Here is a 230,686-nt window from a genome sequence, read left to right on the forward strand (position 1 = left end):
TCCCTGACCGATGATGCTGAAATTATCAACATGTATCGTGCAGCGGATCATCGCCGCGCTGAATTAGCCGCCGGCGGACGTTTGTTTGATCTCGGACAGGTACCGAAAGTGGTTTGGCGGTATGTGGTGTGACGATGCCTGTCGCTGAACTCGCGCCGCGTCCTATTGGCGGCTGGCTATGGGCGGTCGTCGCCTGGCTTGGAATGACGCTATTGAGCGCCACCGCGATGCTGCTGGTGTATCTCTGGTTTTTGCTGCAGCACGCCGGCGTCTTGACGCCGGCCGCCCTCGCCAGTCTGCTCGCCTCGGGGCAATGTGGCTTTTCACCTTCTGGCTGCTACGGCTCCTGTTTCGCCGCTCGCGGCGCTTCCCCCGCCTGCTTATCCTGTGGCTGCTGGTAGGGATATTGCTCGGCATCAAAACCTTCGCCTTTGCCCCGGTCAGTGATAATCTGGCGCTGCGGGTGCTGTTTCCGCCCGTTCTGGCCGCGGCGGTGCTGGTGCCCTATATGAAGCGCTCGCAACGCGTGCGTCAGACGTTTATCCTGCCCTGAGCCGGGCCGTATTCGCGCCGATAGGGCTGAATGGTGCGCCGTCGCTGGTCGGACCGATCAAACCCGCCCCTGGCTCGCGGTGAAAGAGGCGCTGATAGCCGCTCAGCGGAACAGCCCTCTTCTTCTTCGCGCGCGTGAAGTGGGTTGTCGAACGCCCGTCAATCCCGGATAATGCCCGCTGTTTCTTATTTAGGTATGGCAATGAATGGTTACCTGATGCTGTTCGTCGGCACCGTGCTGGTGAACAACTTTGTGCTGGTCAAATTCCTCGGGCTGTGCCCCTTTATGGGGGTTTCCAAAAAAGTGGAGACCGCCCTGTGCATGGGTATGACGACGACGTTCGTCATGACGCTGGCGTCGATTTGTGCCTGGCTTATCAATGATTTTATCCTGCTGCCGCTAAATATTCCCTATCTGCGGACGCTGGCGTTCATTTTTATTATCGCGGTGGTGGTACAGTTTACCGAACTGGTGGTGCGTAAAACCAGTCCGGCCCTTTACCGGCTGCTCGGCATCTTTCTGCCGCTTATCACCACCAACTGCGCCGTCCTGGGCGTTGCGCTTCTCAACGTCAATGAAAACCACAATTTCCTGCAATCCGCCCTCTACGGTTTTAGCGCCGCCGCCGGTTTCTCGCTGGTGATGGTCCTGTTCGCCGCGATCCGCGAACGACTGGCGGTGGCGGATGTCCCGGCACCGCTCAAAGGCCCCTCTATCGCCCTGATTACCGCAGGGCTGATGTCGCTGGCCTTTATGGGCTTTACCGGACTGGTGAAGGTCTGATGTTGACGTTCTGGCTGGCCGTCGCCGCACTCAGCGTTCTGGCATTGGTGGCCGGCGCGCTGCTGGGCTTTGCCGCCCGTCGTTTTCATGTCGACGCCGATCCGGTGGCCGAGCGCATTGATGCCCTGTTGCCGCAAAGCCAGTGCGCCCAATGCGGCTATCCCGGTTGTCGTCCCTATGCCGAAGCGGTGGCCGGCGGCGCCCCGATTAATAAATGTGTGCCGGGCGGCGAGGCGGTGATGCTGAAAATCGCCGCGCAGCTTAGCGTCGATCCCCAGCCGATGGCAGAAGATGGCGCCGCGCGTCCTGAATCGCGGGTAGCCTGGATAGACGAAGGCAACTGTATCGGCTGCACCAAATGTATACAGGCCTGCCCGGTGGATGCGATTGTCGGCGCCACTCGCGCCGTGCATACCGTGGTGAGCGATTTATGCAGGGGCTGCGATCTTTGCGTCGCGCCCTGTCCCACCAACTGTATCGAAATGCGGCCGCTTGCCGTCACGCCCGAGAGTTGGAAATGGGATTTGCGCACCATCCCTATTACGGTCATTCAGCAGGAGCAACATGTTTAATTTATTGTCCGCCCTGCGCAAACAGCGGCTCTGGGATTTCCCGGGCGGCATCCATCCCCCCGAGATGAAAAGCCAGTCCAGCGGCGTGACGCTCAAATCGCTGCCGCTGCCCGACAAGCTGATTATCCCCCTGAAACAGCATTTGGGCCCGGAGGGAGAGTTGCGGGTGACGGTCGGCGATCACGTCCTACGGGGTCAACCTTTGACCGCCGGCAGCGGCCGAACCTTGCCGGTACACGCCCCTACCTCCGGCACCATCGCGGCGATTACGCCGCACCGCACCGCGCATCCGTCGGGGTTAGCGGAGTTGAGCGTTATTTTATTGCCCGACGGCGACGACCGCTGGGTAGCGCGTCAGCCCCTGGCGGATTTCCGCCAATGTCCGCCGGCGCAGCTGCTCGAACGTATCCACCAGAGCGGCATCGCGGGTCTGGGCGGCGCGGGCTTTCCCACCGCGGCCAAACTCAGCGGCGGCATGTCAGGGGTAGAGACCCTTATTATCAACGGCGCCGAATGCGAGCCCTATATCACCGCCGACGATCGGCTCATGCAGGAACATGCCGGTGACATTGTCACCGGCATGGCTGTCTTGCGCCATATGCTGCAACCACAGCGCCTGCTGCAGGGCGTGGAAGACAACAAACCCGACGCAATTACCGCCCTCAAAGCCGCGCTTCGCGGCTGCCCGGTCGGGGAGCTGCGGGTCATTCCCACCAAATATCCTTCCGGTGGCGCCAAGCAATTAACCAAAATTCTGACCGGCAAAGAGGTGCCCGTTGGGCAACATTCCGCCGCTATCGGCGTGGCGATGTTGAATGTGAGTACCGTCTATGCCATCAAGCGGGCGATTATAGATGGCGAATCGCTGACCGAGCGCGTGGTGACCCTGACCGGCGAAGCGCTGGCGCGGCCGGGCAATGTCTGGGCACGCCTTGGTACGCCGGTAAGCCACCTGCTCACCCACGCCGGCTTCTCGCCCGCCGCACAACCGATCGTTATTATGGGTGGGCCGTTAATGGGCTTCACCTTACCGGCGCTGGACGTGCCGGTGGTCAAAATCAGCAACTGCCTGCTGGCACCGTCCGATCGTGAACTGGCGCCGACCGAGCCGGAACAAAGCTGTATCCGTTGCAGCCGGTGCGCGGATGCCTGTCCGGCCAGCCTGCTACCGCAGCAACTCTATTGGTTCAGCCGCGGACAAGAGCACGATAAGGCCCGCCAGCACCACTTGTTTGATTGTATTGAATGCGGCGCCTGCGCCTATGTCTGCCCCAGCAATATTCCGCTGGTACAGTATTACCGTCAGCAGAAAGCGGAAATCCGCGCGCTGGACGATGACGCACGGCGCGCGGCGCAGGCCAAAGCGCGCTATGAAGCGAAGTTGGCACGGCGCGAGCGGGAAAAACAGCAACGGCTCGCCCGTTATCAGCAGGCGGCGGTGAAACTCGACTCAGCCACCGCTCCGGTCCCCGGCGCGCTGAACGGCCCGCAGCCAGTCAACGCCGTCACGGCGGACGGATCGCCGCAAGATTCCGTTGCCGCCGCCATGGCCCGGGTTAAAGCCCGGCGGCAAGAGGCGCAATCCGGCGCCGCACGGCGGCCGCAGGACAACGCCCCGCGCCGACCTGCCAGAGAGAGCATCTTAAGTGACAATGTCACCAACATCGACACGGCGACGACACCCGCCAATGGGTTAACCCGGTCGCCAACGCGCGATAACCGCGAGGCTACTGAAGCCGTTTCCCCGGCGGCGGGCGCTGCCTCCACTCATCACGCCACCTCGCCTGAGGTGATGAATGCCGATCCGCGCAAAAGGAGGCCGTTGCCGCCGCCATCGCCCGGGTCAAAGCCCGGCGACAAGCGGCCCAGGAAACCGCGGCGCGAAACCACCCGGCCGTCAGCAGACGACGACTGCGCCAAAAGTGACACTGTCATGAAACCGATGATTGCCGCTGCCACCTCCGCGGGCGAAAGCCACACGACCGGCGCGGCGATCCCCGCTCGGCAGAAAGCGGAGCATAATGTTGCCTCCGCGACCACAATTTCGTCTGAAGAGGACTAATGGCGTTTAGAATTGCAAGCTCCCCCTTCACCCATAACCGGCAAACCACCCGGCAAATCATGATTCAGGTCATGCTTGCCTGCCTGCCGGGGCTGGCGGCATTGGCGTATTTTTTCGGCAGCGGCGTGGTTATTCAACTGGCGTTAGCCTGCGCCACCGCGCTGATTGCTGAGGGCGTGGTGCTTAAACTGCGCCGTCAGCCCCTGGCGGACCGGCTGAACGATGGATCCGCCCTGCTTACCGCTCTTTTGCTGGCGTTGAGTTTGCCGCCGCTGGGCCCGTGGTGGATGATAGTTCTGGCGACGGCGTTCGCGATTATTATCGCCAAACAGCTCTACGGCGGGCTCGGCCATAACCCGTTCAATCCGGCCATGGTGGGCTATGTGGTACTATTGATCTCCTTCCCGGTGCAGATGACCAGTTGGTCGCCGCAGCAAAGCCTGCTACTGCATCCGGCCTCCCTAACTGACAGCATGGCGCTTATTTTTACCGGCGCCACGCCGAACGGTCTGACGCTCGCCCAACTGCGCGCCACCGTCGATGGCGTCACCCAGGCGACCCCGCTCGACGGGTTCAAAACCGGCCTGCGTACCGGTGCGCTCACCGCGCTAAACGCCCGCTGGGACTGGCAGGCGAGCGCGGGATGGACCTGGGCCAATATTGGCTTTTTACTGGGTGGGCTATATCTGATCTGGCGGCGGGTAATTAGCTGGCATATTCCGCTTAGCGTCCTTGCCGCCATGCTGATTTGCGCCGGCCTCGGCCATTGGCTGGCGCCAGCGGTCAGCGCGCCGCCTTTACTGCACCTGTTTTCCGGCGCTACGATGCTGGGTGCGTTTTTTATTGCCACCGACCCGGTCACCGCGGCGACCACCGTCAAAGGGCGGCTTTTCTTTGGCGCGTTAACGGGTCTGTTGGTATGGCTTATCCGTACCTGGGGAGGTTACCCTGATGGCGTGGCCTTCGCCGTACTGCTGGCCAATATCTGCGTGCCGCTGATAGATCACTACACTCAGCCGCGCGCATATGGCCATCGCTAATGAAGGTAGGATGTTAGAGACAATGAGGAAGCACGGCACGACCCTTGCCGTATTCGCCGCCCTTGCCACCGGGCTGACGGCGCTGGTCAACAGCCTGACCACCAGCACCATTGAACGGCAGGCGGCCAGACAGCAGATGCAATTGCTCGATCAGGTGTTGCCGCCGAATCTCTATAATAACCAGCTGCTGGACGAGTGTTATCTGGTGACCGACCCGGCGCTCGGTAGCAGCGCCCCACACCGGCTTTATTTGGCGCGCAAAGATGGCACGCCGGTAGCGGCGGCGGTGGAGTCCACCGCGCCGGACGGCTATTCCGGCGCCATCGAGTTGCTGATTGGCGTGGATTTCGCCGGCAATGTATTGGGCGCCCGGGTGACGCGCCATCATGAGACGCCGGGGCTGGGCGACAAAATCGAGCTGCGCATTTCGGATTGGATCACCTACTTTAACGGCAAAACCGTGCGCTCGGATAACGACAAAAGTTGGGCGGTAAAGAAAGACGGTGGTATGTTCGATCAGTTCACCGGCGCCACCATTACTCCGCGAGCAGTGATCAATGGCGTAAAACACACCACCGGCTTTTTGAAAAAGAACCTTAACGCGCTGGAGCAGATGCCGCATTGTGGAGAAACGCCGCATGAATGAAGCAAAACGGATCATCATCAAGGGCCTGTGGCGCAATAACTCGTCGCTGGTGCAGTTATTGGGGCTGTGTCCGCTGTTGGCGGTATCGAACACCGCCACCAACGCGCTCGGATTGGGGCTTGCCACCACGCTGGTGCTGGTTTGCACCAATACCGCGGTATCGGCCCTGCGCCGCTGGATCCCCGGCGAAATCCGCATTCCTATCTATGTGATGATTATCGCCTCGGTGGTCTCAACGGTACAGATGCTTATTAACGCCTACGCGTTTGGCCTTTATCAATCTCTCGGCATTTTCATTCCCCTCATCGTCACCAATTGCATCGTCATCGGCCGGGCGGAAGCCTATGCCTCGCAGCGGCCGCCGTCGCTGGCGGCGCTGGACGGTTTCGCCATCGGACTGGGCTCAACCTGCGCGTTGCTCCTGCTCGGCGCCCTGCGTGAGCTGCTCGGTAACGGCACGCTGTTCGATGGTGCCGATCAACTGCTGGGCGGCTGGGCGCGCGTGCTGCGCATCGAGGTGTTTCACACCGACACGCCGTTTTTGCTGGCGATGCTGCCGCCCGGCGCGTTTATCGGCCTGGGCTTTATGCTGGCGGGAAAATACCTTATCGATCAACGCATGAAAGCCAGGCAACCGAAGCCGACCCGACCGGTAGTGCTGCAACAGGGACAACCGTTATCCGATGAATAAAACCAAGCGTTATGACATGCTTTGCCGCCTGCAGGCCAATAATCCTCACCCCACCACCGAGTTGGAGTACCGTTCGCCTTTCGAGCTGTTAATCGCGGTACTGCTCTCGGCACAGGCCACCGATGTCAGCGTCAATAAGGCCACCCGCCTGTTATTTCCGGTGGCCAATACGCCGCAGGCCATGCTGGCGCTGGGGGTGGAGGGCGTCAAAAGCTATATCAAATCGATAGGACTCTTTAACAGCAAAGCGGAAAATATCATTAAAACTTGTCGGCTGCTGCTAGAGCGGCACCAGGGCGTGGTACCCGAGGACCGCGCCGCGCTGGAGGCGCTGCCGGGCGTCGGGCGCAAAACCGCCAATGTCGTGCTGAATACCGCTTTCGGCTGGCCGACGATCGCCGTGGATACCCATATTTTCCGCGTCACCAACCGTACCCGTTTTGCGGTTGGCAAAGACGTGGAAGCGGTGGAGCAAAAGCTGTTGGCCGTCGTGCCGAAAGCGTTTCAGGTCGATTGCCACCATTGGTTTATTCTCCACGGCCGCTATACTTGCATCGCTCGTAAACCGCGCTGCGGCTCCTGCCTGATTGAAGATCTGTGTGAGTACGATCAAAAACATTATCCGCAATAACCCGTCCTCGGCGGCCTGCCCCTTCAGGACGTCGCGCCGGCAGTAGCCCTGACGCGGCCGTTGCTGGGCGGGCCAGGCAGACGGCCATTGACGCCGATCGCCGCACCCATGCCCGTTGAAGGCGCCGTTGCGAAAAGCCGTTTAGGGCTGTGGGCAGAACGCGGCCCCATCGTTGTCTCTGCACCCTTGACGATAAGCGGCAAGTGCATAGTCACGCACGATGTGTCCCGTCTGTCTGGTTAAAGGCACAGCAATTCACCTTGTTCACCGCTTTTTTCTCTCATAGGTAAGTGACTAATTTTCATATTGAAAATTAGTTTTGTTTGATAATTATGAACTTGGCAGAATAAAAAATCGATTGTCTTGGGACTGCATTATATTTTATGCTTCGCCGGAACTGCATTATGCAACCGCGTTAAAATCTTCCGAACGACCGAGAACGGATGTTTAACCGTTCGCCCCTTTTGAAAACGATACGTGTGGAATGATGCCGCCATCATTACCCACGACAATTTCTGCACACCAAAAAGCAGAATGAAAAACGAGGTCCTTGTGTCAACTGCAAACCAACCAACCACGGAACCCCGCGTGACCATCAACGCGTTCAAGCAACCGAAATCGTTTTATCTCATTTTTTCCATCGAACTGTGGGAGCGATTCGGCTACTACGGCCTACAGGGTATCCTGGCCCTTTACCTGGTAAAAATGCTGGGCCTGTCGGAATCCGCCTCCATTACCTTGTTTTCGTCCTTCAGCGCGCTAGTGTATGGCTTTGTCGCCATCGGCGGCTGGCTGGGCGACAAAGTGCTCGGCACCAAACGCGTCATCATTCTCGGCACCCTGGTGCTCACCACCGGTTACAGCATGGTGGCCTGGTCCGGTCATGAGGTTTTCTGGGTTTATCTCGGTATGGCCACCATTGCCGTCGGCAGCGGTCTGTTCAAAGCCAACCCGTCCTCCCTGCTGTCCACCTGCTATGAAAAAGGCGATCCGCGCCTGGACGGCGCCTTTACCATGTATTACATGGCCATCAACATCGGCTCGTTCCTGTCGATGCTGGCAACGCCTTGGCTGGCGGCGCATTACGGCTGGAGCGTGGCGTTTTCGTTAAGCGTCGTCGGGATGCTTATCACGCTGGTGAACTTTGTGTTGTGCCGCGGCTACGTGAAAGATTACGGTTCAGCGCCAGATTTTGAGGCGCTTAACGGGGCGCGTCTGCTGGCGGTGATTGCCAGCATTCTGGTGCTTATCCCCGTCGCCACCTGGTTGCTGCATCATCAGGACATCGAGCGTATGGCCCTCGGCGTGGTGACGCTCGGCATTTTGCTGGTTTTCGCCTATGAAACCCTGCGTCTTGACGGCGCGGCGCGTCGCCGTATGTTGGTCGCGTTCATCATGATGCTGGAGGCGGTGGTCTTCTTCGTGCTCTATAGCCAGATGCCGACCTCCCTTAACTTTTTCGCTATCCATAATGTTGAAACCTCGCTGCTGGGACTGAATTTTGAACCTGAGCAGTTTCAAGCGCTGAATCCTTTCTGGATCATGCTTGCCAGCCCATTACTGGCGGCGGGATATAATCGCTTGGGGGATCTCCTGCCGATGCCGTTCAAGTTTGCCATCGGTATGGTGCTGTGTTCGCTGGCCTTCCTGGTGCTGCCGCTGGGTGCGCATTTCGCCAGCGCGGCCGGCATGGTGTCGATTTACTGGCTCATTCTGAGCTATGCGCTGCAAAGCATTGGCGAGTTGATGATCTCCGGACTCGGTCTGGCGATGGTGGCGCAGCTGGTTCCGCAGCGTTTGATGGGGTTCATCATGGGCGCCTGGTTCCTAACCACCGCCGCGGCGGCGATTATCGCCGGCTTCGTCGCCAACTTATCCGCGGTACCGTCCGACGGGAGCGATGCGCACCACTCTTTGCAGGTCTATAGCCATGTGTTTATGCAGATAGGCATCTGCACCGGCGTCATCGCCGTGCTGATGCTGGCGTTCGCGCCGAAGCTTAACCGCCTGGCTCGGGCGGACGGTGCGGTGCAACCGGCGCAAAAGGGCATGATGCCGGCGACGCAGGGCGAGTAATCGCCGCGCCGCGGGTCCCGACCTTCCCGCCGATGGGAAAGGCCAGAGTGAAAAAAACCGGCCCGTAACGGGCCGGCTGGGCAACAAAAGCGCTCAACGGCGCACCTGGCTATCAACGCCGCCACGAGTATTGTCCGGCGTTTACACCACCGGCGACGCCGGGAAATGATGCTGCGGCAGCGCGATTTGGTCTTGCGCCGCCACCACCTGCAATTCATATTCCGCGCTCTCTTTGGTCTGTTTCATCACCTCATACACCGCCGCGGTGACGTGCTCCAGCGCTTTCTGCGGGCTCAACCCCTTTAGTAGATTCACCAGCAGCAGGCCGCTGGTGAGATCCCCCACCCCCACCGGCTTACGGGCGCCAAAATCCACCAGCGGTCGACGGGTATGCCAGGCTTGGTCGGCGGTAACCAGCACCATTTCAAAACTTTGGGGATCATAACCGGCGTAGCTGAGATGTTTTACCAGCACCATGCGCGGTCCGCGCTGAATCAGTTCGCGGGCGGTAGCGACCGCCTCATCCACCGAACTTACGCGATGTCCGCTAAGCTGCTCCAGTTCAAGCAAATTCGGCGCGATAATATCGGCGGCCAGCAGCCCGGCTTTGCAGTGGAATTCCGCCACGCCCGACGCAACGATACATCCCTTGTCCGGGTCGCCCATCACCGGATCCAGCAGGTACAGGGCGGCGGGGTTCGCCTTTTTCACCTGCTGCACAATAGTCAAGATATGCTCTCCCTGCTCCGGCGCGCCAATATAGCCGCTCAGCACCGCATCACAGCGCTTGAGGCCATCTATTGCCGCTATCCCTTTCACAATCTCCGTCAGGTGCGTCGCGGGCATCACGCAGCCGGTCCACTGACCATACTGGGTGTGGTTAGAAAACTGCACGGTATTGAGCGGCCACACATTAACGCCCATCCGGCGCATGGGGAACACCGCGGAGCTATTGCCCGCATGACCGTAAACCACGTGAGACTGGATAGAGAGAGCATTCTTCATCAAAAAATCGCCTTACACACCTTCGGCCTGCGGCCGTCACACAGAAGAAAGGGGCCCGAAGCCCCCTACCGGAAATCCCGCTATTGCCAGTTGAGCAGACAGTAGTGTTTTTTACCCCGGCGCAGCAGGGTATAACGGCCATACAGCCTGTCGGCGTCGTTAAACACATACTCCGGCGATGCCTGTTTTTCGCCGTTTACCGCCACCGCGTTGGAACTTATCATGGTACGGGCCTGGCCGCGCGACGGCACCAGTTCAGCCGCCACCAGCGCCTGCTGTAAATCCGCGCCGCGCGCAAGGGCGACCGTCGGCATGCCGTCCTGAGCCAATTGGGCGAAATCATCCTCGGTCAGGTCCGCCAGCGCACCGGTGAACAGGCTAGCGGTAATACGCTTTGCCGCCGCCAACCCTTTCTCGCCGTGAACCATGAGGGTGACCTCTTCCGCCAGCACATATTGGGCACGAGGGGCTTTGTCGCTGGCGCGATCCTCTTGTTCCAGCGCCTCAATAGCGGAAAGCGACAGGAAGGTGAAGAATTTCAAGAAGCGATACACGTCGCTGTCGGTGGTATTAATCCAAAACTGATAAAACTTATAGGGACTGGTCTTGCTGGGATCCAGCCACACCGCGCCGCCCTCGGTCTTGCCGAATTTGGTGCCGTCCGCTTTGGTGATAAGCGGCACCGTCAGGCCATACACCGTGTTTTGGTGCAGCCTGCGCGTCAAATCGATGCCGGAGGTAATGTTCCCCCACTGATCCGAGCCGCCAATCTGCAGCGCCACGCCATACTGCTTGTTCAGGCAGGCGAAATCGTAGCCCTGCAACAAATTATAAGAGAACTCGGTAAAGGAAATGCCGCTATCATCGCGGTTCAACCGCTGCTTTACCGCTTCTTTATTGATCATCTGATTGACGGAAAAGTGCTTACCGATATCGCGCAGAAAGGTCAACACGTTCATCGAGCCAAACCAATCATAATTGTTGGCGGCGATGGCGCTATTTTCGCCACAATCAAAATCGAGGAACGACGATACCTGGCGTTTGATTTTTTCCACCCATTCCTGGACGGTTTCCGCGGTATTGAGCTTGCGCTCGGTCGCTTTGAAGCTGGGATCGCCGATAAGCCCGGTAGCCCCCCCCACCAGCGCCACCGGACGGTGGCCGGCCAGTTGAAAGCGTTTGAGGCATAGCAAGGGCACCAGATGTCCCAAATGCAAGCTGTCGGCGGTGGGATCGAAGCCGCAATATAGCGCGATCGGCCCAGCCACCAACCGCTCGGCCAGCGCCTTCTCGTCCGTGACCTGGGCAATCAGGCCCCGCTCTTGCAATTGTTGTATTAGGTTACTGCTTGCCATCAAAAACTCCATTATCAAGAAAGAGAAAAAAAGGACACCGCGGCCCGCGCCGGTTTTCGCCAGCGCGCCAGGCCCTGTCCTTAAAAAACGTTATCGAGGCACCGGCGCCGCGGGCAGGTGAAATGCCCGGCGCCTCGGTGACGGCGCCAACCGTTCCGGCTAGGGAGCCAGCCGATCAATGTGCCAACCGCCCTCTTCACACCGATAGAGAAATCTGTCGTGCAAGCGGTGTTCACCGCCCTGCCAGAATTCCATCGCATCGATAGTGACCCGATAACCGCCCCAGAAGCTGGGCAGCGGCACCTCGCCCTGGGCAAATTTCTGTTTCAGCTCCAGGAACTTACTTTCCAACACGCCGCGGGCGGAGATCCGGCTGGATTGCCGCGAGACCCAGGCGCCTATCTGACTGTCGCGCGGGCGGCTGTGAAAGTACTTCATCACCTCGATGACCGAGAGCCGCTCCGCGCGGCCCAGCACCAGAATCTGCCGCTCCAGCGCGTGCCAGGGAAAGTGCAGGCTGATGCGGGGATTATGCGCTAAATGCGTAGCTTTGCGGCTGCCGAGATTGGTGTAGAACACCATACCCTGGCTGTCGAAATGTTTAAGCAATACCAGCCGCTGGTACGGCTGACCGTCCGCGTCCACGGTACCCACGCTCATGGCGGTGGCATCGGGAAGCTGCGCAGCGCAGGCTTGCTTGAGCCACTGCTCGAACAAAGCCATAGGCTCCGCCGTTAAATCGGCGCGACGCAACCCGCCCCGGGTATATTCCCTGCGCAGGGCGGTAATATCGATTGAATGTTCAGTCATAATTTGCTGAAAAGGCGGCAATGAAAGCCGTTATTGTGCGCCGTGACGCTGAAAATCTCAATCATTTACCCGCCGCGCTCTGGATGACACAATCATCGACGATGATTTTGTCTTGTCGCTCGATAAACGCCCACTCGCCCTTCGACCAGAAGCTGTATTGGCCATCGCTATAGCGGGCGCCGGAGGCAACCTGCGGCAAACTCAGCTGCTGGCCGTCAAGGATAACGTTCACCCGCTCGTGAACGTTATCCAACGTCACGGTCAGCGGCAGCGTGCCGCACTGATAATGCAATGTTTCCGTTTGCGCGGATCGACCGCCGGGATAGCTACAGGCCGAGGCGGCCAGCGCCAGGGAGAGGATCACCATCGGGTTTCGCATCATCTTGATCTCCTTTTTATGATTTATACAGGACCGCCAGAGGCCGGTGAACGCCCGGCGCGCCCCGCGCCGGCCAAGGTTATTTCTCCCCCGCCGGGGCCGTGACCGGATAGATGGCCCCCAGCAGCGTTTCCTCCCGCGCGCCCGTGACGGCGGGAAGATTGCCCGGCAACCCGGACAAAGTCCGAAACACCAGCCAGGCGAAGGCCAGCGCTTCCATATCATCGCCGCTCACGCCGAATTTATCGGTAGAGCTGACCTCAATGCCCGGCAGCAGCGCCGACAGACGATGCATAACCAGCGGATTGCGCGCGCCGCCGCCGCAGACCAGCACATGTTCACAGCCGCCGCACAACAGTACCTGCTGCGCGATGGTCTGCGCGGTCAGCTCCGCCAGCGTCGCCTGCACATCCTGGGCGGGAATCGGGCCGAGACGCGCCAGATGGCGCTCCAACCAGCCGAGATTGAAATACTCCCTGCCGGTACTTTTCGGCGCCGGGCGCAGAAAGTACCCGTCGGCCAAAAGATGCTGCAACAGCCCCTGATGAACTTGCCCGCTGCTCCCCCATCGGCCGTCCTGGTCATAAGGCGCTTTACGGTGCCGCCAGGTCCAGGCGTCTAGCAGTATATTGCCAGGGCCGGTGTCATAGCCGCGGATCGGCTGGCCCGGCAGCAGCAACGACAGATTGGCGATACCGCCGATGTTCAACACCATGCGCCGTTCCTGGGGATGCGCCAGCAGCACCCCCTGGCCGCCCAGCGCCATATCGCACCGGCGAAAATCACCCACGGTAGTGATATCGGTCATGGCGGCAATGCGGTTATTATCCCCGATTTGCAGGGTACAGGGGGCGGCGCCGTCCGGCTCATGCCAAACGGTTTGGCCGTGACAAGCGATAGCCGTCACCTCGTGCGGCGCCACGCCGGTCTGCCGCAATAAACTTAGCGCCGCCTCGGCGAACAAAATGCCAAGCCGGGTGTCCAATTGTCCGAACTGCGAAAGGGTTACCGCCTGGCCCTGGCACATCACCAGGATCTGCTTGTTTGATGGGCAACGGGATCGGATGGCAATAGCGGGCCTGCTGCGCCACGGTATGCTCATCGATCGCTGCCAGCACCACATCAATACCGTCCAGGCTAGTGCCGGACATAATGCCTATATATCGGCCGGTTCTCATTTCACTCCCTCTCCCTTGTGCGGGAATTCGACAGATTAAGGGTAAGTTACCCAGCTTTACGGCAGGAGGCCATGAAAATTCACGCAAAACGCCAGGTTTATACTGATTAAGGAATTATATGACATGAGCTTAGTGTCATAACAATTTAATTAATCAACCATCTTTATTCGTTTATTCGCAGTTTATCTTTTTTTCGATATAATTGTCTGTAGTCTCTGCGCGTTACAGGGCAGTTCGATCCCCTACGCCGGCGCATGAAGTTTTAATCGATTATCCGCTTCTGTCCGGGGTTGCCTCGCAGAACGGCATGTTAACTGGAGTTTTTTATGATGAAACGTTTGATCGTGGTGGCACTGGCCGGTATGGCGCTGGCGGGTTGCGCCAATAACAGCACGCTGTCCGGCGATGTTTATTCCGCCTCTGAGGCCAAACAGGTTCAAAGCGTGACGTACGGTACCCTGGTCGGGGTACGGCCGGTGCAGATTCAGGGCGGTGAAGACTCCAATGTCATAGGCGCTATCGGCGGCGCGGTACTGGGCGGGTTCTTAGGGAATACCGTCGGGGGCGGCAGCGGCCGCAGCCTGGCCACCGCGGCGGGCGCCGTCGCCGGCGGCGTGGCCGGTTCAAACGTCGAAGGCGCGGTAAACCGGACCCAGGGCGTGGAGCTTGAAGTGCGTAAAGACGACGGCAACACCATTATGGTGGTGCAAAAACAGGGCAATACCCGCTTCAGCGTGGGACAACGCGTGGCGCTAGCCAGCAACGGCCGCACCATCACCGTTTCACCGCGTTAATCCCACGATTGCGCTCAACAAAAAACCGGCCCTGGGGCCGATTTTTTTGCTCACGTCAGTGCCGTGGACGTAACGCATCAAGACTTGTTATATAGCTCCAGAATATTTTTTTCCAGTTTGGCAATCATATTGCTCAGCAACTGAATCTCCTCCTGGCTAATGCCATTGAGAATTTCATCTCGAGTGCTGTCGATAACATTGTTCACTTCTTTGATAATAGGGTCAGCAGATTCGGTCAGTTTGATCCGCTTCGCCCGGCGGTCATTGGCGCAGGTGTGCCGAGTGATAAGCCCTTTTTCTTCGAGCTGATCCAGCGTCCGCACCAACGATGGCTGTTCGATGCCGATAGCCTTCGCCAGTTGAATCTGAGACTGCTCAGGGGGTAACTGGCAAATATTATGTAAAGTGATCCAATGCGTCTGTGTGAGTTCTAAAGGCTTTAAGCGGTGGTCAATTAAAGCGCGCCATACTCGAACAAGTCGCGCCAAATCTGATCCTAATGGCGATTCCAATTCTCTCTCCTTATAATTAAGCTGATTAAGCTTGCTCCCTGGATTCCCCATCCATCCTAATGGGTGGATGAGCAAATTACAAATATATATACCCATAACCTAAGCATTATGTAGAGATCGATGTAAGCGGCATATTCTTCCTTAATAAAAGTTGGACGTCACACACACGCGCCGTTTGCGACGTACTTTCCCGATCGGGTCGGGAAACGCGGCGTTCTGCCCCCACTGATTCCCTTGTGGTTTAAACGCGCTGGCAGACAGTCAGGGTCTCCCCGCAGAAGCCAGCGTAGCCGGCTTTCACGCTGACGGGCCGGACGGTTTATTCATAACTGTAACACTATTATTGCCACATATGTAGTTTATTGTTAATTTAAGTTAAATGAAGATATAACAAATATCAACATCCCATGTATTCAGTAGCATATTATAATTTAAATATATAAGTAGCTATTTAATATATTAGAAATTATTGTGGAGAAACCACAGTTTCATGGCTATTTTTTAACTAATCATCACCAAAATCTGATGTTATTTCCCCTGCGTTAAATTGTTTTCTCCTTTCAGGAAATACTCCTTCCGCTTGGCTATTGTCGCCCGACAACAAAGGATTATCCATACCGCGTCGGGCCGAAAACCATTTATTATCTCTTCGCGTTAGGTTTTATTTCGGATGGCGGTATTCGAGGGTTATCCCCTTTTGTCGTACGGACATCGCCGGCGGCCGTTTTGCCGCGACCAGACCATAGCCCCCGCGCCAGACAACCTACGCGACCTGGCGCTGCCGCCCGGCAACCTCCCCGCCGGGACAAACATAATGCGCTATGCTACACCCGATAGCGACGGCATACTTAATCGCGAGCTCAAGACCGCTAATCCAGACAAGCGCATCGACCCGGCGGGCTTAAGGCACCGGTGCGTCTAGCGCTCGGATCCGGCACCGCGGCGGTTAAAACAAGGAGGGTTGTTCCGGCGCGTCCGACGGCGGTTCGTGCCCGGCGGCCGCGGCAATAGCCGCGGGCATCCGACTGGCACACTCCGCGGCAGGGATTGGGCAGGCTGAAAAATTCAAGTTGTTCCGCCACACGTCTTCCTCTCGCCTATAATTATAATATTGAAGACGGCATTGTCTTCGCTGGCAAGTTATTTTTTACCGAGCGTACCGGCAATCTGTGCTAACGGGCGGCATTGAACCGATTTCACCCCGCAGGCTATACTGAAGCCTCTTCACTTAACACGGCCGCACCGATCGTGATGGCTCAAGAGGACATTATGCGTTTATTACATACCATGCTGCGGGTAGGCGATTTACAACGCTCCATCGATTTTTACACCAAAACCCTTGAAATGCTATTACTGCGCACCAGCGAAAATCCGGAATACAAATATACGTTGGAGTTCGTGGGGTATACCGACGAGAGCGACGGCGCGGTCATCGAGCTGACCTATAATTGGGGCGTGGAGAGTTACGATTTGGGCAGCGCCTATGGCCATATCGCCTTGGGCGTGGACAATGCGGCCGCCGCCTGCGAACGCATTCGCCAGGCCGGTGGCAAAGTAACCCGCGAAGCCGGGCCGGTGAAAGGCGGAACTACCATTATCGCCTTTATTGAAGATCCGGACGGTTATAAAATCGAACTGATTGAAAACAAACACGCCGGTCAAGGCGTCGGCAATTAAGCAGCGTACGCGCGGCCGGGACCTGCGGGTTCACAGCCGGTATTCCGCGCCGCGCGGGCATAACTCGCCATGCAAGCCGCGCCAAAATTTGCCATAATGGCAGCTGAATTCGCTGAACATAAGAACTGGCATGGTTGAAATAGACGATCTGAACACCCTCCGCGCCCGCTTTCGCGGCTTTTATCCCGTTGTCATTGATGTGGAAACCGCGGGATTCAACGCCGGGACCGATGCCCTGCTAGAAATCGCTGCCGTCACCCTGAAAATGGATAATGACGGCTGGCTGCACGCCGACAACACCCTGCACTTCCACGTCGACCCTTTCCCCGGCGCGCTGCTGCAGCCGGAAGCGCTGGCCTTTAACGGTATCGATCCGCACAACCCCCTGCGCGGCGCAGTGACCGAATATGAAGCCTTGCATGAAATCTTCAAACTGGTACGTAAAGGAATTAAAGATCAGGACTGCAACCGCGCCATTATAGTCGCCCACAATGCGGCTTTTGATTACAGCTTTTTCATGGCCGCCGCCGGTCGCGCCGGCCTGAAACGCAACCCTTTCCATCCCTTCGCCACCTTTGATACGGCGGCGCTCAGCGGGCTGGTGCTCGGCCAGACCGTGCTGGCGAAAGCCTGTAGCGCCGCCGGCATTGCCTTTGACAACGGTGAAGCGCATTCGGCGCTCTATGACACCGAACGTACCGCGACCCTGTTTTGTGAATTGGTCAATCGCTGGAAACGTCTGGGCGGCTGGCCGGTCGCGCTACCCGCCACGGGTGACGCCGAAGAAGAGGCTTGCGCCGCGCAGGATCGCGCCAACCCCACTATCGATCTGTAAACGCTGCCACGCCGCGGGCCGTCTGCGCGGCCAATGACAGGGCTTTAGCGCTTGCAGGGCACACCACCTGCCCGTCCCCGGGGCGCCCTGGCGCTTGAGATGTTGCCTAGCGAATGCCGCAGGGCATGCCGGGCGGCGATGACGCCCGTACTGCCCCGCGCCCGGCACGCTGAGACGCAAAAAAAACCACCCGCTGTGCCTTGGGTGGTTTTTGGTGCGATAGCGCCGAGGCGGTCTCTCGGCCGCGGCGCGTTAGCGCCGGACAGCATCGGGGCTGCGCGCTGTACTGCGCACATTCCTCCCGTTACTGCGCGTTATCCGCTTGCGAATTGTATTTTACCGCCGTTTCTTTAATCAGCGGCTGCAGCTCGCCGCGCTGGTACATTTCAATGACAATGTCGCAGCCGCCGATAAGCTCGCCGTCCACCCACAGCTGCGGGAAGGTCGGCCAGTTGGCGAATTTTGGCAGTTCAGCGCGGATATCCGGATTGGTTAGCACATCGACATAGGCAAAACGCTCACCGCTGGCGGACAGCGCCTGTACCGCCTGGGCGGAAAAACCGCAGCCCGGTAATTTAGGCGAGCCCTTCATGTACAGAAGAATCGGATTCTCGGCGATCTGTTGCTGAATTTTTTCGATAGTCGTGGTCATTGTCTCGCTTCCTTAAGCCAGTGGCTGGCTTTTATTTATCATACATCGGGTCTGACGTAATTCACTATTCTAACGATTCCGGGGGGAACATTTAAATGCTTTTTTCACGTTAGCCCCGCCGGCGGGCTTCAGCCGCCCCGGCCGTGATACAACGGGCGCGAACGCCGGGTCTGCCCTTGCGGCGGCGAAGATTTGCGACTAGGGCGTTTAACGGGCCGTAAAACCGTTGCTTTTTACGGCTGCACGCGCGCAAAAATGCCGCATCACGCATGTTATTCACGTTTATTCACAATCTGTAGGAAAATACGGATGCATTAGAACCGCAAATAGCTTAAATTCAGCTGAGCCGTCATTTTCTCCCGACCTTGGGCCACAGAGGATAGCGTTTATGCTTTACGCTTTTTGTGCTGCTGTTTACCCAGCTCTTTCTCAATCTCGCGCACGCCGCGCCGAATGCGGGAGTCAATGCCGATCAACGTAAATCGCAGGCCAGCGCGGCGAAAACCGATGACCGACGCAAGCGCAAGCCCGTTAAACTGCAAAAAAAGACCCGCAGCACCGAGAGCGAGCATCTGGGTAATCCCAAGTTAAAATCTGCCGTGGTGAAACCCCGCAAGGCCGTCGCCACCAAAACGCCCCCCCCCCGACGCAGCGCCAACCGTCGTCGTGAAGGTGGGCAAAAGCCCCATTACGTCTTCCCGCCGCCAACGTGAAAATACTCGTCTGGCGCATAACCAGGCCGCCGGCAAAGGGCTGAAGAAAGCCTATGGACGCCATCGCGGCGGCGCGCGAGCCCGGACCGCGGCCATTGCGGCAGACGCTCAACCATTGCGCATGAGCGAAAGCCACAAGGTTCGCTACCAGCACGCTAAATTAACGGCGATGGCCAAACAGATGTCGCAGGTGGGTAAGCCCTATCGTTGGGGCGGTAAATCGCCGACCACCGGTTTCGATTGCAGCGGGTTGATTTACTACGCCTATAAAGACTTAATCCGCGTGCCGCTGCCGCGTACCGCGAATGAAATGTACCACTTGCGGGATGCTGCGCCGGTAAAAAAGAGCGAGTTGGAAAGCGGCGATCTGGTCTTTTTCCGCATCCGCATCCGCAACACGGCGGATCATGTCGGGGTTTATCTGGGCAATGGCCGTTTCATTCAGTCACCCCGCACCGGGCGTGACATCCGTATCAGCTACCTGAGCGAAGATTATTGGCAGGATCATTATGTCGGCGCCCGCCGCGTGATGACGCCTACCACCATTCGCTGACGGCCACGCGCGACAGCCTCTCCCCCTTGCCGTCGCAGCGCGGGTCTTAAGGGGCCTTTTGACGCCCCCGCCAGCTCACCGTGCCGATCCGCGCGTCGTTACTAGGCCGCAAATCAATCCCCCGCCCTTAGAAGTGGTTTAGGGATGATAAAAAAAAGGGCCTGGAGCCCTTTTTACCGTCTGGGTGATGTTCGGCCCGGCGCCAAACGCGATCAATCCAATACGGTGGTAAAGCTGAAGATAATGATGACCAACAGCGAAAAGACGGTAGTCGTTAACGACCAAGCAAAATCGCGGCTCATGATATTTCCTTTTAACGCTTCTGCGTCAGGTGGCTAAGTTAGTCGGTATTCGTTCTCTATCTTGCCATAGCCGTGGCCAAAAAGCATGTCCCGTCGGCGGCTCAACGCATATAACGCTTTCACTTTCTCGACAAGATCGAGGAAAATTGCCTTTTGTTGGCAGGCAAACGATTCACATAGCATTATCCCCTACTGCCGAGGGATCCAGGAGTAGTTTAGAGATGGCAACCATAAAAGATGTAGCCAAACACGCGGGGGTATCAACGACCACGGTTTCCCATGTGATTAATAAAACCCGCTTCGTGGCGCCGGAGACCAAACGCGCCGTATGGGACGCCATCAAACAGCTCAGCTATTCCCCCAGCGCGGTGGCGCGCAGCCTGAAGGTCAACCGCACCAAATCCATCGGTCTGTTGGCCAGCACCAGCGAAGCCCCCTATTTCGCCGAGATAATTGAATCCATAGAGCTTCACTGTTTTGCCAAACGCTACACCCTTATCCTGTGCAATTCCCACAACGAAACATCGAAACAGCAGGCCTATTTGCAAATGCTGGCGCAAAAGCGGGTCGATGGGCTGCTGGTGATGTGCGTTGAATACCCCGAAGCCCTGCTGCGGCTATTGGAAGAATATCGCCATATTCCCATGGTGGTGATGGATTGGGGTGAGGTGCGCGGCGATTTTACCGATACCATCGTCGATAATGCCTTTGCCGGCGGTTATATGGCCACCCGCTATTTACTCGATCGCGGCCACCGGGATATTGGCGCCATTCCCGGCCAGCTGGCGCGCAACACCGGCGGCGGACGCCACCGCGGTTATCTTCATGCGTTAAAAGAGGCCGATATTCTGCCCAACCAGGCCTGGATCGTTCAAGGTGATTTCGAACCGGCTTCCGGTTATCGCGCCATGCAACATATTCTGGCCCAGTCTCACCGTCCCAGCGCGATATTTTGCGGCGGCGGCGAGATGGCGATGGGCGCATTGTGCGCCATCCACGAGCATGGGCTGCGCGTACCGCAAGACATTTCACTGATAGGCTACGATAATGTCAGCCACTCACGGTATTTCACCCCCGCGCTTACCACGGTGGATCAGCCCAAGGCCGTATTGGGGGAATCCGCGCTGACCATGCTGCTTGATAGGATCATCAGCAAGCGGGAAGCCGCGCAGACAATTGAGGTCCATCCCACCCTGGTGGAGCGCTGTTCGGTGGCCGATGACCCCTACCATAACCGCTAATCTTGTGCCGTCGTTGGCTGAGGCCCCGTGTTTGCGGCGGCGTTGGCCATTATGCACGGCGTTTTACGCGCTACGTGGCCGCGCAAATTTCCCCGCGACGCAGAAATGAATAATAACTCTTTAGGCGCACTAACTCTTTGAGGAGTGTGACTGTTTCCCAAAGTTATCATTAACTTAGGCTATTATTCCTATTGCTGTTTTTGGAGTTGTCTAAAGCCGGATGCAGGCTTATACTCAATTACGTTAACAATTATAACGAGTTGTTTATTCATTTTGCTTTAGGGACGTGATGTTTACTCATGCATGCTTTTTCGTGCAAAGCAGCCGGTTTAACAACCATTCTGAGTTTCTATTCCTCTGTTAATTTGTCGTATCAGACACCACGGCTTACCGTGGATTCTTATAAAAGCTCGCAGGCAGCGCCTGGCTCTTCCTGACGAGGTATTTTTAGAAGAAAGGTGATGGAGAAGCTATGAGTTCCTCGTGTGTTGAAGACCTGAGCTTTCAGGATAACGCTTGGTATCGCATCGTCCATGAATTACTCGCTGAAGCCGACATTGAAATCAATGGTCCATTCGATATTCACGTCAACAACCCGGATTTTTTTAAGCGCGTACTACAGGACGGTTCACTGGGTTTAGGTGAAAGTTACATGGATGGCTGGTGGGATTGCGAACGGCTGGATATGTTTTTTCAGCGTGCGTTGCGCAGCGGACTGGAAAATAAGCTTCCCCATCATTTAAAAGATACCCTACGCGTCGCCGCGGCGCGCCTGACTAATCTCCAATCGCGCAAAAGGGCCTGGATCGTCGGTAAAGAACATTACGATTTAGGCAATGATCTCTTCTCGCTCATGCTCGATCCGTATATGCAATATTCCTGTGGTTATTGGCCTCATGCCGCCAGCCTTGAGCAGGCCCAGCAAAATAAACTGGAAATGATTTGCCAAAAACTGCAATTGCAGCCGGGGATGTCGGTTGCGGCTGGGGCGGTCTGGCGAATTATGCGGAACAACATTATGGCGTTAAAGTCCACGGCGTCACCATCTCGACCGAGCAGCAAAAGCTGGCGCAAACGCGTTGCGCAGGACAAGATGTCACGATTTTGTTGCAGGATTATCGCGATTTAAATTTGCAGTTCGATCGCATTGTCTCGGTAGGGATGTTCGAGCACGTGGGGCCGAAAAACTACCCAACCTATTTCGATGTGGTGGCCCGTAATTTGAAACCCGACGGCCTGCTTTTGCTGCACACCATCGGCACGAACCGGACCGATATGAATGTGGATCCATGGATCAACAGATATATCTTCCCGAACGGCTGCCTGCCGTCCGTACGGCATATCGTCGATGCCAGCGAGCCTCATTTCGTCATGGAAGACTGGCATAATTTCGGCGCGGATTATGATCGCACGCTCATGGCCTGGCATGAACTCTTCATCGCCGCCTGGCCGACGTTGCAGGGCAATTATTCCGAACGTTTTTACCGCATGTTTGTATACTACTTACAGGCCTGCGCCGGCGCGTTCCGCGCCCGCAATATCCAGCTATGGCAGGTTCTGTTCAGCCCTCGGGGCGTCGAAGGCGGTCTGCGCGTCGCGCGGTAAGCGTTGCGCCGTCATGGCTGCCGGCGCACATGACGGCGCTTTCAGACCGCGCCGCCGCCCACCTGGGTCAGGCGCGCTCGCGCGCCGCCAAAACCCGCTCCACGGTGTCGACAATCGCCTGCGTCTGCGGGTCGATTTCGATATTGACGCTATCGCCGAGTCGTTTCTTACCGAGCGTGGTGCGCAGCAACGTTTCAGGAATTAAATGTACGCAAAAACGGTTGCCCGCGACTTCGCCTACCGTCAGGCTAATACCGTCAACACCGATATAACCCTTATGCAGGATGTATTTCATCAGCGCCCTGTCCGGCAAGGAAAACCAAATTTGCCGATTGTTCTCTGAGGTCACGATTTTGGTCAATTCGGCTGTGCAGATAATATGCCCTGACATCAGATGACCGCCAATCTCCGCCTGCAGGGTCGCCGCCCGTTCCAGGTTGATCTCATCGCCAACCTTAAGCGTGCCTAAGTTGGTCAGCCGGAGCGTTTCTTTCATCAGATCGAAGCTGACCACGTCGCCCGCGATGACGGTCACTGTCAGGCAACATCCGTTATGGGCCACCGACGCGCCGATGGTCAAACCCGGCAACAGCGCCGCCGGCAGGCGGACGTGATGGGTACGAAAATGGTCTTTTTCCTCAATCGCGGTAATGGGCGCGGTGGCCTGAACAATCCCCGTAAACATGCGTTTTCCTCATCTGGCTACACCGAATAACTCGGCGCTCAGTTTGCCCCATAATATGACAAATTCCAAATACTGACACGATACAATAGAGGCTATGCCCCTTATATCGCGTCATTTTCCTGCTATCTTCGCCAACAAAATGCATTACACTATGCCGCTAAAAGGATCCAGCCGTGTTAACGCGTGCGGGTTCCATTAATAAACTCGGTTCGTCACTCGCAACAAAGGTGTCCGCGTGCAAAATTATGTTAAGGAAGCGCGTATCTTAGTGGCTTTGGCCATCCTGGTAATTTTCGCCCAAGTATCGCAAACGGCGATGGGGGTCGTGGATACCATCATGTCCGGCTCGGTAAGCGCCACCGATATGGCCGCGGGTAACGGTGGGCACCTCCATCTGGCTGCCGGTCATTTTGTTCGGTCACGGCCTGCTGCTGGCGCTAACGCCGGTTATCGCGCAGCTCAACGGCTCCGGACGGCGAGACCGGATTGCCCATCAGATACGTCAGGGCTTCTGGCTGACGCTGGGCGTGGCGGCCACCATCCGCATCGGCTTTCGCCTGGGGGAAGGCGATGTCGAGCAGGCGCGAGTCAGCGCCAGGGCCAGGGCCAGGGCCAGGGCCAGGGCCAGGGCCAGGGCCAGCCTGATGATAGGCGTCACGCTGGCCTGCTGCGTGAGCGGATTGCGCTCTTGTATAACGATACGCCGGCGGTCGTGGCCATGGCCTCGCATTTAATGCTGCTAGCGGCCCTATATCAGATTTCTGATTCCATCCAGGTTATCGGCAACGGCGTGCTGCGCGGCCTGCCGTGCGGGTACGTGCTGGCGCTGACGGATTGGCTGCGCCCCGCCATGGGTCCCAGCGGTTTCTGGATTGGATTTATTGTCGGTCTGACCTCAGCCGCCGTTTTGATGATGTTCCGGATGCGCTGGCTACAGCGCCAAACCCCCGCGCGCATTTTGCGTCGGGCGGCGCGTTGAGGGGCATGACGCGTCTTGATCGGTGAAAAAGCCGGCTTAATGCACATTCCCTCGACAATCAATCGGCGTTCGGGGGGGGGGGGGAAAACGCGTTTTCCCCTTGCAAGGCGTGATAGAGCCCGTTAATATTCGTCCTGCAGGCAGCAGGCAACAAAATGCGTTCTTAGCTCAGTTGGTTAGAGCACCACCTTGACATGGTGGGGGTCGATGGTTCGAGTCCATTAGAACGCACCAAATCTTATCGTTCCCTTTTCCCTCGCACTCCTTTTTTAACCGCTACTGTTTCCGCAGCGATGATGTTGCGCTATGTTTCCCACGGCCTCTCTTCAGCCAGCGTCATCGGCGCCGGGTATTATCATGAGGGTAAACAACGTGCACGAGCGCGTGACAAAACGGTCTTTGCCGGTTGCGACGATCTGCGGCAAAAATGACACAATAACGCTTTTTTTTGTGCTAACGCATTAATTGTCCAGTTTTTACTTTGTTTCCCGCCTGCCAATAACTATAATGCAAAACGTTATTTCAATTGAAGGGTTAGCGCCGATTGATTTGCCCCCAACGTCTAAAAACAGCATTGACCTCCGGCGCATACCGGCCTTGCCGTGCTGAGCCGTTCAATTTTTTTTCCTTACGTTCCGAGCGTTGTCACCTATCCTTAAATATGGACCGCAGGTTTAGCAAGCGGCTTTTTTTTCATCGCGGGCCTGGTCCGGCGATGCACCAGATTCATCATCCATCACAACTTATAGAAATCAACGTTATGAAAAAGACTAAAATTGTTTGTACCATCGGCCCGAAAACTGAATCCGAAGAGGTACTGTCCAACCTGCTCGACGCGGGGATGAACGTGATGCGTCTCAACTTTTCCCACGGCGACTATGAAGAGCACGGGCAGCGCATCAAAAATCTGCGCGCGGTTCTGAAGAGAACGGGTCAACAGGCCGCCATCCTGCTTGATACCAAAGACCCCGAAATCCGCACCATGAAGCTTGTAAACGGCGCCGACGTTTCACTGCGCGCGGGCCAAACCTTTACTACCGATCAGAGCGTGGTTGGCAACAGCGAGCACGTGGCGGTCACCTACCCCGGGTTCACCCAGGATCTGGCCGTAGGCAATACCGTGCTGGTGGATGACGGACTGTTGGGCATGACCGTCACCAGCGTCACCCAGAATGAGGTGGTGTGCAATGTGCTGAACAATGGCGATCTCGGCGAAAATAAAGGGGTCAACCTGCCTGGCGTGTCCATTGCCCTACCGGCGCTGGCGGAAAAAGACAAACGCGATCTGATTTTCGGCTGCGAGCAAGGGGTGGATTTTATCGCCGCCTCGTTTATCCGCAAGCGTTCCGACGTACTGGAAATTCGTGAACATTTGCAGCAGCACGGTGGCGAACATATCCAGATCATCTCTAAAATCGAAAACCAGGAAGGCCTGAACAATTTCGACGAAATTCTGGAAGCGTCCGACGGCATCATGGTGGCCCGCGGCGATCTCGGCGTCGAAATTCCGGTGGAAGAAGTCATCTTCGCCCAGAAAATGATGATCGAGAAGTGTAACCGGGCGCGCAAGGTCGTCATTACCGCCACCCAGATGCTCGACTCGATGATCAAAAATCCTCGCCCAACCCGCGCGGAAGCCGGCGACGTGGCCAACGCCATTCTTGACGGCACGGATGCGGTGATGCTGTCCGGCGAGAGCGCCAAAGGAAAATATCCGCTGGAAGCCGTTACCATTATGGCCACCATTTGCCAGCGCACCGATCGTATGCTGCCGAGCCGTATTGACGGTCAGCACGACAGCCGCAAGTTGCGCATTACCGAAGCCGTTTGCCGCGGCGCGGTGGAAACCGCGGAAAAATTGGAATCGCCTTTGATCGTGGTCGCGACAGAAGGCGGGAAATCCGCCAAGTCGGTACGAAAATATTTCCCGAAAGCGGAAATCCTGGCGTTGACCACCAATCCGCTGACCGCCCGCCAGTTGCTGCTGAGCAAAGGGGTTGCCTGCCAGTTAGTGGAAGAGATCGCGTCGACCGATGATTTTTACCGCATCGGTAAAGCCATGGCGTTAGAAACCGGCTTGGCGGCCAAAGGCGATATTATCGTCATGGTGTCCAGCGCGCTGGTGCCGAGCGGCACCACCAACACCGCCTCGGTGCATATGCTGTAAGCATCGGCAGCGGGTGCGCCCGCTGAGACCTTCTTGGCTGTCGCGGCGGCGCGATGGCCTTTATAGTTCATACGCGGAGTTCCCGGCGGGCGTCGACAGCATCCCAGGCTCCTGTCCACACAGGGGCCTTTTTTGTTGTTCGTCGCAGGTATTATTTAAAAAGTGTAATACTTATTAATTAACGGGCAGCTATGCAATACCGCATTTGGTACCAGAATGGTATAAAGAAACTTTATCTTTGGCCCTATTTCACCTCCACCACCCCGTCGTTGTCACCGCTAATTGGGCGAGCCGACAAAAGAATCACGCCAAAGAAATAAAATAGGTAGCGCGGCCAATTTCGATAGCACGTTTTGCTGCCGCCTTAATCGGAGAAATCTTATGGCCGCAAGGCTTCTAGGGCGTTTTTTTTAACCACTCTGTAAAATAAGATGTTTCTTTGAGCGGTCGATCGAATTTAATCGTTTTATTGGCTTTGTTGAATAAATCGAACTTTTAGGTGACTGGCGGCTATGATCACTACATTCGTTTCAACATCAGGTCCCCATGGCAAAGCAAAAGTTTAAAATTACCAACTGGCCCGCATATAACAATGCGCTCAGGCAGCGGGGGGACCTGACAGTATGGCTTGATGAGTCAGCCATTGCTGCATGGACTGAGAGTACACCACCTGAACATCGTGGCCGGCCGCTTCACTACACCGATATGGCCATTACCACGGTTCTGATGATAAAGCGCGTGTTTAACCTTTCGCTCCGGGCGTTACAGGGTTTCGTTGACTCGATTTTTAAACTGATGGGGCTGTCGCTGCGCTGCCCAGATTACTCTCTGGTCAGCCGGCGAGCAAAAACCGTCGACATCAGCATAAAAACGCCAACCCGCGGCGAAATCTCACACCTGGTCATCGATGGCACCGGCCTGAAAATCTTCGGCGAAGGCGAATGGAAAGTCAGGCAGCATGGGGCTGAGAGGCGCAGAGTATGGCGCAAGCTTCATCTGGCAGTAGATAGCGCGACACATGAAATTATCTGTGCCGATTTATCGCTAAGCGGTACGACAGATGCGCAGGCGCTGCCCGGGCTGATTAACCAAACCCACCGGAAAATCAGGGAAGCGTCGGCTGACAGTGCTTACGATACGCGTTACTGTCATGATGCTCTGCTGAGGAAAAAAATAAAGCCGCTTATCCCACCGCGAAGTGGTGCGCAATATTGGCCAGCTCGATACCATGAGCGTAACCATGCGGTGGCAAATCAGCATCTGAGCGGCAATAACGATACCTGGAAAAAGAAAGTAGGTTATCACCGGCGTTCACTGGCTGAAACGGCCATGTTCCGGTTTAAAATACTTCTGGGTGGTCATCTGAGTCTGCATGACTATGACGCGCAGGTAGGTGAGGCTATGGCAATGGTCAAAGCGCTTAACCGGATCACGTTGTTAGGAATGCCAAACAGCGTCCGCATCATGTAACAATCGCCCTGATAGGGAGGAAGTCGTCAAAAATTTCGGATTTATTCAACAAAGCGCGTTTTATTCGCAAAATTTATTCTCAATCGAAAATAGTTTGTGTAATACTTGTAATGCTACATGGAGATTAACTCAATCTAGAGGGTATTAATAATGAATCGTACTAAACTGGTACTGGGCGCGGTAATTCTGGGTTCCATTCTGCTGACTGGTTGCTCGAGCAACGCTAAAATCGATCAGCTGTTCTCCGACGTTCAGACTCTGAACGCCAAGGTTGACCAGATCAGCAACGACGTGAACGCTCTGCGCTTCGACGTACAGGCTGCTAAAGACGACGCTGCCCGTGCTAACCAACGTCTGGACAACCAAGCCACCTCTTACCGTAAGTAAGAGTTCCGGTCTTGATTGGGAATGGGCGCACCTTGTGCGCCATTTTTTTTGCATGACCGACAGGCCGCGGCCCACACCTTTCCCAGGCGCGCGAGGTGCTATCTCCCCTTTCTTGGCACCGCAGGGCGCTGCACTGTAGCCCTGACGAAGCATAAGTCCGCAGGCGCGGCACTATAGTCCATGTGGATGAATGCCCGCAAGGGGCCCAGGCGGCGCGTTATGGCCTCTGATAGCCTTGAGCCCGAGTACGTCGCATCGGCGATAGCGCTATGCCCGCAGCGAGGCTGGGAGTGCGCGCCAGCAGACGCTATGGTCTGTCGCGATGCCCTTAGCTTCGATGGCGGCTTGCCCGCCGGCCTGCCCTTCGCTCGGCATGCCCCTTTATTTCTCTGCGTTACTCAAAACAACAACGGACGCGCCGTCGACTAAGGCGCTGCGTCCGTTGTTACGGGTAGCGATACACTCCGCGCTGCCCGAGGGGCCGGCCGTTCGCTACGCGGCGGGTTATGCTCCCGTGGCTGGGTCGGTGGCCGAGCCTTGCGCCGCTTGCGCCTTGGCTGCGGAAGACGCAGGCGTGACCGGTTCGCCGTTATTGATCAATACCGGTATTCCCGAGCGGCGCGCCACCGCCTGTTTCACCATGACGCGATCCGTTGCGGGCTGCGCGACAAATTTTGCCGTCCGGGCATTAAAGCGAATCGGTGAGGTCTGCGGATCGTCTTTCTCCGAGCGGGAGAGCGGCTGATGCACTTGCAGATTCCGACGTATGACCCTGTACACGATTCTGTGTAAATGCCTTTTCTCAGAAGTGACCGTCCAAGCGGTCACCGAACTCGATAATAAAGCGGCTCATTGCCATGCGCCAGTCCCTCAAAGGCATTGTCCATTTCTGTGAGGCCGCCTGTATCGCCAGCCACACCACCTTTTTCACTGCGTCGTCGGTCGGGAACACCTTGCGCTTTTTGATGGCATGCCGGATCACGCTGTTTAACGACTCGATGGCGTTGGTCGTGTAGATCACCTTGCGGATGTCCGTTGGGTAGGCAAAGAACGTGGCCAGATTGGCCCAGTTTGCCTGCCAGCTTCGACTTATTTGCGGGTAGCGGATGTCCCAGGCACTGGAGAACGCTTCCAGCGCCTGCAAGCCGGCTTCTTCCGTAGGGGCCTGATAGATAGCTTTCAGGTCGCGGGTGACGGCCTTGTAGTCCTTCCAGGAGACGAACCGCAGGCTGTTGCGCACCATATGTACGATACACAGCTGGAGCCGCGCCTCCGGATACACCGCGTTAATAGCGTCAGGGAAACCTTTCAGCCCGTCTACGCAGGCGATAAGGATATCGTTCAGGCCGCGGTTTTTCAGCTCTGTCAGCACGTTCAGCCAGAACTTTGCGCCTTCATTTTCGGCCAGCCACATACCTAGCAACTCTTTCTGGCCTTCGATGTTGATGCCCAGCGCCAGGAACACAGATTTGTTGATGATGCGGCTGTCCTGCCGGACTTTTAGAACGATACAATCAAGATAAACAATGGGATAGACTGCATCCAGAGGCCGGTTTTGCCATTCGACAACCTGCTCCATGACCGCATCGGTGACCTTTGAGACCAGAGCCGGCGAGACAGCGGCGTCATACAGCTCTTTGAACGCGGCGGCGATCTCGCGGGTGGTCATCCCTTTGGCGTACAACGATAAAATCTGGTTATCCATCCCGGTAATCCGGGTCTGGTTCTTCTTCACCAGTTGCGGTTCAAAGGAACCGTCACGATCGCGCGGAGTACGCAGCGCCAGCGGGCCATCGCCAGTGGTAACGGTTTTTGTGGAATAGCCGTTGCGGGCGTTGGTCCCCGGTTTAGGCTGATTTTTATCGTAGCCGAGGTGATGGGTCATTTCAGCATTGAGAGCTGCTTCGACGCTGATTTTTTTCAGCAGCCGATCGAAGTGACTGAGATCTTCAGGGGTTTTGAGATTTTTGGCCAGTTCGTTAGCCAGAGCCTGCAACTGTTTTTCGTCCATAAATTAACCTGTTTTTGATGTTGGCTTGAACATATCAAAATCAGGCAAATACACAAATTTCTAAACAGGCTCTGTTGGATTGAACATATGCAGATTCCGACGTATCCGATCAGCTGTTCCGGCGACATCCGATCAGTTATTCCGATATTTTCCGATCACCCATTCCAGTGATATTCGATCACGTGTTCGCACATCTTCTGACTCGGGTTTAGTCTATTTTTTCTGTGCTGGCTACTCCTTGCTCTTTGCGTAGTGATTCGCCTTTAAGTTCCAGTCTATAGCTGGGGTGTACTAACCGATCGAGTAACGCGTCAGCTGTCGTGGGGTTTTCTATCAGTCCATACCATTTTTTCACCGGCAGTTGACTGATCAGGATGCTGCTGCTTTTGTCGTAGCGATCTTCCATCATCTCCAACAGCATCGTTGCCTGCATCGGACTTATTGATTCTAGGCCCACGTCGTCCAAAATCAGTAACTCTATTTTTTTCTAACTGCTTAAGCTGTTTTAGATAGGTCCCGTCTACCTGACACTGGTGAAGATGGGCCAGCAACCGACCCACTCGCCAGTAACGCACGCTATATTGCTGCCGGCATGCCTGCTCACCAAGCGCACAACTGAGCCAGGTTTTGCCCGTACCTGTCGGCCCCGTGATGAGTATGCTTTTCTGATATTTCAGATATTGTCCCCCTAGCAGATCTCGCATCTGTTCCGGTGTCACTCCTCGGCTAGGGATATAACGGATATCTTCCGGTTTTGCCTGCAAGCGCATTTGCGATTGCCGTCGCAGACGGCATATGTGGTTGTTTTTTCTATGCAAATTTTCCGCTTCTACCATCAGTGACAACCGCTCCTCGAACCCCAGCTCCCCATAACTCCCCGGGAGTTCGCGTTGCGTCTCCAACGCCTGGACCATTGCCGACAACTTCAGCTCTCGCAGAGCCATTAACAGTGTATCCATATTTATTCTCCTTAGTGATAACTGTCCGGACCTCGGAGGTTTTCGTGAACCAGCATTGATACGCCGGCTCCGTCCTGGGTGACCTCACTTTCACGACCGTGTTTCAATACGTTGGCTATGAAAGAGCGGTTAATGCACCCTTTCTCCAACGCCAGCGCGCAGGCCTTCTCCAGTCGCGTCGTCTCATAGCGCCGTTGCAGATTGAGTAGCCCCAGCACGGAGCGGTAAGCCTGCTCCGGATGGGCTTTGCTCTTTTGGATGGACTCGACCACTTTCAGTGTGCACACACCCACCGACAGCGCCCAACTGCACAGCCTTTCCGGCGTCCACTGACTCTGCCCCTTATGGTTAGCCGGCATGTGCGCCGCCTGAGTCGTGTGCCTATAGGCGTTATCGCTGCGAGGGTGCGTAGCCACGCAGACGCCCTTATGGTGGATTTGCACCAGCCATTGGGTGGCGATGACGTCAACGCGCTCGCCAACCAGCGGATGCGGCACCGAGTACCAGTTTTTGCCGTAGTCTATGTGGTAATCAGGTCCCACTCGGGCAACGAGATACTCACTGTATTCCCATTGTGTGGGCGGTAGAGGCCCAAGAGCCGGTTTGTCCAGCTGCTCGAAGCGTTCAAGGCGACTTTGTCCGCCGTAATGACGCATCGGGCGCAGATTCAACTCATGATTGAGTTCTCGTATCACCTGGTTGAGTTCGGCCAGCGAGTAGAACCTACGTTTACGCAACCGGGCCAAAACCCAGCGTTCTACCAGCTGCACAGTTGATTCTGCCTTCGCCTTGTCTTTCGGTTTTCTCGGGCGCGCCGGTAGCACCACTGTCTCATAGTGATTTGCCAGCGCCTGGTAGCTCTGGTTTATGACCGGCTCATAGCGGTCAGGGGTGCTGACAGCGCTGCGCAGATTATCAGGTATCATCAGCTCCGGAACCCCACCCATGAAGTGCAGGCAGCGGCTATTGGCGTTGAGCCACGATGCCATGTCCTGGCCTTCGCAGGCTTCGATATACGCATAGCCTGACACGCCCATGGCAGCGACGAAGATAGCGACCTGGCGTACGCTACCGGTCGCAGGGTTGACGATAGGTACGGTGGGGCCACAGAAGTCGATGAAGAGCTTTTCTCCAGCCTTGTGCTTCATGCGCATGGAACGCCGCTGCTTCTTTTTCCAGTCACGGAACAGTGCACAAAACTGTGAGTAACCGAGGGCATCACCGCCCACGGCGGACTGATATTCCATCCAGAGCAGCTGCTTGGTCATGCCCTTGCGGCTTAACTCGGTATCGATATCAAGCCAGCTGGGTAAGGTATTGATAACTTTTCTGGATTTGCCGGGATAGAGCAGGCGGTCGAGGTCGACGGGGGACAGTTCCGCCGGCAATGGCCAGACCAGGTTAGCTACCGTGAATCGGCCGAGGATATCGTGCACGGTAGTACAGCCTATGCCGAGCGCTGCTGCGATAGTGCGATTCGAGCGACGCTGCTCGAATTTCATACGTAAGACATTAATATAGATGCACATTTCCGTTCTCGCTTTCTTCTTTTTACGTGCCATGCCATGCCCTCGGAAGCTAAAAGTCTCCAGAGTATGGCGGAACAGAAGATGAGCGATCGGACAGAATCGGAATCGCTGATCGGGCGACCGGAATCAGTGATCGGGTGAAATCGGAATCAGTGATCGGATGTGACCGGAACCAGCAACATATCAAAATCAGGCAAATACACAAATTTCTAAACAGGCTCCAGCACTTCCACATAACGCTTGCCGTCAGGCTCTACCGCCACTTTCACCGGTTCATTAATCACCTGTACGCGAGTGCCCACCGACACGCTATTGATCAACGCTTCGATATCGTCGGGGCGTAAGCGGATACAGCCAGAGCTGACCCGCATACCGATGCCGAAATTGGCGTTAGTGCCGTGAATAAGATAGGTGCCGGTACCGGCCGCCAACCGCAATGCATACAGCCCCATCGGGTTTTTCGGCCCCGCCGGCACCACCGCGGGCAGCGTAATACCCTGCTCTTTGAGATAAATTTTGCGGATGTTGGCGGTTGGCGTCCAGGTCGGGTTGGGAATTTTTTGGCTGATTGACGTCACCATAACCGGCGTGTTGCGCTCCAGTTGGCCGATACCGATGGGGTAAACAATCACCGTGTTTTCCCCTTTCGGGTAGTAATAGAGCCGTAATTCGGCGAGGTTGATAACGATGCCCTTGCGCGGCGTGTCGGGCAACAGCATTTGGCTGGGAATGGTCAACACCGTTCCCGGTCGCGGCAGCCAGGGGTCGGTGCCCGGATTGGCCTCCAGCATCGCCAGCAGGCCGATCTTATATTTGTCGGCAATCGCCTCCAGCGAACCGCCATCCTACATCACGATGTGGGTCGTATTTTCGCCGATGAGGCGGCTATTGTCCGGCGGCAGCGGATAGACGGTGGCGTCGGCCGCGTTAATCGCACTAGCCAGCACGGCGGCCAGCATCCACGCCAGCCTGTTGGTGATATTTAGCATAAGCGATCCTGGGTCAGTAACCTGCGAAGCGGCGCGACGGTGTGCCGTGATGAAACACGGCCGATGGGCGCCAGGCCTCAGTGTAACAAATGAACGACCTGCGCCGCGATGCAGCGAAGTCCGAAAGCGCGACGGCACAGGTCGCTGCAGCGCATGAAAACGGGCGCGAGCATCCCGCCGCGAGAACAACGACTTATGAGAACGGGCGAAGGACATGACCCGAACAGAGAGGAGCCCGGCGTGAGAAGGGGTGGAATAGAGGGCCGGTAAAGCGAGTCGCTCGCCAGAACGGGCGGAACAATTCAGGTTGCCCCAAGGGGATAGGAAAAAAGCACGTCGCCCGCCGCGCCCGCTACGCCGTAAAAGGCGCATCGGGCCGAGCGGGGACACCAAGCCACCTTGCGGCCACGCCGTCTCGGCAGGGACGGCGCAAGCGGTTAGGGCTGCGCGGTGGCTTGGGCGCGAATACCCCGCACCATGGCCTCCAGCCCCTGCGACCGGGACGGCGTCAGGTGCTGAGTGAGCGCCAGGCTGTCGAAAAAAGGCCGCACGTCGTAGGTAACGATTTCCGCCGGCGTCATGCCCTGATAGAGAATAAACACCATCGCGATGAGGCCCTTAACAATCGCGGCATCGCTGTCGCCGTACAGCTGGACGTGGCCATTGTCATCAGCCGCCATAACGATCCACACCTGACTTTGGCAGCCGGCGATAAGATGATCCGCGGTGCGCATGCCCGCCGGCAGGGGCGGTAAATGGCCGCCCAGCTCGATAATATACAGGTACTTCTCTTCCCAATTGCCGCAGCGGGAAAAATTGCGCAGCAATTTATCTTTATCAGGCAGATTCGCCATCGTTACTCGCTCCCTGTTTGGCAATCAGCCCAGCAAACGCTGCACCCGCACGAGACCGGCCACCAGCCGGTCAATATCGTCGCGGTCAGTGTACATCGCAAGGGACGCACGGCACATACTGGCCACCCGGAAATACGCCATCAGCGGCATGGCGCAATGGTGGCCGGTGCGGATGGCGATGCCGTACTGGTCAAGAAAACTGCCAACATCATAGGCATGATGCTGCCCCAAATTAAAAGCGATGACGCCGGTGCGATCGGCGGGCCCGTACAGCGTCAGGTTCGACACCTGCTGTAGCGCTTCGAGGGTATAGCGCATCAGCTCATGCGCGTAGGCCTGAATATTGTCAAGCCCCACTTGCTCAACGTAGTCGATGGCGGCGCCCAGCCCCATCATCCCGGCGGTATGGGGCGAACCTGCCTCGAAACGCCAGGGCGCATCATTAAAGGTGGTGCCCTCAGTCAAGCTGACGGTGCGGATCATGGAGCCACCGCCTTCCCATGGCGGCATGGCGTCCAGCAGCGCTTTTTTAGCGTAGAGGATACCAATGCCCGAGGGGCCGTAGAGCTTGTGCCCTGAGAACACATAAAAATCGCAGTCCAGCGCCTGCACGTCCACCTTCTGATGCATGATGCCCTGCGCGCCGTCGACCAACACCACCGCGTCGCTCGCCGCGCGCACCTGGGCGATAAGTTCCGGCAGCGGATTGCGGGTGCCGAGCACATTGGATACCTGGGTGACGGCGAACAGACGGGTACGCTCGTCAATCAATGCCGGCAGTCGGGCAATGTCGAGGGTACCGTCGGGCAGCAGCGGGAAGTAGCGCAGCAACAGCTGCTTTTCCTCGGCTAGCATTTGCCAGGGAACAATATTGGTGTGATGTTCCATCTCGGTGATGACAATATTGTCGCCGGGCCGCAGATTGTGCCGTCCCCAGCTGTTGGCCACCAGATTGATGCCCTCGGTGGTGCCTTTAACGAAAACAATTTCGTCCGCAAGCGCGGCGTTAATAAAGCGCGCCACCTGTTGCCGCACGTTCTCCATGCGGGTCGTGGCTTCACTGCTTAGTGTATGAATACCGCGGTGTACCGCGGCGTATCCCTGGCGATAGTAGTCGCTTTCACAATCGATGACGGTGTTAGGCTTTTGCGCACTCGCCGCGCTGTCGAGATAGGTCAGCGGCCGGTCGTTCACCTGCCGCGCCAGAATAGGAAAATCAGACCGGATTCGCGCAATGGGATAGGTCATGCCGCCACCCCCTGTAAAGCATCGGCGATACGCGCCAGCACCGTGTCGCGCACCCCATCGTGGCCAATCGCTTCCGTCACTTCCGCGACGAAAGCATAAATTATCATCTGCTGGGCGTCCTCATGAGTGATACCGCGCGAACGCAGATAGAACATCTGCTCCTGGTCGATCCGGCCGACGGTGGCGCCATGGCTGCATTTCACATCATCGGCGTAAATTTCCAGCTGAGGCTTGGTATCCACCTCGGCCAGACGGTCGAGCAACAGGTTGTTATTGGTCATCTGACCATCGGTCTTGAGAGCATGTTTCGCCACCTTAATCAGGCCGTTGAAGACGCCTTTACCGCTGTCGCGGGCGATCACCTTATGCAACTGGCGGCTCAGGCAATAGCCTTTATTGTGTTCAAGGTAGGTGCGGGTATCGCTGACATCCTGCCCCGACGGCAGCAGCAAACTGTTGATCACCAAATCGGACCCTTCGCCATTCAGCTGCGCGCTGGTCTGATGCCGGGTCAAGCCGGCGCCGAGAATAAACGTACTGCTGCGCACCACCGCATCGCGGCCCACGCTGATATCGTTATGGCCGAAGTGGTAGCTGGCGCGGCTTTCAAAGGCCAGTTTGATATGGCTCAGGTGCGCGTTGTCGCCGACCACCATTGAGGTGCGCGCGCCACTGAAATGCCTTTGGGCGTTCATGCTGACGAAATGTTCAATCACCTGACCCTGCGCGCCGGCCCCGATATCGAGATGGTGGCGGTAGTGCAGCGTATTCAGCGTTTCCTGATCCTCGTTGCCTTGGCTGATGTGCAGCAAATAAAACGGGCGCGCCGCCGCCTTGCCCGCCGGCAGGCGAATGCGGGTGGTTTCCTGGCTCAGACTTTCGGTCAGATGCAAGAACACCTCCGGCTGGATCGGCGCGGGCAGCGACCGCCTGGCGGCGCCCTGCTCCACCTCGACATGCCATAGGCCGGTGTCGCTGTCGCTCAGCGCCGGGGCGAAACGGCCATCGACAAACACCAGACGGCAGGCGTCCAGGCCCAGGCTCAGCGCATCACGGTCAGCGGCGGAAACCGCGCGGGCGGCGGCGGGAGCAAAACGATGCGCCAACAGCCCGTCGAGCGGGGTGTATTTCCAATGTTCGTGTTGGCGGGTGGGTAGCCCCAGGCGTTCAACGTCCTGCCAATGGGCATAGGCCTCGGCGGAGCGCGCCGCGCTCTGGCCGGCAAACAATTGGTGCCACTGTGTCAGCGCACGGGCATTACTGTTGTTCGGTAAGCCAGCCATAGCCTTGCTCCTCAAGCTGTTTCACCAGGGAAAAATCACCGGATTTTACAATGCGGCCCTGATACAGCACATGAACGTGGTCGGGTTGGATGTAGTCCAGAATACGCTGATAATGCGTGACGATAATAAAGGAACGTTTGCCGTCGCGCAGGGTATTGACGCCGTGGGCGACAATTTTCAGCGCATCAATATCCAGACCGGAGTCGGTTTCGTCCAGGATGCACAAATCCGGCTCCAGGGCCGCCATTTGCAAGATATCGTTACGTTTTTTCTCACCGCCGGAGAAGCCCACGTTAACCGACCGGGTCAGCAGGTCGGCCGGCATTTTCAGCAGTTCAATCTTGGCTTCGATGAAATCGGCGAAATCAAAGCGGTCCAGCGGCGGCTGCTCGCGGTATTTACGCACGGCATTCACCGCCGTTTGCAGGAAAAACTGGTTGCTGACCCCCGGGATTTCCACCGGGTATTGAAACGCCATGAACACGCCTTCCCCTGCGCGCTCTTCCAGCTCCAGCGCCAGCAAATCGCGGCCTTTGAACAAGACCTCCCCGGTGGTGACGTCATAGTCTTCGCGCCCGGCAAGCGTCGCTGACAGGGTACTTTTCCCAGAGCCGTTCGGGCCCATGATGGCATGAACCTCACCGGGTTTTACTTCCAGGCTCAGTCCCTTGAGAATGGCGTTGTCTTCCACGCTGACGTTCAAATCTTTAATCGATAACATGTTTCATTTTTCCTTTACCCGGCCTGTTGCGACGTTCGGGCAGCAAACGCGGTAGCGCAGCCTCAGCCCACGCTGTGTTCGAGGCTGATAGCCAGTAATTTTTGTGCTTCCACGGCAAACTCCAGCGGCAGTTCGGAGAACACGTCTTTGCAAAAGCCATTAACGATCATCGAAATCGCATCATCTTCGCTGATGCCGCGCTGGCGGCAGTAAAACAGCTGATCCTCGCCGATACGCGACGTGGTGGCCTCGTGCTCCAACTGGGCGGTGTTGTTGCGCGCCTCCACATAAGGGAACGTGTGGGCGCCACATTCGCTGCCGATGAGCATGGAGTCACACTGGGTGAAGTTACGCGCGTTGGTGGCGGTCGGCATGATCTTCACCAGCCCGCGATAGGTGTTTTCACTCTGACCGGCCGAAATCCCCTTTGAGATAATCGTGGAGCGGGTATTCTTGCCGATGTGGATCATCTTGGTGCCGGTATCCGCCTGCTGGCGCCCGTTGGTCAGCGCCACCGAAAAGAATTCCCCCACCGAATTGTCGCCGCGCAGAATCACGCTCGGGTACTTCCAGGTAATGGCCGAGCCGGTTTCGGATTGCGTCCAGGACATTTTGGCATTTTCGTCCGCGCACAGCGCGCGCTTGGTGACGAAGTTGAGAATCCCGCCCTCGGCCTCGCTGCCGGCAAACCAGTTTTGCACCGTGGAATACTTCACTTCCGCATCTTTTAGCACGATAACTTCCACCACGGCCGCATGCAGCTGGTAGCTGTCGCGCACCGGCGCCGAGCAGCCTTCGATGTAGCTGACATAGCTGCCTTCATCGGCGATAAGAATGGTACGTTCAAACTGACCGGTTTTGGCGGCGTTAATGCGGAAATAGGTCGACAGCTCCATCGGACAGCGCACGCCTTTCGGCACATAAACGAAGGTGCCGTCGGAGGCGACCGCCGAGTTGAGCGCGGCGAAGAAGTTGTCGTTGGCCGGCACCACGCTGCCCAGATATTGGCGCACCAGTTCCGGGTGTTCATGAATCGCTTCGCCAAAGGAGCAGAAAATAATGCCCTGCTCCGCCAGCTTATGGCGATAAGTGGTGGAAACCGACACCGAATCGAAAATAGCATCCACCGCGACCTCGCTGCCTTCGCGCACCGGCACGCCCAGCTGGTTGAACGCCTGTTCCACTTCATCGGTCAGATAGTTCTTCGCCCCTTCCGCCCCGGATTGCTGCGTGGCGCCGGGCTGCGACCCGCAGGTATCGTCGCAGGCGCCGCAGGACGGCGCGGAATAATAGCTGTAATCGTTATAGTCAAGCGGCTTGTAGTAGGCTTTCAGCCAGTGCGGCTCGTCCATTTCCAGCCAGGCGCGATAGGCATTAAGACGAAACTCCAGCATCCACTCCGGTTCATCGCGTTTCGCCGAGATGGCGCGCACCACGTCTTCGCTGATGCCGTGCGCCAGTTCTTCGGTTGCCAGTTGGGTAAAGAAGCCTTCTTTATATCGCTCGCTTTTCACCCAGGGTTGAGTCGCGTCAATCGCCTCAGGGGTGTCAGTATTGCTTCGTGCCATAATGATTCATCGCTCACAGGCCAAAACTTTCGCCGCACCCGCAGACGTGCTGAGCTTTGGGATTGTTAAATTTAAACACGTGGTTCAGGCCTTCCTGAACGTAGTCCAGTTCCGTGCCGTCGATGAAAGGCATCGCTTTCAGCGGCACATATAATCTGGCGCCGTCATGCTCGTAAACCCGGTCGCTGTCCTCAGACTGCGTGGCCTTTTCCACCACATAGCCGAAGCCCGCGCAGCCGGACTGTTTCACGCTTAGCCGCAACCCCAGCATGGCGGGGTCGTTTTCCACCAGGCGCCGGATCTGATGGGCGGCGGAATCGGTTATCGTCAGGCCGCGCCAGATATTCTCCTCAAGGGAGAACGTCTCAACCTTATTGTCTACTTGCATCAGGTTTACCTCATGACGTTACAAGGTGATACTCGGAAAACCCGCCTATGTTAAAGAGTTGTATTTTCTCTCCAACCTTGACCTTTATAGGGGAATAGGCCGTTTTTACAGGAAAGGGATGCAACTACCGCCGGCAAATGCCGTTTTCATCCGCTAATACCCTGATTTTCCGTATGTATGAAAAGAAAGGACCGTTTTTTTAATACTAAAACTTTCTGCCCCGTGACTAAAGCGAATATTCATAGAAATAAACTATTTTTATGACAGGCGAAAAAATAATTCGTCATTTTCGCTCAGCAAATAGCCAATGGGGAAATAACCCTAAAATGTGACGGAAATAAGCGCAGCGGCGTGTTGTCTTTATTTGATAATAATTATCATTAACGTAACTGGTCGTCGATGACGCCCTATTAATTACCGCACCCTGTGTCGCGTTTTCTCTGAGTCTCGCGTATTGATAACAATTATATCACAAAAGCGTCGCCGACTGCAGGCTCTTCTGTGCCTCGCCGGCGCGGAGACATTTTTGTTTCCCCTGACGCGGGCGATAGCGCTATGCTGTAGCCCTGGCTTTTTCCCGCTGGATCCTGCTATGCCCACGTCCGACCGCCCCGCCGCGTCCCTGACGGCACCGGAGTTGAATAAGCGCATTATCCCCATCGTTTTTTTCACTTTTATATGCTATTTGACCATTGGCATCCCGCTGGCCATTTTGCCGGGGTTCACCCACACAACCCTGGGGTTCAGTCCGCTGATAGCCGGTATCGCCATCAGCGTGCAGTATTTCAGCACGCTGGCCAGCCGCCCCTATGCCGGCCACTGCGCCGACCTGCTGGGGGCGAATTGTTCTTATTGGCCTGCTGTGCTGCGCCCTGAGCGGCGCCTGCTATCTGTTGGCCCGCGCCACCAGCGTCGATCCGGCGCTAAGCCTCGGCTGTCTTTTTGCCGGCCGGCTGCTGCTGGGCGTGGGCGAAAGCTTCGCCAGCACCGGGTCCATGCTGTGGGGGATTGGCGCGGTGGGCCAGCGACATACCGGCCGGGTTATCTCCTGGAACAGCGTGGCCACCTACAGCGCCATCGCCATTGGCGCACCGCTGGGCGTGTTTCTCAATAGCCTCGGCGGCCTGGCGCTGGCGGGCGGTTTTATCCTGCTGGCCGGCGTCTGCGCCTGGGGGGGGGGGGCGCGTTGCGCCGCCCCGCGGTGAGCGTGAGCACCGGCAAGCGCATTCCATTTACCGCCGTGGTGGGCAAAGTCTGGCTGTTTGGCCTGGTGCTGGGGCTTGGCACGCTCGGATTTGGCGTCATCGTCAGCTTCATCACCCTTTACTACGCGGACCGCGGCTGGCAGGGCGCCGCCTTCGCCCTGACGCTGATGAGCTGCGCCTTTGTCGGCGTACGGCTGGTGTTAGGCAATGTCATTAGCCGTTTCGGCGGTCGTCGGGTGGCGCTACTGTCCTTCGTGGTTGAAACCGCGGGGCTGGTGCTGCTGTGGGCGGCGCCGGCTTTTCGCTGGTGTTTCCAGCCCTGTGGGGTAGAAGCAATGAAACAGGTGCCGGCACAGAACCAGGGCACCGCCGTGGAGTATGCCGAACGGCTGGCGAGTGCGTTCATCCACCGGCATGACCGCCTCCAGCTCGTCCTCCTCCAGCCGGGTGTAGCGAATGCCCAGATAGCCTATCATGCACCCTGCGCCACCTGGTTGAGTCTTTCCAGCGACGGCGTACACGTCCAAATCATGCGATAATCTCCAAAAGCGCCTGCAGCGGATGGCGGATACCTTCACCCTGGATACGCTTAACCTGGCTGCGGCAGGAATAACCGGTCGCCAGACAGCGGCCACGCGGCAGCTGTGCAAGTTGCTGTTGCCATGACAGCGCATAAATACCCCGCGAATGGGCGTAATTCGCGCTCTCGTGTCCATAGGTGCCCGCCATGCCGCAGCAGCCAACGCTGACCGGCTCCAGTCGGGCGCCGTAACGGGCGAAAATATCGCGCCATTGCCGGGCGCTTGCCGGCAGCTACGTGGCCTCGGTGCAGTGGCCGAACAGATACCATGGCGCCTGCGCCGGATCGCCCCCCACCATCGGCAGCTCCAGCCGCGCGATGCGGTTGAGAAAATCGGCGGTGCGTTGGGCGGTCCGCGCGAAACGGCGCAAAAAACCTTTGATATGCTGCGCTTTCCCGTTGGGGGAAAACGGCAACAATACCGGTATGCGGCCCAGTTTAACCACCAGGCGGACAAAATCCGCCACCACGCGCGCGTCATAATAGCTGGTAAACGGATCCTGAACGATAAGCACGTGCGCCTGGCGCTGGTCAACGCTCATGCGCTCCAACTGCTCAAGCGTCGGGGCCGCGGCGAGCACGTCCGCCACCTGACGGCGCAACGAGGGCTGTGCGACAGCAGCGGCACATCCACCATCCCCACGGCCCGTTCGCCAAGGGTGCGCAGCAACGGCCAGCGCAGAAAGAAATTGAACGTCGCCGGCGCCCGGGCCATGACCGGGGCGTACCCCTCCACGCCGGCCACCAGGTAATCACGCACCGGGCGCAGATACCGGCTATGGTAAAGCTGCAGGAAGCGGGCGCGAAAGCCCGGCGCATCGATTTTAATGGGACCCTGGCTTGAGCACGCTTTATAGGCCAGGCAGCCGGACATTGCCGTTTTCACCTCGTGGGAAAAATCGTACTCGCCGCGCCCGCCAGCTGTTGCCCACCCGCGCAGCGTGGCGATACCGCGCGGCAATGCCTGCTCCAACTGGAGCGGATCAACGCCCTGCTGCGCCAGCCGCCGCAGCCATTCGCGCACCAGCGTCGCCCGCCCCTTCGGCGAATGGATGCGGTTGGCGGTGATTTTCATCGAAGGACACATGGGGCTCAGGGTGTCGAAGTTAAAGCATAACCCGTTGCCGTTGCACTCCATTGCACCGCGCCAGGCGCCGCGCACCGCCACCGGGATCTGCCGATCGAAGGTGCCGCGTTTGACGGCGTCCACCGTCAGCATCGGCGCATCGGTTGCCAGCGGCAGGCAGATTTTACCGGGATTCAGCCGGTTGTCGGGATCGAACGCCGTTTTAATGTGGCGCAGCTCACGGTAGAGCTCATCGCCAAAAAACGCCGGGCTGTACTCGGCGCGAAATCCCTTGCCGTGCTCCCCCCAAAGCAGGCCGCCATATTTGGCGGTCAGCGCCACAATGCGATCGGAAAGCTGTTTCATGAGCACTTCTTGTGTCGGATCGCACATATCCAGCGCCGGACGCACATGCAGCACGTCGGCGTCCACATGGCCGGACATGCCGTAACTGAGCTGATGGCTATCGAACAATGCCCGGAATTCAGCGATATAATCCGCCAGATGTCGGGGCGGTACGCAGGTATCTTCGGCAAACGGGATAGGTTTTGCGGCACCTTTGCTATTGCCGAGCAACCCCACCGCTTTCTTGCGCATGGCGTAGATACGCTCGATTTCCACGGGCTGGCCGCACAGCTGGTAACCTATCACGCCGGCCTCGCCGGCGGCCATGAGACTATCCAGCCCTGCGCACAGCGTCGTCAGTTGCCCGTCTATCAGAGCGCGATCGTCACCGGCGCACTCGACGATATTGAGCCCCTGCATCGTGTGGCCAGGCACATCCTCGATGAGCTCGCGCACCGAGTCCCAGACAATATCCTCCCGGGCCAGATTAAGCACCTTGGAATCGACGGTTTCCACCGACAGCGCGTGCGCTTCCAGCATAAACGGGGCGTTGCGCTGCGCGGAATCGAAAGAATCGTATTTGACGTTCACCAAGCGGCGCACCTACGGCAGGGGCGTGATATCAAGCGTCGCCTCGGTGATGAACGCCAACGTGCCCTCGGAGCCGGTAAGGATACGCGTGAGATCAAAAGTTTGTAAATCGTCGCTGAACACATGGCGTAAATCGTAGCCGGTCAAAAAGCGGTTAAGATCCGGAAACTTTTCGACGATCAGGCCACGCTTTTGCCGGCAGCGCTCGAACACCGTGCGATAAATGTCGCCGAGGCGGCCGGGCTCGGCCGCCAGCGCCTGCGCCGCCGCGGACGGCATCGCGCGGGTATCGAGTTGTTCACCGCCCAACAACACCGCCCGCAGCCCCAGCACATGATCAGAGGTTTTGCCGTACACCAGCGATCCCTGTCCCGAGGCGTCGGTGTTGATCATCCCGCCGAGGGTGGCGCGGTTGCTGGTGGACAGTTCGGGCGAGAAGAAATAATCCAGCGGCTTAAGATAGTGATTCAACTGATCCTTCACTACCCCTGCTTCTACCCGCACCCAGCCTTGCTCGACGTTGACCTCCAAAATGCGGTTCATGTAGCGCGACATATCCACGATAACGCCGAGGTTGAGGGATTACCCGTTAGTCCCGGTGCCGCCGCCGCGCGGGGTAAACGTGAGACCGCGGTAGGCCGGCCATTTCGCCAGTCGGCCAATCAGCGCCACATCCTCGGTCGAGCGGGGAAAAATCACCGCATCGGGCAACAGCTGATAGATGCTGTTATCGGTAGCCATGGCCAGGCGGTCGGCATAAGCGGTCGCGCTATCGCCGGTGAATCCTTGGCGCGTTAACTGGGCGAGAAATTCGGTCACCACCGGGTCGACGCCCGGGGCCTGGGAAATCTTTGGAAGCATGGACGATAAACCTATTGTGTTAAAGCCTCATCAGGGCGATGACGACCCCGCCGGCTGCTGCCGAACCTGACTGTTTTATCATATTTTTTTGTCCATGCCCTACCGACAATAAAAATTCCCTCGCCCAGGCATGACCCGCGGCGTTACGCGGTGAAAGTTTTCATCCGCCTCTGTCAAAAAATGCCGATATACCTCATCATTATGCTACTAGTCCAGATTCGGCCCGCTTCCGGCCGCTTGCAACCCGTCGCTCGTATGAGGAGAAAGGTGTTTCATGAATTTCCCGCGCCCGCTACACGATTTGCCCAGAATGCTATTCAGCGTCACCTTTATCGCGCTGATGACCCTCGGCTGCTTTTGGGTGGTTCAGCCCTTTATTCTCGGCTTTTCCTGGGCATCGATGGTGGTAATAGCGACCTGGCCGCTGCTCATAAAAGTACAGCATCTGCTCTGGGGGCGGCGCTCCCTGGCGGTGGTGGTCATGACGCTGCTGCTGTTGCTGCTGTTTGTACTGCCGGTCTCGATTCTGGTGAGCAGCATCGTTGATAACAGCGCCCCGCTAGTGGCCTGGGCGTCGCAGCCGGACCGGCTGAACTTGCCCACTCTCGCCTGGCTCCAGGATGTCCCGATGGTGGGACGCAAACTCTACAGCGCCTGGCAATCGCTGATTTCCGGCGGCAGCGCCCCGTTGATGACCAAGATCCAGCCCTACATCGGCAAGGCCGCCAGCTGGCTGCTGGGCCAGGTGGCTAATTTGGGTAGCCTGCTGCTGCACTGCGGCTTAATGATTTTGTTCAGCGTATTGCTGTATTTGCGCGGCGAACGCGTGGGGATGGCGGTACGGCATTTCGCCATTCGCCTGGGGGCGGAACGCGGCGATGCCTCGGTTTTGCTGGCCGCACAGGCCATTCGCGCGGTCGCGCTCGGCGTGGTGCTGACCGCCATCGTTCAGGCCGTGCTGGGGGGGATCGGCCTGGCTATCACCGGCATCCCGCTGGCGACCGTGCTCACCGTCACCATGTTCGTGTTGTGTATCGCCCAATTGGGCCCCCTACCGGTGCTGATCCCGGCCATGATTTGGCTTTATTGGAGCGGCGACACTACCTGGGGAACCATACTGCTGGTGTGGAGCTGCGTCGTGGCGACCCTGGACAATATTCTACGGCCTATTTTCATCCACATGGGCGCCGATTTGCCGATGCTGCTGGTGCTGTGCGGCGTATTGGGCGGTTTACTGGCCTTCGGCATGATAGGCCTGTTCATCGGCCCGGTGGTACTGTCGGTATCCTGGCGTTTGGTGTTCGCCTGGATGCAAGAAGCGCCGCCGCCGGAGAAAATTGACAATCCGGAGAAACAGCTCAGGGAATTACATTAATCCCGCGTCGTCCCGGCGTGCGCCGGGACAATAATGTCCAGCCCGTGCCAACAATTATTTTTATCACCGATATTTATCGCCGCCATTATTTACCGTCACCTTTATTTCCCGCGCCGGACCGCTGTCGTTGCACGCAACTTATATAGGATGAATCTGAGTGACGTGCCGCCGGTTTATCCCTACTATGCGTGTTATTAGCTCTATGATTTAGTGATGATTTTAATGCTCCCCGGCATGACAGAATTGCTGTGTGTAGTCTTTGCCCATCTCTCATGATGGGCTTTTTTTAATAAATTTTGTGTCCAATAAAATAATGGCGCCGGTAGTAATAGACCGGCGCCGGTTATTTCGCTGCGCGTTTTTCTACGGGGCGCTAAATTCTCGCCCCGGGGGCGCCATTATTTCTTAGCCAGACTCAGCCAGGTGCTAACCACGGTATCGGGGTTGAGCGACAGACTGTCTATACCTTCCTCCATCAGCCAGGCGGAGAAGTCTTCGTGATCGGACGGCCCCTGCCCGCAGATGCCGACATATTTGCCCTGTTTTTTTGCGGCGCGGATAGCCAGCGACAGCAGCGTCTTGACCGCGTCATCACGCTCATCGAACAGCGCCGACACCAAACCGGAATCCCGGTCAAGCCCCAGGGCCAGCTGTGTCATATCGTTCGAGCCGATGGAGAAGCCGTCGAAGTGGGCAAGAAATTGCTCCGCTAACAGCGCGTTGGAGGGGATTTCGCACATCATGATCACCTTCAGCCCGTTTTCGCCCCGCTTCAAGCCCTGCCGCGCCAGCTCTTCGACCACCGCCTGCGCCTGTGCCACGGTGCGCACAAAGGGGATCATGATTTCAACATTGGTCAACCCCATTTCGTTGCGCACCCGCTTGACGGCCTCGCACTCCAGCGCAAAACAGTCGCGGAAGCTGTCGGAAACGTAGCGGCCGGCGCCGCGAAAGCCCAGCATCGGGTTCTCCTCGTCCGGCTCATAGGCCTCGCCGCCCACCAGATTCGCGTATTCATTCGACTTGAAGTCAGACAGGCGCACGATAACGCGTTTCGGCGCGAACGTCGCGCCCAGCGTGGCGATCCCTTCCGTCAGGCGGGCAATGTAGTACTCCTTCTGACTGTCGTAGCCGTGGATCATGTCGGTGATTTCGCGCTGCAGGGCCGACGTCTGATGGTCGAATTCCAGCAGCGCGCGCGGATGCACGCCTATCATGCGATTGATAATGAACTCCAGCCGCGCCAGCCCCACGCCGTCATTGGGTAGGCAGGCGAAATCAAAGGCGCGATCGGGGTTTCCCACGTTCATCATGATTTTCAGCGGCAGCGCGGGCATTTCATCGATATCCGAGCGGGCGACCTCAAAAGGCAGTATCTCCTGATAGACGTAGCCGGTGTCCCCTTCGGCGCAGGACACCGTAACCGATTGCCCGTCGCCGATGCGCTCGGTGGCGTCGCCGCAACCGACCACCGCGGGAATACCCAGCTCGCGGGCGATGATGGCCGCATGACACGTCCGCCCGCAGCGGTTGGTAACGATGGCGGCGGCCTTTTTTATAATCGGCTCCCAATCCGGATCAGTCATATCGGTCACCAGCACATCGCCCGCCTCTATCCGGTGCATCGCGCTGATATCGTGGATAATCTTAACCGGACCCGCGCCAATGCGATGGCCAATGGCGCGGCCTTCGATGATCACCTCGCCGCGGCGCTCGAGCCGGTAACGCTCCATCACCTGCCCGCGCGAGCGCACGGTTTCCGGCCACGCCTGCACAATGTAAAGCTTGCCGGTATGCCCGTCCTTGGCCCATTCGATATCCATCGGCCGCTGGTAGTGCTTCTCAATCAGCACCGCCTGACGCGCCAGATCCTGCACTTCGTCATCCGTCAGGGCAAAACGCTGGCGTAGCGCATCAGGGACCGGTTCGGTACGCACCTGTTCGCCGTGGGCCGCGCTGTCGGCATAGACCATGCGGATCTTCTTGGAGCCGAGATTGCGGCGCACCACCGCTTTGTTGAATAAATCCGAAATTTGTGACGACTTCCTCCCTATCAGGGCGATTGTTACATGATGCGGACGCTGTTTGGCATTCCTAACAGCGTGATCCGGTTAAGCGCTTTGACCATTGCCATAGCCTCACCTACCTGCGCGTCATAGTCATGCAGACTCAGATGACCACCCAGAAGTGTTTTAAACCGGAACATGGCCGTTTCAGCCAGTGAACGCCGGTGAACGCCGGTGATAACCTACTTTCTTTTTCCAGGTATCATTATTGCCGCTCAGATGCTGATTTGCCACCGCATGGTTACGCTCATGGTATCGAGCTGGCCAATATTGCGCACCACTTCGCGGTGGGATAAGCGGCTTTATTTTTTTCCTCAGCAGAGCATCATGACAGTAACGCGTATCGTAAGCACTGTCAGCCGACTCTTCCCTGATTTTCCGGTGGGTTTGGTTAATCAGCCCGGGCAGCGCCTGCGCATCTGTCGTACCGCTTAGCGATAAATAGGCACAGATAATTTCATGTGTCGCGCATCTACTGCCAGATGAAGCTTGCGCCATACTCTGCGCCTCTCAGCCCCATGCTGCCTGACTTTCCATTCGCCTTCGCCGAAGATTTTCAGGCCGGTGCCATCGATGACCAGGTGTGAGATTTCGCCGCGGGTTGGCGTTTTTATGCTGATGTCGACGGTTTTTGCTCGCCGGCTGACCAGAGAGTAATCTGGGCAGCGCAGCGACAGCCCCATCAGTTTAAAAATCGCGTCAACGAAACCCTGTAACGCCCGGAGCGAAAGGTTAAACACGCGCTTTATCATCAGAACCGTGGTAATGGCCATATCGGTGTAGTGAAGCGGCCGGCCACGATGTTCAGGCGGTGTACTCTCAGTCCATGCAGCAATGGCTGACTCATCAAACCATACTGTCATGTTCCCCCGCTGCCTGAGCGCATTGTTGTATGCGGGCCAGTTGGTGATTTTAAACTTTTGCTTTGCCATGGGGACCTGATGTTGAAACGAATGTAGTGATTCAGAGCCGCCAGTCACCTAAAAGTTCGATTTATTCAACAAAGCCGCGCACCACCGCGGGGCGGCCGGTGGCCAGCGTGGTTTGTGCACGTAGAATTCATCGGGATTGACCGCGCCCTGCACCACCATCTCCCCGAGCCCATAGGCGGCGGTAATGAACACCACCTGGTCGAAGCCCGACTCGGTATCGATGGTGAACATAACGCCGGAGGCGGCCAGGTCGGCGCGCACCATGCGTTGTACGCCCGCCGACAACGCCACGCCGCGGTGGATCGTAACCCTGATGCACCCGGTAGGAGATGGCCCGGTCGTTGAACAGCGAGGCATACACGTGTTTAATGGCGGTCATCACCGCGTCAATGCCCTGCACGTTGAGAAAGGTTTCCTGCTGACCGGCAAAGGACGCATCGGGCATATCTTCCACGGTGGCCGAGGATCGCACGGCAAACGAGGCATCGACGTCATCGGCCGACAACTGCTAATAGCAGGCGGTAATATCGGCTTCCAGACCCGGCTGAAACGGGGTGTCGATAATCCATTGCCGGATTTGGCTGCCGGCCTTGCTCAGCGCGGCGACATCATCGATATCGGTCTGGTCCAGCAGTTGATAAATCCGTTGGTTGATACCGCTTTGAGTGAGGAAATTTGAGTGAGGAAATCGTTAAATGCCTGGGCGGTGGTAGCGAATCCATTGGGCACCGATACGCCCACGGCGGACAAATAGGTAATCATCTCCCCGAGCGAGGCGTTTTTCCCGCCCACCCGGTCGACATCGTGCATACCAAGCTGGTCATACCACAGCACATTTTTCGGAAACATTGTCATTTTGCGGCATCTGGGTCATCCTTTTTAAATATGGGCACGGACATCGTGTAGGTGCATGAGCATCGTGTCGCTATCGTGACGACAGGCGGAAAGCCTACTTTGAGGTTAGCATAATCCGTCGTGCGCTCGCCCAATATGAATCGTGCCAGTGCCCAAATTAAGACTAAGCTGCATTCCGGTAAGGGAGCCGTCCATGGAAAGAAGCGTATTTTTTATTTCTGATGGGACCGCCATCACCGCCGAAGTGGTGGGGCACTCGGTTTTGTCGCAATTCCCCCTGACGACCACTCACTACACCCTGCCGTTCGTCGAGAGCGAAACCCGCGCCCGCGCGGTGCGCGAGCAGATTAACGCGCTGCATCAGCAAAGCGGCGTCCGTCCGCTGGTATTCTATTCTATCGTTACCCCGGCGGTACGGCACATTATCGAGGAGAGCGCCGGCTTTTGTCAGGATGTGGTGCAGACGTTGGTCGGGCCGCTGCAGCAGGAATTGGGCATCGCGCCGGATCCGGTGGCGCACCGCACCCATGGCCTGACCGCCACCAATTTAAGCAAATACGATGCCCGTATCGCCGCCATCGATTATACCCTGGCCCATGATGACGGTATTTCGCTGCGCAATCTGGATCAGGCGCAAATTATTTTGCTCGGGGTATCGCGCTGCGGCAAAACGCCCACCAGTCTGTATTTGGCGATGCAATACGGCATTCGCGCCGCCAATTACCCGTTTATCGCCGACGATATGGATAATCTCTCGCTACCCGCGGCGTTAAAGGCGCATCACGCCAAACTGTTCGGCCTGACCATTGATCCCGAGCAGCTGGCGGCCATTCGCGATGAGCGCCTGAGCGACAGCCGCTACGTTACGCTGCAGCAGTGCCGTATGGAAATTAATGAAGTGGAGTCGTTGTTTCGCAATAATAATATCCGTTATCTCAACTCCACCAACCATTCCGTGGAGGAGATTGCGGCAAAGATAATGGATGTGCTGGGGATGAGTCGGCGAATGTATTAGCAAATTTTGCCGGGCAAGGTTGAATTCAGCGCCGGTTGGGGTATCGTGAGCATCATCGCTTCCCGGTAACGCCACCGCGGTAAGTCCCCATTTTAAAGATAAGCATGCAAAAGACAGATGAATTGCGCACGCGGCGCATCGATCGATTGGTTGCCCCCGCCGCGCTGGCCGCCGCCTTGTCGGTAAGTGCAGCGATGGCCGACAATGTGCTGCGGGTACGTCAGCGTATTGAACGTATTCTCCACGGCGAGGATCCCCGCCTGCTGGTAATTATCGGCCCCTGTTCCATTCACGATACCGATGCGGCGCTGGAGTATGCGCGCCGGCTGAATCCGCGGCGCGTCAAATATCAGGACCGCTTGGAAATCGTCATGCGCACCTATTTTGAAAAACCGCGCACCGTCGTCGGCTGGAAAGGGTTAATCGCCGATCCCGGGTTGGACGGCAGCTTTCGGGTAAATGACGGGTTGGAGGTCGCTCGGCGGCTTTTGCTGGCGGTTAACGAATTGGGCCTGCCGACGGCGACCGAGTTCCTGGATATGGTCACCGGCCAGTATATTGCCGATCTGATAGCGTCGGCGCTCTCGTGCCCGGTCGGGTTCAAAAACGGCACAGACGGCAATATTCAAATCGCCATCGACGCCATTCGCGCCGCCCGCGCGTCGCATTTATTTCTGTCGCCGGACAAGCAGGGCCAGATGACCATTTATCAAACCGGCGGTAACCCGTATGGGCACATTATTATGCGCGGCGGCAAAGTGCCGAACTATCAACCGCAGGCGATCGACGATGCTTGCGCGCAGCTGGCGTCGTTCGGGCTGCCGGCACATTTGCTGGTGGATTTCAGCCACGGTAATAGCCAAAAGCAGTATTTACGCCAGTTGGACGTCGCGCGCGCTGTCTGCCAACCGTTGCGCGACGGCAGCCGTCAGGTGGTGGGCATCATGGCCGAAAGCAATCTGGTGGGGGGCAATCAGAGCCTGGGGGGGCGGTACCCCTCTCGTCTATGGCCAGTCCATTACCGACGCCTGCCTGGGCTGGGAGGACAGCGAGCGCCTGCTGGCAATGTTAAGCGACGCGGTGGATTGCCGCTTCTAGCCGTCCAATCAGCCGCGCGGGCCGGTCATAAACACCCGCCGCACGACGCAGCGGTTTCAGCCGTCAGCCGCGTCGCTCGGCCAGCGGCGCTCTAATGACGCCGCCATTGCATGCCCGGCGCTCCGTTCGATTTAGTCTTCCCCTTACCGGCTGACGCGTCTCTTCCATGCCTCGCCACGCTCTCTCCTTTGCCGTCGGCATACGACTATCACGCCCTCATTTCAGCAATGAATAACCCATTTTTTTTGAGGGGAAACGCGCGTAAACTTAATGTCGTCACCATCCGCAGGCTTTCCCACCGGCGTTCCCCGGACAAGCGTTGTCGCTCTAATGCCACGAGGTTTTTCATGCCAACCAGCCTTTCCTATAGCGCCACGCTGAGCGCGCTGACCGTTCCCCATCGGGTGCCGCCTCCCCCGGTCACCACGGCGCTGGCGCCGCGGCTAGCAGGCGTGCAGGCGCTGCCGCCAAGACGGACGCCGGCGTCGGCCTCGACGCCGAGATTGACATCGCTCCAGGCGATAAAGCAACTGACGTCAGTGCAGGCGCAAACGGTAGAGGCAATGCCGCTGACGCTGCCTCCCGTGGCCTGCCGCGGTTTGATTCCCCCCGCCACGGGGAAACATATCAAGACCGTCACGCTCGGCATTACCGGTATCCCAAGCCGCGATTTGCGCCATTTCCGCGTGGACATTCAGCACCAAAGCTACCCGACCGGCGATTGTATGAGCCACTGCCTTTATCAACTTAAGCAGCGGCGATTGTTGTTTTATACGCACATGACCAATGACCGGGAGTCGGCCAACCTGCTGTGCCTTTTCGCCAACAACGACGGCGGATTTCACGCTATCTTATCTGCCAAGAAAAGCTATCCGCCGCAAATTCATTCGACTTATCGGCTGGATGGCGCGCTTTCCTTTTCGCGGTGACGTAACTTTTTTTGCCGTGATGCAAAAAATGGGCGACGGCCGCCGGTGTTTACCCTCACCCGCACCGCCAACAACGCTCTGGTGGCCCAAACGGCGGGACAACCCTCCTCGGCGTCGACCATCGCGCACCAGGTGAGCCTGTCGCAGCTGGGTTTCCAGAAACATCAATTTCTGCGCTTAAAGATCACGCTGGTGCGCGACACCCTGCACACGGCGATTTCCGTGCAGTGGGAGGAGGCGCCGCGCCGCCGGGATCTGTTCTGCCTGACGCTGATGCCGGCGCTGAACGGTTCCCTCTACGAATCCCGATTCGGTATCATGGCGATGAACGGCGCGGAGGGAGGGGATGCCTGGATGCTTATTCGTCATTATAGCGAAAAACACCGCCGGCTGACATGAGCGGCGCAAGCCCGCGGACCTTCGCCGCTCCCCTGAAAAACGCCCGCCGAGACGGGTCTTTGGCCTCGCGCCGTTAGCTTGCAGATTCCGACGTATCCGATCAGCTGTTCCGGCGACATCCGATCAGTTATTCCGATATTTTCCGATCACCCATTCCAGTGATATTCGATCACGTGTTCGCTCATCTTCTGACTCGGGTTTAGTCTATTTTTCCTGTGCTGGCTACTCCTTGCTCTTTGCGTAGTGATTCGCCTTTAAGTTCCAGTCTATAGCTGGGGAGTACTAACCGATCGAGTAACGCGTCAGCTGTCGTGGGGTTTTCTATCAGTCCATACCATTTTTTCACCGGCAGTTGACTGATCAGGATGCTGCTGCTTTTGTCGTAGCGATCTTCCATCACCTCCAACAGCATCGTTGCCTGCATCGGACTTATTGATTCTAGGCCCACGTCGTCCAAGATCAGTAACTCTATTTTTTCTAACTGCTTAAGCTGTTTTAGATAGGTCCCGTCTACCTGACACTGGTGAAGATGGGCCAGCAACCGACCCACTCGCCAGTAACGCACTCTATATTGCTGCCGGCATGCCTGCTCACCAAGCGCACAACTGAGCCAGGTTTTACCCGTACCTGTCGGCCCCGTGATGAGTATGCTTTTCTGATATTTCAGATATTGTCCCCCTAGCAGATCTCGCATCTGTTCCGGTGTCACTCCTCGGCTAGGGATATAGCGGATATCTTCCGATTTTGCCTGCAAGCGCATTTGCGATTGCCGTCGCATACTGCATATATTGTTGTTTTTTCTATGAAAATTTTCAGATTCTACCATCAGAGACAACCGCTCCTCGAACCCCAGCTCCCCATAACTCCCCGGGAGTTCGCGTTGCGTCTCCAATGCCTGGACCATTGCCGACAACTTCAGCTCTCGCAGAGCCATTAACAGTGTATCCATATTTATTCTCCTTAGTGATAACTGTCCGGACCTCGGAGGTTTTCGTGAACCAGCATTGATACGCCGGCTCCGTCCTGGGTGACCTCACTTTCACGACCGTGTTTCAATACGTTGGCTATGAAAGAGCGGTTAATGCATCCTTTCTCCAACGCCAGCGCGCAGGCCTTCTCCAGTCGCGTCGTCTCATAGCGCCGTTGCAGATTGAGTAGCCCCAGCACGGAGCGGTAAGTCTGCTCCGGATGGGCTTTGCTCTTTTGGATGGACTCGACCACTTTCAGTGTGCACACACCCACCGACAGCGCCCAACTGCACAGCCTTTCCGGCGTCCACTGACTCTGCCCCTTATGGTTAGCCGGCATGTGCGCCGCCTGAGTCGTGTGCCTATAGGCGTTATCGCTGCGAGGGTGCGTAGCCACGCAGACGCCCTTATGGTGGATTTGCACCAGCCGTTGGGTGGCGATGACGTCAACGCGCTCGCCAACCAGCGGATGCGGCACCGAGTACCAGTTTTTGCCGTAGTCTATGTGGTAATCAGGTCCCACTCGGGCAACGAGATACTCACTGTATTCCCATTGTGTGGGCGGTAGAGGCCCAAGAGCCGGTTTGTCCAGCTGCTCGAAGCGTTCAAGGCGACTTTGTCCGCCGTAATGACGCATCGGGCGCAGATTCAACTCATGATTGAGTTCTCGTATCACCTGGTTGAGTTCGGCCAGCGAGTAGAACCTACGTTTACGCAACCGGGCCAAAACCCAGCGTTCTACCAGCTGCACAGTTGATACTGCCTTCGCCTTGTCTTTCGGTTTTCTCGGGCGCGCCGGTAGCACCACTGTCTCATAGTGATTTGCCAGCGCCTGGTAGCCCTGGTTTATGACAGGCTCATAGCGGTCAGGGGTGCTGACAGCGCTGCGCAGATTATCAGGTATCATCAGCTCCGGAACCCCACCCATGAAGTGCAGGCAGCGGCTATTGGCGTTGAGCCACGATGCCATGTCCTGGCCTTCGCAGGCTTCGATATACGCATAGCCTGACACGCCCATGGCAGCGACGAAGATAGCGACCTGGCGTACGCTACCGGTCGCAGGGTTGACGATAGGTACGGTGGGGCCACAGAAGTCGATGAAGAGCTTTTCGCCAGCCTTGTGCTCCATGCGCATGGAACGCCGCTGCTTCTTTTTCCAGTCACGGAACAGTGCACAAAACTGTGAGTAACCGAGGGCATCACCGCCCACGGCGGACTGATATTCCATCCAGAGCAGCTGCTTGGTCATGCCCTTGCGGCTTAACTCGGTATCGATATCAAGCCAGCTGGGTAATGTATTGATAACTTTTCCGGATTTGCCGGGATAGAGCAGGCGGTCGAGGTCGACGGGGGACAGTTCCGCCGGCAATGGCCAGACCAGGTTAGCTACCGTGAATCGGCCGAGGATATCGTGCACGGTAGTACAGCCTATGCCGAGCGCTGCTGCGATAGTGCGATTCGAGCGACGCTGCTCGAATTTCATACGTAAAACATTAATATAGATGCACATTTCCGTTCTCGCTTTCTTCTTTTTACGTGCCATGCCCCCGGAAGCTAAAAGTCTCCAGAGTATGGAGGAACAGAAGATGAGCGATCGGACAGAATCGGAATTGCTGATCGGGCGACCGGAATCAGTGATCGGATGAAATCAGAATTAGTGATCGGGTGAAATCGGAATCAGTGATCGGATGTGACCGGAACCAGCATAGCTGGAGCAGGAGATGGCCAGATGACGCCCCCAGTCGGGGGGCGGCGCCGCCAAATCATCCTGGTCGGGATCGTCGCGGTAGGGATCGCGCAAAGCCTGATGCAGCTGCGCCAGTTCGCGAATGTCTCCCTTTTCCGCGCCCATAATCGCCTGCTGGGCCAGATAGTTGCGCAGCACAATGCGCGGGTTGACCGCCAGCATGGCTGCCGCCGGTAACGGGCAAACCAGTCGTCAAACGCCGCCCGGTCGATAAAATCATCGCGCAGCGGCGTGTGCGGATCCCGCCGTTCGGTCAGGCTGAGCGCACGGAAGGTTCGGCTATAATCGGCCCCCTCACGCGCCATCAGCCCCAATAAATCCGTCAGCAGTGCATTATCCTGTTCGCCCGCCCGCGTTAACCCCAATTTGGCGCGCATCCGCTCGCCATATGCCGCCATCAGCGCCGGCTCGTAACCTGAAAGCGCGGCCTGCAAATCCGCCACCGGCATCAGGCCGGCCAGGGACTGCGTCAGGCGGTTGAGGTTCCATAGCGCCACCGCCGGCTGGTTATCAAACGCATAGCGACCCTGATAGTCGGAATGGTTACAGATAAAATCCGGTTGCCAGGCATCGAGAAAACCGTAGGGGCCATAATCGATCGTCAGGCCAAGTATCGACATATTGTCGGTATTCATCACGCCGTGGGCAAAGCCGCTGGCCTGCCACTGGGCAATCATCCGCGCGGTGCGCGCTACCACATCGGACAACCACAGCCGATAGCGGCCCTCGACGCCCACCAGCGACGGCCAGTGTCGTTCAATGACGTAATCCGCCAACCGAGTCACTTTGTCCTGCTGGCGCAGATAATAGAAATGTTCAAAATGGCCAAAGCGCACATGGCTGTCGGCGATACGCATCATCATCGCCCCCGGCTCCGGCTGCTCGCGCCATACCGGCTCCTCGCTGGTAATGATCGTCAGCGCGTGGGTGGTGGCGATACCGAGATGATGCAGCGCTTCAGAGGAAAGAAATTCGCGCACGACCGAACGCAAGACCGCTCGCCCATCCCCCATGCGCGAATAAGGCGTCAGACCCGCGCCTTTTAGATGCCAGTCAACGCTTTTGCCCTCCGCTAACTGCTGCTCGCCGAGCAGTATGCCGCGGCCATCCCCAAGTCGGCCGGCCCAGACGCCGAACTGATGCCCGCTGTACACCTGCGCCAGCGGCTGCATCCCGGGCAGCAGACGCTCGCCGGACCACACGCCGATCTCCTCCCCGGTAAACAGCGCCGAATCGAGCGCCAGGTCACGCGCCAGCGCGTCATTATGGTAAAGCAGGCGCGCGCCCTTGAGCGGCGTAGGCGTCAGTTCGCTGTAATAGCCGGGCAGACAGCGATGGTAACTGTTGGTCAAAACCGGATAGTGTGGCATACGCCCTCCTGCCCTCAGTATAGCCGGCGCCATCCGCGCTTCCGACTTTTTGCCGCCGGCGCGGTGACGGCGCGCCGGCGGTGAAAGACGTGCACGTTAACGCAGGCTGGCCGCGAGCCAATCCGCCACCGCCGTCAGCGACGCGCGCTCCTCTGGCCACCACGCTTGCAACTGCCGACAACATGCCGCCACCGCCTCCGCACGGTATGGCTCGCCCGGCAGCCGCTCCGCCAGGGCTTCCAGCGGCGCGGGGTTCAGGCTATCGGTGAAGATACGGCAGCGGCTTATTGCGCCGTATTCAATGTCAAAGTGCAACTCCACGCACCCCCAGACAAAACGGGTGTCGAGCAGGTGGCTGAAGGCCGGCGCTGCGCCAAAATTCCACTCACAACTGCTTTGTCGACGAAACTGGTCGTCAAACCCCGGCAGGTCGGGGGTGTTTTGCGGCGAAATGCGCTCCGGCGCCACCGACTCGCCGTAGTAGTCAAAGAACGCCTGCTGCACGCTTTGACATAGCTTGGCATGATCGAGCCCGGGCACCCGTTCAGCCACGTTCGCCACGCGCGAGCGCACCGAGGTTATCCCCTTGGCTTGTAACTTTTTAACATCGGGATTCAGATAGTGTGTGAGACGGCTTAAATCGGCGTGCAGCAATACCGTGCCGTGATGAAACCCGCGATCGGCGGTCTGGCGGTAGGGGGAACCGCTGATTTTGCGCTCGCCGTCGGGCGTATCCATTACCAGATCGTTGCGTCCCGAGGCGCGGGCCTCGACCCCCAGCCGCCGCAGGCCGTCCAGCATGATGGCGGTGGAGAGACTTTTATCATATTCCGGCTTGCCGGCCATAAAGGTAAAGCAGGTGTTGCCCTGGTCATGAAACACCGCCCCGCCGCCGCTGCGGCGGGCCAGGCGTACACCGTCGCGTGCCATACAGCGGGTGTTGCACTCCTTCCAGGGATTTTGCGCGCGGCCGATAACCACGGTCTGCGCGTTGCGCCCTAAAAATAACACCCGTTGACTGGCCGGCATCTGGCGGAAAATGCACTCCTCCACCGCCAGATTAAACCAGGGGTCGTGCGAGTCAGATAAAAGTAAACGTAATGATGACATGGGTTCTCCCGGCGCCGCGCCCTAGATGCGCCGCGCCTGCCAGTAGGCTTTACGCCAATAGCTATTGTCCAACGACGAGCGGATGACACCGCTGCTGGTTGAGGCGTGAATAAAAGTGTTGTCGGTATCATAAATGCCAACGTGCAGGCCATAGCGACCGCTGCCGGTTTTGAAAAACACCAAATCCCCGGGCAGCAATTCATCGCGATCGACTTTACTGCCGATATCGGTCTGCGCTTCGGTGGTCCGCGGCAGCAGGATGTCGAAACGATCGCGGAAGGTCAGGTAAACGAAACCGGAACAGTCCAGCCCGCTCGGGCTCATATCGCCATAGCGGTAGGGGGTGCCGTACCATTGATTAAGCTGGTCATTGAGCTTGGCAATGACCATGATGGAATCGGACAGGCGCGGATCCGGCGGCGGCGCATGGTGGCTACAGCCGGTTAACAATAGTAACAGCCCCAACAGTAAGACGGGCATCCTTTTCATTATCCCTTCACTCCCCACAAGGCACTAACCAGCGACGACCGCCGGCCGATACCTGGCTGAACGAGACGGTGAACACTTTCGCCAATACGTCAGGGGTCATCACCTCGGCGGCGGTGCCTGCCGCCACCAGCTCGCCTTGCGCCATCAGCCAAACCTCATCGGCGTGCTGTAAGGTATGATTGATATCATGCGCGCACATCAGCACGCTTAAGCCCACGGCGGTTAACAGGGCAATCAATTGGTCGAGCGCCATCTGCTGGGCGATATCCAAACCGGCGGCGGGTTCGTCCAGCAACAGCAGGCGGGCATCGGCATTGAGCGTCGGCCAGACTTGCAGCATGACCGCCGCCAGCCGCGCCCGCTGCCATTCCCCGTCGGAAAGCGCGTTGAGCGGCCGCAAACGACCCGGCACCTGGATGTCATGGGCGCGCAGCAGCCAGGATGGCGAGGGTGCCGTTAATGCCATCGTTTATTGCGCCAGCGCTCGCTGTAGCGCGTCCAGGATAAGCGCGTCTTCCGGCGTCACGTCCGGCGCGAAACGCGCCAACACGCTGCCGACGAGAAATTTCTCGAAGTTCCACTGAATGTCCTCTTTGTGCGCCGGGGTTATTAGCCCTTTGGCGGCCAACCGCGCAGACAGCGTCCCCTGCGGCGCCGGGGTCGCCTCGGGGCAGGCGGCGATCAGCTCGCGGTACAACGGGTGGCGATGCTCGCCGTTCACTGTAATTTTACTGAACATGGGGAACTGCACGCCAAATGTCCCGCAGCAGAACGCCAGGATCTCCTCATCGCTGCCCGGCTCCTGGCCGGCGAATTCGTTGGACGGGAAACCCAGCACTTCAAATCCCTGGTGGCGCCAGGTTTGATAAAGACGCTCCAGCCCCGCGTACTGGTCGGTAAGGCCGCATTTGGAGGCGACATTGACGACCAGCAGCACCGAACCACGATAGGGTTCGAGGGTGGTGATGTCGCCCTGTAGAGACTTCAGCGGCAACGTGTAAAGTGTTTCATGCATCCTACCCTCCTTGCTGTTGCGTTCGCGACCCTATGCCGATCCAGGCTAGCCGCGCACGCGGATCAAAAGCCAGATAAACACCGGGGCGCCAAGCGCAGCGGTAACCACGCCCACCGGAATGTCCGCCGCCCGGAGACTCACGCGCGCCACGACATCCGCCAGCAGCAACATACCGCCGCCGGCCACCGCACTCAGCCCCAATACCCACACCGGCAGCCGGCCGCCGCCCAACAGGACCGCCAGGGTCAACGTCATGCCGGCGCCGAGCAGGCCCGGCTCCGCCAACGGATTGTCGAAGATGCCCTGCATCACCGCCCCCGCCATCCCCAGCGACGCGCCCACCAATACCACCGCCAGCGTGCGCGGCAAGCGCAATTGCCAGATAAACAGCCGTGCATCATCGCTCAGCCAGCGCGTCGGCCACAGCCAGATTTCACCGGCGCTGAGGCTGAAAATCAGCGCCGCCAGCAACAGTAACCCGAGCAGGACCAGCCGTCGTCGGTCGTATCGCTGTTGTCTTTTCAGCAAACAGGCGTAGCCCGGATCGCCCGAGGCGGTCATTTTGCCATCACTCCCTGCCTTCCCGCTCACGCCGGCGCGCTACGCCGCCGGCCCATAATGCTTCTATCCTAACGTTATCCTATTGAAAGTGATAGCGCCGTAAGCGCGCTGGCGGGTCGCGCCGCTGTCTGACGCACAGAAGGCGAAAAAAAACGGGCAACGCGGCGCTTTCGTGACGCCTACCGCCCTGCGGAAGACAAAAAAGCCCGGGCGATGCAGCCCGGGCCTCAATGATATTGGCAGGAATAACGCTAACGCCTGTTTAAGGCGCTGGCGGTTTCCGGTAGCGATCGCCACCGCCGTGGTCGTGGGGGCGGGTTTGGCGTGATGCCCCTGGCCGTGCGGCCCGCCGTGATAGGGCGCGCCCGCCGGCGGCCGAGGCGGGTGCGCAGGCACACGGGGATGGTGAACGGGCGGCGGGCGGCAATGTCGTTACCCAACGCCAACCATTCCAGTAGTAGCCATGTCGATTGCGCTCTCCCCAATAGCGGCCGCGATGATCATGCCACCAATGGGGCGGACGCCAGTCATACCCGTCCCAATAATAGCCGCGGCGATCCCGATCGCCTAGGTGCAACACCCCCCCAGGGGTGACGATTTCCACCGCCACCCCCGCCAGCACACTCCCCACCGGCAACAACAACGCCACCGACAATACCCATGCTTTTCCATTCATAAGAGGACCTTATCGCGGACGACATAAGCGGCGTTTATAGCAATGCCGCCCCGCGGCCACTATCAGGCAGCGTCTGATTTGCACAGCGCTTACCGTTTCGTTACCGAATCCTGACAATGATTGCCGCGCGTCAGTGACCGGGCGTATGGCCATCTCATGGGCAAATGCGCCGCTCGCACGGCCGCCGTCGCGCGCAAATCCATCGAGCGCGCGCGTTTTCATCGGCAAACGCGCTGCTGGTCATGGGCAGGCTACAATTGCGGGACGGGGGATGGAGAAAGAGTTTATTTGTGAGCCCCCTCTGTGCTGGCGGATGCGCAGACAATACCGCGATGGCGGCTAGCGCCGCTTTATCGCCGACCACGGCAGGCGGGAATCATGATGAGCGCCCTCGCCAAGGCGCTTACAGGTTGAATCGGCGCTACCCCGCGGTGAACAGATTTGTCAGCTGTCGGTCCGACAGAAGGGCTGCTAATTAGCGGGTCAGCCGCTGGGGTAAGGCGTGGGTTTGTCTGACGTACGGCGACAGGCCGGTCAGCAGCGGGCCGCCTGTCGACCTGATCGTCGGCCAGCCCACAAAAGAAGCAAAGTCCCGGCCCTAAGGCCAGGACTCTGTCAGCCGCTGCAAGCCAAAGCGGTGAAGCGAAAAGCTGACGCGTAAGCGCCCGAGTGGCGTGCGCCTCACTCTTTCGGTGAGGCATTCTCGACACGGCTTTTCAATTTCTGCCCCGGGCGGAAAGTCACTACCCGACGGGCGGTGATGGGAATATCTTCGCCCGTTTTTGGGTTGCGTCCTGGCCGCTGGTTTTTGTCGCGCAAATCAAAATTACCGAAGCCTGATAATTTTACCTGCTCGCCATTTTCCAACGCCCGGCGCACTTCCTCAAAAAACAGTTCCACTATTTCTTTGGCATCCCGTTTGCTCAGCCCGAGCTTTTCAAACAGGTATTCTGACATTTCAGCTTTAGTAAGCGCCATAAGTTCAATCCCTCAAGGATGCTTGGAATCGCTGCTTCAGTGCCGCCACGCATCTCGCAACGGTCGCGGCAATCTCCTCTTCTTCCAGTGTACGAGCGGTATCCTGTAAGATCAGGCTGATAGCCAGACTCTTAAAACCTTCCGCTACGCCCCTGCCCCGGTACACGTCAAACAAGTTTACGCCAACTAAATGATTTGCGCCAACTTTCTTACACTCCGCGATAATATCTGCTGCGGCGACGTCATCAGCCACCACCACGGCAATGTCACGGCGGTTAACGGGGAAGCGGGAAATTTCATTCGCTTCAGGCACTTTACGCTCGGCAACCTTCTCCCAGAGTAGTTCAAACACCAGCGTACGGCCATTTAAATTCAGTTTCGCCTCAAGCTCGGGATGAATAACGCCAATAAATCCAACGGCTTCATTGTTAAGATAAATTGCGGCGCTCTGCCCCGGATGAAGCGCGGGATGCCGTTGTGCTCTGAACTCAATATCGTCTAATTTGCCGGTAAGCTCAAGTATTGCCTCAAGATCGCCCTTGGCATCGTAAAAATCCACCGGCTGGCGCGCCTGATCCCAATGTTCATCAAAGCGCGGACCGGCAATAACCCCGGCCAGCATAAGATCCTGACGAATTCCCAGGTCGGCTGCGTTATCAGGAACAAAGCGCAATCCGCTTTCAAACAGGCGGATCCGCTGCTGCTGACGATTCTGATTATAGACCACCGCGCCAAGAAGGCCGGTCCATAACGACAAACGCATGGCGGACATATCCTGGGAAATCGGACTTGGCAGTACCAGCGGCGCCTGCTGCGGATGGAGCAGCGCCTGGTTTTTAGGGTCGACAAAGCTATAGGTGATGGCTTCTTGGTAACCGCGATCCACCAGCAGCATTTTCACGCGCGACAGCGGCAGCGCCGCCTCACGATGAAGCGGCATCACCAGTTCGGCGCGCACCGGCACATTCGGAATGGCGTCGTAACCGTATACGCGCGCGACTTCCTCAATCAAATCTTCTTCGATAGCCATATCGAAACGCCAGCTCGGCGCCAGGGCCTGCCAGCCGGCTTCGGTGCGGCTGATCTGACAGCCGAGACGGCTGAGGATATCGCTCACGTCCTCGTCCGGGATAACATGGCCAATCAGCCGGTCCAGCGTTTTCCGGCGCAGGGTGATGGTGGCCGGTGGCGCCAACGCAGCCGCGGAAGTCACATCGATAACCGGCCCCGGCTGACCGCCGCAGATTGCGAGCAACAGCGCCGTAGCCCGCTCCATGGCGCGCGGCTGCAGCGCCGGATCCACGCCGCGCTCATAGCGATGCGACGCATCGGTGTGCAGCCCGTAACGGCGGGCGCGGCCGGTAATGGCCAGCGATTGGAAAAAGGCGCATTCCAGCACCACGTCGCGGGTCGTCGGGCTGATACCGGAGGCGCCGCCGCCAAAGATTCCCGCCATCACCAGCGCTTTGCCGTGGTCGGCAATCACCAGCGTATCGGGCGAGAGCGTGACGTTGCTGCCGTCGAGCAAGGTCAGCGCCTCATCCTGCCCAGCATAACGTACCACAATACCGCCCTCAATGCGATCACGGTCAAAGGCATGCATCGGCTGTCCCAGTTCCAGCAACACGAAGTTGGTGATATCCACCACCGCGTCCACCGAGGGCAGGCCGCAGCGGCGCAATTTTTCTTTCATCCACAGCGACGTGGGGGCGCTAACGTCGATATTTTTCACCACCCGGCCCAAATAGCGTGGACAGGCATCGGCCGCGTCAACGCGAATCGGCAGCGTATCGCCGACAACCGGGGCCACCGTCTCGATAACCGGCTGCACGAGCGGCATGCGATTACGCACCGCGACATCGCGGGCAATGCCCAGCAACCCGAGGCAATCGGCCCGGTTCGGCGTAACGCTGATGTCGATGGTATTGTCTTCAAGCTGAAGATAGTCGCGGATATCCTGGCCGATAGGCGCATCGGCGGGCAGTTCGATAATGCCGTCATGGTCGCCGGCAATGCCTAATTCGGCAAAGGAGCACAGCATGCCCTCCGACGGCTCGCCGCGTAGTTTAGCGGCTTTGATTTTGAAATCCCCCGGCAGCAGGGCGCCGATGGTGGCCACCGCGACCCGCAGACCGGCGCGACAGTTAGGGGCGCCGCAGACGATATCCAGCCATCGCTCGCCGCCAATATCGACCTTGGTGACCCGCAATTTGTCGGCGTTAGGATGCGGCCGGCACTCCACGACCTGGCCCACCACCACGCCGGTAAAACGGCCGGCGACCGGCTCCACGCCGTCCACTTCCAGTCCGGCCATGGTAATTTGCTCCGCCAGCGCGGCGCTGTCGATGGCCGGATTCACCCATTCACGCAGCCAAAGTTCACTGAATTTCATGTGTTTATCCCGCCTTTATTTGAATTGTTTGAGGAAACGCAGATCGTTTTCGAAGAATGCGCGCAAATCCGTGACGCCGTAACGTAACATTGTCAACCGCTCCATGCCCATGCCGAAGGCGAAACCGGAATAAATTTCCGGGTCAATATCGACGTTGCGCAGCACATTCGGGTGGACCATGCCGCAGCCCAGCACTTCCAGCCAGCGGCCGTTTTTTCCCATGACATCCACTTCGGCGGAGGGTTCGGTAAACGGAAAATAAGACGGGCGGAAGCGCACCTGCAAATCTTCTTCAAAGAAATTACGCAGGAAATCATGCAATGTGCCCTTCAGGTTGGTGAAACTGATATCGGTGTCGATAATCAGCCCCTCCATCTGATGAAACATCGGCGTGTGGGTCTGGTCGTAATCGTTACGGTACACCCGCCCCGGCGCGATAATGCGGATCGGCGGCTGCTGCGCCTTCATGGTGCGGATCTGCACGCCGGAGGTCTGGGTACGCAATAACCGGGTGGCGTCGAACCAGAACGTATCATGATCGGCGCGCGCGGGATGGTGCGCGGGAATATTCAAGGTGTCGAAATTATGGTAGTCATCTTCGATTTCAGGGCCGGTGGCCACCGAAAAGCCCAGCTCACCGAAAAAATGCTCAATGCGCGCGATGGTGCGCGAGACCGGATGCAGCCCGCCGTTTTCCATGCGCCGCCCCGGCAGCGAAACATCTATTGTCTCGGCCGCCAGCCGCGTCTCCAGCGCCGACTGTTCCAGCGTGGTCTTGCGTTCGGCCAGCGCCTGCTGCACGTCCTGCTTGGCCTGGTTTATGACCGCACCCGCCACAGGCCGCGCGTCCGATGCCAGATCCCGCAGCGCCGTCATTTGTTGGGTAAAATGCCCTTTTTTGCCTAAATATTCGACGCGCACCAACTCTAATGCGTCCATATCCTGGGACTGTTCGATGGCGGCTTTGGCCTGCACAACCAACTCTGCAAGATGTGGCATTGCTTTCCTCTTCTTCCTGCCGTAGATGGCTTAACCGTAAAAATGAGCGAGGTCGCCGCCGTCTGGCCAGCAATAAAAAAAGCCTCCACTTCGGGAGGCTCTAGCGCTATTTTTCGTTTCTTGACTTACGCGCAAGCCCCCGGGAAACAGGTGCTAAAGTAAAAAAAGAAACGGAAAATAGCAGCATTCATGCTTGCATTACCTTGTTAACGTGAAGATGTCCATTCTGATACCGTTCGCCCTTAGGCGAAAAAAAGAGGGAGACCGGCTCTCTCTTCTTCAACCGGCTTACGCCAGGGCGCCTTTCGCTTTCTCGGCCAGAGCGGTGAAAGCCGCTTTGTCGAACACGGCGATATCCGCCAGGATTTTACGGTCGATCTCAATGGACGCTTTTTTCAGGCCATTGATAAACCGGCTGTAAGAAATACCGTTCTGACGGGCCGCGGCGTTGATACGCGCGATCCACAGCTGACGGAACTGACGTTTCTTCTGACGACGGTCACGGTAAGCGTACTGACCTGCTTTGATAACCGCCTGGAAGGCGACGCGGTAAACGCGCAAACGGGCACCGTAGTAACCTTTCGCTTGTTTCAAGATTTTTTTGTGACGTGCACGTGCTACCACACCACGTTTTACGCGAGCCATATGCTCTCTCCTAAAGTCTTATTCAAACCAGTTAAAATGACGCTTACGCGTACGGCAGGCAACGCACGACCAAACCCAGATCTCCTTTGGAAACCATGGATTTCGGCCGCAGGTGACGCTTACGCTTAGTGAATTTTTTGGTCAGAATATGACGCAGGTTAGCATGCTTGCGCTTGAAACCGCCCGAAGCCGTTTTCTTAAAGCGCTTTGCGGCACCGCGTACTGTCTTGATTTTTGGCATGAGTTTATCTCTACTCCGCATTGTTAATAATATGAATCAGCGAGGCGAAGGCGACGCCTTACTTGTCAGGCCTTACTGTTTCTTCTTGGGTGCGAGCACCATGATCATCTGGCGGCCTTCAATTTTGGAGGGGAAAGATTCCACTACCGCCAGTTCACTCAGATCGTCACGAACGCGGTTAAGCACTTCGATGCCGATCTGTTGGTGCGCCATTTCACGTCCGCGGAACCGCAGGGTGATTTTGGCTTTATCGCCGTCTTCCAGAAAGCGAACCAGGTTGCGTAGTTTTACCTGATAGTCGCCTTCATCGGTACCAGGCCGGAATTTGATTTCCTTAACCTGAATAACTTTCTGCTTCTTCTTCTGTTCTTTGGTGGATTTGCTCTTCTCATAGAGGAACTTGCCGTAATCCATGATGCGGCAAACCGGCGGCTCGGCATTGGGGCTGATTTCGACTAAATCAACGCCCGCTTCCTCAGCTTTTTCAAGCGCTTCATTCAGGCTGACAATACCAATCTGCTCGCCGTCGATACCCGTCAGACGAACCTCTGCGGCGCGGATTTCTCGGTTAATACGATTGGGACGCGCCGGTTGAACTCGTTTTCCGCCTTTAATACTTTATTCCTCCAGTTGATGAAGATTACGGCTGCGGATTTCGTGCTGCAGCTTTGCAATAATCTCGTTAACGTCGATGCTGCCCAGGTCTTTACCGCGGCGTGTACGCACAGCAACCTTGCCTGCTTCCATCTCTTTATCTCCGCAGACCAGCATGTAAGGGACTCGACGCAAAGTATGTTCGCGGATTTTAAAGCCTATTTTTTCATTTCTCAAGTCTGCTTTCACCCGAATACCTGCCGCCGACAGTTTTTCCGTCAGTTTTGCGACATATTCCGACTGATTATCGGTAATGTTCATCATGACGACCTGCGTTGGCGCCAGCCAGGTCGGGTAGAAACCCGCATACTCTTCCGTCAGGATGCCAATGAACCGTTCCATTGACCCCAGAATAGCGCGGTGAATCATGACCGGCACCACCCGTTCGTTATTTTCCCCCACATAGGAGGCGTTCAAACGACCGGGCAGCGAAAAGTCCAACTGCACCGTACCACATTGCCAGGCACGATCCAGGCAATCGAGAAGCGTAAATTCAATTTTAGGACCATAAAAAGCCCCCTCGCCCGGCTGGTATTCAAAGGCAATACCATTTTCCGTAAGCGCGACGGCCAAATCCTGCTCCGCTCGGTCCCAGACATCATCGCTGCCGATGCGCTTTTCCGGACGGGTGGACAGTTTGACCAGGATTTTCTCAAAGCCAAACGTCGCGTACACATTATACACCATTTTGATGCAATTGTTTACTTCATCACGTACCTGGTCTTCAGTACAGAAGATATGGGCATCGTCTTGGGTAAAGCCGCGCACTCGCATCAGACCGTGCAGCGAACCGGATGGCTCATTGCGGTGGCAGCTGCCGAACTCCGCCATGCGCAGCGGCAGATCGCGGTAAGACTTCAGCCCCTGATTGAAAATCTGCACGTGCCCCGGGCAGTTCATCGGTTTAATGCAGTATTCCCGGTTTTCCGACGAGGTGGTAAACATATGCTCGGCGTAATTGTCCCAGTGGCCGGTCTTTTCCCACAGCACGCGGTCCATCATGAACGGCCCTTTCACTTCCTGATACTGATAGGCTTTCAGCTTCATCCGAACGAAAGCTTCCAGCTCGCGGAAAAGGGTCCAGCCATCGTTGTGCCAGAACACCATACCCGGCGCTTCTTCCTGCATATGATAGAGGTCAAGCTGCTTGCCGATCTTACGGTGATCGCGCTTCGCCGCCTCTTCCAGATGCTGCAAATAGGTATTAAGCTGTTTTTTATCGCCCCAGGCGGTACCGTAAATGCGCTGCAGCATTTTGTTTTTGCTGTCGCCGCGCCAGTAAGCCCCGGAGATTTTTTGCAATGTGAAGTGGTGGCAAAAACGCATATTGGGCACGTGCGGACCGCGGCACATGTCCACATATTCTTCATGATGATACAGCCCTGGACGATCGTCGCGGCTGATATTTTCGTCGAGGATAGCCACTTTATAATCCTCGCCCCGAGCGACAAACGCATCGCGCGCCTGCTGCCAGCTGACTTTTTCCTTGATAACGTCGTAATCTTTTTCGGCCAGTTCGTGCATCCGCTTTTCCAACCGGTCGAGATCGTCCTGGGTCAGGGTATGATCGAGATCGACATCATAATAAAAGCCTTTATCGATGACCGGGCCGATGGCCATTTTAGTATTCGGCCACAGTTGCTTGATGGCGTGCCCCAGTAAATGCGCGCAGGAGTGGCGGATTATTTCCAGCCCCGCCTCATCTTTGGCGGTAATGATGGCAAGCTGGGCATCGTGCTCAATGACGTCGACCGCATACACCAGTTCCCCGTTAACGCGGCCGGCAATGCAGGCTTTGGCCAAGCCGGGACCGATATCGCGCGCAACATCAAGGGGAGAAACGGGATGTGCAAACTGACGCTGACTACCATCAGGAAGAGTTATAACGGGCATGCGGGTTTCCTTAATTAGCAGTGGTGATCCATACGCAAGATCACTTACAAACAGAACAAATATTAAATTTCAAAGGATTTAACATGCTATTTCGCTACACATTGCGAAATATGTACACGAGGAGGAACACAAACCTATTGGCACTCCTGCATTACATGTCAACCGGCAGGATTTTAACATCCCCACAGGAAAAAATCCTCTTTATTCAGCGCATCCGACGCGGGGAATCCCCTTTTTGTCATCCTGCGCATCATTGCACCGGCGGGATAATCAGCAGACGCGTGCGAAGATGCAGAGCATAAAAGGGTTGTCTCCTATGGGGAGTCGGTCTGGGTCTCCCAGCCCGGTAGGACATTACCCTCTGAAGGCAAACCGCCCGCGCGTCGTCTAACGTTATGTTACCGCGCTACCCAACCCCGCCGCCGCGCTATTACAATCGCGTCCCCCCGTCGATGCCATGAGCGCCTAGCTGGATGGTTTTCATTTTTACAATGGCGACAAGAATGGGCAAAGGGAAGCGCACCATTACGTCACCGTCTTGCATGAGGAAGCAATGCAGGCCGTAATTTATGATGGCAATACGCGCGATGCCAGATTGATGGGCGTAGAATACCTCATCAGCGAAAGACTTTTTCAGCCATTGCCCTTGGAAGAGAAAGAACTTTGGCTCAGCCCCCCGTACGAAGTTAAGTCCGGCACGCTTATTGCGCCAGGCTTACCGGCCCCGGCAGAGAAAGGGGTAATGGCGAAGATAGTCAACACCTATGGCATACCTGGCATACCGATCGGAATAACACGCTGCCGCTGAGTATTCCGGCCCTTATGATGGTCTTCACCGCCGACGGTCAATGGGATCCTCAGTTGCTTGCTGATCGCGATCGCCGTTTTGGCGTCGACACGAAAAAAATCCGCCAGCAACGCCGCGCTATCATCGCTCACCCCGTACAGGCGGGGGCGAACGCCTGGGAAAGCGGGCAGACCATCCAGTTGCAACGGGTCAACAGCGGGGGGAAAACGGTGCGAGGAACGAGCAATTTTTCGGCGTCGGAACAGACCCGTGACGGAAAATTTCGTTAAGACGTCGAGCGCCTGGTAAGCCCCCGGGGTGTGACGTGTCCTGCCCCAAGACAGAACGCCTATTCAGCCGGGGGGCGCCAACGGCATTCATCAGCCGCAGGCTGCTCTCTGAGGGGGCGGCAGGCCATCACCTTCCCGCTGATGCTGGCGGCGCCAGCATCGAAAATACGCGCCGCGCAATGCCGAATACCAGAGGGCGATCCCCTGGCGGTTGCGCCGCGATGTTAGCGAGCGAAATAGTCGCCTTGGCGCAAATCCGATAACAGATCCGGCCAGCAGGGCGTCCAACCTAGCCCCGCCCGCGTGTGCACACTGGACGCCGGCATATCCGCGCCGAGAAAATTGGCTAGCCAACCAAAATGCTCGCGCTCCCGTGACTCGACCGGCAGGCCCAACTGCTCGCCAATCACGCCGGCAATGTCCTTGCAACAAATGCTTTCATCGGCAACCGCGTGATAAATAGGCTCAGGGTGCGCTTGCTCCAACGCCAACCGATACAGGCGCGCGGCATCCGAACAGTGTACGCTGGCCCAGCGGTTTTGCCCGTCCCCCAGATAGGCGGACACGCCTTTTTCGCGCGCCAGAGCAATCATGGCGGCAATAAAACCGTGATCGCCGCTGCCATGAACCGAGGCGGCCAGCCGCACGATGCAGGCCCACACGCCCTGCGCCGTCAACGCATTCGCGGCGGCCTCGGATTGACGCGGATAGCCGAGCTCCGCAGGCGCAACGTCCTGTTCCGTAGCGACCCGTCCCGGCGCGATATGGGCTAATCCCGCGGTCACCAGCAGCGGGCGCGGGGTCCCTTTCAGCACGCTGCCGAGGGTCTCAATCGCGATGCGGTCCTGCTGTGCACTTTGGGCAAAACGGGAAAAATCGTGATTAAATGCGGTATGGACGACCGCATCGGCCTCTGACGCGGCGCGGCGCAGCAGGTCAAGATCGTCAAGCGCGCCGTGTAGCGCAGCGGCACCGCTGGCCGTCAGCGCCGCCGCTTTATCGCTGGATCGCACCAGCCCTGTCACCTGATGCCCAAAATGGATCAATTCTGCCACGACCGCCGAGCCGACCCAGCCGGTGGCGCCTGTCACAAATACTTTCATGGGTTATCTCCCGCTTTCACTGTCGAACAGGCATTGTAGCCAGCCGCGATATCCTGTTAAAGTAGTGTCTTTATACGGGTATAATCACTAACAGGGAGCTACCATGCCCCAGGGCAATGTGCTTGGCGCCTATCTACGCCAACGGCGCACCAAACTCGATCCCGGCGCTTTCGGTTATGACGGCCGGCGGCGGACCCAAGGATTGCGGCGCGAAGAAGTCGCCCAGCTCGCCCATATCAGCGCAACCTGGTACACCTGGCTGGAGTAGGGGCGCGGCGGAAAACCGTCCGCAGCGGTGTTGGATCGGTTAGCACAAGCGCTGATGTTGACGGAAGCCGAGCGTGAGCATCTGTTTTTACTCGGCCTCGGCCGCCTGCCCGAGGTGCGCTACCGCGCCTGCGATACCATTACGCCGCGTTTGCAGCGCGTACTGGATGTCTTTACCGATACCCCGGCCATCGTGCGCACCGCCACCTGGGACGTTATCGCCTGGAATCGCGCCGCCGCCGCGGTGTTCACCGATTACGGCCAGCTTGCGCCCACCGAGCGCAATGTTCTGCGTCTGATGTTTTGCGAGCCGCGTATGCGCGCGGTACAGGGGGATTGGCAATCCGTGGCCCGGCTGGTCGTGGCCTCTTTTCGTCGCGACGCGGCCCGAGCCGGCGCGGACGCCGAGGTAGAGCGGCTGGTGACGGAGCTGAGTCAGGCCAGTCCTGAGTTCACCGCGATGTGGCGCGATGAGGACGTGCAGACCGACGGTAACGGCGTTAAACACTTGCGCCATCCGCAATTGGGGGCCATTACCCTGGAATTTTCGTCCTTTGCCGTGGACGCCAGGCCGGACCTGAGCTTGATTGTCTTTAATCCCGTGTCGGAAACCGACCGGCAGCGCATCGCGGCCATTATCCCCCAACACCGCGCACCGATTTCGCTGCTTCGTTCGCCGTGGCGGCGTTTGCGACCTTTGCGGCGGATGATCCCCCTCCTCCTGCGGCGCATCGCCGTGATGACGATTGAGAGTATGCGGGCGATCGGCGTCAATGATGATGCCCAGGGACGTCCCGCCCAGCCTGCCGCCAAAATTGGCAAGCGATGAGGTCGGCAGGACCAGCGTCGGGTCGGAGATAAACCTGCCGTCAGTGTTGGTAAGCGCAGCGCCGCTGAGAATGCCGGTATTCACGCTGTGAATGTTACTCAAGCGCTGTCCCTGGGTATCGATATGGAGATCGTTATTGGCCTGTAATTGGCCCCCGGCGTTATCGATTGCGCGGCTTTGGATGCGTCCTTCCGCCGCGGTGGCGGTAATACGGCCGGCGGTATTGGTGATCTCGCCGGCGTAAATCAGCAGGTTGCCGCCGCTCAAAATGCCCGCGTTGCGGCTGTAGGCGTTATTCAATTGCTGGCCGTGGGTATCCAGTTGCAGGTGATCGCCGGATTGCAGACGGCCGCCCGCGTTCAACAGTGCGCCGCTGTTAACGCGGCATTCGCCCACGGCGCTGATAAGTCCCGCCCCATTGTCAATATCGCCGGCGCCCATTTCCCCGGCGTTACGTACACCCACGCCTTTTTCGGTACCCAACATGACGATTTTCTGGGCATACATCCCCCCCCCCCCCAGCGCCGCTACGTCCAGCGCATAGGGCGGTTGTTCGCTCCCCACTTCGGCGAAAATGCCCGTCACGCCGCCGCGGGTGTCCACCCGATTACGTCCTGTCACCAGGGTAAGCGACGAGCCGTGCAGTTGGGCGTTGACCGCCACCGCGCGCGCAATAAGCTGCGTGTAGTCGGTATTGGCCGTATTCATTCCTCGACCGGTGACCTCAATCTGGCCGTCGTCAACCTGATAGCCTTTCAACTGACCATCCTCGCTAATGGGTCGGCCGGTGGTCAGCGTGCTTACGCGGGCATTAATAAAGCCGCAGCCGTTGCAACTGATACCCGCAGGATTGGCGAGGATCACGTCGGCGGGCTGGCCCGCGACTTCAATATACCCATTCAGTCGGCTGGGGTGCGGCTGGGTGACCTCGTTGATAATCAGCGTCGCTTCCCGCGTCAATAACGGGTTAGCCGCCACGCCGTCGGCCAGTTCGGTTTGGCTTGCCGTCGTCGCGTTGTTAAGAATGACGCCAGGCGCCGCGACATCAAACTGCGGATAGTGATTGTATGAAATCCCGTTACCGTTAGGTGGCCGGATATTGACCACCGGTAACCCATTGGCCATGGTAAGCACCTCGGGACGATGATCCTCGGGGGCGCCGACGTCGGCGATGATGCCGCCGTGAAGCGGCGGCCCTACCAGCAGGCAGGCCAGGCCGAATAATCGGCCGAGCAGAAACCGACCGGGTGCGGGTTCTGGGTTCCTTAAAAAGGTCAGTACGTTTTTGCATAGCAGATGTTGTCCCGATTAAACGCCCCGTTCACGGGGCGACAGATCGCTTAATAGTGCCAGGTCAGGCTAAAGCCCAGGAAGACGGACGCTGCGCCTGTGGTCGATGTCGCCAGCGGCAGTTCGTCGGAAACGTCGTAGCTCAGCTTGGCCCGGGACAGATGGCCACGGACCCCCAAGGCCGCACCGGCGAGGCGCCGCCAGCGCGCTTTGCCCCTGCCACCGCCTCCGTCGCGCACCTCGCCGTAACCCGCAGACAGATAGACCTCTTGTTGCGGTATCGCGGTGCGCCAGGCCAGCGTGGGGTGCAGCATCCATCCGCGGCTGGCGGTAAGAGGCATACCGGCGTCAACGCCGCGCAGCGCCCAACGACCGTCGACGGCGAACGCGTCCTGAACGGCCTGCGGCACCGCGCTGGCCTGATAGCGGTAGCGGACGGAGAAGGTAAATGTCTGACGGGCCAGGGTAAACGCGCGTTGCACCCAGGCGTCCAGCGTCAGCGTATCCTCTCCGGCGGCGAAGTCGGTCTCTTCGCCGCCGAGGCGTCGTGTCATTTCCTGGCCGGTTGAGCGCGCGCCGAACCAGCGGGTGCCGCGCCGATAATTAACGGCGACCTCCAACGCGGCGGGGTGAAGATAACGGCGATGGGATATCCCCAGCCGCCAGGTGCCGGTACGGCGCGTTTGCGAGTGCAGGGTCACCTGATTGAGTCGATGGTGGCTTTGACTGAGAAGTCCACCGCCTGACACGGTCGTTTTGGCGGTGCGGTTGCGGTGCAGCACCCAGGCTAATTGCAAATCCAAGTTGCGCTGATGGCCGGCATAGCAATAATGCCGGCGTTGGCAGGTGACCCTTTGCTGGGAGCGGCTGTCGCTGGCGCCAATCCCCAGGAGCCAATAGCCCATTGGAACCGAGTAGTGCCCGGTGATATTGCCTACCTGCCGCCGGCCCCCGATGCCGAGGGTGCGGCTGACGGCAAGGGACAGGCGATCGCTCAGCGCGGCAGGGTTGTCCAGCGCCAGCATAAGCCCGGAGCGATAGCGGCCGTCGTGGTGGGCGGCGCCATTATCAAGCCAGCCGACCAGTTGCCAAAAACGGTTTTGTCGGCGGGCGATAACAATATCGCTCTCCCCCGGCGCCGGGCCCGGACGCAGCGCTACGCTGGCCGTAACCGAGCTCAAGCGCTGCAGATTATCTAAAGCCTGTTCAATCGCGCGCAGATCGAGCACGTTTCCACGTCCCCCCGGCAGCGCCGTATTCAGGTTCACGCCATAGGTGTTACCCGGCGCCGATACCACCTGCCGTACCCGACCGGGCACAATGCGTAACGTCAACTCGCCCTGGCGCAAATCCTGCGGCGATGCCACGATCCGCGTGGTCACCCAGCCATGTTCGATGAGCCTGTTTTGCAACAGCGTCATTAACCGCGCGATGCGCCGCGCGTTCAGACACTGGCCGAGCGCCTGATTCGCCAGGCGCTGCAACGGCACCCAAGACGGCAGAGCCTCGCGCCCGTCCAGCGTCACGCGCCGCAAAACAACACAGGGGGCGTCGGGCATCGTCGGGCGATCGACGACGGGGCACGCCTCCGTTTGCGGGCGGGTCGGCGAAGAGAGAAACGGTTGATGCTGCGCCTGCGGTACCAGTGAAGAATCCAACGAGGGTCGAGCGAGGGGTGAAGCCTGGATATCGTACGAGGTCATGGCGGCCAATTTTACCAGCCAGTGCAGCAGCATGACCCTTTTCTGCTTTCCTTGGGCTTTGTTGAATAAATCGAACTTTTAGGTGACTGGCGGCTCTGATCACTACATTCGTTTCAACATCAGGTCCCCATGGCAAAGCAAAAGTTTAAAATTACCAACTGGCCCGCATATAACAATGCGCTCAGGCAGCGGGGGGACCTGACAGTATGGCTTGATGAGTCAGCCATTGCTGCATGGACTGAGAGTACACCACCTGAACATCGTGGCCGGCCGCTTCACTACACCGATATGGCCATTACCACGGTTCTGATGATAAACCGCGTGTTTAACCTTTCGCTCCGGGCGTTACAGGGTTTCGTTGACGCGATTTTTAAACTGATGGGGTTGTCGCTGCGCTGCCCAGATTACTCTCTGGTCAGTCGGCGAGCAAAAACCGTCGACATCAGCATAAAAACGCCAACCCGCGGCGAAATCTCACACCTGGTCATCGATGGCACCGGCCTGAAAGTCTTCGGCGAAGGCGAATGGAAAGTCAGGCAGCATGGGGCTGAGAGGCGCAGAGTATGGCGCAAGCTTCATCTGGCAGTAGATAGCGTGACACATGAAATTATCTGTGCCGATTTATCGCTAAGCGGTACGACAGATGCGCAGGCGCTGCCCGGGCTGATTAACCAAACCCACCGGAAAATCAGGGAAGCGTCGGCTGACAGTGCTTACGATACGCGTTACTGTCATGATGCTCTGCTGAGGAAAAAAATAAAGCCGCTTATCCCACCGCGAAGTGGTGCGCAATATTGGCCAGCTCGATACCATGAGCGTAACCATGCGGTGGCAAATCAGCATCTGAGCGGCAATAACGATACCTGGAAAAAGAAAGTAGGTTATCACCGGCGTTCACTGGCTGAAACGGCCATGTTCCGGTTTAAAACACTTCTGGGTGGTCATCTGAGTCTGCATGACTATGACGCGCAGGTAGATGAGGCAATGGCAATGGTTAAAGCACTTAACCGGATCACACTGTTAGGAATGCCAAACAGCGTCCGCATCATGTAACAATCGCCCTGATAGGGAGGAAGTCGTCACAAATTTCGGATTTATTCAACAAAGCGCTTTCCTTGTATAGAAGATCTCCCTTTCGTTCACGCGCCATAAAGGCGGCACGGACGCGTGGCGTCGCCTGGCGAGACGACTCACGACAGGTCCAGCCGTCCCAAGGGCCTGAGCAGGCTGAAAAGGAGAGCACCATATCACCCTGCACGTCACGCACTGGTAATACCTGTTAGCCTGTCACGGGGAGAAGGGGCGTCAGGGATGAGATTGAGGCGTTACCGGCGCCGCGACGCCCAGACGGTCTCGCCACCGCGCGCGCCGACACGCCTTTGCGCCAATGCCGGGCTGGACGGGGCTTTTAGCGCTGCACAACGTCTGGTCTAGGCTTCGAGCAAGGCCTCAGCGAAAAGTTAAATAAGAGGGTTTGAAATTAATTTGTATGTCAAGTAAAAATATTTTGTCGTATGCCTAAAACAACAAACCCGCCGAAGCGGGTTTGCATGAAATTGGTTACTGCCGGCGAGGGAATCAGAGCATTGCGCTGATAACCGCAACCCAAAATGCCATACTAATCAGCATGATACTTGGCAGCGTCCATTTGTAGAAGTCTTCCATAATTACCTCACATTAGGTTTGCATCTTTAAGAATAATCTTACACCTATTTCACTTCAAAGAATAGGGTCTAGATCCCCATTTGCGTCTTATTTCGATGTTAATTTCTAACTTGCATCACATTTTTGGTGTCGGAAACGGCTGATGTCATCTTTTCTTCACCAAAACAGGCTGCATTTTACCGATGCGCACCGTTTTCAATCGTTAAAATAAGACTAGAACACCTTGCTATTTCATGATTTGACCTGGCTCATGCTTTTGAGCCTTGATTGCGCTGATGATTTTATTTCTGCCGTCAAAAAGTAAAAAAAATGTCACTTGCGCCAGATTTGCACAACTATGGGGCAGATTCGGGGCGGATGCACAACGGCATACCGAGGGACGACAGCGGCGAACGCGAACGGTAATCCGCTGGGTTAAAGCGATGCCGCCCTTCCCCTGCCCGCCGACGCAGGACGACCGCGGCCTGCCTTTCTGCTGCATCAATGACGGCCCGCGCCCGTCGCCCGAGTGGAACGCGGCCAACCGAGCACGTTAAAGCGCAGTAAGCGCCTGCCGGCCATCGGGGCGAGCGCGCGTGCTGCAGAACAATAAACAGTTGACATTGAACAATTTTACAACAACACTCATTCCTACGTTCCGCTTAAGGCCGGCGGTACGCCGGGCGACGCCCGCCCGCATCATTTCTGCTTTTCCAGATTGCGTCCGCGCTAACCCACCTGCGCAGGCATTATGTATACGGCGCCAATCTGAGCACGGCAGTCAGACAGTTGTCATCACAGCGATCCAAACCTTAAACGGCACCATGACTTTAGGGGGAAATGACAATGTGGCACGCCATAAGCACTCTGCTGGCAGAAACCCTGGACGAAAATGAAATTTTGCAACGGCGGGAATTACCCGGCGGCGAGCTGCATACCGCCTGGTATCTCCGATACGGCCCTCATCACATTTTTGTCAAAAGCGACGGTCATGAACTGCTGCAAAAGTTTGCCGATGAAGCGGACCAGCTCGCCTTGTTGGCGCGCAGCAAGACCGTGCGCGTGCCTCAGGTCTACGGCGTCGGCAGCGCGCGGGAGAGTAGCTTTTTGCTGTTGGGGTACCTGCCGCCACGCCCTTTTGACGCCCACGGCGCCTGGCGCTTCTGGCAACAGCTAGCCCGTTTGCATCAATGGAGCGAGCAGCCGCAATTCGGCTTGGATTTTGACAACGATCTTTCCACCCTGCCGCAGCCGAACGCCTGGCAGCGCCGCTGGTCGCGCTTTTTCGCCGAGCAGCGCATCGGCTGGCAATTACAGTTGGCGGCGGAAAAGGGGCTGGTGTTTGGCGATATTGATACGCTTATTGATAGGGTCGAACAGCGGCTGCACGACCACCAGCCGCAACCGTCTCTTTTACACGGCGACCTTTGGCCGGATAATTGCGCCAACAGCGACCAAGGCGGTTTTCTTTTCGATCCCGCCAGCTACTGGGGCGATCGTGAATGTGATTTGGCCACATTGCCGCTGTTTAGCCAAATGCCGCCGCAAATTTATGACGGCTACCAGAGCGTCTGGCCGCTGGACAAAGATTTCGTGCGCCGCCAGCCGGTCTATCAGCTTTATTACCGGCTGAAAGACGCCATTTTATTTGGGGGAGAGCACGTTCCGGCGGCGGCCGCCGCGCTCGACAGCGTGCTCGCCGCCGGTGCCGGCGATTAAAGCATCCCCAAAAGTTTGAAGGCGAAATACCCCGCCACCACAATAATCACCGGCAGGATGTACAGCGGGAAAAATTGCAGCAAAATGGTATGCCGCGGCATGACGATACGCTGTTCCAGCTGGGCGCGGCTAATGCCGCTGTCGCCGCGCGCCTGTTCCAGCACCATTTGATCCTCCACGCCTTCGCGCACGTGCTTCACCTGCCGCGACATGCGCGCGCCCGACGCCTGCAGCGCCAATCCGACAAACACCAGAATATAAATAAACCAAAACAGCATGTTCGGGCTGGCAAAAAAACCGCGGCTAAAATCCGGTTACGGGGAATTATGCCAAAAGGCGTTCAGAAAAGGGGTATTGAAGCGCATCATATCGGTAATGACATGAAAAAAGTCGCTTACTACCGCATTAATGCCTTGATTCGGACCGCTATGTTGCTCGATAAACTTCAATACCGAAATAAAGGTCGAAATCACTGCCGGTATACAGATAACCCATCCGGCAATCCGCTTAACAACCGCCAGGCGGCCGGCTTGCTGATACGTCATGTGTTCCCCTTGATTAAACGACGCAGGTCCGATTGGCTTAAGTTTATCTATAATTTACTTTTTTTGCTTTACTGTTTTCTTAAAAAGCCCTTTATGCTGTCGCTATTGCCCGCGCCGTGATTCCGGCGCGCGCGCCGCCCGTTCATTACAGGAAAGGTTTCGTTATGGCACCCCCCCCCCCAAGCAACAAGCGGTTATCTTTGACATGGATGGCCTGATTATTGACTCCGAACCGCTGTGGCACCAAGCGGAGCTGGCGGTATTCGCCGAATTGGGCAAAGCGAGTTCCCTCGCCGCAACCCTGCCCGACACGCTGGGATTACGGATTAATGAGGTGGTGGATCTCTGGTATCAAGATTCGCCCTGGCAAGGACCGTCGCGGCGCGAGGTTAGCGGGCGCATTATTGAACGTGCTTTGGGCATGATCGAGCAGCAGCGGCCCTTGCTGCCTGGCGTACGGCAGGCCCTGACGCTGGCGACGGATTGCGGGTTGAAAATCGGTCTGGCGTCGGCCTCGCCGCTGTTTATGCTGGAACGCGTGTTGGACATGTTTGCGCTGCGCCATTATTTCCATTTCATCGCTTCTGCGGAGCAGTTGCCCTACAGCAAGCCGCACCCGGAAGTGTATTTGCGCGCCGCCGCCGGCCTGGACGTCGAGCCGATGCGCTGTTCCACCCTGGAAGATTCTTTTAACGGTATGATTGCCACCCGAGCGGCGCGCATGCGCTCGATAGTCGTGCCCGGATGCCGGGCTGCGCGACGACCCGCGCTGGTGTCTGGCACAAGTGCGGCTGCCGTCGCTGCTGGCCCTGGAAGCGGCACATCTCCTCTGATTCACAGTGCGGGCAGGAAATCGTTGCGCTTCGGGCTAAACGTGTCGATAAGCACGCTGTTGTCATCCAGAGCGACCACGCCGTGCACCTGTCCTTTCACCGCGCGATAGGCGTCGCCGGCGACGAGAATGCGCGCTTCGCCATCGATGGTGACCTCAAAGCGCCCCGACGCCACATAAGCAATCTGATCGTGGATCTCGTGCTTGTGCGGCGTCCCCACCGCGCCTTGGGCGAAATGCACGCAGGCCATCATCAATTCATCACTCCAGGTCATCACCTTGCGCTTAATGCCCTCGCCCAGCGTTTCCCAAGGGGTTTCCTCATCCAGATAGAAGGTTTTCATAGCACGCCTCATCGTTGTCCTGCGCCGCGGGCGCAAAGGGTATGGCGGCAATGGTAACCCGAACCCGCCGCGTTCCCCTAATCGATCCGCAAAAATGCTTCGACGTCCTAAAAAAATAAAACATTGCTTCAATATTATTAATATGGCTTACCTGCAGTTTTATGATGAAAACCCAATCGCGGCACAGAGATACCACGCAGCGACCACCGTTTGCGCTTTCTGCCACCGCGCTTACCGGGCCTATGCCCGCAGATTGCCACGAGAGAGGCTTCACCATGCAGGTTCGTCAAAGCATTCATAGCGACCACGCCAAACATCTGGATACCGAGGGGCTGCGCCGCGAGTTCCTTATCGAGAATATTTTTGTCGCCGACCAGTTGCTGGTTCCGGTCACATCCGATCACTGATTCCGATTTCACCCAATCACTAATTCTGATTTCATCCGATCACTGATTCCGGTCGCCCGATCAGCGATTCCGATTCTGTCCGATCGCTCATCTTCTGTTCCGCCATACTCTGGAGACTTTTAGCTTCCTGGGGCATGGCATGGCACGTAAAAAGAAGAAAGCGAGAACGGAAATGTGCATCTATATTAATGTGTTACGTATGAAATTCGAGCAGCGTCGCTCGAATCGCACTATCGCAGCAGCGCTCGGCATAGGCTGTACTACCGTGCACGATATCCTCGGCCGATTCACGGTAGCTAACCTGGTCTGGCCATTGCCGGCGGAACTGTCCCCCGTCGACCTCGACCGCCTGCTCTATCCCGGCAAATCCGGAAAAGTTATCAATACCTTACCCAGCTGGCTTGATATCGATACCGAGTTAAGCCGCAAGGGCATGACCAAGCAGCTGCTCTGGATGGAATATCAGTCCGCCGTGGGCGGTGATGCCCTCGGTTACTCACAGTTTTGTGCACTGTACCGTGACTGGAAAAAGAAGCAGAGGCGTTCCATGCGCATGGAGCACAAGGCTGGCGAAAAGCTCTTCATCGACTTCTGTGGCCCCACCGTACCTATCGTCAACCCTGCGACCGGTAGCGTACGCCAGGTCGCTATCTTCGTCGCTGCCATGGGCGTGTCAGGCTATGCGTATATCGAAGCCTGCGAAGGCCAGGACATGGCATCGTGGCTCAACGCCAATAGCCGCTGCCTGCACTTCATGGGTGGGGTTCCGGAGCTGATGATACCTGATAATCTGCGCAGCGCTGTCAGCACCCCTGACCGCTATGAGCCGGTCATAAACCAGAGCTACCAGGCGCTGGCAAATCACTATGAGACAGTGGTGCTACCGGCGCGCCCGAGAAAACCGAAAGACAAGGCGAAGGCAGAATCAACTGTGCAGCTGGTAGAACGCTGGGTTTTGGCCCGATTGCGTAAACGTAGGTTCTACTCGCTGGCCGAACTCAACCAGGTGATACGAGAACTCAATCATGAGTTGAATCTGCGCCCGATGCGTCATTACGGCGGACAAAGTCGCCTTGAACGCTTCGAGCAGCTGGACAAACCGGCTCTTGGGCCTCTACCGCCCACACAATGGGAATACAGTGAAGTATCTCGTTGCCCGAGTGGGACCTGATTACCACATAGACTACGGCAAAAACTGGTACTCGGTGCCTCATCCGCTGGTTGGCGAGCGCGTTGACGTCATCGCCACCCAACGGCTGGTGCAAATCCACCATAAGGGCGTCTGCGTGGCTACGCACCCTCGCAGCGATAACGCCTATAGGCACACGACTCAGGCGGCGCACATGCCGGCTAACCATAAGGGGCAGAGTCAGGTGGACGCCGGAAAGGCTGTGCAGTTGGGCGCTGTCGGTGGGTGTGTGCACACTGAAAGTGGTCGAGTCCATCCAAAAGAGCAAAGCCCATCCGGAGCAGGCTTACCGCTCCGTGCTGAGGCTACTCAATCTGCAACGGCGCTATGAGACGACGCGACTGGAGAAGGCCTGCGCGCTGGCGTTGGAGAAAGGGTGCATTAACCGCTCTTTCAGCCAACGTATTGAAACACGGTCGTGAAAGTGAGGTCACCCAGGACGGAGCCGGCGTATCAATGCTGGTTCACGAAAACCTCCGAGGTCCGGACAGTTATCACTAAGGAGAATAAATATGGATACACTGTTAATGGCTCTGCGAGAGCTGAAGTTGTCGGCAATGGTCCAAGCGTTGGAGACGCAACGCGAACTTCCGGGGAGTTATGGGGAGCTGGGGTTCGAGGAGCGGTTGTCGCTGATGGTAGAAGCGGAAAATTTGCATAAAAAAAACAACCACATATGCCGTCTTCGACGGCAATCGTAAATGCGCTTGCAGGCAAAACCGGAAGATATCCGCTATATCCCTAGCCTAGGAGTGACACCGGAACAGATGCGAGATCTGCTAGGGGGACAATATCTGAAATATCAGAAAAGCATACTCATCACGGGGCCGACAGGTACGGGCAAAACCTGGCTCAGTTGTGCGCTTGGTGAGCAGGCATGCCGGCAGCAATATAGCGTGCGTTACTGGCGAGTGGGTCGGTTGCTGGCCCATCTTCACCAGTGTCAGGTAGACGGGACCTATCTAAAACAGCTTAAGCAGTTAGAAAAAATAGAGTTATTGATCTTGGACGACGTGGGCCTAGAATCAATAAGTCCGATGCAGGCAACGATGCTGTTGGAGATGATGGAAGATCGCTACGACAAAAGCAGCAGCATCCTGATCAGTCAACTGCCGGTAAAAAAATGGTATGGACTGATAGAAAACCCCACGACAGCTGACACGTTACTCGATCGGTTAGTACACCCCAGCTATAGACTGGAACTTAAAGGCGAATCACTACGCAAAGAGCAAGGAGTAGCCAGCACAGGAAAAATAGGCTAAACCCGAGTCAGAAGATGGGCGAACACGTGATCGAATATCACTGGAATGGGTGATCGGAGACCCTGTACAGACCCTGTACACGATTCTGTGTAAATGCCTTTTCTCAGAAGTGACCGTCCAGGCGGTCACCGAACTCGATAATAAAGCGGCTCATTGCCATGCGCCAGTCCCTCAAAGGCATTGTCCATTTCTGTGAGGCCGCCTGTATCGCCAGCCACACCACCTTTTTCACTGCGTCGTCGGTCGGGAACACCTTGCGCTTTTTGATGGCATGCCGGATCACGCTGTTTAACGACTCGATGGCGTTGGTCGTGTAGATCACCTTGCGGATGTCCGTTGGGTAGGCAAAGAACGTGGCCAGATTGGCCCAGTTTGCCTGCCAGCTTCGACTTATTTGCGGGTAGCGGATGTCCCAGGCACTGGAGAACGCTTCCAGCGCCTGCAAGCCGGCTTCTTCCGTAGGGGCCTGATAGATAGCTTTCAGGTCGCGGGTGACGGCCTTGTAGTCCTTCCAGGAGACGAACCGCAGGCTGTTGCGCACCATATGTACGATACACAGCTGGAGCCGCGCCTCCGGATACACCGCGTTAATAGCGTCAGGGAAACCTTTCAGCCCGTCTACGCAGGCGATAAGGATATCGTTCAGGCCGCGGTTTTTCAGCTCTGTCAGCACGTTCAGCCAGAACTTTGCGCCTTCATTTTCGGCCAGCCACATACCTAGCAACTCTTTCTGGCCTTCGATGTTGATGCCCAGCGCCAGGAACACAGATTTGTTGATGATGCGGCTGTCCTGCCGGACTTTTAGAACGATACAGTCAAGATAAACAATGGGATAGACTGCATCCAGAGGCCGGTTTTGCCATTCGACAACCTGCTCCATGACCGCATCGGTGACCTTTGAGACCAGCGCCGGCGAGACATCGGCGTCATACAGCTCTTTGAACGCGGCGGCGATCTCGCGGGTGGTCATCCCTTTGGCGTACAACGATAAAATCTGGTTATCCATCCCGGTAATCCGGGTCTGGTTCTTCTTCACCAGTTGCGGTTCAAAGGAACCGTCACGATCGCGCGGAGTACGCAGCGCCAGCGGGCCATCGCCAGTGGTAACGGTTTTTGTGGAATAGCCGTTGCGGGCGTTGGTCCCCGGTTTAGGCTGATTTTTATCGTAGCCGAGGTGATGGGTCATTTCGGCATTGAGAGCTGCTTCGACGCTGATTTTTTTCAGCAGCCGATCGAAGTGACTGAGATCTTCAGGGGTTTTGAGATTTTTGGCCAGTTCGTTAGCCAGAGCCTGCAACTGTTTTTCGTCCATAAATTAACCTGTTTTTGATGTTGGATTGAACATATCAAAATCAGGCAAATACACAAATTTCTAAACAGGCTCTCCAGGCGGTCACCGAACTCGATAATAAAGCGGCTCATTGCCATGCGCCAGTCCCTCAAAGGCATTGTCCATTTCTGTGAGGCTGCCTGTATCGCCAGCCACACCACCTTTTTCACTGCGTCGTCGGTCGGGAACACCTTGCGCTTTTTGATGAATGGAGGCAGTATTATTACACTTCAGCGCATCATGGGACATGCCAACATCATGCAGACCACGGTCTACGCGCACTTCGCGCCGGACTTCTTACGGGATGCCATATCTCATAATCCCTTGGCCAAAAGGGTCCATATTCTGTCCATCGATATGGCTTAAATAAGCCTGAATCGCCCCTTGGTTGATGATTAACTTATTGAAAAATAAATAAAGCTAAAATCCATCGAGGGGCGAAAAAAGCGCCGGAAGTGCCTTGTGTGGCGATGCCGCAGTCATTCCCCTGCCAGCCTGCCCTCGGGCATATTCTCTGATGTCTTATACGCTCCGGTGCCATACTGCTATTTTGGGCAATAGCGACAAACAGTACAATGCGCACAGGCCGACAATCACATAGACAATGCGCGCAACCATCGCTTCCTGCCCGCCAAAAACGGTTGCCACCAGATCAAAGCGAAATAGCCCAACCAATAGCCAATTCACGCCACCGACAATGAGCAAAATTAACGCAATGGTGGTTAATGCTTTCATAATCACTCCCCTTATTGAAATATTGGGCATTATTGCCTCATGAGTCCCGCTTGATACCGGCCGGATGAAAAACCGGCGGCATAGAGAACCCGAAAATACGCTAATAAACTGTAGTGCTTATTTCCGATAAGGGAGGAGTAAATTTTATTTTGCCGGCCGTTTGCAGGAAATTATACTTTTATCGCCGGTTATGATGCCGAACCCTGCTCGGTCAACGGCGGGGGATTGCGTTGCGCACTGACGTAGGTAGGAGGGAAGCGAGGCCGCAAGCGTTGGCGGCCCTTGATTGAGCGCCCCGCTAAGCGGCCGATTTGCGGCTGACACCTCTGCCTTTAAGGACGACGTTATTTACCGGTCAGGAAATGACGCAACGGCATCCTTTGTAGATTGAATAAAATCAATAAACGCGCGCAGCGGCGGCGGGACCAGCCTGTGGCCGGAATAATAAAGATAAGGCCCGGAAAAGGTGTGCCACCAGGGTTGCAGCACAGGTTCAAGTTCGCCGCTGTCAATCGCGGGGCGCAGCCAGGTTTCAAATAGATAGATGACCCCCAGCCCGGCGACCGCCGAGGCGACGCCGAGATCGGTTGCGGTGCCGACACTGTAGATCAATAGTGCCATATTTCCAGATTTCCCCCGCCGAACCGGCTGCGCAAACATTCCATTTTCATCAAATCCTGGGGATGACGAGGGCGGCCGTGCCGGTCAAGGTAGGCCGGCGGCGACGCCGTGGCGAAACGTTGTTGGCGCGGTCCCACGGGGACGGCAATCATATCCTGCTCAAGCCAATCGTCATAATGGATCCCCGCATCGCACCCCGCGGACAGGAAATCGACAATGCCGCTTTCCGCCATCACCTCAACCTTGATGTCTGGATAGCGTTTGAGAAAAGGCGCAAGAAGTTGAGGCAGCACCAAGCGGGAGACATTAACCGGTACGGTAAGACGCAGCGTACCCGCGGGCCGATTGCTCGATGAGGTGGCGGTTTCCAGCGCCTGCGCGAGTTCAGCGAAAGCGGGACCAATGCGCTCCAGCAGCTGTTTCCCTTTTTCCGTCGGCAATATGCTGCGCGTCGTGCGGTGAAGCAGGCGTACGCCCAAGTAGCTTTCGAGCCGCCGCACCGCATCGCTGAGGCCGGAGGGACTGACGTGCAACGCGCGCGCCGCCTGACGAAAGCCGCCGGCCTGCGCTACGGCGGCAAACGCTTTCAAATCGCTCAGCCTGTCCGTTGCCCTTTTTGTCACTTTTCGCTCCCCTGGCGCCGTTGCCAGCCATTAAACGTAGGTGGCGCCTCTCACCTGCGCGAGACGCACAGCGCAGAATGCCCAAGCGCTTAATACCGTTCTTTCCGCGCTTGCCCTTCGCGCTGAGTGTACGTAAAAACGAACACTCTGTACACCGGCGGTAGGATACCGCCCACTTTGGTGCCACGCTACAATGCCGGGCAGTGACGGGGAAATGCCAAACGGCCGGCCGCTGCCGTTCGCCGGCCCGCCGCCGACGAGGCGACGCATTCCGCAACGGTTCCCTATAAACAGGAGAGAAAACATGCAAAGCCTGACACCTTTAGCGCTGGTCACTGGCGCCTCTTCGGGCATCGGCCTTTCCTTTGCCCGCCGGCTGGCCGCCCGGGGGGACCCCATGATTGTCGTGGGACGCCGCCAACAACGTTTGGACGCACTGGCTGCCGAATTTCCCGCCGTCAACATCCGCCCGGTCGTAGCAGATCTGGCTTCCGCGGCCGGTATTGCCACCGTGGCCGAATTATGCCGACGGGAGCCTTTGACATTGCTTATCAACAATGCCGGCGTGGCCCATTATATGCCCTTCACGACGCTGCCGCCGGAGAAAGCGAGCGAATTACTTCAGGTGAAGTGTATCGCGCCCACCCTGCTGGCGCATGTCGCCGCCCTTTCCCATCTAGTGTCCATGTCATTGGCACTGCACGAAGAGCTGGGCTCCGCCGGCCTGCGCGTCCAGGCGCTTTGTCCCGGCATCGTCGCCACCGAATTTCATGAACGTCAGGGGATGGATTTGAGCGCATTAGCGTGAATGAGTGCGGATAATGTGGTCACCGCCAGCCTGCGCGCCCTTGATTTGGGGGAAGTGCTCTGTGCGCCGGGGGTTGAGAACGCCACACTACTGGCGAATGTATTCAAGGCCAACCTGGCGGCCTTTGGAGCCCAGTCGCCGTAGCTGGCGGCACGCTACCGATAAGCGTTACCCATTACAGCCGGCAGCGCGTCAACCTACAGGCCGGCCACCGAAAGAAATACGGGGCCGGCCGGCTGGGCTAACGATTAAAGCGCGCGCAAAATCGCTTCTACGCCCTGCTTGGCATCGCCAAACAGCATTTGCGTATTGTCTTTGAAGAACAGCGGATTTTGTACTCCGGCGTAGCCGGTATTCATCGAACGCTTAAAGACCACGACGTTGTGCGCTTTCCACACCTCCAACACCGGCATTCCCGCGATGGGACTGCGCGGATCGTCTTGCGCCGCCGGGTTGACGGTATCGTTGGCGCCGATGACCAACACGGTATCGGTGGCGCTGAAATCATCATTGATTTCATCCATCTCCAACACGATATCGTAAGGCACCTTCGCCTCCGCCAACAGTACATTCATATGGCCCGGCAAGCGCCCCGCCACCGGATGGATGCCAAAACGCACATTGACGCCGCGCTGCCGCAGCTTGGCGGTGATATCGTGTACCGGATATTGCGCCTGCGCCACCGCCATGCCGTAGCCGGGAGTGATGATGACCGAGCTGGAATTTTTCAGCAATTCGGCCACCTCTTCCGCCGTGGTTTCACGATATTCCCCCATTTCGGCTTCGGGATCGCCGGCGCTGCTGTCGTTACCAAACCCGCCGGCGATGACGCTGATAAAGGAGCGGTTCATCGCTTTACACATGATGTAGGAGAGGATGGCACCGGACGATCCCACCAGCGCGCCGGTGACGATCAGCAGATCGTTGCTCAGCATGAAACCCGCCGCCGCCGCCGCCCAGCCGGAATAGGAGTTAAGCATGGAAACCACTACCGGCATATCGGCGCCACCAATGGAGGCGACCAGGTGCCAGCCGAACGCCAGGGCGATGAGTGTCATCAACAACAGCGCCAGCACCTGCAGGCCGATATTGTCGCTGTGCACGAAAAGTATCAGCAGTAAAAACGAAATCACCAGCGCCGCGAGGTTCATTTGATGGCGCCGCGGCAACATCAGCGGACGGGATGAGATTTTCCCGTGCAGCTTGCCAAACGCCACGATCGAGCCGGTGAAGGTCACCGCACCGATAAAGATCCCCAGGAAAACCTCGGTTAAATGGATATTCTCCATGACCGCATTAGTAATTGCGTCGTGCTCCAGATAACTATTAAAGCCGACCAATACCGCCGCCAAGCCGACGAAGCTGTGCAAAATCGCTACCAGCTCCGGCATCTCGGTCATTTCTACCTTGCGCGCCAAATACACCCCAATGGCGCCGCCGATGACCATGGCAACAATGATCCAGCCGACATTGCCGGCATGGGGTCCCAACACCGTCGCGATGAGCGCGATAGCCATCCCGGTAATGCCAAACAGGTTACCCTGTCGCGATGTTTCGTGTTTAGATAGCCCCGCCAGGCTACAAATAAATAAAATGGCGGCGACGATATAAGCCACTGTGACGAGTCCTTCAGACATGGTTCACCCCTTAATTTTTACGAAACATTTTCAGCATGCGCTGAGTGACGGTGAAACCACCAAAGATATTGATGCTGGCAATCAGCACGGCAATAAACGACAGGAAAGAGACCCATCCGCCATCGCCGATTTGTAATAACGCGCCAACGACAATAATGCCTGAAATTGCATTGGTGACCGACATTAACGGGGTGTGCAGCGCATGGCTGACATTCCAGACGACGTAATAGCCCACGACGCATGCCAGGGCAAACACCGTAAAGTGCGATAAGAAATCGCGCGGGGCCGCATTCGCCAGGGCGCCAAATAACACGATAGCCACGGCGATAAGCCCATATTTACGCAGCGGCGACGCCGGCCGGGGCGGCGCTGCGGGCGTTGCCGCCGGGGCAGCCTGCGCCGGCTTCGGCTGAGCGGACACGGTGATAGGCGGGGCCGGCCAGGTTAATTCGCCGTCACGGATAACAGTAACGCCGCGGATAACGACGTCGTCAAAATCCACCACAATATCGCCATTCTTCTCTTTACAGAGCAGTTTTAACAGGTTTATCAAATTAGTGGCGTACAGCTGGGAGGACTGGGTGGGCAACCGGCTGGGCAAATCGGTATAGCCGATAATTCGCACGCCGTTATCGGTCACCGTCACCTGGTCCGCCACGGTCAGCTCACAGTTGCCGCCGGTTTGCGCCGCCAGATCGACAATAACGCTGCCCGGGTTCATGCTGGCGACCATCTCTTTGGTGATAAGACGGGGGGCCGGCTTGCCCGGAATCAATGCGGTGGTGACGATAATATCGACATCTTGCGCCTGCGCGGCGAACAGCGCCATTTCGGCTTTGATAAAGGCGTCAGACATTACCTTGGCGTAACCATCGGAACCGCCCGCATCCTCTTTAAACTCCAGCTCGAGGAACTCTGCGCCCATACTTTGCACCTGTTCTTTCACCTCGGGACGAGTATCGAAAGCGCGAACCACGGCGCCGAGGCTGCCGGCGGTGCCGATGGCGGCCAGCCCTGCGACGCCGGCGCCGATCACCATCACTTTCGCCGGCGGCACTTTACCCGCCGCGGTAATCTGGCCGGTAAAGAAGCGGCCGAATTCATGGGCGGCCTCAACGATGGCGCGGTAGCCGGCAATATTGGCCATCGAGCTCAGGGCATCTAGCGACTGCGCACGCGAAATACGCGGCACAGCGTCCATCGCCATGACGGTGACGTTTTTGGCGCGCAGGGCCGTCAGCAGGTCGGCATTTTGCACCGGCCAAATAAAACTTATCAACGTCGTGCCGCTTTTCAGCAGGGCAATTTCATCCTCAGTCGGCGCATTGACTTTAAGAATGATATCGGACTGCCAAACTTCAGAGGTATTTGTCAACGTCGCACCCGCCGCAACAAACGCGGCATCCTCGAAACTCGCCAATGTACCGGCGCCGTTTTCCACCGCGACACTAAAACCCAGCTTAAGCAATTGCTCGACGGTTTTAGGCGTGGCGGCGACCCGGGCTTCGTTGGCAACGCGTTCTTTTGGTACACTAATACGCATAGCTTTCCCTTATTATTCAGTTCTTTTGTAAATGACAGGTTGCCGGGGCCGGAACGCGCGGCATCACGGGCCGCCGCCCGGGAAATCCAGCAGGCGTCAACTACTAACCTACTTAAATTAAGATAAGTGGTCTATGTTTTGTGCCGGTTAATTACGTTTTGGGATAAAAATCCCGCCGCATTCAGGTCGTTAAACGCTTTGTTGAATAAATCCGAAATTTGTGACGACTTCCTCCCTATCAGGGCGATTGTTACATGATGCGGACGCTGTTTGGCATTCCTAACAGCGTGATCCGGTTAAGCGCTTTGACCATTGCCATAGCCTCACCTACCTGCGCGTCATAGTCATGCAGACTCAGATGACCACCCAGAAGTGTTTTAAACCGGAACATGGCCGTTTCAGCCAGTGAACGCCGGTGATAACCTACTTTCTTTTTCCAGGTATCGTTATTGCCGCTCAGATGCTGATTTGCCACCGCATGGTTACGCTCATGGTATCGAGCTGGCCAATATTGCGCACCACTTCGCGGTGGGATAAGCGGCTTTATTTTTTTCCTCAGCAGAGCATCATGACAGTAATGCGTATCGTAAGCACTGTCAGCCGACGCTTCCCTGATTTTCCGGTGGGTTTGGTTAATCAGCCCGGGCAGCGCCTGCGCATCTATCGTACCGCTTAGCGATAAATCGGCACAGATAATTTCATGTGTCGCGCTATCTACTGCCAGATGAAGCTTGCGCCATACTCTGCGCCTCTCAGCCCCATGCTGCCTGACTTTCCATTCGCCTTCGCCGAAGATTCTCAGGCCGGTGCCATCGATGACCAGGTGTGAGATTTCGCCGCGGGTTGGCGTTTTTATGCTGATGTCAACGATTTTTGCTCGCCGGCTGACCAGAGAGTAATCTGGGCAGCGCAGCGACAGCCCCATCAGTTTAAAAATCGCGTCAACGAAACCCTGTAACGCCCGGAGCGAAAGATTAAACACGCGCTTTATCATCAGAACCGTGGTAATGGCCATATCGGTGTAGTGAAGCGGCCGGCCACGATGTTCAGGTGGTGTACTCTCAGTCCATGCAGCAATGGCTGACTCATCAAGCCATACTGTCAGGTCCTCCCGCTGCCTGAACGCATTGTTGTATGCGGGCCAGTTGGTGATTTTAAACTTTTGCTTTGCCATGGGGACCTGATGTTGAAACGAATGTAGTGATCATAGCCGCCAGTCACCTAAAAGTTCGATTTATTCAACAAAGCCGTCGTTAAAAGCAAATGTTGTCAATCGTCACATGAAATGCTGAGACAGTTGCCATTATTACATGCCATAATCGGCGCCTAATCTGTTATACATCAACAGTTCAGCACATTTTGCGTGTATGAAGCTGAAGAAGACACTATTGATATCGGCGTTAATGACTTTACTGACCTTTAGCGCGCAAGCGGCGCAGGAGCTTTCGCCGGAAAAGGCCGCCAGTTTGCAGCCTTTTGAACGTATTAATATCACCGGTCGGTTTAACGCCATTAACGATGCCGCCGCCGCGGTTTCGCGCCGCGCGGACCAGGTTGGCGCCGCGGCGTTTTACGTGGTCAATATCAATGACGCCACCAACAGCGGCAACTGGCGCGTCACCGCCGATCTGTATCGTCAAGATGCGCCCCCCGCCTCCACCGAGACGCAGTACCGAGTATTCAATGGCGTCAAGGAGCTACCGCGCACCGAGGCCAATTTACTGGAGCCTTATGATACCATATCGGTTAACGGTTTTTATCGCAACCAGCCGGAAATCAATGACGCCATTTCCAAAGCGGCTAAAGCCAAAGGCGCCAACTCCTACTATATTGTGCGCCAGATAAACGCCAATCAGGGCGGAAACCAGTTTGCCACCGCCTTTATTTATCGAGCGGATGCGCCGAAGCGCGTAGTGCAGAGCCCGGACAAGATCCCGGCCAACTCCGAAGCCGGTAAAACGGCGCTGGCCGCCGGGGGTGCCGCGGCCGCCAATGTGGAAATTCCGGGCGTCGCTTCGTTAGAGTCCCCCAGCAGTAAAGTTGGCCGCTTCTTTGAGACGCAATCCACCCGCGGCACGCTTTACACCGTCACCTTACCCGACGGTACCAAGATTCAAGAAGTTAACAACATCACCGCGGCACAAATGGTCCCGTTTGACTCCATCAGCTTTACCGGCCATTTCAATAGCTCAACCGATATTTCAACCGAAACCGCGCGACGTGCGGCGAAGAAAGGCGCCAAGTTTTATCACATTACGCGCCAGTGGCAGCAGAACCAGAGCGGCAGTAACCTGACCATCAGCGCCGACCTGTTTAAATAAGGGCGCGCGTAGCCTGAGTGCCTGCCGTGTAGAGGTAATTTCACCGTAGATGTGCCGCGCGCGCCAGGCGCCGGGGGTTATTGTCGCCCTAGCCCCTGGCACCCGAAGACAGGCGGCGCAGACGTTAGTCAGATCAAGGCGCGCGTTTCAGGCCGAGGTGGCGGCGTTAGGGATAGGCAGACGTATAAGCAGCCGCTCATCTTGTTGGGTGAGTTGCAGCGGTGAGCCAACTTCCTGGCGGATCTGCGCCAGTTGCTCCCCTTCGAGAGCGTAAGGCAATTGAATATCAAAGCGGGTCAGCCCCTGCTGGCCGGCAAGCGTGATTAGCCGGATAATATTCGTTTCATCATTCACCTGGGTTGAAAGAACCTGCAACGCCAACGCTTTCAGCTTCTCCTGATCGGTCTGGCTACTCGCCGCGGCCTTGCGCGTGACCATGCCGAAAATGGGAATAACGCCGTATATCGCGTCGATGAAGCTCCAGCGTTTCTTACAGCTCGCGGAGAGATAATCCGTGTAATCGAAGCAAAAGGCTTCACCCTGCTCGGCATTTGCAAACTGAGGTTTGCTCATCTCGCCCGTTCCTCTCTAAACCGTTTGGCGCCGCTCGCCTTTCGCCCGTTTCGCACTATATCATAACGGTCGGGATAATAGGTGCTAAGCCGCATCGGCAAGTGCTAAAAGTTGACATGGTCACGCGCAATCGCCCCCTCTTTGTCAACATTTGTGGCCGGGATCTCACCTTTATTGCTGTTAACAAATCATTTATCCCGGCACGTGGCGTCGAGGCGCGAGTGGCGGTATGCTCTGGGCGGGGATGTTGGCGTTGGAAAGCGGTGAAGTCTATTGATGAACAAGATCGTATATGTAGAAGACGATAGCGAAGTCGACACTCTGATAGCCGCCAGGCTGGGTAAGCACGACTTCGAGGTGATTGTGGAGCCGCGCGGCAACCCGGCGCTGGAGGTTATCGAGGCGCCCGCGCCCGATCTGGTGCTGCTGGATATCTTGTTGCCCGGCAAAGACGGTATGACGCTGTGCCGGGATTTACGTCCCTGCTACGCGGGCCCTATCGTCTTGTTGACCTCGCTGGACAGCGATATGAATCATGTGCTGGCGCTGGAGATGGGCGCCAACGATTATATTCTTAAAACGACGCCGCCCGCGGTGTTGCTGGCCCGAGTACGGCTGCATTTGCGCCAGAATAGCGGCGCGGCGCGCGCGCCTGCGTCCCCCGCCGCCGCGAGCACCGCCAGCGTGCTGCACTTTGGTCAACTGAGTATCGACGCCATCAATCGTCAGGTGATCCTCGACGGCCACACCGTTTTGCTCTCCACGGCGGACTTTGAACTGCTCTGGGAGCTCGCCTGCCATGCCGGGCAGATAATGGATCGCGAGGCGCTGCTGAAAAAGCTGCGCGGCGTCAGTTATGACGGCCTGGACCGCAGCATCGACGTGGCGATATCCCGTCTGCGTAAAAAGCTCGACGACAGCGCCCTTGAGCCGTTTCGTATTAAAACCATCCGCAATAAGGCTATTTGTTAGCCCCCAACGCCTGGGACCGCACCCGGCCATGAGAAAGCTCTTTATCCAGTTCTACCTGCTTTTGTTCGTTTGCTTTCTGATCATGACGCTATTGGTGGGACTGGTCTACAAAGTCACCGCCGAGCGCGCCGGCCGCAAATCCCTTGATCATTTGATGAAAAGCTCGCTTTATCTGATGAAAAGTGAACTGCGCGCCATCCCGCCGCGCGACTGGAACAAAACCATCAACCATCTTGATCTCAATTTGTCGTTCAAGTTGCATATCGAGTCGATGAAAAAATTCCGCCTACGGCCGGATTCGGACCGGCGTTTACGGCGTGGCGAAATCATCGCCTTTGATGATGAATACACCTTTATCCAGCGTATTCCGCGCAGTAATTACGTGCTGGCGGTCGGGCCGATCCCCTATTTATTCTTTCTGCACGAGATGCGCCTGCTGGATTTGGCGCTACTGGTCATGATAGGCCTGTCGCTGGCCTTTCCGGTATTCGTCTGGATGCGCCCGCACTGGCAGGACATGCTGAAGCTGGAGCTGGCCGCGCAGCGTCTCGGCCAGGGCCATCTCAATGAGCGTACCCATTTTGACAGCGCCTCCAGTCTCTATCGGCTGGGTATCGCTTTCAACCAAATGGCGGATAGCGTCAATACGCTCATCGCCAGTAAAAAACGGCTTATCGACGGCATCGCCCACGAGCTGCGAACGCCGCTGGTACGCTTGCGCTACCGGCTGGCGATGAGCGAAGGCGTGGCCCCGGATGAGCAAGAACGTCTGAATCATGACATTGCCCAGTTGGAGGGGCTTATCGATGAGCTGTTGACGTTCGCCCGGCTCGACCGGCCGCAGGTGGTGCTTAATCTGACCGCCTTTGATCTACCGCGCTGGCTCGGCGAGAAAATCGAGGATATGCGCACCCTGCATCCGGAGCACGCTATTGCGCAGGAGGTCCCCGCCGGGGGAGATTTCGGTCCCCTGGATGAACGGCTTACCGAACGAGTGCTGGATAATCTGGTAAACAACACGCTGCGCTACAGCCGTCAAAGCATCAGCATCCGTCTCGGCTAGCAGGGCGACTGGGGATATCTGCAGGTCGATGATGACGGCCCGGGGATTCCGGCGGCAGAACGCGAACGGATTTTCGAGCCCTTTGTCCGCCTGGATCCAAGCCGCGATCGCACCACCGGCGGCTGCGGCCTGGGGTTGGCCATCGTTCACTCCATCGCCCTCGCCTATGGTGGCGAGATTAGCGTCGGCGAAAGCCATCTGGGCGGCGCCCGTTTTCTGTTCCGCTGGCCGCTCAAATCGGCGGCCGCTTTCCCACACGGTTAGTCTAGCCCGCTCTGCTCTGATGCGTTGTTTTAGCGGTAGCGTCTGCCGAGGGGTAAAAATGATTCAAACCCATCGTATGTTGTAACTAATATCCGCTATGACTTTCGAGCCCACGGTAGCATGCTTCCCCTCAGCCGGCGGCCAAGGCGTGGCGGCAGCGGAAGGTGACGTCGGATATGACTGCCTAACCTCAAGGCGTGATCTCCCAGAGTCATAGTGACCCGCACGTCGTACAAACGGTTACAGAGCGATACCATTCACTTACTTACAACGCGCGCGCCTTCTCCTAAACTTCCGTCATCGGCCCCGACTCGGGGTTGTCACCGAAACCGCAATGCTGAGGATATGATAATGAAAAAAATTTTCGCACTGATTGTTGCCGCCACCATGGGATTGTCAAGCGCAGCTTTCGCCGCTGATACCACCACCGCACCGGCCGCCGGCAGCAGCAGCACCCAAACGGCGCCGGCAAAAACCATGCATCACGTCAAAAAACACAAAAAAGCCAAGAAAACCGCACCGGCACAAACTGCTCAGGCGGCTAAGAAACCCGTTAAGAAGCATAAAAAAGTTGCAGCCACCCAAACTGCCCAGGCCGCGAAGAAACACGTGAAAAAACACACCAAAGCCGCGCCGAAAGCCGCTGCCGCCACGCCTGCCGCTTAATTGAGGTAACCCCTGCCGACCGGCGGTTACTCCCCCTCACCGCCGCGCTCGGCCAGGGTCTTCGCGGGCCTGGTCCGCGGAAAATCGCTCTACCGCGACACCCGGAATTCCGGGTGTCGCTTTATTAGGGTCCGGTCTATATGCTGCGACGTTATCGCTATGAAATTATTCTGGGCGTCTTGATCCTCTGCGCGCTAATTAGTACGTCATTCTACCTCTGACTACCCGACAGACGGACAGCCTACGGCAGGCTGCCTTTAGCCGACTGAAACACAACGTTTTTTACTCTCCTTAGTGACTATTATCGGCTATAGTGAGTAAACGCCGCACGGATGAATCTCGAGATAATCATAAGGCACGTCTTTCTATGCGTATTGCGCCATTGCTGGTGTTATTGGTCACGATGATCCCTTTGTCCCGCGCCGCCGCCGCATTGAGCGACGAGCAGCGCACGCTTTTCTTCGGCCACGACCAACGTCAGGCCATTATGGATCCCACCGGTTGGCCGTGGCAGGCTATTGGCCAGGTGGAAACCGCCAGCGGCAATTTGTGTACCGCCACGCTTATCTCTGCGCATCTGGCGTTGACGGCCGGCCATTGTGTGCTGACGCCGCCGTTATGTTACGTTTTGTCGCCGACCACCAGCGCTGGCGCTATCAGACCAGCGCGATCGAAACACTGGTCTCCTCTTCGCTAGGCAAACGATTGAAACCCGCCGGGGATAGCTGGGTGGTACCACCGTCGGCGGCCGGGGAAGATTTTGCGTTAATTCGCCTGAAACAGGCTTTCACGGCATTAAAGCCGCTGCCGCTTTGGGAAGGCGATCGCGAAGAGTTAACCTTACAGTTGAAACAAGCAGAACGGCACGTTACGCAGGCCGGTTATCCCGAGGATCATCTCGATACGCTCTATCGCCATGAAAACTGTCAGATTACCGGCTGGGCGCAGCGTGCGGTGCCATCGCACCGCTGCGACACGCTGCCTGGCGACAGCGGCTCGCCGCTCATGCTCTATACCTTGACCGGCTGGCGATTGATAGCCATCCAAAGTTCGGCGCCTCTGACGAAAGACCGCTACCGGGCCGATAACCGCGCGTTGGCTATTACCGCGATTCGCGACCAACTGACGCAACTCAGCGCCGGGGAGCGGAATAAGCCGGCGCCCTAAGCGCCGGCACCTTTAACGCACGGTTTACGGCTGAATAAGATCCATGGCCTGCTAAATGCGTTTTTCCGAGACGGGGGGCGGCGTCCCCAGCTGTTGGGCAAAAAAGCTGACCCTGAGCTCTTCAATCATCCAACGAATGTCCGCCACAGCCTCCTCTTCTCGCCGGGCGGCCGGGAGTTTGGCCAACCATTGCCGCCACGCCTGCTCTGCTGCACCGCTTCCACTTTCAGCATCTGCGCACGGTCCCGATGCGGATCGATGGCCAATTTATCCAGGCGGCGTTCGATGGCGCGCAAATAGCGTAAAATGTCCGCCAGCCGCCGCTCGCGGTGACAAAGCCGCGGTACACCAGGCCGTCGAGCTGGCTTTTGATATCGGACATCGCCAGCGCCAGGCTAAGATCGACTTTCCCTTTCAGCCGCTTATTGATGGCGAACACCACGCTTAGAATTTGCTCCACCAGACTGGCGATGTCGACCACCACCGGGTTAAGATGGCCGCGCACATGCTCTTGTAGCCGCAAATAGTCCTGCTCCTGCCACACCAGCCCGCCCTGTTCCGCCATCAGTTTATCCACGCCGCAGCTGATACAATCGTCTATCAGCTCCAGCACCTTGCCGTAAGGATTGAAATAGAGCCCCAGTTTGGCTTTATTGGGCAATTTTTCATGCAGATATTTGATCGGCGAGGGAATATTGAGCAGCAGCAGGCGGCGTACGCCCTGCCACATGGCCCGCCGCTGCTGCTCTTCGGTCTCAAACAGCCTGATGGCGACGCTTTGCCGCTCGTCCACCAGCGCCGGCCAAGCCATAAGCCGATAGCCGCCCTTTTTCTGCTCAAACCGCTGCGGTAGGGAGCCGAAATGCCAACTTTGCACATTCTCCTGCTCCAGCCCTTCCTCCGCTACCGCCGCCAGGGTCTGCTGAACGCTGTCTTTAAGCTGGGCTTTCAGACTGTCCAGATCTTTGCCCTCGGCCAGGGTTTTTTGTTGCTCATCCACCACCCGGAAGGTCATTTTCACATGATCGGGCACCTGGTCCAGTTGCCAGGCCTCTCGCTCGATGGTCACGCCGCTCATGCGCCGCAGTTCGCACTCCAGGGCGTCCAGCAGCCGCGTGTCGCCGGCCGTCACACGCTCAAGGAAAGCCTCGGCATAATTCGGCGCCGGAACAAAGTTACGCCGTAACGGTTTAGGAAGCGATTTAATCAGCGCAATCACCAACTCCCGCCGTATGCCGGGAATTTGCCAGTCAAACCCCTGCGGCGAAACTTGATTCAGCAGCGGCAGCGGGATATGCACCGTGACGCCGTCGGCATCGCTGCCCGGTTCAAACTGGTAACTCAGCCGCAGTTTCAGGCTGCCCTGGCGCCAAGTATTAGGATAGTCAACCGCACTGATGGCTTCCGCCCCCGCGCGTACCAGCATGGTTTTTTCAAAATTGAGCCGCTCGGGATCGGCCTTCTGCATCCGCTGCCACCAGCTATCGAAATGGCGCGCCGATACCACCTCTTCACCGATACGCCCGTCGTAAAACGCGAACAGCGTTTCATCGTCCACCAAAATATCCCGGCGCCGGGATTTATGCTCCAGCTCCTCAACCTCATCGAGCAGCCGCCGGTTGGCGCGGAAAAAGGGATGACGGGTCTGCCAATCCCCTTCCACCAGCGCATGGCGAATAAACAGCGCGCGGCAAAGCGCCGGATCAATGGCGCCATAGTTGACCTTCCGGCCGATGACGATGGGCAGCCCCAGAAGCGTCACCCGTTCCGCGGCCATGACCGCGCCGGCGGCCTTCTCCCAATGGGGTTCGCTGTAACTGCGTTTCACCAGGTGATGCGCCAGCGGCTCTATCCACTTCGGTTCGATGCGGGCGGCAAAATCCGGCCCCATAGCCGGCTGGTTTCCACCAGCTCCGCGACCATGGTCCATTTGGGCGGTTTTTTGAACAACGCAGAGCCGGGATAAAGCGCGAAACGGGCATTGCGGGTACCGGTGTACTCCGGTTTATCGGTGTCTTTTTGTCCAATATGGGACAATAAGCCGGTCAACAGCGCGCTATGCAGCGACCGATAATCGGCGGGTTGGGCATTGATCGGCAGGCCCAGAGTTTTAACGGTCTGGCGCAGTTGGGTATAGACGTCCTGCCATTCCCGCACGCGCAAATAGCTGAGAAAATCCACCCGGCACTGGCGGCGCAACTGGCTGGAGGATAATGCTTTTTGCTGCGTCTGGAGGTAATCCCACAAATTGACAAAAGCGAGAAAATCAGACTCTTTGTCCGCGAAGCGGCGGGGCTTTTCATCCGATGCCTGCTTTTTGTCCATGGGCCGTTCGCGCGGATCCTGGATAGACAGCGCGGCAGCGATAATCATCACCTCACGCACGCAGCCGCCGCTGCGGGCCGCAAGTACCATGCGCGCCAGGCGCGGATCCAGCGGCAACTGGGCCAATTGCCGGCCAAGGGGACTCAGGCGATATCCCTCGGCCGTTTCGCCCTCCAGCGCGCCCAGTTCTTCCAGTAGCCGAACGCCATCCTGGATATGACGCTTATCGGGGGCTTCCACAAACGGAAACGCAGCGATATCACCGAGCCCCTGCGCCGTCATTTGCAGTATGACGGACGCCAAATGGGTGCGCAGTATTTCGGGGTCGGTAAAGGCCGGGCGCGAGAGAAAATCCTGCTCGGAATAGAGGCGGATACAGATACCTTCCGACACGCGGCCGCAGCGGCCTTTTCGCTGATTGGCCGACGCTTGGGAAATCGGCTCGATAGGCAAGCGCTGTACCTTGGTTCGGAAACTGTAACGGCTGATCCGCTCCGTACCGGGGTCAATGACGTATTTGATCCCTGGGACCGTCAGCGACGTTTCCGCCACGTTGGTCGCCAGCACGATGCGCCGCCCGGAATGGGATCGAAACACCCGATTCTGTTCGGCGTTAGATAAGCGCGCGTACAGGGGCAACACCTCGGTATGGGGCAAATTGAGCCGATTGAGGCCGTCGGCGGTATCGCGGATTTCCCGCTCGCCGCTCAAGAAAATCAGAATGTCTCCCGGCCCTTCTTTACCTAGTTCCTGCACCGCATCGTAGATGCCCTGAGCCTGATCCCCCTCGTCGTCCGTCTGTTCCGCCAGCGGGCGGTAGCGCACCTCCACCGGATAGGTGCGCCCGGAAACTTCAATAATCGGCGCGTGATGAAAGTGGCGCGAGAAGCGCTCCGGATCGATGGTGGCGGAGGTAATGATCACTTTCAAATCGGGTCGACGCGGCAGCAACTGATACAGATAGCCGAGAATAAAATCGATATTGAGGCTGCGCTCGTGGGCTTCGTCAATAATCAGCGTGTCGTACTGCAGCAACAGGCGATCCTGCTGGATCTCCGCGAGCAGTATGCCGTCGGTCATCAGCTTCACCAGAGTATTGTCGCCAATTTGATCGTTGAACCGCACCTTGTAGCCGACGGCGCCCCCGAGCGGGGTCTCCAGTTCGCCGGCGATACGATCGGCCACGCTGCGCGCCGCCAGCCTTCGCGGCTGCGTATGGCCGATCATGCCGGTAACGCCCCGCCCGAGCGCCAGACAGATTTTTGGCAGCTGCGTGGTTTTACCTGAACCGGTTTCACCCGCCACGATGACCACTTGATGGTCCCATACCGCCTCAAGAATCGCCTGACGTTTCTGGCTGACGGGTAAATTTTCTGGGTAAGTGATGAAGGGCACGGCCGCGCGGCGGTCCAGCACCCGCTGCCGCGAAGCGGCAATGGCGGTTTCCATTTCCCGCTGCCAGCGTTGCTGCTGCTCGCCGGACAACGGCCGTTTTGCGGCGCCCCGCAGGAGGCGTTTAAGCACCGTTTTGTCGCGGATCATGACATCGTCCAGCGTGGCGGTCAGTGCCGCAAGGGGTGAATTCACGTTGTCTTTCCTCTACCTGCGGCCGGACGTGCGCGCCCGGCCAGCCGTTCTCTTCAACTTATTATTGGCCCCCATTCTACCATAATCCGGCGCGGCACCCGAGGGTTCCCGGTATTGTTCAGTATTTTCGAATGAACAACTCGAATTATTGCGCTTTCACCCCGGCGCTAAGTTGCCTAGAGTAAACGTCAGGTTGTTGAACCCGTCTTCATTAAGGAATACCCATGAGCAAAGTTTTGGTAGTCAAGTCCAGTATTCTGGCCACCTTTTCCCAATCGAATCCGTTGGCTGACCATTTCATTGAGCAGTGGCGCCAGCAGCATTCAGGCGACGAGATTACCGTGCGCAATTTGGGCGCCGAGCCGGTCCCGGAGCTGGATGGTGAACTGGTCGGGGCGCTACGTCCTTCCGACGCCACCTTAACCCCGCGTCAGCAGCAGACGCTGGAATTATCCGACGCGCTGATGAATGAATTGCAGGATAATGATGTGCTGGTGTTGACCGCGCCTATGTACAACTTCGCGATCCCCAGCCAGTTGAAAAACTACTTCGATTTGATCGCCCGCGCCGGCGTGACCTTCCGCTACAGCGAACAGGGTCCGGAAGGATTGGTAAAAAACAAACGCGCGCTGATGTCTCGGATGCGGCCCGATCGCGATTTAGCAGCGCCTCGCTTTGCGGGTCGGCCTTTATGAGGATATCGTGCTCGACCTTGACTTTGATGTTAATGGTTATCGGCGCGGTCGGCGTGGCGATTTCAATACGCGGTACGCACTGCGTAAAAAGCAACGGCGACAGTAGCGCAATCAGGCTCTTGATCTAATGCATTAAGGCTCCCCTTCGGCAGGTGCTTCGGCGGCCGCCTGTTTTTCCAATAGTTGTTCCACCCGGCCGCCGAAGCGCAAACTACGCCACAGCTGCCAAATATTTTCCTGATGCGAGTAATTAAGGCGCACCGCGCGCCGCGCGGAGGCGTGGGCGCCCGTTCCGGCAATGTTGGCGTCGAGAGTCAGGTCTCCCGCGCGGCGGAGATTCAACGTGGCGCGTAGCCGGCTGATTTCCATATAGCGCAGCCAATCAACGTCGGCGGCGGTGGCGAAATCGCGGGCGGCGAGCGCGTCGGCGAACTGGGGATCCAGACGCAATGTCATCAAATTATCGCTGGCAATCCAACCGCAGGGGATAAGCTGGCTCGCATCATCAAGCAACAGCGGCAGCTCGCCGCTTACCTGCCCGGACATGGCGAACTGTTTGGGTTTTAACGCGGTGATAAGCTCGCTCATTTCCACACCCTGCACCTTCAGCACCGCTGGCGCGTGCTGCGGCAGCCGCAGCGGGGTTAAAGATACTTGACCGCCAAGAGTTTTCAACGTCATGTGGGTTAAGGTGAGCGGATGGTCGTCATCAAAGGGATAGAAACCTTTCAGGCCGGTATCCAGCTCACGCAAGGCTATAGAGGAGATGATTTCATCGATGTGCAATGCAGCCGGCTGGCGGATCCCTAACTGCCAACGGCTTTGCGCCAGGCGGTAGGATAGCGACAGCCGAACGCCGACCAAACGGCTGTTGCCGTACCAGAGATCCCCCCCGGTCAGCACACCGTGACCGCCGGCGATAAAGCCTTGATCCGCCGAGGCGGAAAAGGCGCTCTGCGCATAAAATTCGCCCTGGCGCCGCCGGATGCCCACGAACACCCGTAGCGGCTGTTTCGGCCACCAGGCCTGGCCGCGCAGCCGCGCCCCGTCCCAACGCCCATTCAATTGCACGGGCCCCAGCGCGCCCGCCTGTAGCGTTCCACGCCAGCGCCAATTGTCTGGACTACGCCCGCTTAGCGCCAGCGTCAACCGCGGGGCGGGCATCGATAAGACCATAGCGAAAACGATCCATTTCCCCCTGTGCCGCGCTCAGACGCAGAATGTGGTCCTGCCAGGCACCGCGACCGGCAATGCGCCAAACGGCCACTGCTCGCCATTACCCCACAGCCGCCAATCGCCGGCGTCGGGCCAGAAGTTCACCGCTTTACCGTCCAAATGCAGTGTAAAACGCCCATGGTTTCCGGCTCTGGCCTGTAAAATGGCCTGTAGCCGGCCGTTTCACCCCCACGGAGGACAGCTGAACACAGGCTAGGGGCAAACGCGCGCTATCGATGTCAAACACGTCCGACACGCCCCCGACCAGACGCAAAAGCGCGCCAGGCAACAAGGCAAGATACGGGGCGGTAACATCGCCGCGCAATTCGCCGGGGATAGCGGCATCCAGCGAAAGAGTGTTGTCATGTACCATGCCGTTGAGGCGAAACGGCAGGCGATTATCCGTCAGCCGCAGCGGGCCAGGACCGATATTCAACACCGCGTTGGCGCGCCCACGTAATCCCTGCGTCAGCACGTTGAGCCGCGCGCTGACGCCGAGGCCGGCCAGACCGTCGCGCCAGTCGGTCAGCGTCAGGGCAATTCCCCCCGCCAGCGCCTGGGTGGCGTAAGGCCAACGCCACCGTCCATCGCTCACCACCCACTCTCGCGCGGAAAGGCGCCACGGCAGATGCACCAGCGTCATGCCGTTCTGGCTATCGGTAATCGACAGCACACCCTGCTGTTGACGCCAGTTGAGATCAAAGGTAAGCGCCGTACCGTTCGCCAGGGTAAGGCCACCCTGCACGGCCCCGCGCTCGGGCAGCAGCCGGGCGCCGGGGGCCTGGGTGAGTTTCCCCTGTAAGACTACCGGCGCGGGAGCGGGCGCGCCGTTCAGGGACAGGCGCTCCAGGGTCAATTGGCGATCGTCAAGGGCCAGCTCGGCCGCCAGTTTATCGCTTTGATAAGCGAACCGGGTGCCTGGCCCCGCATGCGTCAGGGTCAGGCGGCCTGCCCACTCCTGCCAGGGGGCTACCGTCAGCCGGTCGATAAGCACGCTAAATGCCGGCAACCCTTGCCATTGCGCAAGCGGATCCCGTGCGGAGGTCGTTGACGTCGATTGGTCTACGCAGGCGGTGTCTAGACGCAGGTCGATGAAATGCAACCGCCAGGCGCCGGCGCGGCGGGTCAGATCGCCGCCGTCGCTGCGCAGCCAGACGCAATCGGGACGGCTAAGGCGAAAGGCCGGCAGCTGTACGGCGACCTATTGGCCAGCGTCGGTAACCAGCGCGGCAGGGTGAGCCATAGCGCGAGCAACAGCAGAAAGAGCAGCAATAACATCAGCGCAACATTGCGCAAGGGGCGGCGCAAAACGCCGAGCGGTATTAATGTCCGGGGCATGACAGTCCTTGTGGCTGACAAACCCGCCCACAATAACATATCCTACCAGAGGACTATATTGCCGATAACCGACGCCGCATTGTGCCTGTAATGGCCATCTGCTACGCTCGCCGGATTGTCAAGGAGACGAAATAATGAAAGTCGCTGTATACAGTACCAAAAATTACGATCATAAATATTTGTCCCAGGTTAATGAGGCGTTCGGCTTCGAGATGGAATATTTCGATTTCCTGTTAACGCCCCGCACCACCAAAACCGCCGAGGGCTGCAACGCGGTTTGCCTTTTCGTCAACGACGACGGCGGCCGGGAGGTGCTAGAGCAGTTGGCGGCGTTGGGCATCACCATCCTGGCGCTGCGCCGGCTTTAATAATGTCGATCTCGCGGCAGCGCGGGCGTTAGGCATTCAGGTGGTGCGGGTACCCGCCTATTCACCGGAAGCGGTGGCGGAGCATGCGGTGGGCATGATGATGTGTCTTAATCGGCGCATTCACCGGGCGTACCAGCGCACCCGCGATGCCAACTTTTCTCTTGAAGGGCTTATTGGTTTCAATATGCATCAGCGCACCGCCGGGATTATCGGCACCGGCAAGATAGGCGTCGCCGCAATGCGTATTTTGCGCGGATTCGGCATGCGGCTGCTGGCGTATGATCCCTATCCTAACCCCCAGGCGCTGGAGCTGGGCGCCGAATATGTGGATTTGCAGAGCCTCTATGCCGCCTCGGACGTCATTTCCCTCCATTGCCCGCTGACCCCGGAAAACCATCATCTGCCCAACCGCGCGGCCTTCGCGCAAATGAAAGATGGCGTCATGATCATCAATACCAGCCGCGGTGGCCTTATCGATTCCCAGGCGGCCATCGAGTCACTCAAAATGCAAAAGATTGGCGCGTTAGGGATGGATGTCTACGAAAACGAGCGCGATCTGTTTTTTGAGGATAAATCCAACGACGTCATACAGGATTATGTGTTCCGGCGGCTATCGGCATGCCATAACGTACTGTTCACCGGCCATCAGGCCTTCTTGACCGAAGAGGTGCTGACGCATATCGGCCAGACCACACTACAGAATATCCAACGGCTGGCGCGGGGAGAAGAATGCCCCAACCTCGTAAACGCGTAACGTCGGGCGCGCATAGCGTCGGCGTAGACGCCATCAACCCGGGCCGGCGTTAAGCGCGAGGGCGCCCGGCAGGCGCCCCACTCACCAACGCCGCTTGCCGGCAGGAGAACAGGCATTGCGCGTCCGCTCTACCGGCTCAGCGCGCCGGCAGAGGTCAAAGCGCAGGAGACCACTCACCGGCATCGCTTACGGGCGGTGGCAAAGACGTTGCGCGCCCGATTTGCCGGCTCAGCGCGCCGGCAGGCGGCGGCCGTCGGTGAGCTGGCACATTCCTACGGTGGAGCCATCCAACTGCAGGGCGGCGGTAAGCGTGCCGCCGACGCCGCTACAGGCGGCCTGTTCCGCCTGGCTCAGCACCGGGCGCGGCATACGTACCGCCGTCCCCTGCTGTTCGGGTTCGTCATTGACACTGGGATCGCTGTTGCACGCCACCAGTAACACGACTGAGGTAGCCAATAACCACCGTGATAACGTCATCAAAGGGCTCCGCAAGGATAAAATAGGAATAGTCTGGAAGAGCCAGTGTAGCGGCAGCGGGCGCTTTCGTCGAGAACCCGCCGATTGACTTTACACTTCATCTGTCTTTCCTCGCGTTTCTTGCATCACACAAAAGCTAAAATCCCCCAGGGTTAGTACTGCTATACTTGCGGCAATTCATGATAAGCCAATGATTTCACGGCTATCATCTGCAGCACAGATAAGGGTCCTCATGATCACCACAGACGGGAACAATGCAGTCGCCTCGGTGGCCTACCGCATTAACGAAGTTATCGCCATCTACCCCATCACGCCCAGTTCTACCATGGCCGAGCAGGCCGATGCCTGGTCCGAGACCGGCACGCCCAATATTTGGGGCGACACCCCGCGGGTAGTGGAGATGCAATCCGAAGCCGGCGCCATCGCCACGGTGCACGGCGCGCTTCAAACCGGCGCGCTGTCCACCTCGTTCACGTCGTCTCAGGGATTATTGCTGATGATCCCGACGCTTTATAAAAGCTGGCCGGCCAGTTGACCCCTTTTGTCCTGCATGTGGCGGCGCGCACCGTTGCGACCCACGCGCTGTCGATTTTTGGCGACCATTCGGACGTCATGGCGGTGCGCCAGACCGGCTGCGCCATGCTGTGCGCCAATAACGTCCAGGAAGCGCAGGACTTCGCGCTGATTGCCCAGGTGGCCAGTCTAAACAGCCGTTTGCCCTTCATCCACTTTTTTGACGGCTTTCGCACCTCCCACGAAATTAACAAAATCGCGCCGCTGTCGGATGACACATTAAAAGCGCTGCTGCCCCAGGACGCCATCGACGCCCACCGCGCCCGCGCGCTGACGCCGGATAATCCGATGATCCGCGGCACCTCCGCCAATCCCGATACCTATTTCCAGTCACGGGAAGCCACCAACCCCTGGTACAACGACGCCTATCGGCAGGTGGAGCAGGCAATGGACGACTTCGCCGCCGCCACCGGCCGGCACTACAAGCCGTTTGAATATTATGGTCATCCGCAGGCCGAGCGGGTCATTGTCGTGATGGGATCCGCCGCCGGTACCTGTGAAGAGGTGATTGATACCCTGCTCACTCGCGGTGAAAAGGTCGGGGTGGTCAAGGTGCGGCTATTCCGCCCCTTCTCCGCCCGACATTTGCTTGAGATCATACCGCAGACGGTTAAGGCGATTGCGGTGCTGGACCGGACCAAGGAGCCGGGGGCACAGGCGGAACCGCTGTATCTTGATGTGATGACCGCGCTGGCGGAAGCCTACAGTCGGGGCGAACGCGACGCGCTGCCGCGTACCATCGGCGGCCGTTTTGGTCTGTCTTCCAAAGAATTCGATCCGCCGTGCGTGCTGGCAGTGTTTAACGAGCTGGCGCAGGCGGCGCCGCGGCCGCGTTTTACCGTGGGTATCTATGATGATGTTACTCAGCTCTCGCTGCCGTTGCCCGAGGCGACTCTGCCGCGTCAGTCGCGGCTGGAGGCGCTGTTTTACGGTCTGGGCAGCGATGGCTCGGTGTCGGCGACCAAAAACTCCATCAAGATTATCGGTAACGCCACGCCGCTCTTCGCCCAGGGCTATTTCGTTTACGATTCAAAAAAGGCGGGGGGATTAACCGTTTCCCATCTGCGGGTTAGCGAGAACCCCATTAATTCCGCCTATCTAGTGGGTGAGGCGGATTTTGTCGGCTGCCACCAATCGCAATTTATCGATAAATATCAGATGGAGGAGCGCCTGCGTCACGGCGGTATTTTCCTGATGAATACCCCCTACGGCGCCGATGAAATCTGGCCGCGCCTGCCGCAAGAGAGGTACAGGCGCTGCTCAATGAGCGCCAGGCGCGTTTTTACGTCATTAATGCCCAGCAGATTGCCCGCGAATGCCGGCTGGGCGCGCGTATTAACACCGTCATGCAGATGGCGTTCTTCCAGCTGTCCGGTATTTTACCGCCGTACACAGCGTTAAGCGCCCTGCAACAGGCGGTGGCCAAAAGCTACAGTAGCAAGGGACAAGAACTGGTGGAGCGCAACTGGCAGGCGCTGGCGGCGCCCCGCGAGACGCTGTTTAATGTAGTGCTACAACCGGTCGACGGGGCAAGCCCCGTGCGCCCACCGGTCGTCTCCGATGTGGCGCCGGATTTCGTCAAAGTGGTGACCGCCGCCATGCTCGCCGGTTTGGGTGATGCCCTGCCCGTTTCGGCGTTGCCGCCGGACGGCAGCTGGCCGATGGGCACCACGCGCTGGGAAAAGCGCAACATCGCCGAAGAAATTCCGCTGTGGGAACCGTCGCTGTGTACCCAATGCAACCACTGCGTCGTCGCCTGTCCCCACGCCGCGATCCGCGCCAAGGTCGTCCCGCCACAGGCGCTGGAGAACGCGTCGGCAGGTTTGGCGTCTCTTGAGGTTAAGGCGCGCGATATGCGCGGCCAGAAGTATGTGTTGCAGGTGGCGCCGGAAGATTGCACCGGCTGCAATCTGTGCGTTGAGGTTTGTCCAGCTAAAGACCGGCAAAACCTGGAAATCAAAGCGATTAACATGGCATCGCGTCTGGCGCACGTGGAAGAGGAGAAGGTGCATTATGATTTCTTCCTCAACCTGCCTGAAATCGACACCCGCACGCTTGAGCGCATCGATATCCGCACCTCGCAGCTGATTACCCCACTGTTTGAATACTCCGGCGCCTGCTCCGGCTGTAGCGAAACCCCGTATATCAAGCTGCTGACCCAGCTGTATGGCGACCGGGTGCTTATCGCCACCGCCACCGGTTGCTCTTCTATTTATTATGGCGGCAACCTGCCCACCACGCCCTATACCACTAACGGCCGCGGTCCGGCCTGGGCCAACTCGCTGTTCGAGGACAATGCGGAATTCGGCCTGGGCTTTCGTCTAACGGTGGATAGCCACCGCCAGCGGGTGTTGCGTCTGCTGGATAAGCACGCCGGGTCGTTACCTGATGCGCTGGTGGCGGGCCTGCGCGCCGCCGAGGCGCCGGTGGAAGAACGCCGGCGGCACATCGGCGAATTGCGCCGTCTGCTGGGCTATGCGGCAGAGACCACGGCGCGTCAGCTGGCGCGGGACGCCGCCGCTTACCTGGTGGATAAGTCCATCTGGCTTATCGGCGGCGACGGCTGGGCCGACGATATCGGCTTTGGCGGTCTGGATCATGTGATGAGCCTGACCGAAAACGTCAATGTGCTGGTCCTGGATACCCAATGCTATTCCAATACCGGCGGACAACAGTCCAAAGCCACGCCCCTCGGCGCGGTGACCAAATGCGGTGAACAGGGCAAGCGCAAGGCGCGTAAAGATCTTGGCGTTAGCATGATGATGTACGGTCATGTCTATGTGGCACAGATTTCCCTCGGAGCGCAGTTGAATCAAACGGTGAAAGCCATACAGGAAGCGGGGGCCTATCCAGGCCCGTCCCTGATCATCGCCTATAGCCCCTTCGAAGAGCATGGTTATGATTTGGCGCTGAGCCATGACCAGATGCGCCAACTGACCGCCACCGGCTTCTGGCCGCTGTATCGCTTCGACCCTCGTCGCAGCGAAGAGGGCAAACTATCGCTGGCGCTGGACTCCCGGCCCCCCTCCAGCGATCTGTCCGCCACGCTGCTTAACGAACAGCGGTTCCGTCGGCTGAATACCCAACAGCCGGACGTCGCCAGCGCCCTGTATCAGGCGGCGGAAAAAGAACTGAAGCAGAAATATGATTTCCTGGCGCGGATGGCCGGTAAGGCGGAAACCTCCGGTTGACGCCTACGCATTCCCCTGGGTAATGCTTTTCACAGGGTAGGGCCGCCGCCGCCCCACTCGCGCGCCGCCGTGCGAAACCGTTTTCTATCTCTTTTCCCCGTGCCATCCCCTGCGACGTCCTCCCCTTTTTGGCAATGCTCCCGCCGCTGCCGCGTCAGAATGAAATCCACAACGCGCTATTTTTTCCAAAAGCATGTCATCCCATCTCAACAAGTGTAGATAACTCGTTATATTAAAGGTCGATATTCACGCTTGGCACTAAGAGATCTCACTGCTCCTATCCAGACTGCATCCGCACGGCAAGAGTAACTCTATCTCTTATGAATAAGGAAACCGACCGTTATGTTAGTAAGATTGTTCGGACAACAGATCGCTACCTTTCCCTCCGGCATGCAAACGATACCCACCATGGCAGGTGTGGCGCTAAGGCCGCGCCAACCGGCGACGGCACGGGCCAAATGTTTTCGGATCACTGTTAAATATCAAGGAAAATGAATGCCAATTCAGGAACGAATAACCGCCCTTTCTGTCAAGAAATCGATCTCCCCTTCGGCGACGGACTCTTCTGTCTCCTCACGCTCGCAAAAACTGGCGCAGTTAACGCGCCTTGCGACCGTACCCGAACAAGTTACCCACAGCGGGGCGCTGCCCGTGAACACTCCCCGGCAATGGGCTTTTCCCTCCGTAAATGGGCTTTTCCCTCCGTAAACGAAACCGCGGTGGCAAAAACCGCGCAACAGCGCGCAATCATTCTCACCGGCAGGAAACAATTGATGAAGGATCTGCACAGCGACTACGACCCGTTCTTGAAAACCAGCTTTGGCCATAGCCCTCAAAAACTTCGCTATGCGGTGCAGGAAATGAATGATCGACTCGGTACAGGCAGGCTATTTGACGCGGACATCGCCGATCTGCGCCTGTTGACCAAATATATCGAAAGTGATTATCAACGTGTCACGCTCCCCAACGCCTTCGCCGGCGAACGTGAAGACGCCCGCCAAGCCGATTCCATGGCGTTATCAAGATTAGGGGATTGCCTGACGGCCAGGAAAACGGAGCTTATCTCAGCGGATCCGGGCGCCCGCGAAACAGGCGCTGACCTAGTCGACCCGCCGCTGCTGATATTGGCGAAAACCTGGCTGCAAGCGTTGGGAATCATGGTACGAAATCACCCGACCCCGGCGACAACGTCAAAAAAAATTATAAAAATCTGCGCATGTTGATGACGCAATTCCTGACCTGCACACAGTTCCAACGCATGAGTGATTATGCCTCCAGCAACTGCTTTATTGCACTTTGCGATCTCATAAACAGTGTGCCCCCACACAGCCGCGATGATCAATTTTTATATACCAAGCAAAAGCAGCTCAAGAGCGTTATCAAGCAAACGATCCGAGCATCACTGGAATTTGCCGCAACAGGATCAGATGTCTATGCTTTGGATCATTTGCGTCGCGCGATGGATGCTTATACCGCCATTGGCGTCAGAGTAATAAAGTACAGCCATATGCATGACCAAGGTTCGTTACTCAAGCCGCTTAACCGACAACTTACCCACTGGCTTAAGGCTTATAAGGATTTGGGAGAAAAGAGCCCGCTGAGAGAAGAGATTCGCGTGGTGCTGGCGAAATATGTGGCGGATACCGGGCAAAACCCGACTGAATTATCTCGTCACTACTTTCACGGGCTGTTCAAGCCGCTTAATCACCGTACCCTTGTCCCGCACAAAACCCCATTATCAACCGGCGGCGAGCTGCAATCGCAGCTCGCGCTCTCTCCTTGTGAACGCGATGAGATTGGTAGGGAACTCGAAAAAACAGTCGCAAAATTTGTTGCGCTGTTTGGCAAAAAAACGGTGATGGATTATGTCTCTAAACCGCTGCGGATGGTTGTCTTCAAAGAGAGAAAGCAATACGTATGTTATGGTAATTATCCTTACCGCATTAACACTAATAACGGTGGACTCTTCGTCAAAGGCGAACCGAGCAGTCCTCACAATCAGCCAAGCCTATATGTGTATTACCAGGAAAGAAAAATTCTTAATCTTTGCCATGAGTTTGTGCATTTTCTCGATAGTAAATACATTACCTATGGCAACAGCGCCTATCTCCCCTCAGAATGGGTGACCTTTTGGCAAGAGGGCGTAGCACAATATCTCTCCGGTCAGGGTGAGGCTTATGCCGCGGCGGCATTGCGACGCGATCCTGACGGCCAGCGCCCCAGTTTATCGCAAATTGTTGATATCGACGCCTATTCCGCCGACGGGCACAGCGACAGGCTGTACGTTTGGCCTTACTATGTGTTTAAATATCTCGCGAGCACCCCCGAGACCAAAGATATCAGGAGCGCATTAGCAATAGCGCTCGGGAAGCCGGACCATGGCGGCGCTTATAAACGTGTGTTGACCGAGTTTGTGACGGCGCATGCCGATCGGTTCAACGCCTGGTTAGACACAGAGACTATCCTTGCCAAAACCGCCCGCGAGGGTGCTAACGCACCTCGTGCCGCCGCGGCCGCACGCGCGTAAAGCCCTATTTTCAGCACTTGCGCGCTAGCGCATCGAGGCAGGCCATCGCCTGCGTCATGGGTACCCTTTGCGGCTCCTGGCCCCTGCCGTCGAGGCGGCTACTGCCCAGTGCGCGGCGACACGCGCCGCGGCTGAGATAATGACGGCAAAGCCTGTACCAAGCCTTTCGCCACCTGTGGCGCTAGCGCCACTCGACCGGCATGACCTGCTTTAATACCTCTGGAAAATGCGTCGTCCCGTAGCCTAACATCTCACTGGCCACGACGGAGGCGCAGGTGGCTTCACCTTGGCGGCCAAGCAAAGCGTTTTTCCAGACGGTGAAGTCGCGTGCGGCGTGAGCGATGCGGCTCAGCAGCGTACAGGCCCGATCCAAGAAGGCGCAGGCGAGACTACGTAATGCATAAGGCGAATCATCCTCGGTCCCGAATAGGCTGTTCGAGGCACATTTGGCAAAGAGCGCGGCTAGGCAAAACGTCACCTGCGCCCGCTCAGCAGGTGAACGGTCAACCAACAGCGCCAACTGCATCAGCCGTGCATAAAAACCCTCATCAAGCGTACAGTTGCCGTCGGTGTCGAACCGATAAACCCTGTTCGCCCATAAGCCGTGCATCAGCAACTGCTTCTCAGGACTCACCAGTTTAATGTTTGAGTACGCCTGTTTCGTCGTTTCCACAAACAACTGCTGGGTGGCGGCACTCAGATTTAAGCGGGCCAAGACCTCAATAATATGTTTTTCGCTAAGCCGGCGCAGATAACCCGACTGGAACAGCGGAAAGCGCTCTTGGCGCAAGGTTTCCCAGCAATACTCCTGCCGGTTCACGGGGACGCCATCGCGGTAAAGGTAATAATGCCGGCAGTCCGCAGCGCTATGATCGCTACCGAGTAAGCTTTCAAGCCCCTCCTGCGATAACAACAGGGCGTAGGCGGAGCGTTTGCCGGCGAGGAAAACATAATTGGCCGCGCTTTTATCCTGCCAGTTGGGTGCATGTTTCGCACGATCACCAAATTCCTCCTTCAAGGCATAAGGTGCTATCCGGCGATGGGTGAGATAACGCGCATACAGCGTTTTCGCCTGCTGCACCGTCGCCGACGCGCGACGAGCATAGATGGCCTGGGCAATCGTCTGGATAAAGGCGGCGCTATGGATAACCATACTCTCCGGGTAACGGCTGAAGGTGTCGAGTATGACGCGCAGCACCTCTTCTTGTTGCCGGCGCATAATTTTCGTGTCGAAGATGCTGATAAAGCGCGAGCCGATTTCCTGTGACCAGCGGGCAATATCCAATTCATCATAATAAGGCGCGCTGGACAGTTTATCTAATAGCGCGGGGGCGACGGTGGCCAGGGAAAGGTCGGTTTGCTGTAGTGAAACCATTATCTGCCGCATTAACGTGATTTTCAGCGGCTGATAAACCGGGCTGATACTGTCAATGGCCTGCAAGACGCCACCGCCTTTGGCGTAATTGCTTGGATTAAGATAATTATCGAGGGCGTTTTTTTGACTCCATCCGGCTGATAGATCCAGTTTGAGGTCCCCTTCAATAATGGCCCCTTGGAAATTCATATTGCACATGCCGCCAGGAGAAATATGCGCGCCGCTCAGATTGGCGTTGCGCAAACAGGTGCCACGAAAGTGGGTAGTGCGCAAATCCGCATTGCGCAGATTGGCATATCTGAGGTAGGCGTCGCTGAGATCGACATGCCGCAACTTGGCGCGGTAGAAGCTGGTGAGTTTGAAGTTGGCATTATGTAGCTTGGCGAAATCCAATACGGCATGGTTCAGTTGCGCTTGATTTAAATCGGCATGCTGTAAATCCGCTCGACGTAACAGGACCTTGTCCAACCGTGCGCGATACAGCGTTGCGTGGCGCAATTTGGCCCACCGCATGTTACAGCTGGTGAGATTCGCGTGGCTTAGATCGCTCTGGCACAATAGCACGGCCGTCATAGTGACCCGGTTAAATTCGCTTTTACGCAGATTCGCACCGGTGAGATTTAATCTTCGCGGCAGGGTCATATCACTCATGATAAGATGGGGGAGATCCAACGCGCCAATATGTCGGTTACTGGCCGCCATGAGATTTTTCAACACCCACCATTTGGCCTTTTGCCACTTGGCTTTATGCGGTTTGCTCGAGGCGTCAGGAACGGTGCGGCTTAATATCATCCTGGCCGTGGTTTTAGCACCTTCGGCAGGTGCAGATCCTGCACCTGCACGATCCGATGGATGAGTCATTGCTCTGAACATAGTCGTCCCCCCTCCGCGTTGGCTCGAATAAGTCGCTCTCCTAAACGTCATCCCGCTCTGTTACGCGATGCGCCCCGCCCTGAGCGTCATCCCGCCGCGTTGCCTGATACGCCCCGCCCCTGAACGGCATCCCAGGGGGGATCCGTTTTACTACCATAGCGATTAAGTGGAAGGGGCGAAATATCTCTGCGGCAGCGAAATTGCAGTTTTAGCCGATTTAAGCGGGCAAGGAATTGCTGAGTCGCCGTTAATCCCCAACCCGGATAGCGCGAGAAACGGGTCGCGCGCGGTCTGGCGGCGAGACAGCAATGCACATACCCCCCTTCGCTGCGCCCCATCCCACCAGGGCGAGAGAAATAGGACGCCTTGATTGGCAGCCGCGAGAAAGCGGGTAAAACCGCCGGCGGCTGCATTTTTTGTCTGTCGATGCTGGCATTATCGCGTACAATCCGTACCATACGCCGGTAATGCCGCCCCGGGAAAACCTCTGGCGCGCGCAACGTCATCACGTTATGAGGAAGGCTGAGAACGCCGTGGTCATGCAAAAGCAGCAATACAACATTAATAAACTTCAAAAACGCCTGCGGCGCCACGTAGGCCAGGCGATTGCCGATTACGCCATGATTGAGGAAGGGGATCGCGTCATGGTCTGCCTGTCCGGGGGCAAGGACAGCTACACCCTGCTCGAAATCCTGAGCAATTTGCAGCAAAGCGCGCCGGTCAATTTTTCCCTGGTTGCCGTCAATCTGGACCAGAAACAACCCGGCTTCCCGGCGCATGTGCTGCCCGAGTATCTCGCGTCACAGGGCGTCGAATATCATATCGTCACCGAAGATACCTACCGTATCGTCAAGGACAAAATTCCCGAGGGTAAAACCACGTGCTCGCTCTGCTCACGCCTGCGCCGGGGCATTCTTTACCGCACCGCCACGGAATTGGGTGCGACGCGCATCGCGCTCGGCCACCATCGCGACGATATTCTGCAAACCCTGTTTCTGAATATGTTTTACGGCAGCAAACTCAAAGGGATGCCGCCCAAGCTTATGAGCGACGACGGCAAGCATATCGTCATCCGACCCCTGGCCTACTGCCGCGAAAAGGACATTGCCCGCTTCGCGCAGGCGCGCCAATTTCCGATTATTCCCTGCAACCTGTGCGGTTCGCAGCCCAATCTCCAGCGCCAGGTCATCGGCGATATGTTGCGTGACTGGGACAAACGCTACCCGGGGCGGAGCGAGACGCTGTTCCGCGCCATGCAAAACGTGGTGCCGTCACATCTTAGCGACACGCAATTATTCGATTTCAAGGGCCTGACGCAGGGCAGCCCCGTGGTGGGCGGCGGCGATATCGCCTTCGATCGCGAAACGTTTCCCCTACAGCCCGCGGGCTGGCAAGACCTACTGGAGGACGACACACCGTCGGTTCCTGACGGCCGACTGGACATCGTGGAGCTGCGCTAACGGGCCCGGCGCTTTCGCGGTGAACGCGCAAGCGGCGCTGGCGAAGCCGGATAAACCGCCCGCTGCCGAATTCTCAGCGCCAGCGCAGGCTGACAGCCTCTATGCCGGCGCACACCCCGCCCGGTCTCGCTTTGTCGTGCCTAATGCGGTACGGCGCGATTTTCACGGCGCTTTACCCTCGCTGACAGCTTCATAGCAGATGCGGCGGCGGATCATTAATCGGGTGCGGATCGGGATTATAGGGCGGCTCCAGCGGCGGCTCGGGGATCGGTGGGAATCGGATCGTTGGGTATCGGATCGGTCGGAATGCTCATTTGGTAGCGGACTGCTGAGCTGCAAGCAGCGCGGGACTCGGTCATCATAATGCTTCCCCTCTCTGATAGGCGTTACCGGGTTGACACGCCATTACGCGTGGCGTGGCGTTTATGGCCGATGTGCGCCGGCCTGCCGCCATGGCCTTCACGACGTGCTTTGTTAAAGCGTAGTAAGCATTACGCGTCAGAACAAGCGGGGTTTGGCCGCGCCGGTCGCCATTATCGCCTTTGGCTCTCATGGGGGGCAGCAGGGATAAAAAAATGCCGGGCTATTCACCCGGCATCATCTGAATTAAATATGCTATGCAATAATTCAAAAAAGGAAATAAGACAATATGGAGCGCAACGCCCATCGCTTGACGTTGCATTCACCTGCGAAAGTGATCATGCCTCATATTGCGGACACTATTATTGATATTGCTTAATTTTAGGGACAAAAAGACGCAGCGTCCGCATACGGCGCCCCCGCGGTTACAACCATCTACGCTGTTTTAACCACCACGCAACGCCGGCGATCACTATCACTAACACCAGGCAAAACAGCGCAAAGCCGTAGCGTTCGCTATTGCCCGGAATGCCGCCTAAATTCACGCCGAACAGGCCGGTCAGAAACGTGGTCGGTAAAAATATCATTGCCATAAGCGACATGGTATAGCTGCATCGATTAATGGCTTCCGCCATCAGCGAATTGATCTCATCGGCGACCACCGCCGTGCGGGCGATGGCGCCGTCGATGTCGTCCAACCCGCGGCCCAAACGATCGGCAATGTCCTGCATGTGCCGGCGATCATCGTCCGTCATCCAGGGGAGATGCTCGCTGGCCAAACGCGAAAACACGTCGCGCGGCGGCGTCATATAACGCCGTAGGACAATAAGCTGCTTACGTAAATGGGATAGCTGGCCACGGGGCGGAATCTGTTGATCCAGCAGATCGTTCTCCAGGGCGATAATCTTGTCATGCAGATCTTCGATGAATTCGCTGGTATGGTCGGTAAGCACGTCGCTCATCGCCATCAGCCAGCTGCCGCTATCCTCCGGCCCCTGCTTTTTCTGCAAATCGTCGAATATCTCCTCCACCGCCTGAATCGGCTGGCGGCGCGTGGTGACTATCAACCGGCCGGTGATGTAGATGCGCAGCACAATCAGCTCGTCGGCGTGGGACTCGTTGGCGAAATTGATGCTGCGCAGCACCACCAGCGCGCCTTCACCCAGGCGGGTAACGCGCGGACGGGTGCTGCTGCCGGCCAGGGCTTCGCGCACGGGATCGGGGATCAGGGGCGAACGGCTGAGCCACTCGGCGCTGCCCTGGTGCTCCACGTCCAAATGGAGCCAGCAGGTCCCACCGCACTCCGCGATCGCGTGATCCTCAATCGGGATCACCCCACCCTGACCGTCAAGCTGCCCGGCGTAAACGATTTCAGAAAAATTAAGCGTGTTCCCCGCTGACAGATCCAACATCCAGCACCTTTGTTAACCATGAGTAGGCACCAGTATAACCGTTTTCACCGGGGTGCAATCAGGAGGATGCCGTGGCCTTTCGCCCCGTCAACTCACGCAGACAGTCCTGCGCCGCCGGCAGCAGCGGCGCGCCGATACCGCTGCGGGCCAGCGCCGCCGGACTGCCGTAAAAACCGCCGGCGGAAATTTTGATCTCGCCGGCCAAACGCACGGAGAAAATGATCAGTTGGATCTCTTCTCCCGCCGCGCACCACTCTTCACCCTCCCCCGGCTGGCACGCCGGCAGCGTCACGCGGCGCCAGGCCAGCGGGCTGCGAATACGCTGCGCATCCAGCAGCAGCGGGCCGCTTAACTGTAAATCCGGCGGCAGGTGGGTTATCGCGGTACCGCAAATATTGAGATAACCGTTGACCTTTAGCCCGGCGGGCAGCGTGGACAGCGGCGTATTTTCGAGAAACAACGGCCCCCAGACGGTCAACCCCGGCGGCAATACCGTTATCGAGGTATCTTTTAAATCCAGCACCTCCCCCACGCTGAGCATGGCGGGCAGTTCCCCAAGTGGACAGCCGGTCAGCAGCAAAGAGCCGGCGACCACCAGACGATCCGGCAGCAGAGAGATACCGCTGCCGCGCAAATCCAGGTGGCCTCTCACCACTAAAATCCCGTCGGGGGTAAAAAAAAAGCGCACTTTACTGGCGCCCATCAGGTCAATCAGCGCCGGTAATCGCTTATCCATCGCAAACCTCCCCGCGCTTACGCTACCGCACGTCCAGCGGTCCGTTTATCCCCAGGGCCCGTATGTCCGCGCAAAGCGGCGGCGTAGCGGCAAACGCTCGCCTGCCGGCGGCGACCCGGATCGGCACCGCGTCCTGCGCCGTGCATGCGCCAGCGTCGCCAGACGCAGGATGTTACCCTCGCCAGCGCGCAAGTGGGCTGACCAAAAAGTACAGCGGCTAACAAAGTCAAAATCGGTTGCAATCGCCATGGCAGCTTACTCCTGAAATGTCACAATGGGACCGTAATAACAGGCCGGAGCGCGAGCGGGCAGCGGGGCCCACCGTCGCGCGGGTAAAATGCGTTTCCGCCACGCTGGTGGGCGCACCGGACAGCACCATTAAAATAATTGATTGAAAGTTGTCGCTCGTTTAATAGAATAATCACGGTGATTGACTATCGCTTCAAGATCAATTAACCCTTATTATTAAATATGCAAATTAGTATTTATGTAATTTTATTTATTTAATTACTCGCACCTGAATGTTATCGTTTACGACAGCAATATGGCCATTGAAGCGATAAAGCCCGATGAAATTAATGAAACTTTTTGAAACTGTCAAGGGTATGGCAGGGGATAATATCTTCGCCTAATAACATTATTACTAGAAACTGTTTAATCGGTAGTCCTATTTATGACGGAACAATTTAATGAACGCTTAAAAGAAGCCCTTTTTGCCCGCGGATTTAACGCCGCCGAACTGGCACGAATAATCGGCGTATCTAATGGTTATATGTCTAATTTATTATCCGGCTATATTGCTCGCCCACACAAGCATCTTATTAGCATTGCGGAAGCGCTTCGGGTGCGGCCGGAGTGGCTGCTTAACGGCTACGGCGACCCCAATCTGGATGATAATAAGCATTTGGTTGAAGTGCCGTTGTATAAATTTGTACACAATGATCGCTTTGTTGAATAAATCCGAAATTTTTGACGACTTCCTCCCTATCAGGGCGATTGTTACATGATGCGGACGCTGTTTGGCATTCCTAACAACGTGATCCGGTTAAGCGCTTTGACCATTGCCATAGCCTCACCTACCTGCGCGTCATAGTCATGCAGACTCAGATGACCACCCAGAAGTATTTTAAACCGGAACATGGCCGTTTCAGCCAGTGAACGCCGGTGATAACCTACTTTCTTTTTCCAGGTATCGTTATTGCCGCTCAGATGCTGATTTGCCACCGCATGGTTACGCTCATGGTATCGAGCTGGCCAATATTGCGCACCACTTCGCGGTGGGATAAGCGGCTTTATTTTTTTCCTCAGCAGAGCATCATGACAGTAACGCGTATCGTAAGCACTGTCAGCCGACGCTTCCCTGATTTTCCGGTGGGTTTGGTTAATCAGCCCGGGCAGCGCCTGCGCATCTGTCGTACCGCTTAGCGATAAATCGGCACAGATAATTTCATGTGTCGCGCTATCTACTGCCAGATGAAGCTTGCGCCATACTCTGCGCCTCTCAGCCCCATGCTGCCTGACTTTCCATTCGCCTTCGCCGAAGATTTTCAGGCCGGTGCCATCGATGACCAGGTGTGAGATTTCGCCGCGGGTTGGCGTTTTTATGCTGATGTCGACGGTTTTTGCTCGCCGGCTGACCAGAGAGTAATCTGGGCAGCGCAGCGACAGCCCCATCAGTTTAAAAATCGAGTCAACGAAACCCTGTAACGCCCGGAGCGAAAGGTTAAACACGCGCTTTATCATCAGAACCGTGGTAATGGCCATATCGGTGTAGTGAAGCGGCCGGCCACGATGTTCAGGTGGTGTACTCTCAGTCCATGCAGCAATGGCTGACTCATCAAGCCATACTGTCAGGTCCCCCCGCTGCCTGAGCGCATTGTTATATGCGGGCCAGTTGGTGATTTTAAACTTTTGCTTTGCCATGGGGACCTGATGTTGAAACGAATGTAGTGATCAGAGCCGCCAGTCACCTAAAAGTTCGATTTATTCAACAAAGCCTGTTCGTCGGATACGTCTCGCGTGGATAAACCCTTCACGGTACAGGCGTTCAAATCGCTTCGCCCGCTCTCTTACCCCGATGGGTATTTTAGGTTTCATGCTCCTTATCCAGTTTACTGAGAATCTTCTTCAATGTTTCAGCCTGTACACATTGCACAGCAATACATTCAAACGTCAGCCTGACGCCGAGCAGTGTCAGTAATGCCAATATACCGTCGGTGACTTGCATATAGGGCGCTGCTGTACCGCTGAACGATGCAAGGGCCAGCGCCAGACAGGCGACGCATGAAATAATGAACAGCGCGTTGATAATCTTCAGTGTCCAGAATGTTTTAAACATGGGTAAATTCCTTTTATATTTCGCATGTTGGGGCGATCAATCATCGGCCTCTTCAAACGCGCCGTTTGCATTAAGCACATACCAGGTATCCGATTTCACGCCGTTATCACCCACCTTGCTTGCGCGGATTTGGATAATGTCGCCCTCACTATTGCGGCAGCACAGTACGATTGCGCTGCCCTCAGAGGCTTTGGCCTTACCCTGCGCGCCGAGAGACGCGGCAACCGATCCGAAGCCGCTAACGTCTGCGGCTGACCGGTCGCCGGTGTTGGTGGCGGCTGACTGGTAGCCTTCAATGATCGTCTGTTCTGTGGACTTATTAATTTTACTCGCTATGCACTCGACGGCGCGGCCAACCATTTTGTGGAGGGACAGCTCCTCTTTGATGGTGATTATGCTACTGGCCAGTTTGTTGCCCTCTTCTTCATGGACGATATCGCCGGATACCTCAACCTCGGCAAAACGGTGATTGGCTGGCTCGTAGTAGCTGAAGACATCGAGCGGATATTCGCAGGCGTGAAAACCGGAGTCGCAAACTTTTACCGCGCCGTCGTGATGGTAGGTTTTCCCGATCTCGAACTGATAATCACGGCAAGTCAGGTCGGCGTTAAAGCCTTTGTAGGCGGTGATTTTGGTCATGGTGTTTATCCTTCTTGAGGTTGATGGGTTATGCCGGTTCGAGGCAGAAGGTTTGAGAGAGTTTCGCCAGACCCTTTGGCGTCACCAGCACCTGTTCGCGGATTTTGTCGGTGCCATCGTCGCAGGGAACAATCGAGATTTTATGCTCAAGGTGGCCGGACTGGATTTTGCTCTGGTAGGCCATCCAGTTCTTGGCACCCACACGGCGATAAATCCAGCCACGCTCACGGAGGAAGGCGAACAGGTCTTTGGGGCGTACCTGCAACTCCTTGGCGGCGTTGGTGATGCACATGCCACCGTCAGATTTGGCGATGCGGTGCAGGGCTTTCACGTCCGGTGCTATCTCCTCAACTTTGTTTTCGAGGGCGATAACCTTTTCGGTGTAGGTAAGCAGGATGCCGCGCATGGCTGCCGGGTCGTTGAGCATCTGAATTGGGTCGGCGGGGATGGCTAACTGTTTTTCCAGTTCACGCCAGCGCTTGGCAACTTTATGGCGAATCTCAATGCTGTACCCCATGACGAGTGTCATCGTTAGGTCCTGGTCAAGTAAAGCCTCTTGGTAAATGCGTCCTGATGAGTCTTGGTAATCTCCCCAGATTTGGGGAGATTGAATATTGAGCGCTTCAAGCATCTTTCGACAGTCCCTTAAAACATGGTCGTGACGCTTACCGGTCAGCTCCGCAATCTCACGGCTGGACATGGGTAATGTTTGTGCAATGGTTAAATTTTGCATGCAGATATACCTCGTTGGTTAAAACGATAATGAAGAGCCCCGGCGCGATCCCGAGGCAGAATGACTGGGTTCGGCGTGGGATTACGCCTGCATCAAAGTATTCACAAGGTGATTGCGCAACTTCGGTGTGAGGACATAGCGAACGATGGCAACACCCATTTCGGCGAACTCCAGCACGATATGGCCTTTGCCATCCCGTGAGATATTTAATTCGTAGATATGTGGCTGCCATTGTTCGAGGCCCGTTGGCGTAGGGATGGTTTGGTTGTGGTCCATGTGTGTAACTCCTTCCGTTGATGTTGTGGATACGCTACACTTGGCCTAAACAGGAGGATTTCCCAATGGGCCAAGTTGCATTTGATACATTGCAGGCGTCAGAAGAGCTTGAAACCGCTGGCATCTCTAGAGAGCAGGCACGGGCGATTTCGCTCGTTGTACGCAAGTCTCATGAGGTGGCGGATGTGGCTACAAAAGCTGATATCGCTGAGGTAAAGCGTGATATAGCCGATGTTCGTAAGGACCTATCCGCAGAGATAGCCGATGTCCGTAAGGACCTATCCGCAGAGATAGCCGATGTCCGTAAGGACCTATCCGCAGAGATACAGATACGCTTTGATAAATCCGATGCACAAATCAACTTGCTTCGTAAAGACACAATTGCTCTCTTTGAAAAAGTCGATGCGAAGAGCGACGCTCAGATATCGTTGCTTCGTAAGGATGTTGAAAATATCGCTACTGGATTGCTGCTAAAACTCGGCGGGGTCATTGTGGTGACTATCAGTGCTGCAACAGCGGTGATGAAATTTCTTTAGCAATATATCCTCGTTAGCGAGCCTGTTTAGAAATTTGTGTATTTGCTTGATTTTGATATGTTCAATCCAACATCAAAAACAGGTTAATTTATGGACGAAAAACAGTTGCAGGCTCTGGCTAACGAACTGGCCAAAAATCTCAAAACCCCTGAAGATCTCAGTCACTTCGATCGGCTGCTGAAAAAAATCAGCGTCGAAGCAGCTCTCAATGCCGAAATGACCCATCACCTCGGCTACGATAAAAATCAGCCTAAACCGGGGACCAACGCCCGCAACGGCTATTCCACAAAAACCGTTACCGCTGGCGCTGCGTACTCCGCGCGATCGTGACGGTTCCTTTGAACCGCAACTGGTGAAGAAGAACCAGACCCGGATTACCGGGATGGATAACCAGATTTTATCGTTGTACGCCAAAGGGATGACCACCCGCGAGATCGCTGCCGCGTTCAAAGAGCTGTATGACGCCGATGTCTCGCCGGCGCTGGTCTCAAAGGTCACCGATGCGGTCATGGAGCAGGTTGTCGAATGGCAAAACCGGCCTCTGGATGCAGTCTATCCCATTGTTTATCTTGACTGTATCGTTCTAAAATCCCGGCAAGACAGCCGCATCATTAACAAATCTGTGTTCCTGGCGCTGGGCATCAACATCGAAGGCCAGAAAGAGTTGCTAGGTATGTGGCTGGCCGAAAATGAAGGCGCAAAGTTCTGGCTGAATGTGCTGACAGAGCTGAAAAACCGCGGTCTGAACGATATCCTTATCGCCTGCGTAGACGGGCTGAAAGGTTTCCCTGACGCTATTAACGCGGTGTATCCGGAGGCGCGGCTCCAGCTGTGTATCGTACATATGGTGCGCAACAGCCTGCGGTTCGTCTCCTGGAAGGACTACAAGGCCGTCATCCGCGACCTGAAAGCTATCTATCAGGCCCCTACGGAAGAAGCCGGCTTGCAGGCGCTGGAAACGTTCTCCAGTGCCTGGGACATCCGCTACCCGCAAATAAGTCGAAGCTGGCAGGCAAACTGGGCCAATCTGGCCACGTTCTTTGCCTACCCAACGGACATCCGCAAGGTGATCTACACGACCAACGCCACCGAGTCGTTAAACAGCGTGATCCGGCATGCCATCAAAAAGCGCAAGGTGTTCCCGACCGACGACGCAGTGAAAAAGCTGGTGTGGCTGGCGATACAGGCGGCCTCACAGAAATGGACAATGCCTTTGAGGGACTGGCGCTTGGCAATGAGCCGCTTTATTATCGAGTTCGGTGACCGCCTGGACGATCACTTCTGAGAAAAGGCATTTACACAGAATCGTGTACAGGGTCGGTATCCAGGCGGGCTCGGTCCTTTTTTGCACGACGTTGGTAAATTCACACCAGACGGCACGACGATTATTTATGCCAATAAACCCTTGCCGGTCTTATGGGCATCGGACTATTTTTAGAATTTATAGCCGACACCGAGATTAAAGCCGCTGGATTTCCAGTCGCCGCTACCCGAGCCTGCCCAGGCTGCATCAATAACCAGCCCCTCGTAGACATTAAACTGTAATCCCAATGCGTAAGCCAGCGAGGTGTTGCTGGTTTTTTTGTTTCGGGAAACCTGCTTTGGCGGAACGCTTGATTTATCGGTTTCGTACATGGAGTTTTCAACGGAGTGCAGGGCGACACCCAGCAAACCAAAAGCACTGACCCATTCGTTGGCCCTAACAGTAGGACCGGCCAGCAGAGAGACATAATCCGTTTTGACCCTGTTGCTAAATCGTCTTTCTATTTTATTCGCGTCCTTTTTATTTTTAGCTTTTTCACCCGATAAAAAATGATTGTCCATATCACCGACGGCATAGGTTATAGCTCCCATCACCCCCCAGGTATCGTTCAGCTCGTAACGATAACGAATAAACATGCCCTGAGGCTGCTTGTCGCTGTCGGCATGTTGGGAGAAGACATTGTTGGTTGCTTTTAAACGCGACTCGTATTCAGCCTTATTGGCGGAGTAGGCCGCTTTGGTCGGGTCAGAGTTCATCTGGGCGTAGCCGATGGAAAGGGTCTGGTCACCCTTGGCGGCATACGCAACGGGAGAAGAAACAACTGATAAGATTAATAATGATTTTAAAACGCGCATTTTATCCATGATGATATATCCCTTTTTTAATGAGATGAGTCGCAACAAAACTATCACACCGACGACGCCACAACAAAATACAGCGGTAACAACGATCGAATGACGCCTATCGATCGTTAAAAACAATCTTCAATAATGCATTTACGGAGCCCCCAACATGGCATGGTACAAGACCGGTACGCTGTCGATAGCGGCCAACAGTAAAAAAGCCACGGGTCACGGCACCCGCTGGGCGGACAACAAACAGGGCATTGGGGCTGGGCAGATGTTGCTGCTGCCCGGCACAGGCACGGTGGCGTTGTATGAAATTGCCAGCGTGGTGAACGACACGGAGCTGCTTCTGGTATCCGGACCACCCAAAGCCGCCAAGGAAGCGTCCTACGCCATCGTGACCTACAACGGCGGCTCGTACGTGGACTTCGGGCGTGTGCTCTCGGCCCAGCTTCGCTATTATCAGCGCCAGATGGACGGCTGGCAACACATCATGACCGGCGAGGGTGAGGTGACGCCGGAAGCGCCGGACGGTACGCAGGTCACGCTGAGCTCGTTCAAAAAGCTGACGGCGGATGTTGCGAGCAAGGTGGATAAATCAAAGCTAGAGAAAAAAGCCGATAAAGTTGCGCTGGACGGTAAGGCTGACAAGGCCGCACTGGACGGCAAAGCCGATAAATCTGAACTTTGATAAAAAAGCTGACCAGACAGCGCTGAACACTAAAGCCGATAAGTCCGCCTTGGGAAATTATATTGCCAAAACGGGTGGTAGTCTCACGGGTACGCTGCATTTTGATGGAAAAGGGAAAAGTGGCGGAGAGCAGCGTTCAGCGGGTTCGTGGTATAATCCCTATGCCGGTGGGGATATGAGAACTGAATTTTACGGTGTTGATATAGTGGGACAGCGCTTCGAGCATCGCCTGATACTCGGCAAAGGCAATGATCTAAAATGGTTCGTATTCCAGCATGATGACGGTAATGCCCCCTGCCCGAGCCTGTTTAGAAATTTGTGTATTTGCCTGATTTTGATATGTTCAATCCAACATCAAAAACAGGTTAATTTATGGACGAAAAACAGTTGCAGGCTCTGGCTAACGAACTGGCCAAAAATCTCAAAACCCCTGAAGATCTCAGTCACTTCGATCGGCTGCTGAAAAAAATTAGCGTCGAAGCAGCTCTCAATGCCGAAATGACCCATCACCTCGGCTACGATAAAAATCAGCCTAAACCGGGGACCAACGCCCGCAACGGCTATTCCACAAAAACCGTTACCACTGGCGATGGCCCGCTGGCGCTGCGTACTCCACGCGATCGTGACGGTTCCTTTGAACCGCAACTGGTGAAGAAGAACCAGACCCGGATTACCGGGATGGATAACCAGATTTTATCGTTGTACGCCAAAGGGATGACCACCCGCGAGATCGCCGCCGCGTTCAAAGAGCTGTATGACGCCGATGTCTCGCCGGCGCTGGTCTCAAAGGTCACCGATGCGGTCATGGAGCAGGTTGTCGAATGGAAAAACCGGCCTCTGGATGCAGTCTATCCCATTGTTTATCTTGACTGTATCGTTCTAAAAGTCCGGCAGGACAGCCGCATCATCAACAAATCTGTGTTCCTGGCGCTGGGCATCAACATCGAAGGCCAGAAAGAGTTGCTAGGTATGTGGCTGGCCGAAAATGAAGGCGCAAAGTTCTGGCTGAACGTGCTGACAGAGCTGAAAAACCGCGGCCTGAACGATATCCTTATCGCCTGCGTAGACGGGCTGAAAGGCTTCCCTGACGCTATTAACGCGGTGTATCCGGAAGCGCGGCTCCAGCTGTGTATCGTGCATATGGTGCGCAACAGCCTGCGGTTCGTCTCCTGGAAGGACTACAAGGCCGTCACCCGCGACCTGAAAGCTATCTATCAGGCCCCTACGGAAGAAGCCGGCTTGCAGGCGCTGGAAGCGTTCTCCAGTGCCTGGGACATCCGCTACCCACAAATAAGTCAAAGCTGACAGGCAAACTGGGCCAATCTGGCCACGTTCTTTGCCTACCCAACGGACATCCGCAAGGTGATCTACACGACCAACGCCATCGAGTCGTTAAACAGCGTGATCCGGCATGCCATCAAAAAGCGCAAGGTGTTCCCGACCGACGACGCAGTGAAAAAGGTGGTTTGGCTGGCGATACAGGCGGCCTCACAGAAATGGACAATGCCTTTGAGGGACTGGCGCATGGCAATGAGCCGCTTTATTATCGAGTTCGGCGACCGCCTGGACGGTCACTTCTGAGAAAAGGCATTTACACAGAATCGTGTACAGGGTCCTACCAGGGCCGAATTGAAAACAGGTTTCATTTGCTTTCATGAGATCTCGACACAAAGCGTATCCCATCGAAGATCTCCTGTAAAGCATCTGCGCCTTTAATTTTTAAGGTACACAGCGCTTTGTTGAATAAATTCGAAATTTGTGACGACTTCCTCCCTATCAGGGCGATTGTTACATGATGCGGACGTTGTTTGGCATTCCTACACAGCGTGATCCGGTTAAGCGCTTTGACCATTGCCATAGCCTCACCTACCTGCGCGTCATAGTCATGCAGACTCAGATGACCACCCAGAAGTGTTTTAAACCGGAACATGGCCGTTTCAGCCAGTGAACGCCGGTGATAACCTACTTTCTTTTTCCAGGTATCGTTATTGCCGCTCAGATGCTGATTTGCCACCGCATGGTTACGCTCATGGTATCGAGCTGGCCAATATTGCGCACCACTTCGCGGTGGGATAAGCGGCTTTATTTTTTTCCTCAGCAGAGCATCATGACAGTAACGCGTATCGTAAGCACTGTCAGCCGACGCTTCCCTGATTTTCCGGTGGGTTTGGTTAATCAGCCCGGGCAGCGCCTGCGCATCTGTCGTACCGCTTAGCGATAAATCGGCACAGATAATTTCATGTGTCACGCTATCTACTGCCAGATGAAGCTTGCGCCATACTCTGCGCCTCTCAGCCCCATGCTGCCTGACTTTCCATTCGCCTTCGCCGAAGACTTTCAGGCCGGTGCCATCGATGACCAGGTGTGAGATTTCGCCGCGGGTTGGCGTTTTTATGCTGATGTCGACGGTTTTTGCTCGCCGGCTGACCAGAGAGTAATCTGGGCAGCGCAGCGACAGCCCCATCAGTTTAAAAATCGAGTCAACGAAACCCTGTAACGCCCGGAGCGAAAGGTTAAACACGCGCTTTATCATCAGAACCGTGGTAATGGCCATATCGGTGTAGTGAAGCAGCCGGCCACGATGTTCAGGTGGTGTACTCTCAGTCCATGCAGCAATGGCTGACTCATCAAGCCATACTGTCAGGTCCCCCCGCTGCCTGAGCGCATTGTTATATGCGGGCCAGTTGGTGATTTTAAACTTTTGCTTTGCCATGGGTACCTGATGTTGAAACGAATGTAGTGATCAGAGCCGCCAGTCACCTAAAAGTTCGATTTATTCAACAAAGCCCTGCATAGCAGTTCCCGGACGGAGCAATCATTTTTAATGCTTATGAGGCTCAGCGTAAAGCCGATAAATTAGGCATGACTTTAGAGCAACGCAATCTACGCCGCTTTTCCAACTCACATTAACGCTATCGAGGTAAAACATGAATGGTTTACTCACCGAACTACTCGCCCGCCGGGAAACGGGCCTTATCGAAGAAATTGAAAAACTGGAAAAACGCATTGTCCGCATGGAAAATCAGGCCAATACAGAGTGCTGGCTTCTTAAAGATGATATTCGCCAAGCGCAATTTGAAGCGGACTGCAAGCTTATTGAGGAATATGAGGAAGGCATACGTTCTGGCTTGCCAAAAGAGGAAATACTGGCCTCACTGGTAAATGGTGCGCTGCATCGGATAAGCAGAGAGGGCATTCAACATGGGTAATGACGGAGCCTGTTTAGAAATTTGTGTATTTGCCTGATTTTGATATGTTCAATCCAACATCAAAAACAGGTTAATTTATGGACGAAAAACAGTTGCAGGCTCTGGCTAACGAACTGGCCAAAAATCTCAAAACCCCTGAAGATCTCAGTCACTTCGATCGGCTGCTGAAAAAAATCAGCGTCGAAGCAGCTCTCAATGCCGAAATGACCCATCACCTCGGCTACGATAAAAATCAGCCTAAACCGGGGATCAACGCCCGCAACGGCTATTCCACAAAAACCGTTACCACTGGCGATGGCCCGCTGGCGCTGCGTACTCCGCGCGATCGTGACGGTTCCTTTGAACCGCAACTGGTGAAGAAGAACCAGACCCGGATTACCGGGATGGATAACCAGATTTTATCGTTGTACGCCAAAGGGATGACCACCCGCGAGATCGCCGCCGCGTTCAAAGAGCTGTATGACGCCGATGTCTCGCCGGCGCTGGTCTCAAAGGTTACCGATGCGGTCATGGAGCAGGTTGTCGAATGGCAAAACCGGCCTCTGGATGCAGTCTATCCCATTGTTTATCTTGACTGTATCGTTCTAAAAGTCCGGCAGGACAGCCGCATCATCAACAAATCTGTGTTCCTGGCGCTGGGCATCAACATCGAAGGCCAGAAAGAGTTGCTAGGTATGTGGCTGGCCGAAAATGAAGGCGCAAAGTTCTGGCTGAACGTGCTGACAGAGCTGAAAAACCGCGGCCTGAACGATATCCTTATCGCCTGCGTAGACGGGCTGAAAGGTTTCCCTGACGCTATTAACGCGGTGTATCCGGAGGCGCGGCTCCAGCTGTGTATCGTACATATGGTGCGCAACAGCCTGCGGTTCGTCTCCTGGAAGGACTACAAGGCCGTCACCCGCGACCTGAAAGCTATCTATCAGGCCCCTACGGAAGAAGCCGGCTTGCAGGCGCTGGAAGCGTTCTCCAGTGCCTGGGACATCCGCTACCCGCAAATAAGTCGAAGCTGGCAGGCAAACTGGGCCAATCTGGCCACGTTCTTTGCCTACCCAACGGACATCCGCAAGGTGATCTACACGACCAACGCCATCGAGTCGTTAAACAGCGTGATCCGGCATGCCATCAAAAAGCGCAAGGTGCTCCCGACCGACGACGCAGTGAAAAAGGTGGTGTGGCTGGCGATACAGGCGGCCTCACAGAAATGGACAATGCCTTTGAGGGACTGGCGCATGGCAATGAGCCGCTTTATTATCGAGTTCGGTGACCGCCTGGACGGTCACTTCTGAGAAAAGGCATTTACACAGAATCGTGTACAGGGTCTTACCCGGAGTAGGTAAACGTTGGGTTTATAGAATTACAAGCGATATTCTCGATTTGGTTAAATAACAATCAAAAAAGCGAGATTGTTATCGATAAAATGCTTATTTTTCAATCGTGTACCAGGCTGTACCAAGTGTATCAAGCCAAAAAATAGAAGTCTTTGGGATATTCGGAGGGAGAAAGTGATTCATGAAAAAAAATGAGATCAATATATTTATTTTTAATGCTTATTATTTTTTCATAAATAGATTAGTGCGATTATATTTAGCGTTGGATTTATCGAAAACCGGAAGCCTATGTTTTTCACTTGGTACACTTGGTATACGGTTGAAATATAATAACTTTCTTGTACAAAGTAATATATTTTATTGACCCTGTACACGATTCTGTGTAAATGCCTTTTCTCAGAAGTGACCGTCCAGGCGGTCACCGAACTCGATAATAAAGCGGCTCATTGCCATGCGCCAGTCCCTCAAAGGCATTGTCCATTTCTGTGAGGCCGCCTGTATCGCCAGCCACACCACCTTTTTCACTGCGTCGTCGGTCGGGAGCACCTTGCGCTTTTTGATGGCATGCCGGATCACGCTGTTTAACGACTCGATGGCGTTGGTCGTGTAGATCACCTTGCGGATGTCCGTTGGGTAGGCAAAGAACGTGGCCAGATTGGCCCAGTTTGCCTGCCAGCTTCGACTTATTTGCGGGTAGCGGAGGCTTTGTTGAATAAATCGAACTTTTAGGTGACTGGCGGCTCTGATCACTACATTCGTTTCAACATCAGGTCCCCATGGCAAAGCAAAAGTTTAAAATCACCAACTGGCCCGCATATAACAATGCGCTCAGGCAGCGGGGGGACCTGACAGTATGGCTTGATGAGTCAGCCATTGCTGCATGGACTGAGAGTACACCACCTGAACATCGTGGCCGGCCGCTTCACTACACCGATATGGCCATTACCACGGTTCTGATGATAAAGCGCGTGTTTAACCTTTCGCTCCGGGCGTTACAGGGTTTCGTTGACTCGATTTTTAAACTGATGGGGCTGTCGCTGCGCTGCCCAGATTACTCTCTGGTCAGCCGGCGAGCAAAAACCGTCGACATCAGCATAAAAACGCCAACCCGCGGCGAAATCTCACACCTGGTCATCGATGGCACCGGCCTGAAAATCTTCGGCGAAGGCGAATGGAAAGTCAGGCAGCATGGGGCTGAGAGGCGCAGAGTATGGCGCAAGCTTCATCTGGCAGTAGATAGCGCGACACATGAAATTATCTGTGCCGATTTATCGCTAAGCGGTACGACAGATGCGCAGGCGCTGCCCGGGCTGATTAACCAAACCCACCGGAAAATCAGGGAAGCGTCGGCTGACAGTGCTTACGATACGCGTTACTGTCATGATGCTCTGCTGAGGAAAAAAATAAAGCCGCTTATCCCACCGCGAAGTGGTGCGCAATATTGGCCAGCTCGATACCATGAGCGTAACCATGCGGTGGCAAATCAGCATCTGAGCGGCAATAACGATACCTGGAAAAAGAAAGTAGGTTATCACCGGCGTTCACTGGCTGAAACGGCCATGTTCCGGTTTAAAATACTTCTGGGTGGTCATCTGAGTCTGCATGACTATGACGCGCAGGTAGGTGAGGCTATGGCAATGGTCAAAGCGCTTAACCGGATCACGTTGTTAGGAATGCCAAACAGCGTCCGCATCATGTAACAATCGCCCTGATAGGGAGGAAGTCGTCACAAATTTCGGATTTATTCAACAAAGCGGGTAGCGGATGTCCCAGGCACTGGAGAACGCTTCCAGCGCCTGCAAGCCGGCTTCTTCCGAGGGGCCTGATAGATAGCTTTCAGGTCGCGGGTGACGGCCTTGTAGTCCTTCCAGGAGACGAACCGCAGGCTGTTGCGCACCATATGCACGATACACAGCTGGAGCCGCGCCTCCGGATACACCGCGTTAATAGCGTCAGGGAAACCTTTCAGCCCGTCTACGCAGGCGATAAGGATATCGTTCAGGCCGCGGTTTTTCAGCTCTGTCAGCACGTTCAGCCAGAACTTTGCGCCTTCATTTTCGGCCAGCCACATACCTAGCAACTCTTTCTGGCCTTCGATGTTGATGCCCAGCGCCAGGAACACAGATTTGTTGATGATGCGGCTGTCCTGCCGGACTTTTAGAACGATACAGTCAAGATAAACAATGGGATAGACTGCATCCAGAGGCCGGTTTTGCCATTCGACAACCTGCTCCATGACCGCATCGGTGACCTTTGAGACCAGCGCCGGCGAGACATCGGCGTCATACAGCTCTTTGAACGCGGCGGCGATCTCGCGGGTGGTCATCCCTTTGGCGTACAACGATAAAATCTGGTTATCCATCCCGGTAATCCGGGTCTGGTTCTTCTTCACCAGTTGCGGTTCAAAGGAACCGTCACGATCGCGCGGAGTACGCAGCGCCAGCGGGCCATCGCCAGTGGTAACGGTTTTTGTGGAATAGCCGTTGCGGGCGTTGATCCCCGGTTTAGGCTGATTTTTATCGTAGCCGAGGTGATGGGTCATTTCGGCATTGAGAGCTGCTTCGACGCTAATTTTTTTCAGCCGCCGATCGAAGTGACTGAGATCTTCAGGGGTTTTGAGATTTTTGGCCAGTTCGTTAGCCAGAGCCTGCAACTGTTTTTCGTCCATAAATTAACCTGTTTTTGATGTTGGATTGAACATATCAAAATCAGGCAAATACACAAATTTCTAAACAGGCTCTGCGTTTTGCCCACGGTGATATAATCCGCCTGCCCCTGTTTTAATAACTGCTCACAGAACGGATGGTGTTCAATACGGATAACGAGTTTGCAATTATGCAATATCACGCTTTTTACACTCACGCCTCTTATCGTCAAATAATGAATAACGGCTCCTGCCTGCGTCATCGCGGCGATAAGATGAGTGTTGGTCGATGCCGCTTTATGATGGACTGACATACTTTCCTCCTTCAATGAATTAGCATTTCTGCATAACGGTCGATTAACGTCACAGAAATCCCCTGATTGCCAATAGCGCTTGTCCGGGCCACTCCGCGCGCCAGTTTAAACAAGCGGCGATAATTGCCCCGTGAATGTTTGCGAAAGGCGGCGGCAATCTCCGGCGCAAGCGGCTCCCTCGAGTCCTCACCGTTCGATAACAGGCTGCCCAGAATGGCGCTGAAATCCTTAGCTTCACTTTCTTTCTTACGAGATTCCAGGTCTAACGCCATACCCACCCGGCTATAGAGCTGGGCGTATTCCCCGCGAGAGCCTTTCAGGTTAAGCAGCAAACGCGGCATCCCCGCCAATACAATGGCCACCCCGGAACGGTCGTGAATACGCCGCAGGACCTCAAGCGCCCGGTAGGGCAGCAGCTCAGCCTCATCAACCAGTACCAGCCAGTGCTTGTCGCGCAGCCCCTGTACGCACTCCTCGACCAGCTCATGAATATTGCCAGTTTTTCGCAGACCCAGCCGGGCGCACAGCGCCTGCAATAACACCTTGGCGGTATAGCCGGGGTCGGCTTCAATCAAGATGACGCCTTTATTGGCGCTGTTGGCGCGCACATACTCCTTCAGCACCATGCTTTTTCCCATGCCTGCCGGGCCGTATATCACGCCGATATCGCCGAAGTCGTGCGTGGCACTAATCAGGTCCAGCACCACCCTCGCCAGATGGGTCGGCACAAAATGTACCTTGATGTCCCGCCGGTGGGCGCGCTCTGTCTCGCGGTCAAGAAAATCCCGTAACGTGCCCTCGACGTTATCAATATTGCCGTTGTAAACCCCCTTTAAATATTGTGAAATGGTGGCGCCGCTTAATCCGGTTTTATCGGCTACCTTGCGCTAGGTGTAGCCTGACCGTTCCATCAGCTGGAAAATACGTTCTCGCGTTGTCATACAATATATCCTTAGCGGTTATTACCGACCTGCTTGATATCGTGCTCATATTCGAATTCAAATAAATACACCTTCTCTTTTTCAGGTTCCGCTGCCTTGGGTACCAGCAGGGGCTTTGTTGAATAAATCGAACTTTTAGGTTGACTGGCAGCTCTGATCACTACATTCGTTTCAACATCAGGTCCCCATGGCAAAGCAAAAGTTTAAAATCACCAATTGGCCCGCATACAACAATGCGCTCAGGCAGCGGGGGGACCTGACAGTATGGCTTGATGAGTCTGCCATTGCTGCATGGACTGAGAGTACACCACCTGAACATCGTGGCCGGCCGCTTCACTACACCGATATGGCCATTACCACGGTTCTGATGATAAAGCGCGTGTTTAACCTTTCGCTCCGGGCGTTACAGGGTTTCGTTGACGCGATTTTTAAACTGATGGGGCTGTCGCTGCGCTGCCCAGATTACTCTCTGGTCAGCCGACGAGCAAAAACCGTCGACATCAGCATAAAAACGCCAACCCGCGGCGAAATCTCACACCTGGTCATCGATGGCACCGGCCTGAAAGTCTTCGGCGAAGGCGAATGGAAAGTCAGGCAGCATGGGGCTGAGAGGCGCAGAGTATGGCGCAAGCTTCATCTGGCAGTAGATAGCGCGACACATGAAATTATCTGTGCCGATTTATCGCTAAGTGGTACGACAGATGCGCAGGCGCTGCCCGGGCTGATTAACCAAACCCACCGGAAAATCAGGGAAGCGTCGGCTGACAGTGCTTACGATACGCGTTACTGTCATGATGCTCTGCTGAGGAAAAAAATAAAGCCGCTTATCCCACCGCGAAGTGGTGCGCAATATTGGCCAGCTCGATACCATGAGCGTAACCATGCGGTGGCAAATCAGCATCTGAGCGGCAATAACGATACCTGGAAAAAGAAAGTAGGTTATCACCGGCGTTCACTGGCTGAAACGGCCATGTTCCGGTTTAAAACACTTTTGGGTGGTCATCTGAGTCTGCATGACTATGACGCGCAGGTAGGTGAGGCTATGGCAATGGTCAAAGCGCTTAACCGGATCACGTTGTTAGGAATGCCAAACAGCGTCCGCATCATGTAACAATCGCCCTGATAGGGAGGAAGTCGTCACAAATTTCGGATTTATTCAACAAAGCGACCAGCAGGCTGTAATCGTTCTCCCTGGGCGCGTCAATCACCGGGCGTAATTCGTCTTTCGCATCCTGAATTTTATTTTCAGCCAGTTTAATGAGACGTTTAGCGCGCGCTTCCAGGGCTTTTTCCACTCTGGAGACCGGCACCGGCGAAGCGGTATTGCCATTCCAGAGCGCGGTGCAGAGATAAGCACCGTCCATCTGGCGAATAATCACCTCGTTCGGATTATGGATATCGTAGGCCACCCGCACCGTCTGGCGGTCTACCTCAATCAGCTCCCGGGCAAAATACTGGTTATTCAGCAGTTCAACCCAGCCGCGCTGGGCCACGCGTTTCTCTTCCGGCATAAACATCTCGCGCAACTCGCCCGGTGTCAGGTATTCAATGTTGTCTCCTTCCTCGGTCAGCAGGGCCTTGCGGTAAGCAGCCGGCGTCATCGACTTGCCGTTGACCTTGGGCAGCGCGCTGTGCTCGTGGCTGTGGTTATAGCGCTGCACCTCCTCCTCGATGGCGTCTATCAATTGCCGCCAGCTGGGCAATATCGCCAGCGTTTTCTGCTGGACAGGGTTCAGCTCTTTCCCCTGACGCAGGGCATTCGACAGACTCAGCAGCTTTTGCCCCTGCACCCGCGTCCCGTTGGGGTCAGCGCTTAACCCGTTATAGGTCTGAAAGCGCAGGGCCAGCCGGCGTGGGAGAACGCCGTTAAGTCGCTCGATAATGCCCCGCGCCTGCGGGTTACCGGGGATACCGGTAATATGCTCAATGCCCAGCCGGGGGAAAATCCCGGTGATATCCGCATCCAGCATCTTGTTGGTCTCACCACCACCGTTATCGGAGTAGGAAAACAGCGGTTTGCCGTGGTGCTGGATAGCATAACGCCACGCATCGGCCACCGCGATGGCGTTTTCCGCCAGAGACAGGCTCCAGCCCACCAGATAGCGGGTGCGCCCGTCGAGCACCAGGGTCAGCTCCGGGGTAAAGGGCCGCCCGTGTATCGGATGCGCCACTTTCATGTTCAGCGATTTGCCGTCAGCTATCCAGCAGCCGTTCACCGGCATCTGTGCCCAATCCCGCTGCTGGTAAACCTGATACGCCTTAAGCGCCGAACCGGTGACCCGTCCCTTGACCCGTCGGTGAGGTGCCACCCGCTTGACCATGCGATTGACCTTGTCGTAGGTCGGCAGGGCCGCCAGCATGGCAGGCTGATCATGGTATTTGCCCTGCCAGTCGGCCTGAAACGCGCGGTAGGCTTCCAGCACCGTCGGGCCACAGGGCCGGGCATAATGCGGCCAGAAGAGCGTATAGAACCACGTCATGTCCTCGGGACGCTGCTTCTTCGGCTGACCCGGAGCCAGTATCGCCAGACGCTCCTGGGGTCGCTCTGCGCTGAGATAGAGACTCACCCATTCCTGCAGGCTGCTTTTGCCCACCCCTTGCCGGGTGCGGCCCTTTTTGGCGTTGGCCAGCGTGGCGGCGCGCTGCAGGGCCTCGGGCAATGTACCGACCTTTGACTCCTCGACGATAAAGGTCACCGCCGCAATGCGGGTCATGCCGGCCTGCTGTAACCGGATCACTTCCTGTGCCAGCATCATGCGCGCATCGGCAATCTGCTTTTGGTGATCGTTGAGGGCCTGCACTTTGCGCTCGAGCAGGGCAGGACATTGGCGCATGATCGCCAGCTCATCGCGTGACTTGATGGCGCAGCCACGCTTGACCGACTCATCAACCGGCTGGGCCGGGGCTTGCGCAATCAAAGATTTATAGTGCCGATGTTTGATGATCTCGCGTGTTTGTTCCGGCAAACAATCGATGTGATACTCGAAAGCCTTGGTACCCGGACGCTTACGGACTAAATCTGGAGAGTCAAGCAATAATCTGCGCAATGCTTTTTTTAGTCCTGGGGCTGTTCCTGGTAATCCGAGAATCCCTATTAATTCCTTGATACTTATAAACATAATCAAGAAACCTTGCGAATGTAGCTGTTATTTCTAGCTTCGTACCTGCTTGGCCAGATAGTTTCTGGAGAGACACCAAGAGCGTTAGCAACCAATAGTTCATATTTACGGCAAGGTCTTGTTAAAACACTTTTAACAACGTCTTGCTTGACCCCGGCTTTAACGTCCAAGGCTCGAAAAGTTATCCCACGTTTGTGAAGTTCAGCTTTTATGATCTCTCTGTGCCAATCAGTATTAACAACTTCATTTTGACTCGTCATTGGATTACCCTAAAAAGTCATCCGCCCGGAACATCCGAGCGGTGTATCTCTTCAAGCAAAGATTATAATCCAAAAGAAATCATGAAAAGCTATTTTGGTTTTTATTGGATTACTTTACTGGTTTCCTTGTCAGGATTAAAAATGCTTTTTAATCAATGTATTACAGGAAAAGTAACCAATGATGACAAAAAATACCGAAGTTTTTTTAGTGACCCTACGCTTTGTTGAATAAATCCGAAATTTGTGACGACTTCCTCCCTATCAGGGCGATTGTTACATGATGCGGACGCTGTTTGGCATTCCTAACAGTGTGATCCGGTTAAGTGCTTTAACCATTGCCATTGCCTCACCTACCTGCGCGTCATAGTCATGCAGACTCAGATGACCACCCAGAAGTGTTTTAAACCGGAACATGGCCGTTTCAGCCAGTGAACGCCGGTGATAACCTACTTTCTTTTTCCAGGTATCGTTATTGCCGCTCAGATGCTGATTTGCCACCGCATGGTTACGCTCATAGTATCGAGCTGGCCAATATTGCGCACCACTTCGCGGTGGGATAAGCGGCTTTATTTTTTTCCTCAGCAGAGCATCATGACAGTAACGCGTATCGTAAGCACTGTCAGCCGACGCTTCCCTGATTTTCCGGTGGGTTTGGTTAATCAGCCCGGGCAGCGCCTGCGCATCTGTCGTACCGCTTAGCGATAAATCGGCACAGATAATTTCATGTGTCACGCTATCTACTGCCAGATGAAGCTTGCGCCATACTCTGCGCCTCTCAGCCCCATGCTGCCTGACTTTCCATGCGCCTTCGCCGAAGACTTTCAGGCCGGTGCCATCGATGACCAGGTGTGAGATTTCGCCGCGGGTTGGCGTTTTTATGCTGATGTCGACGGTTTTTGCTCGCCGGCTGACCAGAGAGTAATCTGGGCAGCGCAGCGACAGCCCCATCAGTTTAAAAATTGAGTCAACGAAACCCTGTAACGCCCGGAGCGAAAGGTTAAACACGCGCTTTATCATCAGAACCGTGGTAATGGCCATATCGGTGTAGTGAAGCGGCCGGCCACGATGTTCAGGTGGTGTACTCTCAGTCCATGCAGCAATGGCTGACTCATCAAGCCATACTGTCAGGTCCCCCCGCTGCCTGAGCGCATTGTTGTATGCGGGCCAGTTGGTAATTTTAAACTTTTGCTTTGCCATGGGGACCTGATGTTGAAACGAATGTAGTGATCAGAGCCGCCAGTCACCTAAAAGTTCGATTTATTCAACAAAGCCGTGACCCTACAAAAGAAACCATAAAAGATCGTCTTCTAGCACTTGTCGCTGGAAGGCCGCGTCGAAGCGTTGCGGCTAAATGGGGGTTGAAGTATGCAACGCTAAGTAACTATCTGACGGGAAAAGGCTCGATACCTAGACGGGATAAGTTAGAACTCATAGCCAAAGCGGAAGGGATTGATATTGAATGGATTATTAATGGAGGGAAAGTGGTTAGTAAAGAATCCAATAGTGGTGATCGTGATTTGCACTTTTCACCGCAGACTCTCAAATTGGCTGAGTTCTTTGAAGCGCTAAATGATACGGAGCGTTCAGCTTTGATCAACCTGTTAACTAGGAAAGGTGTTGAGACGGTCCTTTACCTCCTTGATGATGACAACCTTAAGCTCTTACAACTTGATTATGTAATTAAAGAAAAAGTCTTAGGCAGGACGTCCTCCCAAACGCAATCGGAGGCTATCTTGAACGATGAGAAAGCTAGAGAGTGTGGTCTTGATAGCAAAAATGAGGCAGGAGAAGAAATCCTAACAAACTATAGCAAAAGAGCCGTTTAAGTTTAAATATATAAAATATTGAGCCTGTTTAGAAATTTGTGTATTTGCCTGATTTTGATATGTTCAATCCAACATCAAAAACAGGTTAATTTATGGACGAAAAACAGTTGCAGGCTCTGGCTAACGAACTGGCCAAAAATCTCAAAACCCCTGAAGATCTCAGTCACTTCGATCGGCGGCTGAAAAAAATTAGCGTCGAAGCAGCTCTCAATGCCGAAATGACCCATCACCTCGGCTACGATAAAAATCAGCCTAAACCGGGGACCAACGCCCGCAACGGCTATTCCACAAAAACCGTTACCACTGGCGATGGCCCGCTGGCGCTGCGTACTCCGCGCGATCGTGACGGTTCCTTTGAACCGCAACTGGTGAAGAAGAACCAGACCCGGATTACCGGGATGGATAACCAGATTTTATCGTTGTACGCCAAAGGGATGACCACCCGCGAGATCGCCGCCGCGTTCAAAGAGCTGTATGACGCCGATGTCTCGCCGGCGCTGGTCTCAAAGGTCACCGATGCGGTCATGGAGCAGGTTGTCGAATGGCAAAACCGGCCTCTGGATGCAGTCTATCCCATTGTTTATCTTGACTGTATCGTTCTAAAAGTCCGGCAGGACAGCCGCATCATCAACAAATCTGTGTTCCTGGCGCTGGGCATCAACATCGAAGGCCAGAAAGAGTTGCTAGGTATGTGGCTGGCCGAAAATGAAGGCGCAAAGTTCTGGCTGAACGTGCTGACAGAGCTGAAAAACCGCGGCCTGAACGATATCCTTATCGCCTGCGTAGACGGGCTGAAAGGTTTCCCTGACGCTATTAACGCGGTGTATCCGGAGGCGCGGCTCCAGCTGTGTATCGTACATATGGTGCGCAACAGCCTGCGGTTCGTCTCCTGGAAGGACTACAAGGCCGTCACCCGCGACCTGAAAGCTATCTATCAGGCCCCTACGGAAGAAGCCGGCTTGCAGGCGCTGGAAGCGTTCTCCAGTGCCTGGGACATCCGCTACCCGCAAATAAGTCGAAGCTGGCAGGCAAACTGGGCCAATCTGGCCACGTTCTTTGCCTACCCAACGGACATCCGCAAGGTGATCTACACGACCAACGCCATCGAGTCGTTAAACAGCGTGATCCGGCATGCCATCAAAAAGCGCAAGGTGTTCCCGACCGACGACGCAGTGAAAAAGGTGGTGTGGCTGGCGATACAGGCGGCCTCACAGAAATGGACAATGCCTTTGAGGGACTGGCGCATGGCAATGAGCCGCTTTATTATCGAGTTCGGTGACCGCCTGGACGGTCACTTCTGAGAAAAGGCATTTACACAGAATCGTGTACAGGGTCAAAATATTTATGCATTGAGTATGTTTATCAACAAAATCGTTAATTGAAACTGTTTAAACGGCTTTCAAACTTACTCAAACCACGGCCAATCCAGTCCAGAATATAGTGCAAAAAACTCATTTTTCGCTCATTTTTTGCGACGAGTCCAAAATCCTTAAAATGGCTGTAAGCCGCGCCAGTAAAGGGCTTCCGGCTAATCCACCGTTCCCCCTGAGAGTCCAGAAATGCTTGTCACCCCACACGTTTTGTCGTGCGGGTCAGAAAATGGCTGGTGGCCCGCTTTATCGGTCACCCTGCCAAACCTGTCGGCGAAACGGGGGTAAAAACCAGCGGGTCATGATGAGGTCTTGCGCTGCTGCGTCGCCGAAGAGCGGCGCGCGCAGGGGCAAAAACCGCTCGGCGGCGCGGCGCCGATCAAATGGCCAGCGGCGGCTCATCCCGCGGCGTTTGGTTCACCGCCGCCCGCCCCTGGATCAGTTGGCGAACCTGCTTGACCAATTCCACCATACAGTCATCCTGCATGCCGTAATTGTTCAGCTCTTGCTCCAGGGCAAAGAGATACTGGGCGTTGGTGCCAAGCGGGCCGCTGGCGCAGGCGATAAGCGGCGCGATAACCTGCGACCGGGTATCCGCCTCGAAAAAAGGGTGGCAGGGATCCATGACAAAGGCCAATGCCGTGACGCTGTCACCATTATCCAACGTCAGTTCGCTCCAAATGGGGATGTAGCATCCGGTCAGCATCTCCCGCTTCCACAGCAATTCCAGCTCCTCGTGCAGGCGATCTTCAGGCAGGCGAAACGCCAGGCCCGTGGTCTGGCCGCCCTCTTTTAACGCCAACATGCGCCCCCGGCTGCGACGAGGTACCGCGTCCGGAGATAAGCCGCAGACAGAAGGCGCGATGCCAGCCGAAGAGCGTGGCTGGACGCACCTCTTCTGCCTCAAAGATGGGATTCCACATCAGCGAGCCGTAACCGAAAATCCACACCGGGCTATTGTCCGGCCGACGACTCAGCGTACACGCCAGCGATGCCCGCCGCTGTTCGGGCGTTAACAGCAGCGATTCGTCGATAATACCAAAGGCCGTTTTACAATCCGCTTTCTGCAAAAAGTCTCGTGTTAACATTCGGTTGCTTTCTCCTGGCCATCACGTTCAACCGCGGTGGCGCACCTACGCCGCCTGCGCATGAAGATGATTTCTGTTTTTATTGCTCATAATTGAATCACCAACAATATGACCATATGCGTTTCCGCCGCCGCAATCAAGTTTGAAGCGAGTCCCAATTATGACAAAAAGCTATCACGGCGCGCGTCCCCGGCGCCACGACCCTAGCCGCAGCGAATAGCGCTGACTCGGCCGGGGATCACCGCGTCTCGGCGCCGGGCCCTTCCCAGCTCGCAAACCCTGAGGGTGGCGCTACCCGTGACGGTAGACGGCAACGACGGACCCCATCCGCGCACACACGAAAGGAAGCCTGTCTCGGCAGGGCAAGATTGCGGCGGCGGACGGGGGTAAGACCTTGAGCTCAGCAGGCCGGTTGTAAAGCTTGGGGCAAGTAGCCGCAGGGTGGCGGTATCGGGGCGGCAAGATGCGGGCGCTGGCACGGCGAATCGGGGCAAAGCCGAGCACGGGGACGACGCTGCCCTCCTGCGGGGAAAATTGACGGGAGTCAGGATCGGCGGCGGGCGCCTCCCGCCCGCGCCCGCCTGCGCAGCGTCAGCCCTTACTTTTTCGGGTGCCAGCGGTCGTCTTCGCCCTTATGGTATTGATGTTTTACCGCCGCCCAGGCAACCTTATGGGCGACCTCCTCGCGCGACTCATGGCCGCGGCGCTCGGAAGCATCTTTATATTGATCTCATGCGCTATTAAAGGCTTCACGGTAAATATCCTGCGCATGCTTGGGCAAAATCCCGGTGACGCTGTCCGGTAAGGATGAATTGGATTGATAGGGCATACAGCCTCCTTTTAAGGTCCTTATCCTATTTCAGTATAGGTCCTGTGGCGTTTTTCGTCGGCAGACGCGACGCGCGCCGACATCCGTCGCGACGCCCGATGCTGACCGCAGGCCTATCAACAGTCTTTTCACCCCTTTAATACCCACTTTAACCTCAAGTCCGAATTTATTGCATTATCATCGTGCGTTTTAGCCTTTATTTCGGCAGAAATGAGAGAAGATAGGCTGGCGTGAAAGCGACAAAAGAAGAAAACACCACTTTTTATCAAGGACCTATTTGTCGCAGAGCGCAAAGAGAGGCATTTATGCCACTCTAATGGCATTAACGCAATTAAACGTCAATTTATGCAAACGACCCCGCGCAAACAATCCCTTTATGTTAAACTTATCGCTGCCGTTAATGGTAATCGGTAAGCGCCCGTGGCGGAGTCGCGGGCAGGACATTCAGCGTTCAATTCGGGAGAGAGCGACAGCATGACGTCCGCCACCCCTGCGGTTAAGACCCGCCATAAAGAATATAGCCTGATTTTTCCTCTGGCCGCGCTTGGCGTGCTCAGCCTTTGGGGGGACGCAACCGCAATAGGCGTGCTTGTGGCGATCAATCTGCTGGCGTTGCTCGGCATTTTGGTCAGCGCCTTTAGCGTGGTGCGCCACGCCGACGTGCTGGCCCACCGGCTCGGCGAGCCTCTCGGGTCGCTCATTTTGACCCTGTCCGTCGTGATTCTCGAAGTCAGCCTCATCTCGGCGCTGATGGCGACCGGCAATGCTGCGCCCGCCTTGATGCGTGACACGCTGTATTCGGTCATCATGATCGTCACCACCGGCCTGGTCGGCTTCTCATTGCTGCTGGGCGGTAGCAAATTCGCCACCCAGTCGCTTAATCTGGCGGGCATCAAGCAGTATTTGATGGCGATTATGCCGCTGTCGGTCATCGTGCTGGTCTTCCCCTCATCGCTGCCGGGAGGGAATTTCACCGTCGCGCAAATGTTGATTGTCGGCGCCGTTTCCGCGGCCATGTACGGGGTATTTTTACTGATCCAAACGCGTACCCGCCAGAAGTGGTTTATCTATGAGCATGAGGACGAGGATGATGACGATCCGCACGGCAAGCCTTCCGCGCACGGATCGCTCTGGCACGGTGCGTGGCTGATTATTCACCTTATCGCCGTGGTGGTGGTCACCAAAGTGAACGCCGAGCCGCTCGATCATTTGCTGACCGCCATCGATGCACCGAAGCAGGTGACCGGCTTCCTGGTGGCGCTGCTGATCCTCTCCCCTGAAGGCCTTGGCGCCATCCGCGCCGTGCTCGCCAATGAGGTTCAGCGGGCGATGAATCTGTTTTTTGGCTCAATCCTGGCGACCATCTCGCTGACGGTGCCGACCGTGACGCTCATCGTCATTTTCACCGGCAATCAACTGACGTTCGGTCTGTCGCTGCCGCAAACCGTGGCCATGTTAACCGCGCTGATCGTGTGCCAGGTTTCTCTCTCTCTACCGGGCGCACCAATGTGTTGAACGGCGCGGCGCATCTGGCGCTGTTTGTCGCCTATCTGATGACCATAATGCTCTAGCTGGCCGTTTCCCCCTTTTGCCCCGCTGCCGCAACGCGGCGGCGGTTCACTTTTTTCCCTGCCTTGATTTGGCGCTGGTTTTTTTGCTACCGCTCGGCGTATGGTAGGAGTTCTTTCTGACGGCCGGCTGCCGTTGTTCCTCATTTGGTTTACTGAGTTAATGAAGACGCATTATTTCTCCGGCATACGCCTTTTCAGCGCGCTTATCGATGCATGCTGGAAGGAACGCTATACCCCCCAACGCCTGCTCAAAGATACTGTTTGCCGGCATCACCGTCGGTATCATTGCCATTCCGCTGGCGATGGCCCTGGCGATTGCCAGCAGGGTGGCACCGCAGTACGGGCTATATACCTCCGCCGTCGCGGGCATTGCGATTGCCCTGTGCGGGGGCTCGCGTTTTAGTGTATCGGGCACGACGGCCGCTTTCGTGGTGATCCTCTATCCGGTATCACAATAATTCGGCCTGGCGGGGCTGTTGATTACCACTCTCATGTCGGGGCTGCTGCTGATTATCATGGTGTTGGCGCGCCTTGGCCGCTTAATCGAATTCATTTCGCTGCCGGTCACGCTGGGCTTCACTTCGGGGATCGCCATCACGATTGGCACCATGCAGATCAAAGATTTCTTTGGTCTCCATACCGCCACGCTCCCGGAGCACTATCTGGGCAAGGTGGCGGGGTTGCTCTCCGCCCTGCCCACCTTTACCTTCGCCGATACCTTAGTGGGGATCGTGACACTGAGCGTGTTGATTTATTGGCCTCGGCTGGGTATACGCCTGCCGCCGCATTTGCCGGCGCTACTGGCCGGCGTAGCGGTCATGGGCGTGCTGTGGGGGCTTGGTATGCCGGCAGCCACCATCGGCAGCCGTTTAGCTATTTGCTCGCGGACGGCACCCACGGCCAAGGGATCCCGGCCATCCTGCCCCACTGGCTGCTGCCCTGGCAACTGCCGGGCGCCGACGGCGTTTTCCATGGCGATGCTGGGCGCTATTGAATCGCTGCTGTGCGCCGTGGTGCTGGACGGCATGACCGGTAAAAAGCATCAATCCGACAATGAACTTATCGGTCAAGGTATCGGCAATGTGCTGGCGCCGTTTTTTGGCGGCATTATCGCCACCGCGGCCATCGCGCGCTCCGCCGCCAATGTGCGCGCCGGCGCCACCTCCCCCGTCTCGGCGCTGGTGCATGCGCTACTAGTGCTCCTGGCGCCTGCGCTCTCCTGGCTGCTGCTGATCGCCTGGAACATGAGCGAAGCGCATAAGGTCATCTATCTGCTGCGGCGGGCGCCAAAAGACGACATCATCGTCATGCTGCTATGCATGTCGCTGACCGTCTTGTTCGATATGGTCATTGCCATAACCGTTGGGATCGTGCTGGCGTCGCTGCTGTTCATGCGCCGCATCGCCCGCATGACCCGTTTGACCGAGCTGCCGTGCAACCTGCCGATGACGCGGGTGGTACGCATCAACGGCCCGCTGTTCTTCGCCGCCGCGGAGCGTATTTTTGCCGAGCTCAGCGCACTGACCCCCGAAGATAAATACCTTATTTTGCAATGGGATGCCGTCCCGGTGCTGGATGCCGGCGGCCTGCAGGCCTTTATGCAGTTTTGCAACAAACTGCCCGCGAGCCAGCATGTGCTGGTGACCTATATTCCTTTCCAGCCGCTGAAAACGCTTGCGTGGGCCAATGTCATGCCGATTGCCGATCGGCTGTCATTTTGCAGTACTCTGCCGCAGGCGCTGGAATACCTTTCCGCGCCTCCTGCCGCCGACGCGCTGGCGGTAGGCCAGGGCCGTTAGCGGCGCAGAGCGCCGTTAGGGCAGCCGCCCTGCCGGCGCGTACCGGCGGCGTTAGTGCCCGGTGTCGAGCTCTGGGAAGGATTTGACCAGTTCATCAATCGCCTTCATCTGGCGCAGGAACGGCTCCAGCTTGGCCAGCGGCAAGGCCGAGGGGCCATCGCATTTCGCATTCGCCGGGTCCGGATGCGCTTCGATGAACAGACCGGCAATGCCGACCGCCATACCGGCGCGGGCAAGCTCGCTCACCTGCGCGCGACGCCCGCCGGAGGCCACGCCGAACGGATCGCGGGTTTGCAGCGCGTGGGTAACGTCGAAAATCACCGGGCAACCGCCGGAGACCTGTTTCATCACGTTAAAGCCCAGCATGTCCACCACCAGGTTGTCATAGCCGAAATTGCTGCCGCGATCGCATAGGATCACCTGGTGATTGCCGGCTTCACGAAACTTGTCGACAATATTACCGACCTGCCCGGGGCTGATAAACTGCGGTTTTTTCACGTTGATCACCGCGCCGGTACGGGCCATGGCCTCCACCAGATCGGTCTGGCGCGCCAAAAACGCCGGTAGCTGGATAACATCGACCACGTCCGCTACGCTTTGCGCCTGGCCGACTTCGTGCACATCGGTGATGACCTTCACGTCAAACTGCGCTTTCAGCTCGGCAAAAATCTTCATGCCCTCTTCCAGGCCCGGTCCCCGATAGGAATGAATGGAGGATCGGTTGGTTTTATCAAACGACGCCTTAAACACGTAGGGAATACCCAGTTTTTCCGTCACGGTGACGTAGTGTTCGCAGATGCGCATCGCCAGATCGCGCGACTCCAGCACGTTCATGCCGCCGAACAGCACGAAGGGCAAATCATTCGCTACCTGAATGTCGCCAATATTGACCACCAACTGTTTCATGCTTCACCTTTTTAATTGAAATTAACCGGAAACCGCCGCCGGTCAATGTAGGGTAACCGATTTTTGCTCGATGGAGTGGATTTGGACCTTAATCATCTCGCTGACCGGGTCTTCCGGGCACTGCTCGACGAAGTAATTTAAATCGTTGAGCGCCACGTGGTCACATTCCAGCTCGACATAAATCAGACCGCGGTCGCGGATTTCGTAGGGATCCGCCGGGTCAAACTCCAGCATAGCCTCGCTGGCGCGTAGCGCTAGCTCCATTTGTTTTTCGTCCATCAGCGCGCCTTTCAGGGTATCCAACAATTTGCGCACCACGGTATTATTATCCGCCTCTTCAAGATCCTCTTCAGCAAGCTGCACCCCTTCACCCAGATTGCCGCGCAGCCAGATATCGAGCGTATGCGCGTCCAGCGGGTCGCCATTAATGGGGTTTATCAGCCACATTTCACCGTCGAGCCAGTCGGCGCGCAGGATCATCTGGGTAGGAAAAATCACCGGCAACAACGGGATTTCCAGCGCCTGGGCGATATGCAGCAGGATAATCCCCAGCGAAGCGGGCAAGCCCTGGCAGCGGGCCAGGACGTTATCCAGCCACAAGGCGTCGGACAAACGGTAAACGCCGCCGACGCCCCAAGTGCGGTAAAACAGCTCGAGAAGCTGGGCCAGTTGGTCATCCTGTACCAGGTCGGCGGGTATCTGACGCCGCGCTTCCTCCGTCAGGCTTTGCAATTGGGCGCGGACGTTATCATTAGCAAAATCGGGCCGAATGGCCTGGGTAACGCGCAGCATCCCCTAGCTTAGAGGATGCTGGTTATATTCAAAATCGGCAATCGTACTCATATTGGTCCTGTTAACAGGGTGGGCCTGGTTAGCGCCGACAAGGCAGCAACGGTGACGAACAACAGGCATCCGGGGGCAGATGACGCCCGGACGGGCGGAACGCGGGGGAAACTGCTGGCGGATGTGACCCATTCTGGTCATCGATCATCCCGTTGTCGCTCGTGCAGCACGCCTGTCCATTCCCTTATTAAAATCACTTTCCCTCTGGCAATCGCTGTCCCTGGCTCACGCGCTCATTGTCGCCGTAATCGCGCAGGGTAGCCGTCTGGCCAAAGCCCGCCTCGGCGAGCAGGGCGCGCACGGCCGGCCCCTGACGCCAGCCGTGCTCCAGCAGCAGCCAGCCGCCGGGCAGCAAATGCGGCCCCGCCTCGCTGCAAATCGCCGCCAAATCCTTAAGGCCATCCTCCCCCGCCACCAAAGCGCTACGCGGCTCAAAGCGCACGTCGCCCTGGGCAAGATGGGGATCGTCCGCCTCAATATAGGGTGGATTACTCACAATAAGACTATAGCGTTGCGCATGCAATGCTTTAAACCAGTCACTTTCATGGAACTGCACATTCGTCAGTCCCAGACGGGCGGCGTTATCACGGGCGAGCGCCACGGCGCCCGGCGAGCGATCGACGCCGGTTATCCGCCACGCAGGCCGGTCCGATGCTAGCGCCAGCGCGATGGCGCCGCTGCCGGTGCCCAAATCCAGCACCTCGGCGCGGGCGGGCGGCAATAGCGCCAGCGCGCGCTGGACTAAACATTCCGTGTCGGGACGTGGAATTAAGGTATTGGGCGATACACGCAGCCGCAGGGACCAAAATTCGCGTTCGCCAATAAGATAGGCCACGGGCTCGCCCCGTTCGCGGCGCGCAAGAAGCGTCTCAAGGGTCACGCATTGTGCGTCCATCAGCGGGGTTTCGCCGAAGACCAGCAGCCGAGTGCGCGTCGCCCCGGTTACCTGCGCCAGCAAGATTTCGGCATCGCGCTTGGCGCTGGGGCTCAACGATTCACGCAGCCGGGCCGCGGCCTGCGTCAGCCATTGCTGCCAGGTCATCAGGGCGTCTCGGACAACGCGGCGAGCTGATCGGCCTGATACTCCTGCATGATGGGTTGGAGCAGCATATCCAGCTTGCCTTCGATCACTTCCTCCAGCCGGTACAGCGTCAGGCCGATGCGGTGATCGGTCACCCGCCCCTGCGGGAAATTGTAGGTACGGATGCGATCGGAGCGATCGCCGCTGCCCAGCAGGTTGCGCCGCGTGGAGGACTCCTCCTGCTGCCGGCGCTGGACTTCGGCGGCGCGCAAACGCGCGCCCAGCACCGCCAGGGCTTTAGCTTTATTCTTGTGCTGGGAGCGTTCGTCCTGGCACTCCACCACCAGCCCGGTGGGCAGATGGGTAATGCGGATTGCCGAGTCGGTGGTGTTGACGTGCTGACCGCCCGCGCCGGAGGAGCGGAAGGTATCGATGCGCAGATCGCCGGCGTTGATTTCCGGCAGTTCCGCCTCCGGGATTTCCGGCATCACCGCCACGGTGCAGGCCGAGGTGTGGATGCGCCCCTGGGATTCCGTTTCCGGCACCCGCTGCACGCGATGGCCGCCGGATTCAAATTTCAACAGGCCGTAAGCCCCTTCATGGGACACTTTGGCGATGACCTCTTTAAAGCCGCCGTGCTCGCCGTCGCTGGCGCTGACGATCTCCACCTTCCAGCGGCGGGTCTCGGCGAAACGGCTGTACATACGAAACAGATCGCCCGCGAACAGCGCCGCCTCATCGCCGCCGGTACCGGCACGCACTTCCAGGAAACAGCCGCGTTCATCGTCGGGATCCTTCGGCAGCAGCAGCACCTGAAGCTGCTGCTCCAGCCGTTCCCGGTTGGCGCGCGAGGCCAGCAGCTCCTCTTGCGCCATATCGCGCATTTCCGGGTCCTGCTGCAGGTGTTCCGCGGTGTGGATATCTTCTTGCACCTGGCGCCAGCGCTGAAAACAATTTGTCACATCAGACAGCTGCGCGTACTCCTTCGACAGGACGCGAAAACGCGCCTGATCGGCAATGACGCCGGGATCGCCGAGCAGGACTTCCACTTCTTCACGGCGCTCTTGCAACGCCTCCAATTTGGCGACTATCGTGGGCTTCATGCGTGGTGTATTTACCTTATGTGTTTCAGTGCGTGTCCAGTCCGAGACCGTCACGCAAAATGTGTAGTCGCTCGGCGTCGCCTTCGCGGGCGGCCTGCTGCAGCGATTTGGTCGGCGCGTGAATGAGACGGTTGGTCAGCTTGTGCGCCATCTCTTTCACCACCTGCTCCGGGTCAGCGCCGAGGCGCAACGCCGCCAGCGCGCGGGCTTCAAACTCCGCCCGCAGGCTATCCGCCTGGGTGCGGTAATCGCGTATCGCCTCCACCGCCGACTGGCTGCGCAGCCAACCCATGAAATTCAGACTTTCCTGCACGACGATGGTTTCCGCCAATACCGCGGCATGTTTACGCTGCGCCAGATTCTTTTCGATAATGGCCTGCAGATCGTCCACCGTATACAGATAGGCGTCGGCCAGCTTCGCCACCTCCGGTTCAATATCGCGCGGTACAGCGATATCCACCAGCAGCATGGGCTGATAACGGCGTTGTTTCAGCGCTCGCTCCACCATTCCTTTATCGATAATCGGCAGGGTGCTGGCGGTAGAGGTGATAATAATGTCGGCCTCACCCAATTGGCTATCAATTTCCGCCAGGCTGATGACGTCAGCGCCGACTTCTTCCGCCAGCCGCTGCGCCCGATCACGGGTACGGTTGGCGATGAGCAGCCGCTTCACTTTGTGCTCGCGCAGGTGACGCGCCACCAGTTCAATCGTTTCGCCGGCGCCCACCAGCAGCACCGTCACCTCGGCCAGGGATTCAAATATCTGCCGCGCCATGGTGCAGGCGGCAAACGCCACCGAAACCGCGTGTGAGCCGATTTCGGTTTCGGTGCGCACCCGCTTGGCAACGGAGAACGATTTCTGAAACAATCGCTCCAAATCCACCGACAGGCCGTGCCCGCGGCGGGATTCAGCGAACGCCTTTTTAACCTGACCCAGGATTTGCGGCTCGCCGAGCACCAGCGAGTCCAGGCCGCTGGCGACGCGCATCAGATGGCTGACGGCTTCATTGCCGAGATACCAGTAAAGACTCTGGCACACCTCGTCCGGCTCCAGTTGATGATAATCGCATAGCCAGCGTACCAGCGCCTCTTGCAAATCAGCCTGTTGTTCAACGCTCAGGTACAGCTCGGTGCGGTTGCAGGTAGACAGCACGACGCCGCCCTGCACCAGCGGTTGTGCAAGCAAGCTGCCCAACGCCTGGTCGAGGGTATCGGGTGAGAACGCCACCCGTTCGCGCAAAGCGACCGGCGCTGTTTTATGATTGATACCGAGTGCGAGCAATGTCATGGGTTCAGGTTACAGAGTAGTACAAGCGTTAGTATGGTTATCGTCTGCGCGCATTCTACTTGATGCACAGGTGCAAGAAAAGCCGCACCGCACTTTCCTCCCCTTATGGTGTATAACTTGTAAGGGTATAAAATCAAACTATTAAAGCCATTGACGCTAACGATGCCCTCCGTTAGCGTGAAAGAAAGTCATTCATCTCGCGATATTTAAGGACGTTGAAGTCATGCCAGAGCGTAATTACGCCGTTTTCCGTTTGCTGCCGCTTGCCAGTCTGCTGCTGGCCGCCTGTAGTGTTCACACGCCTTCCGGCCCGGCCAAAAGCCAAACCTCGCCCGAATGGCGCAGCCACCAGCAGTCGGTTTCCACGCTCACCCGTTACCAGACGCGCGGCGCCTTCGCCTATCTTTCCAAGGAGCAAAAAGTTTACGCGCGCTTTAACTGGCAGCAAACCAGCGCCGATCGCTACCACTTGATTCTGACCAACCCGCTCGGCAGCACCGAGATGGATCTCAATGTACAGCCGGGCGTGGCCCAGCTCGTCAACAATCAAGGCAAACGCTACGTCAGCGACGACCCCGAGGTGATGATCCAAAAGCTGGCCGGCATGTCTATCCCCCTCAACGACCTGCGCCAATGGATGCTCGGCCTGCCCGGCGATGCCACCGATTTCACCCTCGATGCCCGCGGCTATCTGCATCAGGTGAATTATAGCCACAACGGACAGCGCTGGACCGTGACCTACCAGGGCTATCACGACGATACCGTGCCGGCGCTACCGTCGAATCTGGAATTGCGCCAGGGCGATAACCGCATCAAATTGAAAATGGATAGCTGGAGCCTGTAATGACACGCCAGTGGCCGGCCCCGGCCAAGCTTAATCTGTTTTTGTATGTTATCGGCCGCCGCGCCGACGGTTACCATCTGTTGCAAACGCTGTTTCAGTTTCTCAATTATGGCGACACGCTCAGCATTACCTCGACCGTCGGCGGCCGCATCCGCCTGCTGAACCCGGTCGCGGGCGTGGCGGAAGAGGATAATCTCATCGTTCGCGCCGCGCGGCTGTTGCAGCGCCATTGCTGGGCAACCGATGACCCCGCAGCGCCGGGGGCGGATATCCGCCTTGAGAAAGTGCTACCGATGGGCGGGGGGCTCGGCGGCGGGTCTTCCGATGCCGCCACCGTGCTAGTGGCGCTCAACGCCCAGTGGAACTGCGGCTTGACGCTGGCCACCCTGGCGCGGCTGGGGCTGACGCTCGGCGCCGATGTGCCGGTGTTCGTTCACGGCGAGGCGGCGTTCGCCGAAGGCATCGGCGAGCGGCTCACGCCGGCTGCCCCAGCGGAAAAATGGTATCTGGTGGCGGTGCCGCCGGTTAGTATTACCACGCCGCGCATTTTCGGCGATCCTGAGCTGCGAAGAGACGCGCCGCCGCGCTCGCTCGCCGCGCTTATGGCCGCCCCTTTTCAGAATGATTGTGAGCCGATCGCAAGGAAACATTTTTCCGCGGTTGAACAGCATCTTTCATGGCTGTTAGAATACGCGCCGTCGCGACTGACTGGCACAGGCGCTTGTGTATTTGCCGAATTCGATACCGAGGCCGCCGTCCGTCAGGTTTTATCGCAGGCCCCGGCATGGATGCGCGGTTTTGTAGCCCGAGGCGTTAACGTTTCCCCGCTGCACCGCGCGTTGTCAGGGGCGCAATGAGCCGCCCGACGGCGGTCTGATGCATTACCCGTATGGCATTGTCCCGCATGGCGCCGCCGCCTTCCCCGGCGTCAGGCTGGCGCAATACCTTCTCTGGACGCAAGCCTGAGGTTCTTCTCGTGCCCGATATGAAGCTTTTTGCTGGAAACGCCACCCTGGAACTGGCGCAACGTATTGCCAACCGTTTATATACCAGTCTTGGCAATGCCGCCGTTGGCCGTTTCAGCGACGGCGAAGTCAGTGTGCAAATCAATGAAAACGTCCGCGGTGGCGATATTTTCATCATCCAGTCCACCTGCACGCCCACCAATGACAACTTGATGGAGCTGGTGGTGATGGTGGATGCGCTGCGCCGGGCCTCTGCCGGTCGTATTACCGCCGTCATCCCCTACTTCGGCTATGCGCGTCAAGATCGCCGCGTCCGTTCCGCCCGCGTACCGATTACCGCCAAAGTGGTCGCCGATTTTCTCTCAAGCGTCGGTGTTGACCGCGTGCTGACGGTCGATTTACACGCGGAGCAGATTCAGGGCTTCTTCGACGTGCCGGTGGATAACGTGTTCGGCAGCCCGATTTTGCTGGGAGATATGCTGCAGCAGGATTTGGAAAATCCGATTGTCGTTTCCCCCGATATCGGCGGCGTGGTGCGTGCACGCGCGATAGCCAAGCTACTTAACGACACCGACATGGCGATTATCGATAAGCGCCGGCCGCGCGCCAACGTGTCGCAGGTCATGCATATCATTGGCGACGTGGCGGGTCGCGACTGCGTGCTGGTGGACGATATGATCGATACCGGCGGCACCCTGTGCAAAGCCGCCGAAGCGTTGAAGGAGCGCGGCGCCAAGCGGGTATCCGCCTATGCCACGCACCCGATCTTCTCGGGCAACGCTTTTGACAATATCAAGAATTCGGTGATTGATGAAGTGATTGTCTGCGATACCATCCCGCTGGATCCGGCCATCAAGGCACTGCCCAACGTGCGCACGTTAACGCTGTCGGGCATGCTGGCGGAAGCGATTCGCCGCATCAGCAACGAAGAATCTATCTCGGCGATGTTCGAGCATTAATCCCACTGCCGCGCGCTGCCCGTTCCCTGGCGCGCAGCGTCGTTGCCGCGCTTCGCTAAGCCTTCGCGGCTTGTTAAGCCAACGCGGTTCGCTGAACGATTACCATTCGCTCAACCACTGCGGTTCCTTGAAAAGCACAGACTGTTTATTGCCCACCGCAAGATTCGCCTAAGCTTCACCCATTGCCCGAACGCAGCACGGGTCGGCAAAATCTGGCATGACGGGCCGCAGAGAAACCGCTCGCCCGTTCAGGCAAGGTCGCGCGTTACGGTCGTCGTGCCGCTGCGTCAGGTCAGTCTGCCCTCCCGCGGCATTACGGGTTAATGGTAGCGGGTGTTATGGTTTTTTTGGCAGCGCGCATCAAAGCGGCGGTGCCACCAGTACCTATCGGAGATTTCCTCGTGACCGCCCATGCGCGCGCCCGCGAGCCATAACAGCGCGCCGACAAAGATGCCCATAATGCCGCCGCTGGCCATCAAATTGGGCATGTGGATTTGGGGCAGTTGATTGAGCACCGATACGGCGATACTGGCAACCATAAGTATCATCCCCGCGCCCATGAGGCTATTGCCGACCAGCATTGCTGATTTACGTCTCATGTTACACCTCCTGATTGTCCGTACAGACGCCCTGCTCGGCGTCATTCCTTTCGCTAACTATTCCTTTCACTGATTAAAGTATAGCCAGAGTTGATCCCTCACCTTGTGGTAACGATCACAGACTATTCAATAAATCACACAAATCGGGGCGATCCGCGACATCGTCGGCGGGCCGTTGATTTGAAAAGCCTTGCCCCGGCGGAGTAAACTAGAGCGCAAACCGCCAGATGAGACCAAGACGTGACGATCAAATTAATTGTAGGCCTGGCCAATCCCGGCGCCGAGTACGCCGCAACCCGCCACAATGCCGGCGCCTGGTATGTCGAGTTACTGGCAGAGCGCTACCGGCAAACGTTAAAAGAGGAAAGCAAATTTTACGGCTACACCGGCCGTCTGACCCTCGGCGGCAACGATGTCCGCCTGCTGGTCCCAACAACCTTTATGAATCTCAGCGGCAAAGCGGTAGCGGCGATGGCCACCTTTTACCGCATCGCTCCGGAAGAGATCCTGGTAGCGCACGATGAACTGGATCTGTTGCCCGGCAACGCCCGGCTAAAGCTGGGCGGTGGGCATGGCGGCCATAATGGCCCGAAAGACATTATTAACCGCCTGGGCAACAATCCCCTATTCCACCGCCTGCGCATCGGCATTGGCCATCCCGGCGACAAAAACAAAGTGGTGGGCTTTGTGCTCGGCAAACCACCCGCGGCGGAATTACAGCTGATTGATGGCGCTATCGATGAAGCGGTGCGCTGTACGGAGATTCTTATCACCCAGGATGCCGCGAAGGCCATGAACCGCCTGCATGCCTACCGGCCCGGTTAAACGCCAGGCGTCGAGTAATGTGCGGATTCTGTGTATAATGAACGTTTAGAGTGATATTATGCCGGCATTGGCATTTAACCGGCTGATAATAGAGCTATTTAAGGTAAAATAACCATGGGTTTCAAATGCGGTATTGTCGGGTTGCCTAACGTGGGCAAATCCACCCTGTTTAATGCGCTGACCAAGGCGGGCATCGAAGCGGCGAACTTCCCGTTTTGTACCATCGAGCCCAATACCGGCGTGGTGCCGATGCCCGATCCGCGCATGGATCAGCTGGCGGAAATCGTCAAACCGCAGCGTATCGTGCCGACCACCATGGAGTTTGTCGATATCGCCGGTCTGGTGAAAGGCGCGTCCAAAGGGGAAGGATTGGGCAACCAGTTTTTGACCAATATCCGTGAAACCGAAGCGATCGGCCATGTTGTGCGCTGCTTTGAAAACGACAATATTATTCATGTGGCGGGGAAAGTCGATCCGGCAGAGGACATCGACGTCATTAACACCGAGCTGGCCCTGTCCGATTTGGAAGCGTGCGAACGCGCCATCCGCCGGGTGCAAAAACGTGCCAAAGGTGGCGACAAGGATGCCAAGCTGGAGCTGTCAGCGCTGGAAAAGTGTCTTCCCCATCTGAGCAATGCCGGCATGCTGCGCACGCTGGACCTGTCGAGCGATGAGAAAAGCGCTATCCGTTATCTCAGCTTTCTGACGCTCAAACCGACGATGTACATCGCCAATGTGAATGAAGACGGTTTTGACAATAATCCTTATTTGGATAAGGTGCGCGCTATCGCCGCGGCCGAGGGATCGGTGGTGGTCGCGGTTTGCGCCGCGGTGGAATCGGATATCGCCGAACTCGACGAAGAAGAGCGCGATGAATTCATGGCGGAATTGGGTCTTGACGAGCCGGGCTTGAACCGCGTCATTCGCGCCGGCTATGAACTGTTGAATCTGCAAACTTATTTCACCGCCGGGGTAAAAGAAGTGCGCGCCTGGACCATCCCGGTGGGCGCTACCGCGCCGCAGGCGGCCGGCAAAATTCACACCGATTTTGAAAAGGGCTTTATCCGCGCCCAGACCATTTCTTTTGCCGATTTCATTACCTATAAAGGAGAGCAAGGCGCCAAAGAGGCCGGCAAAATGCGCTCCGAAGGGAAAGAGTATGTGGTTAAAGACGGCGACGTGATGAATTTCCTGTTCAACGTCTAAATAAAATTTGTTATCTCATGAGGTTGGATGCCGTCTCATGAAAACCACTAAAATCCACGCACTGACGTGGATTTTTTTGTCCCCTTTGGCTAACGCATTAGAGACAATTACTCAATTGATCAATTAGTTACTTATTCACTCACTTAGAGCCTGTTTAGAAATTTGTGTATTTGCCTGATTTTGATATGTTTACCGCAACATCAAAAACAGGTTAATTTATGGACGAAAAACAGTTGCAGGCTCTGGCTAACGAACTGGCCAAAAATCTCAAAACCCCTGAAGATCTCAGTCACTTCGATCGGCTGCTGAAAAAAATCAGCGTCGAAGCAGCTCTCAATGCCGAAATGACCCATCACCTCGGCTACGATAAAAATCAGCCTAAACCGGGGACCAACCAACGCCCGCAACGGCTATTCCACAAAAACCGTTACCACTGGCGATGGCCCGCTGGCGCTGCGTACTCCGCGCGATCGTGACGGTTCCTTTGAACCGCAACTGGTGAAGAAGAACCAGACCCGGATTACCGGGATGGATAACCAGATTTTATCGTTGTACGCCAAAGGGATGACCACCCGCGAGATCGCCGCCGCGTTCAAAGAGCTGTATGACGCCGATGTCTCGCCGGCGCTGGTCTCAAAGGTCACCGATGCGGTCATGGAGCAGGTTGTCGAATGGCAAAACCGGCCTCTGGATGCAGTCTATCCCATTGTTTATCTTGACTGTATCGTTCTAAAAGTCCGGCAGGACAGCCGCATCATCAACAAATCTGTGTTCCTGGCGCTGGGCATCAACATCGAAGGCCAAAAAGAGTTGCTAGGTATGTGGCTGGCCGAAAACGAAGGCGCAAAGTTCTGGCTGAACGTGCTGACAGAGCTGAAAAACCGCGGCCTGAACGATATCCTTATCGCCTGCGTAGACGGGCTGAAAGGTTTCCCTGACGCTATTAATGCGGTGTATCCGGAGGCGCGGCTCCAGCTGTATATCGTGCATATGGTGCGCAACAGCCTGCGGTTCGTCTCCTGGAAGGACTACAAGGCCGTCACCCGCGACCTGAAAGCTTATTTATCAGGCCCCTACGGAAGAAGCCGGCTTGCAGGCGCTGGAAGCGTTCTCCAGTGCCTGGGACATCCGCTACCCGCAAATAAGTCGAAGCTGGCAGGCAAACTGGGCCAATCTGGCCACGTTCTTTGCCTACCCAACGGACATCCGCAAGGTGATCTACACGACCAACGCCATCGAGTCGTTAAACAACGTGATCCGGCATGCCATCAAAAAGCGCAAGGTGTTCCCGACCGACGACGCAGTGAAAAAGGTGGTGTGGCTGGCGATACAGGTGGTCTCACAGAAATGGACAATGCCTTTGAGGGACTGGCGCATGGCAATGAGCCGCTTTATTATCGAGTTCGGTGACCGCCTGGACGGTCACTTCTGAGAAAAGGCATTTACACAGAATCCGGTACGGGCTCGCTTTAACGGCCAAGGACACCGCGGACCAAGACCCTTCGCAACCATAGACTTTCGCCGCTATTGGCAATCGGCGCTATTCACTAAATTAACGCGGTCTTCCCCGGCATTTACGCTAAACAGACGACGATAATAGGATCTCTTCTGTGCGAAAAACCGTATACGCAAGCCGCTCATCACGATTAATCGTTGCCGCTTCAGCCAGTTAACTTAATTTCCTTTCACCGGACACGCGGCGAGCGCATGATGCGATCCCAAGAAGTCGTTAGTCTTTTTCGCTTATATAAAGAGGTTTTTTCCATAACTGACCCGTTAACGCCCGCTGCGCTATGACCTCCTCAGGCGCGTCATGCGGCCGTCTGATGAACAAGGAAATCGTTATGTTGGCTAAACCCCCGCATTCTCTCCCCCCTTATCTCGGCGCGGAATCGGCCCATTGTTGGCAAGGTGATGTTTATTATGATTGTCAGGAGTACGAGGACTTTCCGTTGCGCAATGACGCCCCGGGCACGGCCCTCTCGCTGCCGGTATTTCAGGCAAGCAAAGTCCCCCTAAGTGAAGACGGACGACGATGCCTGATACGGCTGTTTTCCGCCCTGGCCAAATATCAGCAATCCCATGTATTACAAACCTTAGCGTCCAGCCAATATCTCGGTTTGCCGATTCAGGTTGCAACACTGGCGCAAAGCCTTTATACCGCCATCATCGGCGGCCAAAATCGTCCCGCGCTGCTCATGGCATCCCTGACGCTTGCCTGTCGATACCTTATGGACGAGTGTCACCCGTTGGTGTTGCTCGCCGGCCATGTGAGGCAATGCCTGCGGGAATGGATAGGCGATCCCCTTATCGCTACCCTTTTTGGTCAGGATCTGGCGCAAGAAAACGCCAGCGCCAGCCTTTTGGCCTTCGGCTGTTGCGCCGTGGCGATTTTCCTTTGTCGGGACACACCCGACCCCCAGCGGTATACCCTGCGGCTACCGCTTTGCCTGGTGACGCTATTATGCAAAGCTCAGCTTTATTGGAGCATTCTCGAAGACATCGTCAGCCAGGCATCATCGCGACTGCCCGCGCCGCTGATGATTACCGCCCGCGCGCAGAAAAGATTGCCTGGCGCGCGACTGTGCCGGTCTCGCTCTGCGCGATTATCCTGGGAAAAAGCGGTGGAAAAACGTCTCGGCATCGGCGCGACGCCATCGCCGCCACGGCCAAAGACGACGGCAACGTCGACGATGGCCCGCAGCAGCGCGCATTTAGCGGTCGCGTCTCTTCACCCTAGCGCCTTGCTCCCCGCCGCGATGGCCAGCGGCGCCAGCGCGTCGCCCTGGCCAAAGAAACTGCTCTGGGCGACGGCGAGCGCGGCCGGTTTGACGGGTGCTTATCATCTCTGGCAGTCGTGGCTATCGGGCGCAACGGCCGCCGTCCCTTCAACCACGTCGGCCCCGCAAACCCTGGCACTGCGGCAATCGCGTCCTCAGGTCGGACGAAACGCCAGCAAATTCCCCTTCACGTTCGACCAATATGATCCTGACTTCATGACTCACGCGCGCTATGGCACCCTGCTGCGCCCGTTTATTGAAAAGCATGTTCCCACCGACTTCTACCGCCTTTATTTCAATTCGCTATTAAATCGCGCTATTGCGCGTCCGGCCATCGCGGAGTGTAAAACCTGCCCCTACGCGCTATTTGTCAGTGAGATTTACCGCCAAACGGTCGATGAAATACACTTTATTCAGACGCTCAGCTATACCATCAATATTTCCCTTCCCCATTTCCCGTCGACGCTGCATACCCTTTATCTGGCCATGAGAGAGGAGTGGCGCGATATCATCGATACCGCTTATGTCGTCGAGACGGTGCTCCCGCCGTTGGCGAGTGGCTATGAACAAGGGTCGAAGGCTTTCACCGCCCTGCGGCAGCGGCTTGAAACCCGCTTACCCTTGCTAGATTTACCGTTACTCAGAAACCAGCTGTTAACGCTTTTGTTCTATCGGGGTAAAGAACAGGGCGGCAACCTCATTATCCCGCTGGAGTTTTGCCGGCAAATCTATCCTGAGCTGAAAATGGGATTGATGATTCACGGTGACATCACTCGAAGCGTGATTAATTACCTGACCGAGATACTTTATCGCGAGCTTTACGATTTTCAAATCAGTGCACTCGAGACGGAAAAAAACATTATTGAATATCACTATACCAATCCTAAAGAGATATTTTTGACGCTCAATAATAATGAAGGCCACAGCTCAATATCCCGCTCACTGGTGGCAATGCTGGTTTACAAGCGCCTCCTGCCGGCGCTGGAATATCTTCAAAGCAACGGTAAGCAAGGTAGGCCCAGCCTGCCCATACCGGCGTTGGAGCATCTTATCACCGTGCTCATCCAGGGCGCAGGCCCCTGGCCGTCAAGCGCCAACACCACGTCGGCGCCGGACCACGCGGCCGCCGCCGAGCAACTGAATGCCGGTCCTGGCGCAGCGAAGACGGCCGATCCGACCCCTACGCCTCAGGACTATACGCTCGCGGGATTGACGCTGGCCGGTCTGGCGGCGGTGGCGACGATTTATGGCTATAAAGCCACCGTCGGCGGGCCTACCCCCTCCGTTGCCATACTCGGCGGCAGCGCCAGCGGTGTGACATTCGGCGCTATTACGGCCGTTTGTACCCACGATATGGGCGTTGCCGGTATTGCCGCCTTTAACTCCGGTCTCATGTCGGGGATGGCCATGGGCGGCATACTGGAAAACCCGGTAGGCGAAAACAGGCACAGGAAAAGATCGTCTCACGGGGATCGTCGTGGCGGCACGCTGAGCGCACGCACGCTGTTCCGGGTCGAGGCGTCGGCTGACGGCGTCAACCGTTGCCCCATCCTGGCGCAACAAGCCCAGGATATGATAGCGGGTCGCCACCCCTTCTACTATGCCCAGCAATGGCTGGAGCCCGCCGTCGATAAGGTGCTGTACTTTGGTCATCAAGAAAAGATCGACGATCCCCACTATGATTATATGAATGAAGCCGTCGAGCTCGCGCATCATTATCTGCGCCAGATCACCGTTATGATTGAAGCCTTGACAGAAAAATTCATTACCCGCCGCCCGCTTTTCATACAGCGCGTCAGAGAATATTTGCAATGTACGCTCGACAATTGTGAAAATGAGATCCTTGCCCACGCCGAGCAGCAATTAATTGATTATTGTCAGCGCGCCCGTCAGTTTCTCAATGAGGCCAAGGCGGTCAATTTTACCAATATTGTCATTATTGCCACCCGCCATAGCAGTCTCGGGGAGGCTTGCTTATTAAGGCACACGCGAAGCAACATTAAGCAACTGCCCCTTGTTTATGGCGCGCAGCAATACAGCTTGCAGGGCCTGGTGTTTATCGCCGACGCGCTATTGTGTCATCCTGACAGGTGGCGAGGTCCGTCCGCAACGATGTCGCTAACCCGCATTGACGAAGATGTGCTGCGCGCGACGCTACAAATTAGCTCGGTGTTAAACGATTATATTCCGCTCACGCAAGACAGCTTAACCCCGTTACCGAACCAAAAGACCGTTAATACCGTCATGGCGCATAGTCTAAACACATTGGATAAAAGAAGTGGGCTGTATCAGTTTCTCGGTGACTATGCCGCCGTCAATAATGTGCGCTTACCGTCAAACCTGACCACCGCCTTGACGCAGTATAAGACCTTAAAGGCCAACGTCATTATGAAAAACATGGATCACGTTGCCATGATACTGAAAACGTTATATCTATAGGAGAGTCAGACCCCTCCATAGCCCTAGAGAAACGAGCAGAGATCTTCAACCCCGCTCCCCGCCCAACGTGGTGAATGCCCCTGTTCCGTCCACGCGTCGGTGAATCGAGCTGATGTGACAGGGGGCCGGTCTTGCCTCACCTCATCAGAATAACCGCATCCGCGGCTGCGGCCTCCGTCGGCTGGCCTGTCCCTACGCCATGCCGCGGCGATGGCGACTCGTCGCACAACGTTATCGGCTCATTTTTCTACGGACATGGCGCCCCCTCAGCGGCAATCAAGGGAAGGTAAAACCGATAGTGGTCTTCGCCGCGGGCAAAAAATGTGCGTTTGTGAGAAATATCACAAAGACAGGAGAATAACGGTGCAATAGTATTTGAACTTAAGCCTTTTCGTGTCCTTACCGCGAATTAAGCAGACAGCAGCGCTGATAATATTAACAGACATTGCCGCCAACATTAAGTCTGGCGCAGTGTTAAGGGGCGCATCATGAAAAAAATATTAATATGCTGTATTTCGGGCACAACCGCGACGATGCTGGCGAAAAAAAATAAATAAGCTCGCGCGCGATCAAAATAGGGATATTATTGCCAGCGCGACCGGTCAAGATAATTTTGCCATCGCCGCGCCGCTCTATGATGCCTTTCTCATCGGCCCGCACATCACTTATAAGTTGAATTATTTTTCATCGCTCATTCCCGACAATAAACCGATAAAAGTGATCAACGGCAGTGACTATATCACCATGAATGCCGAGAAAATCCTTAACGACTTTATCGCGGGGCAAACGCCGGTCAGTTAATCGCATCGTGCGACCGGACTCGCCTGGGTTTGACGGGCCCCCCTTCTCGGCGAAAGCACGGGGGATTGCCGGGGAGTGTCGCACGGGTCGAGCGCTGCGGCACGCGTTTGAACCGGCCGGCGCTCGTCTGCCCGCGCGCTGCCGTGTTAGGTCTTGGTTAGCCGCGGTCGTAAAAACGCCGCCAGCACCTGAGCAGGGTGATGTTGCTGATAGCGCGTGGCCAAAGCCGGTCTACCGGTACGTGATAGCCGTCAGCGGCCCACGCCGGATCATAGACTCGTCTGCAATAGAACATGCCCTCCTCCGTGACCTCGCCCGATAGCCCTATTTTATGCTGCACAGCGCGAGGGAGTGCAACCGATGGCGATGTCGCCGGAAGGGCAGGAACATGAGCCAAAAGTAGCGTCGATTGTCTTTGCCTAGCGCCCGCCATAGGATCTTCAGCGCGCGCCACTCCGACAGCGTCATCGGCTGAACGTTAACGTTGATGGCCTGGCGCATTTGCGCCAGTACCGCGTTGGCGCCGTCCTGGCGTCGTAGCATGATGTCGTGCGTCAACAGCCGACCGCCGGGTTTAAGTACCCGATAATACTCCGCCACCAACCGCGCTTTGGCCTTATGGGCGTACATGGTCAGCATCGCCTCGTTTATCACCACATAAAAATGACCGTCCGGATAAGGCAGATGCAGCGCATCCGCCTCCACGACCGTCACCCGCGCCGCCAAGCCACACGCCGCCACGTCACGGCGCGCTTGCGCCAGCGCGGCGAGATCTTTGTCCACCGCGGTGACGCGGCAGCCATACCGCGCCGCTACCGCGATGGCGGTCGTTCCCCGATTGCAGGCCACCTCCAGCACCAGACTGTCGGCGCTTAACGCGGCGTGGCTCAGCAGCCATTCGGTCGCCCGCCGGCCCCCCGGGCGCAACCGCGGTTTGCCTAAACGGGCCAGGAATTTATGGCCAGCCTCATGGTGCTTGATCATCCTTGCACCGCCGGCTCACGCAGCATTATCAGCAGCATGCGCGAGGCCTCCAGGGCCTGTAGCGCATGGGGCACATTCGCCGGCAGACGCACCAACATCTCCGGCTGCGCTTCCAGCGGTTCGCCGCCGACGGTGAAACCGATCCGTCCCGCCACGACCAGCGCCAAAGCGTCAAATGGCGCCGAATGCTCGCTCAGCGCTTGCCCGCGGTCGAAAGCAAACAGCGTCACGTTGCCGCCCTGGGTCTTTGCCAGCACGCGGCTGGCGATCCCCTGTTCGGTGGGGGTGATAAGGTCGTGAAGGAGTAAGGCAGTGGCTGCCTGGAGCGAGGATGTGCCCATACAAATGCTCTCCATCAATCAATAATGCGCCTTGCGGGTGCGGCGCGGAATAAAGACCTGTTCATCTCGTCAGCTGTAGATCACAATGATTCTCATTTCCTGACAACCGCACCTTAGCCCCTTACAGGACACAGACCAATGACAAATGTCAATACGGCGATCCTCGACAGCCTTCGTCGGCAACGCTAGCTGGGCCAGCTGGACGCGGCCGCGCAGCGCCACCTGGCGTCACGCTGCCAGCAGCTCGCGTTTACCCAGGGCGAGAAAATTTTTAATGAGGGAGACGACCAGCGCTTCAGCCTGTTGCTAGAGCAGGGCAGCCTAGAGATTTATCGCGATACTCGCCAGGGCGAGGAAAAGGTGTTCCAGATCCTCGGCCCCGGCCAGTGGGTGGCGCTGGCGGCGGTGTTCATGGATCACGGCCGTTTCCCGATGAATGCCCGCGCGCGCGCCGACGGCTGTGGGGTGCGCATCCCGCACGCGCTGCTGCACGATCTGTGTTTACGCTACCCTGCGCTTACGCTCGGTTTTCTGCACCATTTCTGCAATCAACTTTATGCAACGCTCAATCACGTGGACTGGCTCACTTCCAGTTCAGCGGCAGAGCGCCTGACGGCATGGCTGGTGGATTTCAGCCATAACGGCGAGCAGTTGGCACTACACCTGCCGCTCAGCCGCGCCCAGCTTGCCGCCCGGTTGGGGATGCGCAGTGAGACTCTGTGCCGGCTGCTGTCCCAATGGCGCAAAGAGCATATTATTTCAGGCGTGGGCAACCGCATGCAGCTTGAAAACATCACGTTTTTGCAAACGCTATCCCAAGGGGCGCGGCGTCAATTTTGATCGGGGGCGGCGCGGGCCCGCATTAGGCTGGCAGGAGCCGGCCGGTTTAGCCGTACCAGGCATACCCTTTCGGTACGCGTGAAAAGCCGGCGTTAGACAGCGCCTCGCCCCAGGGTCCTGCTCCGACAGGCCGGCCATCAACCGTCTCCAGGGTAAACCCCCGCCCTTTTTCGCGCCGCAGGCCGGTCGTCAGCGCGCGCAGACTGGCGGCGAGCCAGCCGGCGATGTTAGCCTCATCGAACGCCAGGAAGGTAAGCAGTTGACGGCCGCTCGGGGCCAGATACAGCGCCAACTTACCGCCACAGATAACCACCATCGCCCCCCGCGGCGCGACGGCCGGATGCCGGAGGGATGCGCTGGCCAAGAGAGCAGCCAGCCGAACGGATTGGCCGGATCGTAGGCCGATAGCGCCACCGCCGCCGGAGGGGGTGGACGCGGGCGCCGCCAATTCCCGTAATCGCTCGATGCTATCCTGCTCGGCGAATTGCGCGGCGCCCATGCCGTTAACGAAGCGTCCCCGCAAAATACGGCCGGCATCCTCCATGCGTCGCAGCAGCGGCGTCAGTTGCCGCACAAAATAGGCGCCGCCGTCCGCCAAAACGTCCAACAAGGCCAGATGCAGCGACGCGCTGACCGACGCGTTTGAAGCCCTTCCCGCCGGCGCCGGCGCGGCGTCCGTCACCACGCCCTGGCGCTCGAGCATCAGCCGCCCGAACGCCGCGCGCGCCGCCTGCAAAGATCGCGCCCGCAGGCGACGGAACACCTCGTCCCAGACCCACTCCCGGCGGCTACCGGTGTCCCCTTCCCCCGCGCCGGCGACATTGCAGGGCAGCAACCGGCCCCGATCTCGCAATTGCACTAGCTGCTCATTGACGATAGCGACGCCCAGGCCAAAATGGGCCGCCGCCTGGGCGGAAGTAAAAGGCCCGTGGGTGCGGGCATAGCGGCTGAGCAGATCGCGCACCGGCGCGTCGACGGCCTGTAAAAAGGCCGCGGGAACGCCCGGCGGCAACGCGACACCCAGCCCGTCACGCAGGCGGGCGGCATCTTCCACGCTCGCCCAGCGGGGTTTGGCGCCTAGGGTCACGGGAATGATCCGCCTGGCCGCCGCCAACTGCGTCAGCGCGACGTCCACCTCGTCGGCCTTCTCATGCACCAGGCGCGCCGCGATTTCCGCATGCGACAGCGGCCCCAGCTCGCGCAACACATCGGCCAGGCCCTCCACCCCCTTCACCCGGCGCTCGGGGGCGGTATGCTGCAACCCCTCGCCGACCTGCGCCACCACCTGCGGGTCGAGCAGTTCGCCGAGTTCCCCCTGCTCCAGCAGCTCGCTGAGCAACCCGCTATCCAGCGACAGGACGGACGCCCGACGCTCGGCCTGCGGCGCATCGCCCTGATACATAAACTCCGCCACATAGCCTAACAGCAGGTTGGCGGCAAACGGCGACGGGACGTCGGTCGTGGCTTCCACCAGCCGCATCGCGCCGTCATGCAGCCGCTGCATCAGCCCCCTGTATGTGGGGTAGCAATCATTTCTGGACTCTCAAGGGGAACGATGGATTAGCCGGAAGCCCTTTACTGGCAAGGCTTACCACAATTTTAAGGATTCTGGACTCATCGCAAAAAAATGAGCAGAAAATGATTTTTTTGCACTAAATTCTGGACTCGAATGACTGTGGTTTGAGCAGATTTGAAGGTGGTTTAAACACCGTTTGATCATCCCCTCAAGTGTAAGTGAGTTAGGTTGAATTAATATCAGTAAATCAGAAATATAATGAAATGCGATAAATAAAGGCCTAATCTTTAGTTAGGCCGCTCCACTGTTCTTGCTATCTAAGGTTTCTACATTTTCTACTGCACACTCTTCAGGTGTGGCCCCCTCTTTAGCTTCGTGTAAAGCCATTAGGCGCTCCTGCTCTTCGGGAGGAAGTTCAAGTAACGCCCTTTCAATATTGCTAGTGATATTATTTTCATTTGTAGTATCAGTTTTCATACAAGCCGAAATAACCCCTTCAATCCCTTTCCTATGGATAATCCTCAAGATAGCTTGAGCTTCTTGCGCATCAAGTGAATCAAGCACCATGAGCCAGGCAGTCATTAACTTACCATCGTTATCATCTATCCCCGTTTTTCCAGATCTAGTTTTTAAGTTATTAGCTAACTTGTCATCTGATCCAAATGCTAGCCAATCAAGGCTGATTTGCTCCTTATACGCAATACTCCGTATTGCAGTAAAGGACGGTTCAGTTCCTTTGTTCAAGTAATTATTTAATGTAGAAAAAGATAACCCCCAGCACCTAGCAGCAGCGCGGATACTGCGTTCACCAATCAGCATCTTTAAACGCTCTCTAAAGCTTTCTTTGCTCCCCCCATCAAAAGCAAATTCATTTGTTTTTTCATCTGTCATTTTCTTTTCACTTAATCTATTGATTCAAAAGGAGTAAAATAAATTGCGCGCATTAGCCATAAAAAGAATCAAAGAAAGCGAACTTTTTGCTTTACATGATTTTAATTAAGATCAATACTTGCAGTAGAGGTAAGCCCCAGGACTTACCCGCATGGTTAACTTTTTTAGGGTAATCGAATGATAGATAGAAATGAAGTGAATCATCGTGACTGGCACCGGATTGATATCGTGGCCTCCCTGCACAAGAAGGGGATCACCATGCAAGATCTCTCCCGCGGCTCCGGGCTGGCGTCCAGCACGTTAAAAAACGCGCTGTATCGTCCCTATCCCAAAGGTGAACGCATTATCGCTAATGCACTCAATGTGGATCCGGCCAGCATTTGGCCCAGTCGTTATATGAGTAAGGTGTCGTAATTATGTTTGTTACGGTGAGTGAGTTAGTCGGTTTACCCGGATTGCCTGGCACCTTGCAGGGACTTCGCTGGTCATTGAATAAGCGGGCTGCAAATTCACCAGATTTAGTCCGTAAGCGTTCAGGCACCAAGGCTTTCGAGTATCACATCGATTGTCTGCCAGAACAAACACGCGAGATCATCAAACAGCGGCACTATAAATCCTTAATAGCGCAAGCCCCGGCCCAGCCGGTTGATGAGTCGCTCAAAGGCAGCACTGTAATCAAGTCACGCCGATGAGCTGGCGATCATGCGCCAATGTCCGGCCCTGCTTGAGCGCAAGGTGCAGGCCCTGAACGATCAGCAGAAGCAGATTGCCGATGCGCGCATGGTACTGGCACAGGAAGTGATCCGGTTACAGCAGGCTGGCATGACCCGCATTGCGGCGGTGACCTTTATCGTCGATGAGTCAAAGGCCGGCACATTGCCCGAAGCCCTGCAGCGCGCCGCCACGCGGGCCAACGCCAAAAAGGGCCGCACCCGGCAAGGGGTAGGCAAAAGCAGTCTGCAGGAATGGGTGAGTCTCTATCTCAGCGCCGAGCGGCCCCAGGAGCGTCTGGCGATACTGGCTCCAGGGCAGCCGAAGAAGCAGCGTCCCGAGGACATGACGTGGTTCTATACGCTGTTCTGGCCGCATTATGCCCGACCCTGTGGCCTGACGGTGCTGGAAGCCTACCGCGCGTTTCAGGCGGACTGGCAGGGCAAATATCATGACCAGCCTGCCATGCTGGCGGCCCTGCCGACCTACGACAAGGTGAATCGCATGGTCAAGCGGGTGGCACCTCACCGACGGGTCAAGGGACGGGTCACTGGCTCGGCGCTTAAGGCGTATCAGGTGTACCAACAGCGGGATTGGGCGCAGATGCCGGTAAATGGCTGCTGGATAGCTGACGGTAAATCGCTGAACATGAAAAGTGGCCCATCCGATACACGGGCGGCCCTTTACCCCGGAGCTGACGTTGGTGCTCGACGGGCGCACCCGCTATCTGGTGGGCTGGAGCCTGTCACTGGCGGAAAACGCCATCGCGGTGGCCGATGCGTGGCGTTATGCCATCCAGCACCACGGCAAGCCGCTGTTTGCCTACTCCGATAACTGCGGCGGCGAGACCAACAAGATGCTGGATGCGGATATCACCGGGATTTTTCCCCGGCTGGGCATTGAGCATATTACCGGTATCCCCGGTAACCCCCAGGCGCGGGGCATTATTGAGCGGCTTAACGGTGTGCTGCCCCGCCGGCTGGCACTGCGCTTTCAGACCTATAACGGGCTGAGCGCTGACCCCAACGGGGCGCGGGTGCAGGGGCAAAAACTGCTGAGTCTGTCGAATGCCTTGCGCCAGGGTAAAGAGCTGAACGCCACGCAGCAAAAGACGCTGGCGATTCTGCCCAGCTGACGGCAGCTGATAGACGCCATCGAGGAAGAGGTGCGGCGCTATAACCACAGCCACGAGCACAGCGCGCTGCCGAAGGTCAACGACAAGTCGATGACACCGGCTGCTTACCGCAAGGCCCTGCTGGCTGAGGAAGGAGACAACATTGAATACCTGACGCCGGGCGAGCTGCGCGAGATGTTTATGCCGGAAGAGAAACGGGTGGCCCAGCGCGGTTGGGTTGAACTGTTGAATAACCAGTATTTTGCCCGGGAGCTGATTGAGGTAGACCGCCAGACGGTGCGGGTGGCCTACGATATCCATAATCCGAACGAAGTGATTATTCGCCAGATGGACGGCGCCTATCTCTGCACCGCGCTCTGGAATGGCAATACCGCCTCGCCGGTGCCGGTCTCGCGGGTAGAAAAAGCCCTGGAAGCGCGTGCCAAGCGTCGCATTAAGCTGGCCGAAAGCAAAATTCAGAATGCGAAAGACGAATTACGTCCGGTGATTGATGCGCCCAGGGAGAGCGATTACAGCCTGCTGATACCCAAGGTGTCGGCACCCGAAAAAGAGAAGGTGTATTTATTTGAATCCGAATATGAGCACGATATCAAGCAGGTCAGTAATAACCGCTAAGGATATATTGTATGACAACGCGAGAACGTATTTTCCAGCTGATGGAACGGTCAGGCTACACCCAGCGCAAGGTAGCCGATAAAACCGGATTAAGCTGTGCCACCATTTCACAATATTTAAAGGGGGTTTACAACGGCAATATTGATAACGTTGGGGGCACACTGCGAGATTTTCTTGACCGCGATACAGAGCGCGCCCACCGGCGGGACATCAAGGTGCATTTTGTGCCGACCCATTTGGCGAGGGTGGCGCTGAACCTGATTAGTGCCACGCACGACTTCGGCGATATCGGCGTGATATACCGCCCGGCCGGCATGGGAAAAAGCATGGTGCTGAAGGAGTATGTGCGCGCCAACAGCGCCAATCAATAAAGGCGTCATCCTGATTGAAGCCGACCCCGGCTATACCGCCAAGGTGCTGCTGCAGGCGCTGTGTGCCCGGCTGGGTCTGCGGAAAACCGGCAATATCCATGAGCTGGTCGAGGAGTGTGTGCAGGGGCTACGCGACAAGCACTGGCTGGTGCTGGTTGACGAGGCCGAGCTGCTGCCCTACCGGGCGCTTGAAGTCTTGCGCCGCATTCACGACCGTTCCGGGGTGGCCATTGTACTGGCGGGCATGCCGCGTTTGCTGCTCAATCTCAAAGGCTCACGCGGGGAATACGCCCAGCTTTATAGTCGGGTGGGCATGGCGTTAGACCTGGAATCTCGCAAGAAAGAAAGTGAAGCCGAGGATTTCAGCGCCATTCTGGGCAGCCTGTTATCGAACGGCGAGGCCTCGAGCGAGCCGCTTGCGCCGGAGATTGCCGCCACCTTTCGCAAACATTCACGGGGCAATTATCGCAGCCTGTTTAAGCTGGCGCGTGGGGTGGCCCGAACAAGCGCTATCGGCAATCAGGGGATGTCCGTGACGTTAATCGACCGCTATGCAGAAATGCTAATTCATTGAAGGAGGAAAGTATGTCAGTCCATCATAAAGCAGCATCGACCAACACTCATCTTATCGCCGCCATGACGCAGGCAGGAGCCGTTATTCATTATTTGACGATAAGAGGCGTGAGCGTAAAAAGCGTGATATTGCATAATTGCAAACCCGTTATCCGTATTGAACGCTTTGTTGAATAAATCCGAAATTTGTGACGACTTCCTCCCTATCAGGGCGATTGTTACATGATGCGGACGCTGTTTGGCATTCCTAACAGCGTGATCCGGTTAAGCGCTTTGACCATTGCCATGGCTTTGTTGAATAAATCGAACTTTTAGGTGACTGGCGGCTCTGATCACTACATTCGTTTCAACATCAGGTACCCATGGCAAAGCAAAAGTTTAAAATCACCAACTGGCCCGCATATAACAATGCGCTCAGGCAGCGGGGGGACCTGACAGTATGGCTTGATGAGTCAGCCATTGCTGCATGGACTGAGAGTACACCACCTGAACATCGTGGCCGGCTGCTTCACTACACCGATATGGCCATTACCACGGTTCTGATGATAAAGCGCGTGTTTAACCTTTCGCTCCGGGCGTTACAGGGTTTCGTTGACTCGATTTTTAAACTGATGGGGCTGTCGCTGCGCTGCCCAGATTACTCTCTGGTCAGCCGGCGAGCAAAAACCGTCGACATCAGCATAAAAACGCCAACCCGCGGCGAAATCTCACACCTGGTCATCGATGGCACCGGCCTGAAAGTCTTCGGCGAAGGCGAATGGAAAGTCAGGCAGCATGGGGCTGAGAGGCGCAGAGTATGGCGCAAGCTTCATCTGGCAGTAGATAGCGTGACACATGAAATTATCTGTGCCGATTTATCGCTAAGCGGTACGACAGATGCGCAGGCGCTGCCCGGGCTGATTAACCAAACCCACCGGAAAATCAGGGAAGCGTCGGCTGACAGTGCTTACGATACGCGTTACTGTCATGATGCTCTGCTGAGGAAAAAAATAAAGCCGCTTATCCCACCGCGAAGTGGTGCGCAATATTGGCCAGCTCGATACCATGAGCGTAACCATACGGTGGCAAATCAGCATCTGAGCGGCAATAACGATACCTGGAAAAAGAAAGTAGGTTATCACCGGCGTTCACTGGCTGAAACGGCCATGTTCCGGTTTAAAACACTTCTGGGTGGTCATCTGAGTCTGCATGACTATGACGCGCAGGTAGGTGAGGCTATGGCAATGGTCAAAGCGCTTAACCGGATCACGCTGTGTAGGAATGCCAAACAACGTCCGCATCATGTAACAATCGCCCTGATAGGGAGGAAGTCGTCACAAATTTCGAATTTATTCAACAAAGCGCTGTGTACCTTAAAAATTAAAGGCGCAGATGCTTTACAGGAGATCTTCGATGGGATACGCTTTGTGTCGAGATCTCATGAAAGCAAATGAAACCTGTTTTCAATTCGGCCCTGGTAGGACCCTGTACACGATTCTGTGTAAATGCCTTTTCTCAGAAGTGACCGTCCAGGCGGTCGCCGAACTCGATAATAAAGCGGCTCATTGCCATGCGCCAGTCCCTCAAAGGCATTGTCCATTTCTGTGAGGCCGCCTGTATCGCCAGCCAAACCACCTTTTTCACTGCGTCGTCGGTCGGGAACACCTTGCGCTTTTTGATGGCATGCCGGATCACGCTGTTTAACGACTCGATGGCGTTGGTCGTGTAGATCACCTTGCGGATGTCCGTTGGGTAGGCAAAGAACGTGGCCAGATTGGCCCAGTTTGCCTGTCAGCTTTGACTTATTTGTGGGTAGCGGATGTCCCAGGCACTGGAGAACGCTTCCAGCGCCTGCAAGCCGGCTTCTTCCGTAGGGGCCTGATAGATAGCTTTCAGGTCGCGGGTGACGGCCTTGTAGTCCTTCCAGGAGACGAACCGCAGGCTGTTGCGCACCATATGCACGATACACAGCTGGAGCCGCGCTTCCGGATACACCGCGTTAATAGCGTCAGGGAAACCTTTCAGCCCGTCTACGCAGGCGATAAGGATATCGTTCAGGCCGCGGTTTTTCAGCTCTGTCAGCACGTTCAGCCAGAACTTTGCGCCTTCATTTTCGGCCAGCCACATACCTAGCAACTCTTTCTGGCCTTCGATGTTGATGCCCAGCGCCAGGAACACAGATTTGTTGATGATGCGGCTGTCCTGCCGGACTTTTAGAACGATACAGTCAAGATAAACAATGGGATAGACTGCATCCAGAGGCCGGTTTTTCCATTCGACAACCTGCTCCATGACCGCATCGGTGACCTTTGAGACCAGCGCCGGCGAGACATCGGCGTCATACAGCTCTTTGAACGCGGCGGCGATCTCGCGGGTGGTCATCCCTTTGGCGTACAACGATAAAATCTGGTTATCCATCCCGGTAATCCGGGTCTGGTTCTTCTTCACCAGTTGCGGTTCAAAGGAACCGTCACGATCGCGTGGAGTACGCAGCGCCAGCGGGCCATCGCCAGTGGTAACGGTTTTTGTGGAATAGCCGTTGCGGGCGTTGGTCCCCGGTTTAGGCTGATTTTTATCGTAGCCGAGGTGATGGGTCATTTCGGCATTGAGAGCTGCTTCGACGCTAATTTTTTTCAGCAGCCGATCGAAGTGACTGAGATCTTCAGGGGTTTTGAGATTTTTGGCCAGTTCGTTAGCCAGAGCCTGCAACTGTTTTTCGTCCATAAATTAACCTGTTTTTGATGTTGGATTGAACATATCAAAATCAGGCAAATACACAAATTTCTAAACAGGCTCCTGCATGGACTGAGAGTACACCACCTGAACATCGTGGCCGGCCGCTTCACTACACCGATATGGCCATTGCCACGGTTCTGATGATAAAGCGCGTGTTTAACCTTTCGCTCCGGGCGTTACAGGGTTTCGTTGACGCGATTTTTAAACTGATGGGGCTGTCGCTGCGCTGCCCAGATTACTCTCTGGTCAGACGGCGAGCAAAAACCGTCGACATCAGCATAAAAACGCCAACCCGCGGCGAAATCTCACACCTGGTCATCGATGGCACCGGCCTGAAAATCTTCGGCGAAGGCGAATGGAAAGTCAGGCAGCATGGGGCTGAGAGGCGCAGAGTATGGCGCAAGCTTCATCTGGCAGTAGATAGCGCGACACATGAAATTATCTGTGCCGATTTATCGCTAAGCGGTACGACAGATGCGCAGGCGCTGCCCGGGCTGATTAACCAAACCCACCGGAAAATCAGGGAAGCGTCGGCTGACAGTGCTTACGATACGCGTTACTGTCATGATGCTCTGCTGAGGAAAAAAATAAAGCCGCTTATCCCACCGCGAAGTGGTGCGCAATATTGGCCAGCTCGATACCATGAGCGTAACCATGCGGTGGCAAATCAGCATCTGAGCGGCAATAACGATACCTGGAAAAAGAAAGTAGGTTATCACCGGCGTTCACTGGCTGAAACGGCCATGTTTCGGTTTAAAACACTTCTGGGTAGTCATCTGAGTCTGCATGACTATGACGCGCAGGTAGGTGAGGCTATGGCAATGGTCAAAGCGCTTAACCGGATCACGCTGTTAGGAATGCCAAACAGCGTCCGCATCATGTAACAATCGCCCTGATAGGGAGGAAGTCGTCACAAATTTCGGATTTATTCAACAAAGCGTGTTTGGGGCTTTCTCTTTCTGATGTTCTGGAGAAATTTAGAGCATTAAATCATGGAGTTTCCCATATAGTAGCTGACGAAAAATATAGTATGTTTGCTAAAAGAACAATTTCCGAAGCATTTATGAAAGCTCGCCGTGCCTCTGGATTGACGTGGGAGGATACCGCTCCTTATTTTCACGAAATCAGAAGTTTGGCAGCACGCTTGTATACAGAGGAAAAAGGAAAAGATTATGCTCAAAAACTGTTAGGACATAAGTCATCCGAGATGACTGATAAGTACCGGGATGTAAGAGGTGCGGAGTGGACGGAGGTATGATTATTTCGATCGAATTTCGAGTAATTTCGATCGATTGATTATAATGCATTAAATGTAAAGGCTAAATTTTTAACGCCACTGCTGCGCCAGCAGTAGCGCCTCGGTCAGCCCGCCGGTTTTATCCAGCTTGATATTGATCATTTCATAACTGCCCTGTAGCGTCGCCAATTGGTCACGGGTATGACAACTCTCATCCGCGCAAATCGGCAACGGATGGATAAAATGCTGCAACGCCGCGTCGTGCTCCGCCGGCAGCGGTTGCTCCAGCATCGCCGCGTCGCCTCCGCCATCGTCTGCGGCTCATCGATACTCAGGGTCTGCGCCGTGGCGATCCGCGTCGGCAGCGCGACACCGGCATATTCCGCCAGCGTTTGGCCGGCCGCCTGGCGCTCCAAATCCCACAGCGCGCTATCGATGGCATTGCGCGCAGCGCCGGCGGGCAGCAATTGCAGCAAGACGTCCCGGCTTATGCCCTGTTCGATGCCGTGCAGGACGCTGTTGATTTGCCCGATAACCGAGGCCTCGGTTTCGCCATAACGGGGATAGGGCGTACATTCACCGATACCATGCAGCCCATCTTGCTCGATGTCCACTACCACCACCCGGGCTTCGGTACGCTCGCCGCGCGCGATGACGAACGGCGTTCGCAACGGCCAGGCCTGCGGGTAAAAACGCATTACTCTCATCGGGCATCCTCGGATCAATTAGCGGCAAAACACCGCCTATCGGCAGGGATAAGAAGAAATTTCGTAATTCAACGCAATTAGGCTTATTCTGTTAATGACTTGTACACTATCACCCAAAAGGATGCGATTCATGTCACAGACTATTACTTTGAAAGGCCAGCCGGTGACCGTAGCCGGTACGTTTTTGGCGCCGGGTGCCAAAGCGCCGGATTTTTTACTGGTCGCCACCGATTTGTCCGATGTGACCTTGAAAAGTTACACCGGAAAACGCAAGGTTCTTAATATATTCCCGAGCGTGGACACCGGCACCTGCGCAACGTCGGTCCGCAAGTTCAATCAATTGGCGGGATCGCTCGACAATACGCTGGTACTCTGCATCTCCGCCGACCTGCCGTTTGCTCAGAAACGATTTTGCGGCACCGAGGGGCTAGAGCGGGTCATCGCCCTGTCTACTCTGCGCGACCCGGCATTCCGCCAGCATTATGGTGTAGCGATAGACGATGGACCGATGAAAGGTTTGGCGGCGCGCGCGGTGGTGGTATTGGACGAACACGACAGCGTCATTTACAGCCAACTGGTCGGCGAAATTGCCACAGAACCGGATTACGATGCGGCGCACGCCGCGCTGCACGCCTGAGCGAGCGCGGCAAACGCAGGATAGACGGTGGACACTTTGGCCGATCCGCGCCGGCTTGCCGCCCTCGGATTAACCGACCCCGGCTGGCGCCGCGCTGACGTCGCCGGCTCGTCACGCGCCCCGCTGGACAGAGCCGCTTGGCCGGCGCTCCGTTGAGGTGAACGCGTTATGTGGGCATCCGCCGGGCTAGATCGCGGGATCCTCATCCGTTTTCTTGCCGCTCAAACCATATTCCCGTAATTTATTGGCAATGGCGGTATGAGATACCCCCAGCCGTTTCGCCAATTTGCGGGTACTGGGATAGGCACCATAGAGGCGCGTCAACACGGAACGCTCGAACCGTTTGCTGATGTCATCCAGCGAACCGTCCAAGAGATCGTCCGTCAACGTCAGCGCCTGGCTGAAGTCGGGCAGGTCAATATCCTCGGCGCATAATGTCGCCCCTTCCCGCTGCGCCATGGCGCGATACAGCGCATTTTTCAACTGTCGCACGTTGCCCGGCCAGGGATAAAGCGTCAACGTGGCGGCCAGATCCGGCGCCAAACGCGGCAGCGCCACCCCTTGTTCGTCGCAGAAACGGGCGACGAACATCGATGCCAGCGGCATGATATCTTCGGGGCGCTCGCGCAACGGCGGGATAGTCAAGGTGAGCACATTCAGGCGATAATACAAGTCTTCGCGGAAATGGCCGTCCCGTACCAGCTCCAGAAGATTTTTCTGCGTGGTGCAAATGACCCGCACATCCACGTGCATTTCCTTGTCTTCCCCCACGCGCCGGAAGGTGCCGTCATTGAGAAAGCGCAATAACTTATTTTGCATGCGCGGCGACATTTCCGCTATCTCATCCAACAGCACCGACCCGCCGTCCGCCTGTTCAAAAAAGCCTCTTTTACTCTCGAGCGCGTTGGGATAAGCGCCGGCGGCATGGCCAAACAGCTCGCTTTCGGCCACTTCGTCGGGCAAGGCGGCACAATTGAGCGCCAAAAAGGGCTTACGGCCACGGGCGCTGCGCAGATGGCAGGCGTGCGCTAACAAATCTTTACCGGTACCGGTTTCGCCCATGATCAGCAGCGGCGCGCCCAGCATCGCCAGCTTTCGGGCGTGATTGATAACCTGGCGCATACGCTCGCTGCTGGCCAGCAGGTGACTGAACGCGCTGTCGTCGTGAACGGAATGGTCTTTTAATTGCCGGTCCATGCGCACCGCCGATTTCAACATGACCACACCGCCGACGGTGGCGATATTGCCGTCGTCCCCCGGCAATTGCACGGGGGTGATATCCAGCAGGAAATCCTGACCGGCAATCACGACCCGTTCGGCGGCCGGCTGCGGCCGGGCATCCTCCAGCCACCGATTGAAATCAAAACCGCCCACCAGCGAGGATACAGACTGGCCGGCGAGTTTCTCTTCGCTGAGATTGAACAAGAGCGCCGCCGCCGGGTTGGACAGTGCGACCCGACCTTTGAGATCGATAGACAATACGGCTTCCGGCATGGCGGCAAGAATGGCCTGCATCGCGCGCGAGTCGCGTTCGGTGGGCACAAAAGCGACGGTACGCACATCGGTCACGCCGTCTATCCGGCGAATCTCCGCCATCAATGAGCGGAACACATCGAATTCCAACTGCGTAAAATTAAGATAAACGCGCCCGGCGGCGACGACCCCGATGCCGCGCAAATTGATTGTACGCGACACCAGTAAATCCAATATTTCCCGCACCAGGCCCAAACGGTCCTGACAAGCTACTTCTAAACGCATGTATTGCCTCGCTCAAGCGATCAGGTGTTTGGGGGATATCATACTGGCCATTGCGCCGCGGTTGAAGCTGTCTGTCAGCAAAAGTTGACAGCCTGGACACTAAACCATCCATTTATCGGTCAGCCGGCGGAGGAACGCTTGTCCAACGCGGATTTTAACTGGCCCACCAATTCGCGGTGGAACTCACCGAGGCGCGGTTTTTCACCGGGCAACCACGGTAGCGGCCGGCACAGTTCCATTGCCTTCAGCCCCAGCCGGGCCGTCAGCAACCCTGCCCCCATTCCCTGCGCGGCGCGGGCAGAGAGCCGGGCCGTGAGATCTTGGGATACCGAGTCCATACCGATTTCCCGTACCCATTCGCTAATACCGGCAAAAGCGATATTCACCAGCACCAGCCGGAACAGCCGGATGCGGCTGAAATAACCCAACTCAATACCGTAAAGCGCGGCTATACGGTTCACCAAGCGGAAATTACGCCAAGCGATAAAGCTCATGTCCACCAGCGCCAGCGGGCTAACGGCGACCAACAGCGTCGATTCCGCCGCAAATCGGCTGATAGTGAGCCGCACCTGGCGGTCAATGACCGGCTGGACCAATCTGGCGTAAAGCGCCACCACTTCCCGATCGCTCTGGCTATCGTGCAGCGCGGCCTGCCAGCGTTGCAGCGCGGGATGATCGGCGTCGATGCCCGCCTGGGCGGCAAGCCGCTGGCAAAACGCCCGCCCCTCGCCTAACGCATGGCTTTTTAGCAGGTCCGCCGCATGATCGCGTAGCGTCACCCTTTCGCGCAGGCGGTAAAGCCTGCGCCATTCGCCGCAAATCGCGCCGAGGGCCGCCAGCACGATGATGCCACCGGCTGTGAGCGCACCCAGGCTGAACCACTGCTGCTGCCAGGCGGTTACGAAAGCGCCGATGCCCTGCGCGACGCTGCTGAGCGCCAATAGGCCTACACCCGCCACCACCATCCGCCGCCACAGGTTGCGTTTTAGCGTCAACGCGTGGGTGAGCAGCGCCTCAGGCTTGCCGGTGTCGTCTTCCGCTACCTCCGAAGGATGGGGCACAAACCCCTCGCTGTCGGCGTGAGTAAAGTGCCTGGCGGCGCGCAGGCGCAGCGCCTCAGGCTCGTTCAGCGGCGAATCAAAATCAATACGCGGTCGGATAGGATCGGTCATCGTAATTTATCCCCCAGCAAAAACTCCATGACGGCATCCATGCGAATATGCGGTAACGGGGCGTCGCTCTCACGCGCCTACGGATGGAAGGCCTCGAACTGAAACTGCTGGTGTTGCCAAAAGGCGGGTCCCGGTAAGCGTGCCGGCACCTCTCCCGGATAAAACGTGAGCGGCGCTCCGTCCTCCAGCCGATCTCCTTTGAGCGCCGGCAGGCTTTGTCCCTGATGCATCACCGCGCCATTAAGCGTGGACTGAATCGCCACCACCCCGGCGCAATCCATACTGATGCCCTCAAAAGCGGCATTTTGCCAGGCGTCTTTCACCAACTGCTGCAACAGCGAGACCAGATTGGCGTGCTGATCGGCGGTCACATGATCCGCTTTGCTCGCGGCAAACATCAACTTATCAATACAGGGGGGAAATAGCCGGCGATACAGACTACGCTTGCCGTAATGAAAGCTGCGCATCAATTGCGTCAGCGCCAGACGCATGTCGTTAAAGGCATCGGGCCCCCGGTTGAGCGCCGCAATACCTTCATCGTAAGTAAAACGTGACAACCCCAGGTTACGCTGAGGCACCCGCCGCACGCCCAGCAGCCGGCCTTCGCGGGCCACATTGAACAACGGCAGGCGTGCGCCATGATTAGCCATAAGCAGCTGATTGACGAGCGAAGTAATAAACGTGGTCTTACCGCTACGGCTCAGGCCGGTCACCGACAGCCGCAGGTGCCGGTCAAGCCCGCGATTCACCAGCGCATTAAATTCGGTTTGCAGTATTTTCATCGGCGGTTTCCCTTTGCTCTTCCCTGTTTCTTCACGTCACGGCGTGCAGCTATTGTAGCGGAAACCGCAATGCCGTTCGCTTTTTTTGCCCGCCGTTGCGCGCCTTGAAACCCACGGCGCCGAGGCCAGCCCCAACGCGCGCCCTCTTCCGCTTAGCTCATCACTCCCCGCCTTGCAGGGAACGCCAGCCTGTCCGCAAGGCGTGGCGTCTGATCCCAGGGCTCAGCCGCCTGCGCCAGTAGCATCGATAAGACATTAGAAGGGAGGGATAGACGGTGCGCTTTAGGGGACCGGCGCAAGCCGCATCACCGCGGTGCGGTCGGGGACGCTCGATGCTCAACGGCGGCGAAACGGCCTGCCCGAGGTGGTACCACGACCGGCGGCGGGCGGCGGGATATACGGGCCAACAGCCGGGCGCTTACGGCGGCGGGGACTCGGCTCAACAACGCCAGCAGAAGAAAACGGACGAGCGCAATCATAGCTGACGAAACCGGTTACGCAGGCTAAAAGCCGGCGACGTGACATACTGTTCCACGCGGCGAGCCTGTTTAGAAATTTGTGTATTTGCCTGATTTTGATATGTTCAATCCAACATCAAAAACAGGTTAATTTATGGACGAAAAACAGTTGCAGGCTCTGGCTAACGAACTGGCCAAAAATCTCAAAACCCCTGAAGATCTCAGTCACTTCGATCGGCTGCTGAAAAAAATTAGCGTCGAAGCAGCTCTCAATGCCGAAATGATCCATCACCTCGGCTACGATAAAAATCAGCCTAAACCGGGGACCAACGCCCGCAACGGCTATTCCACAAAAACCGTTACCACTGGCGATGGCCCGCTGGCGCTGCGTACTCCGCGCGATCGTGACGGTTCCTTTGAACCGCAACTGGTGAAGAAGAACCAGACCCGGATTACCGGGATGGATAACCAGATTTTATCGTTGTACGCCAAAGGGATGACCACCCGCGAGATCGCCGCCGCGTTCAAAGAGCTGTATGACGCCGATGTCTCGCCGGCGCTGGTCTCAAAGGTCACCGATGCGGTCATGGAGCAGGTTGTCGAATGGCAAAACCGGCCTCTGGATGCAGTCTATCCCATTGTTTATCTTGACTGTATCGTTCTAAAAGTCCGGCAGGACAGCCGCATCATCAACAAATCTGTGTTCCTGGCGCTGGGCATCAACATCGAAGGCCAGAAAGAGTTGCTAGGTATGTGGCTGGCCGAAAATGAAGGCGCAAAGTTCTGGCTGAACGTGCTGACAGAGCTGAAAAACCGCGGCCTGAACGATATCCTTATCGCCTGCGTAGACGGGCTGAAAGGTTTCCCTGACGCTATTAACGCGGTGTATCCGGAGGCGCGGCTCCAGCTGTGTATCGTACATATGGTGCGCAACAGCCTGCGGTTCGTCTCCTGGAAGGACTACAAGGCCGTCACCCGCGACCTGAAAGCTATCTATCAGGCCCCTACGGAAGAAGCCGGCTTGCAGGCGCTGGAAGCGTTCTCCAGTGCCTGGGACATCCGCTACCCGCAAATAAGTCGAAGCTGGCAGGCAAACTGGGCCAATCTGGCCACGTTCTTTGCCTACCCAACGGGCATCCGCAAGGTGATCTACACGACCAACGCCATCGAGTCGTTAAACAGCGTGATCCGGCATGCCATCAAAAAGCGCAAGGTGTTCCCGACCGACGCCGCAGTGAAAAAGGTGGTGGGGCTGGCGATATAGGCGGCCTCACAGAAATGGACAATGCCTTTGAGGGACTGGCGCATGGCAATGAGCCGCTTTATTTAGTAGCTGTTTTCTGTGCCGCCTTCGGCACCGGAGCGGAAAACGGTGAATTTGCGCGTGTAGTGAAAGGCCTCCGGCGCAGCAACATCGGCGTCAAAGCTATACAACACCCCGCGTTTGCTGCCGTTGATTTCCACCCGGCGACTGTGAATGGTCAGCTCGTCGCGCAGTTTTTCGATAGCCTGTGGCGCACGGATAAGCAGCAGCCGAAACGGCAATTCGTAGCTCGTCACATACGGCAGGCTGTGCAGCGCCAGTCTGACGCGGGCAATTTCCCCGGCGTGCTGTTGCTGCACGATGAGCCACTGCTTGGCCTGATGCGGGGTTTCGCTGACCTGACCCTGTACACGATTCTGTGTAAATGCCTTTTCTCAGAAGTGACCGTCCAGGCGGTCACCGAACTCGATAATAAAGCGGCTCATTGCCATGCGCCAGTCCCTCAAAGGCATTGTCCATTTCTGTGAGGCCGCCTGTATCGCCAGCCACACCACCTTTTTCACTGCGTCGTCGGTCGGGAACACCTTGCGCTTTTTGATGGCATGCCGGATCACGCTGTTTAACGACTCGATGGCGTTGGTCGTGTAGATCACCTTGCGGATGTCCGTTGGGTAGGCAAAGAACGTGGCCAGATTGGCCCAGTTTGCCTGCCAGCTTCGACTTATTTGCGGGTAGCGGATGTCCCAGGCACTGGAGAACGCTTCCAGCGCCTGCAAGCCGGCTTCTTCCGTAGGGGCCTGATAGATAGCTTTCAGGTCGCGGGTGACGGCCTTGTAGTCCTTCCAGGAGACGAACCGCAGGCTGTTGCGCACCATATGTACGATACACAGCTGGAGCCGCGCCTCCGGATACACCGCGTTAATAGCGTCAGGGAAACCTTTCAGCCCGTCTACGCAGGCGATAAGGATATCGTTCAGGCCGCGGTTTTTCAGCTCTGTCAGCACGTTCAGCCAGAACTTTGCGCCTTCATTTTCGGCCAGCCACATACCTAGCAACTCTTTCTGGCCTTCGATGTTGATGCCCAGCGCCAGGAACACAGATTTGTTGATGATGCGGCTGTCCTGCCGGACTTTTAGAACGATACAGTCAAGATAAACAATGGGATAGACTGCATCCAGAGGCCGGTTTTGCCATTCGACAACCTGCTCCATGACCGCATCGGTAACCTTTGAGACCAGCGCCGGCGAGACATCGGCGTCATACAGCTCTTTGAACGCGGCGGCGATCTCGCGGGTGGTCATCCCTTTGGCGTACAACGATAAAATCTGGTTATCCATCCCGGTAATCCGGGTCTGGTTCTTCTTCACCAGTTGCGGTTCAAAGGAACCGTCACGATCGCGCGAAGTACGCAGCGCCAGCGGGCCATCGCCAGTGGTAACGGTTTTTGTGGAATAGCCGTTGCGGGCGTTGGTCCCCGGTTTAGGCTAATTTTTATCGTAGCCGAGGTGATGGGTCATTTCGGCATTGAGAGCTGCTTCGACGCTGATTTTTTTCAGCAGCCGATCGAAGTGACTGAGATCTTCAGGGGTTTTGAGATTTTTGGCCAGTTCGTTAGCCAGAGCCTGCAACTGTTTTTCGTCCATAAATTAACCTGTTTTTGATGTTGGATTGAACATATCAAAATCAGGCAAATACACAAATTTCTAAACAGGCTCTTTAACTATATAAAATATAAATGCATTGAGTATGTTTATCAACAAAATCGTTAATTGAAACTGTTTAAACGGCTTTCAAACTTACTCAAACCACGGCCAATCCAGTCCAGAATATAGTGCAAAAAACTCATTTTTCGCTCATTTTTTGCGACGAGTCCAAAATCCTTAAAATGGCTGTAAGCCGCGCCAGTAAAGGGCTTCCGGCTAATCCACCGTTCCCCCTGAGAGTCCAGAAATGCTTGCCACCCCACATAGACGGTGAAAGGCGTAGAGTGAAGGTCCAAAACTCTGCGCGCAGGGCGCGAAAAGTCCGAGGCGCTAGCGCTCAGGCAGATAAAAACGCTAAACGACAAAGAGATCGCTGACAGTTATTGAATATGATTGCTATTTGCATTTAAACTTTTCCCTCAACCACGACTTCAATGATATGGCGTTAACTATTTTGAATCAGACTCATCGCTTTTCCTGGCCGTTTATTGCGTCTGCCGGATTACACGCCTCTTTGGTCGCAGGATTACTTTATGCCACGGTCCCGCCGATGAGTTTACCTTCCGCCGTCGAGCAGCCCATGACCGTTATGCTGGTGGCGCCCGAACCGCAGCAGGCGCCGCCGGTTGAGCAACCGCCCGATCCGCAACCTGTGGCGCCGGAGCCGGAAGTTGCGCCGCAGCCCGTTCCTGAGCCGGAACCCGAACCTGTACCCGAGCCTCCGGCGCCGGTACAGGTGCCCAAACCCGTGCCGAAGCCCAAGCCAAAACCCAAACCCGAGCGGCACCGGGAGATCAAGCCGCGGACGCCAAAACCCGAGACGCGCCCGGCATCGCCCGCCCCCAGCGCGCCGCGGGCGACGTTTCGCACCGACCCTATTTATCCTCCGCGGGCCAGTGCGTTAGGGATTGAGGGCCGTGTTAGTGTGATGTATGACGTTGATGCCGAGGGTCGGGTGGAAAATATACGTATCGTTTCGGCCCAGCCGCGCAATATGTTCGAGCGCGGTATTCGTTTAGCGATGCGCCGCTGGACCTATGAGACCGGCAAGCCCACCGCTAATATGACGGTCAATTTCCAATTTGATATTAAGGGCGTCAGCAGCGGCGAATAGCGGGACGGGGCCGGCGCTAGGCCGGCTGTCCGCGGTCATTGTAGGGGGCCGGATGAACGGCCATATTGCCGCTGGCGCACGGCGAGCAAGGTGCAAATGAAGGTGCGGCCAACGGCAGGTGCCTTCGCGTTAAGAGAGGATGTAACGGCGGGTAAACAGGCCGGCACCGGCGCAGCCGCCGAACGAAAGGGGCTTAAGGGCGCCGTTGAGCTAGCGCTTGTCCGGCGGCAGCGGCTGGGGTTTGCCGCTGTTATCCACCGCGACGTAGGTAAACACCGCCTCGGTAGCCCGGTAGCGCTGGCCGATGGGCTCCGATGACACTTTTTTCACCCATACCTCGATATTGATGGTCAACGAACTGGTCCCCGTTTTCAGACATTGGGCATAGCAACAGATGACATCGCCCACCGCCACCGGTTTTAAAAACGTCATGCCGTCGACGCGCACCGTCACGACCCGGCTCTGCGCCAGCTCTCTCGCCAAAATAGCGCCGCCAATATCCATTTGCGACATCAGCCAGCCGCCAAAAATATCGCCGTTGGCATTGGTGTCAGCCGGCATGGCCAGCGTGCGCAGCACCATTTCGCCGCTGGGCGGCTTAATCACTTCGCTCATCATCACTCCCGCTTAACATCACCCGCGCCAAAGGCGCAGGATTAATGGGTATTATTATTGCGTTCATCCTCCGCCATATGGCGGTAGATATAAATTCCGCTGAGCAGTGTAAACACCAGCGTCAGGCCGGTGAGGCCAAAAACCTTGAAATTCACCCAAACGCTCTGTGGTAGCCAGAACGCGATATAAATATTCGCCGCGCCGCAGGCAAGGAAGAACACCGCCCAGGCGATATTCAAATTGTTCCAAACCCGCGCCGGGAGTTGGATCTCTTTATCCAGCATACGTTGAATGAGGGGCTTGCCGAGGACGAATTGGCTAATCAGCAGTGCCGCGGCGAACAGCGTATAGATTACCGTCACCTTCCACTTGATGAATTCCGCGTTGTGATAGTAAAGCGTCAACGAGCCGAATATCGCCACCAGTACGAAGGTAATCAGGGCGACCTTTTCTACTTTGTGATAGCGCAGCCAGGTATAAACCAATACCAGCGCGGAGGCGACTATCAATGCGCCAGAGGCGTAGTAGATGTCGTACAGTTTGTAGACAATAGAAAACACCACTAAGGGCAGGAAATCAAGAAACTGCTTCATAACAAAGTCCACCGGTAAAGAGGGTAAACGCCGCCATCAGGCCTGCCGCAACAACATATACAGACGATAAAGATAGATTAGCAGCAGAGCGGAAATAAGATTGCTCAGACCATTTAATAATACCGCCGCCACCAGCGATGACACCAGCGTGAACTGGGTCGCCAACAGAAGCACCGCTGCTTTAGCCAACAGCCAGAACAGCACCGCCGGCGCCAGCAGCCGAAGATTGGCAAACGCCAGACTGGCGCTCAGGTGCATGGATTTAATGGTGCCCAGATTATCGCTGGTGGCAATGACCGGCGCCAGGCTAAAAGCGATGGCCAGCAGGATACCCGGTACGATAATTAGCAACAGACCTAACTGCACCAGCAACGTCGTGAGAAAAATAAGCAGCAGCAGGCGCGGCAACAGCGGCGCCGACAGGCCGATCGCGCGCAATACGCTGACGGGCTGGCGATTGGATACCAGGCGAATCATGGTCAGCAATCCCCCAGCCAGCAGGACGTTGCCGACCAGACCGGCCAGGGTGCCGGCGGCGGAGGCTTTCAGCAACACGCGCTGCTGCTCGACCGACATCTGCTGTACCAACTGCTGCAGGCTCATATCGGCAGTGTCGCCCATATGGGTACCGTTGCTCAGCGTCATCAGCAGCTGCTCGCTGCCCGGGGACAGCGCATGTCCCAGCACTACGCTTATCAGCGCCGTCAGCAGCGCCAACAGCACGATACTGGCAAACTGATTACGGAAAAAATTCAGCATGTCGCGGTACAGGGTACTTGCCATAATTGGCATGGGGGCTCCTTGGCAAAACAATCAATAAATAGGCTAGCCCGCTATTCTACCCTGTTAATCCACGGCTTGGCACCCTAATGCATCATCCCGGGGCGAGTGCGGCATGATAATCTCCCACTGCGCCGCCGGTCGCGCCAAGGGCGGTAAGCCATAGTGCGCCCGAGCGCGATCGCACGCGGCGTTCGCCAGGCCCTCTTCGCCGCTCATGCGGAACTCGCGGCAGGGTGACGGGCGCGAGGCATAGATGGCGCCGCTCACGCTATAGCCGATTTGTCCCAGCAGCGCGCGGCAGTGCGGCGGGCGATCGTTGCTGCCCGCCATACAGCGTAAAAAAGGCGTGAGCGGTTCCGTTAACGCCGCAGGCACCCGGCCGGCGCCGTCATCCGCCTCGGCCCAGTAAAAAGACACGCGAAAGAGCGCGCAGCAGGCGCCGCAGGACATGCAGGGGTTGCCATCATTGTTCATGCTGTTATCCACCGAGGCCACAACGTTGAACCCGAACTGACACACTCGCAAACTACCCAGCCCGCCGCCTGAAAGCAACAGAAATGACTTATCACCGCTTTTTTTGCTGTTGTTGCCGTTCCGTTGATATGGATCAACCCGTAAATAGTAGGGGAATTGATATAACGCTTGTTATCGGTGATACATATCAATTCGCCTCTACGCCACCGAGAGTTCGGAAGGTGATAAGGATCAAATTCACCCCTAATGGTAAGCAAAATAGCAATGGAGCAGGGTATGAAAACAACCGTTTTGGCCGCGTCCGTGGCCGCTATTCTTTTTAGTCAACCCGTATTCGCACACCAGGACGGTGATTTTATCGCCCGTGCCGGCAGTATTACCGTCCGGCCCAGCGAGAGTTCGGATAATGTGTTGGGGCTGGGCGAGTTCAATGTCAGCAATAACACGCAACTGGGGCTGATCTTTGGTTATATGATCACCGATAATATCGGTGTCGAGTTGTTGGCGGCGACGCCGTTCAGTCACCGCGTCGGGCTTAACAGCACCGGCAATATCGCCAAGGTCAAACAATTGCCGCCAAGCTTGATGGCGCAATATTATTTTGGCGATACCCAAGACAAACTGCGGCCCTATATCGGTATCGGCGTGAACTACACCACCTTTTATGATGCCCATTTCAATCAGAAGGGCGAGGATCTCGGCTTAAGCGATTTGAGCGTGAAGCATTCCTGGGGTCTGGCCGGGCAGGTGCTGGTTCCGGTCATATCCGATCACTGATTCCGATTTCACCCGATCATTAATTCTGATTTCATCCGATCACTGATTCCGGTCGCCCGATCAGCGATTCCGATTCTGTCCGATCGCTCATCTTCTGTTCCGCCATACTCTGGAGACTTTTAGCTTCCGGGGGCATGACATGGCACGTAAAAAGAAGAAAGCGAGAACGGAAATGTGCATCTATATTAATGTCTTACGTATGAAATTCGAGCAGCGTCGCTCGAATCGCACTATCGCAGCAGCTCTCGGCATAGGCTGTACTACCGTGCACGATATCCTCGGCCGATTCACGGTAGCTAACCTGGTCTGGCCATTGCCGGCGGAACTGTCCCCCGTCGACCTCGACCGCCTGCTCTATCCCGGCAAATCCGGAAAAGTTATCAATACCTTACCCAGCTGGCTTGATATCGATACCGAGTTAAGCCGCAAGGGCATGACCAAGCAGCTGCTCTGGATGGAATATCAGTCCCCCGTGGGCGGTGATGCCCTCGGTTACTCACAGTTTTGTGCACTGTTCCGTGACTGGAAAAAGAAGCAGCGGCGTTCCATGCGCATGGAGCACAAGGCTGGCGAAAAGCTCTTCATCGACTTCTGTGGCCCCACCGTACCTATCGTCAACCCTGCGACCGGTAGCGTACGCCAGGTCGCTATCTTCGTCGCTGCCATGGGCGTGTCAGGCTATGCGTATATCGAAGCCTGCGAAGGCCAGGACATGGCATCGTGGCTCAACGCCAATAGCCGCTGCCTGCACTTCATGGGTGGGGTTCCGGAGCTGATGATACCTGATAATCTGCGCAGCGCTGTCAGCACCCCTGACCGCTATGAGCCGGTCATAAACCAGAGCTACCAGGCGCTGGCAAATCACTATGAGACAGTGGTGCTACCGGCGCGCCCGAGAAAACCGAAAGACAAGGCGAAGGCAGAATCAACTGTGCAGCTGGTAGAACGCTGGGTTTTGGCCCGGTTGCGTAAACGTAGGTTCTACTCGCTGACCGAACTCAACCAGGTGATACGAGAACTCAATCATGAGTTGAATTTGCGCCCGATGCGTCATTACGGCGGACAAAGTCGCCTTGAACGCTTCGAGCAGCTGGACAAACCGGCTTTTGGGCCTCTACCGCCCACACAATGGGAATACAGTGAGTATCTCGTTGCCCGAGTGGGACCTGATTACCACATAGACTACGGCAAAAACTGGTACTCGGTGCCGCATCCGCTGGTTGGCGCGCGCGTTGACGTCATCGCCACCCAACGGCTGGTGCAAATCCACCATAAGGGCGTCTGCGTGGCTACGCACCCTCGCAGCGATAACGCCCATAGGCACACGACTCAGGCGGCGCACATGCCGGCTAACCATAAGGGGCAGAGTCAGTGGCCGCCGGAAAGGCTGTGCAGTTGGGCGCTGTCGGTGAGTGTGTGCACACTGAAAGTGGTCGAGTCCATCCAAAAGAGCAAAGCCCATCCGGAGCAGGCTTACCGCTCCGTGCTGGGGCTACTCAATCTGCAATGGCGCTATGAGACGACGCGACTGGAGAAGGCCTGCGCGCTGGCGTTGGAGAAAGGGTGCATTAACCGCTCTTTCATAGCCAACGTATTGAAACACGGTCGTGAAAGTGAGGTCACCCAGGACGGAGCCGGCGTATCAATGCTGGTTCACGAAAACCTCCGAGGTCCGGACAGTTATCACTAAGGATAATAAATATGGATACACTGTTAATGGCTCTGCGAGAGCTGAAGTTGTCGGCAATGGTCCAGGCGTTGGAGACGCAACGCGAACTCCCGGGGAGTTATGGGGAGCTGGGGTTCGAGGAGCGGTTGTCGCTGATGGTAGAAGCGGAAAATTTGCATAGAAAAAACAACCATATATGCCGTCTGCGACGGCAATCGCAAATGCGCTTGCAGGCAAAACCGGAAGATATCCGCTATATCCCTAGCCGAGGAGTGACACCGGAACAGATGCGAGATCTGCTAGGGGGACAATATCTGAAATATCAGAAAAGCATACTCATCACGGGGCCAACAGGTACGGGCAAAACCTGGCTCAGTTGTGCGCTTGGTGAGCAGGCATGCCGGCAGCAATATAGCGTGCGTTACTGGCGAGTGGGTCGGTTGCTGGCCCATTTTCACCAGTGTCAGGTAGACGGGACCTATCTAAAACAGCTTAAGCAGTTAGAAAAAATAGAGTTACTGATCTTGGACGACGTGGGCCTAGAATCAATAAGTCCGATGCAGGCAACGATGCTGTTGGAGGTGATGGAAGATCGCTACGACAAAAGCAGCAGCATCCTGATCAGTCAACTGCCGGTGAAAAAATGGTATGGACTGATAGAAAACCCCACGACAGCTGACGCGTTACTCGATCGGTTAGTACACCCCAGCTATAGACTGGAACTTAAAGGCGAATCACTACGCAAAGAGCAAGGAGTAGCCAGCACAGGAAAAATAGACTAAACCCGAGTCAGAAGATGAGCGAACACGTGAACGAATATCACTGGAATGGGTGATCGGAAAATATCGGAATAACTGATCGGATGTCGCCGGAACAGCTGATCGGATACGTCGGCGCCTGGAGCCTGTTTAGAAATTTGTGTATTTGCCTGATTTTGATATGTTCAATCCAACATCAAAAACAGGTTAATTTATGGACGAAAAACAGTTGCAGGCTTTGGCTAACGAACTGGCCAAAAATCTCAAAACCCCTGAAGATCTCAGTCACTTCGATCGGCTGCTGAAAAAAATCAGCGTCGAAGCAGCTCTCAATGCCGAAATGACCCATCACCTCGGCTACGATAAAAATCAGCCTAAACCGGGGACCAACGCCCGCAACGGCTATTCCACAAAAACCGTTACCACTGGCGATGGCCCGCTGGCGCTGCGTACTCCGCGCGATCGTGACGGTTCCTTTGAACCGCAACTGGTGAAGAAGAACCAGACCCGGATTACCGGGATGGATAACCAGATTTTATCGTTGTACGCCAAAGGGATGACCACCCGCGAGATCGCCGCCGCGTTCAAAGAGCTGTATGACGCCGATGTCTCGCCGGCGCTGGTCTCAAAGGTCACCGATGCGGTCATGGAGCAGGTTGTCGAATGGCAAAACCGGCCTCTGGATGCAGTCTATCCCATTGTTTATCTTGATTGTATCGTTCTAAAAGTCCGGCAGGACAGCCGCATCATCAACAAATCTGTGTTCCTGGCGCTGGGCATCAACATCGAAGGCCAGAAAGAGTTGCTAGGTATGTGGCTGGCCGAAAATGAAGGCGCAAAGTTCTGGCTGAACGTGCTGACAGAGCTGAAAAACCGCGGCCTGAACGATATCCTTATCGCCTGCGTAGACGGACTGAAAGGTTTCCCTGACGCTATTAACGCGGTGTATCCGGAGGCGCGGCTCCAGCTGTGTATCGTACATATGGTGCGCAATAGCCTGCGGTTCGTCTCCTGGAAGGACTTCAAGGCCGTCACCCGCGACCTGAAAGCTATCTATCAGGCCCCTACGGAAGAAGCCGGCTTGCAGGCGCTGGAAGCGTTCTCCAGTGCCTGGGACATCCGCTACCCGCAAATAAGTCGAAGCTGGCAGGCAAACTGGGCCAATCTGGCCACGTTCTTTGCCTACCCAACGGACATCCGCAAGGTGATCTACACGACCAACGCCATCGAGTCGTTAAACAGCGTGATCCGGCATGCCATCAAAAAGCGCAAGGTGTTCCCGACCGACGACGCAGTGAAAAAGGTGGTGTGGCTGGCGATACAGGCGGCCTCACAGAAATGGACAATGCCTTTGAGGGACTGGCGCATGGCAATGAGCCGCTTTATTATCGAGTTCGGTGACCGCCTGGACGGTCACTTCTGAGAAAAGGCATTTACACAGAATCGTGTACAGGGTCCGGCGCCTGCGCGCGCCCGGATAACACCGCTAAACCTGACGTGGGTTATTTGATTTGCATATCGTTTTCCACCGACTTCACGCCGGCCACGCCGCGCGCGGCCTGAACCGCCAGGCTGGCTTCGGAGGCGGACCCCACAAAACCGCTTAACTGCACGCGGCCTTTGAAGGTTTCGACATTAATTTCCCGCGCTTTCAGGTGATCGTCGCGGACCAATTCCGATTTCACCTTCGCGGTGATAACCGTATCGTCAATATAGCCGCCGGTCCCCTCAGACTTTGCGGTTGGCGCTCAGCGCGAAGGCCAATAAAAGAGGGGTTAACAGGCTGGCGGCGACTTTCCACACGTTCATATTCTCTCCTTGATGGAATGCGTTGTCGTTATTTATTCGGTTTTATCGCCGGCGCTTTGCGGGCGTCCGGCATTGACAGTGTTGCTGATAAAAAGTGTTTGCGCCAGTCAGGAACGGGTGGCGGCCTTCATTTCGCGCACGAATTGCGCCAGTTTTTCCAGCATCAAAGCGGGATCATCCACATGGTTTTCGATAATCCGCACAATGGCCGAGCCGGAGATGGCGCCTGCGGTGCCGGCCTGCAAAGCGGCACACACCTGATCGGGTTCGGAAATGCCGAACCCCTGAAGGGTCGGCGCCGCGTGGTACGCCTTCAGGGTATTGGCCAAATGCGCCAGCGGCGTATTGGCCCGTTTTTCGCTGCCGGTGACGCCGGCGCGCGAGAGCAGGTAGGTATACGCCCGGCCGTGGGAGGCGATTTCGCGCAGCAGATCATCGTCGGCGTTGGGCGGGCAGATGAAGATGGGCGCCACACCATGGCGCAACGCGGCTTGGCGAAACGGCAGACTCTCTTGCAGCGGCACGTCCGCCACCAGCACCGAGTCGACGCCGACGTCGGCGCAGCGGGCGTAGAAAGCGTCAATGCCGTCGTTGTACACCAGATTGGCGTACATCAGCAGGCCAATGGGTATGTCGGGGTATTTGGAGCGAATCGATGCCAGTATCTCAAAGCAGTGCGCCGGCGTGACGCCGGAGGCAAACGCGCGCAGGTTGGCGTTTTGGATGGTGGGACCGTCCGCCAACGGATCGGAAAACGGGATGCCCAACTCCAGCGCGTCGGCGCCGGCGTCGATGAGCGTATCGATGATTTGCAGCGAAAGCGCGGGGTTGGGATCGCCCAGCGTCACAAACGGCACGAAAGCACCTTCGTTGCGGGCCGCCAACCGGCTGAATAATTGCTGATAGCGTTCCATATTAAATTTCTCCTCGCGCCGACAAAATATCATGAACGGTGAAAATATCTTTATCGCCGCGCCCGGACAGGTTAACCACCAGGATCTGCTCTTTCTCCGGCTCCGCTTTAATCATCCGCAGCGCATGGGCCAGCGCGTGGGAGGATTCCAATGCGGGGATAATGCCCTCATGGCGCGAGAGACGCCGGAAGGCGTCCAGGGCTTCTTCGTCGGTGACCGATACGTACTCGGCGCGGCCGATGCTATCAAGGTAAGCATGCTGGGGGCCCACCGACGGGAAATCCAGGCCGGCGGAGATGGAGTAGGACTCTTCAATCTGCCCCTCGGCGGACTGCATCATCGGCGATTTCATGCCGAAGTAGATGCCGGTGCGGCCGTGTTTCAGCGACGCGCCGTGCTGGCCGGTTTCAATGCCCAGGCCGCCCGGCTCCACGCCTATCAGACGCACGTCGGGTTCATCGATGAAATCTGCGAACATGCCGATGGCATTGGAGCCGCCGCCGACGCAGGCGATGACCGCATCCGGCAGGCGCTGCTCGTGCTCCTGCATCTGCGCGCGCGTCTCCTCGCCTATCATCCGCTGGAATTCGTGCACGATGGTCGGGAAGGGATGCGGACCGGCGGCGGTGCCGAGCATGTAGTGTGCGCGTTCATAGCTGGCGGACCAGTCGCGCAACGCTTCGTTACAGGCGTCTTTCAGGGTGGAGGAGCCGCTGTGCACCGGAATGACCTCGGCGCCCATCAGCCGCATACGAAAGACGTTGGGGGACAGGCGTTCGATGTCTTTGGCGCCCATATAAATCCGGCATTTCAGCCCCAGCAGCGCCGAGGACAGGGCTGAGGCTACGCCGTGCTGGCCGGCACCGGTTTCGGCGATAATTTCGGTTTTGCCCATCCGTTTGGCCAGCAGCGCCTGCCCCAGCACCTGATTGGTTTTATGGGCACCACCGTGCAACAGATCTTAGCGTTTCAAATAAAGTTTGGTCCGGGTCCCGGCGGTCAAGTTGCGGCACAGCGTCAGCGGCGTCGGCCGACCGGCGTAATTCACCAGCAGATCGCTGAATTCGGTCTGGAACGCCGGGTCGCTCTGGGCGCTGACGAACGCTTCCTCCAGTTGAATAAGCGCAGGCATCAGGATTTGCGGCACGTACATGCCGCCAAACTCGCCAAAATAGGGATTAAGTCGTGTCATGCTCTTTTGTCTCTCACGGTGTCAGGCTGATGGTTAATAGGCGCGCAGCGTCTGAAATACCGTAGCCAATTTATGATGATCTTTAATACCGGGCGCGCTTTCTACGCCAGAGTTGAAATCCAGTCCGGTGCAGCCAAGGCGCGCCGCGGCCACGCAGTTATCCGCCGCCAGACCGCCCGCCAGCATCACGTTATCCAGCGTCGCTCCGTTTAACAGCGACCAGTCAAAAGGCTTGCCGCCGCCGCCATTATCGAGCACATAGCGATCCACCTGGGCCAGATCGCGTGCCGGCAGAGCGTGGCGCATATCCAGCGCTTTCCAGATGCGGCATTCGGGCGGCAGGGCCTGACGCAGCGCGTCGATGTAGGCCTGATCTTCGCCGCCGTGCAGCTGAACTGCCGCCAGCGACAGTGCGCTGGCTTTCGCGGCGACCTCGCTCACCGGCGCATCGCGAAACACCCCGATATAGCGAAGCTGGGCGCCGGCCATCACGGCGCGGGCGGTGTCTTCCTCCACATAGTGCGGGGAGCCGGGGATCAAAATCAGCCCGCCGTAGAGCGCGCCGGCCTCCAGGGCGGCGCGCGTGAGGCCGCAGACTTTGTTTTCCCCGAGCAGCACCCGGCGTACCGCCATCGTCAAGTCGGGTTCGGCCATCAGCACGCTGCCGATCAGGAAGCCATTGGCGTAGTGGCTGAGAGTTCGCGCATCCGGCGATAATGATTGATGCCGGACTCGCTGATGACCGTGACGCCCGCCGGCAGACGCGGGCCCAGGGTGCGGGTGCGGTTCAAATCGATAGACAGATCGCGTAAATCGCGATTATTGATTCCCACCACTTTTGCTTCCAGCGCAATTGCGCGCTGCCGCTCGTCGTCGCTGATGACCTCGATCAACACGCCCATGTTCAGGCTATGGGCCACCGCCGCCAGTTCGCGGTAGGTGCCGTCGTCAAGGACAGACAACATCAGCAGAATCGCGTCCGCCTGATGCAGCCGCGCCAGGTAAATCTGCCACGGATCGATGATGAAATCTTTACATAATACCGGCTGGCTCACCGTGCGGCTCACCTGGCGCAGAAAATCGAAGCTGCCCTGGAAATATTTCTCGTCGGTCAGTACCGAAATAGCGGAGGCGTAATGCCGGTAAACGCCCGCGATGGCGACCGGGTCGAAATCGGCGCGGATAAGGCCTTTGGACGGCGACGCCTTTTTGCATTCCAGGATAAACGCCGTGCGGGTACCGGACAGCGCGTGATAAAAACTGCGCGTGCTGGGTTGCACCTGATGACGGAAACTCTCCAGCGGTTGCAGCCGTTTACGCTCGGCTACCCATTCATATTTGTCTGCGACGATCTTCGCAAGTATTGTGTCCTGCATGACTTTCTTATCCTCTTGCTGCCAGGGCCATCACGCGCGCATAGGGGGCACCGCTGCGAATTTCCTCCAGCGCCCGATGGGTGTTGTCACGGAGATTTTCCTGCCCGAACAATTTGAGCAGCAGGGCCACGTTGGCGGCGACGGCGGATTCATGCGCGTGTTCACCTTTACCTTGTAACAAACGCGCCAAAATGTCACGGTTTTCTTCCGGCGACCCCCCGCGTAGCGCCTCTGCCGGCTGGGGCGACAGGCCGAAATCCGCCGCGCTCAGGGTGTAACTTTCAATCGCGCCGTCACGCAGCTCCGCCACCTGAGTCGGCGCGTGCAGCGCCACCTCGTCCATGCCGCCGCCGTGGACCACCGCGGCGCGCTGGTAGCCCAGCACGCGCAGCGTTTCGGCGATGGGCAATACCAATTCCGGGCTATAGACGCCAATCAGCGCCAGCGGCGGACGGGCCGGGTTTATCAGCGGCCCCAGCACATTAAACAGGATACGGGTCTTCAACAGTTGCCGTACCGGCATCGCGTGACGGAAGCCGGAATGATACTGCGGCGCGAACAAAAAACACATGCCCAGTTCATCTAACGCCTGGCGCGACAGCGCCGCCGGCATATCCAGCCGGATGCCGAACGCCGCCAGCAGGTCGGAAGAACCCGAGCGGCTGGATACGCTGCGGTTGCCGTGCTTGGCCACCCTGGCGCCGCAGCCGGCGGCGCCGGCGATTTCCTCGGGGTATTCGCCGCGCACTTTCATGCTGATAAGGGCGGCCGCCAGCTGTTCCGGCGCCAATTGCCCTTGAATGATGGCCCCGAACAGCTGCTGGCTTTGTTCACGGCTGATTCGTCCGCCCTGGTAGAGATGTTCCAGTATCGCTTGCATAAAAAGGTCCTTGTGGTTACGCCAGCGCCCAAGCGAGCGTTTGATTTAACAAATGTGCGCCTTGGGTGGTTAAAATGGATTCAGGGTGGAATTGGAAGCCGCAGATGCGATCGGCGTCATTGCGTACCGCCATCACCATGTCGTTATAGTGGGCGTTAACCGTCAGCGAGTCCGACACCTGACTGCCGACCAGCGAATGATAGCGCGCCACTGGCAGCGGATTCGGCAGACCGGCGAACATGCCCTGATTGTCGTGGCGGATAGGCGAGGCTTTAACCGTGCAAAATTTCGCCCGCCTGGCCGACGTGGCCACCGTAGGCTTCCACTATCGCCTGATGCCCCAGGCAGATGCCGATGATCGGTAACCGGCCGTGCAGTTGGGTGAGCAGTGCCGGCATACAGCCGGCCTGGGCCGGGCCCCGACGACAGCATCAGGATCGGATTTTCCATTTCACTGAGCGCCCGCGTGATAAGTCCGGCCGGCAGCCGGTTGCGGTAAATCACCACCCGATGATCGTTGGCGCGCAGTTGATCCACCAGATTATAGGTAAATGAGTCGATGTTATCGAGTAACAGGATGTCGGCCATCAAAACAGCTCCTTTGCGTCGTGGGCGGTAGCAATGGCGCGCAAAACGGCGCGTGCTTTGTTGCGGCTTTCGTCGGCTTCCGCCTGGGGCACGGAATCCAGTACCACGCCCGCCCCGGCCTGTACCGTGGCGATGCCGTCTTCGACATAGGCGGAACGGATGACAATGCAGGTATCGAGCGCGCCGGCGGCGGTGAAATAACCTATCGCGCCGCCGTAGCTGCCGCGGCGTTCGCCTTCCGCTTCGGCGATAAGCTGCATCGCCTGGACCTTCGGCGCCCCGCTCAGGGTGCCCATGTTCATACAGGCGCGGTAGGCGTGCAGCACGTCAAGGTCGGCGCGCAGCTGGCCTACCACCCGCGACACCAAATGCATCACGAAGGAGTAGCGATCGACTTTGGTCAGATCGGCCACATAGCGGGTGCCCGGCTCGCAAATGCGCGCCAGATCGTTGCGCGCCAGGTCCACCAGCATCAGATGTTCGGCCAGCTCTTTATGATCGGCGCGCATTTCCAGCTCGATACGGCTGTCGAGATCGGCATCGAGCGTGCCGTCGGTGCGGCGACCGCGGGGGCGGGTGCCGGCGATGGGGTAAATTTCAATCTGCCCGGAGTCGGGGTCGTATTTCAACGAGCTTTCCGGCGAGGCGCCGAACAGGGTAAATTCATTGTCCTGCATGAAAAACATATACGGGCTGGGATTGCTTTTCTTCAACTTATGGTAGGCGGCGAGCGCCGAAGGACAGGGGAGGGAGAAGCGCCGCGACGGCACCACCTGGAAAATTTCCCCCTCGCGGATCGCCTGCTGCATGAGGCGCACGTTTTGGCCGTACTCCTCGTCGCTCTGGCTGCAAGTCAGCGTCATGGTGTCGATGACTTGATGCGGGATCGGTTCCGGCGCCTGGGTAAACTGATGCTGTAATTGCTCAAGCCGGTGCTGCAACCGCTGCTTTTCCGCCACATTGGCGCTGAACAGGCTGCACTGCAATTCGCAGGTCTGCTGCTGATGATCGAGGATCAGCAGCGTTTCGGCGAGATAAAAACAGTAGTCGGGGCAGCGCTGGCCTGGACGCAGCGGCGGCAGGGATTCAAAGCCCGCGACCAGATCATAGGCGAACAGGCCGCCGACAAACATCGCTTTCGGCGCGTCCGGCGGCTGGCCAAACAGCGTCAACAGCAGGCGCAAACAGTCAAAAACCGACAACGAGCGCAGGCGGGCGTCCTCATCCACGGCCTGTTCCGTCTCCGGGAAGGTTAACTCGCGGCCGTAGGAGTGGGTAATGACCGTGACCTGCTGCGGCAAAGCGGCGTCCAGAAGCGGCAACAGCGCAGCGCCTGCAGCGTGACGGTCTGGCCGAGGGCGGTGATACACAGCGCGCTATCGACAACCATCATACTTTCGAGATCATGCTTCTTATCAATCTCGGCCGATTCCAGCAGCAGTGTCGCGGGACGTGCGCCGCACAACTGGTTGAACATCGCCGTAGGGTCGGGACGGTAAGGGGCCTGCTCGTGCAGCAATTCTATCTGGTACTGGCTGGTTGGCATTTGCATTATCTGATTTCCTGATTGTCGCCCATGAAAAAGCCCGCTGATGCAGCAGCGGGCTAGTGGGGATCTTGCTCTGTCTGATGACAGCGACGCATGATAACACCACCCGCTAAAGGGAAGTGCGCCACCAGCGAAGCAGTACGGTTATAGATGTCATCATTTTTAGCATCTCGAAGGCGTGTGTTTAACTGCGTACTAGTAAACTAGTTCAGAGATAAAAAGTTAACCTTAATGGTGGCGCTGACGAAAATAAATCCACTAGTTCGATTCAGCTCGGTTTACCGCTATCATGGAGGGCAATGTAAACCACGGGCAGACTCCCTTGACAGCACAACCGATGACATCCCCCCTGCGGGTGATTTATGACCTGCACAGCCATACTACCGCCTCCGATGGCCTGCTCACGCCCCGGGAACTGGTGGTGCGCGCCCAGGCGATGGGCGTCACGGTGCTGGTGATAACCGATCATGATACCGTCGATGGCCTCGAGCCTGCCCGGGAGGCGATTGCGGCGCTGCGCTTGCCGCTTAACCTGGTGGCGGGGGTGGAGATTTCCACCCTCTGGCAACACCACGAGATCCATATTGTCGGATTGGGCATGGCGCCTTCTCACCCGGCGCTAACGACGCTTTTGGCATCACAGCGCGCGCATCGCTTGGCGCGCGCGCAGGCTATCGCCGAAAGGCTGGTAAAGGCGGGTATTCATGATCCCTGGCACGGGGCCAGACAACTGGCGCAGGACGATCTGGTCACCCGCGGCCATTTCGCGCGCTATCTGGTGAGCCTGGGCGTGGCCAGCAACGTCAGCAACGTGTTTAAAAAATATTTGTCGCGGGGGAAAACCGGCTATGTCCCGCCACAGTGGTGTACAATAGAAGAAGCGATTGAAGCGATCCACCTAGCAGGGGGACAGGCGGTAGTGGCGCATCCGGGACGTTATCAACTCTCGGCCAAGTGGTTGAAACGGCTGCTGGCGCAGTTTACCGCCGCCGGCGGTGACGCCATGGAAGTCGCGCAGTGTCAGCAGTCGCCGCAGGAAAGGAGTCAGCTTGCGGGCTACGCCCGTGATTATCACCTTCTTGCTTCACAAGGGTCCGATTTTCATCAACCCTGCGCATGGATTGAGCTGGGTCGCAAATTGTGGCTGCCGGGAGGGATTGAGCCGGTATGGCGTGACTGGCCTGTGTTGCCTGCCGCCCATCCCCCCGCCACCGCAGAGGGATAAACCTGGTAGCCCGTGTCCTTTGCCGGCCGCCCTAATAAGGAGTGTTTGATTAATGAGTCAGTTTTTTACCCTTCATCCGGATAATCCGCAGCCGCGTCTGGTCAGCCAGGTGGTTGATTTGCTGCGCAAAGGCGCGGTCATTGTCTATCCTACCGACTCCGGTTACGCCCTGGGCTGCCAGCTTGAAGACAAAACGGCTATGGAGCGTATTTGTCGCATTCGCCAGCTGGACGGCCATCACAATTTTACGCTGGTATGCCGCGATCTTTCTGAATTATCCACCTATGCGCAGGTGGACAATCAGGCGTTCAGGCTGATGAAAAATAATACCTCCGGCAAATATACCTTTATCCTGAAGGCCACCAAGGAAGTGCCGCGTAGGCTGATGAGCGACAAACGCAAAACCATCGGCCTGCGCGTGCCGTCGAACCCCATCGCGCTGGCGCTGCTTGAGGCACTGGATGAACCGATGATGTCCACCACCTTAATGCTGCCGGGCAATGATTTTGCTGAATCCGATCCGGAGTCTATTCGCGACCATCTGGGTAAACAGGTGGATCTGGTCATCCACGACGGTTTCCTCGGCCAACAGCCGACCACGGTCATCGATCTGACCGACCCGGCGCCGCGGGTGGTACGCCAGGGGGTGGGCGATGTCTCGCCGTTTTTGTGAGGCAAGCAGCGGCGAGTGGGGCGCTGATAAACTGACTGCAGGCTAGGGCGGCGCCAAGACGCTCTCCCGTAGTGTGATTTCACAGGCCGCCGGCGGCTGAGCTCCCGCGCTTTGGAAGTCAGCGGAATCTCCGCCGATGGGCTTAGGGTCGTGCTGGCGCGGCGCAAAGGAATGCCCGCCGACGGGCGCAGGGGGTGAGCAGTGGCTGAGCGTCGAGGGACGCGGGTGCCGTACAAGGGAATGACCCCGGCTCGCGAACCGTTACCGCAAGACAGGGCGGTCGCTCGTAATCTTACTGCCGCGGCGGTGACGGACGCGGCCTCGTTTCACCCAGCAATGCTCGCGCGGGCGAATAAAGCTTACAGCGGGTAGTGTATTGCTGTATAATGGCGCAAGTGATTTAATTTAACTAATTGATTTTAATATATTTACATCCATCTGGCGCCTGTGAAGGCGACATGCGAGGTTCGCCATGAGCGAAAAACTGCAAAAAGTCCTGGCCCGCGCCGGACAGGGTTCCCGCCGAGAAATCGAAGCCATTATTGAACAAGGCCGCGTGAGTGTAGACGGTAACGTCGCTACATTGGGCGATCGCGTAGAGGTCACCAGCATCACTAAGATCCGGGTGGATGGCCGCATTATCACCATTAAGCCGGTGGAAGACACGCTTTGCCGCGTGTTGGCTTATTATAAGCCGGAAGGCGAACTCTGTACGCGCCACGATCCCGAGGGGCGGCCAACGGTTTTTGATCGCCTGCCGCGTCTTAATAATGCCCGCTGGGTGGCCGTCGGCCGCCTGGACATTAATACGTCGGGGCTATTGTTATTTACTACCGACGGGGAACTGGCTAATCGCTTGATGCACCCGAGCTGTGAAATCGAACGGGAATATGCCGTGCGTGTTTTCGGCGTGGTGGATGAGGAAAAACTGCGGCAGCTGACCCGTAGCGTACAGCTGGAAGACGGTCCGGCGGCCTTTCGCAGCCTGACGTTTCAAGGGGGCGAGGGCCTGAACCAGTGGTACAATGTGACGCTGACGGAAGGGCGCAATCGCGAGGTGCGGCGCCTGTGGGAGGCGGTGGGCGTCCAGGTCAGCCGGCTTATCCGCGTGCGCTACGGCGACGTCACGCTGCCCAAGGGGCTGCCGCGCGGCGGCTGGACCGAACTGCCGCTCGACAATATCAATTACCTGCGCGAAAAAGTGCAGTTGCCGCTTGCATCGGTGACCAAGCTGCCGGTAGAGCGCGATCGCCGCCGCCTGAAGGCCACGCAGATCCGGCGGGCGGTCAAGCGCAGTAGCCAACGAGTGCCCTCGCGCCGCGGCGGGCAAAGCAGTAAGCGCAATAACGGCATAGGCTAACGGCAACGGCAACGGCGCCAGGGGTGAATACCGCCCGGGTCCAAGACGCGCCCCCCAGAGCGGCACGCCACGGGATGCCGTGTAAGGTGGCCGCGTCACGTCACACGGCAGGCGCCTGCGGGGACAAATTAAAAAAAACCATTAAGTGACAGTGTCACCAATCAATGCCCTGCTGCGCCATGATGCCGGCATCGAAAGCGTGTTTAACCGGCCGCATCTCGTTGACGGTATCCGCCATGTCCAGCAACTGTCGGTGGCAGCCGCACCCGGAGATGATGACGCTTTGCCCCGCGGGACGCGCGTTAAGGGCGGCGATGACCTCCTCGCGGTCCGATAATCGTAGCTTATCATATACGTCAACTCATCGAGCAGCACGACATCCAGCGTGTCGTCCGCCAGCATTCGCCGGGCGTGGTGCCACGTATCGCGCGCGTCGGCGCCGTCAAGTTCGCGACTTTGCGTCTCCCAGGTAAACTCGGTGGCCATCACCTGAAACTCGACGCCGTGCGGCTCCAGCAGCCGGCGCTCGCTGTTAGGCCACTGGCCTTTGATAAACTGCACCACCCCGGCGCGTAACCCATGGCCCACGGCGCGGGTCACGGTCCCGAAACCCGCGGTGGTCTTGCCTTTACCGTTGCCGGTGAAGACGATCACGATCCCGCGCCGTTCGGTCGCGGCGTCGATACGGGCATCGACTTTTTCTTTTAACCGCTGCTGACGCTGTTGATGACGCCTGGCATCCATAAAAGCCCTCTCCATCAAGGCCGCATCGCCGTGGCGGCAATAGCGGCCGGGTATCAGGTCGCCGGACCGGGTTTACGATCGGGCTGTGCGTCAAAGCTGATGCCGGTTTTACGCCGGCTGTCGTCGCCCATCAAGTAAAGATAGATAGGCATGATATCGGCCGGGGTTTTCAGCCGGTCCGGATCTTCAGTTGGAAACGCGTTGGCGCGCATGCCGGTTCGGGTGCCGCCGGGGGTTAATACAATTGACCCGCAGCGTCGATGCGGGATACTCCTCCGCCAGTACCTGCATCATTCCTTCGGTGGCGAACTTGGATACCGAATAAGCGCCCCAGTTTGCCCGGCCCTGGCGGCCCACGCTGGAGGTGCTGAAAATCAGCGACGGGCTGCTGGCTTTGAGCAGCAGCGGTAGCAGCGCTTGCGTTAGCATAAAGGTGCCGTTGATATTCACCGCCATGACTTCTGACCAGCGCGCGGGGGTTTGCTCGGCTATGGACACGATTTTCCCCAAAAGGCCGGCGTTATTGAGTAAACCGTCCAGGTGGGGGATTTCGTCGGTAAGACTTTGGGCCAGCCGCTGATAGGGCGCCGGCTCGGTGCAGGCCAAATCCAGCACCAGTACCCGAGCCTCACGCCCGCCGGCCTCGGCGATGGCCTGTTTCACCGTGTTCAGTTTATGTTCAGTTCTACCAAGCAACAGCACCGATGCGCCGTGGCGGGTATAGGTCAGGGCCGCCTCGCGGCCTATGCCGTCACCGGCGCCGGTCACTAGAATGCGTTTATGATCCAGTAAATTACGTTTGGGCTGATAATACACGCCTCACTCCTCAGCTAGGAAACGTTGCCGCCAATCGCCGATTATCGTGGCTCCCATGGACAGACTTATCTCTTTTTATGCCTGATCCAGCAGGGTATTTCAATCGCCGGGAATCCGATGTCGACCTCATCGACGCCGACGCCGGGGGCATTGCCGTTACGGCGACCCGGGTTTGGCCCGCGGGTCGTGTCCCTGCGGCGGCGGGGGACGGGAACCCTTGACCCCGGCGGCAATATTCTGATTTTCCAGGCGACGCGGCGCGGCGCCTTGGCTAGAATAGTTGTCAACGGTTCTCATTATTAGCAAGGTGGTTTTGTGGAATTTATTTCGCTGTACGGACTTTTCCTGGCCAAAACCCTTACCGTGGTGCTGGCTATCGGCGTGCTATTACTGCTGGTGTTTGGCTTACGCATGCGGTCACGCCAGCGCAAAGGACAGATTCACATTCAGGACCTGGGCAAACAGTATCGCGAAAGGCAGCGTGAAATGCAGCTGGCCCGGATGGGTGAAGCCGAGAAGGGCATTTGGCATAAACGGCACAAAAAGCAGGATAAAGCCGACGCCAAACAGGCCAAACTGCGGGCGAAGCGGGGTGATAACGCGGCGTCACGTTCGTGTCTGTACGTGTTGGACTTCACCGGCAGTATGGATGCCGGCGAAGTGAGCTCGCTGCGCGAAGAAATTACCGCCGTGCTGTCGGTTGCCAAATCGGGAGACGAAGTGCTGCTGCGCCTGGAAAGCCCCGGCGGGGTGGTACACGGTTACGGCCTGGCAGCATCGCAGCTTCAACGGCTGCGGGAAAAGGGCATACCGCTCACCGTGGCGGTGGACAAGGTCGCCGCCAGCGGCGGTTATATGATGGCCTGCGTTGCAGACCGCATTGTCGCGGCCCCCTTCGCCATTATTGGCTCCATCGGCGTGGTTGCCCAGATCCCCAACTTCAATCGCTTATTAAAACGTAACGATATTGATATGGAGCTGCATACCGCCGGCGCCTACAAACGCACGCTGACGCTGTTTGGCGAAAATTCCCCCGCCGGGCGCGAAAAGTTCCAGCAGGAGTTGAATGAGACCCATCAGTTGTTCAAGACCTTTGTTCAGCGCATGCGTCCCGCGCTGGATGTGGACGCCGTCGCCACCGGCGAACATTGGTATGGCGAGCAGGCGCAGCATTTGGGGCTGGTGGATGCTATCGGGACCAGCGACGATGTGCTTATTGAGCAATTGGCGCGCCATGAGGTAATAAGCGTGCGTTTTAGCCGGCCGAAACGCTGGATGAGTCGCTTCACCGATAGCGCCGTGTTGAGCCTGGAACAACGGCTTCTGCGCTATTGGCAGCGCTCGCACAAGCCGCTGCTGTAATCCGCAGGCTGCAGCAAGCTTGCTACGCCGCCGCAGGCAACCGCCGCTAGGGTGACATTGGGGCCAGAGGGTTTCGCCGCACCCAGGCGGCCTGACTCTGGGCCTGGCCCCCCTGCGAGGCGTGGGAAATAACTTATTGCCCGAGAAGCGGTAATTCTTATGCCGTGTCCTACGCGCTTTCGCAACGAAAGCGGCGCGCCCGGCAGGTTGAGATACTGTCTAGTTTCAACGCGAGCCTCGCGCTTCCACGCGCGGACGGCGGTTTGGCGCGCACTTCGCCTCGGCATTGGTCTCATTAAATTTCTCATCAGGCGTAACAGGCGACGCCCCGGCGGGGCTGAATTTTTCAGCCCGGTCTTTCGTTTGATAACGCGCGCCGGCGCGGGATTTAACCCGCGTTGAATGTCGATGGCGGCCGATCGGGCCAGACGCCGGGCGTTAATGACGGCGTCGGCTGCGGCACCGGGGCGCTATATCAGTCCACCAGATGATATTTTTCCGATAGGACGTGGGCGAGATGCTTGAACATATTAAAGACGGCAGTGGTTTTCTGCGTCGGTATTCCCTGCTCATCAAGAAAAAATTCACCGCGAAAAACCAGCACCGGCCCTTTCTGTTCCACCTCGGTGGCCAGCATTTCGTGCGTATAGTCTTCATGGTCGCGAATTATCCGGTTTGCTTCTTCTAACAGACTTTTTCTGTCGATAGCGATGGTGCTGCTGTGCATATTTGTCACTCCTGTGTTAACGCGTGCCCTATTGTAATACCCGGTTGTGTTTGTCGGCAAACCGACTAAGGTTTATTCGTTTAGTTTACGGTTTTGCTAATTGCGTAGCGGGTAAAACTATTTTTTCCCCCGCTTATTGGTTGCACCAGTTTTTTTATCATGTACAGTGTGGCCCTCAGCGCGTCGGGTGGTTGTTTTGTTACCAATTAGCGGGGAAATAAGCAGCGATTACCGGCGCTTATTATAAAAATAAGCGAATTAACAAGAAGTTGACCTACTGCGCTTCGGTCGTGTGAACGCGACAAAAACAGGTTGATTTTTGGCGGCGCTGCCGCAATATAAAAAAGAGGTATGCCCAGCCAGGGTCTGGCGCAAAAAACTTCTTAATTGCAGAAGACATCACTCAGGTAAAGGTAAAAATGGGTAAAGCTCTCGTTATCGTTGAATCGCCGGCCAAAGCTAAAACGATTAATAAATATTTAGGCAAAGACTACGTGGTTAAGTCCAGCGTCGGTCACATCCGCGATTTGCCGACCAGCGGTTCAGCCAGTCAAAAGAGCGCCGACGCCAGTAAAAAGAAAAAAGGCAAACCGGACCCGCAGCGCGCGTTGGTCAACCGAATGGGTATCGATCCTTACCATGGCTGGAAAGCGCAGTATGAGATTTTGCCCGGTAAAGAGAAAGTGGTGACCGAGCTAAAAGCGCTAGCGGAAAAAGCCGATCATATCTACCTCGCAACCGACCTTGACCGCGAAGGGGAGGCGATTGCCTGGCATCTGCGGGAAGTTATCGGCGGCGATGATAAGCGTTTTAGCCGGGTGGTCTTCAATGAAATTACCCGCAACGCGATAGCTCAGGCCTTTGAACAGCCGGGCGAGCTGAATATTGACCGGGTCAACGCCCAGCAGGCGCGGCGGTTCATGGACCGTGTCGTGGGCTATATGGTCTCGCCCTTACTGTGGAAAAAAATCGCCCGTGGCCTGTCGGCTGGACGGGTCCAATCGGTGGCGGTCCGGCTGGTCGTGGAGCGCGAGCGGGAAATCAAAGCCTTTGTGCCGGAAGAGTATTGGGAACTGCACGCCGATCTACAGACGGCGCAGGCGTCTTCCCTGGCGATGCAAGTAACGCATCAGCAGGAAAAACCCTTTAAACCGGTGAATCAGCAGCAAATTCAGGCCGCGCTCGACGGGCTTGAAAATGCGGAGTATGTGGTCAGCGATCGTGACGATAAGCCTACCAGCAGCAAACCGGGGGCTCCGTTCACCACCTCAACGCTGCAGCAGGCGGCCAGCACCCGCCTGGACTATGGCGTAAAGAAAACCATGATGTTGGCGCAGCGGCTGTATGAAGCTGGACATATTACCTATATGCGTACTGACTCCACCAATTTGAGTCAGGATGCGCTTAACATGGCGCGCGGCTATATCAGCGCGTCATTCGGCAATCCGTATTTGCCGAAACAGCCCAACGAATACGCCAGTAAAAATAACGCCCAGGAAGCGCATGAGGCGATCCGCCCCTCCGATGTCAATGCCTTGGCGGAGCAGTTGAAAGACATGGAAGCCGACGCGCAGAAACTGTATCAGCTGATCTGGCGTCAATTTGTCGCCTGTCAAATGACGCCGGCGCAATACAACTCCACGACGCTGACCGTCACCGCCGGCGAGTTTCAGCTGCGCGCCCGCGGCCGAACCCTGCGTTTCGACGGCTGGACCAAAGTGATGCCGGCGCTGCGCAAGGGCGATGAAGATCGGACCCTGCCGGCGGTGGAGGTGGGCGAGACGCTGACGCTGAGCAAGCTGCTGCCCAGCCAGCATTTCACTAAGCCGCCCGCCCGCTACAGCGAGGCTTCGCTGGTGAAAGAGCTGGGAAAACGCGGCATTGGCCGGCCCTCGACTTATGTGTCGATCATCTCCACCATTCAGGATCGCGGCTATGTCCATGCGGAAAATCGCCGTTTTTATGCGGAGAAAATGGGCGAAATCGTCACCGATCGCTTAGAAGAGAACTTCCGCGAGCTGATGAATTACGATTTTACCGCCAACATGGAGGATACCCTCGATCAGGTGGCGGCCAATCAACAGGAGTGGAAAAGCGTGCTTGACGCGTTTTTCGACAAATTCAGCCAGCAGTTGGAAAACGCCGAAAAAGATCCCGAAGAGGGCGGTATGCGGCCCAATCAAATGGTGATGACCAGCATCGATTGCCCGGTCTGCGGCCGCAAGATGGGGATTCGTACCGCCAGCACCGGCGTGTTCCTGGGCTGTTCAGGCTACGCGCTGCCGCCGAAAAAGCGCTGCAAAAACACCATTAATCTGATCCCGGAAGCGGAAACCCTGAACATGCTTGAGGGCGACGATGCGGAAACTAACGCGCTGCGCGCACGCCGTCGTTGCGGGAAATGCGGTACCGCTATGGACAGCTATGTCATCGACGGCCAGCGTAAACTCCACGTCTGCGGCAACAACCCGCTGTGCGACGGCTATGACATCGAACAGGGTGAGTTTCGGATCAAGGGCTACGACGGCCCGGTGGTGGAGTGTGAAAAATGCGGCGCCGATATGCACCTGAAATTGGGGCGTTTTGGCAAATACATGGCCTGCACCAACGATGATTGTAAGAACACCCGCAAGATCCTGCGCAACGGCGATGTGGCGCCGCCGAAAGAAGATCCGGTGCCGGTGCCCGAGCTGCCTTGCGAGAAGTCGGACGCCTTCTTTGTACTGCGTGACGGCGCGGCGGGGGTTTTTTTGGCCGCCAACACGTTCCCGAAATCCCGTGAAACCCGCGCGCCGCTGGTGGCGGAGCTGGCTCGTTTCCGCGACCGCCTGCCGGAAAAACTGCGCTATTTGGCCGATGCGCCCGTTGAGGATGACGAAGGCAATAGCACCCTGGTGCGTTTCAGCCGGAAAACCAAGCAGCAATATGTCTCGGCGGAAAAGGACGGCAAAGCCACCGGCTGGACCGCTTTCTACGTGGATGGTCACTGGCAGGTGACCAAAAAGTAATGGCGTTGCCGCCACGAAGCCAACCTCGCGGTTGGCTTTTTTTTTAATTGATAATTAAGTGATATTAAGTGTTTTTTTATGATTAAATAGTATGAGTCATAACCAACGCTTTTAAGCGCTTTCGCGGAACCGGGTGAGTCGCCTGCTCGGCGGCATCTCGCCGTGCGTCAGGTTCAGGGTATTCGTCAGGACAAGCAAATGAAATTGCAGCAACTTCGTTATATTGTGGAAGTGGTTAACCACAACCTGAATGTCTCTTCTACCGCCGAGGGGCTCTACACCTCTCAGCCCGGCATCAGCAAGCAGGTGCGGATGCTGGAGGATGAACTCGGCGTGCAGATTTTCGCCCGCAGCGGCAAGCATCTGACCCAGGTCACGCCGGCGGGCCAGGAGATAATCCGCATCGCGCGTGAGGTGCTGTCCAAGGTCGACGCCATCAAGGCGGTCGCGGGGGAGCATACTTATCCCGATAAAGGATCGCTGTATGTGGCGACCACCCATACCCAGGCGCGTTACGCCCTGCCGGACGTGATCAAGAGGTTTATCGAGCGCTACCCGCGGGTATCGCTGCATATGCATCAGGGGTCGCCGACCCAAATCGCCGAAGCGGTGTCAAAGGGCGTCGCGGATTTCGCCATTGCCACCGAAGCGCTGCATCTGTATGACGATTTGGTGATGCTGCCCTGTTATCATTGGAATCGGGCCATCGTGGTGCTGCCGGATCATCCCCTGGCCGGTCATAAATCGCTGATGATTGACGAACTGGCGGCATATCCGCTGGTGACCTATACCTTTGGTTTTACCGGCCGTTCCGAGCTGGATATCGCCTTCAATCGCGCCGGCCTGACGCCGCGTATCGTGTTCACCGCCACCGATGAGGATGTGATCAAAACCTACGTGCGCATGGGGTTGGGCGTCGGCGTCATCGCCAATATGGCGGTGAATACCCAAGCGGATCCGGATCTGGTTAAAATCAACGCCGACGATCTGTTCGCCCAGAGCACCACCAAGATTGGCTTTCGCCGCAGCACGTTCCTGCGCAGTTATATGTATGATTTTATTCATCGTTTCGCGCCACATCTGACCCGCGATGTGGTGGATACGGCGGTGGCGTTGCGTTCCAATGAAGACATCGAAGCAATGTTCAAGGACATCAAGTTACCGGTGAAGTAACCGCGCCCCTTGATCCGCCGGTCGTCATCACTCCGGTGGGAGAGACGCGATTTCAGGCCATGTCCGCTTGCCGGCCAGTTGCGCCAATGTGCCGTTTGCGTTTGTGCGCAGGGGCGCCGTCTACGCCGTCATCCCCCTCGCGGCGGGCGACGCTGGCGCCGGTGCCGCGATTGCCGCGGCGGCGTGTTCGCAGGCCGTTCTCAGCGCCTGCCTTGGCGCCATGGCAGCGCTCACGGTTTTACCCATCGCAGCAATAATCCCTCTGTGTTATGAAAACGTTGCCGTTTGTTTGTACTATCTTTAAATGATTACCTCAACCCTAATAGGGTTATGACAATAATGATTTAGTTGGAGGAGTTATGTCGTCATCAATTAAAGAAGCAAGCAGGGACCAGCTCACCGCGCATCACAAAACCTACCATTTTTATAATCTGGCGCGGGCGGCAGAACAGCTCGGGCCTATCGACAAACTGCCCAACTCCATGAAAGTGCTGTTGGAAAATCTGCTGCGTCATCAGGACGGCGTCCTCGTCACCGAGGAGAACCTGCGTGAAGTCGCAGGCTGGCTGAAAACCGCCCATGCCGAGGGTGAAATCGCCTATCGCCCGGCCCGTGTGTTGATGCAGGATTTTACCGGCGTGCCGGCGGTGGTGGACCTGGCGGCCATGCGTGAGGCGGTGAAGCGGTTAGGGGGGAATGTAGACAAAGTGAATCCTCTCTCGCCGGTGGATCTGGTCATCGACCATTCGGTCACCGTGGACGCCTACGGCAGCGAGGAGGCGTAGGCGGAAAATAATCACCTGGAAATGTCGCGGAATTTGGAGCGCTACACCTTCCTGCGCTGGGGGCAAAATGCGTTCAGCCGGTTTCGCGTGGTGCCGCCGGAAAACGGCATCTGTCATCAGGTCAATCTGGAATACCTCGCCAAAACCGTGTGGCATGAAGAGCAAGATGGGCAAGAGATTGCCTATCCGGATACGCTGGTCGGCACCGACTCCCATACCACCATGGTCAACGGGCTCGGGGTGTTGGGCTGGGGCGGAGGCGGCCATGCTCGGCCAGCCGGTATCGATGCTGATTCCAGACGTGGTGGGCTTTAAATTGACCGGTAAACTCAATGAAGGCATTACCGCGACCGATCTGGTGCTGACCGTGACGCAAATGCTGCGCCAGCATGGCGTGGTCGGCAAATTCGTTAAATTTTACAGCGACGGACTGGATGTACTGCCGCTGGCGGATCGGGCGACTATCGCCAATATGGTGCCGGAATATGGCGCAACCTGCGGCTTCTTTCCGGTGGATGCTATAACGCTCGACTATTTACGCCTGACCGGGCGCAGCGAAGCGCAGATCGCGCTGGTGGAGGCCTACTGCAAACAGCAGGGGCTGTGGCGCCTGGCGGGTGACGAACCGGTATTTACCAGCACCCTTGAGCTTGATATGGCAAGCGTTGTGGCCAGCCTGGCCGGCCCTCGACGTCCCCAGGATCGCGTGGCGCTGCCGGGCGTGCCGGGGGCGTTCAAAGCCAGCGATGAATTGGCGTTGGGCAAACGCGCCGAGCCGAGCGCGCAACCGTTTGAGCTGGACGGCGAAACCTACCGGCTGGATCAGGGCACGGTGGTGATCGCCGCTATCACGTCCTGTACCAATACTTCTAATGCCAATATTCTGATGGCCGCCGGGCTACTGGCGCGTAACGCGGTGAACAAGGGGCTGCGTAGCAAACCCTGGGTAAAAACCTCTCTGGCGCCGGGCTCCAAGGTGGTGACCGAATACCTGGAAGCGGCCGGGCTGACGCCTTACCTTAACCAGCTGGGATTTAATTTAGTGGATTACGGCTGTACCACCTGCATCGGCAACTCCGGTCCGCTGAAACCCAGTATCGAAGCCGCAATCAAAGCCGGCGATCTGACCGTCGACGCGGTGCTTTCCGGTAACCGTAATTTCGAGGGCCGTATTCACCCGCTGGTGAAAACCAACTGGCTGGCCTCGCCGCCGCTGGTGGTGGCGTATGCGCTGGCGGGCAATATGCTGATTAATGTCAGCGAGGATCTGCTGGGCAGCGGGACCGATGGCAAACCGGTCTATTTACGCGATATCTGGCCCAGCTCGGAAGAGATCGCCCAGGCGGTCGCGCTGGTCAACAGCGCCATGTTTCACAAAGAATACGGGGAAGTCTTCACCGGCAACCGCGACTGGCGCAATATTGCGGTCAACCGCGCCCCGACGTACCATTGGCAGCCGGATTCCACTTATATTCGCCTGACGCCGTTTTTTGAAGATATGTTGCATCAGCCGAAACCGGTTGAAAATATCCGCGGCGCGCGCATTTTGGCCATGTTGGGGGATTCGGTGACAACCGACCATATATCGCCGGCGGGCAATCAAGGTAGATAGTCCGGCGGGGCGCTATTTGCAGCAACATGGCGTAAGCACGGCGGATTTTAACTCCTACGGTTCGCGGCGCGGCAATCATGAAGTGATGATGCGCAGCACTTTCGCCAATATCCGCATTCGTAACGAAATGGTGCCGGACATCGAAGGGGGCTACACCCGGCATATTCCGTCGGGAGAGGCGTTGGCGATTTACGATGCCGCCATGCGCTACGCCTCAGAGCAGGTTCCATTGGCGATCGTTGCCGGTAAAGAATATGGTTCAGGCTCCAGCCGCGATTGGGCCGCCAAGGGACCGCGGCTGCTGGGGATCCGGGTGGTGATGGCGGAAAGCTTCGAGCGGATCCATCGCTCCAACCTTATCGGGATGGGGATTTTGCCGCTGGAGTTCCCCCACGGCGAAACCCGCAAGACGCTGGGCCTGAGCGGCGATGAAACACTCGATATTCCCGACCTGGCGGCACTGAAACCGGGCTGCGAGGTGCCGGTGACCTTTACCTGGCCTGACGGCCGTCGCCGTACTATCGATGCGCTCTGCCGCATCGGTACCGGTAATGAGCTGACCTACTACCGTCATGACGGTATCCTGCACTATGTGATCCGCAATATGCTTAATGAACCGGTGGGAGACCCAGCCTAAAGCAGCCTGGACGGCACCGGGGATGCCGCAGCAGATAGCGTTCAACGTCGCTTAAGCATCACCGGCGTCCCGCCGCCGTTCTGGCGCATAAACGTCTGTCCGCTGCGGTGCAACGCCTACAAGCTTGAACGCGGCGTAAGAGGGAAACACACCCAGGGGGTGGCGTACGGCGGGGAGCAGGAAGGCGTGATGACCCTTGAGCATTTGAAAAAACGGGAATGCAGCCTGCACGGCGCTAGACGGCGCGATAGGGATTGGCTGGAGCAGATTCTGCATCCTGATTTCTGTGAAATTACCCGTTCGGGGACCTTGGTTGACCGCGCAGAAACGATAGCCGCGCTGGTGAGGGAAAACGGAGCGCCGGCTATTTTCAGCGCTGATTTTACGCTCCTGAAGATGGGAGAGAACAGTGCCATACTGCGTTACCGGACGGTAGCCGCGCCTCACTGCGCGCCTCTTATTGGCTGCGTGGCGAAGATGAACGCTGGCAGTTGGTCTTCCACCAGGGGACGCCGACGACCGATGACGACTAGGCAACCGCGAGGGCGGCCATGACGCGCTTGGCTGTTTTTTCACACGACGAGATATCATTTTTACGGCAACGCGGTGGGTGTATCATCACGCTGTTCACCACAGGGGAAGCACAATGGCGGGCGAAGCCATAAGGGCAATGCATGTTCCACATCATCGAGGTCGATAAAAATCATAGTGCGTTAAACGGGCTGGTCAGTGAACTGGATGCGTTTCAGAGCCAGCTTTACCCCGCCGAAAGCAATCATTGCCTGGACTTTTCCACCGTTGACGAAGAAGGTATCCGCTGCGTTATTGCCCATGATGCAGCCGGTTTTGCTGCCGGCTGTGGCGCTGTACTCTTGCAGGGTGGCGGGTTTGGCGAGATTAAACGCCTGTACATTCGCCCCGCCTACCGCGGCAGGCGGCTGGGAGATCAACTTATCGCCCGTCTCGAAAGGCTAGCGGCAGCGGATCTCTGCCATCAATTGCGGCTTGAAACCGGTATTCACCAGCAGCCGGCTATAGCGCTGTACCGCCGCTGTGGGTATGCGCGCTGCGATGCTTTTCCGCCCTACAGGGACGATCCGTTAAGCGTGGTTATGTCTAAATCCCTGTAGAGGCGATGCCTGGTTACCCCGGCAATATTATGGCGAGAAGGGGGCCGGGCGTTCAAAAGAGGGAGAACGGGCAACGCCGGTCTGTCACTCACCGGTGGCGCGGGTCTGACGGCGACCTGCAACCGCTCTTGCCGTTTGCACTCTCCCGCGCGCCGCCTGCCGAGGCCGGCCATTGCTACCGCGATCGGCGCCTACTCGACGGGGCCGTTGAGCAAATGGCCCATTTTGGCGGCCTTGGTATCCAGATAGCGGGCATTTTTCGGGTTGCGGCCAACGATAAGCGGCACGCGTTCGCTGATGTTAATGCCTGCCTTGGTCAGAATCTCGACCTTTTTGGGGTTGTTGGTCAACAACCGCACTCTTTCCACGCCCAGCAATTTGAACATGTCGGCGCACAGGGTGAAATCCCGCTCGTCGGCGGCAAAGCCGAGCTGGTGATTGGCTTCAACCGTGTCGGCGCCCAGATCCTGAAGGGCATAGGCGCAAATTTTGTTCAATAGGCCGATATTGCGGCCTTCCTGACGGTGGTAGAGCAAAATGCCGCGTCCCTCCTCGGCGATATGGCTGAGCGCCGCCTCCAGTTGGAAGCCGCAATCGCAGCGCAGGCTGAATAGGGCGTCGCCGGTAAGGCACTCGGAATGGACCCGCGATAACACCGGCGCCGGACCGGTAATATCGCCATACACCAGGGCCAGATGGTCGTGCCCGGTGGCGATTTCCTCGAAGCCGACCATCAGGAAATCTCCCCAGGGTGTCGGCAGTTTGGCCTCTGCCACACGTTTAAGCTGCATGTTGCTCTCCAAAACTCAATGATGACGCGCATCCTACTGCTTGCCGCGGTGTTTGACCAGCCTCCGCGCAGGGATGGGCGCCGTTCGGAATCCTCTGGGGGCTATTTTGCCATAAATTTACCCTATGACGGGATTTATTGCGGTTAATTGGCGACAAATTGTGCAACCGGTACGCCGTTAGCCGTTGTTTGGGGCACTTTCTGTTAAGCTTGCCTGCGGCCGTCGCGCACCCGGGCGGCGAACGGCAAAGAAGGAAATTCAATGGTTGAAATTGCAAAACGTACCGGCGCGGGCGCGCTGCTGCTGCTGATCATACCGCTACTCCTCTGGGTCAGCGGCTGGCAATGGCGCCCGGAAAGTGATTACCGCTGGCTCAAAGGGTGGTATTGGCTGACGCAAACCGTCACCTCGCCCTGGGGCACACTGACCAGCGCGCTGCTGATAGGCTGGTTTCTCTGGTGCCTGCGCTATCGTCTGAGGCCGGCGCTGGGGCTGGCGGTGATCTTGTCCGCTACGTTGCTCATCGGTCAGGGTATGAAGTCGTTTATCAAAGAGCGGGTGCAGGAGTCCAGGCCTTACGTGGTCTGGCTGGATAAACATTATGCGCTCAACGACCGGGCGTTTTACGCGATGCCGCGCAAGGCGCGCGCCGCGGCGTTAGCGCGGGAGCTGCAACAACAGCAACTGATTCCGCCGTGGCTACAACGTCATTGGCGCGCTGAAACCGGCTTTTCCTTTCCCTCGGGCCATACGGTTTTCGCCGCCAGCTGGGCGCTGCTGGCCGTGGGTTTGCTATGGCCGCGTCGGCATCGGGTATCTACGGTGGTGCTGATGGCGTGGGCCAGCGGCGTGATGGTTAGCCGAATGGCGCTCGGTATGCACTGGCCGCGGGATGTGGTGATGGGTATCGCCGTCGGTTGGCTGGTCATTACTCTGGCGTGTTGGCTGGTGCAGCGTTCAATCGGCGCGCTGACCCCGATACCGGAAGAAGCGCCGGATATTCGCTCGCGCAGTGAATGACGCCGCAGGCGGGGGCGTGCCCTTAGCCGGCAAAGAGAAAAGCACCGCCAGCGGTTGGGTTTTCCCTGCGTCGGCCCTATAGTAGTTATTCAGCGTGTGCATTTATTACCGCCGCCGGGAGGGAGCGTCGCCTAGCGTAGGGTAAAATTTCCTTCATTATCGGGGAAATGGTAATTTAACCGTGTCAGATGGGCTAAGCGTCTGAACATACGACTAACACGGCTTGCAGGAAATCATGTGAAATATATTCTGATAATTTTGTTGGTGCTGGTGATTTTTATCATCTCCGTTACCTTTGGCGCGTACAACGATCAGGTGGTGACCTTCAACTATCTGCTGGCTCAGAGTCAATTTCGGGTGTCAACCCTGCTCACTTCGCTGTTTGCCGCCAGCTTTGTCATCGGCTGGGTCATTTGCGGCCTGTTTTGGCTGCGCACGCGCGTTGCCCTAATGCGGGCCGAGCGCAAAGTCAAACGGCTCGAACAGCAGCTTGCGCCGGTGGAGACGGTTTCCACCGTCCCCGCCAGTACCCCAGCCGTTGCGCCTAAGGAATAACGCATTATGTTAGAACTGCTGTTTCTGTTGCTGCCCGTGGCCGCCGCCTATGGGTGGTACATGGGGCGCAGGAGCGCGCAGCAGGATAAACAGCAGGAAGCGAACCGTCTTTCCAGGGAGTATGTGGCCGGGGTGAATTTTCTCCTGTCCAATCAGCAGGATAAGGCGGTGGACCTGTTCCTCGATATGTTGAAAGAGGACAGCAACGCCGTCGAGGCGCACCTGACGCTGGGGAACCTGTTCCGTTCCCGCGGCGAAGTCGATCGCGCCATTCGCATCCACCAAGCGCTGATGGAGAGTACCTCGTTAACCTTTGAGCAGCGGCTGTTGGCGATTCAGCAGCTTGGTCGTGACTACATGGCGGCCGGCTTTTACGATCGCGCTGAAGACATGTTCAGCCAGTTGGTGAACGAAGACGATTTCCGGGTTGGCGCCTTAAGCCTGCTATTGCAGATCCACCAGGCGACCAGCGAATGGTCGAAGGCGATAGACGTCGCGGAAAAGTTGGTGAAGCTCGGTAAAGAGCAGCGCCGGGAAGAGATCGCCCATTTCTACTGCGAGCTGGCGCTCCAGGCCATGGGCAGCGACGATATGGATCGCGCCGTCGCGCTATTGAAAAAAGGGGCGGCGGCGGATAAAAATAGCGCACGGGTGTCCATCATGCGCGCCAGAATTTATATGGCGCAGCAAGATTACGCCGGCGCGGTCGGCGAATTGACGCGGGTGCTGGATCAGGATCGGGAAATGGTCAGCGAAACGCTGCCGATGCTGCAAGACTGTTATCAGGCGTTGGGACATCCGGGCGCCTGGGCGGATTTTCTCAAACGCTGCGTAGAGGAGGATACCGGCTCGTCGGCGGAGCTGCTGTTGACCGATATTATTGAGCGTGAACAAGGCCCGGAAGCGGCGCAGGGCTATATCAATCAGCAATTGCGCCAGCATCCGACGATGCGCATGTTTCACCGCCTGATGAATTTCCACCTCAGCGAGGCGGAGGACGGTCGCGCCAAGGAGAGTTTGCAGACGCTGCGGGATATGGTCGGCGAACAGATCCACACCAAACCCCGTTACCGCTGTCAAAAATGCGGGTTCACCTCCTACAGCCTGTACTGGCACTGCCCGTCGTGTAAATCCTGGGCGTCGGTCAAGTTGATACGCGGTTTGGACGGCCAGTAACCGCTTCACGGGGTGTCCGCCACCACCGGCGGCGGGCGAGCCTATCACCGCTTCCGGGCTGGGCTTTTGCGGCGCCGGCGGGTAAAATGACGGGATGCTAACGGGCCTGCGATCGAGGGGCCGCCAACCAGAGATGTTTCATGACGCGCACGATGTTATCTTCCTCTTCCTCCATTGCTCCGCAGCGGGCGGGTTCGCCGGTGATTGTGGCGCTGGATTACGCCGATGCCCGCCAGGCGCTGGCGTTTGCCGACAAAGTGGCGCCGCAGCAATGCCGGCTGAAAATCGGCAAAGAAATGTTTACCCTGGCGGGACCGGCGCTGGTGCGCGACCTGCAACAGCGCGGGTTCGACGTTTTCCTGGACCTGAAATTCCACGATATTCCCAATACGGTGGCCAAAGCGGTCAGCGCGGCGGCGGCGCTGGGGGTCTGGATGGTCAACGTTCACGCCAGCAGCGGCGAACGTATGATGACGGCGGCGCGGGAGGCGCTGGTGCCGTTTGGGGCTGACGCGCCCACGCTTATCGCCGTCACGGTGCTCACCAGTATGAATGATGACGATCTGAGAGGGATAGGCATTGCCGGCAGCGCGTCCGATCACGCCGTGCGGCTGGCTGTGCTGGCCAAAAAATGCGGCCTGGACGGCGTGGTCTGTTCCGCCTGGGAAGCCGCGCGGCTGAAAATCGACTGCGGCGCGGCCTTCCAACTGGTGACGCCGGGGATACGGCCCGCCGGAAGCGACGCCGGGGATCAGCGCAGGGTGATGACGCCGCAGCAGGCGGGGGTGGATTATATGGTGATCGGGCGTCCGATTACCCAGGCGGCTGACCCCTCTGCCGCTCTGGCGGCTATCCTTCAGGAATTATATGTCGGAGCGGCCCATGGCGAATGAAAACCGGCTGGTGTATTCCACCGACGGCGGGCGCATCAAAGCCGACGACCCCCCGCTAGGCGTTCGTCGGGGGACGGCATCGTGCGTTTGCAGCGTCAGATCAGCGGCCGAAAAGGCAAAGGGGTGTGTTTGATTACCGGCCTGGATTGGGACGATGCCGCGCTGCAAACGCTGGCCAGCGAGCTGAAAAAGAGATGCGGTACCGGCGTGGCGGTGAAAGAGGGCGTAATTGAAATCCAGGGCGATAAACGCGACCTGTTAAAACAGTTATTGGAAGCGCGCGGCCTAAAGGTCAAGCTGGCGGGCGGCTAAACGGGCGCGCCCGCCTGACGCGCTATCCCAAGCGTGGCAGGTGGCGATGAGGATAGGCTTACCGGCTAACGGCTATTAATCGACCTGATGGCCGATAATCCCGCCGACGGCGGCGCCGATAGCGGTGTTGCGATCGCGTTTCGACCAATTCGAGCACGCGCTCAGCGATAAAGCGAGGGTGACCGCCAGCGCCGTGGCGGCAATGCGTTTAGAGATTGAGCTCATCATCACGTTCTCCATAGTACGGTGTTATATTGAATTACCTTGAAATAATTATAGACTTATCTGCAACATTTAGCTTGTTCAGGGTTTAATAAAAAAGCCTACTTTTCAATATATTACCCATTTCCCCTAGGTTAAATAATCCGAAATATCTCCCCTGTCTCCAGGCTGATACGTTTCCCGACGGTCCGATAGCAGATCCATGCCCGATCTTCAGCCGGTTTACCCATACCGGACCGGCGCAGCGGACCGGACAATAGCCTTATCGTGGGATAAGGAGAACGCGATGCTAAACAGTCTGAAACAACAGGTGCTGGAGGCGAATTTGGCGCTGTCGCAGCATCAGCTGGTCACCTTTACCTGGGGTAATGTCAGCGCGGTGGACCGCTCAGCCGGTCTGATGGTGATCAAACCGTCAGGGGTCGACTATAGCGCCATGACCCTTGAGGATATGGTCGTGGTGGAGTTGGCAAGCGGCCGGCGGGTGGAAGGCCGGCGCAAACCCTCATCGGACAGCGATACCCACCGAGCCCTCTATTTGGCGTTCGAGGCGTTGGGCGGCATTGTCCACACTCACTCCCGCCACGTCACCATCTGGGCGCAGGCGGGGCGCGATCTTCCCGCCTGGGGTACCACCCATGCCGATTATTTTTATGGTGCTGTCCCCTGTACCCGACTGATGACGGACGCCGAGATCAACGGTCGATATGAATGGGAAACCGGACAGGTGATTATCGAGACCTTTCGCCACTGGGAGCTCGATCCGGCGGCGGTGCTGGTCAATGCTCACGGTCCATTCGCCTGGGGGAGCGATGCGAAGAACGCGGTACATAATGCCGTGGTGCTTGAAGAAATCGCCTACATGGGGATTTTTTCCCACCAGCTCAGCCCAGAACTGTCGGCCATCCAGCGCAGCTTGCTGGTGAAACACTATCTGCGTAAGCACGGCAAAGATGCCTATTACGATCAATAATCGATGCCTGCACGGTCCGCCACGGGATGATGACACCGTGGCGCGTGCCCGGCGCCAACAGGGGATCGCGTCCTCCATCGGTGGGTACCGGTGTTCGCCGGGCACGTTGGTGCGGCAACGGCAACTCGGCGCGAGTGGGGCGCTAAAAGCGTCACGGTTGCCATGGCTTCACGCTAACCCTTTTCTGAGCGGTGTAGTAGCGAACCGCCGCCACGTCTGCATGACCTTGCATACACTCCCATTCTCCCTGACGACCCCCTGCGCGGTAGGCGTTGTTGCCGTTATGGCGGGCGGAAGTCGCACCCGCCAGCGCTTTTAATAAAATAACGTATTTTAAAAACAGAAACATTATTTCAATTATTCGGACGCTCACTGTTTCCGCCCTGATTTGCGGCTATTTTAAGCCTACATTTCCTCCGTCCGCCGGGGGAGTCCGGCCAGCGACTGGCCATACCGCCCACGGGCGGCCTCTGAGATAAGGTGGGATCAGAATGCAAATCAAACGTGCTATCGATAAAATCCCGGGCGGTATGATGCTTGTTCCGCTGTTCCTCGGCGCGCTATGCCACACATTTGCGCCGGGTGCCGGCAGCTATTTCGGCTCATTTACCAATGGCCTTATCACCGGTACCGTGCCGATACTGGCTATCTGGTTTTTTTGCATGGGCGCGTCCATCAAGTTGAGCGCCGCCGGTACCGTGTTGCGCAAGTCCGGCACGCTGGTGGTGACCAAAATCGCGGTGGCCTGGCTGGCGGCGGCGATCGCCTCGCGGTTTTTGCCCGACAACGGCGTGGAGGTCGGCTTTTTTGCCGGGCTGTCGACGCTGGCGCTGGTGGCATCAATGGACATGACCAACGGCGGCTTGTACGCTTCCATCATGCAGCAGTACGGCAGCAAGGAAGAGGCAGGGGCCTTTGTGCTGATGTCGTTGGAGTCCGGGCCGCTGATGACTATGGTTATCATCGGCACGGCGGGTATCGCCTCTTTTGAGCCGCAGGTGTTCGTCGGCGCGGTCTTACCCTTTATTATTGGTTTCGTGCTGGGCAATCTGGACTCGGCGCTGCGGGAATTTTTCTCCAGCGCGGTACAGCCACTGATCCCTTTCTTTGCCTTCGCGCTGGGCAATACCATCAATCTGGCGGTGATTGCCCATACCGGGTTGCTGGGCATTCTGTTGGGCCTGTTGGTGATAGTGATTACGGGTATCCCGCTGATTCTGGCCGACCGCTTCATTGGCGGCTGCGACGGAACCGCCGGCATTGCCGCCTCCAGTACCGCCGGCGCGACGGTGGCGACGCCGGCGATTATTGCCGGCATGGCCCTGCAATTTGCGGCGATGGCGCCGGCGGCCACCGCGCTGATGGCAACCTCGGTGATAGTCATCTCGATTCTGGTGCCGGTCATTACCGCGCTTTACTCCCGCCGCGTTAAGCGGGGTCTGCCGGCCACGGCGGGCGATAACCAGGGGATGAACGGCGGGGCGACCGGCGCCGACCGTATGGTTCCTTGACCGGGCCACGGCGGGCGCGTTTGCGGATGTCGTGCGGGCGCGCGTTTATCCTCTGGCCACAGGGTCGAGCGAAAAACAAACGCACCGCCTGGGCGGTGCGTTAAGGAGGGCCGCCGGCGCGGCGCCGGCGGGCGGTTCAGACCGGGCGGGCAATGACCGAGCGGTTTTCCATTCTGACTGCGGCGAGGGTAACGTCTAGGGTATCGCCCTGACGGTAGCGCTTCTCGCCTTTCATTTGCACGGTGCCGGTATCCTGGCTACAGACCAGCTCATCGCGTACGCTGTGAATAAAGGGGGCGGGGATGAACGCCACCGCGCCGTTAGCCAGCAGACGCACCCGCATACCGCCGCGCGAGATATCGATTATCTCCGCAGCGAAGCGGCTGTCGCTGCCGGCTTTCGGCTGCAAGAAACGGGCATAAAGCCAATCCCCCACGTCCCGCTCCGCCATGCGGTTTTGCCGGCGGCGTTCGGCGAGGCGGATCGTCACCTCTTCACCCGGCCGTTCGGCGTCGCCGACGCCAATCAGCGCCTTCAACAGACGGTGATTGAGCATATCGCCATATTTACGGATAGGCGAGGTCCAGGTCGCGTAGGCATCCAACCCTAGCTCGAAGTGCGGGCCCGGCGCGGTGCTGACTTCAGCGAAGGTTTGGAAACGGCGGATGCGGCAGTCCAAATAGGTGGTGGGCAGGGCGTCCAGCCGCCGGCGCAGAGCGCAAAACCCTTCCAGCGTCAAAAGTTCGGCAGGCTCCACGTCGATATGATGCGCGCGCAGGATGGCTACCGCCTGATCCACCAGCAACGGATCGAAACCATGATGCACGTTATACAGCCCGTAGCCCAAGCCGTCGCGCAATACGCGGGCGGCACAGACGTTGGCGGCGATCATCGCCTCCTCAATCATGCGGTTGGCGATGCGGCGCGGCTCGACGACGATGTCGTCCACATTGCTTTTCTCATCAAGCACGAAGCGATAATCGGGGCGATCCCGGAACACCAGCGCGTGATGCTGACGCCAGGCGCTGCGGGCCTGGCAAACGTCGTGCAGCAGGCGCAGCTGATTGGCGATAGCGTCGTTTTCCGGTTGCCACGCGCCGGTATTTTCCAGCCAGTCGGAAACATGGTCATAGGCCAGTTTGGCCTTGGATTCTACCCAAGCGGTAAAGAAACGCGCGTCATCGGCCAGGGTGCCGTCATGATGTACCGTAACGCGGCACGCCAATGCCGAGCGCCGTTCGTGGGCGCGCAGCGAGCAGAGATCGTCGGATAGCGTGCGCGGCAGCATGGGAATATTGAAACCGGGCAGGTAATTGGTGAAGGCGCGCTCATGGGCGATACGATCCAGCGGGCTGCCGGCCGGTAGCCATGCGGTCGGATCGGCGATGGCGACGGTTATGACCCAGGCACCGTCTGGCGCGCTGGCCAGATGAATGGCGTCGTCCATATCTTCGGTGCTGGCGCTGTCGATGGTGATAAAATCCAGCGTGGTGAGATCGTCGCGCGCCGGTCCCTCTTGCTGCAGGGCAATCCCTTCCAGCATTTCCGGCGCGGCACGCTCAAGATTATGACGGGCGAGGGTAACCCACCACGGCGCGAAATGGTCGTCGGCGGTGGCGACCAGCGCGGTGATTTCCGCGTAAAACTGGCGATCGCCTTTCAGCGGGTGGCGCCGCATTTCCGCGACCGCCCAATCGCCGGTTTGGAAGGTCTGGCTGACGCCGCGCTGCGGCCGCGTCGGAATAACCTCTTTCATCAGCGGGTGGTCCGGCACGATGGTCATACGCTCGTCCTTCACCTGAACCCGCCCCACAAAACGCGTCAAAAACGGCTCGATAAGCGCTTCCGGTTCCGCAATCTCCCGGTCTTTCTCCGTGCGGACCACGGCGGTGATTTTATCGCCGTGCATCACTTTTTTCATAAAGGGGGGCGGAATGAAATAGCTTTTCTGGGCGTCGACTTCGAGGAAGCCGAACCCTTTCTCTGTGCCTTTTACCACGCCTTCGACACGCGGTGTCTGAGAATGCAGTTGCTGTTTTAGCTGAGCAAGCAGCGGATTGTCTTGAAACATAATGTCCGGAAAATTGGAGTAGAGTGGGCCGAGTTGCGGCAGATAGTTTTACGCGATTCGGTCTGCGGCGGCAAGCCTACCGATCACAGGATGCGCTGAGTGACCGGCGTCACGCTCGGCGTCAGTTTGACCGGCACCGATTTGGAGGTCGGCGTGAAGGTGCCGTCGCCGAAGCTTGACAGCGGCACCAGCGGGTTGGTTTCCGGATAATAGGCCGCCAGGTTGCCGCGCGGGATGGAGTAGCTGACCGCTTTGAATTCCGTTACTTTACGGTGTACGCCGTCATGCCACAGGGTTTCGATATCGACCCGATCCCCTTCTTTCAGACCCAGCTCCGCCAGATCCTGCGGATGGATAAACACCACTTCCCGCTGACCGTAAACGCCGCGATAGCGGTCATCCAGTCCATAAATAGTGGTATTGTACTGATCGTGGGAGCGCAGGGTTTGCAGCGTGAACGGCGCGCGCTCACCCGCCAATTGCAGCATAAGCGACGCGGGCAGGGCGGCGGCGCTGAACTGGGCCTTGCCGGTCGGCGTGGTGAAACGCAGCTCAGCGGCGGCATTGCCCAAATAAAACCCTCCCGGCGCGTCGCAGCGGCGGTTAAAATCGGTAAAGCCCGGCTGGGTGACGGCAATGTGGTCGCGGATCAGATCATAATTGCCGGCCAACGCGCGCCAGTTGAGTTTGTCCTCGCCCAATACCGCGGCGGCGATGCTAGCGACAATCGCGGTTTCGGAACGCAACTGGTCGGAAATCGGCGGGTTCACGCCCTGCGAGGCATGCACCATACTGAACGAATCCTCGACGGTGATGTACTGATCGCCGCTGGCCTGCGTGTCGCGATCGGTGCGGCCGAGCGTCGGCAGAATCAACGCGTCGTGGCCGGGAACCAGATGACTACGGTTGAGTTTGGTACTGATATGCACGGTCAGCGCACAGCGCTGTAGCGCGGCCTCGGTGCGCGGAGTATCCGGCGCGGCGGCCGCCAGGTTGCCGCCAAGGGTAATCAGCACCTTCACCTCATCGCGCAACATCGACTCGATGGCCTGCACGGTATGGTGCCCTGCGCCGCCAGGCTATCTAACAGCGCCGCCGACGGTTTTTCGTCGATACCCATGGTGCGGTTGCCCTGCACGTTGCTATGGCCGCGAACCGGGCACAGACCGGCGCCGGGTTTGCCGAGTTGGCCAAACAGCAACTGCAAATTGACGATTTCGCGCACCGTTGCCACGGAGTGCTTGTGTTGGGTGATCCCCATCGCCCAGATGCAAATGACGCGCTTGGCGCCGCGGTAAATCTCTGCGACTTCGCGTAAATCCTGCTCGCTCAGGCCGGACTGTTGGGTTATCTGCTGCCAAGAGGTCGCGTCTACGGCGGCGAGATAATCCTCTACGCCGTGGGTGTGGGCGTTGATGAAGGCGTCATCGAAAATGCCGTCCTCCCCGCGCGCCAAATGCTGGCGATGGGTCTCAAGCAGCGCCTTGACGATGCCGCGCACCGCCGCCATATCTCCCCCCAGATTGGGCTGCAGGTAGCGCGAGCTAATGCGTCCGGCTTTGGGCGTTATGACTTCCAGCGGTTTTTGCGGATCGGCGAAACGTTCAAGTCCGCGCTCGCGCAAATTGTTGAAGCTGACAATGCTGGCACCGTGGTCGGCGGCATGACGCAGGCTGTGCAACATGCGCGGATGGTTGGTACCGGGATTCTGGCCAAAAACGAATATCGCGTCGGCCAGCTCGAAATCGTCAAGGCGAACGGTGCCTTTATCGACGCCGATGCTTTGCTTCAGGCCGCTGCCGCTGGCCTCATGGCACATGTTGGAACAGTCGGGGAAATTATTGGTGCCGAACATGCGGCCGAACAGCTGATAGAGATAGGAGGCTTCATTGCTGGCGCGGCCGGAGGTGTAGAGCTCCAACTGATCGGGGTGCGCCAGATCCTGCAGATGGTTGGCGATAAGGGCGAAGGCGTCCTCCCAACGGATGGGCAGGTATTTATCGCTCTCGGCGTTGTAGCGCAGCGGCTCCGTCAGCCGCCCCTGATATTCCAGAAAATAATCGCTCTGCTGGTAGAGCTGGCTGACGGTATGGTGGGCGAAAAAGGCCGCATCCACCGCCTTACGCGTGGCTTCCCAACTCACCGCCTTGGCGCCGTTTTCACAAAAGCTGAAGGTGCCGTTATTATCGCCCCAGGCGCAGCCCGGGCAGTCAAAGCCTTTTGATTTATTCACGCGCAGCAGATTGCGGATGTTTTTAAAGGTTTGTTTGCTGTCCAGCACATAGCGGGTGGTGGATTCCAGGGCTCCCCAACCGCCCGCCGCGCCGTCGTAAGGTTTTATCGCAGGTTTAAATTTCATTTTATGGTTTCGCAGATAATAACTTCGATGGAATGTTAAATTTTGTTTAACGGTTCGCTCCAATTGCGTGAAAGTTTAATCTCACCGCCGACAACCGTCTAATCGAAACGCTTTATCACGGTATAGAGCGCGGTTATTGCGCGCCAATTGTGATCTTGCTCATATTCCTGGCCACCAACCCCCCCATTGCCCTCGCCGCCGCTGACGCTGTCGCATACTGACTGAGTCGTCCAACGAGGAGTGGCCCGCGCGATGAAAGAGATAAACAGCAAAATTCATGGGTTCGGCAAAGCGCTGATGATGCCGATTTCGGTGATCGCCGCCGCCGGGATTTTCCTGGGGCTAGCGGCGGCGATGCAAAACTCCGCGGTGACCGGCGAGGTGTTCGCCCAGTTGAAATACCCGCAATGGGTTATTGGCTTCATCCGTCAGGTGGCGAGCGCGTTATTTGCCAATTTGCCGCTGTTTTTTGCCGTCGCCAGCGCAATAGGCCTGGCGCGAGAAGAGAAGCCGACCGCCGCTTTCGCCGCGGTGATAGGCTTCATCAGCCTGCATGTGGGGGTAAGCGTGTCGCTGGCGGCGCAGTCTATAACCCCGGCCACCACGACCCTGGCGGCCCTGACCGGGCGCGGCATGTAGTAGACCGAGGCGCTGATGTATGCCGCGCAGTTCACCCCCACGCTGGGTATTTTTTCTTATAATATGAGCGTCCTCGGCGGGGTGATCGCCGGCCTGGTGACGGTGGCGCTGCATAATCGCTTCTATACCGTGGTGTTGCCGACCGCCATCAGTTTTTTCGGCGGCCGCCGCTTTGTGCCTATTGTGACGGTGGTGGTGTTGCCGCTGGTGGGGCTAGGGCTTTCATTCATTTGGCCCGCCATCGGCCACGGCATTGCCTGGGTGGGGCAAGTGATCGGCAAAAGCGGCGCCTTCAGCATGCTGCTGTACGGCTTTTGCGAGCGGCTTCTGATCCCGACCGGCCTGCACCATATTTTAAACGAAACGGTGCGCTTCACCCCCATCGGCGGCATGGCCACGGCGAATCATCAGACGTTGGTCGGGGCGCTAACGATTTTTAATACCTCCCTGACCCATCCCAGTCTGCTAAGCGACGAGGTGATTCGTCACGCCACGCGCTTTTTGGCCCAAGGCAAAATCCCCACCATGATGTTCGGCTTGCCGGGGGCGGTGCTGGCGATGTATCACTGCGCGCGGCCCGAGCATAAAGAACGGGTAAAGGCGCTAATGCTGGCCGGCGGCCTGGCGTCGTTCACCACCGGTATCACCGAGCCGCTGGAGTTCTGTTTTATTTTTGTCTCGCCGGTGCTGTTCATTTTCCACGCGGTGCTGAGCGGCGTCGCGTTTATGCTGATGGATATACTGCATGTGATGATTGGCAATGTGCAGGGCGGCGCCATCGATTTGGTCATTTTCGGGATGCTCGGCGGCGCCAAGACCCAGTGGTGGTATCCGGTGCTGTTAGGCGCGGTCTACTGCCCGCTGTATTATGTCGTGTTCAGCGCGGTTATCCGCCGCATGAATGTGGAAACACCGGATCGGGAATCGGAAGAACAGACGCCGCCGGAGCAGGAAAAGCAAAGCGCCGATGAGCGGTCGCAAACCATTATCAACGGCCTGGGGGGCGGCAAAATATCGCCGACGTCGACTGCTGTTTTACCCGGCTGCGCGTACGGGTGCGCGATATGCAACAGGTGGTGGATCGCACCTTGATGCTTACCGGCGCTAGCGGCGTCAAACGTGTCAGCGGCAACGATGTGCAGGTTATCTATGGACCGCAGGTGGAGAAAATCGCCCATGACGTTAAACGGTCTCTGGGCGTAAGCCATTAGATGGCGCGTGGTCATAAGCATGTGATTAAGCGGGCGTGGCAACGCGGAGGCGACATTGGCCCCTTACTCAGACGAGCGCGGCGCTCTGCCTGTAGGCGGCGGACTCGGTCTTCAAGCGAGGGCAGCCGCTGATTGACCCCTGAATCGCGACGCTGGCCGCGTTGTGCGTGCTGTTGCGCCACGGGGTTTGCACAGATCTCCCCTGCGCGGAGATGGTATACTGTTTATTACGCTCGGCTACCGATCACATAGATGGATATCAAACAACTGATTTACTTGTGCAACCTGGAGCGAGAGCGCCATTTCGGACGCGCCGCCGACGCCAGCTTTGTCAGCCAGCCGACCCTGTCAATGCCGGCTGAAAAACCTCGAACGCGAGCTCGGGGTGGCGCTTATCCACCGTGGCAACAGTTTTCAGGGCTTTACCGCCGAGGGCGAACGGGTGTTGGCCTGGGCACGGGAGATTGTTTCAGTCTATCAGGGGCTTAAACTGGAAGTCGAGTCCCTTAAACAGGGCGTGGGTGGCACGCTGCACATCGGTATCGTGCTGCAATGCGGCGTCTCGCTACCGCAGTTGTTGCAGCAAGCGCAGGCGCATTATCCGGATTTACGCTATCAGGTAGCGGTGCTCAGCGCCGATCAACTGTTGGAGGCGCTGACCAATCATAGCGTCGATCTCGGCATTGGTTTTTTTGAGCTGGCGTTATTGGCAGAGCTGAAATTCCAGACGGCGCCCATCGTGGATCGCGGCGTAGAACTGGTTTTTCACCCGGCGTGCTTTCCCGCCCTGACGCCGACGCCGTCGTTAAGCTTGGCGCAGGTGGCTGAACTGCCGCTATGTCTGGCCGAGCCGAGCCGCTATTTCCGGCGTTATTTAGATGAAAACTTCCGCGCCGCGGGGCTTCAGCCGCGGGTTGTCCTGGAGAGCGCCTCGATTTTCCAACTGCTGCAAGGGGTGTTTACCGGTTTAGGCTGCGGCATTGTGCCGCGCGGCCATCTTTTGCCGGCCATGACGCCGGCATTAACCACAATCCCGCTTGCCATGCTGGCAATGAAGCGGCAAACGGCGATGGCGATCGCCGCCACCGGGCAGGCGATCCCGCTGGCGCAAACGGTGTTCGATTTCGCGCGCGTCTGGCTGGCGCAGCAAGGCGTGGACGGTGCGGCGGCCTGGTCTGAATGAAGCCGCGACTGCGGCAAACGGGGCGGGAGAGGAGAGCGCTTAACCAGCGCCCGTGAAATGTCGGGCAAGGGAGAGGGGGCCGAACGTCCGGCCCCCCGAGGCGATTAATCCAGGTCGAGCTCGTTCATGGTGGCAATATTATAGCCGCCATCCACGTGCAGCACCTCGCCGGTGATACCCGCCGACAGATCGGAGCACAGGAACGCGGCGGTATTGCCGACGTCTTCAATGGTCACCACGCGGCGGATGGGCGTCACCGACTCGCAATGGGACAGCATATTTTTAAAATTCTTGATGCCGGACGCGGCCAGCGTGCGGATAGGGCCCGCGGAAATGGCGTTCACCCGCACACCTTGTGGCCCCATGGCGTTGGCCATATAACGGGTATTGGCCTCCAGGGAGGCTTTGGCCAGGCCCATAACGTTATAGTTGGGGATGGCGCGTTCCGCGCCCAGATAGGTCAACGTCACCAGCGCGGCGTTGGGATTAAGCATTGGCCGGCAGGCTTTCGCCATGGCGACGAAGCTGTAGGCGCTGATATCGTGCGCGATGGCGAAACCTTCGCGGGTCACGGCGTTCACATAATCGCCGTCCAATTGGTCGCCGGGGGCATAAGCGATGGCATGCACGAAACCGTCAAACGTCGGCCAGACGTCGGCCAGACGGGTGAACAGCGCTTCGATGCTGGCATCTTCCGCCACGTCGCACTGCAGCACGATGCTGGAATTGAAATCGGCGGCAAACCCTTCCACCCGTGATTTCAATTTGTCATTCTGGTAAGTGAAAGCCAGCTCCGCACCCTCACGGTGCATAGCCTGAGCGATACCGTATGCAATTGAACGGTTGCTGGCAACGCCAGTCACCAGAATGCGCTTACCGGTAAGAAAACCCATAGCATTAATCCTTGTGATCATTATTTCATGCGATCGTGTGCCCCGCGGTGAACCCGTGTAGCAACGCTCGTCGTTGATAAACCCGGCGAAGTGTAGCATGAATCTTTCGCCGGAGTGTAGATCCGCGCCCCGTGCGCCGGGTGACGCAGAGGGCGAGGCCCGCGTGTGCGGCGGGGACTGCACGCTTAAGGCGTGGCGCCGTCGTGCCGCCAGGCATCGGCGGTCAGCGCTTCGCCGAAATGGCTGGCGATAAGCCGGCGGGTCAAATCGTGCAGCGGTGCCGCCAGGACATCGGCGGTGCTGCCGCGTTCCACCACTTCGCCGTTTTGCATCACGATGATCTGATCGCTCACGTGCTTCATCATGCCCAAATGCTGGGTGACATAAATAAACGAGATGCCTTTTTTCGCCTGTATCTCGAGCATGAGATTGATGATTTGTGAGCGCATCGACATATCCAGCGACGCCAGCGCTTCGTCCGCCACGATAACCTTGGGCTGCAAAATCAGCGCGCGCGCCAGACCGACGCGTTGTTTTTGCCCCGGCGCTAGCATGTGCGGATAGTAATACGCGTGATCCGGCCGCAGGCCGACCTGGCGCAGCGTGGTGTCGATGGCCCGTTCGCGTTCGCCGCCGGTCAGGGTGGTGTTCAGCCGCAGCGGGACATCCAGCAGTTGGCCGATACGCTGGCGCGGGTTGAGGGCGTTGCTGGCATCCTGGAAAATCATGCGGATGCGCTGGCTACGATAGCGGTAATCGTCAAAATGCAGCGGATGATCGTCTATTAAGATTTTGCCGGCGCTGGGCTCGACGCTGCCGGCCAGCATTTTCGCCAGCGTCGATTTACCCGACCCGTTTTCACCAATAATGGCCAGCGTCTGGCCTTCGCGCAAAGTAAAGCTGACGTTTTGCACCGCCGCCACCTGATGGCGGCGAAATAGGCCCGTGCGGTAGCGGAACGTTTTGCTCAGGTTGCGGGCTTCAAGCAGGGTTTCCATGCCTATTGCTCCTCCAGATTGAGCGGGTAATGGCAGGCGAAAAAGTGGTTTTTAACCGGCAGCAGCAGCGGCGCCTGGATGCAGGTCTTCTGCGCATAAGGGCAGCGCGGCCCCAGGCGGCAGCCGATAGGCAGATGCTCCAGCGACGGGATACCGCCAGGCAGGGTGT

168 protein-coding genes, 1 tRNA gene, 1 other RNA gene, 64 pseudogenes and 2 other annotated features (2 of these 236 only partly in view) are annotated in these 230,686 nt (G+C 57.0%); of the genes and pseudogenes, 110 read left to right on the forward strand and 124 right to left on the reverse strand.

The window, feature by feature from the left end; translation table 11 throughout:
- From ydgT to dtpA, 10 genes and pseudogenes are all read left to right on the forward strand, one after another.
- On the forward strand, window positions 1-132 hold the 3' portion of the coding sequence (gene ydgT / locus SOPEG_RS12590; protein ID WP_025245609.1) for a transcription modulator YdgT. Its footprint begins 84 nt before the window's first position; the window shows 132 of its 216 coding nt (coding positions 85-216); its start codon lies off the left edge, out of view; its stop codon occupies window positions 130-132.
- 46 nt (window positions 133-178) lie between these two features.
- A complete protein-coding gene (locus SOPEG_RS12595; RefSeq protein ID WP_417903414.1) occupies window positions 179-553 on the forward strand; it encodes a DUF2569 family protein in 375 nt (124 codons plus the stop codon).
- A gap of 201 nt (window positions 554-754) precedes the next feature.
- The gene (gene rsxA, locus SOPEG_RS12605) at window positions 755-1,336 is read left to right on the forward strand and encodes an electron transport complex subunit RsxA (RefSeq protein WP_025245611.1); all 582 of its coding nucleotides are present in this window, start codon (window positions 755-757) and stop codon (window positions 1,334-1,336) included.
- Window positions 1,336-1,908 (forward strand): electron transport complex subunit RsxB, encoded by a 573-nt coding sequence (gene rsxB, locus SOPEG_RS12610; RefSeq protein ID WP_025245612.1) that lies wholly within the window; start codon window positions 1,336-1,338, stop codon window positions 1,906-1,908. Before rsxA ends, rsxB begins: the two co-directional genes overlap by 1 nt.
- Window positions 1,901-3,834: pseudogene (gene rsxC, locus SOPEG_RS12615) on the forward strand (electron transport complex subunit RsxC). Before rsxB ends, rsxC begins: the two are co-directional and overlap by 8 nt.
- A gap of 135 nt (window positions 3,835-3,969) precedes the next feature.
- Complete coding sequence (gene rsxD, locus SOPEG_RS12620) at window positions 3,970-5,010, forward strand: electron transport complex subunit RsxD (RefSeq protein WP_025245613.1); 1,041 nt, start codon at window positions 3,970-3,972, stop codon at window positions 5,008-5,010.
- Window positions 5,011-5,020: 10 nt separating this feature from the next.
- Window positions 5,021-5,656 carry an electron transport complex subunit RsxG gene (rsxG, locus tag SOPEG_RS12625; protein WP_025245614.1) on the forward strand — a complete coding sequence of 212 codons (636 nt, stop codon included), beginning with the start codon at window positions 5,021-5,023 and terminating at the stop codon, window positions 5,654-5,656.
- On the forward strand, window positions 5,649-6,347 hold the full coding sequence (locus tag SOPEG_RS12630) for an electron transport complex subunit E (protein ID WP_025245615.1): 699 nt from the start codon (window positions 5,649-5,651) through the stop codon (window positions 6,345-6,347). Before rsxG ends, SOPEG_RS12630 begins: the two co-directional genes overlap by 8 nt.
- Entirely contained in the window at window positions 6,340-6,978 is a 639-nt protein-coding gene (gene nth / locus SOPEG_RS12635) for an endonuclease III (protein ID WP_025245616.1), read from the forward strand. Before SOPEG_RS12630 ends, nth begins: the two co-directional genes overlap by 8 nt.
- Before the next feature lie 552 nt (window positions 6,979-7,530).
- Window positions 7,531-9,054, forward strand: coding sequence for a dipeptide/tripeptide permease DtpA (dtpA, locus tag SOPEG_RS12640; protein WP_025245617.1), 1,524 nt, complete (start codon window positions 7,531-7,533; stop codon window positions 9,052-9,054).
- 141 nt (window positions 9,055-9,195) lie between these two features.
- Here dtpA and pdxY read toward each other — a convergent pair whose 3' ends face one another.
- The 5 genes and pseudogenes from pdxY to anmK all read right to left on the reverse strand — a co-directional run bounded on the left by pdxY (window position 9,196) and on the right by anmK (window position 13,781).
- Window positions 9,196-10,059: a pyridoxal kinase PdxY gene (pdxY, locus tag SOPEG_RS12645; RefSeq protein ID WP_025245618.1), complete on the reverse strand. Its 864-nt coding sequence runs from the start codon at window positions 10,057-10,059 to the stop codon at window positions 9,196-9,198.
- A gap of 80 nt (window positions 10,060-10,139) precedes the next feature.
- Complete coding sequence (tyrS, locus tag SOPEG_RS12650; RefSeq protein ID WP_025245619.1) at window positions 10,140-11,414, reverse strand: tyrosine--tRNA ligase; 1,275 nt, start codon at window positions 11,412-11,414, stop codon at window positions 10,140-10,142.
- 159 nt (window positions 11,415-11,573) lie between these two features.
- Complete coding sequence (gene pdxH, locus SOPEG_RS12655) at window positions 11,574-12,224, reverse strand: pyridoxamine 5'-phosphate oxidase (RefSeq protein WP_025245620.1); 651 nt, start codon at window positions 12,222-12,224, stop codon at window positions 11,574-11,576.
- A 61-nt stretch (window positions 12,225-12,285) separates the two neighbouring features.
- Window positions 12,286-12,606 carry an MliC family protein gene (locus SOPEG_RS12660; protein WP_025245621.1) on the reverse strand — a complete coding sequence of 107 codons (321 nt, stop codon included), beginning with the start codon at window positions 12,604-12,606 and terminating at the stop codon, window positions 12,286-12,288.
- A gap of 76 nt (window positions 12,607-12,682) precedes the next feature.
- Window positions 12,683-13,781 (reverse strand): annotated as a pseudogene (gene anmK / locus SOPEG_RS12665) (anhydro-N-acetylmuramic acid kinase).
- A gap of 326 nt (window positions 13,782-14,107) precedes the next feature.
- Here anmK and slyB point away from each other — a divergent pair.
- Entirely contained in the window at window positions 14,108-14,575 is a 468-nt protein-coding gene (gene slyB, locus SOPEG_RS12670; protein ID WP_025245622.1) for an outer membrane lipoprotein SlyB, read from the forward strand.
- A 77-nt stretch (window positions 14,576-14,652) separates the two neighbouring features.
- Here slyB and slyA read toward each other — a convergent pair whose 3' ends face one another.
- Window positions 14,653-15,087, reverse strand: coding sequence for a transcriptional regulator SlyA (gene slyA / locus SOPEG_RS12675; protein ID WP_025245623.1), 435 nt, complete (start codon window positions 15,085-15,087; stop codon window positions 14,653-14,655).
- A 998-nt stretch (window positions 15,088-16,085) separates the two neighbouring features.
- Window positions 16,086-16,169, reverse strand: a pseudogene (locus tag SOPEG_RS29595) (DUF1289 domain-containing protein); the annotation flags it as partial.
- A 187-nt stretch (window positions 16,170-16,356) separates the two neighbouring features.
- Between SOPEG_RS29595 and gloA the strand changes: the two are divergent.
- Both gloA and rnt read left to right on the forward strand, forming a co-directional pair.
- Window positions 16,357-16,764, forward strand: a complete 408-nt coding sequence (gene gloA / locus SOPEG_RS12680) for a lactoylglutathione lyase (RefSeq protein WP_025245624.1) — start codon at window positions 16,357-16,359, stop codon at window positions 16,762-16,764.
- Window positions 16,765-16,894: 130 nt separating this feature from the next.
- Entirely contained in the window at window positions 16,895-17,599 is a 705-nt protein-coding gene (gene rnt, locus SOPEG_RS12685) for a ribonuclease T (protein WP_025245625.1), read from the forward strand.
- A gap of 304 nt (window positions 17,600-17,903) precedes the next feature.
- Here rnt and SOPEG_RS12690 read toward each other — a convergent pair whose 3' ends face one another.
- Window positions 17,904-18,251, reverse strand: a complete 348-nt coding sequence (locus tag SOPEG_RS12690) for a Grx4 family monothiol glutaredoxin (protein ID WP_025245626.1) — start codon at window positions 18,249-18,251, stop codon at window positions 17,904-17,906.
- 404 nt (window positions 18,252-18,655) lie between these two features.
- On the opposite strand from SOPEG_RS12690, the pseudogene SOPEG_RS28805 reads away from it, so the two are divergent.
- A pseudogene (locus tag SOPEG_RS28805) lies at window positions 18,656-19,517 on the forward strand (C40 family peptidase).
- A 212-nt stretch (window positions 19,518-19,729) separates the two neighbouring features.
- On the opposite strand, the gene cydH reads toward SOPEG_RS28805, so the two are convergent.
- A complete protein-coding gene (cydH, locus tag SOPEG_RS27570) occupies window positions 19,730-19,819 on the reverse strand; it encodes a cytochrome bd-I oxidase subunit CydH (protein WP_148297070.1) in 90 nt (29 codons plus the stop codon).
- A gap of 221 nt (window positions 19,820-20,040) precedes the next feature.
- Between cydH and purR the strand changes: the two genes are divergently transcribed.
- Both purR and cfa read left to right on the forward strand, forming a co-directional pair.
- Entirely contained in the window at window positions 20,041-21,060 is a 1,020-nt protein-coding gene (gene purR / locus SOPEG_RS12705) for an HTH-type transcriptional repressor PurR (protein WP_025245628.1), read from the forward strand.
- 472 nt (window positions 21,061-21,532) lie between these two features.
- Window positions 21,533-22,665, forward strand: a pseudogene (gene cfa, locus SOPEG_RS12710) (cyclopropane fatty acyl phospholipid synthase).
- Between the two features lie 67 nt (window positions 22,666-22,732).
- On the opposite strand, the gene SOPEG_RS12715 reads toward cfa, so the two are convergent.
- Complete coding sequence (locus SOPEG_RS12715) at window positions 22,733-23,350, reverse strand: riboflavin synthase (protein WP_025245629.1); 618 nt, start codon at window positions 23,348-23,350, stop codon at window positions 22,733-22,735.
- A gap of 235 nt (window positions 23,351-23,585) precedes the next feature.
- Between SOPEG_RS12715 and SOPEG_RS30900 the strand changes: the two are divergent.
- The 5 genes and pseudogenes from SOPEG_RS30900 (at window position 23,586) to SOPEG_RS12745 (ending at window position 28,353) form a co-directional block, all read left to right on the forward strand.
- A pseudogene (locus tag SOPEG_RS30900) lies at window positions 23,586-24,329 on the forward strand (MATE family efflux transporter).
- A 157-nt stretch (window positions 24,330-24,486) separates the two neighbouring features.
- A tRNA-Val gene (locus SOPEG_RS12730) sits at window positions 24,487-24,563 on the forward strand.
- Window positions 24,564-25,089: 526 nt separating this feature from the next.
- Window positions 25,090-26,496 carry a pyruvate kinase PykF gene (gene pykF, locus SOPEG_RS12735; protein WP_025245632.1) on the forward strand — a complete coding sequence of 469 codons (1,407 nt, stop codon included), beginning with the start codon at window positions 25,090-25,092 and terminating at the stop codon, window positions 26,494-26,496.
- Window positions 26,497-27,042: 546 nt separating this feature from the next.
- A complete protein-coding gene (locus SOPEG_RS12740; RefSeq protein WP_025243834.1) occupies window positions 27,043-27,966 on the forward strand; it encodes an IS5-like element ISSoEn1 family transposase in 924 nt (307 codons plus the stop codon).
- Between the two features lie 150 nt (window positions 27,967-28,116).
- Entirely contained in the window at window positions 28,117-28,353 is a 237-nt protein-coding gene (locus SOPEG_RS12745; RefSeq protein ID WP_025245633.1) for a major outer membrane lipoprotein, read from the forward strand.
- A 504-nt stretch (window positions 28,354-28,857) separates the two neighbouring features.
- Here SOPEG_RS12745 and SOPEG_RS12755 read toward each other — a convergent pair.
- The 11 genes and pseudogenes from SOPEG_RS12755 to sufA all read right to left on the reverse strand — a co-directional run bounded on the left by SOPEG_RS12755 (window position 28,858) and on the right by sufA (window position 39,903).
- Window positions 28,858-29,103, reverse strand: coding sequence for a hypothetical protein (locus SOPEG_RS12755; RefSeq protein ID WP_025245634.1), 246 nt, complete (start codon window positions 29,101-29,103; stop codon window positions 28,858-28,860).
- A 52-nt stretch (window positions 29,104-29,155) separates the two neighbouring features.
- Window positions 29,156-30,364 carry an IS256-like element ISSoEn2 family transposase gene (locus SOPEG_RS12760; protein ID WP_025245635.1) on the reverse strand — a complete coding sequence of 403 codons (1,209 nt, stop codon included), beginning with the start codon at window positions 30,362-30,364 and terminating at the stop codon, window positions 29,156-29,158.
- A gap of 208 nt (window positions 30,365-30,572) precedes the next feature.
- Window positions 30,573-31,323: pseudogene (gene istB / locus SOPEG_RS12765) on the reverse strand (IS21-like element ISSoEn3 family helper ATPase IstB).
- Between the two features lie 11 nt (window positions 31,324-31,334).
- Window positions 31,335-32,885, reverse strand: coding sequence for an IS21-like element ISSoEn3 family transposase (gene istA / locus SOPEG_RS12770; RefSeq protein WP_051419684.1), 1,551 nt, complete (start codon window positions 32,883-32,885; stop codon window positions 31,335-31,337).
- Window positions 32,886-33,064: 179 nt separating this feature from the next.
- Window positions 33,065-33,811, reverse strand: a pseudogene (locus SOPEG_RS12775) (L,D-transpeptidase family protein); the annotation flags it as partial.
- Window positions 33,812-34,278: 467 nt separating this feature from the next.
- A complete protein-coding gene (gene sufE / locus SOPEG_RS12780) occupies window positions 34,279-34,695 on the reverse strand; it encodes a cysteine desulfuration protein SufE (RefSeq protein WP_025245638.1) in 417 nt (138 codons plus the stop codon).
- Between the two features lie 24 nt (window positions 34,696-34,719).
- Entirely contained in the window at window positions 34,720-35,943 is a 1,224-nt protein-coding gene (gene sufS, locus SOPEG_RS12785) for a cysteine desulfurase SufS (protein WP_025245639.1), read from the reverse strand.
- Window positions 35,940-37,226 carry a Fe-S cluster assembly protein SufD gene (sufD, locus tag SOPEG_RS12790; RefSeq protein ID WP_025245640.1) on the reverse strand — a complete coding sequence of 429 codons (1,287 nt, stop codon included), beginning with the start codon at window positions 37,224-37,226 and terminating at the stop codon, window positions 35,940-35,942. Before sufD ends, sufS begins: the two co-directional genes overlap by 4 nt.
- Entirely contained in the window at window positions 37,201-37,947 is a 747-nt protein-coding gene (sufC, locus tag SOPEG_RS12795) for a Fe-S cluster assembly ATPase SufC (RefSeq protein WP_025245641.1), read from the reverse strand. The genes sufD and sufC overlap by 26 nt, the downstream gene beginning before the upstream one ends.
- A 62-nt stretch (window positions 37,948-38,009) precedes the next feature.
- On the reverse strand, window positions 38,010-39,515 hold the full coding sequence (gene sufB, locus SOPEG_RS12800; protein ID WP_025245642.1) for a Fe-S cluster assembly protein SufB: 1,506 nt from the start codon (window positions 39,513-39,515) through the stop codon (window positions 38,010-38,012).
- A gap of 13 nt (window positions 39,516-39,528) precedes the next feature.
- Entirely contained in the window at window positions 39,529-39,903 is a 375-nt protein-coding gene (sufA, locus tag SOPEG_RS12805) for a Fe-S cluster assembly scaffold SufA (protein WP_025245643.1), read from the reverse strand.
- An 893-nt stretch (window positions 39,904-40,796) separates the two neighbouring features.
- On the opposite strand from sufA, the gene SOPEG_RS23020 reads away from it, so the two are divergent.
- The gene (locus SOPEG_RS23020; RefSeq protein WP_148297071.1) at window positions 40,797-41,108 is read left to right on the forward strand and encodes an MFS transporter; all 312 of its coding nucleotides are present in this window, start codon (window positions 40,797-40,799) and stop codon (window positions 41,106-41,108) included.
- Between the two features lie 353 nt (window positions 41,109-41,461).
- Here the strand turns inward: SOPEG_RS23020 and SOPEG_RS29610 are convergent.
- Together SOPEG_RS29610 and ydiJ are read right to left on the reverse strand one after the other, a co-directional pair.
- Window positions 41,462-41,640, reverse strand: a pseudogene (locus SOPEG_RS29610) (hotdog fold thioesterase); the annotation flags it as partial.
- Window positions 41,637-44,551, reverse strand: a pseudogene (gene ydiJ, locus SOPEG_RS12815) (D-2-hydroxyglutarate dehydrogenase YdiJ). The pseudogenes ydiJ and SOPEG_RS29610, both read right to left, overlap by 4 nt.
- 274 nt (window positions 44,552-44,825) lie before the next feature.
- On the opposite strand from ydiJ, the gene ydiK reads away from it, so the two are divergent.
- Window positions 44,826-45,926: an AI-2E family transporter YdiK gene (ydiK, locus tag SOPEG_RS12825; protein ID WP_025245646.1), complete on the forward strand. Its 1,101-nt coding sequence runs from the start codon at window positions 44,826-44,828 to the stop codon at window positions 45,924-45,926.
- Between the two features lie 186 nt (window positions 45,927-46,112).
- Window positions 46,113-46,217, forward strand: an RNA gene (rprA, locus tag SOPEG_RS24820) — antisense sRNA RprA.
- A 107-nt stretch (window positions 46,218-46,324) separates the two neighbouring features.
- Here rprA and ppsA read toward each other — a convergent pair.
- The 3 pseudogenes from ppsA to SOPEG_RS12845 form a co-directional block, all read right to left on the reverse strand.
- Window positions 46,325-47,938 (reverse strand): annotated as a pseudogene (gene ppsA / locus SOPEG_RS12830) (phosphoenolpyruvate synthase); the annotation flags it as partial.
- A gap of 53 nt (window positions 47,939-47,991) precedes the next feature.
- Window positions 47,992-48,924, reverse strand: a pseudogene (locus SOPEG_RS24825) (IS5 family transposase).
- A 76-nt stretch (window positions 48,925-49,000) separates the two neighbouring features.
- A pseudogene (locus tag SOPEG_RS12845) lies at window positions 49,001-49,779 on the reverse strand (PEP/pyruvate-binding domain-containing protein); the annotation flags it as partial.
- Between the two features lie 193 nt (window positions 49,780-49,972).
- Between SOPEG_RS12845 and ppsR the strand changes: the two are divergent.
- The 4 genes and pseudogenes from ppsR (at window position 49,973) to SOPEG_RS12865 (ending at window position 53,220) form a co-directional block, all read left to right on the forward strand.
- Window positions 49,973-50,794, forward strand: a complete 822-nt coding sequence (ppsR, locus tag SOPEG_RS12850) for a posphoenolpyruvate synthetase regulatory kinase/phosphorylase PpsR (protein ID WP_025245652.1) — start codon at window positions 49,973-49,975, stop codon at window positions 50,792-50,794.
- Between the two features lie 104 nt (window positions 50,795-50,898).
- A pseudogene (locus SOPEG_RS12855) lies at window positions 50,899-51,892 on the forward strand (3-deoxy-7-phosphoheptulonate synthase).
- 347 nt (window positions 51,893-52,239) lie between these two features.
- On the forward strand, window positions 52,240-52,821 hold the full coding sequence (locus tag SOPEG_RS12860) for a hypothetical protein (RefSeq protein WP_025245653.1): 582 nt from the start codon (window positions 52,240-52,242) through the stop codon (window positions 52,819-52,821).
- A 45-nt stretch (window positions 52,822-52,866) separates the two neighbouring features.
- The gene (locus SOPEG_RS12865; protein ID WP_025245654.1) at window positions 52,867-53,220 is read left to right on the forward strand and encodes a hypothetical protein; all 354 of its coding nucleotides are present in this window, start codon (window positions 52,867-52,869) and stop codon (window positions 53,218-53,220) included.
- 199 nt (window positions 53,221-53,419) lie between these two features.
- Here the strand turns inward: SOPEG_RS12865 and istB (SOPEG_RS12870) are convergent, their stop codons facing one another.
- The 17 genes and pseudogenes from istB (SOPEG_RS12870) to thrS form a co-directional block, all read right to left on the reverse strand.
- The gene (gene istB / locus SOPEG_RS12870; RefSeq protein ID WP_025245655.1) at window positions 53,420-54,169 is read right to left on the reverse strand and encodes an IS21-like element ISSoEn3 family helper ATPase IstB; all 750 of its coding nucleotides are present in this window, start codon (window positions 54,167-54,169) and stop codon (window positions 53,420-53,422) included.
- Window positions 54,170-54,180: 11 nt separating this feature from the next.
- Entirely contained in the window at window positions 54,181-55,731 is a 1,551-nt protein-coding gene (gene istA, locus SOPEG_RS12875; protein WP_025245656.1) for an IS21-like element ISSoEn3 family transposase, read from the reverse strand.
- Window positions 55,732-55,842: 111 nt separating this feature from the next.
- Window positions 55,843-57,305, reverse strand: a pseudogene (locus SOPEG_RS12880) (protein adenylyltransferase SelO).
- Between the two features lie 96 nt (window positions 57,306-57,401).
- Window positions 57,402-58,415 carry a lipoate--protein ligase gene (locus tag SOPEG_RS12885; protein WP_025245657.1) on the reverse strand — a complete coding sequence of 338 codons (1,014 nt, stop codon included), beginning with the start codon at window positions 58,413-58,415 and terminating at the stop codon, window positions 57,402-57,404.
- Window positions 58,416-58,436: 21 nt separating this feature from the next.
- The gene (locus SOPEG_RS12890; RefSeq protein ID WP_257720361.1) at window positions 58,437-58,904 is read right to left on the reverse strand and encodes a C40 family peptidase; all 468 of its coding nucleotides are present in this window, start codon (window positions 58,902-58,904) and stop codon (window positions 58,437-58,439) included.
- A 7-nt stretch (window positions 58,905-58,911) separates the two neighbouring features.
- The gene (locus SOPEG_RS12895; RefSeq protein ID WP_025245659.1) at window positions 58,912-59,370 is read right to left on the reverse strand and encodes an ATP-binding cassette domain-containing protein; all 459 of its coding nucleotides are present in this window, start codon (window positions 59,368-59,370) and stop codon (window positions 58,912-58,914) included.
- 3 nt (window positions 59,371-59,373) lie between these two features.
- Window positions 59,374-59,919 carry a thioredoxin domain-containing protein gene (locus tag SOPEG_RS12900; protein WP_025245660.1) on the reverse strand — a complete coding sequence of 182 codons (546 nt, stop codon included), beginning with the start codon at window positions 59,917-59,919 and terminating at the stop codon, window positions 59,374-59,376.
- A gap of 45 nt (window positions 59,920-59,964) precedes the next feature.
- Window positions 59,965-60,447, reverse strand: coding sequence for an iron chelate uptake ABC transporter family permease subunit (locus SOPEG_RS12905; RefSeq protein ID WP_417903415.1), 483 nt, complete (start codon window positions 60,445-60,447; stop codon window positions 59,965-59,967).
- A gap of 295 nt (window positions 60,448-60,742) precedes the next feature.
- Window positions 60,743-61,156: a DUF2502 domain-containing protein gene (locus SOPEG_RS30905; RefSeq protein ID WP_071882200.1), complete on the reverse strand. Its 414-nt coding sequence runs from the start codon at window positions 61,154-61,156 to the stop codon at window positions 60,743-60,745.
- Between the two features lie 681 nt (window positions 61,157-61,837).
- Window positions 61,838-62,134: an integration host factor subunit alpha gene (ihfA, locus tag SOPEG_RS12920; RefSeq protein ID WP_011411244.1), complete on the reverse strand. Its 297-nt coding sequence runs from the start codon at window positions 62,132-62,134 to the stop codon at window positions 61,838-61,840.
- Window positions 62,135-62,138: 4 nt separating this feature from the next.
- The gene (gene pheT / locus SOPEG_RS12925) at window positions 62,139-64,526 is read right to left on the reverse strand and encodes a phenylalanine--tRNA ligase subunit beta (protein ID WP_025245664.1); all 2,388 of its coding nucleotides are present in this window, start codon (window positions 64,524-64,526) and stop codon (window positions 62,139-62,141) included.
- Window positions 64,527-64,541: 15 nt separating this feature from the next.
- Window positions 64,542-65,525: a phenylalanine--tRNA ligase subunit alpha gene (gene pheS, locus SOPEG_RS12930; protein ID WP_025245665.1), complete on the reverse strand. Its 984-nt coding sequence runs from the start codon at window positions 65,523-65,525 to the stop codon at window positions 64,542-64,544.
- Window positions 65,526-65,597: 72 nt separating this feature from the next.
- Window positions 65,598-65,721, reverse strand: a sequence feature (Phe leader region).
- Complete coding sequence (pheM, locus tag SOPEG_RS27580; protein WP_148296353.1) at window positions 65,651-65,716, reverse strand: pheST operon leader peptide PheM; 66 nt, start codon at window positions 65,714-65,716, stop codon at window positions 65,651-65,653. Its footprint overlaps the feature before it by 66 nt.
- A gap of 92 nt (window positions 65,722-65,813) precedes the next feature.
- Entirely contained in the window at window positions 65,814-66,170 is a 357-nt protein-coding gene (gene rplT / locus SOPEG_RS12935) for a 50S ribosomal protein L20 (protein ID WP_025245666.1), read from the reverse strand.
- A gap of 43 nt (window positions 66,171-66,213) precedes the next feature.
- Window positions 66,214-66,411 carry a 50S ribosomal protein L35 gene (gene rpmI / locus SOPEG_RS12940; RefSeq protein WP_025245667.1) on the reverse strand — a complete coding sequence of 66 codons (198 nt, stop codon included), beginning with the start codon at window positions 66,409-66,411 and terminating at the stop codon, window positions 66,214-66,216.
- A gap of 72 nt (window positions 66,412-66,483) precedes the next feature.
- Window positions 66,484-67,026: a translation initiation factor IF-3 gene (gene infC / locus SOPEG_RS24835; protein WP_071882016.1), complete on the reverse strand. Its 543-nt coding sequence runs from the start codon at window positions 67,024-67,026 to the stop codon at window positions 66,484-66,486.
- Window positions 67,027-67,029: 3 nt separating this feature from the next.
- The gene (gene thrS / locus SOPEG_RS12950) at window positions 67,030-68,958 is read right to left on the reverse strand and encodes a threonine--tRNA ligase (protein ID WP_025245669.1); all 1,929 of its coding nucleotides are present in this window, start codon (window positions 68,956-68,958) and stop codon (window positions 67,030-67,032) included.
- 457 nt (window positions 68,959-69,415) lie between these two features.
- Here thrS and SOPEG_RS26415 point away from each other — a divergent pair.
- Window positions 69,416-70,035 (forward strand): annotated as a pseudogene (locus SOPEG_RS26415) (OBAP family protein).
- Window positions 70,036-70,259: 224 nt separating this feature from the next.
- Here SOPEG_RS26415 and SOPEG_RS12960 read toward each other — a convergent pair.
- Entirely contained in the window at window positions 70,260-71,138 is an 879-nt protein-coding gene (locus SOPEG_RS12960) for an SDR family oxidoreductase (RefSeq protein WP_025245672.1), read from the reverse strand.
- Between the two features lie 103 nt (window positions 71,139-71,241).
- Between SOPEG_RS12960 and SOPEG_RS29620 the strand changes: the two are divergent.
- A pseudogene (locus tag SOPEG_RS29620) lies at window positions 71,242-72,045 on the forward strand (helix-turn-helix transcriptional regulator); the annotation flags it as partial.
- A 489-nt stretch (window positions 72,046-72,534) separates the two neighbouring features.
- Here SOPEG_RS29620 and SOPEG_RS29625 read toward each other — a convergent pair.
- Both SOPEG_RS29625 and SOPEG_RS12975 read right to left on the reverse strand, forming a co-directional pair.
- A pseudogene (locus SOPEG_RS29625) lies at window positions 72,535-73,530 on the reverse strand (filamentous hemagglutinin N-terminal domain-containing protein); the annotation flags it as partial.
- Between the two features lie 44 nt (window positions 73,531-73,574).
- Window positions 73,575-75,260 (reverse strand): ShlB/FhaC/HecB family hemolysin secretion/activation protein, encoded by a 1,686-nt coding sequence (locus SOPEG_RS12975; RefSeq protein ID WP_025245674.1) that lies wholly within the window; start codon window positions 75,258-75,260, stop codon window positions 73,575-73,577.
- Window positions 75,261-75,356: 96 nt separating this feature from the next.
- Here SOPEG_RS12975 and SOPEG_RS12980 point away from each other — a divergent pair, with 96 nt between their 5' ends.
- Both SOPEG_RS12980 and SOPEG_RS12990 read left to right on the forward strand, forming a co-directional pair.
- Window positions 75,357-76,280, forward strand: a complete 924-nt coding sequence (locus tag SOPEG_RS12980; RefSeq protein WP_025245675.1) for an IS5-like element ISSoEn1 family transposase — start codon at window positions 75,357-75,359, stop codon at window positions 76,278-76,280.
- Window positions 76,281-77,717: 1,437 nt separating this feature from the next.
- The gene (locus tag SOPEG_RS12990; RefSeq protein WP_025245678.1) at window positions 77,718-78,590 is read left to right on the forward strand and encodes a fructosamine kinase family protein; all 873 of its coding nucleotides are present in this window, start codon (window positions 77,718-77,720) and stop codon (window positions 78,588-78,590) included.
- On the opposite strand, the pseudogene SOPEG_RS12995 reads toward SOPEG_RS12990, so the two are convergent.
- Window positions 78,587-79,135 (reverse strand): annotated as a pseudogene (locus SOPEG_RS12995) (YniB family protein). The gene SOPEG_RS12990 and the pseudogene SOPEG_RS12995 sit on opposite strands and share 4 nt — an antisense overlap.
- 205 nt (window positions 79,136-79,340) lie before the next feature.
- On the opposite strand from SOPEG_RS12995, the pseudogene hxpB reads away from it, so the two are divergent.
- Window positions 79,341-79,968: pseudogene (gene hxpB / locus SOPEG_RS13000) on the forward strand (hexitol phosphatase HxpB).
- A 1-nt stretch (window position 79,969) separates the two neighbouring features.
- On the opposite strand, the gene SOPEG_RS13005 reads toward hxpB, so the two are convergent.
- Window positions 79,970-80,311: a cupin domain-containing protein gene (locus SOPEG_RS13005; RefSeq protein ID WP_025245680.1), complete on the reverse strand. Its 342-nt coding sequence runs from the start codon at window positions 80,309-80,311 to the stop codon at window positions 79,970-79,972.
- A gap of 275 nt (window positions 80,312-80,586) precedes the next feature.
- On the opposite strand from SOPEG_RS13005, the pseudogene SOPEG_RS27585 reads away from it, so the two are divergent.
- From SOPEG_RS27585 to istB (SOPEG_RS13015), 3 pseudogenes are all read left to right on the forward strand, one after another.
- Window positions 80,587-80,688: pseudogene (locus SOPEG_RS27585) on the forward strand (5-dehydro-4-deoxy-D-glucuronate isomerase); the annotation flags it as partial.
- A 169-nt stretch (window positions 80,689-80,857) separates the two neighbouring features.
- Window positions 80,858-82,408, forward strand: a pseudogene (gene istA, locus SOPEG_RS23045) (IS21-like element ISSoEn3 family transposase).
- Window positions 82,409-82,419: 11 nt separating this feature from the next.
- Window positions 82,420-83,169, forward strand: a pseudogene (gene istB, locus SOPEG_RS13015) (IS21-like element ISSoEn3 family helper ATPase IstB).
- A 103-nt stretch (window positions 83,170-83,272) separates the two neighbouring features.
- On the opposite strand, the gene SOPEG_RS13020 reads toward istB (SOPEG_RS13015), so the two are convergent.
- Both SOPEG_RS13020 and SOPEG_RS29630 read right to left on the reverse strand, forming a co-directional pair.
- The gene (locus SOPEG_RS13020; protein ID WP_025244030.1) at window positions 83,273-84,481 is read right to left on the reverse strand and encodes an IS256-like element ISSoEn2 family transposase; all 1,209 of its coding nucleotides are present in this window, start codon (window positions 84,479-84,481) and stop codon (window positions 83,273-83,275) included.
- A complete protein-coding gene (locus tag SOPEG_RS29630) occupies window positions 84,391-84,690 on the reverse strand; it encodes a transposase (protein ID WP_071882201.1) in 300 nt (99 codons plus the stop codon). The genes SOPEG_RS13020 and SOPEG_RS29630 overlap by 91 nt, the downstream gene beginning before the upstream one ends.
- Window positions 84,691-84,697: 7 nt before the next feature.
- Between SOPEG_RS29630 and SOPEG_RS29635 the strand changes: the two are divergent.
- Window positions 84,698-84,865 (forward strand): annotated as a pseudogene (locus SOPEG_RS29635) (phage integrase); the annotation flags it as partial.
- 156 nt (window positions 84,866-85,021) lie between these two features.
- Here SOPEG_RS29635 and SOPEG_RS13030 read toward each other — a convergent pair.
- The 3 genes from SOPEG_RS13030 to SOPEG_RS13035 all read right to left on the reverse strand — a co-directional run bounded on the left by SOPEG_RS13030 (window position 85,022) and on the right by SOPEG_RS13035 (window position 86,445).
- Window positions 85,022-85,264, reverse strand: coding sequence for a DUF378 domain-containing protein (locus SOPEG_RS13030; protein ID WP_236851472.1), 243 nt, complete (start codon window positions 85,262-85,264; stop codon window positions 85,022-85,024).
- Between the two features lie 318 nt (window positions 85,265-85,582).
- A complete protein-coding gene (locus SOPEG_RS30600) occupies window positions 85,583-85,855 on the reverse strand; it encodes a LysR substrate-binding domain-containing protein (protein WP_335333716.1) in 273 nt (90 codons plus the stop codon).
- The gene (locus tag SOPEG_RS13035; RefSeq protein ID WP_335333717.1) at window positions 85,843-86,445 is read right to left on the reverse strand and encodes a LysR family transcriptional regulator; all 603 of its coding nucleotides are present in this window, start codon (window positions 86,443-86,445) and stop codon (window positions 85,843-85,845) included. The genes SOPEG_RS30600 and SOPEG_RS13035 overlap by 13 nt, the downstream gene beginning before the upstream one ends.
- A 337-nt stretch (window positions 86,446-86,782) precedes the next feature.
- On the opposite strand from SOPEG_RS13035, the gene SOPEG_RS13040 reads away from it, so the two are divergent.
- On the forward strand, window positions 86,783-87,286 hold the full coding sequence (locus tag SOPEG_RS13040; RefSeq protein WP_200867812.1) for an SDR family NAD(P)-dependent oxidoreductase: 504 nt from the start codon (window positions 86,783-86,785) through the stop codon (window positions 87,284-87,286).
- A 248-nt stretch (window positions 87,287-87,534) separates the two neighbouring features.
- Here the strand turns inward: SOPEG_RS13040 and pntB are convergent, their stop codons facing one another.
- The 3 genes from pntB to SOPEG_RS13055 form a co-directional block, all read right to left on the reverse strand.
- Window positions 87,535-88,923 (reverse strand): Re/Si-specific NAD(P)(+) transhydrogenase subunit beta, encoded by a 1,389-nt coding sequence (pntB, locus tag SOPEG_RS13045; protein WP_025245683.1) that lies wholly within the window; start codon window positions 88,921-88,923, stop codon window positions 87,535-87,537.
- 10 nt (window positions 88,924-88,933) lie between these two features.
- Window positions 88,934-90,466 (reverse strand): Re/Si-specific NAD(P)(+) transhydrogenase subunit alpha, encoded by a 1,533-nt coding sequence (gene pntA, locus SOPEG_RS13050; protein WP_025245684.1) that lies wholly within the window; start codon window positions 90,464-90,466, stop codon window positions 88,934-88,936.
- A 250-nt stretch (window positions 90,467-90,716) separates the two neighbouring features.
- Complete coding sequence (locus tag SOPEG_RS13055) at window positions 90,717-91,640, reverse strand: IS5 family transposase (protein ID WP_025245685.1); 924 nt, start codon at window positions 91,638-91,640, stop codon at window positions 90,717-90,719.
- Window positions 91,641-91,833: 193 nt separating this feature from the next.
- Between SOPEG_RS13055 and ydgH the strand changes: the two genes are divergently transcribed.
- Window positions 91,834-92,787, forward strand: a complete 954-nt coding sequence (gene ydgH / locus SOPEG_RS13060) for a DUF1471 family protein YdgH (RefSeq protein WP_025245686.1) — start codon at window positions 91,834-91,836, stop codon at window positions 92,785-92,787.
- A gap of 147 nt (window positions 92,788-92,934) precedes the next feature.
- Here ydgH and SOPEG_RS13065 read toward each other — a convergent pair whose 3' ends face one another.
- On the reverse strand, window positions 92,935-93,360 hold the full coding sequence (locus SOPEG_RS13065) for a hypothetical protein (protein WP_025245687.1): 426 nt from the start codon (window positions 93,358-93,360) through the stop codon (window positions 92,935-92,937).
- A gap of 276 nt (window positions 93,361-93,636) precedes the next feature.
- Here SOPEG_RS13065 and rstA point away from each other — a divergent pair.
- From rstA to SOPEG_RS13085, 5 genes and pseudogenes are all read left to right on the forward strand, one after another.
- Window positions 93,637-94,364, forward strand: a pseudogene (gene rstA / locus SOPEG_RS13070) (two-component system response regulator RstA).
- Window positions 94,361-95,659 (forward strand): annotated as a pseudogene (gene rstB / locus SOPEG_RS13075) (two-component system sensor histidine kinase RstB). The pseudogenes rstA and rstB overlap by 4 nt, the downstream one beginning before the upstream one ends.
- Before the next feature lie 351 nt (window positions 95,660-96,010).
- Complete coding sequence (asr, locus tag SOPEG_RS13080; RefSeq protein WP_025245688.1) at window positions 96,011-96,325, forward strand: acid resistance repetitive basic protein Asr; 315 nt, start codon at window positions 96,011-96,013, stop codon at window positions 96,323-96,325.
- A gap of 140 nt (window positions 96,326-96,465) precedes the next feature.
- Window positions 96,466-96,546 carry a small membrane protein YdgU gene (gene ydgU / locus SOPEG_RS31200; RefSeq protein WP_470252319.1) on the forward strand — a complete coding sequence of 27 codons (81 nt, stop codon included), beginning with the start codon at window positions 96,466-96,468 and terminating at the stop codon, window positions 96,544-96,546.
- A gap of 146 nt (window positions 96,547-96,692) precedes the next feature.
- Window positions 96,693-97,492, forward strand: a pseudogene (locus SOPEG_RS13085) (trypsin-like serine peptidase).
- A 51-nt stretch (window positions 97,493-97,543) separates the two neighbouring features.
- Here SOPEG_RS13085 and hrpA read toward each other — a convergent pair.
- Window positions 97,544-101,359, reverse strand: a pseudogene (gene hrpA / locus SOPEG_RS30910) (ATP-dependent RNA helicase HrpA).
- A gap of 269 nt (window positions 101,360-101,628) precedes the next feature.
- On the opposite strand from hrpA, the pseudogene SOPEG_RS13095 reads away from it, so the two are divergent.
- Window positions 101,629-102,051, forward strand: a pseudogene (locus SOPEG_RS13095) (NAD(P)H-dependent oxidoreductase); the annotation flags it as partial.
- Window positions 102,052-102,064: 13 nt separating this feature from the next.
- Here the strand turns inward: SOPEG_RS13095 and SOPEG_RS30915 are convergent.
- From SOPEG_RS30915 to SOPEG_RS26435, 4 genes and pseudogenes are all read right to left on the reverse strand, one after another.
- Window positions 102,065-102,223: pseudogene (locus SOPEG_RS30915) on the reverse strand (YnbE family lipoprotein); the annotation flags it as partial.
- An 8-nt stretch (window positions 102,224-102,231) separates the two neighbouring features.
- Window positions 102,232-103,275, reverse strand: coding sequence for an intermembrane phospholipid transport protein YdbH family protein (locus SOPEG_RS31205; protein ID WP_081743009.1), 1,044 nt, complete (start codon window positions 103,273-103,275; stop codon window positions 102,232-102,234).
- Between the two features lie 33 nt (window positions 103,276-103,308).
- Complete coding sequence (locus SOPEG_RS31210; protein WP_470250545.1) at window positions 103,309-103,434, reverse strand: hypothetical protein; 126 nt, start codon at window positions 103,432-103,434, stop codon at window positions 103,309-103,311.
- Window positions 103,424-104,503, reverse strand: a complete 1,080-nt coding sequence (locus SOPEG_RS26435; RefSeq protein ID WP_470252320.1) for an intermembrane phospholipid transport protein YdbH family protein — start codon at window positions 104,501-104,503, stop codon at window positions 103,424-103,426. The genes SOPEG_RS31210 and SOPEG_RS26435 overlap by 11 nt, the downstream gene beginning before the upstream one ends.
- A 283-nt stretch (window positions 104,504-104,786) precedes the next feature.
- On the opposite strand from SOPEG_RS26435, the pseudogene SOPEG_RS13105 reads away from it, so the two are divergent.
- A pseudogene (locus SOPEG_RS13105) lies at window positions 104,787-105,774 on the forward strand (2-hydroxyacid dehydrogenase).
- Window positions 105,775-106,002: 228 nt separating this feature from the next.
- On the opposite strand, the gene SOPEG_RS13110 reads toward SOPEG_RS13105, so the two are convergent.
- Window positions 106,003-106,230, reverse strand: a complete 228-nt coding sequence (locus tag SOPEG_RS13110) for a DUF333 domain-containing protein (protein ID WP_236851474.1) — start codon at window positions 106,228-106,230, stop codon at window positions 106,003-106,005.
- Window positions 106,231-106,483: 253 nt separating this feature from the next.
- Here SOPEG_RS13110 and nifJ point away from each other — a divergent pair.
- From nifJ to SOPEG_RS13130, 3 genes and pseudogenes are all read left to right on the forward strand, one after another.
- A pseudogene (nifJ, locus tag SOPEG_RS13120) lies at window positions 106,484-110,015 on the forward strand (pyruvate:ferredoxin (flavodoxin) oxidoreductase).
- Between the two features lie 719 nt (window positions 110,016-110,734).
- Entirely contained in the window at window positions 110,735-111,238 is a 504-nt protein-coding gene (locus SOPEG_RS13125) for a hypothetical protein (protein WP_148297075.1), read from the forward strand.
- Window positions 111,238-112,542, forward strand: a complete 1,305-nt coding sequence (locus SOPEG_RS13130) for a collagenase (RefSeq protein WP_025245691.1) — start codon at window positions 111,238-111,240, stop codon at window positions 112,540-112,542. The genes SOPEG_RS13125 and SOPEG_RS13130 overlap by 1 nt, the downstream gene beginning before the upstream one ends.
- A 181-nt stretch (window positions 112,543-112,723) precedes the next feature.
- On the opposite strand, the gene SOPEG_RS13135 is transcribed toward SOPEG_RS13130, so the two are convergent.
- The gene (locus tag SOPEG_RS13135; protein ID WP_158382402.1) at window positions 112,724-114,790 is read right to left on the reverse strand and encodes a pentapeptide repeat-containing protein; all 2,067 of its coding nucleotides are present in this window, start codon (window positions 114,788-114,790) and stop codon (window positions 112,724-112,726) included.
- Between the two features lie 86 nt (window positions 114,791-114,876).
- Window positions 114,877-115,365, reverse strand: a complete 489-nt coding sequence (locus SOPEG_RS27595; protein WP_148297076.1) for a hypothetical protein — start codon at window positions 115,363-115,365, stop codon at window positions 114,877-114,879.
- Between SOPEG_RS27595 and ttcA the strand changes: the two genes are divergently transcribed.
- On the forward strand, window positions 115,330-116,250 hold the full coding sequence (gene ttcA / locus SOPEG_RS13140; RefSeq protein WP_148297077.1) for a tRNA 2-thiocytidine(32) synthetase TtcA: 921 nt from the start codon (window positions 115,330-115,332) through the stop codon (window positions 116,248-116,250). The genes SOPEG_RS27595 and ttcA overlap by 36 nt on opposite strands.
- A 785-nt stretch (window positions 116,251-117,035) precedes the next feature.
- Here the strand turns inward: ttcA and zntB are convergent.
- Both zntB and SOPEG_RS23070 read right to left on the reverse strand, forming a co-directional pair.
- Entirely contained in the window at window positions 117,036-118,019 is a 984-nt protein-coding gene (gene zntB / locus SOPEG_RS13145) for a zinc transporter ZntB (RefSeq protein WP_025245694.1), read from the reverse strand.
- Between the two features lie 61 nt (window positions 118,020-118,080).
- Window positions 118,081-118,758: a leucine-rich repeat domain-containing protein gene (locus tag SOPEG_RS23070; protein ID WP_025245695.1), complete on the reverse strand. Its 678-nt coding sequence runs from the start codon at window positions 118,756-118,758 to the stop codon at window positions 118,081-118,083.
- A gap of 673 nt (window positions 118,759-119,431) precedes the next feature.
- Here SOPEG_RS23070 and SOPEG_RS13155 point away from each other — a divergent pair.
- Window positions 119,432-119,716, forward strand: a complete 285-nt coding sequence (locus tag SOPEG_RS13155; protein WP_025245696.1) for a helix-turn-helix domain-containing protein — start codon at window positions 119,432-119,434, stop codon at window positions 119,714-119,716.
- Between the two features lie 41 nt (window positions 119,717-119,757).
- Here SOPEG_RS13155 and SOPEG_RS13160 read toward each other — a convergent pair whose 3' ends face one another.
- From SOPEG_RS13160 to SOPEG_RS13180, 5 genes are all read right to left on the reverse strand, one after another.
- Window positions 119,758-120,681: an IS5-like element ISSoEn1 family transposase gene (locus tag SOPEG_RS13160; protein ID WP_025243834.1), complete on the reverse strand. Its 924-nt coding sequence runs from the start codon at window positions 120,679-120,681 to the stop codon at window positions 119,758-119,760.
- A gap of 163 nt (window positions 120,682-120,844) precedes the next feature.
- Window positions 120,845-121,096 carry a hypothetical protein gene (locus SOPEG_RS13165; RefSeq protein WP_025245697.1) on the reverse strand — a complete coding sequence of 84 codons (252 nt, stop codon included), beginning with the start codon at window positions 121,094-121,096 and terminating at the stop codon, window positions 120,845-120,847.
- Window positions 121,097-121,132: 36 nt separating this feature from the next.
- A complete protein-coding gene (locus tag SOPEG_RS13170; RefSeq protein ID WP_025245698.1) occupies window positions 121,133-121,735 on the reverse strand; it encodes a DUF7666 domain-containing protein in 603 nt (200 codons plus the stop codon).
- A gap of 28 nt (window positions 121,736-121,763) precedes the next feature.
- On the reverse strand, window positions 121,764-122,468 hold the full coding sequence (locus SOPEG_RS13175) for a phage antirepressor KilAC domain-containing protein (protein WP_025245699.1): 705 nt from the start codon (window positions 122,466-122,468) through the stop codon (window positions 121,764-121,766).
- 81 nt (window positions 122,469-122,549) lie between these two features.
- Window positions 122,550-122,744: a hypothetical protein gene (locus SOPEG_RS13180; protein WP_025245700.1), complete on the reverse strand. Its 195-nt coding sequence runs from the start codon at window positions 122,742-122,744 to the stop codon at window positions 122,550-122,552.
- A 65-nt stretch (window positions 122,745-122,809) separates the two neighbouring features.
- Here SOPEG_RS13180 and SOPEG_RS13185 point away from each other — a divergent pair, with 65 nt between their 5' ends.
- Both SOPEG_RS13185 and SOPEG_RS13195 read left to right on the forward strand, forming a co-directional pair.
- Window positions 122,810-123,280, forward strand: coding sequence for a CCDC90 family protein (locus SOPEG_RS13185; RefSeq protein ID WP_025245701.1), 471 nt, complete (start codon window positions 122,810-122,812; stop codon window positions 123,278-123,280).
- 90 nt (window positions 123,281-123,370) lie between these two features.
- Window positions 123,371-124,565: pseudogene (locus SOPEG_RS13195) on the forward strand (IS256 family transposase).
- A 149-nt stretch (window positions 124,566-124,714) separates the two neighbouring features.
- Here the strand turns inward: SOPEG_RS13195 and SOPEG_RS13200 are convergent.
- Window positions 124,715-125,407, reverse strand: coding sequence for an Ail/Lom family outer membrane beta-barrel protein (locus SOPEG_RS13200; protein WP_025245702.1), 693 nt, complete (start codon window positions 125,405-125,407; stop codon window positions 124,715-124,717).
- 148 nt (window positions 125,408-125,555) lie between these two features.
- Between SOPEG_RS13200 and SOPEG_RS28315 the strand changes: the two genes are divergently transcribed.
- The 3 genes and pseudogenes from SOPEG_RS28315 to SOPEG_RS13210 all read left to right on the forward strand — a co-directional run bounded on the left by SOPEG_RS28315 (window position 125,556) and on the right by SOPEG_RS13210 (window position 127,661).
- A complete protein-coding gene (locus SOPEG_RS28315; protein WP_025245703.1) occupies window positions 125,556-126,080 on the forward strand; it encodes a hypothetical protein in 525 nt (174 codons plus the stop codon).
- Entirely contained in the window at window positions 126,016-126,543 is a 528-nt protein-coding gene (locus SOPEG_RS27615) for a hypothetical protein (protein WP_148297081.1), read from the forward strand. The genes SOPEG_RS28315 and SOPEG_RS27615 overlap by 65 nt, the downstream gene beginning before the upstream one ends.
- A pseudogene (locus SOPEG_RS13210) lies at window positions 126,453-127,661 on the forward strand (IS256-like element ISSoEn2 family transposase). Before SOPEG_RS27615 ends, SOPEG_RS13210 begins: the two are co-directional and overlap by 91 nt.
- Before the next feature lie 207 nt (window positions 127,662-127,868).
- On the opposite strand, the pseudogene SOPEG_RS13220 reads toward SOPEG_RS13210, so the two are convergent.
- Window positions 127,869-128,793: pseudogene (locus tag SOPEG_RS13220) on the reverse strand (IS5 family transposase).
- A gap of 214 nt (window positions 128,794-129,007) precedes the next feature.
- Here SOPEG_RS13220 and SOPEG_RS13225 point away from each other — a divergent pair.
- Both SOPEG_RS13225 and SOPEG_RS13230 read left to right on the forward strand, forming a co-directional pair.
- Window positions 129,008-129,289 carry a hypothetical protein gene (locus SOPEG_RS13225; RefSeq protein WP_025245705.1) on the forward strand — a complete coding sequence of 94 codons (282 nt, stop codon included), beginning with the start codon at window positions 129,008-129,010 and terminating at the stop codon, window positions 129,287-129,289.
- Window positions 129,290-129,366: 77 nt separating this feature from the next.
- Window positions 129,367-130,575: an IS256-like element ISSoEn2 family transposase gene (locus tag SOPEG_RS13230; protein ID WP_025245706.1), complete on the forward strand. Its 1,209-nt coding sequence runs from the start codon at window positions 129,367-129,369 to the stop codon at window positions 130,573-130,575.
- A gap of 438 nt (window positions 130,576-131,013) precedes the next feature.
- On the opposite strand, the pseudogene SOPEG_RS13235 reads toward SOPEG_RS13230, so the two are convergent.
- A pseudogene (locus tag SOPEG_RS13235) lies at window positions 131,014-131,316 on the reverse strand (transposase); the annotation flags it as partial.
- A gap of 77 nt (window positions 131,317-131,393) precedes the next feature.
- On the opposite strand from SOPEG_RS13235, the gene SOPEG_RS13240 reads away from it, so the two are divergent.
- On the forward strand, window positions 131,394-132,317 hold the full coding sequence (locus tag SOPEG_RS13240; RefSeq protein WP_025243834.1) for an IS5-like element ISSoEn1 family transposase: 924 nt from the start codon (window positions 131,394-131,396) through the stop codon (window positions 132,315-132,317).
- Window positions 132,318-132,371: 54 nt separating this feature from the next.
- On the opposite strand, the pseudogene SOPEG_RS13245 reads toward SOPEG_RS13240, so the two are convergent.
- From SOPEG_RS13245 to SOPEG_RS28320, 3 genes and pseudogenes are all read right to left on the reverse strand, one after another.
- Window positions 132,372-133,285: pseudogene (locus tag SOPEG_RS13245) on the reverse strand (IS256-like element ISSoEn2 family transposase); the annotation flags it as partial.
- A 301-nt stretch (window positions 133,286-133,586) separates the two neighbouring features.
- A complete protein-coding gene (locus SOPEG_RS13250; RefSeq protein WP_417903416.1) occupies window positions 133,587-134,282 on the reverse strand; it encodes an AAA family ATPase in 696 nt (231 codons plus the stop codon).
- Between the two features lie 245 nt (window positions 134,283-134,527).
- Entirely contained in the window at window positions 134,528-134,677 is a 150-nt protein-coding gene (locus tag SOPEG_RS28320; RefSeq protein ID WP_158382404.1) for a hypothetical protein, read from the reverse strand.
- A gap of 26 nt (window positions 134,678-134,703) precedes the next feature.
- Between SOPEG_RS28320 and SOPEG_RS13255 the strand changes: the two genes are divergently transcribed.
- On the forward strand, window positions 134,704-135,627 hold the full coding sequence (locus tag SOPEG_RS13255; protein WP_025245708.1) for an IS5-like element ISSoEn1 family transposase: 924 nt from the start codon (window positions 134,704-134,706) through the stop codon (window positions 135,625-135,627).
- Here SOPEG_RS13255 and SOPEG_RS13260 read toward each other — a convergent pair.
- The 3 genes from SOPEG_RS13260 to SOPEG_RS13270 form a co-directional block, all read right to left on the reverse strand.
- Window positions 135,620-137,434 (reverse strand): Mu transposase C-terminal domain-containing protein, encoded by a 1,815-nt coding sequence (locus SOPEG_RS13260; RefSeq protein ID WP_158382406.1) that lies wholly within the window; start codon window positions 137,432-137,434, stop codon window positions 135,620-135,622. The two genes, SOPEG_RS13255 and SOPEG_RS13260, sit on opposite strands and share 8 nt — an antisense overlap.
- A gap of 203 nt (window positions 137,435-137,637) precedes the next feature.
- Window positions 137,638-137,895 (reverse strand): helix-turn-helix domain-containing protein, encoded by a 258-nt coding sequence (locus SOPEG_RS24865; protein ID WP_071882202.1) that lies wholly within the window; start codon window positions 137,893-137,895, stop codon window positions 137,638-137,640.
- A gap of 273 nt (window positions 137,896-138,168) precedes the next feature.
- Window positions 138,169-139,092 carry an IS5 family transposase gene (locus SOPEG_RS13270; RefSeq protein WP_025243983.1) on the reverse strand — a complete coding sequence of 308 codons (924 nt, stop codon included), beginning with the start codon at window positions 139,090-139,092 and terminating at the stop codon, window positions 138,169-138,171.
- A 26-nt stretch (window positions 139,093-139,118) separates the two neighbouring features.
- On the opposite strand from SOPEG_RS13270, the gene SOPEG_RS28325 reads away from it, so the two are divergent.
- The gene (locus SOPEG_RS28325) at window positions 139,119-139,721 is read left to right on the forward strand and encodes a transcriptional regulator (RefSeq protein WP_025245711.1); all 603 of its coding nucleotides are present in this window, start codon (window positions 139,119-139,121) and stop codon (window positions 139,719-139,721) included.
- 92 nt (window positions 139,722-139,813) lie between these two features.
- The gene (locus tag SOPEG_RS13280) at window positions 139,814-141,022 is read left to right on the forward strand and encodes an IS256-like element ISSoEn2 family transposase (protein WP_025245712.1); all 1,209 of its coding nucleotides are present in this window, start codon (window positions 139,814-139,816) and stop codon (window positions 141,020-141,022) included.
- A 448-nt stretch (window positions 141,023-141,470) separates the two neighbouring features.
- On the opposite strand, the pseudogene SOPEG_RS13285 reads toward SOPEG_RS13280, so the two are convergent.
- Together SOPEG_RS13285 and chaB are read right to left on the reverse strand one after the other, a co-directional pair.
- A pseudogene (locus SOPEG_RS13285) lies at window positions 141,471-142,179 on the reverse strand (gamma-glutamylcyclotransferase).
- A gap of 598 nt (window positions 142,180-142,777) precedes the next feature.
- Window positions 142,778-143,008: pseudogene (gene chaB, locus SOPEG_RS24870) on the reverse strand (putative cation transport regulator ChaB).
- 474 nt (window positions 143,009-143,482) lie between these two features.
- Between chaB and chaA the strand changes: the two are divergent.
- The 3 genes and pseudogenes from chaA to SOPEG_RS29660 all read left to right on the forward strand — a co-directional run bounded on the left by chaA (window position 143,483) and on the right by SOPEG_RS29660 (window position 146,378).
- Window positions 143,483-144,579: pseudogene (gene chaA, locus SOPEG_RS13295) on the forward strand (sodium-potassium/proton antiporter ChaA).
- 302 nt (window positions 144,580-144,881) lie between these two features.
- Window positions 144,882-145,727 (forward strand): annotated as a pseudogene (locus SOPEG_RS29655) (SulP family inorganic anion transporter); the annotation flags it as partial.
- 297 nt (window positions 145,728-146,024) lie between these two features.
- Window positions 146,025-146,378 carry an STAS domain-containing protein gene (locus SOPEG_RS29660; protein WP_236851814.1) on the forward strand — a complete coding sequence of 118 codons (354 nt, stop codon included), beginning with the start codon at window positions 146,025-146,027 and terminating at the stop codon, window positions 146,376-146,378.
- A gap of 51 nt (window positions 146,379-146,429) precedes the next feature.
- Here the strand turns inward: SOPEG_RS29660 and kdsA are convergent, their stop codons facing one another.
- From kdsA to hemA, 5 genes are all read right to left on the reverse strand, one after another.
- Window positions 146,430-147,284, reverse strand: a complete 855-nt coding sequence (kdsA, locus tag SOPEG_RS13305) for a 3-deoxy-8-phosphooctulonate synthase (protein ID WP_025245714.1) — start codon at window positions 147,282-147,284, stop codon at window positions 146,430-146,432.
- A 42-nt stretch (window positions 147,285-147,326) separates the two neighbouring features.
- Entirely contained in the window at window positions 147,327-148,076 is a 750-nt protein-coding gene (sirB1, locus tag SOPEG_RS13310; RefSeq protein WP_025245715.1) for an invasion regulator SirB1, read from the reverse strand.
- 244 nt (window positions 148,077-148,320) lie between these two features.
- Window positions 148,321-149,169 carry a peptide chain release factor N(5)-glutamine methyltransferase gene (prmC, locus tag SOPEG_RS13315; protein WP_025245716.1) on the reverse strand — a complete coding sequence of 283 codons (849 nt, stop codon included), beginning with the start codon at window positions 149,167-149,169 and terminating at the stop codon, window positions 148,321-148,323.
- Window positions 149,169-150,251, reverse strand: coding sequence for a peptide chain release factor 1 (prfA, locus tag SOPEG_RS13320; RefSeq protein ID WP_025245717.1), 1,083 nt, complete (start codon window positions 150,249-150,251; stop codon window positions 149,169-149,171). The genes prmC and prfA overlap by 1 nt, the downstream gene beginning before the upstream one ends.
- 25 nt (window positions 150,252-150,276) lie before the next feature.
- A complete protein-coding gene (gene hemA, locus SOPEG_RS13325; protein ID WP_025245718.1) occupies window positions 150,277-151,539 on the reverse strand; it encodes a glutamyl-tRNA reductase in 1,263 nt (420 codons plus the stop codon).
- Between the two features lie 223 nt (window positions 151,540-151,762).
- Here hemA and lolB point away from each other — a divergent pair, with 223 nt between their 5' ends.
- The 3 genes from lolB to prs all read left to right on the forward strand — a co-directional run bounded on the left by lolB (window position 151,763) and on the right by prs (window position 154,307).
- Window positions 151,763-152,383 carry a lipoprotein insertase outer membrane protein LolB gene (gene lolB, locus SOPEG_RS13330; protein ID WP_025245719.1) on the forward strand — a complete coding sequence of 207 codons (621 nt, stop codon included), beginning with the start codon at window positions 151,763-151,765 and terminating at the stop codon, window positions 152,381-152,383.
- Window positions 152,383-153,240, forward strand: a complete 858-nt coding sequence (gene ispE, locus SOPEG_RS13335; RefSeq protein WP_025245720.1) for a 4-(cytidine 5'-diphospho)-2-C-methyl-D-erythritol kinase — start codon at window positions 152,383-152,385, stop codon at window positions 153,238-153,240. Before lolB ends, ispE begins: the two co-directional genes overlap by 1 nt.
- A 119-nt stretch (window positions 153,241-153,359) precedes the next feature.
- Window positions 153,360-154,307, forward strand: coding sequence for a ribose-phosphate diphosphokinase (prs, locus tag SOPEG_RS13340; RefSeq protein ID WP_025245721.1), 948 nt, complete (start codon window positions 153,360-153,362; stop codon window positions 154,305-154,307).
- A 320-nt stretch (window positions 154,308-154,627) separates the two neighbouring features.
- Here prs and ychH read toward each other — a convergent pair whose 3' ends face one another.
- Window positions 154,628-154,906, reverse strand: coding sequence for a stress-induced protein YchH (gene ychH / locus SOPEG_RS13345; protein ID WP_025245722.1), 279 nt, complete (start codon window positions 154,904-154,906; stop codon window positions 154,628-154,630).
- A 240-nt stretch (window positions 154,907-155,146) separates the two neighbouring features.
- On the opposite strand from ychH, the gene pth reads away from it, so the two are divergent.
- The 5 genes and pseudogenes from pth (at window position 155,147) to SOPEG_RS24880 (ending at window position 162,957) form a co-directional block, all read left to right on the forward strand.
- Window positions 155,147-155,731, forward strand: coding sequence for an aminoacyl-tRNA hydrolase (gene pth / locus SOPEG_RS13350; RefSeq protein WP_025245723.1), 585 nt, complete (start codon window positions 155,147-155,149; stop codon window positions 155,729-155,731).
- A gap of 114 nt (window positions 155,732-155,845) precedes the next feature.
- Entirely contained in the window at window positions 155,846-156,937 is a 1,092-nt protein-coding gene (gene ychF / locus SOPEG_RS13355) for a redox-regulated ATPase YchF (RefSeq protein ID WP_025245724.1), read from the forward strand.
- 218 nt (window positions 156,938-157,155) lie between these two features.
- Window positions 157,156-158,369 (forward strand): annotated as a pseudogene (locus tag SOPEG_RS24875) (IS256-like element ISSoEn2 family transposase).
- 394 nt (window positions 158,370-158,763) lie between these two features.
- Window positions 158,764-162,156 (forward strand): hypothetical protein, encoded by a 3,393-nt coding sequence (locus tag SOPEG_RS13365; RefSeq protein ID WP_025245725.1) that lies wholly within the window; start codon window positions 158,764-158,766, stop codon window positions 162,154-162,156.
- 549 nt (window positions 162,157-162,705) lie between these two features.
- Complete coding sequence (locus SOPEG_RS24880) at window positions 162,706-162,957, forward strand: PTS sugar transporter subunit IIB (RefSeq protein WP_081743012.1); 252 nt, start codon at window positions 162,706-162,708, stop codon at window positions 162,955-162,957.
- Window positions 162,958-163,114: 157 nt separating this feature from the next.
- Here SOPEG_RS24880 and SOPEG_RS30920 read toward each other — a convergent pair whose 3' ends face one another.
- Genes SOPEG_RS30920 through SOPEG_RS13380 form a run of 3 tightly spaced genes read right to left on the reverse strand, consistent with a single transcriptional unit; the run spans window position 163,115 to window position 164,282 of the window.
- A complete protein-coding gene (locus tag SOPEG_RS30920; RefSeq protein WP_417903417.1) occupies window positions 163,115-163,390 on the reverse strand; it encodes a DUF488 family protein, N3 subclade in 276 nt (91 codons plus the stop codon).
- Window positions 163,282-163,941, reverse strand: a complete 660-nt coding sequence (locus SOPEG_RS13375) for an SAM-dependent methyltransferase (protein WP_025245727.1) — start codon at window positions 163,939-163,941, stop codon at window positions 163,282-163,284. Before SOPEG_RS13375 ends, SOPEG_RS30920 begins: the two co-directional genes overlap by 109 nt.
- Window positions 163,938-164,282 carry a cupin domain-containing protein gene (locus SOPEG_RS13380; RefSeq protein ID WP_025245728.1) on the reverse strand — a complete coding sequence of 115 codons (345 nt, stop codon included), beginning with the start codon at window positions 164,280-164,282 and terminating at the stop codon, window positions 163,938-163,940. Before SOPEG_RS13380 ends, SOPEG_RS13375 begins: the two co-directional genes overlap by 4 nt.
- 222 nt (window positions 164,283-164,504) lie before the next feature.
- Here SOPEG_RS13380 and SOPEG_RS13385 point away from each other — a divergent pair, with 222 nt between their 5' ends.
- The gene (locus SOPEG_RS13385; RefSeq protein ID WP_257720387.1) at window positions 164,505-165,122 is read left to right on the forward strand and encodes a Crp/Fnr family transcriptional regulator; all 618 of its coding nucleotides are present in this window, start codon (window positions 164,505-164,507) and stop codon (window positions 165,120-165,122) included.
- Window positions 165,123-165,168: 46 nt separating this feature from the next.
- Here SOPEG_RS13385 and SOPEG_RS13390 read toward each other — a convergent pair whose 3' ends face one another.
- Complete coding sequence (locus tag SOPEG_RS13390; protein WP_025245729.1) at window positions 165,169-166,626, reverse strand: DNA glycosylase AlkZ-like family protein; 1,458 nt, start codon at window positions 166,624-166,626, stop codon at window positions 165,169-165,171.
- A 303-nt stretch (window positions 166,627-166,929) separates the two neighbouring features.
- Entirely contained in the window at window positions 166,930-167,529 is a 600-nt protein-coding gene (locus tag SOPEG_RS13395) for a hypothetical protein (protein WP_025245730.1), read from the reverse strand.
- A gap of 177 nt (window positions 167,530-167,706) precedes the next feature.
- Here SOPEG_RS13395 and SOPEG_RS13400 point away from each other — a divergent pair, with 177 nt between their 5' ends.
- Genes SOPEG_RS13400 through SOPEG_RS28330 form a run of 8 tightly spaced genes read left to right on the forward strand, consistent with a single transcriptional unit; the run spans window position 167,707 to window position 171,111 of the window.
- A complete protein-coding gene (locus SOPEG_RS13400; protein WP_025245731.1) occupies window positions 167,707-167,943 on the forward strand; it encodes a helix-turn-helix domain-containing protein in 237 nt (78 codons plus the stop codon).
- Between the two features lie 2 nt (window positions 167,944-167,945).
- On the forward strand, window positions 167,946-168,221 hold the full coding sequence (locus tag SOPEG_RS29665; protein WP_236851475.1) for a DNA-binding protein: 276 nt from the start codon (window positions 167,946-167,948) through the stop codon (window positions 168,219-168,221).
- 10 nt (window positions 168,222-168,231) lie between these two features.
- Window positions 168,232-169,074, forward strand: coding sequence for a hypothetical protein (locus SOPEG_RS29670; protein ID WP_025245732.1), 843 nt, complete (start codon window positions 168,232-168,234; stop codon window positions 169,072-169,074).
- Window positions 169,010-169,375 (forward strand): hypothetical protein, encoded by a 366-nt coding sequence (locus SOPEG_RS29675; RefSeq protein WP_025245733.1) that lies wholly within the window; start codon window positions 169,010-169,012, stop codon window positions 169,373-169,375. Before SOPEG_RS29670 ends, SOPEG_RS29675 begins: the two co-directional genes overlap by 65 nt.
- Window positions 169,376-169,405: 30 nt before the next feature.
- A complete protein-coding gene (locus SOPEG_RS29680) occupies window positions 169,406-169,990 on the forward strand; it encodes a Mu transposase C-terminal domain-containing protein (RefSeq protein ID WP_025245734.1) in 585 nt (194 codons plus the stop codon).
- A 41-nt stretch (window positions 169,991-170,031) separates the two neighbouring features.
- Window positions 170,032-170,361 (forward strand): TniB family NTP-binding protein, encoded by a 330-nt coding sequence (locus SOPEG_RS29685; RefSeq protein ID WP_236851476.1) that lies wholly within the window; start codon window positions 170,032-170,034, stop codon window positions 170,359-170,361.
- The gene (locus SOPEG_RS29690; RefSeq protein ID WP_236851477.1) at window positions 170,333-170,935 is read left to right on the forward strand and encodes an AAA family ATPase; all 603 of its coding nucleotides are present in this window, start codon (window positions 170,333-170,335) and stop codon (window positions 170,933-170,935) included. Before SOPEG_RS29685 ends, SOPEG_RS29690 begins: the two co-directional genes overlap by 29 nt.
- Before the next feature lie 11 nt (window positions 170,936-170,946).
- The gene (locus tag SOPEG_RS28330) at window positions 170,947-171,111 is read left to right on the forward strand and encodes a hypothetical protein (protein WP_158382408.1); all 165 of its coding nucleotides are present in this window, start codon (window positions 170,947-170,949) and stop codon (window positions 171,109-171,111) included.
- Window positions 171,112-171,152: 41 nt separating this feature from the next.
- Here the strand turns inward: SOPEG_RS28330 and SOPEG_RS30925 are convergent.
- Window positions 171,153-171,227, reverse strand: a pseudogene (locus tag SOPEG_RS30925) (surface-adhesin E family protein); the annotation flags it as partial.
- A gap of 69 nt (window positions 171,228-171,296) precedes the next feature.
- On the opposite strand from SOPEG_RS30925, the pseudogene SOPEG_RS13415 reads away from it, so the two are divergent.
- A pseudogene (locus SOPEG_RS13415) lies at window positions 171,297-172,221 on the forward strand (IS5 family transposase).
- 207 nt (window positions 172,222-172,428) lie between these two features.
- Here SOPEG_RS13415 and SOPEG_RS13425 read toward each other — a convergent pair.
- Window positions 172,429-173,637 (reverse strand): annotated as a pseudogene (locus SOPEG_RS13425) (IS256-like element ISSoEn2 family transposase).
- A 56-nt stretch (window positions 173,638-173,693) separates the two neighbouring features.
- Between SOPEG_RS13425 and SOPEG_RS13430 the strand changes: the two are divergent.
- Together SOPEG_RS13430 and SOPEG_RS23075 are read left to right on the forward strand one after the other, a co-directional pair.
- Complete coding sequence (locus tag SOPEG_RS13430) at window positions 173,694-174,533, forward strand: IS5 family transposase (protein ID WP_257720388.1); 840 nt, start codon at window positions 173,694-173,696, stop codon at window positions 174,531-174,533.
- 59 nt (window positions 174,534-174,592) lie between these two features.
- The gene (locus SOPEG_RS23075) at window positions 174,593-174,907 is read left to right on the forward strand and encodes a tyrosine-type recombinase/integrase (RefSeq protein WP_236851479.1); all 315 of its coding nucleotides are present in this window, start codon (window positions 174,593-174,595) and stop codon (window positions 174,905-174,907) included.
- A 72-nt stretch (window positions 174,908-174,979) separates the two neighbouring features.
- On the opposite strand, the pseudogene SOPEG_RS13440 reads toward SOPEG_RS23075, so the two are convergent.
- Window positions 174,980-175,593, reverse strand: a pseudogene (locus SOPEG_RS13440) (enolase C-terminal domain-like protein); the annotation flags it as partial.
- A 130-nt stretch (window positions 175,594-175,723) separates the two neighbouring features.
- Between SOPEG_RS13440 and tpx the strand changes: the two are divergent.
- Window positions 175,724-176,230 carry a thiol peroxidase gene (tpx, locus tag SOPEG_RS13445; protein WP_025245737.1) on the forward strand — a complete coding sequence of 169 codons (507 nt, stop codon included), beginning with the start codon at window positions 175,724-175,726 and terminating at the stop codon, window positions 176,228-176,230.
- Window positions 176,231-176,416: 186 nt separating this feature from the next.
- On the opposite strand, the gene tyrR is transcribed toward tpx, so the two are convergent.
- The 3 genes and pseudogenes from tyrR to SOPEG_RS13460 all read right to left on the reverse strand — a co-directional run bounded on the left by tyrR (window position 176,417) and on the right by SOPEG_RS13460 (window position 179,942).
- Window positions 176,417-177,988 carry a transcriptional regulator TyrR gene (tyrR, locus tag SOPEG_RS13450; RefSeq protein WP_025245738.1) on the reverse strand — a complete coding sequence of 524 codons (1,572 nt, stop codon included), beginning with the start codon at window positions 177,986-177,988 and terminating at the stop codon, window positions 176,417-176,419.
- 119 nt (window positions 177,989-178,107) lie between these two features.
- Window positions 178,108-179,160, reverse strand: coding sequence for a YcjF family protein (locus tag SOPEG_RS13455; protein WP_025245739.1), 1,053 nt, complete (start codon window positions 179,158-179,160; stop codon window positions 178,108-178,110).
- A pseudogene (locus tag SOPEG_RS13460) lies at window positions 179,157-179,942 on the reverse strand (YcjX family protein). The gene SOPEG_RS13455 and the pseudogene SOPEG_RS13460 overlap by 4 nt, the downstream one beginning before the upstream one ends.
- 612 nt (window positions 179,943-180,554) lie before the next feature.
- Between SOPEG_RS13460 and SOPEG_RS13465 the strand changes: the two are divergent.
- Window positions 180,555-181,730 (forward strand): annotated as a pseudogene (locus SOPEG_RS13465) (IS256 family transposase).
- On the opposite strand, the gene SOPEG_RS13470 reads toward SOPEG_RS13465, so the two are convergent.
- Complete coding sequence (locus SOPEG_RS13470) at window positions 181,727-182,023, reverse strand: hypothetical protein (protein ID WP_051419720.1); 297 nt, start codon at window positions 182,021-182,023, stop codon at window positions 181,727-181,729. The pseudogene SOPEG_RS13465 and the gene SOPEG_RS13470 sit on opposite strands and share 4 nt — an antisense overlap.
- Window positions 182,024-182,098: 75 nt before the next feature.
- Window positions 182,099-183,307, reverse strand: a pseudogene (locus SOPEG_RS23080) (IS256-like element ISSoEn2 family transposase).
- A 499-nt stretch (window positions 183,308-183,806) separates the two neighbouring features.
- Here SOPEG_RS23080 and SOPEG_RS13480 point away from each other — a divergent pair.
- A complete protein-coding gene (locus SOPEG_RS13480) occupies window positions 183,807-184,481 on the forward strand; it encodes an energy transducer TonB (protein WP_038470169.1) in 675 nt (224 codons plus the stop codon).
- Between the two features lie 210 nt (window positions 184,482-184,691).
- Here SOPEG_RS13480 and yciA read toward each other — a convergent pair whose 3' ends face one another.
- From yciA to SOPEG_RS13500, 4 genes are read right to left on the reverse strand one after another with little or no spacing between them, the layout of a single operon-like run.
- A complete protein-coding gene (gene yciA, locus SOPEG_RS13485; protein WP_025245742.1) occupies window positions 184,692-185,096 on the reverse strand; it encodes an acyl-CoA thioester hydrolase YciA in 405 nt (134 codons plus the stop codon).
- Window positions 185,097-185,137: 41 nt separating this feature from the next.
- Complete coding sequence (locus tag SOPEG_RS13490) at window positions 185,138-185,689, reverse strand: septation protein A (RefSeq protein WP_025245743.1); 552 nt, start codon at window positions 185,687-185,689, stop codon at window positions 185,138-185,140.
- A gap of 36 nt (window positions 185,690-185,725) precedes the next feature.
- Window positions 185,726-186,481 (reverse strand): YciC family protein, encoded by a 756-nt coding sequence (locus SOPEG_RS13495; RefSeq protein ID WP_025245744.1) that lies wholly within the window; start codon window positions 186,479-186,481, stop codon window positions 185,726-185,728.
- A gap of 54 nt (window positions 186,482-186,535) precedes the next feature.
- A complete protein-coding gene (locus tag SOPEG_RS13500; RefSeq protein WP_025245745.1) occupies window positions 186,536-186,946 on the reverse strand; it encodes a YkgJ family cysteine cluster protein in 411 nt (136 codons plus the stop codon).
- 276 nt (window positions 186,947-187,222) lie between these two features.
- Here SOPEG_RS13500 and SOPEG_RS13505 point away from each other — a divergent pair.
- From SOPEG_RS13505 to SOPEG_RS13520, 4 genes and pseudogenes are all read left to right on the forward strand, one after another.
- Window positions 187,223-187,696, forward strand: a pseudogene (locus tag SOPEG_RS13505) (OmpW family outer membrane protein); the annotation flags it as partial.
- Window positions 187,697-187,862: 166 nt separating this feature from the next.
- Window positions 187,863-189,413, forward strand: a complete 1,551-nt coding sequence (istA, locus tag SOPEG_RS13510; protein WP_025245746.1) for an IS21 family transposase — start codon at window positions 187,863-187,865, stop codon at window positions 189,411-189,413.
- Window positions 189,414-189,424: 11 nt separating this feature from the next.
- Window positions 189,425-190,174, forward strand: coding sequence for an IS21-like element ISSoEn3 family helper ATPase IstB (gene istB, locus SOPEG_RS13515; RefSeq protein ID WP_025245747.1), 750 nt, complete (start codon window positions 189,425-189,427; stop codon window positions 190,172-190,174).
- 190 nt (window positions 190,175-190,364) lie between these two features.
- Complete coding sequence (locus tag SOPEG_RS13520; RefSeq protein ID WP_025245748.1) at window positions 190,365-191,573, forward strand: IS256-like element ISSoEn2 family transposase; 1,209 nt, start codon at window positions 190,365-190,367, stop codon at window positions 191,571-191,573.
- A gap of 79 nt (window positions 191,574-191,652) precedes the next feature.
- Here the strand turns inward: SOPEG_RS13520 and SOPEG_RS13525 are convergent.
- The 8 genes and pseudogenes from SOPEG_RS13525 to trpL all read right to left on the reverse strand — a co-directional run.
- Window positions 191,653-191,898 (reverse strand): annotated as a pseudogene (locus SOPEG_RS13525) (BON domain-containing protein); the annotation flags it as partial.
- Window positions 191,899-192,066: 168 nt separating this feature from the next.
- The gene (trpA, locus tag SOPEG_RS13530) at window positions 192,067-192,873 is read right to left on the reverse strand and encodes a tryptophan synthase subunit alpha (protein ID WP_025245749.1); all 807 of its coding nucleotides are present in this window, start codon (window positions 192,871-192,873) and stop codon (window positions 192,067-192,069) included.
- Between the two features lies 1 nt (window position 192,874).
- Window positions 192,875-194,065 (reverse strand): annotated as a pseudogene (trpB, locus tag SOPEG_RS13535) (tryptophan synthase subunit beta).
- A gap of 33 nt (window positions 194,066-194,098) precedes the next feature.
- A pseudogene (gene trpCF, locus SOPEG_RS13540) lies at window positions 194,099-195,441 on the reverse strand (bifunctional indole-3-glycerol-phosphate synthase TrpC/phosphoribosylanthranilate isomerase TrpF).
- Between the two features lie 7 nt (window positions 195,442-195,448).
- Window positions 195,449-196,321 carry an anthranilate phosphoribosyltransferase gene (gene trpD, locus SOPEG_RS13545; protein WP_025245750.1) on the reverse strand — a complete coding sequence of 291 codons (873 nt, stop codon included), beginning with the start codon at window positions 196,319-196,321 and terminating at the stop codon, window positions 195,449-195,451.
- A gap of 16 nt (window positions 196,322-196,337) precedes the next feature.
- Window positions 196,338-196,909 (reverse strand): annotated as a pseudogene (locus SOPEG_RS13550) (glutamine amidotransferase-related protein).
- A pseudogene (locus tag SOPEG_RS13555) lies at window positions 196,909-198,455 on the reverse strand (anthranilate synthase component 1). Before SOPEG_RS13555 ends, SOPEG_RS13550 begins: the two co-directional pseudogenes overlap by 1 nt.
- Before the next feature lie 30 nt (window positions 198,456-198,485).
- Window positions 198,486-198,594, reverse strand: a sequence feature (Trp leader region).
- Complete coding sequence (gene trpL / locus SOPEG_RS30930; RefSeq protein WP_148296350.1) at window positions 198,568-198,627, reverse strand: trp operon leader peptide; 60 nt, start codon at window positions 198,625-198,627, stop codon at window positions 198,568-198,570. Its footprint overlaps the feature before it by 27 nt.
- A gap of 168 nt (window positions 198,628-198,795) precedes the next feature.
- Between trpL and rnm the strand changes: the two genes are divergently transcribed.
- From rnm to rluB, 3 genes are all read left to right on the forward strand, one after another.
- Window positions 198,796-199,683, forward strand: a complete 888-nt coding sequence (gene rnm / locus SOPEG_RS13560) for an RNase RNM (protein ID WP_038468781.1) — start codon at window positions 198,796-198,798, stop codon at window positions 199,681-199,683.
- A 52-nt stretch (window positions 199,684-199,735) separates the two neighbouring features.
- The gene (locus tag SOPEG_RS13565) at window positions 199,736-200,356 is read left to right on the forward strand and encodes an L-threonylcarbamoyladenylate synthase (protein WP_025245752.1); all 621 of its coding nucleotides are present in this window, start codon (window positions 199,736-199,738) and stop codon (window positions 200,354-200,356) included.
- A 472-nt stretch (window positions 200,357-200,828) separates the two neighbouring features.
- Window positions 200,829-201,716: a 23S rRNA pseudouridine(2605) synthase RluB gene (gene rluB, locus SOPEG_RS13570; protein ID WP_025245753.1), complete on the forward strand. Its 888-nt coding sequence runs from the start codon at window positions 200,829-200,831 to the stop codon at window positions 201,714-201,716.
- A gap of 154 nt (window positions 201,717-201,870) precedes the next feature.
- Here the strand turns inward: rluB and cobO are convergent.
- Window positions 201,871-202,460, reverse strand: a pseudogene (cobO, locus tag SOPEG_RS13575) (cob(I)yrinic acid a,c-diamide adenosyltransferase).
- A 53-nt stretch (window positions 202,461-202,513) separates the two neighbouring features.
- A pseudogene (locus SOPEG_RS13580) lies at window positions 202,514-203,276 on the reverse strand (YciK family oxidoreductase).
- 315 nt (window positions 203,277-203,591) lie between these two features.
- On the opposite strand from SOPEG_RS13580, the gene sohB reads away from it, so the two are divergent.
- The gene (gene sohB / locus SOPEG_RS13585; RefSeq protein ID WP_025245754.1) at window positions 203,592-204,638 is read left to right on the forward strand and encodes a protease SohB; all 1,047 of its coding nucleotides are present in this window, start codon (window positions 203,592-203,594) and stop codon (window positions 204,636-204,638) included.
- Between the two features lie 475 nt (window positions 204,639-205,113).
- On the opposite strand, the gene SOPEG_RS13590 is transcribed toward sohB, so the two are convergent.
- The gene (locus SOPEG_RS13590) at window positions 205,114-205,365 is read right to left on the reverse strand and encodes a YciN family protein (protein ID WP_025245755.1); all 252 of its coding nucleotides are present in this window, start codon (window positions 205,363-205,365) and stop codon (window positions 205,114-205,116) included.
- 419 nt (window positions 205,366-205,784) lie between these two features.
- Here SOPEG_RS13590 and topA point away from each other — a divergent pair, with 419 nt between their 5' ends.
- The 5 genes and pseudogenes from topA to SOPEG_RS13620 all read left to right on the forward strand — a co-directional run bounded on the left by topA (window position 205,785) and on the right by SOPEG_RS13620 (window position 213,710).
- Window positions 205,785-208,373, forward strand: a complete 2,589-nt coding sequence (topA, locus tag SOPEG_RS13595; protein ID WP_025245756.1) for a type I DNA topoisomerase — start codon at window positions 205,785-205,787, stop codon at window positions 208,371-208,373.
- 198 nt (window positions 208,374-208,571) lie between these two features.
- Window positions 208,572-209,546: an HTH-type transcriptional regulator CysB gene (gene cysB / locus SOPEG_RS13600; RefSeq protein WP_025245757.1), complete on the forward strand. Its 975-nt coding sequence runs from the start codon at window positions 208,572-208,574 to the stop codon at window positions 209,544-209,546.
- A 359-nt stretch (window positions 209,547-209,905) separates the two neighbouring features.
- Window positions 209,906-212,580 (forward strand): annotated as a pseudogene (gene acnA / locus SOPEG_RS13610) (aconitate hydratase AcnA).
- A gap of 189 nt (window positions 212,581-212,769) precedes the next feature.
- Window positions 212,770-213,113 (forward strand): annotated as a pseudogene (locus tag SOPEG_RS24890) (nuclear transport factor 2 family protein).
- A 141-nt stretch (window positions 213,114-213,254) separates the two neighbouring features.
- A complete protein-coding gene (locus tag SOPEG_RS13620) occupies window positions 213,255-213,710 on the forward strand; it encodes a GNAT family N-acetyltransferase (protein WP_025245760.1) in 456 nt (151 codons plus the stop codon).
- Between the two features lie 191 nt (window positions 213,711-213,901).
- On the opposite strand, the gene ribA is transcribed toward SOPEG_RS13620, so the two are convergent.
- Window positions 213,902-214,501, reverse strand: a complete 600-nt coding sequence (ribA, locus tag SOPEG_RS13625; RefSeq protein WP_025245761.1) for a GTP cyclohydrolase II — start codon at window positions 214,499-214,501, stop codon at window positions 213,902-213,904.
- A gap of 261 nt (window positions 214,502-214,762) precedes the next feature.
- Here ribA and pgpB point away from each other — a divergent pair, with 261 nt between their 5' ends.
- From pgpB to yciH, 5 genes and pseudogenes are all read left to right on the forward strand, one after another.
- Window positions 214,763-215,521, forward strand: coding sequence for a phosphatidylglycerophosphatase B (gene pgpB, locus SOPEG_RS13630; protein ID WP_025245762.1), 759 nt, complete (start codon window positions 214,763-214,765; stop codon window positions 215,519-215,521).
- A 237-nt stretch (window positions 215,522-215,758) separates the two neighbouring features.
- Entirely contained in the window at window positions 215,759-216,076 is a 318-nt protein-coding gene (locus SOPEG_RS13635) for a LapA family protein (RefSeq protein ID WP_025245763.1), read from the forward strand.
- Between the two features lie 6 nt (window positions 216,077-216,082).
- A complete protein-coding gene (gene lapB / locus SOPEG_RS13640; protein ID WP_025245764.1) occupies window positions 216,083-217,252 on the forward strand; it encodes a lipopolysaccharide assembly protein LapB in 1,170 nt (389 codons plus the stop codon).
- Window positions 217,253-217,392: 140 nt separating this feature from the next.
- A complete protein-coding gene (pyrF, locus tag SOPEG_RS13645; RefSeq protein WP_025245765.1) occupies window positions 217,393-218,145 on the forward strand; it encodes an orotidine-5'-phosphate decarboxylase in 753 nt (250 codons plus the stop codon).
- Window positions 218,135-218,457 (forward strand): annotated as a pseudogene (yciH, locus tag SOPEG_RS13650) (stress response translation initiation inhibitor YciH). The gene pyrF and the pseudogene yciH overlap by 11 nt, the downstream one beginning before the upstream one ends.
- Before the next feature lie 75 nt (window positions 218,458-218,532).
- Here yciH and SOPEG_RS24895 read toward each other — a convergent pair.
- Window positions 218,533-218,682 carry an osmotically-inducible lipoprotein OsmB gene (locus SOPEG_RS24895; protein WP_200867892.1) on the reverse strand — a complete coding sequence of 50 codons (150 nt, stop codon included), beginning with the start codon at window positions 218,680-218,682 and terminating at the stop codon, window positions 218,533-218,535.
- A 283-nt stretch (window positions 218,683-218,965) separates the two neighbouring features.
- Here SOPEG_RS24895 and SOPEG_RS13660 point away from each other — a divergent pair, with 283 nt between their 5' ends.
- On the forward strand, window positions 218,966-219,652 hold the full coding sequence (locus SOPEG_RS13660; protein ID WP_025245766.1) for an L-ribulose-5-phosphate 4-epimerase: 687 nt from the start codon (window positions 218,966-218,968) through the stop codon (window positions 219,650-219,652).
- Between the two features lie 491 nt (window positions 219,653-220,143).
- Window positions 220,144-221,163 (forward strand): 2-keto-3-deoxygluconate transporter, encoded by a 1,020-nt coding sequence (kdgT, locus tag SOPEG_RS13670; protein ID WP_025245768.1) that lies wholly within the window; start codon window positions 220,144-220,146, stop codon window positions 221,161-221,163.
- A gap of 136 nt (window positions 221,164-221,299) precedes the next feature.
- Here the strand turns inward: kdgT and SOPEG_RS13675 are convergent, their stop codons facing one another.
- On the reverse strand, window positions 221,300-223,234 hold the full coding sequence (locus tag SOPEG_RS13675) for an exoribonuclease II (protein WP_025245769.1): 1,935 nt from the start codon (window positions 223,232-223,234) through the stop codon (window positions 221,300-221,302).
- An 83-nt stretch (window positions 223,235-223,317) separates the two neighbouring features.
- A pseudogene (locus SOPEG_RS13680) lies at window positions 223,318-225,593 on the reverse strand (FdhF/YdeP family oxidoreductase).
- A gap of 252 nt (window positions 225,594-225,845) precedes the next feature.
- Here SOPEG_RS13680 and SOPEG_RS13685 point away from each other — a divergent pair.
- Both SOPEG_RS13685 and SOPEG_RS13690 read left to right on the forward strand, forming a co-directional pair.
- Window positions 225,846-227,443: pseudogene (locus SOPEG_RS13685) on the forward strand (PTS transporter subunit EIIC).
- 252 nt (window positions 227,444-227,695) lie between these two features.
- Window positions 227,696-228,626 (forward strand): annotated as a pseudogene (locus tag SOPEG_RS13690) (LysR family transcriptional regulator).
- A gap of 104 nt (window positions 228,627-228,730) precedes the next feature.
- On the opposite strand, the gene fabI reads toward SOPEG_RS13690, so the two are convergent.
- The 3 genes and pseudogenes from fabI to sapD all read right to left on the reverse strand — a co-directional run.
- Window positions 228,731-229,519: an enoyl-ACP reductase FabI gene (gene fabI, locus SOPEG_RS13695; protein ID WP_025245770.1), complete on the reverse strand. Its 789-nt coding sequence runs from the start codon at window positions 229,517-229,519 to the stop codon at window positions 228,731-228,733.
- A 185-nt stretch (window positions 229,520-229,704) separates the two neighbouring features.
- Window positions 229,705-230,517: a putrescine export ABC transporter ATP-binding protein SapF gene (gene sapF / locus SOPEG_RS13700; RefSeq protein ID WP_025245771.1), complete on the reverse strand. Its 813-nt coding sequence runs from the start codon at window positions 230,515-230,517 to the stop codon at window positions 229,705-229,707.
- Window positions 230,518-230,519: 2 nt separating this feature from the next.
- Window positions 230,520-230,686, reverse strand: a pseudogene (gene sapD, locus SOPEG_RS30270) (putrescine export ABC transporter ATP-binding protein SapD) (it continues 828 nt past the right edge of the window).

The organism is Candidatus Sodalis pierantonius str. SOPE, assembly GCF_000517405.1.
Taxonomy (GTDB): domain Bacteria; phylum Pseudomonadota; class Gammaproteobacteria; order Enterobacterales; family Enterobacteriaceae; genus Sodalis_C; species Sodalis_C pierantonii.

Excerpts from the sequence above, each read along its gene's own strand:
- SOPEG_RS12595 (WP_417903414.1), top strand. The coding sequence starts at position 179 with ATGGGCGGTCGTCGCCTGGCTTGGAATGACGCTATTGAGCGCCACCGC.
- rsxA (WP_025245611.1), top strand. The coding sequence starts at position 755 with ATGAATGGTTACCTGATGCTGTTCGTCGGCACCGTGCTGGTGAACAAC.
- rsxB (WP_025245612.1), top strand. The coding sequence starts at position 1,336 with ATGTTGACGTTCTGGCTGGCCGTCGCCGCACTCAGCGTTCTGGCATTG.
- rsxD (WP_025245613.1), top strand. The coding sequence starts at position 3,970 with ATGGCGTTTAGAATTGCAAGCTCCCCCTTCACCCATAACCGGCAAACC.
- rsxG (WP_025245614.1), top strand. The coding sequence starts at position 5,021 with ATGTTAGAGACAATGAGGAAGCACGGCACGACCCTTGCCGTATTCGCC.
- SOPEG_RS12630 (WP_025245615.1), top strand. The coding sequence starts at position 5,649 with ATGAATGAAGCAAAACGGATCATCATCAAGGGCCTGTGGCGCAATAAC.
- nth (WP_025245616.1), top strand. The coding sequence starts at position 6,340 with ATGAATAAAACCAAGCGTTATGACATGCTTTGCCGCCTGCAGGCCAAT.
- pdxY (WP_025245618.1), bottom strand. The coding sequence starts at position 10,059 with ATGAAGAATGCTCTCTCTATCCAGTCTCACGTGGTTTACGGTCATGCG.
- tyrS (WP_025245619.1), bottom strand. The coding sequence starts at position 11,414 with ATGGCAAGCAGTAACCTAATACAACAATTGCAAGAGCGGGGCCTGATT.
- pdxH (WP_025245620.1), bottom strand. The coding sequence starts at position 12,224 with ATGACTGAACATTCAATCGATATTACCGCCCTGCGCAGGGAATATACC.
- SOPEG_RS12660 (WP_025245621.1), bottom strand. The coding sequence starts at position 12,606 with ATGATGCGAAACCCGATGGTGATCCTCTCCCTGGCGCTGGCCGCCTCG.
- slyB (WP_025245622.1), top strand. The coding sequence starts at position 14,108 with ATGATGAAACGTTTGATCGTGGTGGCACTGGCCGGTATGGCGCTGGCG.
- gloA (WP_025245624.1), top strand. The coding sequence starts at position 16,357 with ATGCGTTTATTACATACCATGCTGCGGGTAGGCGATTTACAACGCTCC.
- rnt (WP_025245625.1), top strand. The coding sequence starts at position 16,895 with ATGGTTGAAATAGACGATCTGAACACCCTCCGCGCCCGCTTTCGCGGC.
- SOPEG_RS12690 (WP_025245626.1), bottom strand. The coding sequence starts at position 18,251 with ATGACCACGACTATCGAAAAAATTCAGCAACAGATCGCCGAGAATCCG.
- cydH (WP_148297070.1), bottom strand. The coding sequence starts at position 19,819 with ATGAGCCGCGATTTTGCTTGGTCGTTAACGACTACCGTCTTTTCGCTG.
- purR (WP_025245628.1), top strand. The coding sequence starts at position 20,041 with ATGGCAACCATAAAAGATGTAGCCAAACACGCGGGGGTATCAACGACC.
- SOPEG_RS12715 (WP_025245629.1), bottom strand. The coding sequence starts at position 23,350 with ATGTTTACGGGGATTGTTCAGGCCACCGCGCCCATTACCGCGATTGAG.
- pykF (WP_025245632.1), top strand. The coding sequence starts at position 25,090 with ATGAAAAAGACTAAAATTGTTTGTACCATCGGCCCGAAAACTGAATCC.
- SOPEG_RS12740 (WP_025243834.1), top strand. The coding sequence starts at position 27,043 with ATGGCAAAGCAAAAGTTTAAAATTACCAACTGGCCCGCATATAACAAT.
- SOPEG_RS12745 (WP_025245633.1), top strand. The coding sequence starts at position 28,117 with ATGAATCGTACTAAACTGGTACTGGGCGCGGTAATTCTGGGTTCCATT.
- SOPEG_RS12760 (WP_025245635.1), bottom strand. The coding sequence starts at position 30,364 with ATGGACGAAAAACAGTTGCAGGCTCTGGCTAACGAACTGGCCAAAAAT.
- istA (WP_051419684.1), bottom strand. The coding sequence starts at position 32,885 with ATGGCACGTAAAAAGAAGAAAGCGAGAACGGAAATGTGCATCTATATT.
- sufE (WP_025245638.1), bottom strand. The coding sequence starts at position 34,695 with ATGGCGAATCTGCCTGATAAAGATAAATTGCTGCGCAATTTTTCCCGC.
- sufS (WP_025245639.1), bottom strand. The coding sequence starts at position 35,943 with ATGACCTATCCCATTGCGCGAATCCGGTCTGATTTTCCTATTCTGGCG.
- sufD (WP_025245640.1), bottom strand. The coding sequence starts at position 37,226 with ATGGCTGGCTTACCGAACAACAGTAATGCCCGTGCGCTGACACAGTGG.
- sufC (WP_025245641.1), bottom strand. The coding sequence starts at position 37,947 with ATGTTATCGATTAAAGATTTGAACGTCAGCGTGGAAGACAACGCCATT.
- sufB (WP_025245642.1), bottom strand. The coding sequence starts at position 39,515 with ATGGCACGAAGCAATACTGACACCCCTGAGGCGATTGACGCGACTCAA.
- sufA (WP_025245643.1), bottom strand. The coding sequence starts at position 39,903 with ATGCAAGTAGACAATAAGGTTGAGACGTTCTCCCTTGAGGAGAATATC.
- ydiK (WP_025245646.1), top strand. The coding sequence starts at position 44,826 with ATGAATTTCCCGCGCCCGCTACACGATTTGCCCAGAATGCTATTCAGC.
- ppsR (WP_025245652.1), top strand. The coding sequence starts at position 49,973 with ATGGAAAGAAGCGTATTTTTTATTTCTGATGGGACCGCCATCACCGCC.
- SOPEG_RS12860 (WP_025245653.1), top strand. The coding sequence starts at position 52,240 with ATGCCAACCAGCCTTTCCTATAGCGCCACGCTGAGCGCGCTGACCGTT.
- istB (WP_025245655.1), bottom strand. The coding sequence starts at position 54,169 with ATGGATACACTGTTAATGGCTCTGCGAGAGCTGAAGTTGTCGGCAATG.
- istA (WP_025245656.1), bottom strand. The coding sequence starts at position 55,731 with ATGGCACGTAAAAAGAAGAAAGCGAGAACGGAAATGTGCATCTATATT.
- SOPEG_RS12885 (WP_025245657.1), bottom strand. The coding sequence starts at position 58,415 with ATGTCATCATTACGTTTACTTTTATCTGACTCGCACGACCCCTGGTTT.
- SOPEG_RS12890 (WP_257720361.1), bottom strand. The coding sequence starts at position 58,904 with ATGAAAAGGATGCCCGTCTTACTGTTGGGGCTGTTACTATTGTTAACC.
- SOPEG_RS12895 (WP_025245659.1), bottom strand. The coding sequence starts at position 59,370 with ATGGCATTAACGGCACCCTCGCCATCCTGGCTGCTGCGCGCCCATGAC.
- SOPEG_RS12900 (WP_025245660.1), bottom strand. The coding sequence starts at position 59,919 with ATGCATGAAACACTTTACACGTTGCCGCTGAAGTCTCTACAGGGCGAC.
- SOPEG_RS30905 (WP_071882200.1), bottom strand. The coding sequence starts at position 61,156 with ATGAATGGAAAAGCATGGGTATTGTCGGTGGCGTTGTTGTTGCCGGTG.
- ihfA (WP_011411244.1), bottom strand. The coding sequence starts at position 62,134 with ATGGCGCTTACTAAAGCTGAAATGTCAGAATACCTGTTTGAAAAGCTC.
- pheT (WP_025245664.1), bottom strand. The coding sequence starts at position 64,526 with ATGAAATTCAGTGAACTTTGGCTGCGTGAATGGGTGAATCCGGCCATC.
- pheS (WP_025245665.1), bottom strand. The coding sequence starts at position 65,525 with ATGCCACATCTTGCAGAGTTGGTTGTGCAGGCCAAAGCCGCCATCGAA.
- rplT (WP_025245666.1), bottom strand. The coding sequence starts at position 66,170 with ATGGCTCGCGTAAAACGTGGTGTGGTAGCACGTGCACGTCACAAAAAA.
- rpmI (WP_025245667.1), bottom strand. The coding sequence starts at position 66,411 with ATGCCAAAAATCAAGACAGTACGCGGTGCCGCAAAGCGCTTTAAGAAA.
- thrS (WP_025245669.1), bottom strand. The coding sequence starts at position 68,958 with ATGCCCGTTATAACTCTTCCTGATGGTAGTCAGCGTCAGTTTGCACAT.
- SOPEG_RS12960 (WP_025245672.1), bottom strand. The coding sequence starts at position 71,138 with ATGAAAGTATTTGTGACAGGCGCCACCGGCTGGGTCGGCTCGGCGGTC.
- SOPEG_RS12975 (WP_025245674.1), bottom strand. The coding sequence starts at position 75,260 with ATGCTGCTGCACTGGCTGGTAAAATTGGCCGCCATGACCTCGTACGAT.
- SOPEG_RS12980 (WP_025245675.1), top strand. The coding sequence starts at position 75,357 with ATGGCAAAGCAAAAGTTTAAAATTACCAACTGGCCCGCATATAACAAT.
- SOPEG_RS12990 (WP_025245678.1), top strand. The coding sequence starts at position 77,718 with ATGTGGCACGCCATAAGCACTCTGCTGGCAGAAACCCTGGACGAAAAT.
- SOPEG_RS13005 (WP_025245680.1), bottom strand. The coding sequence starts at position 80,311 with ATGAAAACCTTCTATCTGGATGAGGAAACCCCTTGGGAAACGCTGGGC.
- SOPEG_RS13020 (WP_025244030.1), bottom strand. The coding sequence starts at position 84,481 with ATGGACGAAAAACAGTTGCAGGCTCTGGCTAACGAACTGGCCAAAAAT.
- SOPEG_RS13030 (WP_236851472.1), bottom strand. The coding sequence starts at position 85,264 with ATGCCCAATATTTCAATAAGGGGAGTGATTATGAAAGCATTAACCACC.
- SOPEG_RS30600 (WP_335333716.1), bottom strand. The coding sequence starts at position 85,855 with ATGGCACTATTGATCTACAGTGTCGGCACCGCAACCGATCTCGGCGTC.
- SOPEG_RS13040 (WP_200867812.1), top strand. The coding sequence starts at position 86,783 with ATGCAAAGCCTGACACCTTTAGCGCTGGTCACTGGCGCCTCTTCGGGC.
- pntB (WP_025245683.1), bottom strand. The coding sequence starts at position 88,923 with ATGTCTGAAGGACTCGTCACAGTGGCTTATATCGTCGCCGCCATTTTA.
- pntA (WP_025245684.1), bottom strand. The coding sequence starts at position 90,466 with ATGCGTATTAGTGTACCAAAAGAACGCGTTGCCAACGAAGCCCGGGTC.
- SOPEG_RS13055 (WP_025245685.1), bottom strand. The coding sequence starts at position 91,640 with ATGGCAAAGCAAAAGTTTAAAATCACCAACTGGCCCGCATACAACAAT.
- ydgH (WP_025245686.1), top strand. The coding sequence starts at position 91,834 with ATGAAGCTGAAGAAGACACTATTGATATCGGCGTTAATGACTTTACTG.
- SOPEG_RS13065 (WP_025245687.1), bottom strand. The coding sequence starts at position 93,360 with ATGAGCAAACCTCAGTTTGCAAATGCCGAGCAGGGTGAAGCCTTTTGC.
- asr (WP_025245688.1), top strand. The coding sequence starts at position 96,011 with ATGAAAAAAATTTTCGCACTGATTGTTGCCGCCACCATGGGATTGTCA.
- ydgU (WP_470252319.1), top strand. The coding sequence starts at position 96,466 with ATGCTGCGACGTTATCGCTATGAAATTATTCTGGGCGTCTTGATCCTC.
- SOPEG_RS31205 (WP_081743009.1), bottom strand. The coding sequence starts at position 103,275 with ATGGTCTTATCGATGCCCGCCCCGCGGTTGACGCTGGCGCTAAGCGGG.
- SOPEG_RS13130 (WP_025245691.1), top strand. The coding sequence starts at position 111,238 with ATGACGCAATTCCTGACCTGCACACAGTTCCAACGCATGAGTGATTAT.
- SOPEG_RS13135 (WP_158382402.1), bottom strand. The coding sequence starts at position 114,790 with ATGTTCAGAGCAATGACTCATCCATCGGATCGTGCAGGTGCAGGATCT.
- ttcA (WP_148297077.1), top strand. The coding sequence starts at position 115,330 with ATGCAAAAGCAGCAATACAACATTAATAAACTTCAAAAACGCCTGCGG.
- SOPEG_RS23070 (WP_025245695.1), bottom strand. The coding sequence starts at position 118,758 with ATGGATAAGCGATTACCGGCGCTGATTGACCTGATGGGCGCCAGTAAA.
- SOPEG_RS13155 (WP_025245696.1), top strand. The coding sequence starts at position 119,432 with ATGACGGAACAATTTAATGAACGCTTAAAAGAAGCCCTTTTTGCCCGC.
- SOPEG_RS13160 (WP_025243834.1), bottom strand. The coding sequence starts at position 120,681 with ATGGCAAAGCAAAAGTTTAAAATCACCAACTGGCCCGCATATAACAAT.
- SOPEG_RS13165 (WP_025245697.1), bottom strand. The coding sequence starts at position 121,096 with ATGTTTAAAACATTCTGGACACTGAAGATTATCAACGCGCTGTTCATT.
- SOPEG_RS13170 (WP_025245698.1), bottom strand. The coding sequence starts at position 121,735 with ATGACCAAAATCACCGCCTACAAAGGCTTTAACGCCGACCTGACTTGC.
- SOPEG_RS13175 (WP_025245699.1), bottom strand. The coding sequence starts at position 122,468 with ATGCAAAATTTAACCATTGCACAAACATTACCCATGTCCAGCCGTGAG.
- SOPEG_RS13180 (WP_025245700.1), bottom strand. The coding sequence starts at position 122,744 with ATGGACCACAACCAAACCATCCCTACGCCAACGGGCCTCGAACAATGG.
- SOPEG_RS13185 (WP_025245701.1), top strand. The coding sequence starts at position 122,810 with ATGGGCCAAGTTGCATTTGATACATTGCAGGCGTCAGAAGAGCTTGAA.
- SOPEG_RS13200 (WP_025245702.1), bottom strand. The coding sequence starts at position 125,407 with ATGGATAAAATGCGCGTTTTAAAATCATTATTAATCTTATCAGTTGTT.
- SOPEG_RS28315 (WP_025245703.1), top strand. The coding sequence starts at position 125,556 with ATGGCATGGTACAAGACCGGTACGCTGTCGATAGCGGCCAACAGTAAA.
- SOPEG_RS13225 (WP_025245705.1), top strand. The coding sequence starts at position 129,008 with ATGAATGGTTTACTCACCGAACTACTCGCCCGCCGGGAAACGGGCCTT.
- SOPEG_RS13230 (WP_025245706.1), top strand. The coding sequence starts at position 129,367 with ATGGACGAAAAACAGTTGCAGGCTCTGGCTAACGAACTGGCCAAAAAT.
- SOPEG_RS13240 (WP_025243834.1), top strand. The coding sequence starts at position 131,394 with ATGGCAAAGCAAAAGTTTAAAATCACCAACTGGCCCGCATATAACAAT.
- SOPEG_RS13255 (WP_025245708.1), top strand. The coding sequence starts at position 134,704 with ATGGCAAAGCAAAAGTTTAAAATCACCAATTGGCCCGCATACAACAAT.
- SOPEG_RS24865 (WP_071882202.1), bottom strand. The coding sequence starts at position 137,895 with ATGACGAGTCAAAATGAAGTTGTTAATACTGATTGGCACAGAGAGATC.
- SOPEG_RS13270 (WP_025243983.1), bottom strand. The coding sequence starts at position 139,092 with ATGGCAAAGCAAAAGTTTAAAATTACCAACTGGCCCGCATACAACAAT.
- SOPEG_RS13280 (WP_025245712.1), top strand. The coding sequence starts at position 139,814 with ATGGACGAAAAACAGTTGCAGGCTCTGGCTAACGAACTGGCCAAAAAT.
- SOPEG_RS29660 (WP_236851814.1), top strand. The coding sequence starts at position 146,025 with ATGACGCGGGTGGTACGCATCAACGGCCCGCTGTTCTTCGCCGCCGCG.
- kdsA (WP_025245714.1), bottom strand. The coding sequence starts at position 147,284 with ATGAAACAGTTGGTGGTCAATATTGGCGACATTCAGGTAGCGAATGAT.
- sirB1 (WP_025245715.1), bottom strand. The coding sequence starts at position 148,076 with ATGCTGCGCGTTACCCAGGCCATTCGGCCCGATTTTGCTAATGATAAC.
- prmC (WP_025245716.1), bottom strand. The coding sequence starts at position 149,169 with ATGACCTGGCAGCAATGGCTGACGCAGGCCGCGGCCCGGCTGCGTGAA.
- prfA (WP_025245717.1), bottom strand. The coding sequence starts at position 150,251 with ATGAAGCCCACGATAGTCGCCAAATTGGAGGCGTTGCAAGAGCGCCGT.
- hemA (WP_025245718.1), bottom strand. The coding sequence starts at position 151,539 with ATGACATTGCTCGCACTCGGTATCAATCATAAAACAGCGCCGGTCGCT.
- lolB (WP_025245719.1), top strand. The coding sequence starts at position 151,763 with ATGCCAGAGCGTAATTACGCCGTTTTCCGTTTGCTGCCGCTTGCCAGT.
- ispE (WP_025245720.1), top strand. The coding sequence starts at position 152,383 with ATGACACGCCAGTGGCCGGCCCCGGCCAAGCTTAATCTGTTTTTGTAT.
- ychH (WP_025245722.1), bottom strand. The coding sequence starts at position 154,906 with ATGAGACGTAAATCAGCAATGCTGGTCGGCAATAGCCTCATGGGCGCG.
- ychF (WP_025245724.1), top strand. The coding sequence starts at position 155,846 with ATGGGTTTCAAATGCGGTATTGTCGGGTTGCCTAACGTGGGCAAATCC.
- SOPEG_RS13365 (WP_025245725.1), top strand. The coding sequence starts at position 158,764 with ATGAACAAGGAAATCGTTATGTTGGCTAAACCCCCGCATTCTCTCCCC.
- SOPEG_RS30920 (WP_417903417.1), bottom strand. The coding sequence starts at position 163,390 with ATGGCGGGCGCTAGGCAAAGACAATCGACGCTACTTTTGGCTCATGTT.
- SOPEG_RS13375 (WP_025245727.1), bottom strand. The coding sequence starts at position 163,941 with ATGATCAAGCACCATGAGGCTGGCCATAAATTCCTGGCCCGTTTAGGC.
- SOPEG_RS13380 (WP_025245728.1), bottom strand. The coding sequence starts at position 164,282 with ATGGGCACATCCTCGCTCCAGGCAGCCACTGCCTTACTCCTTCACGAC.
- SOPEG_RS13390 (WP_025245729.1), bottom strand. The coding sequence starts at position 166,626 with ATGCAGCGGCTGCATGACGGCGCGATGCGGCTGGTGGAAGCCACGACC.
- SOPEG_RS13395 (WP_025245730.1), bottom strand. The coding sequence starts at position 167,529 with ATGACAGATGAAAAAACAAATGAATTTGCTTTTGATGGGGGGAGCAAA.
- SOPEG_RS13400 (WP_025245731.1), top strand. The coding sequence starts at position 167,707 with ATGATAGATAGAAATGAAGTGAATCATCGTGACTGGCACCGGATTGAT.
- SOPEG_RS29665 (WP_236851475.1), top strand. The coding sequence starts at position 167,946 with ATGTTTGTTACGGTGAGTGAGTTAGTCGGTTTACCCGGATTGCCTGGC.
- SOPEG_RS29670 (WP_025245732.1), top strand. The coding sequence starts at position 168,232 with ATGCGCCAATGTCCGGCCCTGCTTGAGCGCAAGGTGCAGGCCCTGAAC.
- SOPEG_RS29685 (WP_236851476.1), top strand. The coding sequence starts at position 170,032 with ATGGAACGGTCAGGCTACACCCAGCGCAAGGTAGCCGATAAAACCGGA.
- SOPEG_RS29690 (WP_236851477.1), top strand. The coding sequence starts at position 170,333 with ATGTGCGCGCCAACAGCGCCAATCAATAAAGGCGTCATCCTGATTGAA.
- SOPEG_RS28330 (WP_158382408.1), top strand. The coding sequence starts at position 170,947 with ATGTCAGTCCATCATAAAGCAGCATCGACCAACACTCATCTTATCGCC.
- tpx (WP_025245737.1), top strand. The coding sequence starts at position 175,724 with ATGTCACAGACTATTACTTTGAAAGGCCAGCCGGTGACCGTAGCCGGT.
- tyrR (WP_025245738.1), bottom strand. The coding sequence starts at position 177,988 with ATGCGTTTAGAAGTAGCTTGTCAGGACCGTTTGGGCCTGGTGCGGGAA.
- SOPEG_RS13455 (WP_025245739.1), bottom strand. The coding sequence starts at position 179,160 with ATGACCGATCCTATCCGACCGCGTATTGATTTTGATTCGCCGCTGAAC.
- SOPEG_RS13480 (WP_038470169.1), top strand. The coding sequence starts at position 183,807 with ATGGCGTTAACTATTTTGAATCAGACTCATCGCTTTTCCTGGCCGTTT.
- yciA (WP_025245742.1), bottom strand. The coding sequence starts at position 185,096 with ATGAGCGAAGTGATTAAGCCGCCCAGCGGCGAAATGGTGCTGCGCACG.
- SOPEG_RS13490 (WP_025245743.1), bottom strand. The coding sequence starts at position 185,689 with ATGAAGCAGTTTCTTGATTTCCTGCCCTTAGTGGTGTTTTCTATTGTC.
- SOPEG_RS13495 (WP_025245744.1), bottom strand. The coding sequence starts at position 186,481 with ATGCCAATTATGGCAAGTACCCTGTACCGCGACATGCTGAATTTTTTC.
- SOPEG_RS13500 (WP_025245745.1), bottom strand. The coding sequence starts at position 186,946 with ATGAACAATGATGGCAACCCCTGCATGTCCTGCGGCGCCTGCTGCGCG.
- istA (WP_025245746.1), top strand. The coding sequence starts at position 187,863 with ATGGCACGTAAAAAGAAGAAAGCGAGAACGGAAATGTGCATCTATATT.
- istB (WP_025245747.1), top strand. The coding sequence starts at position 189,425 with ATGGATACACTGTTAATGGCTCTGCGAGAGCTGAAGTTGTCGGCAATG.
- SOPEG_RS13520 (WP_025245748.1), top strand. The coding sequence starts at position 190,365 with ATGGACGAAAAACAGTTGCAGGCTTTGGCTAACGAACTGGCCAAAAAT.
- trpA (WP_025245749.1), bottom strand. The coding sequence starts at position 192,873 with ATGGAACGCTATCAGCAATTATTCAGCCGGTTGGCGGCCCGCAACGAA.
- trpD (WP_025245750.1), bottom strand. The coding sequence starts at position 196,321 with ATGCAAGCGATACTGGAACATCTCTACCAGGGCGGACGAATCAGCCGT.
- rnm (WP_038468781.1), top strand. The coding sequence starts at position 198,796 with ATGACATCCCCCCTGCGGGTGATTTATGACCTGCACAGCCATACTACC.
- SOPEG_RS13565 (WP_025245752.1), top strand. The coding sequence starts at position 199,736 with ATGAGTCAGTTTTTTACCCTTCATCCGGATAATCCGCAGCCGCGTCTG.
- rluB (WP_025245753.1), top strand. The coding sequence starts at position 200,829 with ATGAGCGAAAAACTGCAAAAAGTCCTGGCCCGCGCCGGACAGGGTTCC.
- SOPEG_RS13590 (WP_025245755.1), bottom strand. The coding sequence starts at position 205,365 with ATGCACAGCAGCACCATCGCTATCGACAGAAAAAGTCTGTTAGAAGAA.
- topA (WP_025245756.1), top strand. The coding sequence starts at position 205,785 with ATGGGTAAAGCTCTCGTTATCGTTGAATCGCCGGCCAAAGCTAAAACG.
- cysB (WP_025245757.1), top strand. The coding sequence starts at position 208,572 with ATGAAATTGCAGCAACTTCGTTATATTGTGGAAGTGGTTAACCACAAC.
- SOPEG_RS13620 (WP_025245760.1), top strand. The coding sequence starts at position 213,255 with ATGTTCCACATCATCGAGGTCGATAAAAATCATAGTGCGTTAAACGGG.
- ribA (WP_025245761.1), bottom strand. The coding sequence starts at position 214,501 with ATGCAGCTTAAACGTGTGGCAGAGGCCAAACTGCCGACACCCTGGGGA.
- pgpB (WP_025245762.1), top strand. The coding sequence starts at position 214,763 with ATGGTTGAAATTGCAAAACGTACCGGCGCGGGCGCGCTGCTGCTGCTG.
- lapB (WP_025245764.1), top strand. The coding sequence starts at position 216,083 with ATGTTAGAACTGCTGTTTCTGTTGCTGCCCGTGGCCGCCGCCTATGGG.
- pyrF (WP_025245765.1), top strand. The coding sequence starts at position 217,393 with ATGACGCGCACGATGTTATCTTCCTCTTCCTCCATTGCTCCGCAGCGG.
- SOPEG_RS24895 (WP_200867892.1), bottom strand. The coding sequence starts at position 218,682 with ATGAGCTCAATCTCTAAACGCATTGCCGCCACGGCGCTGGCGGTCACC.
- SOPEG_RS13660 (WP_025245766.1), top strand. The coding sequence starts at position 218,966 with ATGCTAAACAGTCTGAAACAACAGGTGCTGGAGGCGAATTTGGCGCTG.
- kdgT (WP_025245768.1), top strand. The coding sequence starts at position 220,144 with ATGCAAATCAAACGTGCTATCGATAAAATCCCGGGCGGTATGATGCTT.
- SOPEG_RS13675 (WP_025245769.1), bottom strand. The coding sequence starts at position 223,234 with ATGTTTCAAGACAATCCGCTGCTTGCTCAGCTAAAACAGCAACTGCAT.
- fabI (WP_025245770.1), bottom strand. The coding sequence starts at position 229,519 with ATGGGTTTTCTTACCGGTAAGCGCATTCTGGTGACTGGCGTTGCCAGC.
- sapF (WP_025245771.1), bottom strand. The coding sequence starts at position 230,517 with ATGGAAACCCTGCTTGAAGCCCGCAACCTGAGCAAAACGTTCCGCTAC.